Origin of the sequence: Streptomyces lavendulae subsp. lavendulae (assembly GCF_002803845.1) — a bacterium.
Classification (GTDB): Bacteria; Actinomycetota; Actinomycetes; order Streptomycetales; family Streptomycetaceae; genus Streptomyces; species Streptomyces lavendulae.
Map to the genome: position 1 here is coordinate 1,828,807 of NZ_CP024985.1, position 230,686 is coordinate 2,059,492.

Below are 230,686 nucleotides of genomic sequence, written 5' to 3' on the forward strand. Positions count from 1 at the left end.
TCCGCACTCACCGCGAGGGTCGCGGTGGCGTTGCGGAGCCAGAGGGCACTCTCCGCCGCCAGGGCGTCGCGCGAGTGGAAGGCCAGGGGCCGGCGGCCCGCCTCGTCGGGGGCACCGACGGCGATCTGGAGCTCGACGCCGCCGTCCTCGGCGAGGACGAGGGGGGCGGCGAGGGTCAGCTCTTCCACCAGGTCGCAGCCGATCTGCTCACCGGCGCGCAGCGCCAGCTCGACGAACGCCGTACCGGGGAGCGTCACCGCTCCCATGACCACGTGGTCCGCGAGCCAGGGGTGGGTGGCGACGGACAGCCGCCCGGTGAGGAGCAGGCCGTCGGCGTCCGCCAGCATCACCGAGGCGCCGAGCAGGGGGTGGTCGGCGGGCCGCAGGCCCGCGGCGGCCGCGTCGGCGAAGGATCCGACGGGGAGGTCGATCCAGTACCGCTCGTGCTGGAAGGCGTAGGTCGGCAGGTCGATGCTCCGGGCACCGGTGCCCGCGAAGTACGACTCCCAGTCGACGGGGGCCCCGTGGGCGTGGGCCTCGGCGACGGCGGCCGTGAGGGTGCCCGTCTCGGGGCGCTCCTTGCGCAGGGCGGGGGCGAACACGGCAGCACGCGTCTCGTCGGCCAGGCAGGTCTGCGCCATGGCGGAGAGGACTCCGTCGGGGCCGAGTTCGAGGTACGTGGTCACGCCCGCGGCTTCCAGGGCGCGGATGCCGTCGAGGAAGCGGACCGCCTCGCGGACGTGCCGCACCCAGAAGTCCGCCGAGCCCATCTCGTCGGAGACCAGGGCACCGGTCAGGTTGGAGACCACCGGGATCCGCGGGGCGGCGTAGGTGAGCCCCTGCGCGACCCGGCGGAAGGCGTCGAGCATGCCGTCCATGTGCGGGGAGTGGAAGGCGTGGCTGACGGTCAGCCGCTTGGACTTCCGGTCGGGGAAGGCTTCCGCGATCGCGACGGCCGCGTCCTCGTCACCGGCGATCACGACCGAGCGCGGCCCGTTGATCGCCGCGATGCTGACCCGGTCGGTCAGCAGCGGCAGGACCTCGTCCTCCGAAGCCTCCAGCGCGATCATCACCCCACCGGCCGGCAGCGCCTGCATCAGCCGCCCACGGGCCTCCACCAGCGTGCACGCGTCGTCCAGCGACAGCACCCCCGCCACGTGCGCGGCGGCGATCTCACCGACCGAATGCCCGGACACGAAGTCCGGCCTCACACCCCACGACTCCAGCAGCCGGAACAGCGCCACCTCGACGGCGAACAGCGCGGGCTGGGTATAGCGCGTCTCGTCCAGGAGACCGGCATCCGCACCGAACAGCGCTTTCTTCAGCGGAAGTTCCAGCCGCTCGCACACCGCATCCAGCGCGGCGGCGAACACCGGCTGAACCTCGTACAGTTCACGACCCATCCCCAGGCGCTGGCTGCCCTGCCCCGTGAACAGGAACGCGAGTTTGCCGGCTCCGGCGGCGCCCACCGTGCCGCAGGTGATCCCGGCGGCGGTCACGTCGCCGTTCTCCAGCGCGGCCAGCGCGCCGAGCAGTTCTTCCCGGGCACCGGCCACGATCACCGCACGGTGGGCGAAGGCAGCGCGACGGGTGGCCAGCGAGTAGGCCATGTCGGCCGCGCCGGCCTCGGGCGTGTCCTGCAGGTGGGTCCGCAGGCGGGCCGCCTGGGCGCTCAGCGCGTCCGTCGACTTCGCGGACAGCACGTACGGGAACGCCGGCGCCGCGTCCGTCTCGGCCGCGGCCACCGCGGCCTCGTCCGGGGCCTGCTCGATGATGGTGTGCGCGTTGGTGCCGCTGATGCCGAAGGAGGACACGGCCGCGCGGCGCGGACGGCCGGTCTCCGGCCAGGCCACCGACTCCGTCAGCAGCTCGACGGCACCCTCGGACCAGTCGACGTGCGGGGAGGGCTCGTCCACGTGCAGCGTCTTCGGCACCGTCCCGTGCCGCATCGCCATGATCATCTTGATCACGCCGGCGACACCGGCGGCGGCCTGCGTGTGGCCGAAGTTGGACTTGATCGAGCCCAGCAGCAGAGGACGGTCCGCCGCTCGGTCCTGGCCGTACGTGGCCAGCAGCGCCTGGGCCTCGATCGGGTCGCCGAGCGTCGTGCCCGTGCCGTGCGCCTCGACCACGTCGACGTCGGCGGAGGTCAGGCCCGCGCTGGCGAGGGCCTGACGGATGACGCGCTGCTGGGACGGGCCGTTGGGGGCGGTCAGCCCGTTGGAGGCGCCGTCCTGGTTGACCGCCGAGCCGCGGACCACCGCGAGCACCGGGTGCCCGTTGCGGCGGGCGTCCGAGAGCCGCTCGACGAGGAGCATGCCGACGCCCTCGCCCCAGGCGGTGCCGTCGGCGGCGGCGGCGAAGGGCTTGCAGCGGCCGTCCGTCGCGAGGCCGCGCTGCCGGCTGAAGGCGATGAAGGTGCCGGGCGTGGCCATCACTGTCACACCGCCCGCGAGCGCGAGGTCGCATTCGCCGTTGCGGAGGGCCTGGACGGCGAGGTGGAGGGTGACGAGCGAGGAGGAGCAGGCCGTGTCGACGGTGACCGCCGGGCCCTCCAGGCCGAACGTGTACGAGACGCGGCCCGAGGCGACACTGCCCGAGCTGGACGTCCCCATGTACCCCTCCAGGCCCTCCGGGGCCCGGTGCAGGAGCGTGCCGTAGTCGTTGTACATGACACCCGCGAACACGCCGGTCCGGCTGCCGCGCATCGAGGCCGGATCGATGCGGGCCCGCTCGAAGGCCTCCCAGGAGGTCTCCAGCAGCAGCCGCTGCTGCGGGTCGGTCGCCAGGGCCTCGCGCGGCGAGATCCCGAAGAACGTCGGGTCGAAGTGGTGCGCGTCGTGCAGGAACCCGCCGGCCGTGCTGTAGCTGGTGCCCTGGCGGTCCGGGTCGGCGTCGAAGAGGGCTTCGAGGTCCCAGCCCCGGTCGGCGGGCATGTCCGAGATGGCGTCCCGCCCGTCGCGGACGAGTCGCCACAGGTCCTCGGGCGAGCGGACGTCGCCCGGGAAGCGGCAGGCCATCGCCACGATGGCGATCGGCTCGTCATCGTGCACGGCGACGGCGGTCGGAGCCGTGTCCGCTTCCTGGCTGCCGAGCAGTTCGGCGTGCAGGTACTCCCCCAGGACGGCGGGCGTCGGGTAGTCGAAGACGAGGGTGGCGGGCAGGCGTACGCCGGTGGCGGCACCGAGGCGGTTGCGCAGTTCGACGGCGGTCAGCGAGTCGAAGCCGACCTCGCTGAACGACCGCGCCGGCTCCACCGCCTCCGGCCCCGCGAAGCCGAGTACGGCCGCGACCTGTCCTCGGACCAGTCCGAGGACGGCGCCGGCCTGCTGCTCCTGCGGCAGGGCAGCGAGCTGTCGGGCGAACGCGCCGCCGCCGCCCCGGGCGGCCCGACGGGCCGGCATCCGGACGAGGCCGGAGAGCAGCGGCGGGAGCATGCCCCCTCCGGCCGCGGCACGCAGGGCGGCCAGGTCAAGCTTGACGGGTGCCAGCAGGGCCTGGCCGGAGGCGCAGGCGGTGTCGAACAGGGCCAGACCCTCGGCCGCGGTAAGGGCGTTGACCCCGCCACGACCCATGCGCGAAACGTCCTCGGCGTCCAGCGCGCCACCCATGCCGCCCACTTCGGCCCACAGACCCCAGGCGAGGGAGGTCGCAGCCAGGCCCTGGGCCCGGCGGTGCGCGGCGAGGGCGTCCAGGAAGGTGTTGGCCGCCGCATAGTTGGCCTGGCCCGCACCACCGAACACACCAGCGGCCGAGGAGAACAGGACGAACGCCGACAGGTCGAGACCGGCGGTCAGCTCGTGCAGGTTCCACGTCGCGTCCACCTTCGGACGCAACACCGCCGACAACCGCTCAGCCGTCAGGGAACCCAGCACACCGTCGTCCAGAACACCGGCCGTGTGCACGACCGCCGACAACGGACGCTCCGCCGGAATCCCGGCCAGGACAGCAGCCAGCGCGTCACGGTCGGCGACATCACACGCCGCCCACGCCACCTCCGCACCCAGCTCAGCCAGCTCCGCAGACAACTCCACCGCACCCGAAGCCGCCTCACCACGACGACTCACCAACAGCAGGTGACGTACCCCGTGCTCGGCCACCAGATGCCGGGCGAACAGACCACCCAGCGAACCACTCGCACCCGTCACCAGCACCGTGCCCTCGGCATCCCAGGCAGGGGCCGCGTCAGCCGCGACCGCAGCCCGCGCCAGCCTCGGCACCAGCACCGATCCACCGCGCACCGCCACCTCGGACTCACCCGACGCCAGTGCGGAGGACAGCGCCTGCTCCACCTCGCCATCGGCGTCGGCATCCACGTCCACCAGGATGATCCGCCCCGGGTTCTCCGACTGCGCCGACCGCACCAGGCCCCGTACCGGAGCGTGGACGAGGTCCGACACACCCTCACCCGGCACGGCCTCCACCGCACCCCGCGTCAGGAACACCAGGCGAGAGCCGGAGAAGCGGTCGTCGGTCAGCCATTCCTTGACCAGCGCGAGCACGCGCCCGGTCTCGGCGTGCACCGCGGCGGCCACGTCCGCGCCGGCGGGCTCGGTGCACGGCACGACCAGCGCGGACGGGATCTCCCCGCCCTCGACCACCGCCACGCCCAGCCCGGCGAGGTCGGCGAAGACCTGCGCGCCCTCGCCAAGCATCATCCAGGTGTCGGCGGAACCGGCCGCCGCCGAGGCCGCCTCCGTCCAATCGACACCGAACAGGGAGTCGCCGTGCCCACCGGCCGGGCGGCCGAACTGCTCGGGCGAGAAGGCCCGGAGGGCCAGGCTGTCCACCGTCGCGACGGGCGCGCCGTCGATGTCGGCCATGTCCAGCCGTACGGACTGCTGACCCGCCTTGGAGAGGCGCACGCGCAGGGTGTCCGCTCCGGTGGAGTGGACCGCGACCCCGGACCAGGAGAAGGGCAGCTGGCCCCGGCCGGTGTCCTCCACGAGGGAGCCGAGGCCGATGGCGTGCAGGGCGGAGTCGAGGAGCGCGGGGTGGATCGTGAACTGCTCGGCGCCCGGGTCGGTTTCGTCGCCGAGCCCCACCTCGGCGAACACCTCCTCGCCGCGCCGCCAGGCGGCCCGCAGGCCCTGGAACACCGGCCCGTAGCCGAAGCCGGAGTCCGCGAGGCCCTCGTACAGGCCTTCGATGTCAACGGGTGCCGCACCGGTGGGCGGCCAGACGTTGAGGTCGCAGGCCTGCTTCTCCTCCGCGCCCTGCGCCAGTGTCGCGGTGGCGTTGCGGACCCACGGCTCGTCGTAGGCCGCCAGGCTGTCGCGCGAGTGGAAGACGACCGGGCGGCGGCCCGCCTCGTCGGGCGCTCCGACGGTGATCTGGAGCTCGACGGCGCCTTCCTCGGGCAACACGAGCGGCGCCGCGACGGTCAGTTCGTCGACCAGGTCGCAGCCGACGCGCTCACCGGCATGAAGGGCGAACTCGACGAAGGCCGTGCCCGGGAGCAGCGCGGAGCCCATGACGCGGTGGTCCGCGAGCCAGGGGTGGGTGGGCAGTGACAGTCGCCCGGTGAGGAGCAGGCCGTCGGCGTCCGCCAGCGTCACCGAGGCGCCGAGCAGGGGGTGGTCTGCGGACCGGAGTCCGGCGGTGGTCACGTCGCCGCCGAGGGTTCCGGCGTCGAGCCAGTAGTGCTCGCGCTGGAAGGCATAGGTGGGCAGGTCGACGTGCTCGGCGCCGGTGTCACGGTGATAGGACTGCCAGTCGACGGCGATGCCCCGGACGTGGACGTGGACGTGGGCGAGGGCCGTGACGGCGGTCTCCGCCTCGGGACGGTCCTTTCGCAGGGTGGGTACGAAGGCGGCGGTGCCGGTGTCGTCGGCCAGGCAGGCCTGCGCCATCGCGGACAGCACCCCGTCGGGTCCGAGCTCGACGTACGTGGTCACGCCCGCCGCCTCCAGGGCGCGGATGCCGTCGAGGAAGCGGACCGCCTCGCGGACGTGCCGCACCCAGAACTCGGCCGAGCCCATCTCATCGGAGACCAGGGCACCGGTCAGGTTCGAGACCACCGGAATCTGCGGGGCGCCATAGGTCAGCCCGGCCACAACCCGGCGGAAGTCCTCCAGCATGTCGTCCATGTGCGGCGAGTGGAACGCGTGGCTCACCGTCAGCCGCTTGGACTTCCGGTCCGGGAAGGCTTCCACGATCGCGGTCGCCGCGTCCTCGTCACCGGCGATCACGACCGCGCGCGGCCCGTTGACGGCGGCGATGCTCACCCGGCCGGTCAGCAGCGGCAGGACCTCGTCCTCCGACGCCTCCAGCGCGATCATCACCCCACCGGCCGGCAGCGCCTGCATCAGCCGCCCACGGGCGGACACGAGCGCGCACGCGTCGTCCAGCGACAACACACCCGCCACATGCGCGGCGGCGATCTCACCGACCGAATGACCCGACACGAAGTCCGGCCGCACACCCCACGACTCCAGCAGCCGGAAGAGCGCCACCTCGACGGCGAACAGCGCGGGCTGGGTGTACTCAGTACGGTCCAGCAGCTTCGCATCCGTACCGAACAGCACGCCCTTCAGCGGCAGTTCGAGCGAGAGCCGCTCGCACACCGCGTCCAGCGCCTCCGCGAACACCGCATAGGCGTCATACAGCTCACGCCCCATCCCCAGGCGCTGACTGCCCTGACCGGTGAACAGGAAGGCAGTCTTGCCGCGTGCTCCGGCCTCGCCCCGGACGACGCGCGTCGCGGCGGTCTCCTCCTCGGAGGCCAGTGCCGCCAGGTCGGCGAGGGCGCGGTCGCGGTCGCCGGCCACGACGACGGCGCGGTGTTCGAGGGCGGCGCGGCCGGTGGCCAGGGAGCGGCTGATGTCCGCCGCCGACTGGTCGGGGTGGGCGCGCAGGTGGGTGAGCAGGCGTTCGGCCTGGGCGCGCAGGGCGGCTTCCGTACGGGCCGAGACGGGCCACGGCAGTACGGGCGGTACGACGGTGCGGCGCTGCGGGGCCGCCGTCTCGGCGGTCTCGGTCCCGGTCTCGGTCCCGGTCTCCGACTCGGTCCCGGCCGCGTCGGTCGCCGCCGCGTCGGCGGGGACCTCGGTGGGGGCCTGCTCGATGATGGTGTGCGCGTTCGTGCCGCTGATGCCGAACGAGGAGACGGCCGCGCGGCGCGGGCGACCGGTGTCCGGCCAGTCCACGGTGGTGCGCAGCAGCGACACGGCGCCCGCGGCCCAGTCGACCTTGGTCGAGGGCTCGTCCACGTGGAGGGACTTCGGGATCCGGCCGTGGCGGATCGCCATGACCATCTTGATGACGCCGGCCACGCCGGCGGCGGCCTGCGTGTGTCCGATGTTGGACTTCACGGAGCCCAGCCACAGCGGGCGGTCCTCGGTGTGCTCCCGGCCGTACGTGGCCAGCAGGGCCTGCGCCTCGATGGGGTCGCCGAGGGTGGTGCCGGTGCCGTGCGCCTCGACCACGTCGACGTCCGCGCCGGTGAGGCGGGCGTCGGCCAGGGCCTGGCGGATGACGCGCTGCTGGGACGGGCCGTTGGGGGCCGTGAGGCCGTTGGAGGCGCCGTCCTGGTTGACCGCCGAGCCGCGGACCACCGCGAGCACGCGGTGGCCGTTGCGGCGGGCGTCGGAGAGGCGTTCCACGAGGAGCATGCCCGCGCCCTCGCCCCAGCCGGTGCCGTCGGCGGCGTCCGCGAAGGACTTGCAGCGGCCGTCGAAGGACAGGCCGCGCTGGCGGCTGAACTCGGTGAAGGTGCCGGGCGTCGGCATGACGGTGACGCCGCCCGCGAGGGCGAGCGAGCACTCGCCCTTGCGCAGCGCCTGCATGGCCAGGTGGAGCGTCACGAGGGAGGAGGAGCAGGCGGTGTCGACGGTGAGCGCCGGGCCCTCCAGGCCGAACGTGTACGAGACGCGGCCGGAGGCGATGCTGCTGGAGCCGCCGGTGCCGAGGTAGCCCTCGACCTCCGGCGGTACGGCGCGCAGCCGCGAGGCGTAGTCGTGGTACATGACGCCGGTGAAGACGCCGGTGCGGCTGCCGCGCACCGAGGTCGGGTCGATACCGGCGCGTTCGAAGGCCTCCCAGGCGATTTCCAGCAGCAGGCGCTGCTGCGGGTCCATCGCCACGGCTTCACGGGGGGAGATGCCGAAGAACTCCGGCTCGAAGCGGTTGGCGGAGTGCAGGAAGCCGCCTTCGCGCACGTAGCTCGTGCCCCGCCCGTCGGGGTCCTCGTCGAACAGGCTCCCCGTGTCCCAGCCCCGGTCCGTCGGGAAGGCCGAGATCGCGTCGGTCTCCTCGGACACCAGCCGCCACAGGTCCTCGGGGGACTCGACGTCTCCCGGATAGCGGCAGCTCATTCCGATGATCGCGATCGGCTCCTGTTCCTCCGACTCGACCTCCTGGAGGCGGCGGCGCGTCTCGTGGAGATCGGCCGTTACCCGCTTCAGGAAGTACCGGAGCTTTTCCTCGTTCATGCGTGCATCCCTCGTACAGAAGCCAGAAAGTCAAAGTGGTGGGAAGGGGCGGGGCGGAGCTGCCGCGTCATGAGATGCCGAACTCCTTGCCGATGAAGTCGAAGAGGTCGTCGTCGGTCGCGCTCTCCAGGGCCTCGGCCACCTGGGCCCCGTCCGGGTCTGCGGCGGCCTCCGCCTCGTCCCCGGCCGTGTTCCATGCGGTGAGCAGGGCCTGGAGCCGCTCGGTGATGCGGTCGCGGCCCGCGCGGTCGGGCGTCGAGGTGACGAGCGTCTTCTCCAGGCGTTCCAGTTCGGCGAGCAGCGGGGGTACGGCTGCCGCGCCGTCCTGCCAGAGCTCGTCGCGCAGGTACTCCACCAGTGCCGTCGGCGTCGGGTAGTCGAAGACGAGGGTGGCGGGGAGGCGTACGCCGGTGGCGGCGCCAAGGCGGTTGCGCAGTTCGACGGCGGTCAGCGAGTCGAAGCCGACCTCGTTGAACGACCGTGCCGGGTCGACCGCTTCGGGCCCGGCGAAGCCGAGGACTCCCGCGACGTACGCGCAGACCAGCTCCAGCAGGGCTTCGTCCCGTGCGGCCGGCGCGAGCCCGGAGAGGCGTTCACGCAGTTCCGCTCCGCCGTCCGTGCCGGGGGCGGTGGCGCCGCCGGCGCTCCGGCGGGCCGGGGTGCGGACGAGGCCGGAGAGCAGCGGCGGGAGCATTCCGCCGCCCGCCTGGGCGCGCAGGGCGGCCAGATCCAGCTTGACCGGTACCAGCAGCGGGCGTTCGGTGGCCGACGCGGCGTCGAACAGGGTCAGGCCCTCGGCCGCGGTCAGGGCGTTCACTCCGCCCCGGCCCAGACGGGAGACCTCCTCGCTGTTCAGGGCGCCGCCCATGCCGCCGGCCTCGGCCCACAGGCCCCAGGCGAGGGAGGTCGCGGCCAGGCCCTGGGCCCGGCGGTGCGCGGCGAGGGCGTCCAGGAAGGTGTTGGCCGCCGCATAGTTGGCCTGGCCCGCACCACCGAACACACCAGCGGCCGAGGAGAACAGAACGAACGCCGACAGGTCGAGACCGGCGGTCAGCTCGTGCAGGTTCCACGCCGCGTCCACCTTCGGACGCAGCACCGCCGACAACCGCTCCGCCGTCAGGGAACCCAGCACACCGTCGTCCAGAACACCGGCCGTGTGCACGACCGCCGACAACGGACGCTCCTCCGGAATCCCCGCCAGAACGCCGGCCAGCGCGTCACGGTCGGCGACATCACAAGCCGCCCACGCCACCTCCGCACCCAGCTCAGCCAGCTCCGCCGACAACTCCACCGCACCCGAAGCCGCCTCACCACGACGACTCACCAGCAACAGATTCCGTACCCCGTGCTCGGCCACCAGGTGCCGGGCGAACAGACCACCCAGCGAACCACTCGCACCCGTCACCAGCACCGTGCCACCGGCATCCCAGGCAGGGGCCGCGTCAGCCGCCACCACAGCCCGCGCCAGCCTCGGCACCAGCACCGATCCACCGCGCACCGCCACCTCCGACTCACCCGAGGCAAGCACCGCGGGCAGGACCCGGTAGGAGGCGTCGGTCCCGTCCGTGTCGGCCAGCACGATGCGGCCGGGGTTCTCCGACTGCGCCGAGCGCAGCAGGCCCCACGCCGGAGCGTGGACCAGGTCCGCGACGTCCTCGCCCTGCGCGGCGGCCACCGCGCCCCGGGTCAGGACCAGCAGGCGCGAGTCCGCGAACCGGTCCTCGGCCAGCCACTCCCGCACCAGTTCCAGCAGCCGTCCGGTCTCGGCGTGCACCGCGCCCGCCACGTCCTGCGGATCGGCCGGCGCGGTCAGCGGTACACAGACCAGAGCCGGAGCAGCGAGGTCCGCAAGGCCGGTGTGGGCCTCGTAGCGCACGCCCACGGTGTCGAGCCCGGGGTGGCCGTCGGCGAGCAGGGCCCAGGGGCGCTGCTCGGCCGCGGACACCGGGGCCGGCTGGAGCACCGTCCACTCGACCTGGAACAGCGACTCGGGGCGTGTGCCGCGGGCCGCGCCGATCTGCTCGGGCGAGACGGCCCGCAGCGCGAGCGACTCCACCGAGGCGACCGGTGCGCCCGCCGGGTCGGCGAGCTCCAGCGACACGGCGTCGCGCCCGGCCGGGGCCAGGCGGACCCGTACGGCGGCGGCGCCGGCCGCGTGGAGGCGTACGCCGCTCCAGGCGAAGGGCAGGCGCCCCTGTCCGGTGTCCTCGACGAGTGCACCGAGTCCGGCCGCGTGGAGGGTGGCGTCGAGGAGGGCCGGGTGCAGGCCGAACCAGTCGGCCGTTGCGGCGGTCTCCTCGTCGAGGCTCACCTCGGCGTAGACGGCGTCACCGTGGAGCCAGGCCGAGCGCAGGCCCTGGAAGGCCGGGCCGTAGTCGAACCCGGCCGCGGCGAGGCCGTCGTAGAGGCCGTCGATGTCGACCGGTTCGGCTCCGGCCGGCGGCCAGTCCGTGAGGTCGGCCGTCGGGGCCGGGGCGTCACCGGTGGCGAGGACGCCGGTGGCGTGCCGCGTCCACGGCTCGTCGGCGGGGCTCTCCTCGTCGCGGGAGTACAGGGACAGGGCGCGGCGGCCGGTCTCGTCGGCGCCGGCGAGGGAGAGCCGCAGCTGGACTCCGCCGTGCTCGGGGAGCACGAGCGGCGCCTGCAGGGTCAGTTCCTCCAGGACCTCGCAGCCGACCTGGTCGCCGGCCCGGACGGCCAGTTCCACGAAGGCCGTGCCGGGCAGCAGGACCGAGCCCAGGACGGCGTGGTCCGCGAGCCACGCGTGGGTGGCCGTGGAGAGCCGGCCGGTGAACAGGAACCCGTCCGAGTCGGGCAGTGCGACGGCCGCGCCGAGCAGCGGGTGGTCCGTCGTGCCGAGTCCGAAGCCGGCGGCGTCGCCCGGGGCGTGCTGGGCGCCGGCGGCCGAGTCGAGCCAGTACCAGTCGCGCTGGAAGGCGTACGTGGGCAGTTCGGTCGCGCGGGAGCCGATCGGGGCGAAGTAGGCCTCCCAGTCGACGGCCGCGCCGTGGGTGTGGGCGAGGGCGAGGGCGGTGTTCAGCGTCTCGGCCTCGGGGCGGCCGGACCGCAGGGCGGGCGCGAAGCGGGCCGCGCCGTCCTCGGTCAGGCAGTCCTGGGCGAGGGCGGAGAGGACACCGTCGGGGCCGAGTTCGAGGTACGTGGTGACCCCGGCGGCCTCCAGGGTGCGGATGCCGTCGAGGAAGCGGACGGCCTCGCGGACGTGCCGGACCCAGAAGTCCGCCGAGCCCATCTCGTCGGTGACGAGGGCGCCGGTCAGGTTGGAGACGACCGGGATGCGCGGGGCGGCGTACACCAGGTCTTCGGCGACCTTGCGGAAGTCGGCCAGCATGCCGTCCATGTGCGGGGAGTGGAAGGCGTGGCTGACGGTCAGCCGCTTGCTCTTGCGGTCGGGGAAGGCCGCCAGGATCGCGGTCGCCGCGTCCTCGTCACCGGCGATCACGACCGAGGTCGGGCCGTTGACGGCCGCGATGCTGACCCGTTCGGTCAGCAGCGGCAGGACCTCGTCCTCCGACGCCTGCACCGCGATCATCACGCCACCGGCCGGCAGTTCCTGCATCAGCCGCCCGCGGGCGGCCACCAGCGTGCACGCGTCCTCCAGCGACAGCACCCCCGCCACATGAGCGGCGGCGATCTCACCGATCGAATGCCCGGACACGAAGTCCGTCTTCACACCCCAGCTCTCCAGGAGCCGGAAGAGCGCCACCTCGACGGCGAACAGCGCGGGCTGGGTGTACTCCGTCCGGTCCAGCAGCTCCGCATCCGCACCGAACAGCGCCTCCCTCAACGGGAGTTCCAGCCGCTCACACACCGCGTCCAGCGCCTCCGCGAACACCGGGAAGGCGTCATACAGCTCACGTCCCATCCCCAGGCGCTGACTGCCCTGACCCGTGAACAGGAAGGCCAGCTTCCCGGCTCCGGCGGCGCCCACGGTGCCGCTCGTGACCCCGGCAGCGGACACGTCGCCGTCCGCCAGCGCGGCCAGGCCGCGCAGCAGTTCCTCCCGGCCCTCCGCCACGACCACCGCTCGGTGGTCGAACGCGGCACGGCGCGTGGCCAGCGAGAAGGCCACGTCCGCCACGGCCGACGCGGGGGCGTCCTCCAGGTGCGTGCGCAGGCGGGCCGCCTGGCCGCGCAGGGCGTCCGCCGACTTCGCCGACAGTACGTAGGGCAGCACGTGCGCCGTCCCGGCCCCGGGCGCGCTCGCCCCGACCTCGTCCGGGGCCTGCTCGATGATGGTGTGGGCGTTGGTACCGCTGATGCCGAACGAGGACACGCCGGCCCGGCGCGGACGCCCGGTCTCCGGCCACGGCACGGCCTCCGTCAGCAGGGCGACGGCGCCGTCCTCCCAGTCCACGTGCGGGGTGGGCTCGTCCACGTGCAGGGTCTTGGGCAGGACGCCGTGCCGCATCGCCATGATCATCTTGATCACGCCGGCGACACCGGCGGCGGCCTGCGTGTGGCCCATGTTGGACTTGATCGAGCCCAGCAGCAGCGGCTCGTCCGCCGCGCGCTCCCGGCCGTAGGTGGCCAGCAGGGCCTGCGCCTCGATCGGGTCACCGAGGGTCGTACCGGTGCCGTGCGCCTCGACCACGTCGATCAGGTCGCTGGTCAGTCCGCCGGAGGCGAGGGCCTGGCGGATGACGCGCTGCTGCGAGGGGCCGTTGGGTGCGGTCAGGCCATTGGAGGCGCCGTCCTGGTTGATCGCCGAGCCGCGGACCACCGCGAGCACGGGGTGCCCGTTGCGGCGGGCGTCGGACAGGCGCTCCACGAGCAGCATGCCCGCGCCCTCGGCCCAGCTGGTGCCGTCGGCGGCGGCGGCGAAGGACTTGATGCGGCCGTCGGCGGCCAGGCCGCGCTGGCGGCTGAACTCGGTGAAGGTGCCGGGCGTGGACATGACCGTGACACCGCCGGCCAGTGCCATCGAGCACTCGCCGTTGCGCAGGGCCTGGATCGCCCAGTGCAGGGCGACGAGGGAGGAGGAGCACGCGGTGTCGACGGTGACCGCCGGGCCCTCCAGGCCGAACGCGTACGAGACGCGGCCGGAGGCGATGCTGCCGGAGTTGCCGGTCCCGAGGTAGCCCTCTACGCCGTCGGGCACGGACGTGATCCGGGTGGCGTAGTCGTGGTACATGATGCCCGCGAACACGCCGGTGCGGCTGCCGCGCATGGACGCCGGGTCGATCCCGGCCCGCTCGAAGGCCTCCCACGAGGTCTCCAGCAGCAGCCGCTGCTGCGGGTCCATCGCCACGGCCTCGCGCGGCGAGATCCCGAAGAACGCCGGGTCGAAGCGGCCCGCGTCGTGGAGGAAGCCGCCCGAGCGGGTGTAGCTGGTGCCCTTGCCGTCCGGGTCCGGGTCGTACAGCGACTCCAGGTCCCAGCCACGGCCCTGCGGGAACTCCGAGATGGCGTCGACGCCACCGAGCACCAGGCGCCACAGGTCCTCGGGGGTCTCGACCCCTCCGGGGTAACGGCAGCTCATGCCGACGATCGCGATCGGGTCGTCCTGGAACGAGGCGCCCGCGGTGGCCGGCAGGGAGGCAGCGGCGTCGGCCGGCTCTCCGTCCCCGGCCAGCGCGAGGACTTCGGTGCGCAGGTAGGCGGCGAGGGCGTTCGGCGTCGGGTAGTCGAAGACCAGCGTGGCGGGCAGCCGCTCGCCGGTGGCGGCGCCGAGCCGGTTGCGCAGCTCGACGGAGGTCAGGGAGTCGAAGCCGAGCTCCTTGAACGCCCGGTCGGCGGGCACCTCGTCGGTCGAGGCATGCCCGAGTACGGCGGCCACCTCGGCCCGGACCAGGTCCAGCAGCTCCTGTTCGCGCTCGGCCGCCGGCAGCGCCACCAGCCGGGTACGCAGTGCGGACCCGTCGGCCGTGGCACCCGCTCCACCCGCGGCCCGGCGGGCCGGTACGCGGACCAGCCCGCGCAGCAGGTGAGGAACCATTCCGCTCCGGGCCTGCGCGCGGAGGGCGGCCAGGTCGAGCGGGACGGGCACGAGCAGCGGTTCGGCCGTGCGGCGGGCCGCGTCGAAGAGGGCGAGGCCCGTCTCCGGCGACAGGACGCCGATGCCCCCGCGGTTGATGCGCTCGCGGTCGCCTTCGGCGAGGTCGCCGCCCATGCCGCCGATACCGGTCCACAGGCCCCAGGCGAGGGAGGTCGCGGCCAGGCCCTGGGCCCGGCGGTGCGCGGCGAGGGCGTCCAGGAAGGTGTTGGCCGCCGCATAGTTGGCCTGGCCCGCACCACCGAACACACCAGCGGCCGAGGAGAACAGGACGAACGCCGACAGGTCGAGACCGGCGGTCAGCTCGTGCAGGTTCCACGCCGCGTCCACCTTCGGACGCAGCACCGCCGACAACCGCTCAGCCGTCAGGGAACCCACGACTCCGTCGTCCAGAACACCGGCCGTGTGCACGACCGCCGACAGCGGGTGCTCGGCCGGGATCCCGGCCAGGACAGCAGCCAGCGCGTCACGGTCGGCGACGTCACAGGCCGCCCACGCCACCTCGGCACCCAGCTCAGCCAGCTCCGCCGACAACTCGGCAGCACCCGAAGCCGCCTCACCACGACGACTCACCAACAGCAGGTGACGTACCCCGTGCTCGGCCACCAGATGCCGGGCGAACAGACCACCCAGCGAACCACTCGCACCGGTCACCAGCACCGTGCCCTCGGCATCCCAGGCAGGGGCCGCGTCAGCCGCGACCGCAGCCCGCGCCAGCCTCGGCACCAGCACCGATCCACCGCGCACCGCCACCTCGGACTCACCCGACGCCAGCGCGGAGGACAGCGCCTGCTCCACCTCGCCATCGCCATCGGCATCCACGTCCACCAGGACGATCCGCCCCGGGTTCTCCGACTGCGCCGACCGCACCAGGCCCCGAACCGGAGCATGAACGAGGTCCGACACACCCTCACCCGGCACGGCCTCCACCGCACCCCGCGTCAGGAACACCAGGCGCGAATCGGCGGGCCGCTCGGCGGCCTGCCACTCCTGGATCAGCTCCAGCACCCGGCTGGTCTCGGCGTGCACGGCAGCAGCCCGGTCCCCGTCGCCGGGCTCCAGGCAGGACACCACCGTCGCGGCGGCGGTCCCGTCGCCCTCGCCCCACAGGGACCAGTCCTCGAAGGAACCGGCCGGCGAGGCGGACTCGGTCCACTCCATGCGGAACAGGGCGTCGCGGGTCAGGTCGGGGGTGGTGTTCAGCTGGTCGCGGCTCACGGACCGCAGGGCCAGGCCGGCGACCGAGGCCACCGGGGCGCCGGCGGCGTCGGCGATGGCGATGGCCACCTCGCCGTTCCGGGCGGTGGTCAGGCGGACGCGCAGCTCGGCGGCGCCGACCGCGTGGAGGGAGACTCCGGACCAGGAGAACGGCAGCCGTCCTTCGCCGCTGCCCGACTCCGACTCGCGCAGTCCGAGCGCGTGCAGGGCCGCGTCGAGGAGGGCCGGGTGCAGGCCGAACCGGCCGGCCTCGTCGGCGGCTCCCTCGGGGAGGGCGACCTCGGCGTAGTACGCGCCGTCGTGCCGCCAGGCGGCCCGCAGGCCCTGGAACACCGGGCCGTAGCCGAAGCCGGAGTCCGCGAGGCCCTCGTACAGGCCCGCCACCTCGACGGGCTCGGCGCCGGCGGGCGGCCACTCGGTGAGGTCCTGCGGGGCCGGTTCGGCCCCGGCCGCGAGCACACCGACGGCGTGCCGCGTCCATGGCGCGTCCGTGTCCGCATCCTCGGGGCGGGAGTGGAGGGCAAGGCTGCGGCGACGGCCCGACGGGTCGGCGGCGCCGACGGCCAGCCGCAGCTGTACGCCGCCCTGTTCGGGCAGCACCAGGGGGGCTTCGAGGGTGAGTTCGTCGACCAGGTCGCAGCCGAGGTGCTCGCCGGCCCGGAGCGCCAGCTCGACGAAGGCCGTGCCGGGCAGGAGGGCCGCGCCCATGACGCGGTGGTCCCCGAGCCAGGGGTGGGTGGTCAGCGACAGGCGGCCGGTGAAAAGGTGGCCGTCGGAGTCGGGGAGTTGGACCTCGGCGCCGAGCAGCGGGTGGTCGGCGGTGCCGAGTCCGGCCGCCGTGACGTCGCCGTCCGCGCGGCCGGCGTCAAGCCAGTAGACGCCGCGCTGGAAGGCGTACGTCGGCAGGTCGACGGGGCGTGCGCCGAGCGGGCGGTAGAACGCCGCCCAGTCGACGGCGGTACCGCGCACATAGGCGGTGGAGAGGGCCGAGAGCAGCGTCTCGCCCTCGTCGCGGCCGGAGCGCAGGGTGGGTACGAAGGCGGCGGTGCCGGTGTCGTCGGCCAGGCAGGCCTGCGCCATCGCGGACAGCACCCCGTCGGGCCCGAGCTCGACGTACGTGGTGACCCCGGCGGCCTCCAGGGCGCGGACGCCGTCCAGGAAGCGGACCGCCTCGCGGACGTGCCGCACCCAGAACTCGGCCGAGCCCATCTCGTCCGAGACCAGGGCACCGGTCAGGTTCGAGACCACCGGGATCCGCGGGGCGGCGTAGGTGAGCCCCGCCACCACCTGGCGGAAGTCCTCCAGCATGCCGTCCATGTGCGGCGAGTGGAACGCGTGGCTCACCGTCAGCCGCTTGGACTTCCGGTCCGGGAAGGCTTCCACGATCGCGGTCGCCGCGTCCTCGTCACCGGCGATCACGACCGCGCGCGGCCCGTTGACGGCGGCGATGCTCACCCGGCCGGTCAGCAGCGGCAGGACCTCGTCCTCCGAAGCCTCCAGCGCGATCATCACACCACCGGCCGGCAGCGCCTGCATCAGCCGCCCACGGGCGGACACGAGCGTGCACGCGTCGTCCAGCGACAGCACCCCCGCCACATGCGCGGCGGCGATCTCACCGACCGAATGCCCGGACACGAAGTCCGGCCTCACACCCCACGACTCCAGCAGCCGGAACAGCGCCACCTCCACCGCGAACAACGCCGGCTGGGTGTACTCAGTACGGTCCAGCAGCTCCGCATCCGCACCGAACAGCACGTCCTTCAGCGGCAGTTCGAGCGAGAGCCGCTCACACACCGCGTCCAGGGCCTCCGCGAACACCGGGAAGGCGTCATACAGCTCACGCCCCATCCCCAGGCGCTGGCTGCCCTGACCCGTGAACAGGAAGGCGAGCTTCTCCCCCGCCGCCGGTGAGCCCAGGGCCAGGCCCGCAGCCGCGCGGCCCTCCGCGAGGGCCGTCAGGCCGGCGTGGAAGCCGTCGCGGTCCGAGGCGACCACGGTGGCGCGGTGCTCGAAGACGGCCCGGGTCGTCGCCAACGCGTGCCCGATGGAGACGGGTTCCGCCTCCGGGTGGGCCTCCAGGCGGGCCAGGAGCCGCTCGCCCTGGGCGCGCAGGGCGTCGGGCGTGCGGGCGCTCAGGTGCCACGGGAGGGCCGTCCGGGGCGCGGCCGGGGTGGCCGGGGTTTCGGCGGCGGACCCGGCCGATCCGGCCGGTGCTTCGGGGAGTTCCACGATGGCGTGGGCGTTGGTGCCGCTCATGCCGAAGGAGGAGATGCCCGCGCGGCGCGGCCGGCCCGTCTCGGGCCAGGGGCGCTGCTCGGTGAGCAGCGAGACCGCGCCCGCCGACCAGTCGACGTGCGGGGACGGCTCGTCCACGTGCAGGGTCTCGGGCAGGATGCCGTGGCGCATCGCCATGACCATCTTGATGATGCCCGCGACACCGGCGGCGGCCTGCGTGTGGCCGAAGTTGGACTTGATGGAGCCCAGCCACAGGGGGCTGCCCTCGGGACGGTCCTGGCCGTACGTGGCCAGGAGGGCCTGGGCCTCGATGGGGTCGCCGAGGCGGGTGCCGGTGCCGTGGGCCTCGACGGCGTCCACGTCGGCGGCGGTCAGGCCGGAGTTGGCGAGGGCCTGGCGGATGACGCGCTGCTGGGAGGGGCCGTTGGGGGCGGTGAGGCCGTTGCTGGCGCCGTCCTGGTTGACGGCGGTGCCGCGGACCACGGCGAGGACCTGGTGGCCGTTGCGGCGGGCGTCGGAGAGCCGCTCGACGAGGAGCATGCCGACGCCCTCGCCCCAGGCGGTGCCGTCGGCGGCGGCGGCGAAGGGCTTGCAGCGGCCGTCGGCGGCGAGGCCGCGCTGGCGGCTGAACTCGGTGAAGACGTCGGGGGTGGTGATGATGGTGACGCCGCCGGCCAGGGCGATCGAGCACTCGCCGGCGCGCAGCGCCTGGGCCGCGAGGTGCAGGGCGACCAGCGAGGAGGAGCAGGCGGTGTCGACGGTGACGGCGGGGCCCTCGAAGCCGAAGGTGTAGGAGACCCGGCCTGAGGCGATGCTGCTGGAGCCGCCGGTGCCGAGGTAGCCCTCGACGCCCTCGGGGACGGTGTTGAGGCGGGACACGTAGTCGTTGTGCATCTGGCCGACGAAGACGCCGACCTGCTGTCCGCGCAGGCCCGTCGGGTCGATCCCGGCCCGCTCGAAGGCCTCCCAGGAGGTTTCCAGCAGCAGGCGCTGCTGCGGGTCCATGGCGAGGGCCTCGCGGGGGTTGATCCCGAAGAAGGAGGGGTCGAAGTGGTGGGCGTCGTAGACGAAGCCGCCTTCGCGGGCGTACGAGGTGCCGGGGCTGTCGGGGTCGGGGTCGTAGAGCGCTTCGGTGTCCCAGCCGCGGTCGGCGGGGAGGTCGGCGATGCCGTCGCGTCCTTCGGCGAGCAGCTCCCACAGGTCCTCGGGGCTGCGGACGCGCCCGGGGAAGCGGCAGCTCATGGCGACGATGGCGATGGGGTCGTCGGCCTCGGCGGCGGCCGTGTGCGCCGGGAGGATCGCGGCGGCGGCCGCGGAGCCGAGGAGTTCGTCCTTGAGGTAGCCGGCCAGGACGGTCGGGGTCGGGTAGTCGAACACGAGGGTGGCGGGCAGGCGGACACCGGCGGTGGCGCCGAGGCGGTTGCGGAACTCGACGGCGGTCAGCGAGTCGAAGCCGAGGTCCTTGAAGGCGCGGCCGGGTTCGACGGCGTCGGGGGTGGCGTGGCCGAGGACGGCCGCGACCTGGTCGCGTACGAGGTCGAGCAGGAGTGCGTCCCGCTCGCCCTCGGGCAGTCGTACGAGCCGTTCCACCAGCGGGGTTCCGGTGCGGGCGGAGGTGGCTTCGACGGCGCGGCGGGCGGGGGCGCGGACCAGGCCCCGCAGCAGGGCGGGGACCATGCTCGCGTCGGCCTGGCGCAGCGGCGCGAGGTCGAGCTGCATGGGGACGAGGTGGGCGTCGCCGGTGCGGTGGGCGGTGTCGAGGAGGGCGAGGCCCTCCTCGGAGGAGAGGCCGAGGACGCCGGAGCGCGTCATACGGTCCTTGTCGGCGCTGTCGAGCTCGCCGGTCATGCCGCTGGCCTCGGCCCACAGGCCCCAGCCGAGGGCGGTGGCGGGCAGGCCCCGGGCCTGGCGGTGGCGGGCGAGGGCGTCGAGGAAGACGTTCGCGGCCGCGTAGTTGGCCTGGCCGGCGCCGCCGAAGGTGCCTGCGGCGGAGGAGAAGAGCACGAAGTCGGCCAAGTCGAGCCGGCGGGTCAGTTCGTGCAGGTGGAGGGCGGCGTCGGCCTTGGGGCGCAGGACGCGGTCGACCCGTTCGGGGGTGAGGGCTTCGGCGATGCCGTCGTCGAGGACGCCGGCGGTGTGGACGACGGCGGTCAGCGGGTGCTCGGCCGGTACGGAGGCCAGCAGCGCGGCGAGGGCCTCACGGTCGGCGGCGTCGCAGGCGGCGATGGTGACCTCGGCGCCGAGCGCGCGCAGTTCGGCGGCGAGTTCGGCGGCGCCGGCGGCCTGTTCGCCCCGGCGGCTGGTGAGGACCAGGCGGCGGGCTCCCCGGGCGGTGACGGCGTGCCGGGCCACGAGGGCGCCCAGTGTGCCGGTGCCGCCGGTGATGAGGACGGTGCCCTCGGGGTTCCAGGCGGCGGGCACGGTCAGCACGATCTTGCCGGTGTGGCGGGCCTGGCTGAGGTAGCGGAACGCCTCGGGCGCCTGGCGCAGGTCCCAGGCGGAGACCGGGATGGCGTTCAGGGCGCCGGATTCGAAGAGGCCGAGGAGCTCGGTGAGCATCTCCTGGATGCGGTCGAGGCCGGCTTCGGTGAGGTCGAACGCCTGGTAGGAGACGCCGGGGTGGGCCCGGGCGACGTCCTGGGGGTCGCGGACGTCGGTCTTGCCCATCTCCACGAAGCGGCCGCCGCGCGGCAGGAGCCGCAGCGAGGCGTCGACGAACTCGCGGGCGAGGGAGTCCAGGACGACGTCGACGCCGCGGCCGTCGGCGGCCGTGCGGAAGGTGTCCTCGAAGTCGAGGGTGCGGGAGGAGGCGATCCGGTCGTCGGTCAGGCCGAGTCCGCGCAGGGTGTCCCACTTGGCGGGGCTGGCGGTGGCGTAGACGTCGGCGCCCCAGTGGCGGGCGAGCTGGACGGCGGCCATGCCGACGCCGCCGGCGGCGGCGTGCACGAGGAGGGTCTCGCCGCGGCGCAGGCCGGCGAGGTCGTGGAGGGCGTAGTAGGCCGTCATGAAGACGATCGGTACGGCCGCGGCCTCGGCGAAGGTCCAGCCCTCGGGCATGGGGGCGATCATGCGCCGGTCGACGACGGCCAGCGGGCCGAAGGCGCCGGGCAGCATGCCCATGACGCGGTCGCCGGGGGCGAGGTCCGTGACGCCGGGGCCGGTCTCCACGACGGTACCGGCGCCTTCGCTTCCCATCAGGCCCGGGTCGCCGGGGTACATGCCGAGGGCGTTGAGGACGTCGCGGAAGTTGAGGCCGGCGGCGCGGACCGCGACGCGGACCTGGCCGGGCTCCAGCGGGGCCTCGGACTCGGGGCTCGGCAGCAGGGTGAGGTGGTCGAGGGTGCCCTTGTCCTCGATGTCCATGCGCCAGGCGGAGCCGTCGGCGGGCGGGGTCAGCGGGGTGGTGGCGGGGACCCGGGCGAGGCGCGGGGCGTGGACGGTGCCGCGGCGGACCGCGAACTGGGGCTCGCCGGTGGCCAGGGCGGCGGTGAGGAGCTCGGTGGGGGTGTCGCCGTCGAGGTCGGCCAGGACGAAGCGGTCGGGGTTCTCGGCCTGCGCGGAGCGGACCAGGCCCCAGACGGGGGCGTGGATGGGGTCGGTGAGGTCCCAGTCGCCCTGGGTGGCGACGGCGCCCCGGGTGACGAACACCAGCCGGGAGTCGGCGAAGCGGTCGTCGGCGAGCCAGCCCTGGACGAGGGCGAGGGCGTGGTGCGTGGCGGCGCGGACGGCGTCCGGGGTGAGCTCCCGCGCCGTCGCGGACGGCAGGGGGGCGAGGACGTACGCGGGGGCCGGGGTGCCGGCGTCGAGGGCGGCGGCGAGGGCCGCGAGGTCGGCGTGCGGCCGGCCGGGCAGCGCGGTGGCGGCATCGGCGCCGGTGGCGTCGGCTGCCTCGGCGTCGGCGTCGGTGGCGAGGACGGCCCAGGCGGTGTCCTCGGCTGCGGCCCCGGTGGCGGCGGGCAGCGGCAGGGTGGCCCAGTCGATGCGGAACAGCGACTCGTGGTGGGCGGTGCGCGGGGCGCCGGCGAGCCGGTCGGCGGAGACGGGCCGCACGATGAGGTGGTCGACGGCGGCGACGGGTGCGCCGGTGGTGTCGGCCAGCTGGAGGGTGAGGGCGTCCTCCCCCTCGGCGGTGAGGCGCACCCGCAGGGCGGCCGCGCCGACGGCGTGCAGGGACACGCCGCGCCAGGAGAAGGGCAGTCCGGCACGGCGGTCGCCGTCGGTGGACGGCCTGACGAAGGTGGCGTGCAGGGCGGCGTCGAGGAGGGCCGGGTGCAGGCCGAACCGGGCGGCCTCCGTCTGGAGGCCCTCGGGCAGGGCGACCTCGGCGTAGACGTCCTCGCCGAGGGTCCAGGCGGCGCGCAGGCCCTGGAAGACGGGCCCGTAGGCGAATCCGCCCTGGCCGAGGTGCTCGTACAGGCCCTCGACGGTAACGGCTTCGGCGCCGGGAGGGGGCCAGGCGGCGAGGTCGAAGGCGGGGCGCGGGGCGCCCGTGGCGAGGACGCCCGCGGCGTGTCGGGTCCACGGCTCGTCGTCGGCGGCGTCCGGGTCGCCGGAGTACAGGTCGAGGGTACGGCGGCCGTCCCGGTCGGGGCCGCCGACGACGATCTGGAGGCGGACGGCGGTGTGCGGGGCCAGGACCAGCGGCGCTTCGAGGGTGAGTTCCTCCAGGACGTCGCAGCCGGCCTGGTCGCCGGCGCGGATGGCCAGCTCGACGAAGGCGGTGCCGGGCAGCAGGACGGTGCCCATGACGGCGTGGTCGGCGAGCCAGGGGTGGGTGTCGAGGGAGAGCCGGCCGGTGAAGAGGAAGCCCTCGCCGTCGGCGAGCGGTACGGCGGCGCCGAGCAGCGGGTGGTGGGCGGCGCCCAGACCGGCGGATTCGACGTCGCCGATGAAGCCGGCGGGCGCTTCGAGCCAGAACCGGCGCCGCTGGAAGGCGTACGTGGGCAGGTCGGTCCGGCGGGCGCCGGTGGCGGCGAAGTACGCGGACCAGTCGAGCGGGACGGCCCGGGTGTGGAGGGCTGCGACGGCGGCGGCGAGCGCCTCGGCCTCGCCGCGGTCGCGGCGCAGGGCCGGGACGAACACGGCGTCGGATGCGGAGCCGGTGTCGGTTTCGGTGTCGCCGAGGCAGTCGCGGCCGAGGCCCGACAGGACGCCCTGCGGGCCCAGTTCGAGGTAGGTGGTGACGCGTTCGGCGTCCAGGGTGCGGATGCCGTCGAGGAAGCGGACGGCTTCGCGGACGTGGGCGACCCAGTGTTCGGGGGTGCGCAGCTCCTCGCCCGCGACGGCGCCGGTGAGGTGGGTGACGACGGGGAGGGCGGGCGCGTGGTAGGTGAGCGAGGCGGCGACGTCGCGGAAGGCGTCGAGCATGCCGTCCATCAGCGGGGAGTGGAAGGCGTGGCTGACGGTGAGCCGCTTGGTCTGGCGGCCGCGGCGCTCGAACTCGGCGGCGATCTCCAGGGCGAGGTCCTCCTCGCCGGAGATGACGACGGAGGCGGCGGAGTTGACGGCGGCGATGCCGATCCGGTCCTCGTGGCCGGCCAGCAGCGGCCGGACCTCGTCCTCCGTGGCGCTCAGCGCGATCATCGCCCCGCCGGCCGGGAGTTCCTCCATGAGGCGGCCGCGGGCGGCGACCAGCCTCGCCGCGTCGGGCAGGGTGAGGACGCCCGCGACGTGCGCGGCGGTGATCTCGCCGATGGAGTGGCCGGATACGAAGTCGGGCCGCACCCCCCAGGATTCGACGAGCCGGTAGAGCGCGGTCTCCAGGGCGAACAGGGCGGGCTGGGTGTAGCCGGTCCGGTTCAGCAGCTCGGCGTCCTCGGCGAACAGGACGTCCTTGAGGGGATGTTCGAGGTGCGGGTCGAGCGCGGCGCAGGCCTCGTCGAGGGCGGCGGCGAAGACCGGTTGGGCGGCGTACAGTTCGCGGCCCGTGCCGGGGCGCTGGCTGCCCTGTCCGGTGAAGAGGACGGCGAGGCGGCCGTCGGCGGTGTCGTGCCGCACGAGCCGGGCGGCGGCCTTGCCCTCGGCGAGCGCGGTGAGCGCGGCCAGCAGCTCGTCGCGGTCCCCGGCGACGACGGCGGCCCGGCGGTCCAGCGCGGTGCGGGTGGTGGCCAGGGAGAACGCCACGTCGACGGGGGCGGCTTCGGGGTGGGCGGCGAGGTGGCCGGCGAGGCGGGCGGCCTGGGCGCGCAGCGCGTCGGGGGTACGGCCGGCGAGTACGAAGGGGAGCGGGGTCCCCTCGGTGAGCGGGGCCGTGCCGGGGCCCGCCGCGCTCTCGTCGGTCTGCTCCAGCGGCGGCTGCTCGATGATGACGTGGGCGTTGGTGCCGCTGACGCCGAAGGAGGAGATGCCGGCGCGGCGCGGACGGTCCGTCTCGGGCCAGGCGGCGGCTTCGGTGAGCAGCTCGACGGCGCCGGCGGTCCAGTCGATGTGCGGGGAGGGCTCGCCGATGTGCAGGGACGCGGGCAGGACGCCGTGGCGCATCGCCTGGACCATCTTGATGATGCCGGCGGCGCCGGCGGCGGCCTGGGTGTGGCCGATGTTCGACTTGATGGAGCCCAGGCGCAGCGGCCGGTCCCCGGGGCGACCCTGGCCATAGGTCGCGAGGAGGGCCTGCGCCTCGATGGGGTCGCCGAGGGTCGTGCCGGTGCCGTGCGCCTCGACGGCGTCGACGTCGGCGGCGGTCAGGCCCGCGTGGGCCAGGGCCTCGCGGATGACGCGCTGCTGCGAGGGGCCGTTGGGGGCGGTGAGGCCGTTGGAGGCGCCGTCCTGGTTGACGGCGGTGCCGCGGACGACGGCGAGCACGGGGTGGCCGTTGCGGCGGGCGTCGGACAGGCGCTCGACGAGGATCATGCCGGCGCCCTCGGCCCAGCCGGTGCCGTCGGCGTCGGCGGAGAAGGACTTGCAGCGGCCGTCGGTGGACAGGCCGCGCTGGCGGCTGAAGTCGATGAAGGTGTCCGGGGTGGACATGACGGTGACGCCGCCGGCGAGCGCCATGTCGCACTCGCCGCTGCGCAGGGCCTGTGCGGCCAGGTGCAGGGCGACGAGGGAGGAGGAGCAGGCCGTGTCGATGGTGACGGCGGGGCCCTCCAGGCCGAAGGTGTAGGAGATGCGGCCGGAGGCGACGCTGCCGGCGGTGCCGGTGCCGAGGTAGCCTTCCAGGCCCTCGGGGACGGCGGGGAGGCGGGTCAGGTAGTCGTGGTACATGACGCCGGCGAAGACGCCGGTGCGGCTGCCGCGCAGCGACGAGGGGTCGAGTCCGGCCCGCTCGAACGCCTCCCAGGAGGTCTCCAGCAGGAGCCGCTGGTGCGGGTCCATGGCCAGGGCCTCGCGCGGGTTGATGCCGAAGAGGTCCGGGTCGAAGTCGGCGGCGTCGTGCAGGAAGCCGCCGGTACGGGTGTACGAGGTGCCGGCACGGCCGGGGTCGGAGTCGTAGAGCCCGTCGAGGTTCCAGCCGCGGTCCGTGGGGAAGTCGGAGATCGCGTCGACGGAGCCGGCGACGAGCTGCCACAGCTCTTCGGGGGTGCTGACCCCGCCGGGGTAGCGGCATGCCATGGCGACGATGGCGATGGGCTCGTCGGCGACGGCCGGGGCGCCCGCGGCGGCGTGCGCGGCGGGGGCGGCCCGGTCGCCGAGGAGTTCGGTGCGCAGGAACGCGGCGAGGGCGTTCGGGGTGGGGTAGTCGAAGACGAGGGTGGCGGGCAGCCGGACGCCGGTGGCGGAGCCGAGGCGGTTGCGCAGCTCGACGGCGGTGAGCGAGTCGAAGCCGAGTTCCTTGAAGGCGCGGCCGGGGTCGACGGCGTCGGGGCCGGGGAAGCCGAGGACGGCGGCGACCTGGACGCGGACGGTGGCGAGCAGCAGCCGGTCGCGTTCGGCGGCGGTCAGCGGCAGGAGCCGCTCGGCGAGGCCGTCGGCGGGGGCGGCGCCCGGGTCGGCCGCGGTGCGGCGGGCGGCGGGCCGGACCAGGCCGCGCAGCAGCGGCGGCACCATGCTCGCGTCGGCCTGGCGCAGGGCGGCCAGGTCGAGGTGCATGGGGACGGCGGTGGGCTCGCCCACGGCGCGGGCGGTGTCCATGAGGGCGAGGCCGTCGGCGGAGGACAGGGCGGCGACGCCGGCGCGGGAGATGCGTTCCAGGTCGGTGTCGGCGAGGTCGCCGGTCATGCCGCTGCGTTCGGCCCACAGGCCCCAGGCGAGCGCGGTGGCGGGCAGGCCTTCGGCACGGCGGCGGTGGGCGAGGGCGTCGAGGAAGGTGTTGGCGGCGGCGTAGTTGGCCTGGCCGGCCGCGCCGAGGGTGCCGGCGGCGGCGGAGAACAGGACGAACGCGGCCAGGTCGAGGCCCTGGGTCAGTTCGTGCAGGTGGACGGCGGCGTCCACCTTGGCGGGCAGGACGCGGTCGACGCGCTCGGCGGTGAGCGCTTCGAGGATGCCGTCGTCGAGGACGCCGGCGGTGTGGACGACGGCGGTCAGCGGGTGCTCGGCCGGTACGGAGGCCAGCAGCGCGGCGAGGGCCTCGCGGTCGGCGGCGTCGCAGGCGGCCAGCGTCACCTCGGCGCCGAGCGCGCGCAGTTCGGCGAGCAGCTCTCCGGCGCCGGTGGCGGCCTCGCCGCGACGGCTGGTCAGCAGCAGGCGGCGGACGCCGTGCTCGGTGACGAGGTGGCGGGCGACGAGCCCGCCGAGGGTGCCGGTGGCGCCGGTGACCAGGGCGGTGCCGTCGGGGTCGAGCGGGCGGGCCTCCTGGCCTTCGGCGGCGGGGAGCACGGGCACCCGGCCGAGGCGGGGTACGACGGCGCGGCCCTCGCGCAGGGCGAGCTGCGCCTCGCCGGTCGCCAGGGCGGCGGGCAGGGCGCGCAGGGACTCCTCGCGCTCGTCCAGGTCGATCAGGACGAAGCGGTCGGGGTGTTCGGACTGGGCGGAGCGCAGCAGGCCCCACAGCGGGGCGTGCGCCAGGTCGGGCACGTCGGCGGCGGGGGTGGTGGCGACGGCGCATCGGGTGACGAACACCAGCCGGGAGCCGGCCAGGCGGTCGTCGGCCAGCCAGGCCTGGGCCAGGTCCAGGGCGTGGTGCAGGGCTTCGCCGACCGCTCCGGGCAGTGCGGCGTCGACGGGGGTGCGCGCGGGGCCGCCGACGGCGGGCAGCGGGACGACCACGGCCTGCGGTACGGGGCCGCCGGCCTCGATGGCGGCGGCGAGCGCGGCGAGGTCGGCGTGGGCGGTGGCGGTGGGCAGCACGGCGGTGAAGCGCGGGCCGGCCCCGGCGCCGAGCAGCGCCCACTGGGCGGGGGCGACGGTGGTGGCGGCCGGCAGGGGCAGGGGGCTCCACTCGACGTGGAACAGCGAGTCGTGGAAGGCGGTGCGGGCCGCGCGGACCTGGTCGGGGGTGACGGGGCGCAGCAGCAGGGCGGCCACGGTGGCGACGGGGGCGCCGGTCTCGTCGGCGAGGTCGACGCGGACGGTGTCCTGGCCGGCCGGGGCGAGGCGGACCCGCAGGGAGCGGGCGCCGACGGCGTGCAGGGTGACGCCGCTCCAGGAGAAGGGCAGCCGGCCGTGCTCGGTGTCCTCCAGCAGGGAGCCCATGCCGACCGCGTGCAGGGCGGCGTCGAGCAGGGCCGGGTGCAGGCCGAAGAGGGCCGTGTCGGCGTGTGCCTGTTCGGGCAGCCGGACCTCGGCGAAGACCTCGTCGGCGCGCTGCCAGGCGCCGGTCAGGCCCTGGAAGACGGGCCCGTAGGCGAAGCCGGAAGCGGTGAGGTGGTCGTAGAGGCCCTCGACGGGCACGGCGGTGGCGTCCCGCGGGGGCCAGACGGCGAGGTCGGCGCCGGTGCTCGCCGCGTCGCGGGCGGCGCGGGCCAGGGTGCCGGTGGCGTGGCGGGTCCAGGCGCCTTCGCCCCAGGTGTCGTCGGCTGCGTCCTCGGGCCGGGAGTGCAGGGTCAGGGAGCGCCGTCCGTCGGCGTCGGGCGCGCCGACGGCGAGCTGGATCTGGACGCCGCCGTGCGGGGGCAGCGCCAGGGGCGCCTGGAGGGTGAGTTCGTCGAGGAGTTCGCAGCCGGTGTGCTCGCCGGCCTGGAGGGCGAGTTCGACGAAGGCCGTGCCGGGCAGCAGCACGGTGTCCATGACGGTGTGGTCGGCGAGCCAGGGGTGGGTGGCCAGGGAGAGCCGGCCGGTGAAGAGGAAGCCGTCGCCGTCGGCCAGGGTGATGGCCGCGCCGAGCAGCGGGTGGTCGGCGGAGCCGATGCCGGCTGCGGTGACGTCGCCCGCCCAGGCGGTGGGCGGCTCGGGCCAGTACAGGCGGCGCTGGAAGGCGTACGTGGGCAGGTCGACGCGGGTGCCGCCGCGTCCGGCGAAGACGGCGGACCAGTCCACCGCGACACCGTGGACGTGGGCCCGGGCGACGGCGGCGGCGAACGCGGCCGGCTCGGGGCGGTCGGCACGCAGGGCGGGCGCGAAGACGAGGCCCTCGGGGGCGTCCTCGCCGTCCTGGCCGGTGAGGCAGTCCTGTGCGAGGGCGGTGAGGACCCCGCCGGGGCCGACCTCGACGAAGGTGGTGACGCCGAGCGCGGCCAGGCCGCGTACGCCGTCGAGGAAGCGGACGGCCTCGCGGACGTGGCGGACCCAGTAGTCGGGGGTGCAGATCTCCTCGGCGGTGACGGAGGCGCCGGTGAGGTTGGAGACGATCGGGATGACGGGCGGCGCGTAGGAGACGGCTTCGGCGGCCTCACGGAACGCGTCGAGCATGCCGTCCATGAGCGGCGAGTGGAAGGCGTGGCTGACGGTGAGCCGCTTGGTGCGGCGGCCGCGGGCGCGCAGGGTCTCGGCGAGTTCCAGCGCGGCGTCCTCGTCGCCCGAGACGACCACGGAGCGGGGTCCGTTGACGGCGGCGATGGAGATCCGGTCGGTGAGGAGCGGGGTGACCTCGTCCTCGGTGGCCTCGACCGCGATCATCGCGCCGCCGGCCGGCAGGGCCTGCATCAGGCGGCCGCGGGCGGCGACGAGGGCTGCGGCGTCGGGCAGGGTCAGGACGCCGGAGACGTGGGCGGCGGCGAGTTCGCCGATGGAGTGGCCGATGAGGAAGTCGGCGCGCACGCCCCACTGTTCGAGCTGGCGGTAGAGGGCCACCTCGACGGCGAAGAGGGCGGCCTGGGTGTGGGCCGTGGCGTCGAGGAGGGCGGCCTCGGGGGTGCCCTCGGCCGCGAACAGGACGTCGTAGAGAGGCCGTTCGAGGTGCCGGTCGAGTTCGTCGCGGACCGCGTCGAGGGCGCGGGCGAAGACGGGGTGGGTGGTGTACAGCTCGCGGGCCATGCCGGGGCGCTGGCTGCCCTGGCCGGTGAAGAGGAAGGCGGTGTTGCCCTCGCCGACGGCGCCGACGAGGGCGGTCGCGGGCTGCTCGCCGGCGGCGAGCGCGTCGAGGTCGGCGAGGAGCTGCTCGCGGTCGGCGCCGAAGAGGACGGCCCGGCGGTCCAGCGCGGAGCGGCTGGTGGCGAGGGAAAGGCCGAGGTCGGTGAGGGAGGCGGGGTCGGCGGCGAGTCCGGGGTGGGCGCGCAGGTGGGCGGCGAGGCGGCCCGCCTGGGCGCGCAGGCCCTCGTCGCCGTGGCCCGACACGAGCAGCGGTACGGGACCGGTGGCGGCGTCGGCGTCGGCGTCGGTGGCCTCGGCGGCGGCGCCGGCCGGGCCGCTCTCCCCCGCCCCGGTCGGCGCCTCGACGGGCGGGGCCTGCTCGATGACGGTGTGGGCGTTGGTGCCGCTGACGCCGAAGGAGGAGATGCCGGCGCGGCGCGGCTGGCCGGTCTCGGGCCAGGGCACGGTCCGGTCCAGCAGGGCGACGTCACCGGTGGCCCAGTCGACGGCGCTGGACGGCTGGTCGATGTGCAGGGACTCGGGCAGGACGCCGTGGCGTATCGCCTCGACCATCTTGATGATGCCCGCGACGCCGGCGGCGGCCTGGGTGTGGCCGATGTTCGACTTGATGGAGCCCAGCCACAGCGGGCGGCCCTGGGGCCGGTTCTGGCCGTAGGTGGCCAGGATGGCCTGGGCCTCGATGGGGTCGCCGAGGGTGGTGCCGGTGCCGTGCGCCTCGACGACGTCGACCTGCGCCGGGGTGAGCCCGGCATTGGTCAGGGCCTGGCGGATGACGCGCTGCTGGGCCGGGCCGTTGGGCGCGGTCAGGCCGTTGGAGGCGCCGTCCTGGTTGATCGCGGAGCCGCGCACCACGGCCAGGACGGGGTGGCCGTTGCGGCGGGCGTCGGAGAGCTTCTCCACGAGGAGCATGCCGACGCCCTCGCCCCAGCCGGTGCCGTCGGCGCCGTCGGCGAAGGGCTTGCACCGGCCGTCGGGGGCGAGCCCGCGCTGCCGGCTGAACTGCACGAAGGCGCGCGGGCTGGACATGACGGTGACACCGCCCGCCAGGGCGAGGGAGCACTCGCCGCCGCGCAGCGCCTGCACCGCGAGGTGCAGGGCGACGAGGGAGGCCGAGCAGGCGGTGTCGACGGTGACCGCCGGGCCCTCCAGGCCGAAGGTGTAGGAGAGCCGGCCGGAGACGACGCTGGCGGCGTTCCCGGTGAGGAGGTACTGCTCGACGCCCTGGGGTACCCCGTCGCGCAGCAGGTCGGGGTAGTCCTGGCCGTTGGTGCCGATGAACACGCCGGCCTTGCTGCCGCGCAGGGTCACCGGGTCGATGCCCGCGCGTTCGAAGGTCTCCCAGGACGTCTCCAGCAGCAGGCGCTGCTGCGGGTCCATGCCGAGGGTCTCGCGCGGGCTGATCCCGAAGAAGCCGGCGTCGAACTCGCCGACCCCGTCGAGGAATCCGCCCTCACGGGTGTACGAGGTGCCCCGCTGGTCGGGGTCGGCGTCGTACAGGGACTCCAGGTCCCAGCCGCGGTCGGTCGGGAAGTCGGTGACGGCGTCCCGGCCGCCCGCGACCAGGTCCCACAGGTCCTCCGGCGACTGGATGCCGCCGGGGAACCTGCACGCCATGCCGACGATGGCGATCGGCTCCGGCTCCCGGTCCTCGACCTCACGCAGGCGCTGCCGCGTCTGGTGCAGATCGGCCGTCACCCGCTTCAGGTAGCCGATGATCTTGTCTTGATCCGCTGCCTGCTGCGCCATTGGAACCTCACCCATGCTCGTCACAAAACCCTTGTGCTGTTACTGCCTGCTGTCCGCTGTGCTAGATACCGAGCTCGTTCTCGATGAAGTCGAAGAGCTCGTCGGGCGTGGCTTCCTGGAGCTTGTCGGCCACGGCCTCGCCGCTCGAATGGGCTTGGGGTTCACCCCACTTCGCCAGGAGGGCCTGCAGGCGCGAGGCGATGTCGGCGCGCGTCCCGCCGTCCGGGTCGAGGACGGAGAGCGCGGATTCGAGCTTCTCCAGTTCCGCGATGCCGGGCGCGGCCGCGGCGCTTCCGTCCTGGACGATCTCGGCCCGCAGGAAGTCGGCGAGGACGGCCGGGGTCGGGTGGTCGAAGACCAGCGTGGCCGGGAGCTTCAGCCCGGTGGCGGCGTTCAGGCGGTTGCGCAGTTCCAGGGCGATCAGGGAGTCGAAGCCGAGCTCCTTGAACGCGCGGCCCGCGCCCACCTCGTCGGTACCGGCGTGGCCCAGCGCGGTCGCCGCGTGGGTGCGCACCAGTTCCAGTACGGCCAGGGCCTGTTCGGTCTGCGGCATCACCGTCAGCCGTCGGCGCAGCGCCTCGCCCGGAGCCCCGGGCGCGCCCGCGTCCCCGTCGCCGGCGGCCGGGGCCGCCTGCGCGATCCGACGGACCTCGGGCAGGTCGCCGAGGAACGGGCTGGGCCGCACCGCGGTGTAGCCGGGCGCGAACCGCTCCCACTGGATGTCGGCGACGGCCACGGCCGGATCGGCGTGGTCCAGGGCCTGCTGGAGCGCCCGGATCGCGGAGCGCGGCGCCATGGCCGGCACCCCGCCGCGGTCGAGGCGTTCGCCGATGGCGCCGCCCGCGGCCAGTCCGCTGTCGCCCCAGCGGCCCCAGGCCACGGAGGTGGCGGGCAGGCCGTCGGCGTACCGCTGCTCGGCGAGCGCGTCCAGGTAGGAGTTGGCGGCGGCGTAGTTGCCCTGCCCGGCGTCACCGAGGGTGCCGGCGACTCCGGAGAACAGGACGAACGCCGACAGGTCCAGGTCGCGGGTCAGCTCGTGGAGGGTGAGCGCCGCGTCCGCCTTGGGGGCGAGTACGGTCGCGAACCGCTGCGGCGTCAGCCCGTCGATCACCCCGTCGTCGAGGACGCCGGCGGTGTGCACGACGGCGGTCAGCGGCTGCTCCGCGGGCACGGAGGCCAGCAGCGCGGCGACGGCGTCCCGATCGGCCATGTCGCAGGCGGAGATCGTGACCCGGGCGCCGAGCACGGCCAGTTCCTCGCGGAGTGTGGCGGCGCCGGGCGCGCCGTCCCCGCGCCGGCTGGTCAGGATCAGGTGCTCGGCGCCGTTCTCGGCGAGCCAGCGGGCGACGTGGGCGCCGAGGGCGCCCGTACCGCCGGTGACGAGCGTGGTGCCGCGCGGCTTCCAGGCGGGCGCGAGGGGCGCGTCGGCGAGGGAGGCGTGGACCAGCCGCCGGCCGAACAGGCCGGAGGGGCGCAGCGCCACCTGGTCCTCGGACCCGTCACCGGCCAGCACCCCGACGAGCCGTTCGAGGGTCCGGTCGTCGGCCTGCGCGGGCAGGTCGAGCAGACCGCCCCAGCGGTCGGGGAACTCCAGGGCGGCGGTGCGGCCGAAGCCCCACAGGAGTGCCTGTGCCGGGTCCTGGAGCCGCTCGGAGCGGGCCACCGACACGGCGCCGCGGGTGAGGCACCACAGGGGTGCGGACACGTGCGCGTCGCCGAGGGCCTGGACGAGCGCGGCGGTATGGAGCAGTCCGGTGTGCTCGCGCAGCGCGGCGCCGTCGCTGTCGGCGAGGGCGAGGAGGGAGAGGACGCCTTCGGGGGCGGTGTCCTCTCCGGTGGCGGCCTCGATGGCGGCGGTGAGCGCGTCGCGGTGGGCCGCTCCGGCGGCGATCGTGAGCGTGCGGACCTCCGCGCCGCGTTCGGCGAGCGTGCGCAGCACGGCGGCGGCCGTGTCACCGGCCGGCCCGGTCAGGGTCTCGGGTACGGCGACCAGCCAGGTCCCCGAGAGCCGCGTGGGAGCGGCTTCGGCCAGCGCCTTCCAGGTGACGCGGTAGCGCCAGCCGTCGGCGGTGGACTGCTCGCGGCTCTCGCGCCGCCAGGAGGACAGGGCGGGGAGCAGGGCGGTCAGCGGTTGACCGTCCTCGATGTGCAGCTCGGCGGTGAGGGCGGCGAGGTCCTCGCGCTCGACGGCGTCCCAGAAGCGGGCGTCGAGCGCGTTCTCGGCCGACGGCGCCTCGGCGTCGACGGGCGCGGCCTCGGGCCAGAACCGCTGCGACTGGAAGGCGTAGGTGGGCAGGTCCACGCGTTGCGCGCCCGTTCCGGCGAACACGGCGTCCCAGTCCACCGTCACACCGCGTACGTAGGCCTCGCCCAGGGAGAGCCAGAACCGCTCCAGACCACCTTCACCACGCCGCAGGGAACCCAGGACAGCGGCCTCCCGGCCCGCATCCTCGACCGTCTCCTGCAGGCCCACGGTCAGCACCGGATGCGGGCTGGACTCGATGAACACACCGAACCCCTGATCGAGCAGCGTCCGCGTGGCCCGCTCCAGCTCCACCGTCCGACGCAGATTGCGGAACCAATAACCAGCGTCCAGTTCGGGGCCTTCGACCCACTCACCGGTGACGGTCGACAGGAACGGAACCCCCGCAGCCCGCGGTGCGATCGGCGCGAGCAGCGTGTCCAGCTCCTCCCGCAGCAGCTCCACCTGCGCCGAGTGCGAGGCGTAGTCCACCGCGATCCGCTTCGCACGGACCCCGTCCCTCTCGCACGCGGCCAGGAACTCCTCCAGCGCCTGGACCTCACCCGAAACCACCACCGACGACGGCCCGTTCACCGCGGCGACGGAGATCCGCTCCTCACCCCACGCCGCGATCCGCTCACGCACCTCCGCAGCGGCCAGCGGCACCGACACCATGCCACCCAGTCCCGCCAGCACCCGGCCGATCGCCTGCGACCGCAGGGCCACCACACGGGCCGCATCCTCCAACGACAAGATCCCCGCCACACACGCGGCCGCGATCTCACCCTGCGAATGCCCGATCACCGCACCCGGCCGGACACCCGCCGCGCGCCACACCTCGGCCAGCGACACCATCACCGCGAACAACGCCGGCTGCACCACATCCACCCGGTCGAGGGAGGGCGCGCCGTCGGCGGCCCGCAGCACATCCACCAACGACCAGTCGGTGAAGGGCTCCAGCGCCTTCGCACACTCTTCCACCCGGGTTGCAAACACGGGTGAAGCGTCCAACAGCGCTTCCGCCATTCCCACCCATTGCGACCCCTGTCCGGGGAACACGAACGCGGTCTTCCCCCCGATGACCGCCCCCTGGACGAACAGGGGTGCGGTGCCTCCGGCGGCCAGGGTGGCGAGCCCCGCGAGGTGTTCCTCCCGGTTCCCGCCGATCACCACGGCGCGCCGCTCATGGGCCGTACGGGTGGTGGCCAGCGAGTGGCCGATATCGCTGCTTCGCAGGTCAGGTCGGGTGGCGAGGTGGTTCAGCAGGCGGTCCGCCTGGGCGTGGAGCGCCTTCTCGGTCTTGGCCGTGAGCGGCCAGGGCAGCGGGGCCCGGTGCGCGGAGCCGTTCTCCTGCGGGGTCGGGGTGGCGAGTAGGGGGTGGGGTGCCGGCGGTACGGGTGCCCCCTGCGCGCCGGGGTCCTCGAACCCCTGCTCGGCCGGGGCCCGCTCGATGATGACATGGGCGTTCGTACCGCTGAACCCGAACGAGGAAACACCCGCGCGCCAGGGCCGGTCACCGGTCTCGGGCCAGGCCCGCTGCTCGGTCAGCAGGGCGACCTCGCCCGCGCTCCAGTCGACGTGCGGGGTCGGCTCGGCGATGTGGATGCTCTGCGGCAGTACGCCGTGCCGCATGGACAGGACGACCTTCATCACGCCGGCGACGCCGGCGGCGGCCTGCGCGTGGCCGATGTTGGATTTGATCGAGCCGAGCAGCAGCGGGCGGCCCTCGGGGCGGTCCTGGCCGTAGGTGGCCAGCAGGGCCTGCGCCTCGATCGGGTCGCCGAGCGTCGTGCCCGTGCCGTGGGCCTCCACGACGTCGACCTCGGCGGGGGTCAGCCGGGCGTTGGCGAGGGCCTGGCGGATGACGCGCTGCTGGGAGGGGCCGTTGGGGGCGGTCAGTCCGTTGGAGGCGCCGTCCTGGTTGATGGCCGTACCGCGGATGACGGCGAGGACCGGGTGGCCGTTGCGCCGCGCGTCCGACAGGCGCTCGACGAGCAGCATGCCGACGCCCTCGGCCGGGCTGAAGCCGTCGGCGTCGGAGGAGAAGGCCTTGCAGCGGCCGTCGGTGGACAGGCCGCGCTGGCGGCTGAACTCGATGAAGGTGCCGGGCGTGGACATGACTGTCACCCCGCCGGCCAGGGCCAGGGAGCACTCCCCCGACCGCAGCGCCTGCACCGCGAGGTGGAGGGCGACGAGGGAGGCCGAGCAGGCGGTGTCGACGGTGACCGCCGGGCCCTCCAGGCCGAAGGTGTAGGAGAGCCGGCCCGAGACGACGCTGCCCGCGCTGCCGGTGGCCAGGTGCCCTTCGAGGCCCTCGGTGGCGGCGCCCCTCACCAGGTGGGAGTAGTCGGAGCCGTTGGTGCCGACGAACACGCCGGACTGGCTGCCGCGCAGGGTCTCCGGATCGATCCCGGCCCGCTCGAACGTCTCCCAGGAGGTCTCCAGCAGGAGCCGCTGCTGCGGGTCCATGGCGAGGGCCTCGCGCGGGGAGATGCCGAAGAACGCCGGGTCGAAGGAGGCCGCGTCGGCGAGGAAGCCGCCCTCGCGGGTGTAGGAGGTGCCGTGGGCGTCGGGGTCGGGGTTGTAGAGCGCCTCGACGTCCCAACCCCGGTCGGCGGGGAACTGGGAGAGCGCGTCGCCTCCGCCGGCCAGCAGCTGCCAGAGCTCCTCGGGGCTGCGCACCCCGCCGGGGAAGCGGCAGCTCATCGCGACGAGGGCGATCGGCTCGGCGTCGCCCCCGGGGGCGATGCCGGCGGGGGTCGGCGCGGGCGTGGTGCCGCCCGCCGCGCCCTGACCGGCGAGTTCGGTCCGCAGGTGGCGGGCGAGCACGGTGGGGGTCGGATAGTCGAAGACGAGGGTGGGCGGCAGCTTGAGGCCGGCGGCGGCGTTGAGCCGGTTGCGCAGCTCGACGGAGGTGAGGGAGTCGAAGCCGAGCTCCTTGAATGCCCGGCCGGCCTCCACCGCGTCGGGGCCGGCGTAGCCGAGGACGGCGGCGACGGCGGTGCGGACCAGGTCCAGCAGCAGCCGTTCCTGTTCGGCCTCGGGCTGACCGGCGAGCTGCCGGACGAGGACGGCCGCGCCGCCGGTGTCCTCGGCGGTGTCGCCGCGGCCGCTCTCCAGGGCCTGGCGCGCCTCGGGCAGGTCGTGCAGCAGCGGGCGGGCGCGACCGGCGGTGAAGGCGAGGACGAAGCGCTTCCACTCCATGTCCGCGACGGTCAGGGTGGTCTCGTCGCGGTCGAGGGCGTGCCGCAGGGCGCTGACGGCGCGTTCGGGGTCCATCTCGATGACGCCGTGGCGGCGCATCCGGTCCCCCACGGCGCCTTCGGCCATGCCCCCGTCGCCCCAGGGTCCCCAGGCGAGGGAGGTGGCGGGCAGGCCCTCGGCGCGCCGGTACTCGGCGAACGCGTCGAGGAAGGCATTGCCCGGCGCGTAGTTGCCCTGGCCGGGGGCACCGAAGGTGGCGGCGAAGGAGGAGAAGAGGACGAACGCCGACAGGTCCAGCTCGCGGGTCAGCTCGTGCAGGTGCAGGGTCGCGTCGACCTTGACCCGCAGGACCCGCTCGATCTGCTCGGGGGTGAGCGTCTCGATGACGCCGTCGTCGAGGACGGCGGCGGTGTGGACGACGGCGGTCAGGGGCCGGTCGGCCGGGACGGCGGCGATCAGCGCGGCGAGCGCCTCGCGGTCGCTGACGTCACAGGCGGCCAGGGTGACCCCGGCTCCGAGCGCGGTCAGCTCCTCACGCAGCTCGGCCGCGCCCGGCGCAGCCTCCCCGCGCCGGCTGGTCAGCACCAGGTGCTCGGCACCGTTCGCAGCGAGCCAGCGCGCCACGTGCGCACCGAGGGCACCCGTACCACCGGTCACCAGCGTGGTCCCGGCCGGACGCCACTCCCGCACCGCCGCGGTCTCGGACAGCCGCGCCCGCACCAGACGACGCACGAACAGCCCCGAGGACCGCACAGCGACCTGATCCTCGGCCCCATCCCCGGCCAGCACCCCCACCAGCCGCTCCAGCACACGGGCATCGACCTCGGCCGGCAGGTCGACCAGACCGCCCCACCGCTCGCCGTGTTCCAGGGCCGTCACCCGACCGAGGCCCCAGACCGGGGCCTGTGCGGGATCGGTCCGCCGGTCGGAACGGGCCACGGAGACGGCCGCCCGGGTGACGCACCACAGCGGGGCGGTCACCTCGGCGTCACCGAGGGCCTGGACGAGGGACAGGGTGGCGATCACTCCGGCGGGCGCGGCCGCGCCGATCGGCTCCGCGTCGCTCCCGACGGGGGTCAGCAGCGAGAGCACGCCCGCCACGGCCGGACCGTCGGCGAGCGCCTCCCGGATCAGTCCGGCCAGCTCGGCCCGGGCGTCGTGGGTGCCGGGGACGGCGATCTGCCGGACGTCGGCGCCGTGTTCGGCGAGGGCGTGCAGGACGGCGGCGGCCTGCTCCGCGTCGGCCGGCGCCTGCGGGACCGCGACCAGCCAGGTTCCGTCGAGGCGGGTGGCGGCGGGCTCGGGAGCGGGCTTCCAGGTGATCCGGTAGCGCCAGCCGTCGACCGTGGAGCGCTCCTGGCTCTGGCGCCGCCAGGAGGACAGCGCGGGCAGGAGGGCGGCGAGCGACTCGTCCGCGTCGATGTCCAGCTCCGCCGTGAGGGCGGCGACATCGTGGCGCTCGACGGCCTCCCAGAAGCGGGCGTCGACCGCGTCGACGGGGTGCGCGGCGGTGTCGGTGTCCTCGGCGGTGCCGCTCTCCAACCAGAAGTGATCCTGCTGGAAGGCGTAGGTGGGCAGGTCCACGCGTTGCGCGCCCGTTCCGGCGAACACAGCGTCCCAGTCCACCGTCACACCGCGTACGTAGGCCTCGCCCAGGGAGAGCCAGAACCGCTCCAGACCCCCTTCACCACGCCGCAGGGACCCCAGGACAGCGGCCTCCCGGCCCGCATCCTCAACCGTCTCCTGCAGACCGACCGTCAGCACCGGATGCGGGCTGGACTCGATGAACACACCGAAACCCTGATCCAGCAGCGTCCGCGTGGCCCGCTCCAGCTCCACCGTCCGACGCAGATTACGGAACCAGTACCCACCGTCCAGCTCCGGGCCTTCGACCCACTCACCGGTGACGGTCGACAGGAACGGAACCCCCGCAGCCCGCGGCGCGATCGGCGCGAGCAGCGTGCCGAGTTCCTCCCGCAGCAGCTCCACCTGCGCCGAGTGCGAGGCGTAATCCACCGCGATCCGCTTCGCACGGACCCCGTCCCTCTCGCACGCGGCCAGGAACTCCTCCAGCGCCTGGACCTCACCCGAAACCACGACCGACGACGGGCCGTTCACCGCGGCGACCGAGATCCGCTCCTCACCCCACGCCGCGATCCGCTCACGCACCTCCGCAGCGGCCAGCGGCACCGACACCATGCCACCCAGCCCCGCCAGCACCCGGCCGATCGCCTGCGACCGCAGGGCCACCACACGCGCCGCATCCTCCAACGACAAGATCCCCGCCACACACGCCGCAGCGATCTCACCCTGCGAATGCCCGATCACCGCACCCGGCCGGACACCCGCCGCACCCCACACCTCGGCCAGCGACACCATCACCGCGAACAACGCCGGCTGCACCACATCCACCCGGTCAAGGGAGGGCGCGCCGTCGGCGGCCCGCAGCACATCCACCAACGACCAGTCGGTGAAGGCTCCAGCGCCTTCGCACACTCCCCGATCCGCGCCGCGAACACCGGCGAGGACTCCAACAGCCCAGCCGCCATCCCCAACCACTGCGAACCCTGACCCGGGAACACGAACACCGTCTTCCCGCCCACCACCGAACCCGACACCACACCGGCCGCCAGCCCACCCGAAGCCACCGCCCGCACACCCGCCACGTGATCCCCGAGCACCACCGCACGATGCTCCAAACCCGCACGCGACGACGCCAACGACCACCCCACATCCACCGGATCCACACCCACCAGACCCGGCAGACCCGCCAACCGCTCCGCCTGCGCCCGCAACGCCGCCGCACTCTTACCCGACAGCACCCACGGCACCACCGGCATACCCGACCGCGCCCCACCCTCCGAGGCCTCAGCCGGCTCCGGCGCCTGCTCCACGATCACATGCGCGTTCGTCCCGCTGAACCCGAACGACGACACACCCGCACGACGCGGACGGTCGGTCTCCGGCCAGTCGCGGGTCTCGCCGATGAGGGAGACGGCGCCCGCCTCCCAGTCGACGTGCGGGGTGGGCTCGTCCAGGTGGAGCGTCTTCGGTACGACGCCGTGGCGCATCGCCTCGACCATCTTGATGATGCTCGCGACGCCCGCGGCGGCCTGCGTGTGGCCGATGTTGGACTTGATCGAGCCGAGCAGCAGCGGCCGGTCGGCCGGCCGGTCCTGGCCGTAGGTGGCCAGGACGGCCTGGGCCTCGATCGGGTCGCCCAGGGTGGTGCCGGTGCCGTGCGCCTCGACCACGTCCACGTCGGCGGCCGCCAGCCGGGCGTTGGTGAGGGCCTGGTGGATCACGCGCTGCTGCGAGGGGCCGTTCGGGGCGGTCAGGCCGTTGCTCGCGCCGTCCTGGTTGATGGCGCTGCCGCGGATCACGGCCAGGACGGGGTGTCCGTTGCGCTGCGCGTCGGACAGGCGCTCCACGAGGAGCATGCCGACGCCCTCGCCCCAGCCGGTGCCGTCGGCGGCGGCCGCGAAGGGCTTGCAGCGGCCGTCGGAGGCCAGGCCGCGCTGGCGGCTGAACTCGGTGAAGGTGGCCGGGGTCGCCATGACGGTGACACCTCCGGCCAGGGCCATGGTGCACTCCCCCGCCCGCAGGGCCTGCACGGCGAGGTGCAGGGTGACCAGGGAGGACGAGCAGGCGGTGTCGACGGTGACCGCCGGGCCCTCCAGCCCGAAGGTGTAGGCCACGCGGCCCGAGGCGATGCTCCCGGAGCTGCCCGTGCCGAGGAAGCCCTCGACGCCCTCGGGTACGGAGTCCAGGCGGGCGGTGTAGTCGTGGTACATCACGCCGGCGAAGACGGCCGTCCGGCTGCCGCGCAGGGACGTCGGGTCGATCCCCGCCCGCTCGAAGGCCTCCCACGAGGTCTCCAGCAGCAGCCGCTGCTGCGGGTCCATCGCCATCGCCTCGCGCGGCGAGATCCCGAAGGGCGCGGGGTCGAAGCGGGCGGCGTCGTAGAGGAAGCCGCCCTCGCTGACGTAGCTGGATCCGGCGCTGTCGGGGTCGGCGTCGTAGAGCGTCTCCACGTCCCAGCCGCGGTCCGCCGGGAAGCCCGAGACGGCGTCACGGCCGTCGGCGACGAGCCGCCACAGGTCGTCGGGGGTGCGGACACCGCCCGGATAGCGGCAGCTCATCGCGACGATCGCGATGGGCTCCTGGTTCTGTTCCTCGACCTCGCGCAACCGCCTGCGGGCCTGGCGCAGATCGGCGGTCGCCCGCTTGAGGTAGTCGCGAAGCTTGTCCTCGTTCACCATGTGCGTGGGCTCCATGCCAGAGAGGCGGTCGTACGGGTCTATCCGTGGTGGTCAGGGGCGCCGGGGCGGGGCGGGGGAAGCCCCCGCCCCGCCCCGGCGGTCTCACGGCGCGTCGCTCAGGAGGCGCCGAGTTCGTCGTCGAGCAGGTCGAACAGCTCGTCGTCGGTGGCCGTGTCGAGGTCGTCGTCGCCGTCCTCGTCGGCCGCGGTGCGGCCGGTGTCCTGGCCCGCGCCCCACTTGGCCATGAGGGCCTGGAGGCGCATCGTGATCCGCGAGCGGGTGACGCTGTCCGCGTCCGCCGCCTCCGCCGCGCCCAACGCGGCTTCCAGCCGGTCGAGTTCGCCGAAGACGGTGGGTCCGTCCGCGTCGAGGGAGAGGGCGGAGCGCAGGTATCCGGCGAGCTGCTCGGGGGTCGGGTGGTCGAAGATGAGCGTGGCCGGAAGGCGCAGGCCGGTGGCGGCGCCGAGCCGGTTGCGCAGCTCGACCGCCGTCAGCGAGTCGAAGCCAAGCTCCTTGAACGCACTGGCCGGCGCGATGGCGGCCGCGCCGCTGTGGCCCAGGACCTGGGCGACGTGGGTGCAGACCGTATCGAGCAGGACCCGGTCCCGTTCGGCGGGCGGCAGTTGGGCCAGCCGCTCGGCCGTCGAGCCGGGGGCGTCCGCAGCCGCCCCGCCGTTCGCCCTGCGGCGTACGGGGGCGCGGAGCAGGCCGCGCAGCAGTGGTGCGACGTGGTCGCCGGCCTGAGCCTGGAGCGCCGCCAGGTCGATCCGGGCGGGCACGAGCAGGCTGGTGCCCGCCGGGTCACCGGTTTCGGGCCGGGCCGTCGGCGTCCGCAGCGCGGCGTCGAAGAGGGCCAGTCCGTCGGCGGGCGACAGGGCGTTCATGCTGCCGCGGCCCAGGCGCTGCCGGTCCTGGTCGTCCAGGGTGGAGGCCATGCCGGCCTCGTCGTCCCACAGGCCCCAGGCGAGCGAGAGGCCCGCCAGGCCATGGGCCCGGCGGTGCTGGGCGAGGGCGTCGAGGAAGGTGTTGCCGGCCGCGTAGTTGGCCTGTCCGGCGTTGCCGAACACGCCGGCCGCCGAGGAGAACAGGACGAACGCGGCCAGGTCGAGGTGCCGGGTCAGTTCGTGCAGGTTCCAGGCCGCGGTGGCCTTGGGCCGCAGCACCGTCGCGATCCGCTCGGGGGTGAGCGAGGTGACGGTGCCGTCGTCGAGCACACCGGCGGTGTGCACGACGGCCGTCAGCGGGTGCTCGTGCGGTACGGAGTCCAGCAGCGCGGCCAGCGCCTCCCGGTCGGCGACGTCGCAGGCCGCCCAGGTGACCTGGGCGCCCGCCCCGGTGAGCGCGTCGGCGAGTTCGCCGGCTCCGGCCGCCGCGGCGCCGCGCCGGCTGGTGAGCAGCAGGTGCCGCACCCCGTGCTCGGCGACGAGGTGCCGGGCGAGCAGGCCGCCGAGGGTGCCGGTGGCTCCGGTGATCAGGACCGTGCCCTCGGGGTCCGGCAGGGCGGGCAGGCCGTCCGCCGGGGCGGTGAGGGCGGCGCGGGCCAGCCGGGGTACGCGTACGGCCCCTTCGCGCAGGGCGATTTGGGTCTCGTCGGTGGCGAGGGCGGCCGGCAGGGCCTCGTGGGAGGCGTCCTGGCCGTCGAGGTCGACCAGGACGAACCGGTCGGGGTGCTCGGCTTGTGCCGAGCGCACCAGGCCCCACACCGCTGCGTGCGCGAGGTCGGTCACGTCCTCGCCGGAGTCCGTGGAGACGGCGCCCCGGGTGACGACCGCGAGCCGGGATCCGGCGAACCGCTCGTCCGCCAGCCAGCCCTGTACGAGGGCCAGCGCGTGCCCGGTCGCGGTGTGCGCGGCGGTCGCCGCGGGCGGGGCGGCGAGGTCGGGGGCCAGGGAGACGAGGACCGTCTCCGGCACGGGCTCACCCAGGGCCCCGGCCAGGTCGAAGGCTTCGCCGAGGGCGTCCAGTTCGGGGTGGGTCGCCCCGGCCGGGTCCTCCAGCAGCCCGGCCCGTTCCAGCCCGGCGCCCGCCTTCAGCGGATCGGCGCCCAGCAGTGCCCACGGCCCGCCGGAGCGCACCGGGGTGTCGGGCAGTGCCAGGGCGGTCCAGTCGATCCGGAAGAGCGCGTCGCGCACGGGGCCCGCGCCGGGCCCGCCGGCGGCGGTGAAGCCGTCGGCGGCCAGGGGGCGCAGGACGAGCGAGTCGACGGTCAGGACGGGCTGTCCGGCGCCGTCCCACAGGGTCAGTGCCACCGCGTCCCGGCCGGCCGGTGCCATCCGTACGCGCAGGGCGGCGGCCCCGGCGGCGTGCAGTCGTACGCCGTCCCACGAGAAGGGCAGTCGCGCGCCCGCCGGGCCGTCGGGGAAGAACTCCCCGAGTCCGACGGCGTGCAGGGCGGCGTCGAGCAGCGCCGGGTGCAGCCCGTAGGGGGCCGCCTCCGCGAGGCGGTCCTCGGCGAGGGCCACTTCGGCGAACACCTCGTCGGCGAGCCGGTAGGCCCGGCGCAGGTTGCGGAAGGCGGGCCCGTAGCCGAGGCCGATGGAGTCGAAGCCGGGGTAGAGCTCGTCCACGGCACACTCGACGGAGCCGGCCGGGGGCCACTGCTCCAGGGTTTCCGCGTCGGCGTCCTGGGACCCGGGGGCCAGGACGCCGTCGGCGTGCCGGGTCCACGGCCCGTCGGGGGCGCTGTCCTCGGGGCGCGAGTACACCTGGAAGGCCCGGCGGCCGGTCGGGTCCGGCTCGGCCACGGCGAGCCGCAGCTGCGTCCCGCCCGACTCGGGCAGCACCAGGGGTGCTTCGAGCGTGAGGTCGTCCAGGCTGCCGCAGCCCGCGTGGTCGCCGGCCCGGACGGCCAGTTCCACCAGCGCGGCGCCCGGCACCAGGACGGCTCCTGCGACGCGGTGGTCGGCCAGCCAGGGGTGGGTGCGCAGCGAGAGCCGCCCGGTGAAGAGGAACCCGTCCGAGTCGGGCAGGTCGACCGCGGCCCCGAGGAGGGGGTGGGCGGTCGCGCCGAGTCCGGCGGAGGTGACGTCGCCCGCGAGGGCGTGGACGGGGGCCTCCAGCCAGTACCGCTGCCGCTGGAAGGCGTAGGTCGGCAGGTCGACGCGGCGGGCGCCGGTGCCGGTGAAGTACGCGCTCCAGTCGACGCGGACGCCGCGCAGGTGCGCCTGGGCCAGGGCCGAGGCGAGGGCGGCCCCTTCGGGACGGTCCGCGCGCAGGACGGGGAGGCAGGCCGCCGCCCCTTCCGGGGCGAGGGCCTCTTGCGCGAGGGCGGAGAGGACTCCGTCGGGGCCGAGTTCGAGGTACGTGGTCACGCCCGCGGCCTCCAGGGTGCGGATGCCGTCGAGGAAGCGGACCGCCTCGCGGACGTGCCGCACCCAGAACTCGGCCGAGCCCATCTCGTCGGAGACCAGGGCACCGGTCAGGTTCGAGACCACCGGAATCTGCGGGGCAGCGTAGGTGAGCCCCGCCACCACCTGGCGGAACCCGTCCAGCATGCCGTCCATGTGCGGCGAGTGGAACGCGTGGCTCACCGTCAGCCGCTTGGACTTCCGGTCCGGGAAGGCCGCCAGGATCGCGGTCGCCGCGTCCTCGTCACCGGCGATCACGACCGAGGTCGGGCCGTTGACGGCGGCGATGCTCACCCGGCCGGTCAGCAGCGGCAGGACCTCGTCCTCCGAAGCCTCCAGCGCGATCATCACACCACCGGCCGGCAGGGCCTGCATCAGCCGACCACGGGCGGACACGAGCGCGCACGCGTCGTCCAGCGACAACACACCCGCCACATGCGCGGCGGCGATCTCACCGATCGAATGCCCGGACACGAAGTCCGGCCGCACACCCCACGACTCCAGCAGCCGGAACAGCGCCACCTCCACCGCGAACAGCGCGGGCTGGGTGTACTCCGTCCGGTCCAGCAGCTCCGCATCCGTACCGAACAGCACGTCCTTCAGAGCCAGTTCGAGCGAGAGCCGCTCACACACCGCGTCCAGCGCCTCCGCGAACACCGGGAAGGCGTCATACAGCTCACGCCCCATCCCCAGGCGCTGACTGCCCTGACCGGTGAACAGGAAGGCGAGCTTCCCGCCGACCGGCGAGCCTTCCCATACGCCGGGCGCCCACTCGCCCTCGGCGAGCGCGCCCAGGCCTGCCAGGAAGCCTTCGCGGTCGTCCGCGACGACGGCGGCCCGCCGGTCCAGGGCGGTCCTGGTCGTGGCGAGGGAGCGGCCGATGTCGGCCGGGGACAGGTCCGGGTGGTCGGTCACGTGCGCCGCGAGCCGGGCGGCCTGGTCGGCCAGGGCCTGGGGGTCCTTCGCCGACAGGAGCCACGGCAGGCTGCCGGGCGTCCGCGTCGCGGCTTCGGCCGGGCCGGAGGCCGGCGGCTCGGGTGCCTGCTCGATGACGGCGTGGGCGTTGGTCCCGCTGAAGCCGAAGGAGGAGATCGCGGCGCGGCGCGGCCGGCCCGTCTCCGGCCAGGCGGTGGCCGACTCCAGGAGCGAGACCGCTCCCGCTGTCCAGTCCACGTGCGGGGTGGGCTCGTCCACGTGCAGGGTCTTGGGCAGGACGCCGTGCCGCATCGCCATGATCATCTTGATCACGCCGGCGACACCGGCGGCGGCCTGCGTGTGGCCCATGTTGGACTTGATCGAGCCCAGCAGCAGCGGGCGGTCCGCCGCCCGGTCCTGGCCGTACGTGGCCAGCAGCGCCTGCGCTTCGATCGGGTCGCCGAGCGTCGTGCCCGTGCCGTGCGCCTCGACGGCGTCCACGTCGGCGGCGGACAGACCGGCGTTGGCCAGGGCCTGCCGGATGACGCGCTGCTGGGACGGGCCGTTGGGCGCGGTCAGCCCGTTGGAGGCGCCGTCCTGGTTGATCGCTGTCCCCCGGACCACGGCGAGCACGGGGTGCCCGTTGCGGCGGGCGTCGGACAGGCGCTCCACCAGCAGGACGCCGGCGCCCTCGGCCCAGCCCGTGCCGTCGGCACCGGCGGAGAAGGCCTTGCAGCGGCCGTCGGAGGCCAGCCCGCGCTGGCGGCTGAACTCCACGAAGGCCGCGGGGGTCGCCATCACGGTCACGCCGCCCGCCAGGGCGAGCGAGCACTCCCCCTGCCGCAGGGCCTGCACCGCGAGGTGCAGGGCCACCAGCGAGGAGGAGCAGGCCGTGTCGATGGTGACCGCCGGGCCCTCCAGGCCGAACGTGTAGGAGAGCCGGCCGGAGATGACGCTGCCCGCGTTGCCCGTGCCGAGGAAGCCCTCGACGCCCTCGGGCAGGGCCGCGAGCCGGGAGGCGTATTCGTGGTACATGACACCGGCGAAGACGCCGGTCCGGGTACCGCGCAGGGAGCGGGGGTCGATGCCGGCCCGCTCGAAGGCCTCCCAGGAGGTCTCCAGCAGCAGCCGCTGCTGCGGGTCCATCGCGACGGCCTCGCGCGGCGAGATCCCGAAGAACGCCGGGTCGAAGGCGGAGGCGTCGGCGAGGAAGCCGCCCTCGCGGGCGTAGCTCGTGCCTTCCCGGCCCGGGTCGGCGTCGAAGAGGCCGTCGACGTCCCAGCCACGGTCGTCGGGGAACCCGGACACCACGTCGCGGCCCTCCAGCACCAGCCGCCACAGGTCCTCGGGTGACTGCACGTCCCCGGGGTAGCGGCAGCCCAGGCCGACGATCGCGATGGGCTCGTCGTCCCGCAGGGCGACGGCGGCCGGTGCGGCGGGCGCGGCGGGAGCCGCTCCGAGCAGTTCGGACCGCAGGTACTCGGCGAGCACCGCCGAGGTCGGGTAGTCGAACACGAGGGTGGCGGGCAGGCGCAGGCCGGTGGCCGCGCCGAGCAGGTTGCGCAGTTCGACGGCGGTCAGCGAGTCGAAGCCGAGCTCGCGGAAGGACCGGTCGGCCTCGACCGCCTCGGGCCCCGCGTAGCCGAGCACCCCGGCGACCTGCGTGCGCACCAGGTCCAGTACGCGGGCCTCCTGCTCGGCGGCCGACAGCCCTGCGAGGGCGCCGGCCGGCGTGTCACCGGCGGCGGCCGCAGCTCCGGCGGCCCGGCGGGTCGGCATACGGACGAGGCCGGAGAGCAGCGGCGACAGCATGCCGCCGCCCGCCTGGGCGCGGAGCGCGGCCAGGTCAAGCTTGACGGGCGCCAGCAGGGCCTGGCCGGAGGCGCAGGCGGTGTCGAACAGGGTCAGGCCCTCGGCCGCGGTCAGGGCGTTGACCCCGCCACGACCCATGCGCGAAACGTCCTCGGCGTCCAGCGCGCCACCCATGCCGCCCACTTCGGCCCACAGGCCCCAGGCGAGGGAGGTCGCAGCCAGGCCCTGGGCCCGGCGGTGCGCGGCGAGGGCGTCCAGGAAGGTGTTGGCCGCCGCATAGTTGGCCTGGCCCGCACCACCGAACACACCAGCGGCCGAGGAGAACAGAACGAACGCCGACAGGTCGAGACCGGCGGTCAGCTCGTGCAGGTTCCACGCCGCGTCCACCTTCGGACGCAACACCGCCGACAACCGCTCCGCCGTCAGAGAGCCCACGACACCGTCGTCCAGAACACCGGCCGTGTGCACGACCGCCGACAACGGACGCTCCTCCGGAATCCCCGCCAGCACGGCAGCCAGCGCGTCACGGTCGGCGACATCACAAGCCGCCCACGCCACCTCCGCACCCAGCTCAGCCAGCTCCGCCGACAACTCGGCAGCACCCGAAGCCGCCTCACCACGACGACTCACCAGCAACAGATTCCGTACCCCGTGCTCGGCCACCAGGTGCCGGGCGAACAGACCACCCAGCGAACCACTCGCACCCGTCACCAGCACCGTGCCCCCGGCATCCCACGCAGGGGCCGCGTCAGCCGCGACCGCAGCCCGCGCCAGGCGCGGCACCAGCACCGATCCACCGCGCACCGCCACCTCCGACTCACCCGACGCCAGGGCCGCCACGAGCGCCCCCTCGGGCAGGGGCGCGCCGTCCTCGTCCAGGTCGACCAGGGCGAACCGGCCGGGGTGTTCGGTGGCTGCGGACCGGAGCAGGCCGACGAGGGCTGCGCCCGCGAGGTCGCGGACGGGCCCGGCGGGGTCCTGCGTCGGCACGGCGCCCCGGCTGACGAAGACGAGCCGCGAGGAATCGAACCGCTCCTCGGTGAGCCAGGCCCGGACGAGGGCGAGTCCCTCGGCGGTCCTGGTGTGCACCGCGGTCGGCAGCCCGGCCCCGGTGACGCGGTCCCCGGCGGCCGGGTCCGGGACGGCGACGAAGACCAGCTCCGGCACCTCGGCGCCGGATGCCGCCAGCTCGGTGAGGTCCGCGTACGCGGGGCCTTCCAGGCCGGGGACCGGCCCGCCCACCACGGCGGGTGCGGCGTCGGCCGGAGCCGTCGCCGTCCGCCCCGGGGACAGCGGCGTCCAGTCGGTCCGGAAGAGGGAATCGGGGCGGCCGTCGCGGGCGGCCTCGCCGATCTGCCCGGACGAGAGGGTCCGCAGGGACAGGGAGTCCACCGAGGCGACGGGGCGCCCGGCGGGGTCGGCCAGTTCGAGCGAGACCGCGCCGGACCCGGCGGAAGCCAGCCGGACCCGTACGGCGGTGGCGCCGCTCGCGTGGAGCCGTACGCCGGTCCACGCGAAGGGCAGCCGCGCGCCCTGAGCATCGCCGGCCTCCGGGCCCGCCGCCAGGGCGGGGTCGAGGGCGAGGGTGTGCAGGGCGGAGTCGAACAGGGCGGGGTGGAGCCCGTACGCGTCGGCGTCGCTCTGCGCGCCCGTCGGCAGGGCGAGTTCGGCGAAGAGTTCACCGTCCCGCCGCCAGGCCGTGCGCAGGCCACGGAACAGGGGTCCGTAGCCGAGGCCGGAGGCGTCGAGCAGCGCGTAGGCCTCCTCCACGGGGGCCGGTACCGCTCCGGTCGGCGGCCAGGTGGCGAGGTCGGCGCCGGCCGGGCGGACCTCGTCCGCGAGGAGTCCGGCGGCGTGCCGCAGCCAGGGCCCGTCCTCGGTGTCGGCCGGGCGGGAGTACACGGCGACCGGGCGGAGCCCGGAAGCGTCGGGCGCCCCCACGGTGACCTGTATCCGGACGGCCTCGCCCGAGTCGGGGAGGACCAGCGGCGCCTGGAGCGTCAGCTCTTCGAGGGCCGGGGCCGCGACCCGCTCTCCGGCGTGCAGGGCCAGCTCGACGAAGGCCGTGCCGGGGACCAGGACGGAGCCCGTGACGGCGTGGTCCGCGAGCCAGGGGTGGGTGCGCAGCGAGAGGCGGCCGGTGAGGACGCAGCCGTCGGCGTCCGCGAGGGACACCGCCGCGCCGAGCAGGGGGTGTCCGGCGGCCGCGAGGCCGAGGCCGGTGGCGTCGGCGGGCAGCGGGGTGCCGGGCTCGGGCCAGTAGCGCTCGCGCTGGAAGGGGTAGGTGGGCAGGTCGACGCGGCGTGCGCCGGCCGGGGCGAAGTGGGCGTGCCAGTCGACCGCCGCGCCGCGTACGTGGGCCCGGGCGAGGGCCGTGGCGAGGGTCTGCGCCTCGGGCCGGTCGGCGCGCAGCGTGGGGGCGAAGGCGGCGGCGGCGCGGTCGGTGACGCAGTCGTGGGCGAGGGCGGACAGGGTGCCGTCGGGGCCCAGTTCGAGGTACGTGGTGACCCCGGCGGCTTCCAGGGCGCGGATGCCGTCGAGGAAGCGGACCGCCTCACGGACGTGCCGCACCCAGAAGTCCGCCGAGCCCATCTCGTCGGAGACGATCGCCCCGGTCAGGTTCGACACGACCGGGATGCGCGGGCTCTCGTACGCGAGCCCCTCCGCGACCCGGCGGAAGTCCTCCAGCATGCCGTCCATGTGCGGCGAGTGGAACGCATGACTCACCGTCAGCCGCTTGGACTTCCGGTCCGGGAAGGCTTCCAGGACGGCGGTCGCGGCGTCCTCGTCACCGGCGATCACGACCGAACGCGGACCGTTGACCGCGGCGATGCTCACCCGGTCCGTCAGCAGCGGCAGGACCTCGTCCTCCGACGCCTGCACCGCGATCATCACACCACCCGAAGGCAGCGCCTGCATCAGCCGCCCGCGGGCGGAGACCAGCGTGCACGCGTCGGCGAGGGAGAGGACGCCGGCGACGTGCGCCGCCGCTATCTCGCCGATGGAGTGCCCGGCGACGAAGTCCGGGGTGACGCCCCAGGACGCGAGGAGCCGGAAGAGCGCGACCTCGACGGCGAACAGTCCCGGCTGGGCGTACTCGGTCCGGTCGAGCAGCTCCGCGTCCGTCCCGAACAGGACGTCCTTGAGAGGCAGTTCGAGGTCGAGTCGGGCGCAGACCGCGTCGAAGGCGGCGGCGAAAACCGGTTGGGTGTCGTACAGTTCGCGGCCGGTGCCGAGGCGCTGGCTGCCCTGCCCGGTGAACAGGAAGGCGGTGCGGCCGCCCTTGCGGACGGTGTCGCGGGTCAGGCCGCGGGCCGGCCGGCCGGCGGCGAGCGCGTCGAGGGCGGTGGTGGCCGTGGCCAGGTCCTTCGCCACGATCACGGCGCGGTGGTCGAAGCCGGTCCGGGTGGTGGCCAGGGAGTAGGCGAGGTCGGCGGGCGCGAGGTCGGGGTGGGCGGCCAGGTGGGCGCTCAGGGCGCGGGCCCGGTCGGCGAGGGCCTGCTCGGTGCGGCCCGAGAGCGGCAGCGGCAGTGCCGGGAGGGCCCGGACGGGGTCGGCGGCCGGGGGCTGTTCGGCGTCCGGGGCCTGCTCGATGATGGTGTGGGCGTTGGTACCGCTGATGCCGAACGAGGACACGCCGGCCCGGCGCGGACGCCCGGTCTCCGGCCACGGAACCGACTCGGTGAGCAGGCTGACGGCGCCTGCCGACCAGTCCACGTGCGGCGACGGTCGCTGCGCGTGCAGGGTCTTGGGCAGGACGCCGTGGCGCATCGCCATGACCATCTTGATGATCCCGGCGACGCCGGCGGCGGCCTGGGTGTGCCCCAGGTTCGATTTGACGGAGCCCAGCAGCAGCGGCTGCCCCTCGGGCCGGTCCTGGCCGTAGGTGGCCAGCAGGGCCTGGGCCTCGATCGGGTCACCGAGGGTGGTACCGGTACCGTGCGCCTCGACCGCGTCCACCTCGGCGGCCGACAGTCCCGCATTCGCGAGGGCGGCCCGGATCACCCGCTGCTGGGACGGGCCGTTGGGGGCCGTGAGGCCGTTGCTCGCACCGTCCTGGTTGACGGCCGAACCCCGCACCACCGCCAGCACCGGATGCCCGTTGCGCCGCGCGTCCGACAGCCGCTCCACGAGCAGCATGCCCACGCCCTCGCCCCAGCCCGTACCGTCGGCGTCGGCCGAGAAGGCGCGGCAGCGGCCGTCGGCCGACAGGCCGCGCTGGCGACTGAAGCCGACGAAGGTGCCCGGGGTGGCCATGACGGTGACACCGCCGGCCAGGGCCAGGTCGCATTCGCCGGTGCGCAGGGCCTGGATCGCCATGTGGAGGGCGATCAGCGAGGAGGAGCAGGCGGTGTCGATGGTGACGGCGGGGCCTTCGAGCCCGAAGGTGTACGAGACGCGTCCCGAGGCGATGCTGCCCGTGCTGCCGGAGCCCAACGAGCCGTCGGCGCCGTCGGCGGACCGTTCCAGCAGGGCGGCGTAGTCGTGGTACATGACGCCCGCGAACACGCCGGTGCGGCTGCCGCGCACGCCGGCGGGGTCGATCCCGGCCCGCTCGAAGGCCTCCCAGGTGGTCTCCAGCAGCAGCCGCTGCTGGGGGTCGGTGCCGACGGCCTCGCGCGGGCTGATCCCGAAGAACGTCGGGTCGAAGGCGGCGGCGTCGTGGAGGAAGCCGCCGTGGCGGGTGTACGAGGTGCCGGGGTGGTCGGGGTCGGGGTGGTAGAGGTTCTCGACGTCCCAGCCCCGGTCGGAGGGGAAGCCGGTGATGGCGTCGGCACCGCTCTCCAGCAGCCGCCACAGCTCCTCGGGGGTGGTGACGCCACCGGGGTATCGGCAGCTCATCGCCACGATGGCGATCGGATCGTCCTCGCCGCCCACGGCACCGGTGCCGGGCGTGGCGGCCGCGTCCTGGGACGCGGCGGCCCCTCCGCCGAGTTCGGCGGCCAGGTGGCGGGCCAGGGCGGTGGAGGTGGGGTGGTCGAAGACCAGGGTGGCGGGCAGCCGGCGGCCGACGGCCGCGCCGAGCCGGTTGCGCAGCTCGACGGCGGTCAGCGAGTCGAAGCCCAGTTCGCTGAAGGCGGCTCCGGCTTCGACGGCGTCCGGGCTGCCGTGGCCCAGTACGTCGGCGACGTGGCCGAGCACCAGGTCGAGGAGCAGCCGTTCGCGCCCGGCGGTGTCGAGGCCGATGAGGCGCCGTTCCAGCGCGGACAGGTCCTGCCCGGTGGCGTCGGCGCTCGCGGCCGTACGGCGTACGGGGGTGCGGACCAGCCCGCGCAGCAGCGGGGCGACGGGCGTTCCGGGGGCGGGCGGGGCCAGCCGCATCGGCACGAGGAGGGCACTGCCTGCTCCGCCCGCGGTCGCGGTGTCCGCAGCGGCATCCGTGCCGGTCGCGGCGAGGGCGTCGGCGAGGTCGAGGAGGGCCAGTCCGTCGGAGGCGGTCAGTCCCTGCACGCCGCCGCGCTTCATCCGGTCCAGGTCGGCGCGGTCGAGGGCGCCGGCCATGCCCTCGGTGTCGTCCCACAGGCCCCAGGCCAGGGAGACGGCCGGGAGACCCTGGGCCCGGCGGTGCTGGGCGAGGGCGTCCAGGAAGGAGTTGGCGGCAGCGTAGTTGCCCTGCCCGGGTGCGCCGAAGACGCCGGCGGCGGAGGAGAAGAGCACGAACGCCGACAGGTCGAGGCCCCGGGTGAGTTCGTGGAGGTGGAGGGCCGCGTCGGCCTTGGGCCGCAGGACGGTGTCGAGGCGTTCGGGCGTCAGCGAGTCGATGACGCCGTCGTCCAGGACGCCGGCGGTGTGGACGACCGCGCGCAGCGGCCGGTCGGCGGGGACGGTGGCCAGCGCGGCGGCGAGTGCCTCCCGGTCGGCGGCGTCGCACGCCGACCAGGCCACCCGTGCGCCGAGGCCGGTGAGTTCGCTCGTCAGCTCCGCGGCGCCGGGCGCGGTGTCGCCGCGGCGGCTCAGCAGCAGCAGGTTCCGTACGCCGCGCTCGGCGACGAGGTGGCGTGCGACGAGCCGGCCGAGGGTGCCGGCGGCTCCGGTGATCAGGACGGTGTCCTCGGCGCCGTACGCGGGCGCCCCGGCCGGGGTGCTGCCCGCGGCGGCGGGGACGCGGGCCAGGCGGGGGGCGTGGGCGGCGCCTTCGCGCAGGGCGAGCTGAGGCTCCGGGGAGGCGAGGACGGAGGCCAGGACGGCCGCGGTCGGCTCGGCCGGTACACCGGAGGCGTCGGTGCCTTCGGTGCCTTCGGTGCCTTCGGTGTCGTCGGTGTCGAGGAGGACGAAGCGGCCCGGGTGCTCGGACTGGGCCGAGCGCACCAGGCCCCAGACGGCGGCGGAGACGGGGTCGGGAACCCGGTCGCCGGTGCTGACGGCGACCGAGCCGCCGGTCAGGAGGACGAGCCTGCTGTCGGCGAGCCGGTCGTCGGCGAGCCAGTGGCGCAGCAGCCGCAGCGTGCCGTGCGCGGCCGCGCGGACAGCGCCGGGGGTCGGCTCGGGCGCGGCGGGCAGGCGTACGAGGACGGTGTCCGGGACGCGCCCGGCGGCGGCGTGGGCCGCGTCGTGCGACGCGTCGAGGGCGGCGGCGAGCGCGTCGGCCGCGTCGGGCCCGTCGAGCAGCAGCGGGCGTACGTCCGCGCCGGCCGGGGCGGGGAGGTCCAGAGGGGTCCACGCCACCTGGAACAGGCGGTCGTGGGGGCCGCCGGTCGCGGTCGCCGGCTGCCCGGCCGAGACGGCGCGCAGGGTGAGCGAGGCGATCTCGGCGACGGGCTGCCCGGTGCCGTCGGCGAGCGCCAGCGACACGGCGTCCGGTCCGGCCTTGGCCAGGCGTACGCGCAGGGCCGAGGCACCCACGGCGTGCAGGGCCACTCCGGTCCAGGAGAACGGCAGCCGGCCGCCGTCGGTGTCCGCCACGAGGCCGCCGAGTCCGATGGAGTGCAGGGCGGCGTCGAGGAGGGCGGGGTGCAGGCCGAACAGGGCCGTGTCGCCGCGCTGTTCGTCCGAGGCCTCGATCTCGGCGTAGACCGCGTCGCCGCTGGTCCAGGCCGCGCGGACGCCTTGGAAGGCGGGCCCGTAGTGGAGTCCCGCCTCCGCGAGCCGGGGGTACAGGTCGTCGACGGGCAGGGGGGTGGCGTCGGCCGGAGGCCAGGCGGCGGGGGCGAAGTCGGGCTGCGGGGCGCCGGTGGCGAGGACGCCGTCCGCGTGCCGGGTCCAGGGCAGTTCGGCCGTGTCGGCTGCGGCGTCGGCGTCGGGTTCGGGGCGGGAGTGCACGCCGAGGGGGCGGTGTCCGGCGGCGTCGGGGGCGCCCACCCACAGCTGGAACTGGACCCCGCCGTCCGGCGGCAGGACGAGGGGTGCGTGGAGGGTGAGTTCCTCCAGGAGGTCGCAGCCGACCTGGTCGCCGGCGCGGATCGCCAGCTCCACGAAGGCACTGCCGGGCAGGACCACGGATCCGCCGACGGCGTGGTCGGCGAGCCAGGGGTGGGTGTCCAGGGAGAGCCGGCCGGTGTAGAGGAACCCGTCGAGGTCGGCGAGGGCGACGGCGGCGCCGAGCAGGGGGTGGCCCGCCGTGCCGAGGCCGGCGGCGGACACGTCACCCGGGGGACGTCCGGCGTCGAGCCAGTAGGGCTCGCGCTGGAAGGCGTAGGTGGGCAGGTCCACGCGCTCGAAGCCGGTGCCGGCGTAGTACGCGTTCCAGTCCACGGCCGCGCCCCGGACGTGCAGCCGGGCGAGGGCGCCGGTCAGCGTCTCGGTCTCGGGACGGCCGGCGCGCAGGACGGGCACGAAGGCGGCCGTGCCGGAGCTCTCGGGCAGGCAGTCCGAGGCGAGGGCCGAGAGGACGGCGTCCGGGCCGACTTCGAGGAAGTGCACGACGTTGCGGGCGGCGAGGGCGCGGATGCCGTCGTGGAAGCGGACGGCTTCGCGGACGTGGCGGACCCAGAAGTCGGCGGAGCCCATCTCGTCGGTGACGAGGGCGCCGGTCAGGTTGGAGACGACCGGGAGGGCCGGGGCGGCGTACGTGAGCCCCTGTGCGACCCGGCGGAAGGCGTCGAGCATGCCGTCCATGTGCGGGGAGTGGAAGGCGTGGCTCACCGTCAGCCGCTTGGACTTCCGGTCCGGGAAGGCTTCCACGATCGCGGTCGCCGCGTCCTCGTCACCGGCGATCACGACCGACGTCGGGCCGTTGACGGCGGCGATGCTGACCCGGTCGGTCAGCAGCGGCAGGACCTCGTCCTCCGAAGCCTGCACCGCGATCATCACGCCACCGGCCGGCAGCGCCTGCATCAGCCGCCCGCGGGCGGCCACCAGCGTGCACGCGTCGTCCAGCGACAGCACCCCCGCCACATGCGCGGCGGCGATCTCACCGACCGAATGACCGGACACGAAGTCCGGCTGCACACCCCACGACTCCAGCAGCCGGAACAGCGCCACCTCGACGGCGAACAGCGCGGGCTGGGCGTACTCCGTACGGTCCAGCAGCTCCGCATCCGTACCGAACAGCACCTCCCTCAGCGGGAGTTCCAGCCGCTCGCACACCGCATCCACCGCGGCGGCGAACACCGGGAAGGCGTCATACAGCTCACGCCCCATCCCAAGGCGCTGACTGCCCTGACCGGTGAACAGGAAGGCGAGCTTCCCGCCGACCGGGCGGCCCAGGGTGACCCCCGGGGCGGATTCCTCGGGTCCCAGGGCGGCGAGGGACTGCAGGGCGCGGGCCAGTCCGGGCCGGTCGGCGGCCGTGAGGACCGCGCGGTGCTCGAAGGCGGTGCGGCCGTTCGCGAGGGAGCGGGCGACGTCGCCGGGGCGCTGCCCGGGGTGGGCGGCCAGGTGGGCGTACAGCTTCGCGGCCTGGGCGCGCAGGGCGGCCGGCGACTTGCCCGAGAGGTTCCACAGGGCCGGTACGGGGACGGCAGCGGCCGCCTCGTCGGTGCCCGAGGCGGCGTCCGAGGCGGTGTCCGGAGCCGCGGCGGGGGCCGGGGCCGCCGCCGCGTCGGGGGCCTGCTCGATGATGGTGTGGGCGTTGGTGCCGCTGATGCCGAACGAGGAGACGCCCGCGCGGCGGGGCGCGCCCGTCTCCGGCCACCGCTGGGCCTCGGTGAGCAGCCGGACGGCGCCCTCCGACCAGTCGACGTTCGGGGTGGGCTCGTCCACGTGCAGGGTCGGGGGCAGGACGCCGTGGCGCATCGCCATGACCATCTTGATGATCCCGGCCACGCCGGCGGCGGCCTGGGTGTGGCCGATGTTCGACTTGATGGAGCCGAGCAGCAGCGGCCGGTCCTCGGGCCGGTCCTGGCCGTAGGTGGCCAGCAGGGCCTGGGCCTCGATGGGATCGCCGAGCGTCGTGCCGGTGCCGTGCGCCTCGACCACGTCGATGTGCGCGGGCGAGAGCCGGGCCCCGGCGAGCGCCTCGCGGATGACGCGCTGCTGTGAGGGCCCGTTGGGGGCGGTCAGGCCGCTGCTGGCACCGTCCTGGTTGACGGCGGTGCCGCGCACGACGGCGAGGACGGGGTGGCCGTTCGCGCGGGCGGCGGAGAGCCGTTCGAGGACGAGCATGCCGGCGCCCTCGCCCCAGCCGGTGCCGTCGGCGGCGGCCGCGAAGGACTTGCAGCGGCCGTCGCCGGCCAGGCCGCGGTGGCGGCTGAACTCGGTGAAGGTGCCGGGGGTCGACATGACGGTGACGCCGCCGGCGAGGGCGAGGGTGCACTCGCCGCTGCGCAGGGCCTGGACGGCCAGGTGGACGGCGACGAGCGAGGAGGAGCAGGCCGTGTCGACGGTGACGGCCGGGCCCTCCAGGCCGAGGGTGTAGGCGATGCGGCCGGAGGCGATGCTGCCGGAGCTGCCGTTGCCGAGGAAGCCCTCGATCTCCTCGGGGACGCTGAACAGCCGTGCCGCGTAGTCGTGGTACATGAGGCCCGCGAACACGCCGGTGCGGCTGCCGCGCAGGGTGGCGGGGTCGATCCCGGCCCGCTCGAAGGCCTCCCAGGAGGTCTCCAGCAGGAGCCGCTGCTGCGGGTCCATGGCGAGGGCCTCGCGCGGGGAGATCCCGAAGAACGCCGGGTCGAAGTGGTGGGCGTCGTGCAGGAATCCGCCGACCCGCTCGTACTCCTCGATGCCGCTGTCCGGATCGGGATCGAAGAGGACCTCGGCCGGCCAGCCCCGGTCGGCGGGGTAGGGGGTGACGGCGTCGCCGCCGCGTTCGACGAGTTCCCACAGGGCTTCGGGGGTGTCGATGCCGCCGGGATAGCGGCAGCTCATCGCCACGACCGCGATCGGCTCCTGATCCCGCTCCTCCACCTCGCGCAGCCGGCGCCGCGCCTCGCGGAGGTCGGCCGTCGCCCGCTTGAGGTAATCGAGGTACTTCTCCTCGTTCACCATTGTCACGCCATCCCCGTCGTCGAAGTGTTCAAGGTCGTCAAGCTCGCGGAGGCCATCTCAGGACAGTCCGAGTTCGTCGTCGAGCAGGTCGAAGAGCTCGTCGGCCGTCGCGGCCTGGATGTCCCGCTCTTCGGCGGCGTTGTCCTGTGCACTGTGCGTGTCGTTCCACTTCGCCAGTAGGTCGCGCAGCCGGGCGGTGATGCCCGCGCGTTCGGTGTCGTCGGGGGCGAGCGCCGAGAGGATCGTTTCGAGCTTGTCGAGTTCCGTGTGGACGGAGGGACGGGCGCTGTCGTCCCGGCCGAGCCGCTCCCCGATGTAGGCGGCCAGTGCCGACGGTGACGGGTAGTCGAAGATCAGCGTCACGGGCAGCCGCAGTCCGCAGGCGGCGGTGAGCCGGTTGCGCAGGTCGACGGCGGTCAGCGAGTCGAAGCCCAGGTCGAGGAAGCCGCGGCCGGCGTCGACGTCGTCGGCGGTGCCGTGGCCGAGTACGGCGGCCACCTGGGAGCGGACCAGTTCGTTCAGCATCCGGTCGCGGTCCGCGGCCGTCAGGCCCGCCAGCCGCTCCTGGAGGGAGCCGGCCGGCTCGGCGCCGGCCCGGGCGGCCGCCCGGGCCGCACTGGGGGCGGCCCGCCGCGCGGGGGTGCGCACCAGGGCGCGCAGCAGCGGCGGCAGGGTGCCGTCGGCGGCCTGGGCGCGCAGCGCGGCCGGTTCGATCCGCATGGGGACGAGGACGGCGTCCGCCAGGGTGCGGGAGGTGTCGAAGAGGGCCAGCCCCTCGGCGGGGGCGAGCGCGCCGACTCCGGCGCGGGCCATCCGGGTCAGGTCGCTCTCGTCGAGGGCGCCCGCCATGCCGTCCTCGGTCGCCCACAGGCCCCAGGCCAGCGAGCTGCCCGCGAGGCCGCGGGCCGTGCGGTGCTGGGCGAGGGCGTCCAGGAAGGCGTTCGCGGCGGCGTAGTTGGCCTGTCCGGCGGCGCCGAAGCAACCGGCGACCGAGGAGAAGAGCACGAACGCGGAGAGCCGGTGGCCCTCGGTCAGCTCGTGCAGGTTCCAGGCCGCGTCGACCTTGGGCCGCAGGACGGTGTCCAGGCGTTCGGGGGTGAGGGAGTCGATGATGCCGTCGTCCAGGACGCCGGCCGCGTGGACGACCGCGGTCAGCGGCCGGTCGGCGGGTACGGCGGCCAGGACTGCGGCCAGGGCGTCCCGGTCGGCTGCGTCGCAGGCCGCCCAGGTGACCTCGGCACCCCGCGCGTTCAGGGCCCGCGTCAGGTCGGCCGCGCCGGGTGCGGCGTCGCCGCTGCGGCTCAGGAGCAGCAGGTTCCGTACGCCGTGGGCGTCGGCGAGGTGGCGGGCGAAGAGTCCGCCGAGGGTGCCGCTCGCGCCGGTGACGAGGACCGTGCCGGCGGTGTCGAGGACCGGGTGACCGATCGCGGTGCCGCTCTCCGGCCCGGTCCCGGTCTCGGTCTCGGTCCCGGTCTCGGTCTCGGTCCCGGTCTGGGTGCCGGTCCCGGTCTGGGTGCCGGTCTCGGTGCGGGCGGTGCGGCACAGGCGGAAGGCGTACGCCTCGCCCGCCCGCAGGGCCAGCTGCGGTTCGTCGCCCGCCAGGGCGGCGGGCAGGACGCCGAGGGAGGCGTCGGAGCCGTCGGTGTCGGCGAGGACGAACCGGCCGGGGTTCTCCGACTGCGCGGAGCGCACCAGGCCCCACACCGGGGCGTGGGCCAGGTCGGTGACGTGTTCGCCCGGTACGGCCGCCTGGGTGCCCCGGGTGATCAGGAGCAGCCGGGAGGCGTCGAGGCTCTCCTCGGCCAGCCACTCCTGGACCAGGGCGAGCGCCTGGTGGGCGGCGGTGCGGGCGGCGGCCGCCCGGCCGCCGGCCCCGGCCGTGCCGGACAGCGGGACGATCACCACGTCCGGCGCCGGGGCGCCGGCGGCGATCCGGGCGCGCAGCGCGGTGAGGTCGGTGTGCGCCTCCAGCGGGGCCCCGCCGATGCGGAAGTCCGCCTGGTCCTCACCGAGGACGGCCCACCGCTCGTCGGCGGGGACGGGGGCGGCGGCGAGGGGCAGCTTCGCCCACTCCACGCCGAACAGGGACTCGTGGTGGGCGCCGCGGTCCTCGCCGAGCTGCGCGGCGGAGACCGGTCGCAGGACCAGGGATTCCACCGAGGCGACCGGGGCTCCGGTGGTGTCGGCGACGTCCAGGGCCACACCGCCGGAGGCACCCGCGGTGATGCGGACGCGCAGGGCGGCGGCGCCGGCCGCGTGGAGCCGTACGCCGGTCCAGGCGAAGGGCAGGCGCGCGCCGTCGGCCGCGTCGGACCCGTCGGGGGCCGTGAGGCCGATGGCCTGGAGGGCGGCGTCGAGGAGCGCGGGGTGGACGCCGTAGGCGGCGGCGTCGGTCTCGTAGGCCTCGTCGAGGGCGACCTCGGCGAAGAGCTCACCGTCGCGCCGCCAGGCGGCGCGCAGTCCCTGGAAGACGGGCCCGTAGGTGAGGCCGGCGGCGGCGGCTGCCGGGTAGAAGCCGTCGACCGGCACCTCCTCGGCGTCGGCCGGGGGCCACGCGGCCAGGTCGAAGGCGCGGGCGGGCTCGGCCGGGGCGAGGACGCCCGTGGCGTGCCGGGTCCACGGCTCCTCGGCCGGGGCATCGGCCGGACGTGCGTGCAGGGCCAGGGTGCGCCGGCCCGTCCCGTCGGCCGCTTCGACGGCCAGCTGGAGCTGGACGGCGCCCTGTTCGGCCAGGGTGAGCGGGGCCTCGATGGCCAGCTCCTCGACGGTGTCGCAGCCGACCTCGGAGGCCGCCCGCAGGGCGAGTTCGACGAAGGCGGTGCCGGGCAGCAGGACGGTGTCCATGACCGTGTGGTCGGCCAGCCAGGGATGGCTGGACAGGGCGAGGCGTCCGGTGAGGAGCAGGCCGTCGGAGGCGGGCAGCGGCACGGTGGCGCCGAACAGCGGGTGGTCGGCAGCCTCCAGTCCGGCGGCCAGCACGTCCTCGACGGACAGTCCGACGTCGAGCCAGTAGCGCTTGCGCTGGAAGGCGTAGGTGGGCAGGTCGACGCGCCGGGCGCCGGTGGCGGAGAAGTACGCCTGCCAGTCGGGGGCGATGCCGTGGACGTGGGCCCGGGCGAGGGCGCCGGTGAGCGCCTCGGTCTCGGGGCGGCCCTTGCGCAGGAGGGGCAGGCAGAGGGCGGGCCCGGCGGCGCCGGCGTCTTCGGGCAGGCAGTCCTGGACGAGTGCGGACAAGGTGGCGTCGGGGCCGAGTTCGACGTAGGCCGTCACTCCGGCGGCGCCGAGGGCGCGGACGCCGTCGAGGAAGCGGACGGCTTCGCGGACGTGGCGCACCCAGAAGTCGGCCGAGGCCATCTCGTCGGTGACGGGCGCGCCGGTCAGGCAGGACACGACGGGGATGCGGGGGGCCGCGTAGACCAGGCCCTCGGCGACCTTGCGGAAGTCGGCGAGCATGCCGTCCATCAGTGGGGAGTGGAAGGCGTGGCTGACGGTCAGCCGCTTGGTCTTGGCGCCGCGCTCCTCGAAGTGCGCGGCCAGCGCGAGCGCCGCGTCCTCGTCACCGGCGACGACCACGGAGCGGGGGCCGTTGACGGCCGCGACGGAGATCCGCTCGGTGAGCAGCGGCAGGACCTCGTCCTCGGCCGCCTGTACGGCGATCATCGCCCCGCCGGGGGGCAGCGCCTGCATCAGCCGGCCGCGGGCGGCGACGAGTTCGGCGGCGTCCTGGAGGGTGAGGACGCCCGCGACGTGCGCGGCGGCGATCTCTCCGATGGAGTGTCCGGCCAGCACGTCGGGCCGCAGGCCCCAGTCCGCCAGCAGCCGGAACAGCGCCACCTCGATCGCGAAGAGTGCGGGCTGGGTGTACTCGGTGCGGTCCAGCAGGGCGGCGTCCGTACCGAACAGGACGTCCTTCAGCGGCAGTTCGAGGTGCCGGTCCAGTTCGACGCAGATCTCGTCCAGGGCCCGTGCGAACGCCGGCTGGGCGGCGTGCAGTTCGCGTCCCATGTCGAGGCGCTGGCTGCCCTGCCCGGTGAACAGGAACGCCACCTGGTGCTCGCGCGCGGTCCCCCGCACGACGGCGGCCGAGTCCTCGCCGCGGGCCAGTGCGTCCAGCGCGGCCAGCAGCTCCGTACGGTCCCCGGCGACCAGCGCGGCGCGCTCTTCCAGGGCCGAGCGGGTGGTGGCCAGCGACAGGGCGAGGTCGGCCGGGCGCAGGTCCGCGTCGGTGCGGACGCGGGTGTGGAGCAGGCGGGCCTGCGCGCGCAGCGCGTCCTCGCCCCGGGCCGACAGGACCACGGGCGGGTACGGGGCGGGGTCCGCCCCGTACTGTTCGAGGGCCTGCGGGCCGGCGGGCGCCGCGGGGGCGGGGGCCGGGGCGGCGGGCTGGGGGGCCTGCTCGATGACGGCGTGCGCGTTGGTCCCGCTGATGCCGAAGGAGGAGACGCCGGCCCGGCGCGGACGCCCGGTGGCGGGCCACTCCACCTGCTCGGTGAGCAGGGACACCGCGCCCGCGGACCAGTCGACGTGCGGGGTGGGCTCGTCGACGTGCAGGGTCTTGGGCACGATGCCGTGGCGCATGGCCATGACCATCTTGATGATGCCGGCGACGCCCGCGGCGGCCTGGGTGTGGCCGAGGTTGGACTTCACGGAGCCCAGCAGCAGCGGCCGGTCCTCGCTGTGGTCGCGGCCGTACGTGGCCAGCAGGGCCTGTGCCTCGATGGGGTCGCCGAGGGTGGTGCCGGTGCCGTGCGCCTCGACCACGTCGACGTCCGCGCCGGTGAGGCGGGCGTTGGCGAGGGCCTGGCGGATGACGCGCTGCTGGGAGGGGCCGTTGGGGGCGGTGAGGCCGTTGGAGGCGCCGTCCTGGTTGACCGCCGAGCCGCGGACGACCGCGAGGACCTGGTGGCCGTTGCGGCGGGCGTCGGAGAGCCGCTCCAGGAGGAGCATGCCCGCGCCCTCGCCCCAGCCGGTGCCGTCGGCGGCGGCGGCGAAGGACTTGCAGCGGCCGTCGGCGGCGAGCCCGCGCTGGCGGCTGAACTCGATGAACGTACCGGGCGTGAACATCACGGTCACGCCGCCCGCCAGGGCGAGGGAGCACTCGCCGTTGCGCAGGGCCTGCGCGGCCAGGTGCAGGGCCACCAGCGAAGAGGAGCAGGCCGTGTCGACGGTGACCGCCGGGCCCTCCAGGCCGAAGGTGTAGGCGACCCGGCCGGAGACGATGCTGCTGGAGCTGCCGGTGCCGAGGTAGCCCTCGACGCCGTCGGGCACGGAGTGCAGGCGGGCGCCGTAGTCGTGGTACATGACGCCGGCGAAGACGCCGGTCCGGGTGCCGCGCACCGAGGACGGGGCGATCCCGGCCCGCTCGAACACCTCCCAGGTGGTCTCCAGGAGGAGCCGCTGCTGCGGGTCCATGGCGAGGGCCTCGCGCGGGGAGATCCCGAAGAAGGAGGCGTCGAACTCGGCGGCGTCGTGCAGGAAGCCGCCCTCACGGGCGTAGGAGGTGCCCGGGTGCTCCGGGTCGGGGTGGTAGAGGGCGTCGGTGTCCCAGCCGCGGTTCTCCGGCAGCCGGGTGATGCCGTCCTCCCCGGCGGTGAGGAGCTGCCAGAGGTCCTCGGGGGTGCGGACGTCGCCGGGATAGCGGCAGCTCATCGCGACGATGGCGATGGGCTCGTCGTCGGCGGCGGCGGCCGGCGCGGGCGCGGCGGAGCCGGCGCCCGCCGCGTCGGCGGCCGGGTCCGCGTCGGCGAAGAGTTCGCCGCGCAGGTGGCGGGCGAGGACGGTCGGGTCCGGGTAGTCGAAGATCAGCGTGGCGGGCAGGCGCAGCGCGGTGGCGGCGTTCAGCCGGTTGCGCAGCTCGACGGCGGTCAGCGAGTCGAAGCCGAGTTCCTTGAAGGCCCGGCCGGACTCGACGGCGCCGGGGCCTTCGTGTCCGAGTACGGCGGCGACCTGCGTACGGACCAGGTCCAGCAGCGCCCGGTCCTGTTCGGCCGCGGACAGCCCGGCCAGCCGGGCCCGAGGTCCCGACCCCTCGCCGGCGGCGGTGCCCGCGGCTTCGGCGGAGCGGCGGGCGACGCCGCGTACCAGGCCGCGCAGCAGCGGGGCGATGGTGCCCGCGGCGGCCTGGGGGCGCAGGGCGTCGGTGTCCACGCGCATCAGGGCGACGGCCGCGTCGTCGAGGGAGACGGCGGTGTCGAACAGCTCCAGGCCGTCGGCGGCCGTCAGGGGCGGCAGTCCGGCGCGGCGCATGCGGTTGACGTCGGCGGCGTCCAGGGCGCCGGCCATGCCCTCGGCGACGGACCACAGGCCCCAGGCGAGCGCGGAGGCGGGCAGGCCGTGGGCGCGCCGGTGCTGGGCGAGGGCGTCGAGGAAGGTGTTGGCGGCGGCGTAGTTGCCCTGGCCGGGGCCGCCGAAGAGGCCGGAGGTGGAGGAGAAGAGCACGAAGGCGGCGAGGTCCGGGGCGAGGTCGCGGGTCAGCTCGTGCAGGTTCCAGGCCGCGTCCACCTTGGGGCGCAGGACCGCCGACAGCCGGTCGGGGGTCAGCGAGGAGAGGATGCCGTCGTCGAGCACGCCCGCGGTGTGGACGACCGCCGTCAGCGGGTGCTCGGCGGGGATCCCGGCCAGCAGTGCGGCGAGGGCGTCCCGGTCGGCCACGTCGCAGGCCGCCCAGGTGGCCGTGGCCCCCCACGCGGCGAGTTCGGCGGTCAGTCCGGCCGCACCGGGGGCGTCGGCGCCGCGGCGGCCGACCAGCAGCAGCCGGCGCACCCCGTGGGCGGTGGCCAGGTGGCGGGCGATCAGGCCGCCCAGCGCACCGGTGGCGCCGGTGATCAGTACGGTGCCGTCGGGCCCGAAGGCCGGGGCGCGGCGGGGGCCGTCCGGGGCGGCCACGGCCGGGCCGGCCGGGCCGGCCTGGCCCGCCTGGGCGTCGTCCTCGGCGGTCTCGACGCGGGCGAGGCGCGGGACCAGTACGGCGCCCTCGCGCAGGGCGAAACGTTCCTCGTCGCCGGTGAGCGCGGCGCGCAGGGCAGCGCCGTCACCGGCGCCGGTCCCGGCGCCGGTCCCGGCGTCGACGAGGGCGATCCGGCCGGGGTTCTCCGTCTGCGCGGAGCCCAGCAGGCCCCACACGGTGGCTGCGGCGAGGTCGCTGACGTCCTCGTCGGGGGTCGCGGGAACCGCGCCGTGGGTGACGAACACCAGCCGGGCGGCGGCGAACCGCTCGTCGGCGAGCCAGGCCTGGGCCAGGGCGAGCGCGTCGTGCGCGGCCCGGTGCACGGCGGCCGCGGTCAGGGGGGCGGCTGCCGGGGCGAGGTGGACCAGCACCTCGTCCGGTACGGGGCTCCCCCCGGCGACGGCGGCGGCCAGTGCCGCCAGGTCCGCGTACTGGTCGGCGTCCGCCACCCGCTCGGCGCCGGTGTCGCCGAGGACGGCGTAGCGGACCCCGTCCGGGGCGGTGAGGCCGGTCAGTTCGGTCCACTGCCGGCGGAACACCGACTCGTGGTAGGTGGCCCGGGCGGCCCGCAACTGGTCGGCGGTGACCGGGCGCAGGCCCAGCGAGGCGACGGCGGCGACGGGGGCACCGGTGGCATCGGCGATCTCCAGCCGGACCCCTTCGGCCCCGGCCGGAGTGAGGCGGACGCGCAGCGCGCTCGCGCCGCCCGCGTACAGCGACACCCCGCTCCATGCGAAGGGCAGCCGGCCCCGGCCGTCGTCGGCTCCGACGCCGCCCAGCCCGATGGCGTGCAGGGCCGCGTCGAGGAGCGCGGGGTGCAGGCCGAAGCGGCCCGCCTGGTCCTCGGTGCCCTCGGGCAGGGCGACCTCGGCGTACACCGCGTCGCCCTGCTGCCAGGCGGTGCGCAGGCCGCGGAAGGTGGGCCCGTAGGCGAAGCCGATGGCGTCGAGGGCCTCGTAGCGGCCGTCGAGCGGTACCTCGGTGGCGCCGGCCGGGGGCCAGGCGCTCAGGTCGAAGTCGGCGGCGGTGCGCCCGGCTTCGGCGAGGACACCGGCGGCGTGCCGGGTCCACGGCTCCTCGGCCGGGGCGCCCTCGGGCCGCGAGTGCAGGGCGAACGGCCGGCGGCCGGACGCGTCGGCGGCTCCGGCCCAGACGCGCAGCTGGACGCCGCCGCGCTCGGGCAGCACCAGGGGGGCTTCGAGGGTGAGCTCTTCGAGGTGGTCGCAGCCGAGCTGGTCGCCGGCGCGGGTGGCGAGTTCCACGAAGGCCGTGCCGGGCAGCAGGACGCTGCCGAGGATGGCGTGGTCGGCCAGCCAGGGGTGGGTGGACAGGGCGAGGCGGCCGGCGAAGACCATGCCGTCCGACTCGGGCAGCGCGACACCGGCGCTGAGCAGCGGGTGGCCGGTGTCGTCGAGGCCGATCGCCTCGACGTCCCCGAGGTAGAGGCCGGAGATCGCGGGCCAGTAGCGCTGCCGCTGGAAGGGGTAGGTGGGCAGGTCGACGCGGCGGGCGCCGGTGCCGGCGAAGTACGCCGCCCAGTCGACGGTGCCGCCGTGGACGTGGACCCGGGCGAGGGCGTTGGTGACGGCCTCGGCCTCGGGGCGGCCCGCGCGGAGCAGGGGGACGAAGACGGCGTCCTCGGTGACGCAGTCCTGGGCGAGGGCGGAGAGGACTCCGTCGGGGCCGAGTTCGAGGTACGTGGTGACCCCGGCGGCCTCCAGGGTGCGGATGCCGTCGAGGAAGCGGACGGCCTCGCGGACGTGGCGGACCCAGAAGTCCGCCGAGCCCATCTCGTCGGAGACCAGGGCGCCGGTCAGGTTGGAGACGACCGGGATGCGCGGGCTCTCGTACGTGAGCCCCTCCGCGACCCGGCGGAAGTCGGCCAGCATGCCGTCCATGTGCGGGGAGTGGAAGGCGTGGCTGACGGTCAGCCGCTTGCTCTTGCGGTCGGGGAAGGCCGCCAGGATCGCGGTCGCCGCGTCCTCGTCACCGGCGATCACGACCGAGGTCGGGCCGTTGACGGCGGCGATGCTGACCCGGTCGGTCAGCAGGGGCAGGACCTCGTCCTCCGACGCCTGCACCGCGATCATCACACCACCCGAAGGCAGCGCCTGCATCAACCGGCCGCGCGCCGCCACCAGCGCACACGCGTCCTCCAGCGACAGCACCCCCGCCACGTGCGCGGCGGCGATCTCACCGATCGAATGCCCAGCCAGGAAGTCGGGCTTCACGCCCCACGACTCGACCAGCCGGAACAGCGCCACCTCCACCGCGAACAGCGCGGGCTGGGTGTACCCGGTACGGTCCAGCAGCTCCGCGTCGGAGCCGAACAGCACCTCCCGCAGGGGAAGTTCGAGGTGCGGGTCGAGGTGGGCGCAGAGCGCGTCCAGCGCGTCCGCGAACACCGGCTGGGCCTCGTACAGCGCACGGCCCGTCCCCAGGCGCTGGCTGCCCTGACCGGTGAACAGGAAGGCGGTCTTCCCGCCGGCGGGCGAGCCCTCCACGACGGCGGCGGCCGGGGCGCCCTCGGCCAGCTTCTCCAGCCCGGACAGCAGCGCCTCCCGGTCCGCGGCCACCACGGCTGCGCGGTGCTCGAAGGCGGCGCGGCCGACGGCCAGGGAAAGCGCCAGGTCGGCGGGCCGGGCTTCGGGATGCCGTTCGGCGTGGGCCAGGAGGCTCCGCGCCTGGTCGCGCAGGGCGCCCTCGGTCTTGCCGGACAGGACCCACGGCAGCGGCGAAGCGCTGTCGGCGGGTGCGTGCACGTCGGCGACGGTAGCCGTCGGCGGCCGGGTCCGCGCCGTCCGCGCGGCCGGCTCGTCTTCGGGGGCCTGCTCGATGATGGTGTGGGCGTTGGTGCCGCTGATGCCGAACGAGGACACGCCGGCCCGGCGCGGACGCCCGGTCTCCGGCCACTCCACAGGCTCGGTCAGCAGGGCGACGTCGCCGGCCGTCCAGTCGACGTGCGGGGAGGGCTCGTCCACGTGCAGGGTGCGCGGCAGCACTCCGTGCCGCATGGCCAGCACCATCTTCATCACACCGGCGACACCGGCGGCGGCCTGGGTGTGGCCGAAGTTGGACTTGATCGAGCCGAGCAGCAGGGGCTGCCCGTCGCTGCGGCCCTGGCCGTATGTGGCCAGCAGGGCCTGCGCCTCGATGGGGTCGCCGAGCCGGGTCCCGGTGCCGTGCGCCTCCACCGCGTCGACCTCGGCGGCGGACAGGCCGGCACTGGCCAGGGCCTGGCGGATGACCCGCTGCTGCGAGGGGCCGTTGGGCGCGGTCAGTCCGTTGGAGGCGCCGTCCTGGTTCACGGCCGAGCCGCGGACCAGGGCGAGGACCGGGTGGCCGTTGCGGCGGGCGTCGGAGAGCCGCTCGACGAGCAGCATGCCGAGGCCCTCGCCCCAGCCGGTGCCGTCCGCGCCCGCGGCGAAGGCCTTGATGCGGCCGTCGGCGGCGAGGCCGCGCTGGCGGCTGAAGTCGATGAAAGAGGCGGGCGTGGACATGACGGTCACACCGCCCGCGAGGGCCATGGTGCACTCGCCGGCCCGCAGGGCCTGGATCGCCCAGTGCAGGGCGACCAGCGAGGAGGAGCAGGCCGTGTCGACGGTGACGGCGGGGCCCTCCAGGCCGAGGACGTAGCTGACGCGGCCGGAGACGACGCTCGCGGCGTTGCCGGTGCCGAGGAAGCCCTCACTGCCGTCGGGGGCGGCGAGGATGACGTCGAGGTAGTCCTGGCCGTTCGTGCCGGTGAAGACGCCGATCCGCTCGCCCCGCACGGTGGCGGGGTCGATACCGGCCCGCTCGAAGGCCTCCCACGAGGTTTCCAGCAGCAGCCGCTGCTGCGGGTCCATGGCCAGGGCCTCGCGCGGCGAGATGCCGAAGAAGCCCGGGTCGAACTCGGTCGCGTCGGCGAGGAAGCCGCCCTCGCGGACGTAGGTGGTGTTCTCGGTTACGGACTCCGGGTCGTACAGGCCCTCCAGGTCCCAGCCGCGGTCGGTGGGGAAGCCGGAGACGGCGTCGCGGCCGGCGGCGAGCAGCTCCCACAGCTGTTCGGGGGTGCGCACCCCTCCCGGGAAGCGGCAGCTCATCGCGACGATGGCGATCGGGTCGTCATCGACCACCGTGGCCACGGGGCCGGCGGCCGCACCCTGGCCCGCCGGGGCGTCGCCGAGGAGCTCGCCCTGGAGGAACGCGGCCAGCGAGAGGGAGTTGGGGTAATCGAAGATCAGGGTCGCGGGCAGGCGCAGGCCGGTCCGGGAGGTGAGCAGGTTGCGGATCTCCACCGCGGTCAGGGAGTCGAAGCCGAGGTCGCGGAAGGCGATGGCCGGGTCCACGGCGGCGGGGCCGGAATAGCCCAGCACCACGGCGATCTGCGTACGGACGAACTCCAGCGCGAGCGTGTCGCGTTCGGCCGGCGCGGCCAGGGCGAGCTGCGTCGCGAAGTTGTCCGCCGTTCCCGCTCCCGCGCCGGCGGCGTCGGGCGCACCGGCCGCGGTGAGGGCGTGCACGGCCTCGGGGAGGTCGGCGATCAGCGGGCAGGGGCGTACGGCGGTGAGGCCGGGCGCGAGGCGCTCCCAGTCGATGTCGGCGACCACGGAGGCCGTCTCGTCCAGGGTGAGGGCGGTGTGCAGGGCCGACAGGGCCAGTTCGGGGGCGAGGGCGGGCAGGCCGGCGGAGCGCAGGCGCTCCGCGACGAGCTCGTCGGTGGCCATGCCGCCCTCGGCCCAGGCGCCCCAGGCGATCACGGTGGCGGGCAGGCCGTCGGCGCGGCGCTGCTCGGCCAGGGCCTCCAGGGAGGCGTTGGCGGCGGCGTAGTTGGCCTGGCCGGCGGCGCCGAAGGAGGCGGCGAGGGAGGAGAAGAGCACGAACGCGGAGAGGTCGAGCTCGCGGGTCAGCTCGTGCAGGACCTGCGCGGCGTGGGCCTTGGGCCGCAGGACCTCCGCCATGCGCCGCGGCGTCTGCGCGTCGAGGACGCCGTCGTCCAGGACGCCCGCGGCGTGGACGACGGTGGTCAGCGGGAGGTCGGCCGGGACGCCGGCCAGGAGTGCGGCCACCGCGTCGCGGTCGGCCGCGTCGCAGGCGGCAAGGGTGACGCGGGTGCCCAGTTCGCGCAGTTCGGCGGCGAGTTCCTGCGCGCCTTCGGCTGCGGGGCCGCTCCGGCTGACCAGCAGCAGGTGTGCGGCTCCGGTCCGGGCGAGCCAGCGGGCGACGTGCCGGCCGAGGGCGCCCGTCGCACCGGTGATCAGGGCGGTGCCGGAGGCGGTCCACGCGTCGGCGGGGGCTTCTTCCCGAGGGGCGCGGCTCAGCCTGCGGGCGAAGACGCCGGTGGGGCGTACGGCGAGGTGGTCCTCGGCGCCGAGGCCGCCGAGGACGTCCGCGAGCCGGGCGGCCGCCCGCTCGTCCGGGTTCGGGGGCAGGTCGACGAGGCCGCCCCAGCGGCCGGGGAGTTCGAGGGCGGCGGTACGGCCGAGGCCCCAGACGGGTGCCTGGGCGAGGGCGGTGAGCCGGTCGGAGCGGCCGGTGGACACCGCGCCGCGGGTAGCGGCCCAGAGCACGGCGTCCACGTCGGCGTCGCCCAGCGCCTGGACGAAGGCGAGGGTGGCGGCGAGCCCGGCGGGCAGCGCCGGGTCCTCGGGGTGCGGCCGCTCGTCCAGGGCGAGCAGCGAGAGCACTCCGGCGGGCGCGTCGGCGTCCGCCAGCGTCTCGCCGATCCGCTGGGCGAGGGCGGCGCGGTCGTCGGCCGTGGCGTCCACCGTCAGGCTGCTGACGGTGACCCCGCGCGCGGTCAGGGCCCGCGCGGCGGCGACGGCCCACGGGTCGTCGGTGTGGCCGGCGGGGACGACGAGGAGCCAGTGCCCGGACAGCGGCGCGGGCTCGGCGTCGGTGAGGGGCTTCCAGGTGACGCGGTAGCGCCAGGCGTCCACGGTGTCGCGGTCGCGGTGGCGGCGGTGCCAGGCGGAGAGCGCGGGCAGCACGCCGCTGAGCGGCGCGTCCCCGTCGATGCCGAGGGTGTCGGCGAACGCGGCCAGGTCCTCGCTGTCCACGACCTCCCAGAACTTGGCGTCGGTGGCGCCCAGTGCGCGGCCGTCGGCGGGTTCGGTCAGGTCGCTGAAGGGGTCGCGGGGCCAGTACGGCTCGCGCTGGAAGGCGTACGTCGGCAGGTCGACGCGGCGGGCGCCGGTCCCGGCGAAGCGGGCGGCCCAGTCCGGGGAGAGGCCGTGTACGTGGGCGCCCGCGACGGCGGCGGCCAGCGAGCGGGCCTCGGGGCGGCCGGGGCGCAGCGCGGGCAGGAACACGGCGGCGCGGGCTCCGGTGGCGGTCTGGCAGTCCTGGCCGAGGGCGGAGAGGACCCCGCCGGGGCCGATCTCCACGTACGCGGTGACGCCGCGGCTCTCCAGCCAGCGGATGCCGTCGAGGAAGCGGACGGCCTCGCGGACGTGGCGGACCCAGAACTCGGCCGAGCCCATCTCGTCGGTGACGAGGGCGCCGGTCAGGTTGGAGACGACCGGGATGCGCGGGCTCTCGTACGTGAGCCCCTCCGCGACCCGGCGGAAGTCGGCCAGCATGCCGTCCATGTGCGGCGAGTGGAAGGCATGGCTCACCGTCAGCCGCTTGGACTTCCGGTCGGGGAAGGCTTCCACGATCGCGGTCGCCGCGTCCTCGTCACCGGCGATGACCACCGAGGCCGGGCCGTTGACAGCGGCGATGCTCACCCGGTCGGTCAGCAGCGGCAGGACCTCGTCCTCCGACGCCTGCACCGCGATCATCACGCCACCGGCCGGCAGTTCCTGCATCAGCCGGGCCCGCGCGGCGACGAGCGTGCACGCGTCGTCCAGCGACAGGACCCCCGCCACGTGCGCGGCGGCGATCTCACCGATCGAATGCCCGGACACGAAGTCCGGCTTCAGACCCCAGCTCTCCAGGAGCCGGAAGAGCGCCACCTCGACGGCGAACAGCGCGGGCTGGGTGTACTCCGTCCGGTCCAGCAGGGCGGCATCCGAACCGAACAACGTGTCCTTCAGCCGGAGTTCGAACCGCGCGCACACCTCGTCCAGGACGGTCGCGAACACCGGGTAGGCGTCGTACAGCTCGCGCCCCATCCCCAGGCGCTGGCTGCCCTGACCCGTGAAGAGGAACGCCAGTTTGCCTTCGGTGGCAGCGCCTTCGAGCACTTCGGGGCCCGTCCGGCCCTCGGCGAGCGCGGCGAGCCCCGCGAGCAGTTCTTCGCGGTTCTCGGCGACGACCGCGGCGCGGCGGTCCAGGGCGGCGCGGGTGAGCGCCTGCGCGTAGGCGACGTCCGCGACGCGGAGGCCGGGCCGGTCCGTGAGGTGGGCGTGCAGCGTGGCGGCCTGCGCCCGCAGCGCGGCACCGGTCTTGCCGGAGAGGACGACCGGCAGGACGGCGGCCGGGGCGGCCGCTTCGACGGCGCTCCCGGGGGTCCCGGCGGCCGGCTCCCCGCCGGACTCCTGGGCCGTCTCTTCGCCGCTCTCCAGGATGACGTGCGCGTTGGTGCCGCTCATACCGAAGGAGGAGACGCCGATCCGGCGCGGCCCCTCGTGCTGCGGCCACGGCCGCGCCTCGGTGAGCAGGGACACCTCCCCCGCCGACCAGTCGACGTGCGGGGTGGGTTCGGTCAGGTGCAGGCTCCGCGCCAGCACGCCGTGGCGCATCGCCATGACGCTCTTGATGACCCCCGCGACACCGGCGGCGGCCTGCGCGTGGCCGATGTTGGTCTTCAGCGAGCCCAGCCACAGCGGCCGCCCGTCGGGGCGGTCCTGACCGTAGGTGGCGATGATCGCCTGGGCCTCGATGGGGTCGCCGAGGCCGGTTCCGGTGCCGTGCGCCTCGACGGCGTCCACCTGGTCGGGCGTGAGCCGGGCGTTGGACAGCGCCTGGAGGATGACGCGCTGCTGGGAGGGGCCGTTGGGGGCGGTCAGTCCGTTGGAGGCGCCGTCCTGGTTCACGGCGGTGCCGCGGATCACGGCGAGGACGTGGTGGCCCTTGCGGCGGGCGTCGGAGAGCCGCTCGACGAGCAGGACGCCGACGCCCTCGGCGAGGCTGAAGCCGTCGGCGTCGGGGGAGAACGCCTTGCAGCGGCCGTCGGTGGCGAGGCCGCGCTGCTTGCTGTAGTCGATGAAGGTGCCGGGCGCGGCCATCAGGGTGGCGCCGCCGGCCAGGGCCATCGAGCACTCGCCGTTGCGCAGGGCCTGGACGGCCAGGTGCAGGGCGACGAGGGAGGAGGAGCAGGCGGTGTCGACGGTGACGGCCGGGCCCTCCAGCCCGAACGTGTAGGACAGGCGGCCCGAGGCCACGCTCGCCGCGTTGCCGGTGCCGAGGTAGCCCTCCACGTTCTCGGAGGAGCTGAGCAGCGCCGTCAGGTAGTCGTGGTTGCTGGTGCCGACGAACACGCCGACCTGCTTGCCGCGCATCGAGGTCGGGTCGATCCCCGCGCGCTCGAACGCCTCCCAGGAGGTCTCCAGCAGGAGCCGCTGCTGCGGGTCCATGGCGAGGGCCTCGCGCGGGGAGATACCGAAGAGCGAGGGGTCGAACCGGGCGATGTCCCGTACGAAGCCGCCCTGGTTGGCGTAGCTGGTGCCCGGGTGCTCGGGATCGGGGTGGTAGACGGTGTCCATGTCCCAGCCGCGCTCGGCGGGGAACCCGGTAATGGCGTCGACGCCATCGGCGACCAGCTGCCACAGCTCCTCCGGCGAGGTCGCGCCTCCCGGATAGCGGCAGCCCATGCCCACGATGGCCACGGGGTCCTGGTTCTTCGCCTCGACGTCCCGAAGCCGCTGACGCGTCTGGTGCAGATCCGCCGTCACCAGCTTCAGGTAGTCCCGCAGCGTCTCTTCATTCGCCATTTAACGCAACCACCCATTTGCAGCAGACGGCATCGGAAAACTGTGTGCAGAGCCGAGAATTGACATCGGAAATGCGAGCGCTTCACTCTCCGGCGAAGCGACTGGTCGATCGCAGGCTATTTCTGGCCCAACCCGCCCTACAACCCCTAACTGCCCCCTACACACCCCTGGGGTAGGGGAATGCGTAGGGGGCAGTGGTCCCGGGTCAATTACCCAAGGGGTTGGCCATCTTCACCGATAGACCGGCGGACCGTCAATAACGCCCCAGGCCCTTGTTGATAAAGGCGAACAGCTCTTCGTCGCTGGCGTCCTGGAGCTGTTCCACCGCGTCGATTCCGCTGTCCGCGCCGTCCGCCGCCTCCCCGGCCGGGCCGCCGGCCGCGGAGCCGTCCGCCGCGCCCGGGCCGGCCGGTCCGGCCGCCGGGTCACCGCTCTCGTTCCACCTCGCCAGCAGCGACTGGAGCCGCATCGTCACCCGGGCCCGTACGACGTTGTCCCCGGTGCCCTGTTCGAGTACGGACTCCAGCCGGTCGAGCTCCTCCAGCAGCGGCGCCCCGCCCGCCACCGCGTCCGGCACGATCCCGGCGCGCAGGTACGCGGCGACGGCGGCCGGGGTGGGCTGGTCGAAGACCAGGCTGGCCGGCAGCTTGAGGCCGCTGACCGCGCCGAGGCGGTTGCGCAGCTCGACGGAGGTGAGGGAGTCGAAGCCGAGCTCCTTGAAGGCCCGGCCGGCCTCGACGGCGGTGGTGTCGGGGTGTCCGAGGACGGCGGCGACGGCGGTGCGCACCAGGTCCAGCAGCAGCCGTTCCTGCTCGACCTCGGGCAGCCCGGCGAGCTGCCGGGTCAGCGGCACTCCCCCGGTCAGGTCCTCGGCCGACTCCCGCTCGGCGCTCTCGATGACCCGCCGGGCCTCGGGGAGCTCCAGCAGCAGCGGGCGCGCCCGGTCGGCGGTGAAGGCGAGCGTGAACCGCTTCCAGTCCATGTCGACCACGGTCAGGGTGGTCTCGTCGCGGTCCAGGGCGTGCCGCAGCGACGTCAGGGTCCGGTCGGGCGACATGGCGAGGATCCCGTGGCGGCGCATGCGGTCGCCCGCCGCGCTGTCGTCCCCGTCCGCGCTGCCCCAGGGTCCCCAGGCGAGGGAGGTGGCGGGCAGGCCCTCGGCGCGCCGGTACTCGGCGAACGCGTCGAGGAAGGCATTGCCGGGTGCCTGGTTGCCCTGGCCGGGGGCACCGAAGGTGGCGGCGAAGGAGGAGAAGAGGACGAACGCCGACAGGTCGAGGCCGCGGGTCAGCTCGTGGAGGTTGCGCGTGCCGTCGACCTTGACCCGCAGGACGTCGGCCACCTGCTCGGGGGTGAGCGTCTCGATGACGCCGTCGTCGAGGACGGCGGCGGTGTGGACGACGGCGGTCAGGGGCCGGTCGGCCGGGACGGCGGCGATCAGCGCGGCGAGCGCCTCGCGGTCGCTGACGTCACAGGCGGCCAGGGTGACCCCGGCTCCGAGCGCGGTCAGCTCCTCACGCAGCTCGGCCGCGCCCGGCGCAGCCTCCCCGCGCCGGCTGGTCAACACCAGGTGCTCGGCACCGTTCGCAGCCAGCCAGCGCGCCACGTGCGCACCGAGGGCACCCGTACCACCGGTCACCAGCGTGGTCCCGGCCGGACGCCACTCCCGCACCGCCGCAGTCTCGGACAGCCGCGCCCGCACCAGACGACGCACGAACAACCCCGAGGACCGCACCGCGACCTGATCCTCGGCCCCATCCCCGGCCAGCACCCCCACCAGCCGCTCCAGCACACGGGCATCGACCTCGGCCGGCAGGTCGACCAGACCGCCCCACCGCTCGCCGTGTTCCATGGAGGCGACGCGCCCGAGACCCCAGATGAGGGCCTGCTCCGGGTCCTCGACCCGGTCGACGCGCCCGGCGGCGACCGCACCCCGGGTGAGGCACCACAGCGGCGCGGTCACGTGGGCGTCGCCCAGGGCCTGGGACAGTGCCAGTCCTGCGGCGAACGCCCCCTCCCCGCCGAGGGCGAGGAGGGAGAGGACGCCTTCGGGGGCGGTGTCCTCTCCGGTGGCGGCCTCGATGGCGGCGGTGAGCGCGTCGCGGTGGGCCACTCCGGCGGCGATCGTCAGCGTGCGGACCGCCGCGCCGCGTTCGGCGAGCGTACGCAGCACGGCGGCGGCCGTGTCACCGGCCGGCCCGGTCAGGGTCTCGGGTACGGCGACCAGCCAGGTCCCCGAGAGCCGCGTGGGAGCGGCTTCGGCCAGCGCCTTCCAGGTGACGCGGTAGCGCCAGCCGTCGACGGTGGACTCCTCACGGCTCTGCCGACGCCAGGAGGACAGGCCGGGCAGGACGGTGCCGAGGGACTGGATCGCGTCGGGGGTCTCGAAGGCCAGAGCCTCGGCGAGCGCCGTGACGTCCTCGCGCTCGACGGCGTCCCAGAAGCGGGCGTCGAGCGCGTTCTCGGCCGGCGGCGCCTCGGCGTCGACGGGCGCGGCCTCGGGCCAGAACCGCTGCGACTGGAAGGCGTAGGTGGGCAGGTCCACGCGTTGCGCGCCCGTTCCGGCGAACACGGCGTCCCAGTCCACCGTCACACCGCGTACGTAGGCCTCGCCCAGGGAGAGCCAGAACCGCTCCAGACCCCCTTCACCACGCCGCAGGGACCCCAGGACAGCGGCCTCGCGGCCCGTATCCTCGACCGTCTCCTGCAGGCCCACGGTCAGCACCGGATGCGGGCTGGACTCGATGAACACACCGAACCCCTGATCGAGCAGCGTCCGCGTGGTCCGCTCCAGCTCCACCGTCCGACGCAGATTGCGGAACCAGTACCCAGCGTCCAGTTCGGGGCCTTCGACCCACTCACCGGTGACGGTCGACAGGAACGGAACCCCCGCAGCCCGCGGCGCGATCGGCGCGAGCAGCGTGTCCAGTTCCTCCCGCAGCAGCTCGACCTGCGCCGAGTGCGAGGCGTAGTCCACCGCGATCCGCTTCGCACGGACCCCGTCCCTCTCGCACGCGGCCAGGAACTCCTCCAGCGCCTGGACCTCGCCCGAAACCACCACCGACGACGGGCCGTTCACCGCGGCGACGGAGATCCGCTCCTCACCCCACGCCGCGATCCGCTCACGCACCTCCGCAGCCGCCAGCGGCACCGACACCATGCCACCCAGCCCCGCCAGCACCCGGCCGATCGCCTGCGACCGCAGGGCCACCACACGCGCCGCATCCTCCAACGACAAGATCCCCGCCACACACGCCGCCGCGATCTCACCCTGCGAATGCCCGATCACCGCACCCGGCCGGACACCCGCCGCACGCCACACCTCGGCCAGCGACACCATCACCGCGAACAACGCCGGCTGCACCACATCCACCCGGTCAAGGGAGGGCGCCCCGTCGGCGGCCCGCAGCACATCCACCAACGACCAGTCGGTGAAGGCTCCAGCGCCTTCGCACACTCCCCGATCCGCGCCGCGAACACCGGCGAGGACTCCAACAGCCCAGCCGCCATCCCCAACCACTGCGAACCCTGACCCGGGAACACGAACACCGTCTTCCCGCCCACCACCGAACCCGACACCACACCGGCCGCCAGCCCACCCGAAGCCACCGCCCGCACACCCGCCACGTGATCCCCGAGCACCACCGCACGATGCTCCAAACCCGCACGCGACGACGCCAACGACCACCCCACATCCACCGGATCCACACCCACCAGACCCGGCAGACCCGCCAACCGCTCCGCCTGCGCCCGCAACGCCGCCGCACTCTTACCCGACAGCACCCACGGCACCACCGGCATGCCCGACCGCGCCCCACCCTCCGAGGCCTCAGCCGGCTCCGGCGCCTGCTCCACGATCACATGCGCGTTCGTCCCGCTGAACCCGAACGACGACACACCCGCACGACGCGGACGGTCGGTCTCCGGCCATGCCGTCGACTCCGTGAGGAGGGCGACCGCGCCGGACTCCCAGTCCACGTGCGGCGACGGCGCGTCCACGTGCAGGGTCTGCGGGAGCACCCCGTGGCGCATCGCCAGCACCATCTTGATCACACCGGCCACACCGGCAGCGGCCTGCGTGTGCCCGATGTTCGACTTCACGGACCCCAGGAGCAGCGGCTGCCCCTCCGGCCGCTCCTGCCCGTACGTCGCGAGCAGGGCCTGCGCCTCGATCGGGTCGCCGAGGGAGGTGCCCGTACCGTGCGCCTCCACCACGTCGACCTGATCGGTCGAGAGCCGGGCGTTGGCGAGGGCCTGCCGGATGACGCGCTGCTGCGAGGGACCGTTGGGGGCGGTGAGGCCGTTGCTGGCGCCGTCCTGGTTGATAGCGCTGCCGCGGATCACGGCCAGCACAGGGCGGCCGTTCTTGCGTGCGTCGGAGAGCCGCTCCAGGAGCAGGACGCCCACGCCCTCCGCCGGGCCGAAGCCGTCGGCGCCCGCCGCGAAGGCCTTGCAGCGGCCGTCGGTGGACAGCCCTCGCTGCTTGCTGAACTCCACGAACAGGCCGGGCGTGGACATCACGTGGACGCCGCCGGCGACGGCCAGCGAGCACTCCCCCGCCCGCAGGGCCTGCGCGGCCAGGTGCAGGGCGACCAGCGACGCCGAGCAGGCCGTGTCGACGGTGACGGCGGGCCCCTCCAGACCGAAGGTGTACGACAGCCGGCCCGACAGCACGCTGGAGGCGTTGCCGGTGCCCAGGTGCCCCGCGTAGTCCTCGGCCGCTTCGAGCAGCGGGGTGAGGTAGTCGGAGCCGTTCATGCCGACGAACACGCCGCACTGGCTGCCGCGCAGGGCGTTCGGGTCGATGCCCGCCCGCTCGAAGGCCTCCCACGAGGTCTCCAGCAGCAGCCGCTGCTGCGGGTCCATCGCCATCGCCTCGCGCGGGGAGATCCCGAAGAAGTCGGCGTCGAAGGCGGAGGCACCGGTGAGGAATCCGCCCTCGCGGGTGGTCGAGGTGCCCTGGTCGTCGGGGTCGTCCGAGAAGAGGTGGTCCAGGTCCCAGCCCCGGTCCGCGGGGAATTCCGTGAGCGCGTCGCCGCCGGCGGCCAGCAGGTCCCAGAGTTCTTCGGGAGAGCGCACCCCGCCGGGGAACCGGCAACTCATGGCCGTGATGGCGATGGGTTCGTGGGCCTGGCTCTCGATGTCCCGCAGACGTCCGTACGCCTCGTCGAGATCCGTCGTGACCTTCTTGAGGTATTCGCGGAGCTTTGCTTCGTTCGCCACTGGCGCTTCACCTGTTCGCGTGATCGAGACCGTGGTGGGGACGGGCTCAAGGGAATTCAATGGAGTTCAGGGGAATCCGAGGATATGGAGGAATTCCGGGAATCCCGGGGCCGTACCGCCGGAACAGGGGTTCCGGCGGTACGGCCTGGGGGTGGTTGGGGTTCAGCCCTGGCCGAACTTCTTGTCGATGAGGGCGAACAGCTCGTCGTCGCTGGCGTCCTCGATCTCCCCGGCCGCCGTGCCGTCGGCGGCGGTACGGGCGTCGTTCCACTGGGCCAGGAGGGTCTGGAGGCGCACCGCCACCCGTGCGTGGGCCGCGTCGTCACCGGCCGCGACGGCCAGTTCCGCCGGGTCCAGCGAGGAGAAGGTGCCCTCCAGGCGGTCGAGGTCCTCCAGTACGGACAGCCTGCGTCCACTCGTGCCCTCGGGGGCCAGCTCGTCCAGCAGGTGCCGGGCGAGCGCGGCCGGGTTCGGGTAGTCGTAGATCAAGGTGGCGGGCAGCCGGAGCCCGGCGGCCGCGCCGAGCCGGTTGCGCAGCTCGACCGCCGTCAGCGAATCGAAGCCCAGCTCCTTGAACGCCTGCTCCTCCCCGATGTGTTCGGCCGACTTGTACCCGAGTACGGCGGCCACCTGGCCGCGCACCAGATCCAGTACGGTCCGCTCCCGCTCGGCGGGGGACAGCCCGGCCAGTCGCTGCGCCGGGGTCTGCTCGGCTCCCCCGTGGGACGCGCCCGACCCGGCCGCGCTCGCCCCGGCCGGTACGGCCGTCGGCCGCCGCCGGCGGACCGGGGTGCGGACCAGGCCGCGGAACACGGGCAGGATCCCCCCGTCCGCAGCCCGGGCCCGCAGGGTCGGCAGGTCGACCGCGACCGGCAGCAACACCGGCTCGGTGACCGCCGCCGCGAGGGCCGCGTCGAAGAGCGCCAGGCCCTCGGCCGCCGACAGGGGCGCGACACCGCCGCGTGCGGCGCGTGCCCGCTCCGCCTCGGTGAGCCGGCCCGCCATCCCGCGCTCCTCCGCCCACATGCCCCACACCAGGGACAGGGCGGTGAGGCCGCGGGCCCGCCGGTGCCGGGCGAGGGCGTCGAGGAAGACGTTCGCCGCACCGTAGTTGGCCTGGCCGGCGCCGCCGAGGGTGCCGGCGGCGGCCGAGAACAGGACGAACGCCGACAGGTCGAGGTGACGGGTCAACTCGTGCAGGTGCAACGCCCCTTCGACCTTGGGCCGCATCACCCGGTCGACCCGCTCGGGGGTGAGCAGGTCCACGACCCCGTCGTCCAGGACCGCCGCCGTGTGGACGACCGCCGTCAGCGGCCGCTCCTGCGGGACGGAGGCCAGGAGCGCGGTCAGCGCCTCCCGGTCGGCGACGTCGCAGGCCGCCCAGGTGACCTCGGCGCCCAACGCGGCCAACTCGTCCGTGAGTTCGGCGGCCCCTTCGCTCTCGCCGCCCCTGCGGCCGGTGAGCAGCAGGTGACGCACGCCGTGTTCGGTGACCAGGTGGCGGGTCAGGAGGCCGGCGAGCCCTCCGGCCGCCCCGGTGACCAGGACCGTACCGCTCGCGTCGATGCGGCCCGCCGCCCCGTCCGCGCCGGTCGCCGCCCCGGTACGGTCCGCCGCCGCCACCCGTGCCAGGCGGGGGGCGTACAGCGCCCCGCCGCGCACGGCCAGTTCGGGCTCGTCCGAGGCGAGGGCCCCGGCGAGGGCCCGGCCGGAGGCATCCGCGCCGTCGAGGTCGACGAGCACGAACCGGTCGGGGTGTTCGGTCTGCGCGGCCCGCACCAGACCCCACACCGGGGTGCCGGCGAGGTCGCCGGCCTCGGTGTCCGCGTGTGCGGCCACGGCGCCGTGGGTGACGACGGCGAGGCGCGCACCGGCGAAGCGGCCGTTGCCCAGCCAGTCCTGCAAGGCGGCGAGTGCCCGGTGGGTCACCTCGCGCGCTCCGTCCGCCACCGTGTCGAGGGCCGCGACCCCTGCGGGGGCGGTGCCTTCGGGTGCCGTGAACGGCATGACCACGGTGTCCGGCAGCGCCTGCCGTCCGGCGGTGACGGCCTCGTCCAGTGCGGCGAGGTCCTCGTACGCCGCCACGGGGACCCCGGCGCCGCCCAGTGTGGCGGCGAGGCCCGAGCGGGCGTCGGCGTCACCGACGACCACGAGGGTCGCGGCGCCCGCCCCGGCCGGCACGGCCGTCCGCACCCAGTCGAGGCGGAACAGCGCATCGTGCGCCGCGTGCCGGTCGGCCACCGCGAACCGCTCGGCGTCGAGCTCCCGGGTCACCAGGGCCTCCACCGAGGCGACGGGTGCGCCCTGTTCGTCGGCCAGTTCCGCCGAGACCGTGTCCGTGGCGCCGGGAGTGACGCGCAGCCGCAGCGTGTCGGCTCCGGCCGCGTGCAGCCGGACTCCGCGCCAGGTGAGGGCCTCGCGGGCGAGGGTCCCAGCGGTACCGGTGGTGGCCCCCAGCATCTGCACCGCCGCGTCGAGGAGCGCGGGGTGCAGGGCGAACCCTGCCGCGGAGGACCGCAGTTCGTCGGAGAGGCGGGCCTGCGCGAAGACCTCGTCGCCTCGCACCCAGGCCCGGTCGAGGGTCCTGAGCGCCGTCCCGTGGTACTGCCCGGCGGCCGCCAGGCGGTCGTACAGCTCCGCGACCGGCACCTCTTCGGCGTCGGTGGGCGGCCAGGGCCCGGTGGCGGCGGCGGTGGAGCCGCTGCCCTCCGTCTCGGCCCCGGTCTCGGTGAGGTGCCCGGTGGCGTGACGGGACCAGGTCCCGCCGTTCGCCACGTCGCCGTCGCCCGCCTCGGTGCGGCTGTGCACCTGGACGGTACGGCGACCGGTCGCGTCCGCCCCGCCCACGGTCACCCGGAGCTGGACGGCCCCGTCCTCCGGGAGCAGGAGCGGCGCCTCGTGGAGGAGGTCCTCCAGGTGGCCGCAGCCGGCCTCCTCTCCGGCGCGCAGGGCGAGCTCGACGAAGGCCGCGCCGGGCACGACCGCCGAGTCGGCCACGACGTGCTCGGCAAGCCAGGAGTGCGTACGGCGGGACAGCCGGCCGGTGAACAGGAACCCGCCGGTGTCGGGCAGTTCGACGGCCGCACCGAGCAGGGGGTGCCCGGCCGACTCGATGCCGAGCGAGACGGCGTCCTGCGACGGGGCGAAGGAGTCGACCCAGTAGCGCTCGCGCTGGAAGGCGTACGTGGGCAGGTCGACGCGGCGGGCGCCGCTGCCGGCGTAGAAGGCCGTCCAGTCGACGGTCACACCCCGCGTGTGGACCTGCGCCAGGGCACCGGCCAGGGCCTCCGCCTCGCCGCGGCCCTTGCGGAGCAGCGGTGCGAAGAGGGCGGCGTCCTCGGTGACGCAGTCCTGGGCGAGGGCGGAGAGCACCCCGTCCGGACCGAGTTCGAGGTACGTGGTCACCCCGGCCGCCTCCAGGGCACGCATCCCGTCGAGGAAGCGGACCGCCTCGCGGACATGCCGCACCCAGAACCCGGCCGATCCCATCTCGTCCGAGACCAGGGCACCGGTCAGATTCGACACCACCGGGATCCGCGGGGCGGCGAAGGTGATGCCCTCCGCCACCTTGCGGAACCCGTCCAGCATCCCGTCCATGTGCGGCGAGTGGAACGCGTGGCTGACCGTCAGCCGCTTGGTCTTGCGGTCCGGGAAGGCTTCGGCCACCTTGACCGCCGCATCCTCGTCACCCGCGACCACGACCGAGGTCGGCCCGTTGACCGCGGCGATGCTCACCCGGTCGGTCAGCAACGGCAGGACCTCAGCCTCCGAAGCCTGCACCGCGATCATCACACCACCGGCCGGCAGCGCCTGCATCAGCCGGCCACGCGCCGCCACCAGCGTGCACGCGTCCTCCAGCGAGAACACCCCCGCCACATGCGCGGCAGCGATCTCACCGACCGAATGACCCGACACGAAGTCCGGCCTCACACCCCACGACTCCAGCAGCCGGAACAGCGCCACCTCCACCGCGAACAACGCCGGCTGCGCGTACTCCGTACGGTCCAACACCTCGGCATCAGAACCGAACAACACATCCTTCAGCGGCAGTTCGAGGTCCAGCCGTGCGCACACCGCGTCCAGCGCATCGGCGAACACCGGGAAGGCGTCGTACAGCTCACGCCCCATTCCCGGCCGCTGGCTGCCCTGACCGGTGAACAGGAACGCCACCTGCTGTTCGGTGGTGGCCACGCCCTGCGTCAGCGCGGCGGCGGAGTCGCCCGCGGCCAGCGCGGTGAGCGCCTCGCGGTACTCCTCCTCCGCCCCGGCGACGATCACGGCCCGGTGGTCGAGCAGGGCCCGGCCGGTCGCGAGCGAGTGGCCGACGTCCACCGGCCGCTGATCGCCGAGGTGGGCGAGGAGCCTGGCGGCCTGGTCGCGCAAGGCGGCTTGCGTCTTGCCCGACAGGATCCACGGCCAGGTGGAACCGCCCGCGCTCTCGGCAGCCCCCTCAGCCTCGGGGTCCTCGGGCGCCTGCTCCAGGATGGTGTGCGCGTTCGTTCCGCTCACGCCGAACGAGGAGACGCCGGCCCGGCGCGGACGGCCGGTCTCCGGCCAGTCCCGCCGCTCGGTCAGGATCTCGACGTCGCCCGCCGTCCAGTCGACGTGCGGGGTCGGCGCGTCCACGTGGAGGGTCTGCGGAAGCACCCCGTGCCGCATCGCCAGCACCATCTTGATCACACCTGCCACACCGGCAGCGGCCTGCGTGTGCCCGATGTTCGACTTGATCGAACCGAGCAGCAGCGGCCGGCCCTCGGGCCGGTCCTGGCCGTAAGTCGCCAGCAGCGCCTGCGCCTCGATCGGGTCACCCAGCTTCGTGCCCGTACCGTGCGCCTCGACCACGTCCACCTCGGCCGCCGACAGGCCCGCACTGGCCAGCGCCTGCCGGATCACCCGCTGCTGCGACGGCCCGTTCGGCGCCGTCAGACCATTGCTCGCACCGTCCTGGTTGATCGCCGAACCCCGCACCACCGCGAGGACCGGGTGCCCGTTGCGACGCGCGTCCGACAGCCGCTCCACGAGCAGCATGCCGACACCCTCACCCCAGCCCGTACCGTCCGCACCCTCCGCGAACGCCTTGATCCGCCCGTCGGCGGCGAGGCCGCCCTGCCGGGCGAACTCGACGAACGCGCCCGGCGTCGACATGACGGTGACACCACCGGCCAGGGCGATCGAGCACTCGCCGCTGCGCAGCGCCTGCACCGCGAGGTGCAGGGCGACGAGCGAGGCCGAGCAGGCGGTGTCGACGGTGACGGCCGGGCCTTCGAGGCCGAAGACGTAGGACAGCCGGCCGGAGACGACGCTCGCGGAGTTGCCGGTGCTCATGAAGCCGTCGCCGCCGTCGGCGGAGTTCAGCACGAGCGAGAGGTAGTCCTGCCCGTTGGTGCCGACGAAGACGCCGGCCCGGCTCCCGCGCAGCGACGACGGGTCGATGCCCGCCCGCTCGAACGCCTCCCACGAGGTCTCCAGCAGCAGGCGCTGCTGCGGGTCCATCGCCAGGGCCTCGCGCGGCGAGATCCCGAAGAATCCGGGGTCGAACTGCGCTACGTCGTAGAGGAATCCGCCTTCGCGGGCGTACGCGGCCTCCTGCTCGGAGCGCGGCCCGAACAGCTCCTCCGCGTCCCAGCCGCGGTCGGCCGGGAACTCGCCGATCGCGTCGCCACCGGACGCCAGCAGTCGCCAGAGGTCCTCCGGGGTCCGCACCCCGCCGGGGAAGCGGCAGCTCATCGCCACGATCGCGATGGGGTCGTCCTCGACCGCCCGGCCCGTCCGGTCCGACACGGCCGCCAGGGCCGCCGCATCGCCCGTGCCCAGCAGTTCGCCGCGCAGGTGGTCGGCCAGGTCGGCGGAGGTCGGGTAGTCGTAGATCAGCGTGGCCGGGAGCCGCAGCCCCGTGGCCGTGCCCAGTCGGTTGCGCAGCTCGACGGCGGTCAGCGAGTCGAAGCCGAGTTCCTTGAACGCCCGCCCCGCGCCGACCCTTTCGACGCCGGTGTGGCCGAGGACCGCGGCGACCTCCTTGCGGACCAGGTCGAGCAGCATCCGGTCCCGCTCGGCGGCGGACAGGCCCGCCAGCCGGCCGGCGAGGGAGTCGCGGCCGTCGGCGGCCGTGTCGGACCGGCCGTCGGTGCCCGCGCGGGCGGCGAGGGCGCCACGCGCCTCGGGCAGCTCGGCGAGGAGGTGGCCGGCGCGTCCGGCGGTGAAGCCGGGGGCGAAGCGGTCCCAGTCCACGTCCACGACGGTCACGACCGCGTCGTCGGCGTCGAGGGCGCGGTGCAGGGCGCCGATGGCCGGACCGGCCGCCATGGGCGGCACGCCGCCCTTGCGCATGCGGGACTCCAGCGCTCCGTCGGCTGCCATGCCGCCCTCGGCCCACGGACCCCAGGCGATCGAGGTCGCGGCCAGCCCGGCGGCCCGCCGCTGCTCGGCGAGGGCGTCCAGGTAGGCGTTCGCAGCGGCGTAGTTGGCCTGGCCGGCCGTGCCCCAGGTACCCGTGACGGACGAGAAGAGCACGAAGGCGGAGAGCTCGATGCCGAGCTCTGCGGTCAGCTCGTGCAGGTTGAGGGCGGAATCCGCCTTGGCCCGCAGGACGCTCTCGAACCGCTCGGGGGTCAGGAAGTCGAGCACGCCGTCGTCGAGGACGCCCGCGGTGTGCACGACGGCGGTCAGCGTGTCGGCTTCCGCCGCGAGGAGCGTACGCAGCGCCTCCCGGTCGGCGACGTCGCACGCCACGACCGACACCTCGACGCCCGTCTCCGCGAGCTCCGCCGCCAGCTCGGCGGCGCCGGGCGCATCGGCGCCCCGGCGGCTGGTCAGCACCAGGCGCTGGGCGCCCGCGCCGGCCAGCCAGCGCGCCACATGGGCGCCGAGGGCACCCGTACCGCCCGTGACCAGCACCGTCCCGGACGGCGCCCACGACGGGGCGTCCTCTGCGAGGGCGGCGGCACGCACGAGACGCCGCCCGAACACGCCCGAGGACCGGACCGCGACCTGGTCCTCGCCGCTCCCGCCCGCCAGTACGCCGACCAGCCGGGCCATCGCCCGCTCGTCCCACACCTCGGGAAGGTCCACCAGGCCACCCCAGCGCTCCGGAACCTCCAGAGCGGCAACCCGGCCCAGACCCCACACCTGCGCCTGAACCGCAGACACCAGACGATCCGAACGACCCACACTCACCGCACCCCGGCTCAGGCACCACAACGGCGCCCCCACCCCGGCGTCGCCCAGTGCCTGCACGAGGGCGGCCGTCGCGACGACTCCCGCGGCCTCGTCCAGCGCCAGCAGCGACACCACACCGGCCACGGGGCCGGCCCCGGTCAGCAGCCCGGCCAGCGCGGCCCGGTCCGTACCGGGCTCGACCACGAGGCGGCGTACCTCGGCACCGCGCGCGGCCAGCGCGTCCACCACGGCCGTCGCGTCCACACCCGTGGCGGGCACCGCGACCAGCCAGGCACCGGACAGGGCGGCGCCGGCAGCAGAGTCCGTCAGCGGCTTCCACGAGACCTGGTAGCGCCATCCGTCGGTCCCGGTCCGGGGCTGCGACCCGCCGCGTCGTACGAGCGGCGTCCGCGGCCAGTAGCGCTGACGCTGGAAGGCGTAGGTCGGCAGGTCGACGCGTACGGCGCCGGTCCCGTGGACCGCCCGCCAGTCGACCCCGATGCCACGGACGTGGCTCCGCGCCAGGGCGGTCATCGCCGTCTCCGCCTCGGGACGGCCCTTGCGGAGGAGGGGCACGAAGGCGGCCCCGTCCACGCTGAGGCATTCCTGCCCGAGGGCGGAGAGCACACCGTCCGGGCCGAGTTCGAGGTACGTGGTGACCCCGGCGGCTTCCAGGGCGCGGATGCCGTCGAGGAAGCGGACGGCCTCGCGGACGTGCCGGACCCAGAAGTCCGCCGAGCCCATCTCGTCGGAGACCAGGGCGCCGGTCAGGTTGGAGACGACCGGGATGCGCGGGCTCTCGTACGCGAGCCCCTCCGCGACCCGGCGGAAGTCGGCCAGCATGCCGTCCATGTGCGGCGAGTGGAACGCATGACTCACGGTCAGCCGCTTGGACTTCCGGTCTGAGAAGGCTTCCAGGACGGCGGTCGCGGCGTCCTCGTCACCGGCGATCACGACCGAACGCGGACCGTTGACCGCGGCAATGCTCACCCGGTCCGTCAGCAGCGGCAGGACCTCGTCCTCCGAAGCCTGCACCGCGATCATCACACCACCCGAAGGCAGCGCCTGCATCAGCCGCCCACGCGCGGCCACCAGCGTGCACGCGTCGTCCAGCGACAGCACCCCCGCCACGTGCGCGGCGGCGATCTCACCGATCGAATGACCGGACAGGAAGTCGGGCTTCACGCCCCACGACTCGACCAGCCGGAACAGCGCCACCTCCACCGCGAACAGCGCGGGCTGGGTGTACCCGGTACGGTCCAGCAGCTCCGCGTCGGAGCCGAACAGCACCTCCTTCAGCGGTACGTCCAGGTCGAACCAGGCACACACCTCGTCCAGCGCCTCCGCGAACACCGGGAAGGCCTCGTACAGCTCACGCCCCATCCCCAGGCGCTGACTGCCCTGACCGGTGAAGAGGAAGGCGACCTTCCCGCCCTGGGGCGAGCCCGTCACCACTCCGGCCGCCAAGCCGTCCTCCGCCAGCGCCGCGAGCCCGGCCAGCAGCCCCTCGCGGTCCGCCGCGACGACCGCCGCCCGGTCCTCGAACGCCGAGCGGCCGACGGCCAGGGTCCTGGCGACATCGGACAGGCGCAGCCCGGGGTCGGCGAGCAGTCGCGCCCGCAGTCCGTCGGCCTGGGCCCGGAGGCCCGCCGCGCCCTTCGCCGAGAGCACCAGCGGCAGGGGCGCGAGGCCCGGGTCCACGGATGCGGCGGTGTCCGCGCCGGACTCCGCGTCCGGGGCCTGCTCGATGATGGTGTGGGCGTTCGTTCCGCTGAAGCCGAACGAGGAGATGCCGGCCCGGCGCGGACGCCCGGTCTCCGGCCACTCCCGCCGCTCGGTCAGCAGCTCGATGTCGCCCGCCTCCCAGTCGACCTGCGGCGACGGCCGGTCGATGTGGAGGCTCTCGGGCAGCTGCCCGTGCTGCATGGCCATGACCATCTTGATCACACCCGCCACACCGGCAGCCGCCTGCGTGTGCCCGATGTTGGACTTGACGGAGCCCAGCAGCAGCGGCCGGCCCTCGGGCCGGTCCTGGCCGTAGGTGGCCAGCAGCGCCTGCGCCTCGATCGGGTCACCGAGGGTCGTGCCGGTACCGTGCGCCTCGACCGCGTCCACCTCGGCGGCCGACAGGCCGGCACTGGCCAGCGCCTGCCGGATCACCCGCTGTTGCGACGGCCCGTTCGGCGCCGTCAGACCGTTGCTCGCACCGTCCTGGTTGACGGCCGAACCCCGCACCACCGCGAGGACCGGGTGCCCGTTGCGACGGGCATCCGACAGCCGCTCCACGAGCAGCATGCCGACACCCTCACCCCAGCCCGTACCGTCCGCACCGGCCGCGAAGGCCTTGATCCGGCCGTCGGCGGCCAGACCACGCTGACGGCTGAACTCGATGAACGTGCCCGGTGTCGACATGACGGTGACACCGCCGGCCAGGGCGAGGGAGCACTCGCCGTTGCGCAGGGCCTGGATCGCCCAGTGCAGGGCGACCAGCGAGGACGAGCAGGCCGTGTCGACGGTGACCGCCGGGCCTTCCAGCCCGAACACGTACGACAGCCGTCCGGAGACGACGCTCGCGGCGTTGCCGGTACCCAAGTGGCCTTCGAGACCGGCCGGTTCCTCCAGGAGCACCGACAGGTAGTCCTGCCCGTTGGTGCCGACGAAGACGCCGGCCTGGCTGCCGCGCAGCGTCTCGGGGTCGATTCCGGCGCGCTCGAAGGCCTCCCACGAGGTCTCCAGCAGCAGGCGCTGCTGCGGGTCCATGGCGAGGGCCTCGCGCGGCGAGATGCCGAAGAAGTCGGCGTCGAAGTCGGCGACGTCGTAGAGGAAGCCGCCCTCACGGGCGTACGAGGTGCCCTGGGCGCCCGGGTCGGCGTCGTAGAGGGCGTCGAGGTCCCAGCCGCGGTCCAGGGGGAGTTCGGCGATCGCGTCGGTGCCGGAGGCGAGGAGCTGCCAGAGGTCCTCGGGCGTCCGTACGCCGCCGGGGAAGCGGCAGCTCATCGCGACGATCGCGATCGGGTCGTCATCAACCACCGTGGCCACGGGGCCGGCGGCCTCCGTCTGCGCGCCGAGAAGCTCGGCGAGCAGGTAGCCGGCCAGTGCGGCCGGGGTGGGGTAGTCGTAGACGAGCGTGGCGGGCAGCCGCAGGCCGGTGGTGGCGCCGAGCCGGTTGCGCAGCTCGACGGCGGTGAGCGAGTCGAAACCGATCTCGCGGAAGGCCCGCCCGGCCTCGACGTCATCGGCCCCGGAGTGCCCGAGGACCTCGGCGACCCGCGTACGCACCAGGTCGAGGAGGAACGGGGCCCGGTCCCCGGCCGACAGGCCGCGGAGCTGCTCGGCGAGCGACGAACCCGTACGCTCGGGCCGGTCCTCGGCGCGCTCCGCACTACGGGTGGCGGCCTCGGGCAGGTCGGCGAGCAGCCGTCCGGCGCGCACCGCGGTGAAACCGGGCGCGAACGCGGCCCAGTCGAAGTCGGCGACGGTCAGCGCCGCCTCGTCGGACCCGACCGCCTGGCGGAGCGCGGTGATCGCGAGGTCGGCGTTCATGGGCGGTATGCCGCCCCGCCGCATGCGTGCGTCCATCGCCTCGTCGGCGGCCATACCGCTGCCTGCCCACGGACCCCACGCGAGCGAGGTCGCGGCCAGCCCGGCGGCCCGCCGCTGCTCCGCAAGAGCATCCAAGTAGGCGTTCGCAGCGGCGTAATTACCCTGACCGGCCGCACCGATGGTCCCGCTCATCGAGGAGAACAGCACGAACGCGGACAGCTCGATCCCGAGCTCGACAGTCAGCTCGTGCAGGTTCAGCGCCGACGTGGCCTTCGCCCGCAGCACGCTCTCGAACCGCTCAGGAGTCAGCGCGTCCAGCACACCGTCATCCAGCACACCCGCGGTATGCACCACAGCCGTCAGCGTCTCGGCCTCAGCAGCAAGCAGCTCCCGCAGCGCCTCCCGGTCAGAAGCGTCACACGCCACCACCGACACCTCGACGCCCGTCTCCGCGAGCTCCGCCGCCAACTCGGCCGCACCCGGCGCATCCACACCCCGGCGACTGGTCAGCACCAGGCGCTCGGCACCCGCACCAGCCAGCCACCGCGCAACCCGACCACCCAGAGCACCCGTACCACCAGTCACCAGCACGGTCCCGGACGGCACCCAAGAGCCCGAGTCCCCGGCGGCGGCCCGGACCAGCCGACGCCCGAACACCCCGGAGGACCGGACCGCGACCTGGTCCTCACCGGCAAGACCACCGGCCAGCACACCAGCCAGCCGGCCCATCGCCCGCTCGTCCCACACCTCGGGAAGATCCACCAGGCCACCCCAGCGCTCCGGAACCTCCAGAGCGGCAACCCGGCCCAGACCCCACACCTGCGCCTGAACCACAGACACCAGACGATCCGAACGACCCACACTCACCGCACCCCGGGTCAAGCACCACAACGGCGCCCCCACCCCGGCGTCGCCCAGTGCCTGCACGAGGGCGGCCGTCGCGACGACTCCCGCGGCCTCGTCCAGCGCCAGCAGCGACACCACACCGGCCACGGGGCCGGCCCCGGTCAGCAGCCCGGCCAGCGCGGCCCGGTCGGTACCGGGCTCGACCACCACCCGAAGGACCTCAGCCCCCCGAGCCGTCAGCCCCTCCACCACAGCCGAGTCATCCACACCACCGGCCGGAACAACCACCAGCCACACCCCGGAAAGCCGCGCACCCCCCACGGAGTCCGCCACCGGCTTCCAGGACACCCGGTAGCGCCAGCCGTCGACCTCGGACTGCTCCTGGCCCTGGCGGCGCCATGCCGACAGGGCGGGGACGAGGTCGCTGACGCGCGCGTCGTCGGCCACATGCAGTTCGGACGCCAGGGAGCTGAGGTCGCCGCTCTCCACCGCCTCCCAGAAGCGGGCGTCCACCGCGCCCACCGCCGTAACGGGGGCGGTGGCGCCGACCGACAGGACGGTCTCCGGCCAGTAGCGCCGGCGCTGGAAGGCGTACGTCGGCAGCTCGATCCGGCGGGCGCCCGTGCCGGCGAAGTAGGCGGACCAGTCCACCTCCACGCCCCGCACGTGCGCCTGGGCCACGGCGCCGCCCAGGGACTCGGCCTCGCCGCGTCCGGTGCGCAGCACCGGGGCGAGGGCGACGTCCGCGTCGCCCGTGAGGCAGTCCTGGGCGAGGGCGGACAGCACGCCGTCCGGCCCCAGCTCCAGGAAGGTCGTGACTCCGGCCGCCTCCAGGGCGCGGACGCCGTCGAGGAAGCGCACGGCCTCGCGGACGTGGCGGACCCAGAAGTCCGCAGAGGCCATCTCGTCGGAGACGATCGCCCCGGTCAGATTCGAGACGATCTGGATCCGCGGGGTCTCGAAGGCCAGCCCCGCCACGACCTGGCGGAAGTCGTCCAGCATGCCGTCCATGTGCGGCGAGTGGAACGCGTGGCTGACGGTGAGGCGCTTGGTCTTGCGGTCGGAGAGGGCCTCCACGACCGCGACGGCGGCGTCCTCGTCACCGGCGATGACCACCGAGGTCGGCCCGTTGACGGCGGCGATGCTCACCCGGTCCGTCAGCAGCGGCAGGACCTCGTCCTCCGACGCCTGCACCGCGATCATCACACCACCCGAAGGCAGCGCCTGCATCAACCGGCCGCGCGCCGCCACCAGCACACACGCGTCCTCCAGCGACAGCACACCCGCCACATGCGCGGCGGCGATCTCACCGATCGAATGCCCGGACAGGAAGTCGGGCCGGACACCCCAGCTCTCCAGCAGCCGGAACAGCGCCACCTCCACCGCGAACAGCGCGGGCTGGGTGTACTCCGTCCGGTCCAGCAGAGCGGCATCCGCGCCGAACAGCACATCCTTCAAAGGCAGTTCGAGGGAGAGCCCCTGGCACACCGCGTCCAGCGCCTCCGCGAACGCCGGGAAAGCGTCGTACAGCTCACGCCCCATCCCCAGGCGCTGACTGCCCTGACCGGTGAAGAGGAAGGCGAGCCCGCCGCTCGACACCGTGCCCCGGACCAGGCCCGGTACGGGCTCGCCGACGGCCAGGGCGGTCAGGCGGGCGACGAGGGCGTCGCCGTCCGAGGGGGCGCCGAGCACCACCGCGCGGTGTTCCAGGGCCGCGCGGTGCGCGGCCAGGGAGTAGCCGAGGTCGAGCGCGCCCCGGCCTCCGGGTGCGGCGACGGCGTCGGCCGCGGTCGGGATGAGGCGTTCCGCCTGGGCCCGCAGGGCGGCCGCCGAACGGCCGGACACGAGCCAGGGCAGCACAGGGAGTCCGGGGCCGGCCGGAGCCGGAGCCGGGGCGGTGGCGGCCGCGGGCTGCGGTGCCTGCTCGATGACGGCGTGGGCGTTGGTGCCGCTGTAGCCGAACGAGGAGATGCCCGCCCGGCGCGGACGGCCGGTCTCCGGCCACTCCCGCCGCTCGGTCAGCAGCTCGATGTCACCGGCCGACCAGTCGACGTAGGGGGTCGGCTCGTCGATGTGGAGGGTCTGGGGCAGCTCCCCGTGGCCCATGGCCATGACCATCTTGATGACGCCGGCGACACCGGCGACGGCCTGCGTGTGCCCGATGTTCGACTTGACCGAGCCCAGCAGCAGCGGCCGGCCCTCCGGCCGGTCCTGGCCGTAGGTGGCCAGCAGCGCCTGCGCCTCGATCGGGTCACCCAGCTTCGTACCGGTGCCGTGGGCCTCGACGGCGTCCACGTCGGCGGCGGTGAGGCCGGCGTCGGCGAGGGCCTCGCGGATGACGCGCTGCTGGGAGGGGCCGTTGGGGGCCGTCAGGCCGTTGCTGGCGCCGTCCTGGTTGACGGCGGTGCCGCGGACGACGGCGAGGACCGGGTGGCCGTTGCGGCGGGCGTCGGAGAGCCGCTCCAGGAGGAGCAGGCCCACGCCCTCGGACCAGATCGTGCCGTCGGCGGACGCGGCGAACGCCTTGATGCGGCCGTTCTCCGCGAGTCCGCGCTGCCGGCTGAACTCGGTGAAGGCCCCGGGCGTGGACATGATCGTCACGGCGCCGGAGAGGGCCATGTCGCACTCGCCGCGCCGCAGGGACTGGGCGGCGAGGTGCAGGGTGACGAGGGAGGAGGAGCAGGCGGTGTCGACGGTGACCGCCGGGCCCTCCAGGCCGAAGGAGTAGGAGATGCGGCCGGAGACGACGCTGGCCGCGTTGCCGGTGCCGAGGTGGCCCTCCAGGCCGTCGCCGTCGTTGAGCCACAGCTGGAGGTAGTCCTGGGCGTTGGAGCCGACGAACACGCCGGTGCGGCTGCCGCCCAGGCCGGTGGGGTCGATGCCGGCGCGTTCGAAGGTCTCCCAGGTGGTCTCCAGCAGCAGGCGCTGCTGCGGGTCCATGGCGAGGGCCTCGCGCGGCGAGATCCCGAAGAAGGGTGCGTCGAACTCGGCCGCCTCGTGCAGGAAGCCGCCCTCGCGGACGTAGCTGGTGCCCTCGCGGTCGGGGTCGTCGCTGTAGAGGGCGTCGAGGTCCCAGCCGCGGTCGGCGGGGAAGGCGGTGATGCCGTCACGGCCCTCGGCGAGCATCCGCCACAGGTCCTCGGGCGTACGGACGCCGCCGGGGAAGCGGCAGCTCATCGCGACGATCGCGATCGGGTCGTCGTCTTCGGCGCGGGCCGTGGTGGCGGCCGCCCGGCGGGCCGGGAGGGCGGCGTCGGCGGCGAGGTCGCCGACGATCTCCTCGCGCAGGTACTGGGCGAGGGCCGTGGCGGTCGGGTAGTCGAAGACCAGGGTGGCCGGCAGCCGGCGGCCGGTGGCCTCCCCGAGGAGGTTGCGCAGTTCGACGGCGGTGAGGGAGTCGAAGCCGAGCTCCTTGAAGGAGCGGCCCGGCTCGACGGAGGAGGCGCCCGGGTAGCCCAGGGCGGCGGCGACCTGCTTGCGCACGAGGTCGAGCAGCATGCGGTCCTGCTCGGCGGCCGGGAGCCCGGCGAGGCGCTGGCGCAGGCCGGAGAGGCCCCCCGCCGTGGCCGCGCCGTTCGCCGAGCGGCGTACGGGGACCCGTACGAGTCCGCGCAGCAGCGGGGAGAGGGTTCCGTTCTGGGCCTGCGCGCGCAGGCCGGGCAGGTCGACGCGCATCAGGACGGGGGCGGGCTCGTCGAGGCGGTGGACGAGGTCGAACAGGTCGAGGCCCTCGGCCGAGGTGAGCGGGGGCAGTCCGCCGCGGGTCATGCGGCTGACGTCGGCGTCGCTCAGGCTGCCGGCCATGCCCGCCCCGTCGGCCCACAGGGCCCAGGCCAGGGAGGTGGCGGGGAGTCCGAGGGAGCGGCGGTGCTGGGCGAGGACGTCGAGGAAGACGTTGGCCGCAGCGTAGTTGCCCTGTCCGGCGCCGCCGAAGACGCCGCCGATGGAGGAGAACAGCAGGAAGGCGGAGAGGTCGAGGTCGCGGGTCAGTGCGTGAAGGTGGCAGGCCGCGTCGACCTTGGGGCGCAGGACGGCCGACAGGCGCTCGGGGGTGAGGGAGGTGATCACGCCGTCGTCGAGCACGCCCGCGGTGTGTACGACCGCGCCGAGCGGGTGCTCGGCGGGTACGGCTGCCAGGACGGCGGCGAGGGCGTCCCGGTCGGCGACGTCGCACGCCGCCCAGGTCACCGTCACGCCGTCGGCGGCGAGTTCGGCTCCGAGGGCCTGCGCCTCGGGGGTGGATCCGCCGCGCCGGCCGACGAGCAGCAGGTGACGTACGCCGTGCTCGGCGACGAGCCGGCGGGCGATCAGGCCGCCGAGGAGGCCGCCCGCGCCGGTGATCAGCACGGTCGAGCCGGGCGTGTACGCGAAGCCGGCCGGGGCGGGCTGCTCCGCTTCGGCGTCCCGGGCCACGCGGGCGAGACGGGGGACGAGGACGGTGCCGGCGCGGACGGCGAGCTGCGGCTCGCCGGAGGCCAGGGCGGTGGCGAGGGCCGCGGGCAGGGCCCGTACGGAGGCCTCGTCGGCGTCGGTGTCGAGCAGCAGCAGCCGGTCGGGGTGCTCGGCCTGCGCGGAGCGCAGCAGACCGCGGACGGCGGCGTGGACGGGATCGGTGACGGGCTCGGTGACGGCGTCGCCGGACGGGTCCGTTGCGGTGCCGTCGGCGCCGGTGGTGAGGGCGCCCCGGGTGAGGACGACGAGGCGGGTGACGGCGAACCGGTCGCCGGTGAAGGGCCCTTCGCCCAGCCAGGTCTGCGCGAGGGCCAGGGCGTGGTGCGCGGCCCGGTGCACGGCGTCGGCGGAGAGCTCCGGCGCGGCGTCGGTGTCGGCCCCGTCCGCGGCCTGCCCGTAGGCGGCGAAAACGGCCTCGGGGACGGGCGCTCCCGCCTCGACGGCGGCGGCCAGGTCGGCCAGGTCGGCATGGACGGTGATCGCGTCGCCGGCCGGGACCGCGCCGAGGAGGGCGGCGGGGACCGCGGCGCCCAGGACGGCCCAGCGGCCGGCCGGGGCGGCGGGCGCGGGCAGTGCCGTCCACTCCACCCGGAACACGGACTCGTGGTGGGCGGTGCCCGCCGCCCGGACCTGCTCGGCCGAGACGGCCCGCAGGACGAGCGAGTCGACGGTGGCGACGGGCGCCCCCGTCGCGTCCGCGATCTCCAGGCGTACGCCGCCGCCGGTACCGGTCGGGGCGAGGTGCACGCGCAGGGCGTCGGCGCCGCTGGCGTGGAGGGTCACGCCGCTCCAGGCGAACGGGAGCCGGCCCTCGCCCTCGGTGCCGCCCAGTACGCCCAGGCCCAGCGTGTGCAGGGCCGCGTCCAGGAGGGCGGGGTGCAGGCCGAAGTCCGCGGCGGCGGAGGCGACTTCTTCCGGCAGGGCGACTTCGGCGCAGATGCCGTCCCCGTGCCGCCAGGCGGCGGTGAGGCCGCGGAACGCCGGGCCGTAGCCCATGCCGACCTCGGCGAGGTCCGCGTAGAGGTCGTCCGTGGCGAGCGGCTCGGCGCCGGCCGGGGGCCACTGCCCGGCGGCGAACGGCGCCGGGGCCGGGGCGGCGCCGGGGGCCAGGACACCGCCGGCGTGCCGCGTCCAGGACTCGTCGGTGGCACCGTCCTTCGGGCGGGAGGAGATGCTGAAGGAACGCCGCCCGCTTCCGTCCCCGTCGGGCGCGCTGATGTGCATCTGGAGCTGTACGCCGCCGCGTTCGGGCAGGACGAGCGGCGCTTCGAGGGTGAGTTCCTCGACGAGGTCGCAGCCGACCTGGTCACCGGCCCAGATCGCCAGGTCGACGAAGGCGGTGCCGGGGAGCAGCACGCTGCCCATCACGGCGTGGTCGACCAGCCAGGGGTGGGTGGTCGGCGAGAGCAGCGCGGTGTAGACGAAGCCCTCGGAGTCGGCGAGGGCGACCGTGGCTCCGAGCAGCGGGTGCGCGGCCTCGTCCAGGCCCACCGCGCCGAGGTCGCCGGACGGGGCGCCGGGCTCGATCCAGTAGCGCTGGCGCTGGAAGGCGTAGGTGGGCAGGTCGACGCGCCGAGTGCCGGTACCGCCGCAGTACGCGGCCCAGTCGACGGTGGCGCCGTGGGCGTGGGCCTGCGCCAGGGCGGTGACGAGCGTCTCGGCCTCGGCGCGGCCCTTGCGCAGCAGCGGCGCGAAGGCGGGGTTCCCGTCGGTGACGCAGTCCTGGGCGAGGGCGGAGAGCACCCCGTCGGGACCGAGTTCGAGGTACGTGGTGACGCCCGCGGCTTCCAGGGCGCGTATGCCGTCGAGGAAGCGGACGGCTTCGCGGACGTGGCGGACCCAGAACTCGGCCGAGCCCATCTCGTCCGAGACCAGGGCACCGGTCAGGTTCGAGACCACCGGAATGCGCGGGGCGCCGAAGGTGATGCCCTGCACGACCTGGCGGAAGTCGTCCAGCATGCCGTCCATGTGCGGCGAGTGGAACGCGTGGCTGACGGTGAGGCGCTTGGTCTTGCGGTCGGAGAGGGCCTCCACGACCGCGACGGCGGCGTCCTCGTCACCGGCGATGACCACCGAGGTCGGCCCGTTGACGGCGGCGATGCTCACCCGGTCGGTCAGCAGCGGCAGGACCTCGTCCTCCGACGCCTGCACCGCGATCATCACACCACCCGAAGGCAGCGCCTGCATCAGCCGGCCGCGCGCCGCCACCAGCGCACACGCGTCGTCCAGCGACAGCACACCCGCCGCATGTGCGGCGGCGATCTCACCGATGGAGTGACCGGACAGGTAGTCGGGCTTCAGGCCCCAGGCCTCGACCAGCCGGAACAGTGCCACCTCCACCGCGAACAGCGCGGGCTGGGTGTAGCGCGTCTCGTCCAGGAGACCTGCGTCCGTACCGAACAGCACGTCCTTAAGCGGCAGTTCGAACCGCGCGCACACCTCGTCCAGGGCGGTCGCGAACACCGGGAAGGCGTCGTACAGCTCACGCCCCATCCCCAGGCGCTGACTGCCCTGACCGGTGAAGAGGAAGGCGACCTTCCCGCCCTGGGGCGAGCCCGTCACCACTCCGGCCGCCGAGCCGTCCTCCGCCAGCGCCGCGAGCCCGGCCAACAGCCCCTCGCGGTCCGCCGCGACGACCGCCGCCCGGTCCTCGAACGCCGAGCGGCCGACGGCGAGCGAGCGTGCGACGTCGACCGGGTCGAGCCCGGGGTGCTCCTCGGCGTGGGCGAGGAGGCGTGCCGCCTGCTCGCGCAGGGCGTCGCGGCCCTTCGCCGACAGGATCCACGGCACGACGGGGACGCCCGTCGGCGCGCCGGACCCGGACTCCGGCACGGTTTCCGTCGTCCGGTCGGCCTCGGGGGCCTGCTCGATGATCGTGTGCACGTTGGTGCCGCTCACGCCGAAGGCGGAGACGCCGGCCCGGTACGGGCGGCCGGTCTCGGGCCAGGCGCGCTGCTCGGTGAGCAGGGAGACGGCGCCCGCCTCCCAGTCGACGTGCGAGGTCGGCTCGTCGACGTGCAGGGTCCGGGGCAGCACGCCGTGCCGCATCGCCATGACCATCTTGATGACACCGGCGATGCCGGCGACGTTCTGCGTGTGGCCGAGGTTGGACTTCAGGGAGCCCAGCCACAGCGGCTGTCCCTCGGGCCGGTCCTGGCCGTAGGTGGCCAGCAGGGCCTGGGCCTCGATCGGGTCGCCGAGGGTGGTGCCGGTGCCGTGGGCCTCGACGACGTCGATGTCGGCGGGGGCGAGCCGGGCGCTCTCCAGGGCCTGGCGGATGACCCGCTGCTGGGCGGGCCCGTTCGGCGCGGTCAGCCCGTTGCTCGCGCCGTCCTGGTTGACGGCCGACCCCCGGACGACCGCCAGGACGCGGTGTCCGTTGCGGCGGGCGTCGGAGAGGCGCTCCACCAGCAGGACGCCGACGCCCTCCGACCAGCCGGTGCCGTCAGCAGCTTCGGCGAAGGACTTGCAGCGGCCGTCGGGCGACAGGCCTCTCTGGCGGCTGAACTCGACGAAGACCTCCGGACCGGCCAGCACGGTGACGCCCGCGGCCAGCGCGAGCGAGCACTCCCCCTGCCGCAGGGCCTGGACGGCCATGTGCAGGGCGACGGACGAGGAGGAGCAGGCGGTGTCGACGGTGGCGGCCGGCCCCTCCAGCCCGAACACGTAGGCGAGGCGGCCGGAGACGACGCTGGAGGCGGTGCCCGTGAGGAGGTGCCCCTCGACCCCTTCGGGCAGCTCGCCCGAGCCGGCCCCGTACGCGTTGGCGGAGGCGCCGACGAACACACCTGCGCGGCTGCCGCGCAGGGTCCCCGGGTCGATGCCGGCCCGCTCGAAGACCTCCCAGGTGGTCTCCAGCAGCAGGCGCTGCTGCGGGTCCATGGCGAGGGCCTCGCGCGGCGAGATCCCGAAGAAGGAGGCGTCGAAGTCCGGCGCCTCGTGGAGGAATCCGCCGTGCCGGGCGTAGGTGGTCCCGGCGTGGTCGGGGTCGGGGTCGTACAGCGACTCGACGTCCCAGCCGCGGTCGGCGGGGAAGCCCGAGATGGCGTCGCCGCCGCTCTCGACGAGCTTCCACAGGTCCTCGGGCGAACCGATCCCGCCGGGGAAGCGGCAGCTCATGCCGACGATCGCGATGGGCTCGCGGGAGGCGTCGGTGAGCTCCTGGTTCCGGCGGCGCAGCCGCTCGGTTTCCTTGAGGGAGGCCCGCAGCGCTTCAACGACTTTTACGTCAGGGGTGGTCATCACTTACTCCGCACTTCGGGCACGTCAGAAGTTGCTGTTGCTGGTGGTGGTGTCGCCGGTGGGGCCGTCGTCGTCGAGGCCTCCGCCGTCGAGGGCGAGGTCGAGGAGGTCCTGGAGGTCCATCGTGTCGATGGACTCGCCGGCGTCGGCGGCCCGCGCACCGGGGCCGGAGGCGGCCGTGGTGTCGGAGCCGGAGCCGGCGAGGCCCAGGAGGGTGTCCAGGAGCCCCGCTTCGCGGATCCGGCCCATCGGGATGGCGGCCAGGGTCCGGCGCAGCTCCGCGTCGAGCGGGTCGCTGTCCAGGTCCGCGACGGCCGCCGCGGCCGCGCCGCCGCCGCTTCCCTCGGGGAGGAGGGTGCGCAGCAGGTGACGGGTGAGGGCCTGGGGGTTGGGGTAGTCGAACACGAGGCTGGACGGCAGGCGCAGGCCGCAGGCGGCGCCGAGGCGGTTGCGCAGTTCGACGGCGGTCAGCGAGTCGAAGCCGAGGTCCTTGAAGGCCCGGTCCGGTGCGACGGCGTCCGCGGAGGGGTGGCCGAGGGCCGCCGCCGCGTGCTCGCGCACGAGGTCGAGGAGCGCGCTGTCGCGGTCCTCCCCGGACAGTTCGCCGAGCCGCCGCAGGAGCGTCGCGCCGGCGTCGGCCGCCGTGCCGTCACCGGTGGGCGTCGCACCGTCGGCCGTTTCGCCGCGGAGCGCCTCGCGCACCTCGGGCAGGTCGCCGACGAGCGGGCGGGGCCGGGCTGCGGCGAAGACCGGGGCGAAGCGCGCCCAGTCGACGTCGGCCACCGTCACCGCCGCGTCCCGGCCGGCGAGGGCGCGGTCCAGGGCCGTCAGGTTCGTGGCCGGGGCCACGGGCGGCAGTCCGCGCCGGGTGAGCTGTTCGGTCGCGTCGCCCTCGGTGGCCATGCCGGCCTCGGCCCACGGGCCCCAGGCGACCGCCGTGGCGGCGAGGCCGCGGGCCGCGCGGCGCTCGGCGAGCGTGTCGAGGAAGGTGTTGGCGGCGGCGTAGGCCGCCTGCCCGCCACTGCCCCAGACACCGGCGATGGAGGAGAACAGGACGAAGGCGTCCAGGGAGTCCGGTGTGTCGAACAGTGCGTCGAGGTGGACGGCGCCGGCGGTCTTGGCGGTGACGACCCGGGCGAACCCGGGCAGGTCGGTGCCGGTGCCGGGCGGCTGGGAGATGCCCGCCGCGTGGACGACGGACCGTACGGGGGTGCCGTCGGCCGCCAGGCCCGCGACCAGCGCCGCGAGCGCGTCCCGGTCGGTGACGTCGCAGGCGGCCAGGGTCACGGCCGCGCCGAGCGCTTCGAGTTCCGTGCGGGTCTCGCTCGCGCCGGGCGCCCGCGCGCCGCTGCGGCTGACGAGCACCAGGTGTTCCGCGCCGCGTTCGGCAAGGCGCCGGGCCACGTGGCGGCCGAGGGCGCCCGTGCCGCCGGTGATGAGCACGGTGCCGCACGGGTTCCAGCCGGATCCCGTACGGGTGCCGTCCGCGTCCGCCGCCGTGGTCCCGCGTACGAGGCGTCGTACGAGCGTCCCGGTGGCGCGGAGGGCCAGCTGGTCCTCGTCCCCGGCAGCGGTGAGCGCGGCGGGCAGGCGCGACAGGACCCTCTCGTCGCACACCGCGGGCAGGTCGAGGAGTCCGCCCCAGCGGTCGGGGTGCTCCAGGGCGAACACCCGGCCCAGGCCCCAGACCTGCGCCTGGGTGGCCCCGCCGAGGGTGTCGCCGGGTGCGGCGGCCACGGCTTCGCGGGTGACGCACCACAGGGGGGCGTCGGCGAGCTCCGCGCCCGGGCCGGCGGGCTCCGAGGTGAGTACGGAGGTCAGGGCGGCGGTCAGGGCGAGCCCGACGGGTACGCCGGGGTGCTCGGGATGCGGCCGCTCGTCCAGCGCCAGGAGGGACAGGACTCCGGTGACCGCTCCCGTGCCGGGGTCGGTCGCGGCCTCGCGCAGCAGGCCGTCCAGGCCGGTCCGCAGCACCGCCGGGTCGCCGTCGGCGACGTCGAGCGGGAGCGGCAGGACGCGCGCGCCCTCGGCGCCGATCCGGTCGGTCAGGGCGCGGACCCAGGGGTCCTCCGCCTGCGCCGCCGGTACGGCGACCAGCCAGGTGCCGGTGAGGGCGCCCCGGTCCTGGCCGGCGAACGGCTGCCAGGAGACGCGGTAGAGGAGCGCATCGGCCTCGGCCTGCGCCTGCCGGTCGCGCCGCCAGGCGGCGAGGGCGGGCAGGACGGAGCGGAAGGGCTGCTCCCCGTCGACGGCGAACTCGTCGGCGAAGGCGGTCAGGTCGGCCCGCTCCACGACCTCCCAGAAGCGTGCGTCGGCCTCGCTCCCGGCCCCGGCTGCCGGGGCCACCCCGCGCGGGGCGGTCGGCTCGGGCCAGTAGCGCACAGGCTGGAAGGCGTACGTGGGCAGGTCGACGCGGCGGGCGCCGCTGCCGGCGTAGAAGGCCGTCCAGTCGACGGTCACACCCCGCGTGTGGACCTGCGCCAGGGCACCGGCCAGGGCCTCCGCCTCGCCGCGGCCCTTGCGGAGCAGCGGTGCGAAGGTGGCGGCGTCCTCGGTGACGCAGTCCTGGGCGAGGGCGGAGAGCACCCCGTCCGGACCGAGTTCGAGGTACGTGGTCACCCCGGCCGCCTCCAGGGCACGCATCCCGTCGAGGAAGCGGACCGCCTCGCGGACATGCCGCACCCAGAACCCGGCCGATCCCATCTCGTCCGAGACCAGGGCACCGGTCAGATTCGACACCACCGGGATCCGCGGGGCGGCGAAGGTGATGCCCTCCGCCACCTTGCGGAACCCGTCCAGCATCCCGTCCATGTGCGGGGAGTGGAACGCGTGGCTGACCGTCAGCCGCTTGGTCTTGCGGTCCGGGAAGGCTTCGGCCACCTTGACCGCCGCATCCTCGTCACCCGCGACCACGACCGAGGTCGGCCCGTTGACCGCGGCGATGCTCACCCGGTCGGTCAGCAGCGGCAGGACCTCGTCCTCCGAAGCCTGCACCGCGATCATCACACCACCGGCCGGCAGCGCCTGCATCAGCCGGCCACGCGCCGCCACCAGCGTGCACGCGTCCTCCAGCGAGAACACCCCCGCCACATGCGCGGCAGCGATCTCACCGACCGAATGACCCGACACGAAGTCCGGCCTCACACCCCACGACTCCAGCAGCCGGAACAGCGCCACCTCCACCGCGAACAACGCCGGCTGCGCGTACTCCGTACGGTCCAACACCTCGGCATCAGAACCGAACAACACATCCTTCAGCGGCAGTTCGAGGGAGAAGCGGGCGCAGACGCCGTCGAGCGCGGTGGCGAAGACCGGCTGGGTCTCGTACAGCCCATGAGCCATTCCGGGCCGCTGGCTGCCCTGTCCGGTGAACAGGAACGCCAGTCCCCCACCGGACACCGTGCCACGGAACAGGCCCGGCGCCGGTTCGTCGGCCGCGAGTGCGGCGAGCGCGCGCAGCACACCCTCGCGGTCGGCGGCGGCGAAGGCCGCCCGGTGTTCGAGACCGGCCCGGCCGGTGGCCAGGGAGTGGGCCAGGTCCACGAGAGCGCAGTCCCCGGCTTCGGCCACGGGGAGCAGACGGGCGGCCTGGTCGCGCAGGGCCGACGGGTTCCTGGCCGACAGGACGTACGGCACCGGGCCGGTGGCGGGCGTCGTCGGCGTCGGGTCCTCGGGAGCGTCCGGGGCCGCCTCGATGATCGTGTGGGCGTTGGTGCCGCTGATGCCGAACGAGGACACCGCGGCGCGGCGCGCGCGCCGGGTCTGCGGCCATGGGGTGGGTTCCGTCAGCAGGGTGACCTCACCGGCCGTCCAGTCGACGTGCGGGGTCGGCGCGTCCACGTGCAGGGTCTGCGGAAGCACCCCGTGCCGCATCGCCAGCACCATCTTGATCACACCTGCCACACCGGCAGCGGCCTGCGTGTGACCGATGTTCGACTTGATCGAACCGAGGAGCAGTGGCTGCCCCTCCGCCCGCTCCTGGCCGTACGTCGCCAGCAGCGCCTGCGCCTCGATCGGGTCACCCAACCGGGTCCCCGTACCGTGCGCCTCGACCACGTCCACCTCGGCGGCCGACAGGCCCGCATTCGCGAGGGCGGCCCGGATCACCCGCTGCTGGGACGGGCCGTTGGGTGCCGTGAGGCCGTTGCTCGCACCGTCCTGGTTGACGGCCGAGCCGCGGATCACCGCGAGGACCGGGTGCCCGTTGCGGCGGGCGTCCGACAGCCGCTCCACGAGCAGCATGCCCACGCCCTCACCCCAGCCCGTACCGTCCGCACCCGCCGCGAACGCCTTGCAGCGGCCGTCGGGCGAGAGACCGCCCTGGTGGCTGAACTCGCTGAAGGTTCCCGGCGTCGACATCACCGTGACACCGCCCGCGAGGGCCAGAGTGCACTCGCCGTTGCGCAGGGCCTGGATCGCCCAGTGCAGGGCGACCAGTGAGGACGAGCAGGCCGTGTCGACGGTGACGGCCGGGCCCTCCAGGCCCAGGGCGTAGGAGACGCGGCCGGACATGACGCTGCCCGCGTTGCCGGTCATCACGTGGCCGAGTACGCCGTCCGCGTCTGCGGAGCGCTCCAACTGGGCGTCGTAGCCGGTGTAGGAGGCGCCGACGAACACGCCCGCCCGGCTGCCGCGCAACGAGGACGGGTCGATGCCCGCACCCTCGATCGCCTCCCAGGAGGCCTCCAGCAGCAGCCGCTGCTGCGGGTCCATCGCCAGGGCCTCGCGCGGGGAGATGCCGAAGAACTCGGCGTCGAAGGAGTCCGCGTCGTAGAGGAACCCGCCTTCGAAGGCCCGGCCGTCGCCGCCCTGTCCGGCGTACAGCTCGGCGGTGTCCCAGCCGCGGTTGCCGGGGAGCCCGCCGATCGCGTCGCCGCCGGCGGCGACGAGCCGCCACAGCTCCTCGGGGTTGCGGACGCCGCCGGGGTAACGGCAGCTCATGGCGACGATGGCGATGGGGTCGTCCTCGGCCGCCTCGGCCGACCGGACGCCCTCCGCTCCGGATCCGGTCTCCTCGTCGCCGAGGAGTTCGCAGTACAGCAGGCGTGCGAGGGCGACGGGTGACGGGTGGTCGAAGACGAGCGTGGTCGCCAGGCGCAGCCCGGTGGCCGCGCCGAGGCGGTTACGCAGCTCGACGGCGGTCAGCGAGTCGAAGCCGAGATCCTTGAACGCCTTGCCGGGCTCGACCCGTTCGGCCGAGGCGTGGCCGAGGACGGAGGCCACCTGTGCCCGTACGAGGTCCAGCAGTACGCGGTCGCGTTCGGACCGGGTGAGGCTGGTCAGGCGGTCGGTGAGCGAGGTGCCCGCGTCGTCCCGGGTGCGCGCGGTACGGCGTCCGGCCCGGCCCAGGAGCTCCCGGAAGACGGGGGCCACGGGGCCAGGGGCCGCGGCGGCGCGCAGGGCGGGCAGGTTCAGGCGGGCGGGGACGAGGACGGACCGGCCGGAGGCGAGGGCCGCGTCCAGCAGGGCCATGCCGTCGGCGGCGGTGAGCGCGCCCATGCCGTGCTGCTCCATGCGGCGCAGCTGGGCCTCGTCGAGCGTGCCGATCATGCCGCCGGCTTCGGCCCACAGGCCCCAGGCGAGGGAGGTGGCCGGCAGGCCCTGGTGGTGGCGGAGTTCGGCGAGGGCGTCCAGGTAGGCGTTGGCGCAGGCGTAGTTGGACTGGCCGGCGGCGCCGAGGGTGCCCGCGATGGCGGAGTAGAGGACGAAGGCGGTGACCGGCAGGTCGCGGGTCAGCTCGTGCAGGTGGTGGGCGGCGAGGGCCTTGGGCCGCAGGACCGTGTCGAGGCGCTCGGGGGTGAGGGAGCCGATGACTCCGTCGTCGAGGACGCCAGCCGTGTGCACCACGGTGGTGAGGGGGTGTTCGGCCGGGATCGCGGCCAGCACGGTGGCCAGGGCGTCACGGTCGGCGGCGTCGCAGGCGGCCCAGGTGACGCGGGCGCCCAACGCATCCAGCTCGGCGGTGCGTTCGGCGGTTCCGGGGGCGTCGGCGCCGCGGCGGCTGAGCAGCAGCAGGTTCCGTACGCCGTGGGTGCCGGCCAGGTGGCGGGCGACGATTCCGGCGAGGGTGCCGGAGCCGCCGGTGATCAGGGCGGTGCCGTCCGGGTCGATGACGGCGCCGGCGGTGGCGTCGGCGGTGACGGTGGCGGCGGTGGCGGCGCGGCGCAGCCGGGGCACGTGGACGGCTCCGTCGCGCAGCAGCAGCTCCGGTTCGCCGGAGTCGAGGGCCGCGGCAAGGACGGCCAGGTCGGCGGACCCGGCCGACCCGGCTGCCTCGGCGGACCCGGCTGCCTCGCCCAGGTCGCGGATGTCGGCGAGGACGAAGCGGCCGGGGTTCTCGGTCTCCGCCGACCGCAGCAGGCCCCGTACGGCGGCGTGCGGCAGGTCCTCGGCGCCCTCGCCGGGCCCGGCCACGGCTCCGCTGGTCACGAGGACCAGGCGGGCCGTCTCGAACCGGGAGTCGGCCAGCCAGGCCCGCACCAGGGCGAGCGCCCGCTGTGCGGCCCCGCTCAGGGCGTCCGGCCCGTCGGCCTGCCGGGGGAAGGGGGCCAGGACGTAGGCGGGTACCGGGGTGCCCGCGTCGACGGCCTCGCCCAGTTCGGCCAGGCCGGCGTACCGGACGGCCGGGCCGAAGCCGGTGTCGCCCAGGACCGCCCATCCGCCGGCGGGCGCGGTGGCGGTGGCGGGGACGGCGAGCGGCGTCCAGTCCAGGCGGAACAGCGCCTCGCGGACCACGGCCGGCACCGGGTCCGTGGCGTCGGTGGCGGCCGGCGTGTGGGGCCGCGGGGCGAGACGGCCGATGGTGGCCACGGGGTCGCCGAGGTCGTCGGCGAGGTCCAGGGCGAACGCGCCCTCGCCGGCGGGCCGGACGCGTACGCGCAGCGCGCCCGCGCCCACGGCGTGCAGGGCCACGTCCGACCAGACGCTGCCCGGGCCGACGCCGTTGCCGCCGTCCGGGGCCGTGTCCGTGTCCGTGTCCGCGTCCGCGTCGGTGTCCGCCAGGACGGTCGCGAGGTGCGCGGCGGTGTCGAGCAGGATCGGGTGCAGTCCGAACCCGGCTTCCTGCGCCGCGCCTTCGGGCAGGCGCACCTGCGCGAAGTACTCCCCGTCGCGCTTCCAGGCCGCCTCCACGGCCTGGAACAGGGGCCCGCGCACCGGGCCTCGGCGGAGGCCCCCGGCGGTGTCGGCGTCGTACAGCCGGCTGAGGTCCACGGCGTCCGCGCCGGCCGGAGGCCACTCGGCGAGGTCGAAGGACGCGGCGGGGCCCGCTGACCCGGCGGCCGCGGCAGGTGCCAGTACGCCGTGGGCGTGGCGGGTCCAGCCGCTGTCCTCCGCGGTCCCGCCCGCCCGCTCGGCGGACACGGTGAAGGTACGGCGGCCCCGCTCGTCGGCGTCCTCGACCAGTACCTGGATCCGTACCCCGCCGTCGGCGGGCAGCGCGAGCGGGGCGTCGAGGACGAGTTCCTCGATGTGCCCGCAGTCGGCCTGGTCACCGGCGCGGACGGCCAGTTCGACGAACGCCGCACCGGGCAGGACCGCCGCACCGGCCACGGTGTGGTCGGCGAGCCAGGCGTGGCCGCGCACCGAGAGGCGGCCGGTGCACAGCAGGCGGTCGGAGCCGGCCAGGGTGACGGCCGCGCCGAGCAGCGGGTGCCCGGCGGGGTCGAGTCCGGCGACGCTGACGTCCCCGGCCGTGTCGGCTCCGGGTTCCAGCCAGTAGCGCTCGTGCTGGAAGGCGTACGTGGGCAGGTCGACCGTGCGGGCGCCGGTGCCGGCGAAGTACGCCGCCCAGTCGACGGTGCCGCCGTGGGCGTGGACCCGGGCGAGGGCGGCCAGGACCGTCTCGGGCTCCGGCCGGCCGGCGCGCAGGGCGGGGACGAAGGCGGCGCCTTCGCCGCTGACGCAGTCCTGGGCGAGGGCGGTCAGAACGCCCTCGGGCCCGATCTCCACGTACGTGGTGACCCCGGCGGCCTCCAGGGCGCGGACGCCGTCGAGGAAGCGGACGGCCTCGCGGACGTGGCGGACCCAGAACTCGGCCGAGCCCATCTCGTCGGTGACGAGGGCGCCGGTCAGGTTGGAGACGACCGGGATGCGCGGGCTCTCGTACGTGAGCCCCTCCGCGACCCGGCGGAAGTCGGCCAGCATGCCGTCCATGTGCGGCGAGTGGAAGGCATGGCTCACCGTCAGCCGCTTGGACTTCCGGTCGGGGAAGGCTTCCACGATCGCGGTCGCCGCGTCCTCGTCACCGGCGATGACCACCGAGGCCGGGCCGTTGACAGCGGCGATGCTCACCCGGTCGGTCAGCAGCGGCAGGACCTCGTCCTCCGACGCCTGGACGGCGATCATCACACCACTGGCCGGCAGTTCCTGCATCAGCCGGGCCCGCGCGGCGACGAGCGTGCACGCGTCGTCCAGCGACAGGACCCCCGCCACGTGCGCGGCGGCGATCTCACCGATCGAATGCCCGGACACGAAGTCCGGCTTCAGACCCCAGCTCTCCAGGAGCCGGAAGAGCGCCACCTCGACGGCGAACAGCGCGGGCTGGGTGTACTCCGTCCGGTCCAGCAGGGCGGCATCCGAACCGAACAGGATCTCCTTCAGCGGGAGTTCGAGCCGGATGTCCAGCCGGGCGCACAGCGCGTCGAGCGCGGCCGCGAACACCGGCTGGGACGCGTACAGCTCACGGCCCATCCCCGGCCGCTGGCTGCCCTGGCCGGTGAACAGGAACGCGGTCCGGCCCTCGGCCGCGGTGTCGGTGACCAGTCCCGCGGCCTCCTCACCGGCGGCGAGCGCGGCGAGGGCGGAGTCGAGGTCGTCGCCGGTGCGGCCGATGAGCACCGCCCGGTGTTCCAGGGCCGCGCGGGTGGTGGCGAGGGAGAGGCCGAGGTCGAGGGCGGAGCCCGCGGCGGCGTCCGCCGTGCGGGCGGCGACCAGCCGGGCGGCCTGGGCGCGCAGGGCGGCGGCACTGCGGCCGGACAGCGTCCACGGCAGCAGCGTCGGCCGCACCGAGGCGGTCGCCGACGCGGTGACCGGAGCAGCGCTCCCTGTCCCGGTCCCGGACGCCCCGCCCGGCTGCGCGCCGTGCGGCGGCTGCTCGGCGGTGTCCGCCTCGGGGGCCTGCTCGATGATGGTGTGCGCGTTGGTGCCGCTCACGCCGAAGGCGGAGACGGCGGCGCGGCGCGGGGCCCCGGTCTCGGGCCAGGGCATGGCCTCGGTGAGCAGGGACACGGCGCCGGCCGACCAGTCGACGTCCGGGGTCGGCTCGTCCACGTGCAGGGTCTGTGGGAGGACGCCGTGGCGGATCGCCATGACCGTCTTGATGATGCCGGCGACGCCGGCGGCGGCCTGGGTGTGCCCGAGGTTCGACTTGAGGGAGCCCAGGCGCAGCGGCCGGTCCTCCGGCCGGTCCTGCCCGTACGTGGCCAGCAGCGCCTGCGCCTCGATGGGGTCGCCGAGCCGGGTCCCGGTGCCGTGCGCCTCCACCGCGTCGACCTCGGCGGCCGAGAGGCGGGCGTTCTCCAGGGCCTGGCGGATGACGCGCTGCTGGGCGGGGCCGTTGGGCGCGGTGAGGCCGTTGCTGGCGCCGTCCTGGTTGACGGCGCTGCCGCGGACCACGGCCAGGACGGGGTGGCCGTTGCGCTGGGCGTCGGACAGCCGCTCCACCAGGAGCACGCCGACGCCCTCGGACCAGCCGGTGCCGTCGGCGGCGGCGGCGAAGGACTTGCACCGGCCGTCGGCGGCGAGGCCGCGCTGGCGGCTGAACTCGACGAACACGTCGGGTGTGGGCATCACGCACACGCCGCCGACCAGGGCGAGCGAGCACTCGCGCTGGCGCAGCGCCTGCCCGGCCAGGTGCAGGGCGACGAGGGAGGAGGAGCAGGCCGTGTCGATGGTGGCGGCCGGGCCCTCCAGCCCGAGGACGTAGCTGACGCGGCCCGACAGGACGCTCGTGGCGCCACCGGTCAGCAGGAGCCCTTCGAGTCCCTCCGGGACCTCGCGGAGGTCGGCCCCGTAGCCCATGGCGCCGGCGCCGATGTAGACGCCGGTGCGGCTGCCGCGCACGGTCGCGGGGTCGATGCCGGCCCGCTCGAAGACCTCCCAGGAGGTTTCCAGGATCTGGCGCTGCTGCGGGTCCATCGCGAGGGCCTCGCGCGGCGATATGCCGAAGAACGCGGGGTCGAAACGGGTGGCGTCGGTGAGGAATCCGCCGCCGGTGTTGTAGAAGGTGCCCTTGCGGTCCGGGTCCGGGTCCGCGAGGGAGGCGATGTCCCAGCCGCGGTCGTCGGGGAATCCGGTGATGGCGTCGCCGCCCTCGGAGACCAGTCGCCACAGGTCCTCGGGGGACCGTACGCCGCCGGGGAAGCGGCAGCTCATCGCGACGATCGCGAGGGGCTCACGGGCGTCCTGCTCGACCTCCTGGAGGCGGCGGCGGGACCGCCGCAGCTCCGTGGTCATCCACTTCAGGTTTTCGAGAAGCTTTTCTTCGTTCGCGCCGGCCACTGGAACGTCACCTCCTGGAGAAATGCGGAATGCATGCGGGAATCGGCTGGGCCATCGGATCGCGCATCGGATCGGAAATCCGATCGGGCGTCGGTTCGGGCATCAAGGTCAGGCTTTTCCGAATTCGTTGTTGATGATGTCGAAGAGGTCCTCGGCGGAAGCCGATTCGATGACCGTCTCCTCGTCCTCCTGGGCGAGGGCGGCCCGCTCGGTCCTGTTCCAGTTCGCCAGGAGCGCTTCGAGCCGGGCCGTGACGCGGGCGCGTTCCGCGGCGTCTTCCCCGGGGACCGACGAGAGGACGTATTCCAGCTTGTCGATCTCGGCGAGCGCCGGGAGCGCGGGCTCCGTGTCCTCACCGAGGAGTTCCGCGCGGATGTGCGCGGCCAGGGCGGCGGGCGTGGGGTGGTCGAAGACGAGGGCGGCGGGAAGCCGCAGCCCGGTGGCCGCGCCGAGGCGGGTGCGCAGTTCCACGGCGGTGAGCGAGTCGAAGCCCAGTTCCTTGAAGGCACGGCCCGCCTCCACGGTGGCGGCCCCCTCGTGCCCCAGGACCGCGGCGACGTGGCCGCGGACCAGGCCGAGCAGGGTGCGTTCGGCCTCCTCGGCCCCCATGCCCCGCAGTTCGGCCACCAGCCGGTCGGCTTCGGCGGCGGCGCCGTCCCCGTCGGTGCCGGGGCCGGCCGCCTGCCGTTCGGCGTCGAGGACGCGGAGCACCTCGGGCAGGTCCGCGATGAGCGGGCGTGGCCGGGAGGCGGTGAAGGCCGGGACGAACAGGTCCCAGTCCACGTCGGCGACGGTGACGTTGGTGTCGTCCGCGTCCAGCGCCTGCTGGAGTGCGGCGACGGCCCGGTCGGGGGCCATCACCGGCAGGCCGCGTCGCCGCAGCTGCCCGGCGGCCTCGTCGTCGGCGACGAGCCCGCCCTCGGCCCACGGCCCCCAGGCGATGGCGGTGGCCGTCAGCCCGCGGTCGCGGCGTCGCTGCGCCAGCGCGTCGAGGTGCGCGTTGGCCGCCGCGTAGGCGCCCTGGCCGCCGCTGCCCCAGATGCCGGCGATGGAGGAGAAGAGGACGAAGGCGTCCAGCTCCGTGTCGCCGAGCAGCTCGTCGAGGTGGTCGGCCCCGGCCGCCTTGGCGGCGAGGACCGAGGCGACCTCGTCCGGCCCGCTCTCGGCGAGCGGGGTCAGCTGGCCGACGCCCGCCGTGTGGAAGACGGCGGTGAGGGCGGGGGCCGAGGTGTCCTCGCGCAGCGCCGCGAGCAACTCGCTCACGGACTGCCGGTCGGACACGTCGCACGCCACGGCCGTGGCGCGGACTCCGAGCGCGGCGAGCTCCGCGAGCAGGGCCTGCGTGCCCGGCGCCTGCGCTCCGCGCCGCCCGGCCAGCACCAGGTGCTCGGCGCCGTGGGCGGCCAGCCAGCGGGCGACGTGCGCACCGAGCGCGCCCGTGCCGCCGGTGACCAGGACGGTGCCGCGCGCCCGCCAGGAGGCGGGCCGCGCTCCGGCGTCGGCGCCGGTGGCAGCGGGCGTCGCGGCGGCGTGCTCGACGCGGCGTACGAGCAGGCCCGAGGCGCGTACGGCGATCTGGTCCTCGGCCCCGCCCGCGTCGGCTCCGCCGAGTACGGCGAGCAGCCGGTCGAGCGTCCGGCCGTCGGCGGCGGCGGGCAGGTCGACCAGGCCGCCCCAGCGCTCGGGGTGCTCCAGGGCGATCACCCGGCCGAGCCCCCAGACCTGTGCCTGCGCGGCGCTGCGGACCCGGTCGGCGGGGCCGGTCGCCACGGCGCCCGAGGTCAGGCACCACAGCGGTGCGTCGACCTCGGCATCGCCGAGCGCCTGGACCAGCGTCCCGGTGAGCAGCACCCCGGCGGGCGCGGCCGGGTGGGCCGGGTGCGGGGCCTCGGCGAGGGCCAGCAGCGACACCACGCCCGCCGCCTCCCGGTCCCCGGCGAGGGCCGTACGCAGCCGGTCGGCCACGCCGCCCCGGTCGGTGACGGCCGGGTCCAGCGCGACTTCCCGTACGTCCGCGCCCTGGGCCCGCAGCGCGTCCGCGACGGCGGGGAGTCCGCTGTCGGCGCCCGCCACCGGGGTGACGACCAGCCACGTGCCGGAGGGGCGGGCGGAGACGTCCGCCGCGGGCAGCGGCTTCCAGGTGACGCCGTAGCGCCAGGTGTTGACCACCGAGTGCTCGGTACGCCGGTGCCGCCAGGCGGACAGTGCCGGGAGCAGGGCGCTCAGCGGCTGGTCGGCGTCGATGTCCAGGGTGGCGGTGAGCGCGGCGAGGTCGGCGTTCTCTACGGCCTCCCAGAACGGTGCGTCCACCGCCGCGCCGCCCGCGGCGTCGGACCCGGCCGCCGACGGGCGGTGGGCCTCTTCCAGCCAGTACCGCTTGCGCTGGAAGGCGTACGTGGGCAGGTCGACGCGGCGGGCGCCGCTGCCGGCGAAGTACGCGGACCAGTCGACGGCGACCCCGTGGGCGTGGGCCCGGGCCAGGGCGGTGACCAGGGCTTCCGCCTCGGCGCGACCCTTGCGGAGCAGCGGTGCGAAGGTGGCGGCGTCCTCGGTGACGCAGTCCTGGGCGAGGGCGGAGAGCACCCCGTCCGGACCGAGTTCGAGGTACGTGGTCACCCCGGCCGCCTCCAGGGCACGCATCCCGTCCAGGAAGCGGACCGCCTCGCGGACATGCCGGACCCAGAACTCGGCCGAACTCATCTCGTCCGAGACCAGGGCACCGGTCAGGTTGGAGACGACCGGGATGCGCGGGGCGGCGAAGGTGACACCCTCCGCCACCTTGCGGAAGTCGGCCAGCATGCCGTCCATGTGGGGCGAGTGGAACGCGTGGCTGACCGTCAGCCGCTTGGTCTTGCGCCCCTGCGCCACGAAGGCCTCGGCGACCTTGACCGCCGCGTCCTCGTCACCGGCGATGACCACCGAGGTCGGCCCGTTGACGGCGGCGATGCTCACCCGGTCCGTCAGCAGCGGCAGCACCTCGTCCTCGGACGCCTGGACGGCGATCATGGCGCCGCCTGCGGGCAGGGCCTGCATCAGCCGGCCCCGGGCGGCGACCAGCGTGCACGCGTCGTCCAGGTCCAAGACCCCGGCGGCGTGCGCGGCGGCGATCTCGCCGATGGAGTGCCCGGAGAGGAAGTCGGGCTTCAGCCCCCAGCTCTCCACGAGGCGGAAGAGCGCCACCTCGACCGCGAACAGCGCGGGCTGGGTATAGCCGGTCTGGTCCAGCAGCTCCGTGTCTGTCCCGAACACCACGTCGCGCAGCGGGAGTTCCAGGTGTCCGTCCATGCGGGCGCAGACCGCGTCCAGCGCGTCCGCGAACACCGGGAAGGCGTCATACAGCTCACGCCCCATGCCGAGACGCTGGCTGCCCTGCCCTGTGAACAGGAAGGCCAGCCCGCCGGAGGAAGCCGTACCGCGCACCGCCCCCGTCGGCTGCTCGCCGATGGCGAGGGCCTTGAGCGCGGTGAGGAACTCCTCGCGCTCCTGGGCGACGACCACGGCCCGGTGTCCGAGTGCCGACCGCGACGTGGCCAGGGAGTAGGCGACGTCGGCGGGGGTGTACGGCGCGTCGTCGGATCCGAGCCGGGCGGCCAGGCGCTCGGCCTGGACGCGGAGCGCGGCCTCGCTCTTCGCGGACAGCACCCACGGCACGGGCACGGGCCGCTGCTGCGGCGCGGGCTCCGGCGTCAGGTCCTCGGCGGACGGCGCCTGCTCGATGATGGTGTGGGCGTTGGTGCCGCTGAAGCCGAACGAGGAGATGCCGGCCCGGCGCGGATGGCCGGTCTCCGGCCAGTCCCGCCGCTCGGTCAGGATCTCGATGTCGCCCGCCGTCCAGTCGACGTGCGGGGTGGGCTCGTCCACGTGGAGGGTCTGCGGAAGCACCCCGTGCTGCATCGCCAGCACCATCTTCATGACGCCGGCCACACCGGCAGCGGCCTGGGTGTGCCCGATGTTCGACTTGATGGAGCCCAGGAAGAGGGGCTGCCCGTCGGTCCGCTCCCGGCCGTAGGTGGCCAGCAGGGCCTGGGCCTCGATCGGGTCGCCGAGGGTGGTGCCGGTGCCGTGCGCCTCGACCGCGTCCACCTCGGCGGCCGACAGGCCGGCGCTGGCGAGGGCGGCGCGGATGACGCGCTGCTGGGACGGCCCGTTGGGTGCGGTCAGGCCGTTGCTGGCCCCGTCCTGGTTGATCGCCGAGCCGCGGATCACCGCGAGGACCGGGTGCCCGTTGCGACGGGCGTCCGACAGCCGCTCCACGAGCAGCATGCCCACGCCCTCACCCCAGCCCGTACCGTCCGCGCCCGCCGCGAAGGCCTTGATCCGGCCGTCGGCGGCCAGACCACGCTGGCGGCTGAAGTCGATGTACGCGCCCGGCGAGGACATGACGGTCACACCGCCGGCCAGGGCGAGGGAGCACTCGCCGTTGCGCAGGGCCTGGACGGCCCAGTGCAGGGCGACGAGGGAAGCCGAGCACGCCGTGTCGACGGTGACGGCCGGACCCTCCAGCCCGAAGGCGTAGGACAGGCGACCGGAAACGACACTCGCCGCGTTGCCGGTACCGAGGAAGCCCTCGATGCCGTCCGGAACCGTCTGGAGCATCGCCCCGTAGTCCTGGCCGTTGGTGCCGACGAAGACGCCGGCCTGGCTGCCGCGCACGGTTGCCGGGTCGATCCCGGCGCGCTCGAAGGCCTCCCAGGTGGTCTCCAGAAGCAGGCGCTGCTGCGGGTCCATGGCCAGGGCCTCGCGCGGGGAGATCCCGAAGAAGTCGGCGTCGAAGTCGGCGACGTCGTAGATGAACCCGCCCTCACGGGCGTAGAACGTGCCCTGCTGGTCGGGATCCGGGTTGTAGAGCCGCTCCAGGTCCCAACCACGATCGGCCGGGAACTCACCGATGGCGTCACCGCCTTCGGACAGCAGACGCCACAGGTCCTCCGGCGTCCGCACACCACCCGGGAAGCGGCAGCTCATCGCGACGATCGCGATCGGGTCGTCGTCGGTCGCGATGGCGACGGGTCCGGCGATCTCGGCCTGGGTCCCGAGGAGTTCGTCGCGGAGGAAGGCGGTGAGGGCGGAGGCCGTCGGGTAGTCGAAGATCAGCGTCGCCGGCAGGGTCACACCGGTGACGGCGCCGAGCCGGTTGCGCAGCTCGACGGCCGTGAGCGAGTCGAACCCGAGTTCCTTGAAGGCCCGTTCGGCCCCGACGGCGTCGGCGCCGTCGTGCCCGAGTACTGCGGCAACCTGAGCGCGGACCAGCCCGAGCAGCTCCCGCTCCAGCTCGGCCGCACCGAGCCCGGCCAGCCGGTCGACCGGCGACCCGGCCACCTCGGGCCGGTCGGCGGATCCGGCGGGCCGGGTCTCCAGAAGCTCGGCGAAGAGGGTGCTGGGCCGTACGAGGCTGAAGGCCGGGCCGAACCGCTCCCAGTCCACGTCCGCGACGAGCAGAGCCGCACCGTCCGACGAGCCCACGCTCTGGCGCAGGACGGCCATCGCGGTGTCGGGCGCCATGGGCGGCAGCCCCTCACGCCGCATCCGCGCCTCCAGGGCGTCATCAGCGGCCATACCACCCTCGGCCCACGGACCCCACGCGAGCGAGGTCGCGGCCAGCCCGGCGGCCCGCCGCTGCTCCGCGAGAGCATCCAAGTAGGCGTTCGCAGCAGCGTAATTACCCTGACCGGCCGCACCGGTCATCCCGCTCATCGAGGAGAACAGCACGAACGCGGACAGCTCGATCCCGAGCTCGACAGTCAGCTCGTGCAGGTTCAGCGCCGACGTGGCCTTCGCCCGCAGCACGCTCTCGAACCGCTCAGGAGTCAGCGCCTCCAGCACACCGTCATCCAGCACACCCGCGGTATGCACCACAGCCGTCAGCGTCTCGGCCTCAGCAGCAAGCAGCTCCCGCAGCGCCTCCCGGTCAGCAGCGTCACACGCCACCACCGACACCTCGACGCCCGTCTCCGCGAGCTCCGCCGCCAACTCGGCCGCACCCGGCGCATCCACACCCCGGCGACTGGTCAGCACCAGGCGCTCGGCACCCACACCAGCCAGCCACCGCGCAACCCGACCACCCAGCGCACCCGTACCACCAGTCACCAGCACAGTCCCGGACGGCACCCAAGAACCAGCACCACCGGCAGCCGCACGAACCAGCCGACGCCCGAACACCCCCGAAGCCCGGACCGCGACCTGATCCTCACCGGCAAAACCACCCGCCAGCACACCAGCCAGCCGGCCCATCACCCGCTCGTCCCACACCTCAGGAAGATCCACCAGGCCACCCCAGCGCTCCGGAACCTCCAGAGCGGCAACCCGGCCCAGACCCCACACCTGCGCCTGAACCGCAGAGACGAGACGGTCCGAACGGCCCACACTCACCGCGCCCCGGGTCAGGCACCACAACGGTGCCCCCACCCCGGCGTCGCCCATCGCCTGAAGCAGCCCAGCCGTGGGGGCCACCCCGGCGGCCTCGTCCAGCGCCAGCAGCGACACCACACCAGCCACGGGGCCGGCCCCGGTCAGAAGCCCGCCCAGAGCACCCCGATCGGTGCCCGGCGCGACCTGAACCCGGTGCACCTCGGCACCGCGTGCCGCCAGCGCACCCGCCACGGCCGTGTCGTCCACGTCCCCGGCAGGCGTCACGAGCAGCCAGGTGCCCAACAGCCCGGTACCGGCAGCGGAGTCCGTCAGCGGCTTCCACGACACCCGGTAGCGCCATGCGTCCACCTCGGAGCGGGTCCGCAGACCACGGCGCCACGCCGACAGGGCGGGCAGGGCCGGCAGGACGGTGTCCCAGGCGTTCTCGTCGTCCAGGTCCAGGGCGGCGGCGAGGGACTCCATGTCCTCACGCTCCACCGCGTCCCAGAAACGGGAATCCATGTCGTCCCCGGCACCCCTGCGGGCTGCCGGAGCCGCCGGCATCTCCAGCCAGTAGCGCTGGCGCTGGAAGGCGTACGTCGGCAGCTCGATGCGCCGGGCACCCGTACCGGCGAAGTAGGCGGACCAGTCCACCTCCGCGCCCCGCACGTGGGCCTTGGCCAGTGCGGCGACGGCCGTCTCCGGCTCGGGCCGCCCGCTGCGCAGAACGGGTACGAAGCCGGCGGTCTCGCCGCTCACGCATTCCTGGCCCAGGGCGGAGAGCACGCCCGACGGGCCGATTTCGAGGTACGTCGTGACGCCGGCCGCTTCGAGGGCCTGCATGCCGTCGAGGAAGCGGACGGCTTCGCGGACGTGCCGGACCCAGAACTCGGCCGAACTCATCTCGTCCGAGACGAGAGACCCGGTCAGGTTGGAGACGAGCGGGATGCGCGGGGCAGTCAAGGACAGCCCCTCCACCACCTGGCGGAAGTCGTCCAGCATGCCGTCCATGTGCGGCGAGTGGAACGCGTGGCTGACGGTGAGGCGCTTGGTCTTGCGGTCGGAGAGGGCCTCCACGACCGCGACGGCGGCGTCCTCGTCACCGGCGATGACCACCGAGGTCGGCCCGTTGACGGCGGCGATGCTCACCCGGTCGGTCAGCAGCGGCAGGACCTCGTCCTCCGAAGCCTGCACCGCGATCATCACACCACCCGAAGGCAGCGCCTGCATCAGCCGGCCGCGCGCCGCCACCAGCGCACACGCGTCGTCCAGCGACAGCACACCCGCCACGTGCGCGGCGGCGATCTCACCGATGGAGTGACCGGACAGGTAGTCGGGCTTCAGGCCCCAGGCCTCGACCAGCCGGAACAGTGCCACCTCGACCGCGAACAGCGCGGGCTGGGTGTAGCGCGTCTCGTCCAGGAGACCTGCGTCCGTGCCGAACAGCACGTCCTTCACCGGCAGTTCGAACCGCGCGCACACCTCGTCCAGGGCGGTCGCGAACACCGGGAAGGTGTCATACAGCTCGCGGCCCATGCCCAGGCGCTGGCTGCCCTGACCGGTGAAGAGGAAGGCGAGCTTGCCGGAGACCGGTGATCCCTCGACCACACCGGCCGACGTACGGCCGTCCGCCAGCGCCGCGAGGCCGGCCAGCAGCCCCTCACGGTCAGCGGCGAAGACCGCCGCCCGGTCCTCGAACAGCGCCTTGCCCGACGCCAACGACCACGCGACGTCCACCGGACGCACATCGGGCGTGGACAGGACGAAGGACTGAAGACGGCGCGCCTGCGCCCGCAGGGCATCTTCACCCTTCGCGGACAGCGTCCACGTCACCACCGGCAGCGGGGCGGCCTCCGCAGATGCCTCTGTCACGTCGGTGACCGGCGGCTGCTCGATGATCGTGTGCGCGTTCGTGCCGCTGATGCCGAACGAAGAGACACCCGCGCGGCGCGGGCGGCCGGTCTCCGGCCACTCCACCGCATCGGTCAGCAGGCGGACATCGCCCGCCTCCCAGTCGATCTGCGAGGAAGGCGCGTCCACGTGCAGCGTCTTCGGCAGCACACCATGCCGCATCGCCATGATCATCTTGATCACACCGGCCACACCGGCAGCAGCCTGCGTGTGACCGATGTTCGACTTGATCGAACCGAGCAGCAGCGGCCGGCCCTCCACCCGCTCCTGGCCATACGTCGCCAGCAGCGCCTGCGCCTCGATCGGGTCACCCAGCCGCGTACCCGTACCGTGCGCCTCCACCGCGTCCACATCCGCGGTCGACAGACCCGCACCGGCCAGCGCCTCACGGATCACCCGCTGCTGCGACGGCCCGTTCGGCGCCGTCAGACCATTGCTCGCACCGTCCTGGTTGACCGCCGAACCACGGACCACCGCCAGCACCGGATGCCCGTGCCGACGCGCGTCCGACAGCCGCTCCACGAGCAGCATGCCCGCACCCTCGGCCCAACCGGTCCCGTCCGCACCCTCCGCGAAGGACTTGCAACGACCATCGGTCGCCAGACCACGCTGGCGGCTGAAGTCAACGAAGGTCTCCGGCGTCGCCATGACCGCGACACCGCCGGCCAGTGCCATGTCGCACTCGCCGTTGCGCAGGGCCTGGATCGCCCAGTGCAGCGCGACTAGGGAGGACGAGCAGGCCGTGTCGACCGTGACGGCCGGACCTTCCAGGCCGAACGCGTACGAAACGCGGCCCGAGGCGATGCTGCCGGAGATACCAGTGCCGAGGTAGCCCTCGACACCCTCGGGCAGCTCTTCGCCGTTGCCGTAGCCGGTCGCATAGTCGTGGTACATGACGCCGGCGAAGACGCCGGTCCGGCTGCCCCGCATGGACGTCGGGTCGATGCCCGCCCGCTCGAAGGCCTCCCACGAGGTTTCCAGCAGCAGCCGCTGCTGCGGGTCCATCGCCAGGGCCTCGCGCGGGGAGATCCCGAAGAACGCCGGGTCGAACTCCGCCGCCTCGTGCAGGAAGCCGCCCTCACGCGTATAAGAGGTACCCGCATGGTCCGGGTCCGGGTGGTAAAGCGCCTCTCCGTTCCAGCCGCGGTCCGTCGGGAACGCGGTGATGCCGTCCTGGCCCGAGGCGACGAGCTGCCACAGGTCCTCGGGCGTCCGCACCCCACCGGGGAAGCGGCAACCCATGCCCACGATCACGATCGGGTCGTCCACCACACCGGTGACCGGCCGAACGCGGGCCATCAGCTGCCCGCGGCCGAGGTTCTGCTCGTCGGCTCCGGTGGTCAAGGCGAGTTCGGCCAGGAGGTGGCGGGCCAGTGCGACAGGGGTCGGGTAATCGAAGATCAGCGTGGGCGGCAGACGCAGACCCGTCTCCGCCTTCAGCACGTTCCGCAGCTCCACGGCCGTCAGGGAGTCGAAGCCCAGATCCCGGAAGGCACGCTCGGCATCCACCGCACCCGCACCCGAGTGACCCAGCACCACGGCAACCCGCCCGCAGACCAGCTCCAGCAGCACACCCTCCCGCTCGGCCACCGGCAGCCCCATCAGCCGTGCGACCAGCGGCGAACCACCCTCCGCACCACCGTCCCGCCGTTCCACCATCCGACGCGCCGGAACCCGTACCAGCGCCCGCAGCAGCGCGGGCGTCGAACCCGCAGCCACCGCCTGCGCCCGCAGCACCGCGACATCCAGGTGCATCGGCAGCAGCACCGCCGCATCCACCACCATCGCCGCATCGAAAAGCGCCAGGCCTTCTTCAGCGGCGAGTGCGGCGACGCCCTCTCGGGCGATACGGCGGAGGTTGGCCTCGTCAAGGCTCGCCGCCATTCCGGCACCGGCTGCGCCGTTCCTGCCCTGCGGGGCCCACAGGCCCCAGGCGAGCGCCGTCGCCGGCAGCCCCTCGGCCCGCCGCTGCTCGGCCAGACCCTCCAGGAACGCGTTCGCCGCAGCGTAACTCGCCTGCCCCGCAGCACCGAACGCCGCAGCCGCACCCGAGAACAACACGAAAGCATCCAGGTCCAAGCCCCTGGTCAGCTCATGCAGGTTCCAGGCCGCATCCACCTTCGGACGCAGCACCCCCGCCACCCGCTCCGCCGTCAACGAAGCCAGCACACCGTCATCCAGCACACCCGCCGTGTGCACCACACCAGTCAGCGGATATTCAGCCGAAACACCATCCAACACAGCGGCCAGCGCATCCCGGTCAGCGATGTCACACGCCACCAGATCGACATGCGCACCCAGCCCGACCAACTCCGCAACAAGCTCATCCGCACCCTCGGCCGCCGGACCCCGACGGCTCGTCAACAACAGCCGCTCCACCCCGAACGCCGTCACCAGATGCCGGGCGAAAAGCCGGCCCAGGCTGCCCGTGGCACCGGTCACCAGCACCGTCCCCGACGGACCGAAACCAGCCTCCGCCCCAGCCCCGCTCTCCGAAGACAGCACACGCACCAGACGCGGAACACTGACCACACCCGCCCGGATCGCCAGCTCCGGCTCACCCGAAGCCAACGCAGCCGCGACAGCCCCGACCCCATCACCATCCAGATCCACATCCAGATCCAGCATCACCAGCTGCCCCGGATTCTCCGACTGCGCCGACCTCAGCAGACCGCGCACCGCGCCACCCGCCAGATCCCTCACACCCGCACCGGCCCCAACAGCCACCGCACCCGACGTCAACCACACCAGACGCATACCGGCGAACCGCTCATCCGCCAGCCACCCCTGCACCAACTCCAACGCCGCACCGACCGCCCCATGGACAGCCTCCACGACACCCTCAGCCGACACCCCGGCAGACGGAGCAACGAACACCGCGTCCGGAACCGGCTCACCCGCCTCCAACGCCACCACGAGGGCATCGACATCGGCGTACTCGGTGACCTGCGCATCCGTAGTACCCAGACCGAACTCGTCCCGGCCCAGTACCGCCCAGCGAAGGTCTGCCGCCTCCACCGGCGCACCGGCCCCGGCAGCCACCCACTCCACGCGGAACAGCGACTCCACGTGAGCGGCACCCGCCGCATTGACCTGCTCGGCAGAAGCCGGACGCAACGTCAGCGACTCCACCGCCGCAACCGGCCGCCCCGACCCGTCCGCCACCCACAACGCCAACGCACGCTGATCACCCGCACCCGTCGCCACCAACCGCATCCGCAGCGCCGAAGCACCCACCGCATACAGAGAGACACCCGCCCACGAGAACGGCAGCTGCGCGCCGGTCTCGGCCGCGGCGGGGTCGCCGTGGCCGATGGCGTGAAGTCCGGCGTCGAGCAGTGCCGGGTGCAGCCCGAACCGGGCCGCGTCCTGATGGCCCTCCTCGGGGAGCGCCACCTCGGTGAAGAGTTCCGTGCCGCGCCGCCATGCGCTCTTCAGTCCCTGGAACAGCGGCCCGTAGGCCATGCCGTCCCCGGCGAGTTCCGCGTAGAGCCCGCTGACGTCGACCGGTACCGCGTCCACCGGCGGCCACACCGCCAGCTCACCGAACTCCGCCGCAGCCTCAGAACGCGCACCACTGGCCAGCACACCCGACCCGTGACGCGTCCACAACTCCTCCCCCACCACATCCTGACGCCGCGAATACACAGCGAACGCCCGCCCACCACCCACAGCCGGCGCCTCCACCACCAACTGCAGCTGGACACCACCCCGCTCGGGCAGCACCAGCGGCGCCTCCAGCGTCAGCTCCTCCACCACATCACAACCGACCTGGTCACCAGCACACAACGCCAGCTCCACAAAAGCCGTACCCGGCAGCAGCACACCACCATGAATCACGTGATCGGCAAGCCAGGGATGCGTCTCCAACGACAGACGACCCGCAAGCAACACCCCACCCGAATCAGCCAGAGCAACCGTCGCACCCAGCAACGGGTGCGCCGCGTCACCAAGGCCGATCGACTCCGGATCCCCACCCGCGAAAGCCACCGCACTGGGCCAGAACCGCTGCCGCTGGAACGCATACGTCGGCAGATCCACCCGCCGCGCACCCGTACCGGCGAAGAAGGCGGACCAGTCCACCTTCGCGCCCTGCACGAACGCCTGGGCCACGGCGCGGACCAGGGATTCCGCCTCAGCCCGGTCCTTGCGGAGCACGGGCACGAAGACGGCGTCCTCGTTCACGCACTCCTGCGCCAGGGCCGACAGGACCCCGTCAGGACCGAGCTCGACGTACGTCGTCACACCCGCGCCCTCCAGGGCGCGGATCCCATCCAGGAAGCGCACAGCATCCCGCACATGCCGGACCCAGAACTCTGCCGAACTCATCTCGTCCGAGACCAGGGCACCGGTCAGGTTGGAGACGACCGGGATGCGCGGGGCGGCGAAGGTGACCCCCTCCGCCACCTTGCGGAAGTCGGCCAGCATGCCGTCCATGTGGGGCGAGTGGAACGCGTGGCTGACCGTCAGCCGCTTGGTCTTGCGCCCCTGCGCCACGAAGGCCTCGGCGACCTTGACCGCCGCGTCCTCGTCACCGGCGATGACCACCGAGGTCGGCCCGTTGACGGCGGCGATGCTCACCCGGTCCGTCAGCAGCGGCAGCACCTCGTCCTCGGACGCCTGGACGGCGATCATGGCGCCGCCTGCGGGCAGGGCCTGCATCAGCCGGCCGCGGGCGGCGACCAGCCTGCACGCGTCGTCCAGGTCCAAGACCCCGGCGGCGTGCGCGGCGGCGATCTCGCCGATGGAGTGCCCGGAGAGGAAGTCGGGCTTCAGCCCCCAGCTCTCCACGAGGCGGAAGAGCGCCACCTCGACCGCGAACAGCGCGGGCTGGGTATAGCCGGTCTGGTCCAGCAGCTCCGCGTCCGTCCCGAACACCACGTCGCGTAGCGGGAGTTCCAGGTGTCCGTCCATGCGGGCGCAGACCGCGTCCAACGCGTCCGCGAACACCGGGAAGGCCTCATACAGCTCACGCCCCATCCCCAGGCGCTGGCTGCCCTGCCCCGTGAACAGGAAGGCCAGCCCGCCGGAGGAAGCCGTACCGCGTACCAGCCCGGGTACGGGCTCACCGGCCGCGAGAGCGTTCAGCGCGGCGGCGAACGCTGCCGGCTCCTCGGCTACGACCGTGGCCCGGTGTTCGAGCGCCGACCGCGACGTGGCCAGGGAGTAGGCGACATCGGCGGGCGACGCGAGGTCCTCGTTCGAGGCGAACCAGGCGCCCAGGCGCTCGGCCTGGACCCGGAGGGCCGCCTCGCTCTTCGCTGACAGCACCCACGGCAGGCCACCGGGACGTGCCTGCGGCAACCCGGCCGGTTCCGTCTGCTCGACCTCCGGGGCCTGCTCGATGATGGTGTGGGCGTTGGTGCCGCTGAAGCCGAACGAGGAGATGCCGGCCCGGCGCGGGCGGCCGGTCTCCGGCCAGTCCCGCCGCTCGGTCAGGATCTCGATGTCGCCCGCCGTCCAGTCGACGTGCGGGGTGGGCTCGTCCACGTGGAGGGTCTGCGGAAGCACCCCGTGCTGCATCGCCAGCACCATCTTGATGACGCCGGCCACACCGGCAGCGGCCTGCGTGTGCCCGATGTTCGACTTGATCGAACCGAGCAGCAGCGGCTCGTGGGCCGACCGCTCCTGGCCGTACGTCGCCAGCAGCGCCTGCGCCTCGATCGGGTCACCCAGCCGGGTCCCCGTACCGTGCGCCTCGACCACGTCCACCTCGGCGGCCGACAGGCCGGCGCTGGCGAGGGCGGCGCGGATGACGCGCTGCTGGGACGGCCCGTTGGGTGCGGTCAGGCCGTTGCTGGCCCCGTCCTGGTTGATCGCCGAGCCGCGGATCACCGCGAGGACCGGGTGCCCGTTGCGACGGGCGTCCGACAGCCGCTCCACGAGCAGCATGCCCACGCCCTCACCCCAGCCCGTACCGTCCGCGCCCGCCGCGAAGGCCTTGATCCGGCCGTCGGCGGCCAGACCACGCTGGCGGCTGAAGTCGATGTACGCGCCCGGCGAGGACATCACGGTGACACCGCCGGCCAGGGCGAGGGAGCACTCGCCGTTGCGCAGGGCCTGAACGGCCCAGTGCAGGGCGACGAGGGAAGCCGAGCACGCCGTGTCGACGGTGACGGCCGGACCCTCCAGCCCGAAGGCGTAGGACAGGCGACCGGAAACGACACTCGCCGCATTGCCGGTACCGAGGAAGCCCTCGATGCCCTCCGGGATGACCTGGAACGTGCCGTCGTAGTCCTGGCCGTTGGTGCCGACGAAGACGCCGGCCTGGCTGCCGCGCACGGTTGCCGGGTCGATCCCGGCGCGCTCGAAGGCCTCCCAGGTGGTCTCCAGCAGGAGCCGCTGCTGCGGGTCCATGGCCAGGGCCTCGCGCGGCGAGATACCGAAGAAGTCGGCGTCGAAGTCGGCGACGTCGTAGATGAACCCGCCCTCACGGGCGTAGAACGTGCCCTGCTGGTCGGGATCCGGGTTGTAGAGCCGCTCCAGGTCCCAACCACGATCGGCCGGGAACTCACCGATGGCGTCACCACCCTCGGACAGCAGACGCCACAGGTCCTCCGGCGTCCGCACACCACCCGGGAAGCGGCAGCTCATCGCCACGATCGCAATCGGGTCGTCGTCCAGGGCCGGGCCCGCGACGACCACCGGACCGGCGATCTCGGCCTGGTTGCCCAGCAGTTCGTCGCGGAGGAAGGCGGTGAGGGCGGAGGCCGTCGGGTAGTCGAAGATCAGCGTCGCCGGCAGGGTCACACCGGTGACGGCGCCGAGCCGGTTGCGCAGCTCGACGGCCGTGAGCGAGTCGAAACCGAGCTCCTTGAAGGCCCGTTCGGCCCCGACGGCGTCGGCGCCGTCGTGCCCGAGTACTGCGGCAACCTGAGCGCGGACCAGCCCGAGCAGCTCCCGCTCCAGCTCGGCCGCACCGAGCCCGGCGAACTTCCCGACCGGCGCACCGACGGATTCCGCACGGGCTGCCGTGCCGGCAGGGCGGGTCTCCGGCAGCTCGGCGAAGAGGGTGCTGGGCCGTACCGCGGTGAAGGCCGGGCCGAACCGCTCCCAGTCCACGTCCGCGACGAGCAGAGCTGCATCACCCGACGAGCTCACGCTCTGGCGCAGGACGGCCATCGCGGTGTCGGGCGCCATGGGCGGCAGCCCCTCACGCCGCATCCGCGCCTCCAGGGCGTCATCAGCGGCCATACCGCTGCCTGCCCACGGACCCCACGCGAGCGAGGTCGCGGCCAGCCCGGCAGCCCGCCGCTGCTCCGCAAGAGCATCCAGATAAGCGTTCGCAGCGGCGTAATTACCCTGACCCGCCGCACCGATGGTCCCGCTCATCGAGGAGAACAGCACGAACGCGGACAGCTCGATCCCGAGCTCGACAGTCAGCTCGTGCAGGTTCAGCGCGGAGACCGCCTTCGCCCGCAGCACTCCCTCGAACCGCTCAGGAGTCAGCGCGTCCAGCACACCGTCATCCAGCACACCCGCGGTATGCACCACAGCCGTCAGCGTCTCGGCCTCAGCAGCAAGCAGCTCCCGCAGCGCCTCCCGGTCAGAAGCGTCACACGCCACCACCGACACATCCACACCCAGGACGCCGAGCTCTTCCACCAGCTCGGCCGCACCGGGCGCATCCACACCCCGGCGGCTGGTCAGCACCAGGCGCTCGGCGCCCGCACCGGCCAGCCAGCGCGCAACCCGACCACCCAGCGCACCCGTACCACCAGTCACCAGCACGGTCCCGGACGGCACCCAAGAACCAGCACCACCGGCAGCCGCACGAACCAGCCGACGCCCGAACACCCCGGAGGACCGGACCGCGACCTGGTCCTCACCGGCAAGACCACCGGCCAGCACACCAGCCAGCCGGCCCATCGCCCGCTCGTCCCACACCTCGGGAAGGTCCACCAGGCCACCCCAGCGCTCCGGAACCTCCAGAGCAGCAACCCGGCCCAGACCCCACACCTGCGCCTGAACCGCAGACACCAGACGATCCGAACGACCCACACTCACCGCACCCCGGGTCAAGCACCACAACGGCGCCCCCACCCCGGCCTCACCCAACACCTGCACCAGCTCAGCCGACGGCACCACACCCGCAGCCTCATCCAGCGCCAACAACGACACCACACCAGCCACAGGACCGGCCCCGGTCAGCAGCCCAGCCAGCGCGGCCCGGTCCGTACCGGCCTCGACCACGAGGCGGCGTACCTCGGCACCGCGCGCCGCCAGCCCCTCCACCACAGCCGAGTCATCCACACCACCGGCCGGAACAACCACCAGCCACACCCCGGAAAGCCGCGCACCCCCCACGGAGTCCGTCAGCGGCTTCCAGGACACCCGGTACCGCCACGCGTCGACCTCGGACTGGGTCCGCAGGCCGCGGCGCCACGCCGAGAGGGCCGGCAGGACCGAGCTCCACGCGCCCTCGTCCTCCATCTCCAGCGTGTCGGCGAGGGACTCCATGTCCTCACGCTCCACCGCGTCCCAGAAACGGGAGTCCAGATCACCCGCGAGACCGTTCCGCGCAGCCGCGCCCGTCAGTTGCAGCCAGTAGCGCTGGCGCTGGAAGGCGTACGTCGGGAGCTCGATCCGGCGGGCGCCGGTACCGGCGAAGAAGGCGGACCAGTCCACCTCCACACCCCGCACATGTGCCTGGGCCACGGCGCCGACGAACGTCTCGGCCTCGACCCGTCCTGCGCGCAGGACGGGGAGGAAGGCGGTGTCGGCGTCACCGGTCAGGCAGTCCTGCGCCAGCGCCGACAGCACCCCGTCGGGGCCGAGTTCGAGGTACGTCGTCACGCCGGCCGCTTCGAGGGCCTGCATGCCGTCGAGGAAGCGCACGGCTTCGCGGACGTGCCGGACCCAGAACTCGGCCGAACTCATCTCGCCCGAGACGAGAGACCCGGTCAGGTTGGAGACGAGCGGGATGCGCGGGGCAGCGAAGGACAGCCCCTCCACCACCTGGCGGAACTCGTCCAGCATGCCGTCCATGTGCGGCGAGTGGAACGCGTGGCTGACGGTCAGCCGCTTGGACTTGCGATCCGCGAAGGCCTCCACGACCGCAACCGCCGCGTCCTCGTCACCGGCGATCACGACCGAACGCGGACCATTGACGGCGGCGATGCTCACCCGGTCGGTCAGCAGCGGCAGGACCTCGTCCTCCGACGCCTGCACCGCGATCATCACGCCACCGGCCGGCAGCGCCTGCATCAGCCGGCCGCGCGCCGCCACCAGCGCACACGCGTCCTCCAGCGACAACACCCCCGCCACATGCGCGGCGGCGATCTCACCGATGGAGTGACCGGACAGGTAGTCGGGCTTCAGGCCCCAGGCCTCGACCAGCCGGAACAGTGCCACCTCCACCGCGAACAGCGCGGGCTGGGTGTAGCGCGTCTCGTCCAGGAGACCTGCGTCCGTACCGAACAGCACGTCCTTAAGCGGCAGTTCGAACCGCGCGCACACCTCGTCCAGGGCGGTCGCGAACACCGGGAAGGTGTCATACAGCTCGCGGCCCATGCCCAGGCGCTGGCTGCCCTGACCGGTGAAGAGGAAGGCGAGCTTGCCGGAGACCGGTGATCCCTCGACCACACCGGCCGACGTACGGCCGTCCGCCAGCGCCGCGAGGCCGGCCAGCAGCCCCTCACGGTCAGCGGCGAAGACCGCCGCCCGGTCCTCGAACAGCGCCTTGCCCGACGCCAACGACCACGCGACATCGAGCGGACGCGCATCCACCGCGGACAGCACGTACGACTCAAGCTGACGCGCCTGCGCCCGCAGGGCGTCCTCACCCTTTGCCGAGAGCACCCAGGGCACCATCGGCAGCGCTACGCCCACGCCCGGTACCTCTGTCACGTGGGTGACCGGCGGCTGCTCGATGATCGTGTGCGCGTTCGTGCCGCTGATGCCGAACGAGGACACGCCCGCGCGGCGCGGGCGGCCGGTCTCCGGCCACTCCACCGCATCGGTCAGCAGGCGGACATCGCCCGCCTCCCAGTCGATCTGCGAGGAAGGCGCGTCCACGTGCAGCGTCTTCGGCAGCACTCCATGCCGCATCGCCATGATCATCTTGATCACACCGGCCACACCGGCAGCAGCCTGCGTGTGACCGATGTTCGACTTGATCGAACCGAGCAGCAGCGGCCGGCCCTCCGCCCGCTCCTGGCCGTACGTCGCCAGCAGCGCCTGCGCCTCGATCGGGTCACCCAGCCGCGTACCCGTACCGTGCGCCTCCACCGCGTCCACATCCGCGGTCGACAGACCCGCACCGGCCAGCGCCTCACGGATCACCCGCTGCTGCGACGGCCCGTTCGGCGCCGTCAGACCATTGCTCGCACCGTCCTGGTTGACCGCCGAACCACGCACCACCGCCAGCACCGGATGCCCGTGCCGACGCGCGTCCGACAGCCGCTCCACCAGCAGCATGCCCGCACCCTCGGCCCAACCGGTCCCGTCCGCACCCTCCGCGAAGGACTTGCAACGACCATCGGTCGCCAGACCACGCTGGCGGCTGAAGTCAATGAACGTCTCCGGCGTCGCCATGACCGCGACACCGCCGGCCAGTGCCATGTCGCACTCGCCGTTGCGCAGGGCCTGGATCGCCCAGTGCAGCGCGACCAGCGACGAGGAGCACGCCGTGTCGACGGTGACCGCCGGGCCCTCCAGGCCGAAGGTGTAGGCGATACGGCCGGAGGCGATGCTGCCGGCGTTCCCGGTGCCGAGGTATCCCTCGACGCCCTCGGGCAGTTCGTCTCCCGCACCGGCGCCGTCTCCGATGCCGATGCCGCTCACGTAGTCGTGGTACATGACGCCGGCGAAGACGCCGGTCCGGCTGCCCCGCATGGACATCGGGTCGATGCCCGCCCGCTCGAAGGCCTCCCACGAGGTCTCCAGCAGCAGCCGCTGCTGCGGGTCCATCGCCAGGGCCTCGCGCGGGGAGATCCCGAAGAACGCCGGGTCGAACTCCGCCGCCTCGTGCAGGAAGCCGCCCTCACGCGTGTAAGAGGTACCCGCATGGTCCGGGTCCGGGTGGTAAAGCGCCTCTCCGTTCCAGCCGCGGTCCGTCGGGAACGCGGTGATGCCGTCCCCGCCCGAGGCGACGAGCTGCCACAGGTCCTCGGGCGTCCGCACCCCACCGGGGAAGCGGCAGCCCATGCCCACGATCACGATCGGGTCGTCCGCCACACCCGCAGCGATCCGTACCGGCGTCCGCCGACCGTGCTCAACCCGGTCACCAGCTCCGCTGGTCACGGCGAGTTCGGCCAGGAGGTGGCGGGCCAGTGCGACAGGGGTCGGGTAATCGAAGATCAGCGTGGGCGGCAGACGCAGACCCGTCTCCGCCTTCAGCACGTTCCGCAGCTCCACGGCCGTCAGGGAGTCGAAGCCCAGATCCCGGAAGGCACGCTCGGCATCCACCGCACCCGCACCCGAGTGACCCAGCACCACGGCAACCCGCCCGCAGACCAGCTCCAGCAGCACACCCTCCCGCTCGGCCACCGGCAGCCCCATCAGCCGCGCGACCAGCGGCGAACCACCCTCCGCACCACCGTCCCGCCGTTCCACCATCCGACGCGCCGGAACCCGTACCAGCGCCCGCAGCAGCGCGGGCGTCGAACCCGCAGCCACCGCCTGCGCCCGCAGCACCGCAACATCCAGGTGCATCGGCAGCAGCACCGCCGCATCCACCACCATCGCCGCATCGAAAAGCGCCAGGCCCTCGTCGGCCGCCAGCGCGCCGACCCCGTCCCGAGCGATGCGCCGCAGATCGACCTCGTCGAGCCGACCCGCCATACCGCTGCCACCGCTCTGCGGGGCCCACAGGCCCCAGGCGAGCGCCGTCGCCGGCAGCCCCTCGGCCCGCCGCTGCTCGGCCAGACCCTCCAGGAACGCGTTCGCCGCAGCGTAACTCGCCTGCCCCGCAGCACCGAACGCCGCAGCCGCACCCGAGAACAACACGAAAGCATCCAGGTCCAAGCCCCTGGTCAGCTCATGCAGGTTCCAGGCCGCATCCACCTTCGGACGCAGCACCCCCGCCACCCGCTCCGCCGTCAACGAAGCCAGCACACCGTCATCCAGCACACCCGCCGTGTGCACCACACCAGTCAGCGGATATTCAGCCGAAACACCATCCAGCACAGCGGCCAGCGCATCCCGGTCAGCGATGTCACACGCCACCAGATCGACATGCGCACCCAGCCCGACCAACTCCGCAACAAGCTCATCCGCACCCTCGGCCGCCGGACCCCGACGGCTCGTCAACAACAGCCGCTCCACCCCGAACGCCGTCACCAGATGCCGGGCGAAAAGCCGGCCCAGGCTGCCCGTGGCACCGGTCACCAGCACCGTCCCCGACGGACCGAAACCAGCCTCCGCCCCAGCCCCGCTCTCCGAAGACAGCACACGCACCAGACGCGGAACACTGACCACACCCGCCCGGATCGCCAGCTCCGGCTCACCCGAAGCCAACGCAGCCGCGACAGCCCCGACCCCATCACCATCCAGATCCACATCCAGATCCAGCATCACCAGCTGCCCCGGATTCTCCGACTGCGCCGACCTCAGCAGACCGCGCACCGCGCCACCCGCCAGATCCCTCACACCCGCACCGGCCCCAACAGCCACCGCACCCGACGTCAACCACACCAGACGCATACCGGCGAACCGCTCATCCGCCAGCCACCCCTGCACCAACTCCAACGCCGCACCGACCGCCCCATGGACAGCCTCCACGACACCCTCAGCCGACACCCCGACAGACGGAGCAACGAACACCGCGTCCGGAACCGGCTCACCCGCCTCCAACGCCACCGCGAAGGCGTCCACATCGGCGTACTCGGTGACCTGGACGACGCCCGTGCTTCCGAGGCCCATCTCGTCCCGGCCCAGCACCGCCCATCGCAGCTCCCCGACGGGAGCCTCCTGCGGGGCCGCAGCCGTCCACTCCACGCGGAACAGCGACTCCACGTGAGCGGCACCCGCCGCGTTGACCTGCTCGGCAGAAGCCGGACGCAACGTCAGCGACTCCACCGCCGCAACCGGCCGCCCCGACCCGTCCGCCACCCACAACGCCAGCGCACGCTGATCACCCGCACCCGTTGCCACCAACCGCATCCGCAGCGCCGAAGCACCCACCGCATACAGAGAGACACCGGCCCACGAGAACGGAAGCAGCGCACCCGAATCGGCCTGCCCTGACGGGTCGCCGTGGCCGATGGCGTGGAGTCCCGCGTCGAGCAGTGCCGGGTGCAGTCCGAACCGGGACGCGTCTCGGCGCCCGTCCTCCGGCAGCAGTACCTCCGTGAACAGGTCGTCTCCGCGCCTCCAGGCGGCCTTCAGTCCCTGGAACAGCGGCCCGTAGGAGACACCACCCTCCGCCAGCTCCGCGTAGAGCCCGCTGACGTCGACCGGTACCGCGTCCACCGGCGGCCACACCGCCAGCTCACCGAACTCCGCCGCAGCCTCGGAACGCGCACCACTGGCCAGCACACCCGACCCGTGACGCGTCCACAACTCCTCCCCCACCACATCCTGACGCCGCGAATACACAGCGAACGCCCGCCCACCACCCACAGCCGGCGCCTCCACCACCAACTGCAGCTGGACACCACCCCGCTCGGGCAGCACCAGCGGCGCCTCCAGCGTCAGCTCCTCCACCACATCACAACCGACCTGGTCACCAGCACACAACGCCAGCTCCACAAAAGCCGTACCCGGCAGCAGCACACCACCATGAATCACGTGATCGGCAAGCCAGGGATGCGTCTCCAACGACAGACGACCCGCAAGCAACACCCCACCCGAATCAGCCAGAGCAACCGTCGCACCCAGCAACGGGTGCGCCGCGTCACCAAGGCCGATCGACTCCGGATCCCCACCCGCGAAAGCCACCGCACTGGGCCAGAACCGCTGCCGCTGGAACGCATACGTCGGCAGATCCACCCGCCGCGCACCCGTACCGGCGAAGAACGCCGACCAATCGACGTCCACACCCTCTGCATGCACCTGCGCGAGACCGCCCACCAGGGACTTCGCCTCAGCCCGGCCCTTGCGGAGCACGGGCACGAAGACGGCGTCCTCGTTCACGCACTCCTGCGCCAGCGCCGACAGGACCCCGTCAGGACCGAGCTCGACGTACGTCGTCACACCCGCGCCCTCCAGGGCCCGGATCCCATCCAGGAAGCGCACAGCATCCCGCACATGCCGGACCCAGAACTCGGCCGAGCCCATCTCGTCCGAGACCAGGGCACCGGTCAGGTTCGACACCACCGGGATCCGCGGAGCCGCGAAGGTGATGCCCTCCGCCACCTGGCGGAAGTCGTCCAGCATGCCGTCCATGTGCGGCGAGTGGAACGCGTGGCTCACGGTCAGCCGCTTGGACTTGCGACCGGCGAACGCCTCCACGACCGCAACAGCCGCGTCCTCGTCACCGGCGATCACGACCGAACGCGGACCATTGACGGCGGCGATGCTCACCCGGTCCGTCAGCAGCGGCAGGACCTCGTCCTCCGACGCCTGCACCGCGATCATCACGCCACCACCCGGCAGCGCCTGCATCAACCGCCCGCGCGCCGCCACCAGCGCACACGCGTCCTCCAGCGACAACACACCCGCCACATGCGCGGCAGCGATCTCACCGATCGAATGCCCGGACACGAAGTCCGGCGTCACCCCCCAGGCCTCGACCAGCCGGAACAGCGCCACCTCCACCGCGAACAGCGCGGGCTGGGTATAGCCGGTCTGGTCCAGCAGCTCCGCGTCCGCCCCGAACATCACCTCGCGCAGCGAGAGTTCCAGATGTCCGTCCATGCGGGCGCAGACCGCGTCCAACGCGTCCGCGAACACCGGGAAGGCCTCATACAGCTCACGCCCCATCCCCAGGCGCTGGCTGCCCTGCCCCGTGAACAGGAAGGCGGTGCGGCCGTCACCGGCCGTGCCCGTCGTCGTCCGGGGTGTGGGCTCGCCGGCAGCAAGGCGCGTCAGTGCGTCGCGCAGGCCCTCGCCGTCGTCCCCGGCATCCGCGACGAGGACGATGCCCGCCCGGTGGTCGAGGTGGGCACGGCTCGTGGCGAGGGAGTAGGCCAGGTCGAGGGCGTCCGGGTGCCCCGCGCCGTCGGCCGCCTCCAGGTGCGCGGTCAGGGCCGCCGCCTGGGCCCGGACGGCCTCCTTGGTCTTGCCGGAGAGGAGGTAAGGGAGGACACCGGCCGGGCGTACGGCCGGCAGCGCGTCGGGGGTCTCGGACGGCTCGGCGTCCGGGGCCTGCTCGATGATGGTGTGCGCGTTGGTGCCGCTGATGCCGAAGGAAGAGACGCCCGCGCGGCGGGGGCGGCCGGTCTCCGGCCACTCCATCGACTCGGTCAGCAGCTCGACCTCACCGGCCGACCAGTCGACGTGCGGGGTCGGCGCGTCCACGTGCAGGGTCTGCGGAAGCACCCCGTGCCGCATCGCCAGCACCATCTTGATGACACCGGCCACACCGGCAGCAGCCTGCGTGTGCCCGATGTTCGACTTGATCGAACCGAGCAGCAGCGGCCGGCCCTCGGGCCGGTCCTGGCCGTACGTCGCCAGCAGCGCCTGCGCCTCGATCGGGTCACCCAGCTTCGTACCCGTACCGTGCGCCTCGACCACGTCCACCTCGGCTGCCGACAGACCCGCACTGGCCAGCGCCTGCCGGATCACCCGCTGCTGCGAAGGCCCGTTCGGCGCCGTCAGACCATTGCTCGCACCGTCCTGGTTGATCGCCGAACCCCGCACCACCGCGAGGACCGGGTGCCCGTTGCGACGCGCGTCCGACAGCCGCTCCACGAGCAGCATGCCGACACCCTCACCCCAGCCCGTACCGTCCGCACCCTCCGCGAACGCCTTGATCCGCCCGTCCTCCGCCAGCCCACGCTGACGGCTGAAGTCGATGAAGTTCTCGGGCGTCGACATGACCGTGACACCGCCGGCCAGCGCCATGGTGCACTCGCCCTGACGCAGCGCCTGGACCGCCCAGTGCAGGGCGACGAGGGACGAGGAGCAGGCGGTGTCGACCGTCACGGCCGGGCCTTCGAGGCCGAGGACGTACGAGACGCGGCCGGACATGACGCTGCCCGCGTTGCCCGTGCCGACGTGGCCTTCAAGACCGTCCTGTTCGCGGGCCACCAGGGAGAGGTAGTCCTGCCCATTGGTGCCGATGAAGACACCGGCCTGGCTGCCGCGCAGCGTCCCGGCATCGATGCCGGCCCGCTCGAAGGCCTCCCACGCCGTCTCCAGCAGCAGGCGCTGCTGCGGGTCCATGGCCAGGGCCTCGCGCGGCGAGATCCCGAAGAAGTCTGCGTCGAACTCCGCCGCACCGGCGAGGAATCCGCCCTCACGGGCGTACGAGGTTCCCGCCTGGTCCGGGTCGGGGCTGTACAGCCGGTCCAGGTTCCAGCCGCGGTCGGCCGGGAACTCGGCGACCGCGTCGGTGCCCTGGGCGAGGAGGCGCCAGAGGTCCTCCGGCGTCCGCACCCCACCCGGGAAGCGGCAGCTCATCGCCACGATCGCGATCGGGTCGCCGTCGACGGCCGAGGCGACGGGCAGCAGGGCGCCGGATACCGAGACGCTGCCCACGAGCTCGATACGGAGGTACTCGGCCAGGGCTGCGGAGGTGGGGTAGTCGTAGACGAGGGTGACGGGGAGCCGCAGCTCCGTCGCCGCGCCGAGCCGGTTGCGCAGCTCGACGGCGGTGAGGGAGTCGAAGCCCAGCTCCTTGAAGGCGCGTTCGGCACCCACCGCTTCGGCGCCGCCGTGACCGAGTACGGCCGCGACGTGCGTACGGACCAGGTCCAGGAGCTCCCGCTCCTGCTCGGCGGGCGCGAGCACCGCGAGCCGGCCGGACAGGGTGAGCGGTCGCCCGGCGTCCGCGTGCGCCTGCCCGTGGGCCCCGGATGCGGACTGGGCGGAGCGGTTCTCGCGTACGTCGCTCAGCTGGCCGAACAGTGGGCTGGGGCGTACGGCGGTGTGGTGGGAGAGGTACCGCTCCCACTCGACGTCGGCGACCGTGACGGCGACGTCATGGGCACCGACAGCCTGCCGCAGCGCACGGATCGCGCGCTGCGCGTCCATGGGCGGCACGCCGTCGCGGCGCATGCGCGCCTCAAGGGCGTCATCAGCGGCCATACCACCCTCGGCCCACGGACCCCACGCGAGCGAGGTCGCGGCCAGCCCGGCGGCCCGCCGCTGCTCCGCAAGAGCATCCAGATAAGCGTTCGCAGCGGCGTAATTACCCTGACCGGCCGCACCGATGGTCCCGCTCATCGAGGAGAACAGCACGAACGCGGACAGCTCGATCCCGAGCTCGACAGTCAGCTCGTGCAGGTTCAGCGCCGACGTGGCCTTCGCCCGCAGCACGCCCTCGAACCGCTCAGGAGTCAGCGCCTCCAGCACACCGTCATCCAGCACACCCGCGGTATGCACCACAGCCGTCAGCGTCTCGGCCTCAGCAGCAAGCAGCTCCCGCAGCGCCTCCCGGTCAGCAGCGTCACACGCCACCACCGACACCTCGACGCCCGTCTCCGCGAGCTCCGCCGCCAACTCGGCGGCACCCGGCGCATCCACACCCCGGCGACTGGTCAGCACCAGGCGCTCGGCGCCCGCGCCGGCCAGCCAGCGCGCCACATGGGCGCCGAGGGCACCCGTACCGCCCGTGACCAGCACCGTCCCGGACGGCACCCAAGAACCAGCACCACCGGCAGCCGCACGAACCAGCCGACGCCCGAACACCCCGGAGGACCGGACCGCGACCTGATCCTCACCGGCAAGACCACCGGCCAGCACACCGGCCAGCCGGGCCATCGCCCGCTCGTCCCACACCTCGGGAAGGTCCACCAGGCCACCCCAGCGCTCCGGAACCTCCAGAGCGGCAACCCGGCCCAGACCCCACACCTGCGCCTGAACCGCAGAGACAAGGCGGTCCGAACGGCCCACACTCACCGCACCCCGGGTCAGGCACCACAACGGCGCCCCCACCCCGGCGTCGCCCAGTGCCTGCACGAGGGCGGCCGTCGCGACGACTCCCGCGGCCTCGTCCAGCGCCAACAACGACACCACACCAGCCACAGGACCCGTCGCCCCAGCCAGCGCGGCACGCACCGCACCACCCTCGACCACCACCCGAAGGACCTCAGCCCCCCGAGCCGCCAGCCCCTCCACCACAGCCGCCGCCAGGGCATCGTCCTCAGCCGCACCCGGTACGACGACGATCCATGCGCCGCGCGGCGCCCCGGAGGACAGGGCCGCCGCCGTGAGCGGCTTCCAGGACACCCGGTAGCGCCAGCCGTCGACCTGCGCCTGCTCCTGGGTCTGCCGGCGCCACGCCGACAGCGCGGGGACGAAGTCGCTGAAGCTCGCGTCGTCCTCCACCTCCAGTTCGGACAGCAGGGTCACGAGGTCGCCGCGCTCCACGGCGTCCCAGAAGCGTGCGTCGACCCCGTCGGCCCCGGCGTCCGCCAGGGCCCGCGCCGGGCTTCCGCCGGCCAGGACCGGCTCCGGCCAGAAGCGCCGACGCTGGAAGGCGTACGTCGGCAGTTCCACCCGCCGCGCACCCGTACCGGCGAAGAAGGCGGACCAGTCCACCTTCGCGCCCCGCACGAACGCCTGGGCGACGGCGCGGACCAGGGATTCCGCCTCAGCCCGGTCCTTGCGGAGCACGGGCACGAAGACGGCGTCCTCGTTCACGCACTCCTGCGCCAGCGCCGACAGGACCCCGTCAGGACCGAGCTCGACGTACGTCGTCACACCCGCGCCTTCCAGGGCGCGGATGCCGTCCAGGAACCGCACGGCATCCCGCACATGCCGGACCCAGAACTCGGCCGAGTCCATCTCATCGGAAACGATCGAACCAGTCAGGTTCGACACCACCGGGATACGTGGGGCGGCGAAGGTGAGGCCCTCCACCACCTGGCGGAAGTCGTCCAGCATGCCGTCCATGTGCGGCGAGTGGAACGCGTGGCTCACGGTCAGCCGCTTGGACTTGCGACCGGCGAACGCCTCCACGACCGCAACAGCCGCGTCCTCGTCACCGGCGATCACGACCGAACGCGGACCATTGACGGCGGCGATGCTCACCCGGTCCGTCAGCAGCGGCAGGACCTCGTCCTCCGACGCCTGCACCGCGATCATCACGCCACCACCCGGCAGCGCCTGCATCAACCGCCCGCGCGCCGCCACCAGCGCACACGCGTCCTCCAGCGACAACACACCCGCCACATGCGCGGCAGCGATCTCACCGATCGAATGCCCGGACACGAAGTCCGGCGTCACCCCCCAGGCCTCGACCAGCCGGAACAGCGCCACCTCCACCGCGAACAGCGCCGGCTGCGTGAACTCCGTACGGTCGAGGGTCTCCCCCTCGGCCCCGAAGATGACGTCCATCAGCGGCACGTCGAGCCGGCTGTCGAACCGCGCGCAGACGGCGTCCAGCGCGTCCGCGAAGACCGGGAAGGTCTCGTACAGCTCACGCCCCATGCCGAGGCGCTGGCTGCCCTGCCCCGTGAAGAGGAACGCCAGCCCGCCACCGGCGACCTCGCCCTGTACCAGCCCCGGCACCTGATCTCCGGCGGCGATCCCGCGCAGGCCGGCCGTCAGCGCCTCGTGGCCCTCGGAGCCCGCGAGCAGGACGGCCCGCGTCTCGAACTTCGACCGCTGGGCGGCGAGCGAGTACGCGGTGTCCGCCAGGGCGGCCTGCGGGTCGCCGCTCAGCCAGGTGGCGAGCTGCGCCGCCTGGGCGCGCAGCCCGGCGGGGTTCTTCCCGGTGACGACGACGGGCAGGACGGGTGCGGTGCCACGGGTCGGGGCGTCGGGCGCCGCGACCTCCTCCGCTTCCGAGATCGGGGCCTGCTCGATGATGGTGTGCGCGTTGGTGCCGCTCAGGCCGAATGAGGACACGCCCGCGCGGCGCGGGCGGCCGGTCTCCGGCCACTCCATCGACTCGGTCAGCAGCTCGACCTCACCGGCCGTCCAATCGACGTGCGGGGTCGGCGCGTCCACGTGGAGGGTCTGCGGAAGCACCCCGTGCCGCATCGCCAGCACCATCTTGATGACACCGGCCACACCGGCAGCAGCCTGCGTGTGCCCGATGTTCGACTTGATCGAACCGAGCAGCAGCGCCCGGCCCTCCGCCCGGTCCTGCCCGTACGTCGCCAGCAGCGCCTGCGCCTCGATCGGGTCACCCAGCTTCGTACCCGTACCGTGCGCCTCGACCACGTCCACCTCGGCCGCCGACAGACCCGCACTGGCCAGCGCCTGCCGGATCACCCGCTGCTGCGACGGCCCGTTCGGCGCCGTCAGACCATTGCTCGCACCGTCCTGGTTGATCGCCGAACCCCGCACCACCGCGAGGACCGGGTGCCCGTTGCGACGGGCATCCGACAGCCGCTCCACGAGCAGCATGCCGACACCCTCACCCCAGCCCGTACCGTCCGCACCCTCCGCGAACGCCTTGATCCGCCCGTCCTCCGCCAGCCCACGCTGACGGCTGAAGTCGACGAAGGCGTCCGGGGTGGACATCACGGTCACGCCACCGGCGAGCGCCATGGTGCACTCGCCCTGACGCAGCGCCTGAACGGCCAGGTGGAGGGCGACGAGGGACGAGGAGCAGGCGGTGTCGACCGTGATGGCCGGGCCTTCGAGGCCGAAAACGTACGACAGGCGTCCGGAGACCACGCTCGCCGCGTTGCCGGTGCCGACGTGGCCTTCGAGGCCGTCGGCCTCGCCTGCGACGAGGGAGAGGTAGTCCTGCCCGTTGGTGCCGACGAAGACGCCGGCCCGGCTGCCCTTCAGTGCGGCGGGGTCGATGCCGGCGCGCTCGAAGGCCTCCCACGCCGTCTCCAGCAGCAGGCGCTGCTGCGGGTCCATTGCCAGGGCCTCGCGCGGCGAGATCCCGAAGAAGTCGGCGTCGAAGTCGGCGACGTCGTAGAGGAAGCCGCCCTCACGTGTGTGGGACGTGCCCGGTCGCTCCGGGTCGGCGTCGTAGAGGCGTTCCAGGTCCCAGCCGCGGTCGACCGGGAACTCGGCGACCGCGTCGGTGCCCTGGGCGAGGAGGCGCCAGAGGTCCTCCGGCGTCCGCACCCCACCCGGGAAACGGCAGCTCATCGCCACGATCGCGATCGGGTCGCCGTCGGTCTCCACCGCCATCGGCAGTGCGGCGTCCACCGTCGGCGCGCTGCCCACCAGCTCGCCGCGCAGGTACTCGGCCAGGGCGGCGGAGGTGGGGTAGTCGTACACGAGCGTGGTGGGGAGCTTGAGGCCGCTCGCCGCGCCGAGGCGGTTGCGCAGGTCGACGGCGGTGAGGGAGTCGAAGCCCAGCTCCTTGAAGGCGCGTTCGGCACCGACGGCGTCCGAGCCCTCGTGTCCGAGGACGGCGGCGACCTGGGTACGGACCAGGGCGAGCAGCTCGCGCTCCTGCTCGGCCCGCGGCAGCTCGGCCAGCTTCGCGAACGTCGCACCCGCGACGTCGGCGCCCGTCACCACGGTTCCGTGACCGGTGATCGCAGCCTCGCCCGCCGCGGCGACGGTGACGAAGTCACGGATCAGCGGGTTGGGTCGGACGGCCGCCACTACGGCCGCGTACCGGTCCCAGGCGATGTCCGCGACGGTCAGCGCGGTTTCACCTGCGCCCACGGCCTGCGCCAGCGCGGCGATCGCCGCGTCGGGAGCCATCGGCGGTACGCCGTCGCGGCGCATGCGCGCGTCCATCGCCTCGTCGGCGGCCATACCGCTGCCTGCCCACGGACCCCACGCGAGCGAGGTCGCGGCCAGCCCGGCAGCCCGCCGCTGCTCCGCAAGAGCATCCAGGTAAGCGTTCGCAGCGGCGTAATTACCCTGACCCGCCGCACCGATGGTCCCGCTCATCGAGGAGAACAGCACGAACGCGGACAGCTCGATCCCGAGCTCGACAGTCAGCTCGTGCAGGTTCAGCGCGGAGACCGCCTTCGCCCGCAGCACGCCCTCGAACCGCTCAGCAGTCAGCGCCTCCAGCACACCGTCATCCAGCACACCCGCGGTATGCACCACAGCCGTCAGCGTCTCGGCCTCAGCAGCAAGCAGCTCCCGCAGCGCCTCCCGGTCAGCAGCGTCACACGCCACCACCGACACCTCGACACCCGTCTCCGCGAGCTCCGCCGCCAACTCGGCGGCACCCGGCGCATCCACACCCCGGCGACTGGTCAGCACCAGGCGCGCGGCACCCGCACCGGCCAGCCACCGCGCAACCCGACCACCCAGAGCACCCGTACCGCCCGTGACCAGCGCAGTCCCGGACGGCACCCAAGAGCCCGAGCCCCCGGCAGCCGCACGAACCAGCCGACGCCCGAACACACCCGAAGCCCGGACCGCGACCTGGTCCTCACCGGCAAAACCACCCGCCAGCACACCAGCCAGCCGGCCCATCACCCGCTCGTCCCACACCTCGGGAAGATCCACCAGGCCACCCCAGCGCTCCGGAACCTCCAGAGCAGCAACCCGGCCCAGACCCCACACCTGCGCCTGAACCGCAGACACCAGACGATCCGAACGACCCACACTCACCGCACCCCGGGTCAAGCACCACAACGGCGCCCCCACCCCGGCCTCACCCAACACCTGCACCAGCTCAGCCGACGGCACCACACCCGCAGCCTCATCCAGCGCCAGCAACGACACCACACCAGCCACAGGACCCGTCGCCCCAGCCAGCGCGGCACGCACCGCACCACCCTCGACCACCACCCGAAGGACCTCAGCCCCCCGAGCCGCCAGCCCCTCCACCACAGCCGAGTCATCCACACCACCGGCCGGAACAACCACCAGCCACACCCCGGAAAGCCGCGCACCCCCCACGGAGTCCGCCACCGGCTTCCACGTGTCGCGGTAGCGCCAGCCGTCCACCTCGGACTGGGTCCGCACCCGGCGGCGCCAGGCCGACAGGGCCGGGACGACCTCGCTCAGCGGCTGCTCCCCGTCCGCGTCCAGTTCCAGCGCGGCGGCGAGCGCGGCCACGTCCTGGTGCTCGACCGCGTCCCAGAACTCGGTGTCGGCCGGGTCGCTCCCGTAGCCGGACGTGTGGGCCGACTCGGTCTCCGCCGTGCGGGAGTTCATCCAGTAGCGCTGCCGCTGGAAGGCGTACGTCGGCAGTTCCACGCTCCGGGCGCCGGTACCGGCGTAGCAGGCGGCCCAGTCCACGTCCGTGCCCCGGACGAACATGCGGGCGACAGCGTCGAGCAGGGTGGCCGGCTCGGAGCGGCCCGCGCGCAGGGCGGAGGCGAAGCCCGGGTTGGCGGGGTCCTGCGGGTCGGTGACCAGGCAGTCGTGTGCCATGGCGGTGAGGACGGGGTCGGGGCCGAGTTCCAGGAAGGAGTCGGCGCCGCGGGCCCGCAGGGTGCGGACGCCGTCGAGGAAGCGGACGGCCTCGCGGACGTGGCGGACCCAGTGCTCGGGATCGGCCAGTTCGGCGGCGGTGGCCGTGGTGCCGGTGAGGAGGGAGACGACGGGGAGGGTGGGTGCGGCGTAGTCGAGGACCTGCGCCACGCGGCGGAACTCGTCGAGCATGGCGTCCATGTGCGGCGAGTGGAAGGCGTGGCTCACCGTCAGCCGCTTGGACTTGCGATCGGCGAACGCCTCCACCACGGCAACGGCGGCGTCCTCGTCACCCGCGATCACCACCGACATGGGCCCGTTGACGGCGGCGATGCTCACGCGCTCGGTCAGCAGCGGCAGGACCTCGTCCTCCGACGCCTGCACCGCGATCATCACGCCACCACCCGGCAGCGCCTGCATCAACCGGCCGCGCGCCGCCACCAGGGCGCACGCGTCGTCCAGGGAGAAGACACCCGCCACGTGCGCGGCGGCGATCTCGCCGATCGAGTGTCCGGCGACGAAGTCGGGCTTCACGCCCCACGATTCAACGAGCCGGTAGAGGGCGACCTCGATCGCGAAGAGGGCCGGCTGGGTGTAGCCGGTCTGGTGCAGCAGGGCGGCTTCGGGGGTGCCCTCCTCGGCGAACAGGACGTCGAGGAGGGGGGTGTCGAGCTGCTCGTTCAGGTACCAGCAGGCGTCGTCGAGGGCGTCGGCGAACACCGGCTGGGTCTCGTACAGTTCGCGGCCCATGTCCAGGCGCTGGCTGCCCTGGCCGGTGAACAGGACGGCGGTGCGTCCGGTGGCCGGGGCGGCGTGGACGACGGCGGGGGTATCGGTGGCGTCGGCGAGGGCGTGCAGGCCGCGGCGGAGGGCGGCACGGTCGTCGCCGAGGACGACGGCGCGGTGGTCGAAGCGGCCGCGGTTGGCGGCGAGGGAGTGGCCGATGTCGAGGGGGTCGGCGTCGGGGTGGGTGTCGAGCCAGTCGGCGAGTCGCCGGGCGGCGGCGCGCAGGGCCTCGGGGGTCTTTGCGGACAGTGCCCAGGGCAGCGGTCCGGACGGCTCGCCCGCCTCCCCGGCCGTCTGCCCGGAAGGCCGGTCCGCCGCTCCCGTCTCTCCGGCCGTTTCGCGGTCTTCGGCGGGCGGTTCCTCGATGATGCCGTGGGCGTTGGTGCCGCTCATGCCGAAGGAGGAGACGCCGGCGCGGCGCGGGGTACCGGTCGCGGGCCACTCGACGGGCTCGGTCAGCAGGGAGACCGCTCCGGCCTCCCAGTCGACGTGCGGGGTCGGCGCGTCCACGTGGAGGGTCTTGGGGAGCAGGCCGTGGTGCATGGCCATGACCATCTTGATGACGCCGGCGACGCCGGCGGCGGCCTGCGTGTGTCCGATGTTGGACTTCAGGGAGCCCAGGCGCAGCGGCCGGTCGGCGGGGCGGTCCTGGCCGTAGGTGGCCAGCAGCGCCTGTGCCTCGATCGGGTCGCCGAGCTTCGTGCCGGTGCCGTGGGCCTCGACGGCGTCGACGTCGGCGGCGGTGAGGCCGGCGTTGGCGAGGGCCTGGCGGATGACGCGCTGCTGGGCGGGGCCGCTGGGGGCGGTGAGGCCGTTGCTGGCGCCGTCCTGGTTGATGGCGGTGCCGCGGACGATGGCGAGGACGCGGTGGCCGTGGGCGCGTGCGTCGGAGAGGCGTTCGACGAGCAGCATGCCGGCGCCCTCGCCCCATGCGGTGCCGTCGGCGGCGGCCGCGAAGGGCTTGCAGCGGCCGTCGGGGGCGAGGCCGCGCTGACGGCTGAAGGAGACGAACGAGCCGGGGCTGGCCATGACGGCGACGCCGCCCGCGAGGGCGAGGGAGCATTCGCCGGAGCGCAGGGCCTGGACGGCGAGGTGCAGGGCGGCCAGGGAGGAGGAGCAGGCGGTGTCGACGGTGACGGTGGGGCCTTCGAAGCCGAAGGTGTAGGCGATGCGGCCGGAGGCGACGCTGGCGGCGTTGCCGGTGACGAGGTAGCCCTCGAACCCGTCGGTGGCGTCTTCGAGCCGGGGTCCGTACTCCTGGGTTTCGGCGCCCACGAAGACGCCGACCTGGCCGCCGCGCAGTGCGGCGGGGTCGACTCCGGCCCGGTCGAACGCCTCCCAGGAGGTTTCCAGCAGCAGGCGCTGCTGCGGGTCCATGGCGAGGGCTTCGCGCGGGGAGATTCCGAAGAATGCGGCGTCGAATTGGTCGGCGTCGTGGAGGAATCCGCCTTCGCGGGCATAGCTGGTGCCGGATCGGTCGGGGTTCGGGTCGTAGAGGGAGTCGAGGTTCCAGCCGCGTCCGGTGGGGAATGCGGAAATGGCGTCGGTGCCGCTGGCGACGAGGTCCCAGAGCGCTTCGGGGGAATGCACGCCGCCGGGGAATCGACAGCCGATTCCGACGATGGCGATCGGTTCGTCGCTGCTGATGGCGGCGGTGACGGGGGCCTCGGCGGGGGTGGTCAGGCCCAGGAGCAGGGCGTGGATCCGGCGGGCGAGGTGGGCGGGGGTGGGGTGGTCGAAGGCCAGGGTGACCGGCAGGCGCAGGCCGGTGGCCGCCACGAGGCGGGCGTGCAGGTCGACGGCGGCGAGGGAGTCGAAGCCGAGGTCGAGGAAGGAGCGGTGGGGGTCGAGCACGGTGGGCGCGTTGTCGCGCAGGGCGGCGATGACGAGGGCGGAGACCCGCTCAAGCAGTGCGGTGTGCTGTTCGCCCTCGGTCAGCCCGGAGAGGTCTTCGTACCACTGTTGAGGGCTGTCGCTGTTGCTGATGTCCTGGGTTTCGCCGGCCTCGGGGGCGCCGTCGATTTCGGCTGCGAAATCCTGGGACTCGTTCAACATCGCGCGCTCCATCACTCCGTGCAGAGAAACCTAAGACCGGTTATGACCCTGGCACGGGGAGTGGTGGCGCAGAAACCCCTAACGGTCCCCTAGGGGCCCCTATGCGGGGATCCTGTTTTTACGCTGCACCTATGCGAGTTGCGACCGCATCATAATGCCCGTGAAGAGCGGCGGGCGCAAGAATTCGGGAAATTCGAATCCCCTGGGGCCCCTAAGGGCCCCCTAGGGCGCGGGCGTACGAAACGGAGGGGCGGCCGGGGGGGGACCGCCCCTCCGTTTCCGGGGGTGCGCCAGTTGGTCGGTGAGGGTGCGCGGGCGGCCGGGGCCCGGGCTGTCAGTGCCGGGCGGGGGCCCGTTCGACGAAGGGGGCCAGCAGGCCCGGTACGGCGTCCTCGGCGAGGGCGAGCCCGTCGGAGACGGCCACGTCGCGGACCTTGTAGACGCCGCTGCCGGCGGCCGTGGCGGCGCCCAGGGTGAGCAGGCCGGCTCGGCGCTGGAAGGCGGAGCGGGTGATGGTCCAGCCGATGATCCCGTCGCGCTGGAGGGCGGCGGTGCGGCGGGTGAAGGTGCCGGACCGGGTCACCAGGTAGGGGCCGTGGACGGCGTGGCCGAGGCTGCGGTAGGCGTCGAAGGCGAAGGCCGCTCCGGCGCAGAACAGGACGACGGCGGTGATCCAGCCGGTGTGTACGAGGACCGGGGTGAGCCACAGCCCGAGGCCGACGAGGGGGGCAGCGATCAGGACGGACCAGATCAGGGCGCGGTTGAGCCTGCGCCGCAGGGCGGCGCGGGGGTGCGGTGCGAGCTGGGCCTCGGTGGTCGGGGAGACGCGCTCGCCGAGGACGTCGGCGGCGATCGACTGGGCCAGGGCCCGCGGTACGGGCGGGGTGAGGCGGCTGCGGCTGCTGTTCTCGTCCTCGTCGCCGAGGCCGCTGGCGACGGCCTTCAGCCGGGCGCCGCCGGCCCAGCGCAGCAGCAGGGGTTCGGCGACCTCCGCGCCGCGCAGCCGCTGCTCCTCGATGCTGACGGAGCGGGTGATGAGCAGGCCGCGGCGGACGCGGAGCAGGCCCGTCTCGGGGCGGTCGAGGTGGTAGCCGCCCCAGCCCTCTATGAAGGTGGCCGTCGAGCCCGCGACGCCGATCACGACGATGACGGCGAGGGTGAGCAGGATCCCGTACCAGAGGGGCAGGGAGCCGAAGCGCTCCTCCAGGTCCTTGACGACGCCGAGTTCGAGCGGGTCGACCTTCATCTCGTGCAGGGTGCGGTAGACGGAGCCGACGGCGATGAAGACACCGCCGACGCCCCAGAGGGTCAGGGGCGCGTAGCGCAGCCAGGCCCAGTCGAGCCGGGCGAGGGTGGCGTCGTCGTCGGGGTCGGCGGTGGCCAGGCCCTGGCGGGCGTGGCGCAGTTCGCTGAGCCGGCGCCGCAGTTCCTCGGCGTCGTGGACGCTGAGGCCGTCGAGGGACAGGCCGCCGCCGGAGGTGGCCTGGTCGCCGGTGGCGATCTTCAGGGAGGTGAGACCGAAGACCCGGTGGAGGGGGTTGGCGGTCAGGTCGACACTGCGGATCCGGTCGACGGGGATGGAACGTTCGCTGCGGAAGAAGCGGCCCTTGTGGAGTTCCACCCGGTCGTCGGTGATGCGGTACCGGGTGGTGATCAGGCGCATCACGCTGATACCGGCGATGACGAGGCAGGTGATGAGGAACGAGGCGCAGGTGATCAGGACCTGGAGGTTGATCTCGCCGCCGGTGAGGACGGTGGTGGCGGCGAAGGTGGCCAGCGGTGTGGCCACGACGCTCAGGTTGACGAGGAAGAGCCGGGGGTTGAGGCGGCCCCACTCGTCGGTCTCGGTCTGGTCGGCGGGTCGTACCGCGCTGTCCGGTGTCACGTCGCGTCCCCCGGTACGGCCTGGGTGGCCCTGGTGAGCTTCTCCACGAGCTCGGTGGCGGTGCGGTGGTCCAGGCCCTTGATCTTCACGGCGCCGGCGGAGGAGGCGCTGGTGGCGGTGATCCCGGAGAGTCCGAACAGCTGCTGGAGCGGGCCGCGGAGCATGTCGACGGTCTGGACCCGCGAGAGGGGCACGACCCGCCACCGCTGCCAGAGCCAGCCGGAGGCGGCGTAGACGGCCTCGTCGGTCATCTCCCAGCGGTGCACCCGGTAGCGCCAGACGGGCATGATGCCCATGAAGAGGAGCCCGGGGACGAGTGCGACGAGGAAGAGGGGTCCGAAGACGAAGCGGGCCGGGGTGATGAAGAGCCAGAGCACGCCGAAGGTGATCGGGAGCGGCAGGGCGAAGAGGGAGGACTGGAGGGTCCACCAGCCGATGGCACGGGTCTCGACCCGGTTGCGAGGCGGACGGAGCCTCAGTTCTTGGTTGTCTAGCACTGCGTCACCCTGGTTCCTGGAGAATCTTGGATCGTCGCCGGTCAACTCGTACCGGATGGTTTTCAGTTCGCTTTCCGGTCGGCCGCGACCGGTTCCCGCTCGGTCGGTACGGCGCGCAGCCGGGACAGCAGGACTGCGGCCCGGGCCACCACCATGGAGAGCGACATCAGGGCGAGCGAGCTCGTGAGGGCCTCGCCGCCGCTGAGTTGGTAGTCGGCGGTGAAGCGCGTGATGCCTGCGCCGTACCAGTGCTCGCAGCCGTAGGCGAAGAGGATCTGGGCTCCGAAGAGGAGGGCCCAGATCGCCGCGTGGCCCGGTCCGCCGACGCTGCGGACGTCTCCCGCAGGGTCTCGGTGGGCGGTGAGCAGGGAGCTCGCGACGAGTCCGCAGATGGCGCCCACGCCGATGCCGGCGAGGTGCAGCGACATGTCGTTGCCGGCCGTCGGGAAAGAGTGTACGCAGAGACCGGTGACGACGGCGGCCACCAGTGTGGGGCCCGCGATCCTCAGGGCGGTGATGCGCCGGTTGCCGGAGTCGGTCGCGAGGATGAAGGCCAGGATCGTCGCGCTGGTGATGACCGCCGTCGTGAACTGGCCCACGTGACCGAACCCGCCCTTTCCGCACTGCCTCGAAAACCGTTGTCGCGGTTCTCCTTCCGCTGCTTCCAACGTAGGCGGGGCGCCGCGGCCCGGGTGCCGACCGATCGGTGGGACCGGCTGTCAACCGTTCGACGGACACGGGCGGGGCTCGTGGTAGGACTGGTGCCGTGCACATATACACGCAGGAGGAGGTCCCGTGGAAGGGCCCCGGTCGCGGGCTCGACTCCGGGGGCCGCTGGTTCGGCCTGTGGGACGGCTATTTCGCCGTCTCCTACCTCGTCACGGTCGTCTTGTTGTTCGCCTCGGGTGAGGACCAGGTCCACCGGGCCCTCGCGATCGGTGCGCTGACGCTGATCGTGCCCTGGTACGCGGGTCTCGGCCGCAGGCCGATGATCGACCGGACGAAGGGGCGGCGCAATCTGGTCTTCTCCGCCGGTCTGTTCCTGCTGTTCGCCACCTCCAGCACGCTGGACCTCGGGGGTTCCTTCGCGCTGTTCGCGGTGGTCCCGATGCTGATGATGAGCCTGCCGATGCCGCCGGCGATCGTGCTGGTCGTCCTGGCCAACCTGTGGCCGGTGACGGTGGTGTGGCTACGCGGCGGGGAGTTCGACCCGCACATCCTCTCGGTGCTGCCGATATCGTTGCTGGGCATCGCCCTGTCGGTGCTGCTGGGCCTGTGGATCACGCGGGTGGTGCAGCAGAGTTCCGAGCGGGCCGAGATGATCGACGAGCTGCGGCGCAGCCGCGAGCGCGAGGCGCACCTGTCCCACCAGGCCGGCATCTCGGCCGAACGGGAGCGTCTGGCGCGGGAGATCCACGACACCCTGGCGCAGAGCCTGACCAGCATCATCAGTCTGGTGCAGGCCGCCGAGTCGGAGGTGGTGGACAACCCGGCGCGGGCGCACGAGCGGCTCGGGCTGGCAGGGCGGGTGGCCCGTGACAGTCTGGCCGAGGCCCGGGGTTTCGTCTCGAAGCTGACTCCGCCGGCGCTGCGGGAGAGCTCGCTGGTGCAGGCCGTACGCCGGCAGGCCGACCTGCTGCGCGAGGAGACGGGGCTGGTGGTGCGGTGCACGGCCGGGGGCGAGGAGCAGCCGCTGCCGATGGTGGTGAGCGTGGTGCTGCTGCGTGCGGCGCAGGAGGCGTTCGCGAACGTGCGCAAGCACGCGCGTGACGCCCGGGAAGTGGAGGTACGGGTGGCGTACGCGCCGCGGGAGGTACGGCTCGTGGTGCGGGACGACGGCGCGGGCTTCGCGGTGGACGCCTGCCGGGACGCCGGGCCCGAGGAGGCCGGGGACGACGCGCACAGCGGGGGTTTCGGGCTGCTCGGCATGCGGGCCCGGGTGGCGGAGATCGGTGGAACGGTACGGGTGGAGAGCGGCCCGGGTGAGGGCACGACCGTCGAGGTGACGGTGGCGCTGGGCCCGGTGGGAGAGGAGTCGGACGATGACTGAGCGCGACCCGATCGGGGTGCTGCTGGTCGATGACCACCCGGTGGTGCGGGAGGGCCTGTCGGCGATGCTGGAGCTGGACCCGGGCATCCGGGTGGTGGGGCAGGCCGGCTCGGGCGAGGAGGCGGTGGTGCAGGCGGGCCGGCTGCGGCCGGACATCGTCCTGCTCGACCTGCGCATGGGCGCGATGGACGGGGTGGCGGCGACCGGGCACATCCTGCGGGAGTCACCGCGCACCAAGGTGGTCATCGTGACCACGTACGAGGACGACGCCGACATCCTGCGCGCGGTGGAGGCGGGTGCGGCGGGCTATCTGCTGAAGGGCAGCTCGCGCGAGGAGCTGGTGGGGGCGGTGAAGGCGGCGGCGCGCGGCGAGACGGTGCTGACGCCGTCGCTGGCGCCGAAGCTGTTCCGGGCCCGGGTGGCGGAGCCGCCGGTGCTCTCCGAGCGGGAGCGGGAGGTCCTCCAGCTGGTCAGGGAGGGCCGGACCAACGCGGACATCGGGCGGCGGCTGTTCATCAGCGAGGCGACGGTGAAGACGCATCTGCTGCGGTCGTTCAAGAAGCTGGCGGTGTCGGACCGTACGGCGGCGGTGATGGCGGCCCTGGAACGGGGCCTGCTGTCCTGACCGCCGGGCGCCCCGGCGCCCGGCGCGGGTGCGGCCGGGCCCGGACGCACCCGCGCCGGGCGGGCGCGGCCGGGCAGCGCCGTGCGGGGGCCGGGTGCCCGGGGTCGCACGGCCTCGGGCACCCGGCCCCCTTTTTTCTTGCATCGGGCCCCCCGCACGGGGCCCGCGTCGGGGGCTGCCTCAGGCGATGCCGGGCAGACTGAGGTCCCACAGCCGGCCGGGCAGGTCGCGGCGTCGTTTGACCTTCAGCTTGCGGTAGATCCGGGTCAGGTGCTGTTCGACCGTGGAGACGGTGACGTAGAGCTTCGTGGCGATCTCGCGGTTGGTGTGGCCGCGCGCCGCCAGCAGTGCCACCCGGGCCTCGGCCTCGGACAGCACCTCGGCCTCCTTCGGCGGTTCCGCCTCGCGCCCGGCCACCACGGGAGCGCTCTCCCCGTCGCCCCGGCCGGGGGTGAACTCCTCGCACAGCGGCTGCGCCCCGCAGGACTTGGCGACGTGCCAGGCCTTGCGTACGAGCATCCGGGCCCGGTTGAAGTCGCCGGCGGCGCGGTAGGCGCTGCCCAGCTCGCCGAGGGTCCGGGCCAGCTGGAGCCGGTCCTCTCCCTGCTCCAGGGCGTCCACGGCCTCGGTGAGCCGCTTCAGCCGGTAGGCGAGGTCGCCGCTGGTGCGGGCCAGCGCGAAGAGCAGGGCCCCACGCGGCCTGCCGCCGGCCGGGACCGCCTCGCGTTGGCGCTGCTGCTCCACGTACTCCCGGGCACGCGCCACGTTGCCGATGGCCAGCCACGCCTCGGCGGCGTCCAGCCGCCACGGCGCCGGTTCGGCGGCCTCCATGTCCCAGGCCCGCATGAGTTCCCCGCAGGTGAGGAAGTCGCGCAGGGCGGCGTGGTAGCGGCCGGTGGCGAGGTGGCAGCGGCCCCGGGCGCGCAGGTAGTGCAGGCCGAGCCGGGTCTCCAGCATGGCCTCGGGCACGGGCTGTTCGAGCAGGCTCATGGCCTCGTCGATGTTGCCCATCTGGGTCTCGGCCTCGATGAGGACGCCCAGCGGCAGGGCGACGCCCACGCCCCAGCACTGTACGGAGATCAGGGACATGGACTGGCGGGCCTGGGCGGCCGCACCCGGCAGGTCGCCCTGGCGCAGGGAGACCTCGGCGCGCACCGCGCCGAGCGCCGCCTGCCAGGTCGGCGCGTTGTGGGCGGAGCACTCGCCGAGCAGCCGGTCGATCCAGGTCAGGGCAAGGTCCAGGCGGCCGGCGTAGACGAGGGTCAGGACGGCCAGGACGAGGGGGGTCAGGGTGCGGTCGCTGAGGTGGTAGCGCTGCAGGACCCGGGTGGCCTCGGCGACGGCGGCTTCGCCGTGGCCGCCGCGCAGCGCGGTCCGCATGGCCTCGGCGGCCGGTACGTGGGCGTCGTCGGGCATCTCGTGTGCGGCGGTTCCGGCGAGGCGGCCGGTGGCCGGGGTGCGGGTCGGGCCGGGGACGGCGGCGTTCGCGGGCTCGGCGGTGGCGGTGGCGAAGACGTCCCGTACCGGGGGGCTGATGACGCAGAGCCAGTCCTGGGCGGCGGCGAGCGTACCGGGTTCGTAGGCGAAGGGGTGGCCGCTCTCGCGCGCCTGGTCGGCGTCGCTCTGCAGGCGGCGTATCTCCTCGGCGGCATGCCGGGCCTCGCCCATCCAGGCCAGGCAGGACACGGCGTGCAGGAGGTCGCGGTCGGTGAGCCGGCCGGCGCAGAACTCGCGGGAGAGCTGGCGCAGGTGGCTTTCGGCGGCGACCGGGCTGCTGCGCCAGACGATGCTGACCAGGCGGGACTTCAGGGCGGTGCGCAGGGAGCCCTCGGGGCAGGAGTCGACGGCCAGTTGCCCGCAGCTGAGGGCGAGTTCGGGGTCGCCCTCGACGAGGGCGTATTCGGCGGCGTCCTGCAGGAGGGGGATCGCCCAGTCCTCGACGGGCTTGCGGGCGGCCAGCAGGTGGCGGGCCACGTCGAGGGCGGCGGCGCCTTCCTGGTGCAGCAGCCGCGCGGCGCGCTGGTGGAGGGCGGACAGCGCTCCGGGCGGGGTCGCGGTGAGGACGGCACTGCGGGTCGCGGCCTCGCGGAAGGCGCCGTCGCGCAGGATCCCGCAGCGTTCCAGGTCCTGGAGGGCCAGTTCGGCGGTCTTGACGTGTACGTCGGTGATGCGGCTGAGGAGGGCGGGCGGGCAGGCGTCGCCGAGGACGGCGATCCCCCGGGCGACGGCCGGCATCTCGGGGTCGCCGCGGTGGAGGCAGTCCAGGACGGCGCGTTCGAAGGTCTCGGCGGGGCGCAGTGGCTGGAAGGGCTCGCTGTCGCCGAGGGCGGCCAGGCCGTCCTCCAGCAGCGCCTTGACCAGCAGCGGGTTGCCGCCGGTGGCCTGCTGGCAGTCGGCGGCGAGGCGCTGTGCGGCGGCGCCGGTGAAGTGGCCGGCGAGCAGGCGGCCGGTGCCTTCGGTGCTGAGCAGGGGGAGGCGCAGGGTGGTGCAGTTGGGCTGGCGCTTGAGTTCGGCGTGGAAGTCGAGTTGGGCGGGCAGCAGGCGGACGGCCTCGGTGAGGACGATCAGGACACCGGCCTGGCGGACCCTGCGGGCCAGGCAGAGCAGGAAGGCGCGGGAGAGTTCGTCGCCGTGGTGGACGTCGTCGACGGCGATGACGACGGTGCGGTCCCGGGCGATCCGCAGGAGCGAGGCGCAGACGTGGGGCAGTACGCGCATGCCCGACTCGACGGCGCTCGCGGCGTCTTCGCCGTCCGTCGCGCGGTCGCTGACCGCGTCGAGCAGGGCGGTGGCCTCGGCGTGGACTGCGGGGTCCAGGGGGGCGGCGCTGTCGAGGATGCGGCGCAGGATGCCGAAGGGGAGGTAGCGTTCGGCGCGGGAGCCGGCCGCTTCGAGGACCAAGGCCCCTTCGGACAGGGCGTGTTCGGTGAAGCATTCGAGCAGGCTCGTTTTACCGCCGGCGATGGCTCCGCTGATGACGGCGACGCGTCCGCGGCCCCGGCGGGCGCTGTCGAGCAGGTCGCCCAGCGTCTCCCACTCGTGCTCGCGCTCGACCAGCCTTGCCTCCACGCTGTTCCCTTCACCCGGACTACCTGAGCCTGCCCTGCCCTGCACTGCTTCGTGCCTCCTCGCGCCCCGCCGGGCGGGCGGGGTGGTTCGGGGTGGCCCGGGGCGCGCCCGGCTCCCCTCCGTGCGGGAAGGGGGTGCCGGGCGCGCCTCGGGTCCCGTTTGTCCGTTCAGCGCCGGGCGCGCCGTCAGTCGTGCGGCTTCCCGCCCGGTGTGCGGTTCAGCCCCTGGGGGTGGTGACCGCTGCGATCTCTTCAGAAACGATCTTCAAGATACGCGGCTGATGCCGGGCGAGAAAGAAATGTCCGCCGGAAAAACGGTGGATGGCGAATTCACCGCGGGTGTGCGCTTCCCAGGCTTCCGCTTCCTCTGCGCTGGTGCGGGGGTCGGACTCGCCGGTCAGCACGGTGATCGGGGCGCCGATCGTTTCGCCGGCCGCGGCCCGGTAGTTCTCGATCGCCGTGTAGTCACTGCGAATGGCGGGGAGCACCATGCGCAGAATCTCCTCGTCGCCGAGAATGGCGGCGTCGGTCCCGCTGAGCTCGCGCATTTCGGCGACGATGCCGTCATCGTCGCGCAGGTGCACGGTTTCATGGCGGAAACTCGACGGTGAGCGCCGGCCGGACGCGAAGACGCGGACGGGGTCGACGCCGTGGTCACGCTCCAGGCGGCGGGTCACCTCGAAGGCGAGGACGGCGCCCATACTGTGGCCGAAAAACGCCAGGGGCTTGTCCGTCCAGGGCAGAAGTGCGCTGGTCAGGGCGTCGGCGTAGGCACCGATGTCGGTGATCCCGGGCTCGTGCCGGCGGTCCTGGCGTCCGGGGTACTGGACGCTGACGACGTCCAGCCCGGGGGCCAGGGCCTGGGACATGGGGAAGTAGAAGGAGGCGGATCCGCCGGCGTGCGGGAGGCAGACCAGTCGGATCGGGCTTTCGTCCGCCGCGTGATAGCGGCGGATCCAGCCATCGGCATTCCTGTTGTCGATCAAGGGATGAAAACTCCGTGTTCCAGTCCGGAGCAGCACACGGGCTCGGCAATCCGGGCCCATTCGCGACTTCCGCACACGCGTTCCGTTGCCCTATGTCTAGCAGAGCGCCAATCCTGCCAGTACCCCTAGATTGGAACCCCTACGACGGCCGGAAATCGCCTGCGCGCCCGACACCTGGCCGAAACCGTACGCAATTCAACTGTTGAAAGCTGCGAGTATCCCCAGGCCAGAGGGACGGCGGAGGCCCGGTGGAGGGGGTGCTCGCAGCCGCGGTTCCTGGGTATGGCCCCGGCATGACTGACGTACAGCGCGGCAAGGGGTACACCCGCGACAGCCGCTACATCACCACCCGGATCACCGCCGACGGGCGCGACGGTTTCCCGGTGGAGTCCGGCCGCTACCGCCTCGTGGTCAGCCGGGCCTGCCCCTGGGCCCACCGCGCGGTGATCATCCGCCGGCTCCTCGGGCTGGAGGAGGCGCTGCCCATGGCCGTGGCCGGCCCCACGCACGACGCCCGCAGCTGGACCTTCGACCTCGACCCGGGCGGCCGCGACCCGGTGCTCGGCATAGAACGGCTCCAGGAGGCGTACCTCGCCCGCGACCCCGACTACGACCGGGGCATCACCGTACCGGCGATCGTGGACGTGCCGACCGGCCGGGTGGTCACCAACGACTACGCGCAGATCACCTTCGACATGATGCTGGAGTGGACGGCGCACCACCGCCCCGGCGCACCGGATCTGTACCCGGCGGCGCTGTCGCCGGAGATCGACGCCATCGGCGGGGAGATCTACACGGACGTCAACGACGGCGTCTACCGCACCGGGTTCGCCAAGTCCCAGGAAGCCTACGGCGCGGCGTACGAGCGTCTCTTCGCGCGCCTCGACCGGCTCTCCGAGCGGCTGGAGCACTCCCGCTACCTCGTCGGCGAGACGATCACCGAGGCGGACGTCCGGCTGTTCACCTCGCTCGTGCGCTTCGACGCGGTCTACCACGGCCACTTCAAGTGCAACCGGCAGAAGCTCGCCGAGATGCCGGTGCTGTGGGCCTACGCCCGGGACCTGTTCCAGACGCCGGGCTTCGGCGATACGGTCGACTTCGACCACATCAAGCAGCACTTCTACCTCGTCCACAGCCACATCAACCCGTCCGGGATCGTTCCCGACGGCCCCGACCCGTCGGGCTGGCTCGAACCGCACGGCCGGGCGGCGCTGGGTGGACGCCCCTTCGGGGACGGCACCCCGCCCGCGCCCCCCTCCCCCGCCGAGGCGGTCCCGTCCCTCCACGTTCCGTCGCACTCCTGACACCGCCGCGGCAGGCGGGGGCCGGGAGGCTCGCCCCCCACCCCCGGCCCCCGCCTGCCCGGGCCGCCGCTGCCACACGGCAGCCGGTTCGAGCGGCGAGCACCCGGAAATTGTGCGGCCCGTGTCGGTGGCGGGTGCGAGGATCGGCGCGGCGCCGGGCATCCGGCCGCACTGGAGGGGGACGGACATGGACAGCCGGAACACGTACGCATGGCCACGGGAAGCAACCGGCACGGACACCGCGACACTGGAACGGTGGCTGGCCGGGCACGGCTGGGAGGTCGACCCGACCGTCTTCATGGCCGGTGCGCGCGGCCCGGCGGTGCAGATCCGGCGGATCGACGCGGCCTGCCAGGACGAGGAGCCCGGGCTGCTGATCCTGCCCGGTGAGACGGTGGAGTTCGACGGGGCCCGGATGCGCACCGCGCGGGGCCCGGTGCCCACGGCGGCCGTCGCCCCGTAGCCCGCGGGGGCGTGGAAGGCGGCCGGCTTTCGTCGCCCACGTACCCCGGGTGCGGCCGGGCAGATGGTGATCGACGCCGGGTCGCAGCCGGCCGCCTCGGCGGCGGCGTCCCGCACCGCCTTGACCTTCCACGCGGTGAGGCGGGGATCGGCGGCCTGGAGGATGAACCCGCCGGCCTTCCGGCCGGTCGGGGCGAGGGCCTTGGGCCCGTACGCGGCCGTCCGGAAGGGCAGCTTCCCGTCTGCGAGAACGGCCTCCGGCTCAGGAGAAGTCGGCATGCGGAATGACATGGCGTTCGTACCGTCCGGGACGGGAGCCGCCGGCAGGATTCGTCGGGCGCTCGACAGGGCGGGACCGCGCGGCGGCTGGGGCCAGCCCGGCTTGGAAGCGTCCTGGTGTTGTGCCCGTGAGTGCCTTGAAGTCCCTGATGAGATGAGCCTGGTCGTAGTAGCCGCAGGTGAGTGCGCTGCTGGCCGGGCTGCTGCCGCGGATGAGCTGCTGGATCGCCCGGTTCACGCGGATGACCCGGGCCATGCCTTTGGGGCTGAGTCCGATCTGCTGGCGGAACCGGGCTTCCAAATGTCGCGTGCTCCACTGGATGTGCTCGGCGAGACCCTGGACGGTCACGGTGCCGGACGAGCGGTTCAGCAGGTGCCAGGCCCGCAGCACGCCGTAATCCGGTTCGTGCGAGGCGGGAGCCTGTGCGGTCCATTGCCGCAGGGTGCGGTTCAGGATCCCCGACCGCGCCGTCCGGTCCGGCTCCTCGCCCAGTTGCTCGGCGAGTATCCGTATGCGTCGACCCAGCACTTCGTCCGCCCCGACCACCGCGTCTGTCAGATCAACCATCGGCGTGCCGAAGAGACGATATGCCGCCCACGGAGTGAGGGTGACTTCCACCCCCTCCATCCCGCCGTCATGTCCCAGGACCCTGGGCTGCATGTGCGGGCCGTGCACGGCCACGGTGTGCGTGGACGCGGTGGCTCTGGAGTCCGGTCCCCAAGCCTGCATCCGCCCGTTTAACGCAATGAACAAGGAGACATGCCCGGCAGGAGCGAACAACCGCCGCTGTGGCGGTCCGTTGGGCACGCGGAAATCGCGATACCCCACAACGCCAGGCCCCAAGGCCGGCTCGGGCCGCGCCGCACACGAGTGGCAGCCGCTGCGAGGCCTCACCTGTTGTGTCACTTCGTCCCCCGTCCGCCCCCGACCGCCGGCTACCCCCGGCGCTCACAAGGTACACAGGCCCGCGACTCGCATTTGTCCAATACGACGGCGTGCGGCGGGTGTGAGTCTTTCACCGCTGCCGCCGGGGAAACCGGCGAGGAGTCCCTCCCCTCGTAGCGTGGAGGCCGTGACGGAGACCGGCAAGACGGTCGCCGAGGTCGCCGAGGACCTGGGGAACAACGAGACGACGCCGGCAGGCTGGGTGTCCCGGGTTCGGCGTACGGGGACCGCGCCGGCCGGCGGAGGTGACGCGTTGGAGCGGTTGCGGCGGGCGAATGCCCGGCTCAGGCGGGACGCCAAGGAGCAGCGCGCGATACGGCCGATGATCCGGGGGATGCGATGTTGGAGGTACTTGGCCTGACCGCCGCGGCCGTGGCGGTGTACCAGGCCATGCTGGACCATCCGGGCTACAGCCTGGACGAAATCGCCGTGCACTGCGCCCTGACACCCGTCCAGGCACACGGCCATCTCGACGAGTTGAGCCGACTCACCCTCGTACAAGCCTCCGCCGAGCGGCCCGGCCAGATGCGTGCGGTGAGCCCCGAGATCGGTCTCGCCGACCTGCTCGCGGGCCAGGAGGCCGAACTCGCCGCACGCCAGGCCCAGCTCGCCGCCTCACGCGCCGCCGTCTCCCGTATGGTCGCCGAACGCGCCGAGCACGGGACGAACCACGGCGAACGCCTTCAGGGGATGGACGCCATACACAGCCGCCTCGAACGCATGGGCCGCTCTGCCACCACCGAAGTCCTCAGCAGCCAGCCTGGCAGCCAACGCCCCGAGGACCTCCTGGCCAGCCGCCCCGCTGACACCGAGGCCCTCGGCCGCGGCATCAAGATGCGAACCCTCTACCAGGACGCCACCCGCAACCAGCCCCACATCACCGCCTACGCCCAATGGCTGCTCGGCCACGGCAGCGGAGTCCGTACCGCCCCCACGATCCCCCAGCGCATGGTCGTCGTCGATCGTGCCCAAGCCCTGGTACCCATCGACCCCGCCGACACCCGCAAGGGCGCCCTGCACGTCACCGAACCAGGCATCCTCGCCGCGCTGCTCGACTTCTTCGAGCACTCCTGGAACACGGCCGTTCCCCTCGGCGCCACCCAGCCCGAGGACCCCCAAACCAGCCTCACCGCCACCGAACGCCGGATTCTGCTCCTGCTCGGCGCCGGTCTGACCGACGACGCGGTGGGGCAGCGCCTCGGTATTTCCTCGCGCACCATCGGACGTCACATGTCCTCCATCATGGAACGCCTGGGTGCAGGCAGCCGCTTCGAAGCCGGGATCAAAGCCGCCCAGAAGGGCTGGCTCTGATCACGGGGGACGCCGCGGAGGAGCCGACGGCATCGCACACGATGTGGAAGCCGCGGCCGATCAGGTCCGGGGCCGGCCGGGCTTTGGTGTCTGCCCGGGTCAGCGAGCGCCGCCCGCGGCGGGTGATACCGCGTATGCCGCGTTCCCGTACCACCCGGGCGATGCGCTTGCGGTCCACCCGACGGCCTGGACGCCGTAATTGGGCGCGGCTCCGCGGGACACCGTAATTCTCGCGGGTCGAGTGTGTCCGTCCTCCGGGAGGCTGCGCCTCAGAGATTGACATGCCCATGCCATCTTGTCCGGATCCCGACAGGCCGGTAGGCGACACCTTCAAGGCCTTCCGGCCCTGTCGGCGAGCGACGAAGCTAGTGATCGCCGCCAGGGAAACACCCCCTGACGGCGACCGGACAGAGCGTCACCCGCGGGACGCCCGAACGGTGCCGGACAGCCCTCCCATCAGCAGTTAAGGACATTCGTCGTGATCCGCACCCGTCTCGCCCAGGCCGCCGCGGTGGCCACTGTCTCCCTCACCGCGATAATCCTCATGTCCGGCGCCGCCATGGCCACCGAGGCGAAGACTCCCGCACCGGCCACCGCCGAGATCCCCGACAGTCTCGGCTGGGGCGTACAGCCCTCCTCCAACAGCCTGGGCTGGGGCTGATGAGCCGGGGTGGAAATTGTCTACGCCAGCCTGACACGCAGGCAGCCGGGCGAGGCCGCTGAAGCCGGCGAAGCGGCCGAGGCCGAGGACGCCATGTGGGCCCATGCCCTGCCCCACATCGGACTCCAGCACGTCAGCGCGCGCTCCGATTCCGGCCGACTCGAATTCCTGCTCTACCTCATGAGCCCCGGTTCACCATGTGAGCCCAGCGCCCTCTGCCGCGCTCACGCCCTGCTCACCCACAGCCAGCAGGCCTCACCCCAGCTCAACCGGCGCTACCTCCCGCCGAAGCCGCTCACGTAGCCCACCGACCGCAACACCCGGTGCCACGGAGCCGTCCGACCGCAACACCATTGCGGCCCCGCCGCCCCATCGCCCTCAGCGAGGCGAGTCGACGGTTGCCGCCCATCACCCGTCAGCTCCCTGGACGGTGTGAGCGGACCGAGGTGCAGACCGAGGCCGACGAGCTGGTCCAGGGGCTCTGGCACCTGGACATGGCTGGGCGCCATCCGCTGAGCGAGTTCGTCCACGCCACCCGTCAGCTGCTTCAACACCCCATTTCCGTATGCCCTTCACCTCACGGGGAACCGTCATGCCCAGACTGAACCGATCCACCCTCAGTGCCGTCTCGGTGGCCCTCGCCATGTGCGCAGCAGCTACGGCTACGGCCGGTTGCGGCCGCACCGACACCAAACCGGCGCCAGCCGCGGCGCCCCACGAAGCCCCGGTCTCAGCCGCCCGAACCCCCGAGCCTTCGCTGAGCGCATCCCCGCAGGGCAAGGAGTCGGCGAGCCCGAAGGGCAGCGAGCAGTCCTCGGCTCCGCCCGCCTCCCAGTCGCCAGGCGGAAAGGCCGCCCAGGGCGAGAGGAGCGCGGCGCGCACCGCGGCCGTCCTGCCGGAAGGCCTCGCGAAGCTGCCCGTTGAGAAGGCCCTCGGCTGGAAGCCGGACGGTCCTCTGACCAGCCAGGAACTGCGCGGGCAGAAGATCACGCTGAACGAGTGCGCGAACGTCGCCGGCGCCACCCTCTGGCAGCAGCAGGGATACCTGAGTTCGGCCAAGAACGCCGCCGGTCAGCAGCTGTTCTTCTTCCCCGATGCCTCGTCCGCCGGCAGCGCCTACGACCAGCTGGTCGCCGACATGAACACCTGCCAGGCCACTTCCCGCCAACTCCAGGCCCGTGAGGGAGCACCGCAGGACGCCGTCGTGTCCACCACGGCAACCGTCAAGGACGGCACCGCCTGGTCGCGGCACTGGACGGGAGTCGGCGGCATGTCCGCCCGCGACGTGCAGACCAACCACCTCTACGTCGTCCGTCAGGGCGACCACCTCACGCTCTTCCAGTTCGACGAGCTGGCCGAGCGTCCCGGACCGCCGCACGACACCGGCACCGACGCCGCAGTACTCGACGTGCTCGCCGGGCTGGGCGCCCAGAACTGAGCGGGCTGGAACACAACTGATCTTCCTTCTTCACTTCTCTCTTCACAAGGAGTCGCGTTGTCCGTCAAGACATCGGCCTTCCGCGCCGCGAGCATCGTCACCGCCGCCTGCGCCGCCTCGCTCGTCCTGTCCGTCATGCCCGCCCACGCCGACAGCATCCAGGCCTCCAGTGCCTCCGTGTCCTCGACGGGATCGCTGGGCAACAATGCCGCCCCCGGCGGCAAGGTCTCCCGCACCCAGGCCATATCCAGGGCCCAGGTGTGGGTGGACAAGCAGGTCCCGTACAGCACCAACGGCCTCACCTCCCCCTACAGCTGGTGGTCCGACGACCGCACCGGCGGCCGCTACCGGCAGGACTGCTCCGGCTTCGTCTCCATGGCCTGGCAGCTTTCCTACAGCCGCACGACATACGACCTGCCCGATGTCTCCACGCAGATCAGCAAGTGGGATCTGCAGCCGGGCGACATCCTCAACAGCAATGACCACGTCGTCCTCTTCGCAGGCTGGCGCGACAAGTCGGCGGGAACCTTCAACTACTACCAGGAGAGCAGCCGCAGCCGACCGACGAACTACAACACCGACGGCAACCTGTACGGCGCCACCCTCTCCTCGCACCCCACCAGCAGTTACTCCGCCCTGCGCTACAAGAACATCACCGACGATGTCGCCAACGGCGGTGATCTGCCGGTGGCGGGGAACTGGGACGGCGGTCCGGCCGGCAACGTGGGTGTCTGGCGCGACGGGAAGTTCCACCTGCGCAACGACGACGGATCCCTCGCCTACGTCGACTGGGGCCAGGCCGGAGACCTGCCCGTCTCCGCCAACTGGGACGGCGCGGGCCCCGACAACGTGGGCGTCTTCCGGCCCTCCACGGGCCAGTTCCACCTCCGCATGGACGACGGCAGCCTGAAAATCCTCGACTGGGGCCAGGCCGGCGACACTCCTGTCGCAGGGAACTGGGACGGCGGTCCGGCCGCGAACATCGGCATCTGGCGCAACGGGACCTTCCACCTGCGCAACGACGACGGCTCGCTCCTCAAGATCGACTGGGGCCAGGCCGGAGACCTGCCCGTCACCGGCAACTGGGACGGCGCAGGCCCCGACAACCTGGGCGTCTTCCGGCCCTCCACAGGCCAGTTCCACCTCCGCATGGACGACGGCAGCCTGAAAATCCTCGACTGGGGCCAGGCCGGCGACCTCCCCGTCTCCGCCAACTGGGACGGCGGCAACAACAGCCCCGCCGCCAACATCGGCATCTGGCGCCCCTCCGAGGCCCGCTTCCACCTCCGCAACGACGACGGCACCCTGGCCTACCTCGACTGGGGCCAGCCCAGGTAGGCCTTGCTCAGCCCGTGCCCGGCACGCTCACCAGCGGCGTGCCGGGCACGACGGGCAGGCGCTCGGCGACAGACACCACCGTCGGGACGCCGACGGCCACCGAGACCGGCCCGGCCAACAGAACTGCCCCGGCGACGACACGGCACCACGAATTCAACGTCAGCAGTTGTTGATCGCCGGAATGACGTGCTGCCCGTAGGCGTCGATCACCGTCTCCCTCGCGTCGTGCATGTCGTAGACGGCGAACTGGTCGACGCCCAGGTCGCGCAGGGCGCGGAGCTTCTCGATGTGGGCCTCGGCCGGGCCCAGCAGGCAGAAGCGGTCGACGATCTCGTCCGGGACGAAGTCCGTGGACGGGTTCCCGGCCCGCCCGTGGTGGCTGTAGTCGTAGCCCTGGCGGGCCTTGATGTACTCGGTGAGGGCGTCCGGGACCATGCCCGAGTGTTCGCCGTAGCGGGAGACGAGGTCGGCGACGTGGTTGCCGACCATCCCGCCGAACCAGCGGCACTGGTCCCGGGCGTGGGCGAGGGCGGCCGCCGAGTCGTCGGCCGTGACGTACGCCGGAGCGGCCACGCAGATGGTGATCGAGGCCGGGTCGCGGCCCGCCTCGGTCGCGGCCTGCCGGACGGCCTTGACCATCCACTCCGTGAGGAACGGGTCGGCGAGCTGGAGGATGAAGCCGTCGGCCTTCCGGCCGGTGAGGGCGAGGGCCTTCGGGCCGTACGCGGCCATCCAGACGGGGAGTCTGCCGTCCTTGATCCACGGGATGCGGAGCGGGTTGCCGTCCACGACCGCCTCGCGGCCCTCGGCGAGGTCGCGGATGACCTCGATGGCCTCGCCGAGGCGGGCCAGGGTGTTGGGGGCCCGGCCCGCGACGCGCATGGCCGAGTCGCCGCGGCCGATGCCGCAGACGGTGCGGTTGCCGTACATGTCGTTGAGGGTGGCGAAGGTGGAGGCGGTGACCTCCCAGGTGCGGGTGCCCGGGTTGGTGACCATCGGGCCGATGTGGAGCTTCTGCGTGTTGGCGAGGATCTGGCTGTAGATGACGAACGGCTCCTGCCACAGCACGGCGGAGTCGAAGGTCCAGCCGTAGCGGAAGCCGTTGCGTTCGGCGCGCTTCATCAGGCTGATGACCTGGGAGGCGGGCGGGTCGGTCTGCAGGACGAGGCCGAAGTCCATGCGTCGCTCCTTGCTGGGGAGTGCGGGCGCCGGGGCGTGCGGGCCCCGGCGCCCCCTAGAGGTACTGGCAGGTGGAACGGTGGACGAAGGCCCCGTGGCCGGCCCGGCCCGTGTACTCGCGCCGGTCGATGACGAGTTCGCCCCGGGAGAGGACCGTGTCGACGCGTCCGGTGATCCGCCTGCCCTCGTACGCCGAGTAGTCCACGTTCATGTGGTGGGTCTCGGCGGAGATGACCTGCTCGGCGTGCGGATCGTAGAGGACGATGTCGGCGTCGGAACCGGGCGCGATGGTGCCCTTCTGCGGGTAGAGGCCGAACATCCGGGCCGGGGTCGCGCAGGCGATCTCGATCCAGCGGCGGCGGCTGATGTGCCCGTCCAGGACGGCCTGGTGGAGGAGGTCCATGCGGTTCTCCACCCCCGGCAGCCCGTTGGGGATCTTGGAGAAGTCCCCGCGGCCCAGCTCCTTCTGGCCGCGGAAGCAGAAGGGGCAGTGGTCCGTGGAGACCACCTGGAGGTCGTTCGTGCGCAGTCCCCGCCACAGCGCCGCCTGGTGTTCGCGCGGGCGCAGCGGCGTGGAGCAGACGTACTTGGCGCCCTGGAAGTCGGGCTCGGCCAGGTTGTCGGTGGACAGGAAGAGGTACTGCGGGCAGGTCTCGCCGAAGACGGGCAGGCCCTTGTCGCGGGCGGCGGCCAGCTCGGCCACCGCCTCCTCGGCCGACACGTGGACCACGTAGAGCGGCGAGCCGGCGACCCGGGCGAGCTGGATGGCGCGGTGGGTGGCCTCGGCCTCCAGGAGCACCTTGCGGACCTCTCCGTGGTGGCGGGGGTCGGTCTCGCCGCGGGCCAGGGCCTGTTCGACGAGGACGTCGATGGCGATGCCGTTCTCGGCGTGCATCATGATCAGCCCGCCGTTGCCGGAGGCCCGCTGCATGGCGCGCAGGATCTGTCCGTCGTCGCTGTAGAACACGCCCGGGTAGGCCATGAACAGCTTGAAGGAGGTGACTCCCTCGCCCACGAGGTGGTCCATCTCCTTCAGGGTGTGCTCGTTGACGTCGGAGAGGATCATGTGGAAGGCGTAGTCGATCGCGCAGTTGCCGTCGGCCTTCGCGTACCAGGTGTCGAGCCCTTCGCGCAGGGTGCGGCCCACGCTCTGCACGGCGAAGTCGACGATGGTGGTGGTGCCGCCCCAGGCGGCGGCCCGGGTGCCGGTCTCGAAGGTGTCCGAGGCGGAGGTGCCGCCGAAGGGGAGCTCCATGTGGGTGTGCGCGTCGACACCGCCGGGGATGACGTACTTCCCGCTCGCGTCGATCGTGCGGTCGGCGGTCCAGGCCTGTGCCGCGGCGGAACCGTGTGCGGCGAGGGCCGCGACGCGGCCGTCCTCGACGAGGACGTCCGCGTGGAGCTCGTCGGCGGCGGTCACGACCAGACCGCCGCGGATCAGGGTGCGCGTGCTCAAGGAACTCCCCCTACGGGCTGGGCTGCTACTGGATGGTCCGGAGGGCCTGTCCGATGATCTCGGCGCCCTCTTCCGCCTCGGCGACGGTGAGGGAGAGCGGCGGTGCGATGCGCAGCACGCTGGTGTCGTGGCCACCGCCCTTGCCGAGGAGCAGGCCGCGCGTCCGGGCGGCCTCCAGGACGGCTGCGGCCGCCCGCGGGTCGGCCCGGTCGGTGCCCGGCTCCGTCAGTTCCACGCCGGCCATCAGACCCCGGCCGCGGACCTCCCGTACCGCGGGCACGCCGGCGCTGACGGCGCGCAGCCGTTCCAGGAGGAGTCCGCCGACGCGGCGGGCGTTGCCCTGGAGGTCGTGTTCCTGCAGGTACGCGAGGTTCGCGAGGCCGGCGGCCATGGTGACCGGGGAACCGCCGAAGGTGGAGATGGAGTTGGAGTCGAGACAGTTCATCACCTCGGCGCGGGCCACGACCCCTCCGATGGACATGCCGTTGCCGATGCCCTTGGCGAAGGTGAGGATGTCCGGCGGGCCGTTCTGGGAGTGGGCCTGCCAGCCCCAGAAGTGTTCGCCCGTACGGCCCCAGCCGGTCTGCACCTCGTCGCTGATCCAGAGGATGCCGTGCCGGTCGAGGACCTCGCGGAAGGCACCGTAGAGGCCGTCGGGCGGGGAGGTGAAGCCGCCGACGCCCTGGATCGGTTCGGCGATGAGGGCGGCGACCCCGCCGCGGGCCTGGCCGAGCACGTCCTCCAGGTCGGCGACGGCCGCGGCGGTGAACCCGTCGTCGGGGAGGGCGGCGAAGGGGCCGCGGGTGCGGACGGCGCCGTGGACGTAGTACGTGTGCAGCGGCGAGAGGCTGGTCGGGGACCAGCCGCGGTTGCCGGTGATCGAGACGGTGGAGAAGGACCGGCCGTGATAGCTGTTGCGCATCGCCAGGATCTGGTTGGAGCGGCGGTACGTCGTCGCGAGCAGCAGGGCGGTGTCGTTGGCCTCGGTGCCGGAGGTGGTGAAGAAGACGCGGGCGTCGGGGATCCCGGACAGGGCGCAGACGCGTTCGGCCAGCTCGATCATCGGCCGGTTGAGGTACAGGGTGGAGGAGTGGATGATCCGGCCGGCCTGTTCGGAGACGGCCTTGGTGACCTCGGGCAGGGCGTGGGCGGTCATCGTGGTGAGGATGCCGCCGAAGAAGTCGAGGTAGCGGTTGCCGTCGGCGTCCCAGACGTGGCGGCCCTCGCCGTGGGTGAGCTCGATGGGGCGGTCGTAGTAGAGCGCGAGCCAGTCGGGCAGGACGGCGGCGTGGCGGCTGTGCAGGGGGATGGGGTTGGTCACGGCTGTACGAGTCCTCCGTAGGCGTCGGGGCGGCGGTCGCGGTAGAAGGCCCACTGGTCGCGGACCTCCTTGATCAGGTCGAAGTCGAGGTCCCGGACGAGGAGTTCCTCCTCCTTGTCGCTGGCGACCTCGCCGACGAACTGGCCGCGCGGGTCGACGAAGTAGCTGGTGCCGTAGAAGTCGTTGTCGCCGTACTCCTCCTGTCCGACGCGGTTGATGGCGGCGACGAAGTACTCGTTGGCGACGGCGGAGGCGGGCTGTTCCAGCTGCCACAGGTACGCGGACAGGCCGCGGGAGGTGGCGGACGGGTTGTAGACCAGCTGGGCTCCGGCCAGGCCCAGCGCGCGCCAGCCCTCGGGGAAGTGGCGGTCGTAGCAGATGTACACGCCGACCTTGCCGACTGCCGTGTCGAAGACGGGCCAGCCGAGGTTGCCCGGGCGGAAGTAGTACTTCTCCCAGAAGCCCTTGACCTGCGGGATGTGGTGCTTGCGGTACTTGCCGAGGTAGCTGCCGTCGGCGTCGATGACGGCGGCGGTGTTGTAGTAGAACCCCTCGGCCTCCAGCTCGAAGACCGGGACGACGATCACCATGCCGGTCTCGCGGGCGAGCTCCTGCATCCGGCGCACGGTGGGGCCGTCGGGGACGGGTTCGGCCCAGCGGTAGTGCTCGGGCTCCTGCACCTGGCAGAAGTAGGGGGCGTTGAACACCTCCTGGAAACCGATGACCTTCGCGCCCCGGGCGGCCGCCCGGCGGGCGTGCTCCTCGTGTTTGGCGATCATCGACTCGGTGTCTCCGGTCCAGGTGGCCTGGACGAGTGCGGCGCGGACGACTTGGGCCATGAGCTGCTCCTCGCGACGGGAACGCCGACTTCTACGCACGTAGACGGTGTGCGTAGGGAGTCGAAGGTAGGCCTCGGCACAGCCTGGGGCAAGACCACCGTGCGCGGTTGGAGTAGTCGATCAAGTTACGTCGCCAGGTGGTCGTTCGCGGTCAGGAGACGGGCGCTTCAGCTCGCCGGCATCCCCGCGACGCGCAGGGCGTGCGCCAGGTCCCGGTGCCGGGTGCCGGACAGGGCGCGGGCCTCGGCCAGCAGCCGGGGGGCGAACCAGTGCGGGTCCCGTCGGGCCAGGGCCGCCGCCTCCTCGGCGGTGCGCAGGCGCACGAACGCGCCGAGCAGGGTGCGGGCCTCGCGGTCGCGCCCGGCGGCGCCGAGGACGAGGGCGGCTTCGGCGACCTCGGCGGCGGGACGGGCCGTGCCCTGGCGCAGCAGCCGGTCGCAGTCGCCCTCCCGGCCGGCCCCGCCGAGGGCGGCGGCCGCGGCGGCGAGCCGGTCGGGCGGGAGCGAGGCCGCTTCCCACAGCAGAGTGGCCCAGTCGGCGGACAGCCCGGCGCGGGCGAGCTCGGCGGCGAGCGCGGGCAGCCGCTCGGCGGGCCAGGCGGCGGCCTCGCAGAGCAGCGCGTGCGCCTCCCCGGTACGGCCCTGCTCCCGCAGGGCCAGCAGCTCGGCGACGAAGTCGCGCCGCGCGGGTGCCTGGCCGGCGGGTTCGAACGGATCGCGCTCCGGAGCCGGTTGGCCGGTTGCGGCAGCCGGTTGGCCGGTTGCGGCCGGGTCCGGGTCCGCGACGGCCCCGCCCGCGAACCGGGCGCCGCGCGGGGCGGGGAGGGGGGCCGTCGGGGTGGCGGTGGCCGGCACCGCGTCGGCGGAGGGCGCACCCGCGTACCGCGCCCCACCGGCCCGGCGCACCCCCCGTAACCACCGCCCTTCGGCCCTCCCGACCGCCTCGGCCACCACCTCCGGGCCCGCCACCACCTCCGGCTGCCGCTCCGGCTCCGGATCCCGGTGCGGCAGGGGCCGGAGTGGTGGCTCCGGGGTCTGGTGCCATGTGCGGGACGGGGCCGGGTCGCGCTGTCGCGGGACGCCTGCCCGGGGCAGTGCGTGCAGGCGGGTGGTGAGGTCCGTGTGGCGGGCGGCGGCGCGGGCCGCGTCGTCGCGGGTCCAGGCGAGCTCCCGGGCCAGGGCGGCCGCCTCCCCCGGGTCGCCGGTGCCGCCGAGCCGGTCGGTCAGGCTGTGCAGCGCCGCCTCCGAGGCGGCCCACTGTCCGGCCGCCTCGTCGAGCTGGAGCCGCAGCTCCCGCGCCCCGCCCGGCATCGCGTCCCACGCGGCGACGGCGGCGGCCCGCAGCCCCGCCGCGTGGACGGCCTCGCGGGCCCTGCCCTCCGGATCCCCCGGAAGGTCCCCGAGCAGGGACTCCAGTACGTCCCACGGCGGTATCGCGACCCCCTCCAGACAGGCCCGCACCCCACCCGGATCCCGCCGCAGGAACTCCCCGTACCAACCCGCCCCGGGGTCCAGTCTCCGTGTCAAATCCCGTACGTATTGCGTGAGTTGCCCGATCACCAGCGCAGTCGGCGTCTCCATGACCGCATTGGATCCCACCCGTGTTACGGGCGGGCTACGGGAGTCTCAAAGCTTGACGGCGATCCCGCGCGCGGGCCCGATCGTGTACCTTCCGGCCCCGGCGCGCGGGCCGGCTACCCGTGGCTCGGGAGTCCGTCGCCCCGGTGGGGCAGGACCACCTCCCCGGGGCCCTTGGGGGGCGTCTGGACATCGGGGTCGGCGCAGGCCGCGAGCAGCAGGCCCCCCGCGAGGAGCGCGCCGAGCGCGGCGAGACCGAGGCGTTTCGTTTCGTTCACGGCTGGCATGCCGTCAGACCTGCCCCGTGCCCGGGCGGCGCCACCGCCGGTTGCGCCGATCGGCCTCGGGACACTCCCCCGGCACGGGCGTCCCGCCGCGCGCGGGTCCCCCGTCAGGCGGGCACGAGGACGCAGGCCCGGACGAGTTCGTCCAGGGAGAGGCCGAGGGCCTCGGCCAGCGCGGCGACCGTGAAGAAGGCGGGGGTGGGGGCGCGCCCGGTCTCGATCTTGCGGAGGGTCTCGGAGGAGAGCCCCGCGCCGGCCGCGATCTCGACCATGCTGCGGTCGCCGCGGGCCTTGCGCAGCAGCGCGCCCAGACGCTCGCCGCGCTCGCGCTCTTCGGGGGTCAAGGGGGTACGGACCATGCCCCCAGCCTACCCCTCCGCCCCCAATAATCATCCCGGTAAAGTTATACCGGTATAGTTATTGGCATGGTGGAACTGAAGACGAACCGAGAGATCGACGAGATGCGCGCCGCCGGCCGGGTGGTCGCCCGCGCCCTGGCCGCCGTACGCAAGGCCGCGGGGGTCGGGGTGTCCCTGCGGGAACTGGACGCCGTGGCCCGGACGGTCCTGCACGGGGCCGGGGCCTCCTCCCCCTTCCTGGGCTACCGGCCGCGGTTCGCGCCCGTGCCCTTCCCGGCGGTGGTCTGCGCCTCGGTCAACGACGCGATCGTGCACGGCATCCCCGGCGACTACCGGCTGCGCGACGGCGACCTGGTCAGCATCGACTGCGGGGCGGAGCTCGGCGGCTGGGTCGGTGACGCCGCCGTCAGCTTCACCGTCGGCCGGCCCCGCCCCGCCGACCTGCGCCTGATCGAGACCGCCGAGGCGGCCCTCGCGGCCGGCATCGCCGCGGCCGTGCCCGGCAACCGGGTCGGCGACATCGCGCACGCCGTCGGCACCGTCTGCCGCACCGCCGGCTACGGCATCCCGGACGGCTTCGGCGGCCACGGCGTGGGCCGCACCATGCACGAGGACCCCGGGGTCCCCAACGAGGGCCCGCCGGGACGCGGCACGAAGCTGCGTCCCGGCATGGTCCTCGCGATCGAGCCGATGCTGATCGCGGGCGGTACGGACGGCTACGCCTGCGACGCCGACGGCTGGACCCTGCGCACCACGGACGGCAGCCGCGCCGCCCACGCGGAGCACACGGTCGCCGTCACCGCCGGCGGCCCGAGGATCCTCACCGCCCCGTAGGCCCGCCCTACGGCTTCCCGTACGGGTGGACGACCATCGCCGAGCCTCCGCCGCGCCGGGTGGTCTCGGCCGCGGCCAGCCAGCGGCCGTCCGGCAGGCGCTCGACGCCGGTGGCGGCGCCGATCTCGGGGTTCTGGCGGAAGCCCTGGCCGAGGGCTTCCAGCTCGGTGCGCACGGGGCTGTTCCAGAGCCCGGGTTCCAGTTCGGTGGTGGTCTGGTTGCGCTGGCTGGCGCGCGGGGCCGCGATGGCGTCGACCAGCGGCAGGCCCCGGTCCAGGCGGCCCAGCAGGGTCTGCAGGACGGTGGTGATGATGGTGGCGCCGCCCGGCGAACCCACGGCCAGCACCGGCCGGCCGTCCTTGAGGACGATCGTCGGGGACATCGAGGAGCGCGGGCGCTTGCCCGGCCCCGGCAGGTTCGGGTCGGGCACGCCCGGGGCGGCCGGGGCGAAGGAGAAGTCGGTCAGCTCGTTGTTGAGCAGGAAGCCCCGCCCCGGGACGGTGATGGCGCTGCCGCCGGTGGACTCGATGGTCAGGGTGTAGGACACCACGTTGCCCCAGCGGTCGGCGACCGTCAGGTGGGTGGTGTTCTCCCCCTCGTAGGTGGTCGGGGCCACCTGGCCGGTCGCGGCGCAGGGGGCCGGGTGCCGGGGGTCGCCGGGGGCGAGCGGGCTGGTCAGGGCGCGGTCCGGCCTGATCAGGCAGGCGCGGGTGTCGGCGTACCGCTGGGAGAGCAGCTCGCGCGTCGGGACCTGCTCGGCGGCCGGGTCGCCGACCCAGCGGCCCCGGTCGGCGAAGGAGATCCGGGAGGCCTCGATGTAGCGGTGCAGGTACTGGGCCTCGGACAGCTTCGACAGGTCGGTGCCCTCCAGGATGTTCAGCGCCTCGCCGACCGTGGTGCCACCTGAGGAGGAAGGCGCCATGCTGTAGACGTCCAGGCCACGGTAGGCCACCTGGGTGGGGGCCTGCCGTTTGGTGGCGTAGGCGCTCAGGTCGGCGGTGGTCAGGTCGCCGGAGCGGACGACGCGGGTGGCGGCCGGGTCGACGGGAGGCGTGCGGACGGCGCGGACGATGTCCTGCGCGAGCGGGCCGCGGTAGAGGGCGCCGGTGCCCTTGCGGGCGAGTTCGGCGTAGGTGGCGGCCAGGTCCGGGTTCTTGAAGGTGGACCCGACGACCGGCAGCTGCCCGCCGGGCAGGAACAGCTTGCGGGTGTCGGGGAAGTCCTTGAACCGGTCCTGGTTGAGCTCGGTCTGGGCCCGGAAGGTGGCGTCCACGGTGAAGCCGTCCCGCGCCAGCTTCTCGGCGGGCCGCAGGAGCTGCCCCAGCGGCCGGGTGCCCCAGGCGTCGAGGGCGTTCTTCCAGGTGGCGGGGGTGCCGGGGACCCCGACGGAGCGGCCGCTGGTCTGCCCCTGGTCGAAGGGGATCGGGACCCCGTTCTCCTGGAACAGGGTGGCGGTGGCGCTCGCGGGCGCGGTCTCGCGGCCGTCGATGGTGTGCACCCGGCGGGAGGAGGCGTCGTAGTACACGAAGTAGCCGCCCCCGCCGATGCCCGCCGAGTAGGGCTCGGTGACCCCCAGCGCGGCGGCGGTGGCGACGGCGGCGTCCACCGCGTTGCCGCCGGCGCGCAGGACCGCGATCCCGGCGGCGGAGGCGTCCGCGTCGACGCTGGCCACGGCTCCGCCGTAACCGGCGGCCACCGGGACCTTGGGCGGGGCGGCGGTGTCCGGCGGCGGCGCGGCGGCCCCCGTCGAGACGAGCGCCCCGGCGAGGGCGACGAGGGCCAACTGACGTGCTGCGGGACGGCGCATCCGGTTCCTCCAGTCGACGGCCTGTCAGACCTGCGAGGCGCAGCGTAACTTCACGGAACCGGCCGCGTCAGGAAGGCCGGGCGGCCGTTACGATCCGCCGCATGGACGACGACGTGCGCAACATCGTGCTCGGGGTGGTGGCCACCGCCGTCAGCGGCGGCTTCGGCTGGTTCTTCCGGACCTACCTGTGGCGCCGCGAACTACGCCGCAAGCAGGCCTTCTTCGGACTCCCGACCGGCTCCGACTGCCTGTTCGTGGTCAACCGGCAGATGGGCGGAAAGGATTCCTCGCTGCACCGCAACGACGCCTTCGCGCTGCTGGAGATATCGGCCCTGATCCGCGACTGCGGGGCGACCGTGCAGATCGTCCCGCACGACGCGGCCCGGCAGGGCTTCGGCGAACGCGCCGAGTTCTGCGTGGGCGGGCCCTCCTCCAACTCCCGTACGACGGCTCACCTGGCGTCCCTGCTGCCGGGGGTACGGATGGTCGTCGCGGCCGAGCCCGCCGCGGACCGGGGGGCGATCACGGTGGACGGACAGACGTACCGCTGGGAGGCCGGAGCGGCCGAGTACGTGCTGCTGGCCCGGCTGGTGACGGAGCGGGGCACGCGGCCGGTGTTCGTCCTGTGCGGGCAGACCGCCACCAGCAACCAGGCGGCCGCCCGCTACCTGGCCAGGCGCCACCGGGAGCTGGCGCGCGCGCACGGCGGCGACTCCTTCTGCCTCCTGCTCAAGGTGATCAACTCCGATGCCTACGGGCCGGACGTGACCGAGCTCGTCGCCGACGTCACCCGGGCGGCCCGGACACCCGCAGCGGCAGCCGGGTGATCCCGTTGATGAAGTTGGACACCAGTCGGCGCGGCTCCCCGGCGAGTTCGGGCGCGGGCAGGGCGGCGCGCCACTCCTCGTGCAGGACGCGCAGCTGGAGGCGGGCGAAGTGGGCCCCGAGACAGACGTGGGGGCCGTCGCCGAAGGAGACGTGCGGGTTCGGGGAGCGGCCGGGGTCGAGGCGGTCCGGGTCGGTGAACACGCGTTCGTCGTGGTTGGCGGAGGCGTGGAAGACGACGACCTTGTCCCCCGCGCGGATCGGCTGCCCGGCGAGTTCGGTGTCGCGGGCGGCGGTGCGCCGGAAGCTGAGCACGGGCGGGTGCACGCGCAGGAGCTCCTCGACGGCCCGGTCGGCGGGGGCGCTGCCGTCGGCGATCCGGCGGTAGGCGTCGGGGTGCCGGGCGAGCGCGAGGAGTCCGCCGGGGGCGGCGCTGCGGACGGTGTCGTTCCCGGCGACGGTCAGCAGGAAGAAGAACATCTCCAGTTCGGCGGGGTCCAGCCCGGCCTGCGCCAGGGCGGTCATCACGTCGTCGCCCGGGTGTGCCCGTTTGTGCGCGGCCAGTTCGCGGGCGTACGCGAACATCTCGCCGAGCAGGGCCGGGGACCGCGGGTTCAGCGGTGTGCCGTCCGGGCCGAGGAGCGGCGCCGGGGCGTCCTCGGGGTCCTGGTAGCCGATGACCCGTACGGTCCACTCCAGCAGCAGGCCCCGGTCGGCGGCCGGAACGCCCAGCAGGTCGGTCAGGTTCAGCAGGGCGTACTCGTCGGTGACGGACGCCACCACGTCGACGACGCCGGCCTCGGCGCCGTCCCGGGCCGCGGCCAGCAGGGTGCGGGCCCGCTCCCGGACCCGGCCCGCGAAGGCGTCGACCCGGGCGGGGGTGAAGGCGCGGGCGACCAGGCGGCGCAGCCGGCCGTGCGCGGGCGGGTCCTGGTTGAGCATGGTGCTGCGCAGGAAGGGCAGGTCGGCGGGGTCGGGGTCGCGGATCTGGGTGGCGCCGGTCCAGGAGGAGTACGTGGTGTGGTCGCGCAGGACGCGGACGACGTCGGCGTGCCGGGTGACGGCCCAGAACCCGGGGCCAGCGGGCCAGCCCCCGACCTCCGGCTCCTCCTGCCAGGCGACCGGCCGGTGGTCGCGCAGCAGCCGGTAGCGCGCGTGCGGGACGCCCGCGGCGTAGAGGCGCGGATCGAACACGTCGGGGATCCGGGGAAAGGGCGGGATCCCGGCGGCGTCGGAGGCGGTGCCGGGGGCTGGTGCGGCGCGGTCCATGGTCCACACGGTGGCGGCACGCGGGGCGCCGCGCAAGGGCGCCGGAGCCCGCGTCAGCGCCCTGCCTCGCAGCGGGTGGGCTCCAGTTCGGTGTCGGGGCCGCGCACCGACACCTGGACGGTCGGTCCCGCGGTGGACACGGCCGTGCACACCAGTTGCTTCAGGCCGAGGGGGTCGACCGCGGCCACCGGGAAGGGGACGCGGACCTGCAGGTGGAACTCCGAGGTGAAGAAGGCCCTGACTCCCCCGGCCGCCCCCGCGTCCAGCGGCGGGAGCCGGGTGCCGAGCCCGACTTCCTGCTCCACCGAGCCGGGTCCGCGCAACAGCAACTGCAGGCTGCCCTGCGGGCTGTTGTCGGCGTAGTCGGGATCGGGCGAGGGGACCAGGCGCCCCTCGCCGGTGACGAAGTACGCGATCGGGGCCCGGGAGGGCGCGGCGACCGGCACCCGGGCGGCGGAGCCGCTCTCGACGACCCCGGTGGGTTTGATCCCGCAGCCGGTGACCAGCGGCGGGCCGAGCAGGGCGGCGGCGACGGCCGCGGCGGTGCGGCGGCCGGACGCGGAACGGAGGGTCACGCGGTGGTCTCCAGGGGCATGTCGAGGGTGAACACGGCTCCCCCGCCGTCGGCGTTGGCCGCGCTCAGGGTGCCCCCGTGCAGCCGGACGTTCTCCAGGCTGATGGCGAGCCCGAGGCCGCTGCCGGCGGAGCGGGTCCGGGCGGCGTCGGCCTTGAAGAACCGGTCGAAGATGTGCGGGAGCACCTCGGCGGCGATGCCGGGCCCGCTGTCGGCCACCTCGACCAGCAGCCGTTCCCCGTCCTCGCGGGACTCGGTGCGCACCGCGATCCGTACCGGGGCGCCGCCGTGCCGCAGGGCGTTGCCGACGAGGTTGGCGAGGACCACGTCGAAGCGGCGCGGGTCGAGCCGGGCGCGGAGCCCGTGCGGCAGGTCGGCGCCGACCCGGTCGTCGTCCCAGTGGCGTCGCTCCAGGGTCTTGCGCACGGCCTCGGCGACGTCCACGTCGTCGAGGTTGAGTTCGGCGGCGCGGGCGTCGAAGCGGGAGATCTCCATCAGGTCCTCGACGAGGACGGCGAGCTTCCCGGTCTCGGCGCTGATCAGCCGCAGCGCCTTGGCGGTGTCGGGGTCGAGCCGTTCGGCGTCCTCGTCGAGGACCTCGGTGACGGCGAGCATCCCGGCGAGCGGGGTGCGCAGTTCGTGGGAGACGTCGGCGGCGAACCGGCGGGCGCGGACCTCCGCCTCCCGCAGTTCGGCGACGGACTCCTCCAGGGCTCCGGCGGTCTCGTTGAAGGTGCGGGCCAGCCCGGACAGTTCGTCGGCCCCGCGGACCTCGATACGGGTGTCGAGGCGCCCGCGTCCCATGCTCTGGGCGGCCCGTCGCAGGTCGCGCACGGGCCGCAGGACGCTGCGGGCGGCGAGCAGGGCGGGGACGACGGCGATGGCGAGGCCGGGGATGGCGCCCTGCCGGGCGGCCTGGACCATGGCGTCGACGGTCTGCTGCTCGGTGAGCAGCGGCATGACGGCGTAGAGGACGGCGCCGGTCGGCTCGCGGACGCCGTGGTGGGTGAAGACGGCGGGCATGGCGATGGTCAGGTACGGCTCGCCGTGCTCGTCCTCGACCCGCTGGAAGGCGCCGTGCGGATGGTCGGCGACCTGGGCGCGCAGGGCGTCGGTGACGATGCCGGAGGTGGTGGGGGTGACGTTGGAGGAGGCGCGCAGGGTGCCGTACTCGGCGTAGACGGTCCAGGGGTGGGGTTTGCCGCGCTTGCCTATCTCGTTGACGACCCGCTGGAGCTGCGCCCGGTCCATCGGCAGCGTCAGGGCCTGGGCCTCCAGCTGGTCGCGCAGGGTGCTGACGGCGGTGTCCTGGCTCTGGGTGAGGACGGCGCTGCGGGCCTGACGGTAGGTGAGGGCGGCCGTGCTGACCGCGCAGATGGCGGCGACGAGGAGGAACGCCGCGATCAGGCGGGTGCGCAGCCCGAGGGGCGCGAACTTTCGCACGGCGGCCTTCCTAGCGCGGTCCGAGCGGTCCGAAGCGGTAGCCGAAGCCCCGCACGGTCTGTATGTAGCGGGGGCTGCCACCGGGGTCCTCGATCTTGTTGCGGAGCCTGCGCACGCAGGCGTCCACGAGCCGGGCGTCGGCGTGGTAGCTGTGCTCCCACACGTATTCCAGGAGCTGTTGGCGGGAGAAGACCTGCTCGGGCGAGGCCGTCAGGTGGAGCAGGAGCTTGATCTCGCTGGGGGCGAGGGGGACGCGTTCGCCGTTCTTGGCGACGGTCAGACCGGCGCGGTCGACGGTGAGTTCGCCGTGCTGTTCCACGCCGGGGCGGCCCCCGGGGTCGCTGAGGCGGCGCAGCACGGCCTTGATGCGGGCTTCGATGATCTCGGTGCGGGCGGGTTTGACGATGTAGTCGTCGGCCCCGGCCTCCAGGCCGACGACGATGTCGAAGTCGTCGCCGCGTGCGGTGAGCATGATGATCGGGACCTCGCTGGTCTCGCGGATCCGGCGGCACACCTGGACGCCGTTGATCCCGGGCAGCATGAGGTCGAGGAGCACCAGGTCGGGGTGGAAGCCGGCCATGAGGGCTAGGCCGGCCTCGCCGGTGTCGGCGGCCCTCACCTCGTGGCCGCGGCGGCGCAGGCCGAGTCCCACCCCTTCCCGGATGGAAGGGTCGTCCTCGATCAGCAGTACGCGTGGCATCCGCTCAGTATCCCAGGGTGTTTCATGTGGTTCCTCCCGCTATCGGCCGGTCTTGCGCCGCAGGGAGTGGATCAGGTCGGTGATCTCCGTCAGGCGCAGGGGCCCGGCAAGGAGTACGACGACCAGCGCGAGCACGATGGTTCCCGCCCCGGCCGCCGCGTAGGACCCCAGGCCGTCGGCGGCCTGGGCCGTGGCGTACCCGGCGGCCCCGGCGGGCAGGCAGGCGGCGAGCAGCCTCAGGTGGGTCCCGAGGGCCGTGGGGCGGGCGGCGGTACCGGGCCGCGCGCGCGGGCCGAGGCGGCGCGCGAGGGCGTACGCGGTCACGGCGGCGCCCGCCGTGAAGGCGATCGAGGTGGCCGCGGCCATGCCGGTCACGGCCCAGCGCAGCGGGAGGACGGCGTACGCGGCGTAGGAGAGCCCGGCGTTCAGGGCGACGATGACCAGGTTGAGGAGGAAGGGGGTGCGGGTGTCGGAGAGGGCGTAGAAGCCGCGGGCGAGCACGTACTGGGCGGAGAAGGCGATGAGGCCGGGCGCGAAGGCGATGAGCATGCCCGCCATGACCTCGACGTCGGCGGCGGTGACGTGCCCGTATCCGGCGACGCAGTCCATCAGCCAGGGGGCGAGCGCGGCGAAGAGGGCGGCGGCGGGCACGACGAGGGCGGCGCTGGAGCGCAGCGCGTAGGAGATCTCCCTGCGGACGCCGGTGAGGTCGCCGTCGGAGGCGGCCGTGCTCATCCGGGGCATCAGGGCGGTCACCAGGGAGACGGTGACGATGCCCTGGGGGACGATCCACAGCTGGTAGGCGTTGGTGTAGGCGGCGTAGCCGGCGTCGCCCGCGAGGTGCGCTTCGTGGGCGAGCCTGCCGGTGATGGTGGAGAAGCGGGTGACGACCCAGTAGGCGATCTGGTTGGTGAACACCAGCAGGACCAGCCAGCCCGCGTTGCGCAGCGGGCGGGCGAGGCCGCTGCCGCGCCAGTCGAAGCGGGGGCGCCAGCGGAAGCGGGCGGCGCGCAGCGAGGGGATCAGCGCGAGGGCCTGGACGACGATCCCGGCGGTGGTGCCGATGCCCAGGAGGCGGGTCCCGGAGGCGGTGAGTCCGTCGGGGGCGCCGTGGGAGAGGTACAGGAAGAGCCCGAACACGGCGATGACGACGGCGTTGTTGAGGACGGGGGTCCACATCATCGCGCCGAACCTGCCGCGGGCGTTGAGTATCTGCCCGAGGAGGGTGAAGAGGCCGTAGAAGAAGATCTGCGGGAGGCAGAACCGGGCGAGCGCGACGGTGGTGTCGCGCTGGGCGCCGGTGTAGTCGGTGTACCCGTCGATGAGGAGCGGTGCGGCGAGCACGGCGACGGCGGTGAGCGCCACGAGGGCCAGGGTGCAGGCGGTGAGCAGCCGGTCGGTGTAGGCGGCCCCGCCGTCCTTGTGCTCCTTGGCGGCCCGGATCAGTTCGGGGACGAAGACGGCGTTGAGCGCTCCGCCGACCAGCAGCATGTAGATGATGTTCGGGACGGTGTTGGCGACGGCGTAGACGTCGCCGAGGGGGCCGGTGGTGAGTGCCGCCACGACCACCGCGGAACGGAGGAAGCCGGTGGCCCGGGAGACGATGGAGCCGGCCGCCATGAGCGCGCCGCTGCGCAGGACCGAGCCGCCTCCCGCGGGCGCCTTCCGGCCCGCGTCGGCTTCGACCCCGGCCCCGGCTTCGGCTCCGGCTCCGGCCGCGCGGGGGTCCGTGCGGGTACTGGCTTCCATCGAGGTGGGTTCCCTTCACCTGGTCGAAGGTGGAGGGTAACCCGGTCCTGCCGGACGGTCCCGCTCCGGCCCCGGTCGTGCGCGTGCGGCGACATCGGCATCCCGCCAGTGCTTTTCGGCCTTTGCTCCGGGACCAAAGTCCTTTCCGGAACGGGCCCTTTCATGTGACCGAATGGCAACTGTTTCGCTGCGGCGCACGTCACAACCCCGGAGGACGATGTTTTCCGCGGAATAGGGAACCTAGAGTCGTGTCGTCCGCTCCTTGAATACGGACGATCATTACTTCGGAGGGGTTTTCGTTGAGCCGCACACGCCGTACCGCACTGCCGCGTCGTCGGGTCCGCCAGGTGGCGCTGGCCGGCACCGCGCTGCTCGCCGCCGCGCTGACCGCCTGTTCGGGTGGCGCCGACGGGGGCTCGGACGGCGGCGCCAAGGCGGACGCGAAGAACAAGCCGGCCATGGCCGTCTCGGTGAACCTGACGGGCGACCAGGTCAAGGCGGGCGAGCCGGTCAAGGTGACCATCGCCGACGGCAAGCTGGCGCAGGTGAAGGTGACGGACGGCAAGGGCGGTGAACTGGCCGGTCAGATCGCCGCCGACGGGAAGACCTGGACCTCGGGGCGCAACGCCGCGCCGAACGCCGACTACAAGGTCGAGGCGCAGAACACCGACAGCCAGAACGCGAGCACACAGTTCAAGACCTCGGCCGCCGACAAGGTGAACAAGGTCTCCATCAACATTTCGAAGGGCAGCACGGTCGGCGTCGCGATGCCCGTCTCGCTCGTCTTCGACAATCCGGTGAAGAACAAGGCCGAGGTCGAGAAGCAGCTGAAGGTGACCACCTCGAACAACACCGAGGGTTCCTGGGGCTGGTTCAAGGACTATTCCGGCAACGACCGGGTGGACTGGCGGCCGAAGGACTACTGGAAGTCCGGCACGGACGTGAAGGTCGAGATGAACCTGAACGGCGTGGACTCCGGCGCGGGCGGCGGGCTCTTCGCCCGCGATTACAGCACGGAGTTCAAGATAGGCAAGGACCGCCGGATGGAGGTGAGCCTCGACACGAAGAAGATGTCGGTCACCGAGGACGGCCAGGTCGTGAAGACGGTCCCGGTCTCGGCGGGCACTCCGGGCGGCCAGAAGGCCTCCTGGTCCGGGAAGATGGTGCTGATGGCGAAGGAGGGCACCATCCGGATGGACTCCCAGACGGTGGGCCTCGGCGACGCCTACGACAAGATGGTCGACTACTCGATGCGCCTGACCTGGTCGGGCATGTACGTGCACGCCGCCCCCTGGAACGCCGCCAACTTCGGCAGCGCCAACACCAGTTCCGGCTGCGTCGGCATGAGCGACGCCAACGCCAAGGCCGTATACGAGCAGGTGCAGGCCGGCGACCCGCTCGAAGTGGTCGGCAGCGGCTCCAAGGGCAAGGCCGACCTCGGCAACGGCTACGGCGAATGGAACCTGTCCTGGGACGCGTGGAAGGCCAAGAGCGCACTGGCCGGCGCCGCCCAGAACGGCTGACCCCCGATCAATTGTTACCACCACGTAACTTACTGACGGGTTACCTTCGGTAAGCCCCTCCCGTTACCGTCGGGTCACTTCAGGACACCGGCGCACGCGAGGAGCGATCCGTGAAAGCCCGCCCCACCACGGCGGCGGCCGTGGCCGCCCTGCTCGCGGCGACCGCCCTGGGCCTGGCCTCCCACCAGGCCCAGGCGGCCCCCGCAACGCCCGCGCCCTCGGCCCGGGCGGCCTCCCCGGAACTGCGCTTCCACGACATTCCCGGCTCCGGGGGCATCACCCTCAAGGGCAACGTCTTCACCCCCGTCGGGGCCGAGCCCGGCCGGAAGTACCCGCTGATCGTGCTCCCCGGCAGCTGGGGCCTGCCGCAGATCGAATACGTCGCCCAGGCCCGCAAGCTCGCCGACTCCGGCTACGTGGTGGTCGGTTACGCCTCGCGCGGCTTCTGGCTGTCCGGCGGCGAGATCGAGACCGCGGGCCCCGCCGACATCGCCGACGTCTCCGCCGTCATCGACTGGGCCCTCGCCACCACGCCCGCGGACCCCGGCCGGATCGGCCTCGGCGGGGTCTCGTACGGGGCCGGCATCAGTCTGCTGGCCTCCGCGCACGACCCCCGCGTCAAGGCCGTCGTCGCGCTCAGCGGCTGGGCGGACCTGATCGAGTCCATCTACTCCGGCCGCACCGAGCACCGCCAGGCGGCCGGGCTGCTCGGGGCCACCGGATACCTCACCGGCCGCCCCGGCCCCGAACTCCGCCAGATCCTGAACGACTTCCTCGGCTCGAACCTGGACAGGGAACAGGCGATGATCGACTGGGGGAAGAAGCGCTCCGCCTCCGAGCAGATCGACCGGATCAACGCCAACGCCCCCGCCGTCATGCTGGGCAACGCCTGGGGCGACACCGTCTTCCCGCCCAACCAGTACACGAAGTTCTTCGAGGGGCTCACCGGCCCCAAGCGGCTGGAACTGCGCCCCGGCGACCACGCCACCGCCGAGGGCACCGGTCTCCTCGGCCTGCCCAACGACACCTGGACCAACGCCCACCGCTGGTTCGACCGCTACCTCAGGGACGACCGCAACGGCGTCGACACCGAGGCCCCCGTCCAGATCAAGTCCCGCAGCGACAACGGCTACGAGGGATACGCCGACTGGCAGGCGGTCGGCTCCGGCGGTACCGAGCGGATCCCCCTCGACGGCAGCGAGCACGTCTTCGCCAACGTCGACTCCGGGGCCGACGCCGGCGTGGTCATGCTCTCCAGCGTCCTCGACCAGTTCTTCAAGGCGCCCCCCGTCGCCTCGATCCCCCTCCTCCCCCGCTCCTTCGCGGCCGTCTGGCAGTCCGGCCGCCATCCGCAGGAACGCCGGATCCGCGGCACCGTGCGCCTGCACACCACCGTCACGCCCACCAAGGGCGACGGCACCTTCGTCGCCTACCTCTACGACGTGGGCCCCCTCGGCCTCGGCAAGCTGGTCAGCAACGCCCCGTACACCTTCCACGGCAGGACCCCCGGGCAGTCCTTCGGCGTGGACCTGGACCTCTTCTCCACCGCCTACGACGTGCCCGCCGGTCACCGGCTCGCCCTGGTCGTGGACACCGTCGACCCGCTCTACATCGAGCACAACCCCGCCGGCGCGCAGCTGACCTTCTCCTCGCCGGGCACCGATCCCTCGTACGTCTCGGTACCGCTGCGCGAGCAGTGATCCACGGCTGCCGCCGGGGCGGGGCGGTTCCTCACCGCCCCGGCAGCACCGTCTCGGGCTCCGCGGGGGCGACCTCGACGGCCGCGGTCTTCGGGCTGCGCCGCTCCCGCCGGGCCACCCAGGTGGCGAACCAGGACAGCAGCATGCACATCCCGATGTAGATCGGGGAGATGATCATCACCACGGGGATGAACGGCAGGTCGTAGTCGAGGTTCGAGGCGATCAGCTTGCCCGCGTGCAGGAACTCCTCGTAGGTGATCAGGTAGCCGAGCGAGGTGTCCTTCAGTGCCACCACCAGCTGGCTGATGATCGTGGGCAGCATCGCGCGGACGGCCTGCGGGGCCAGCACGAAGGTCATGACCTGCGTCTTGCGCATGCCGAGCGCGTACGCCGCCTCGCGCTGGCCCCTCTCCACGGAGTTGATGCCCGTACGGAAGACCTCCGCGAGCACCGATCCGTTGTACAGGGTCAGCCCCGCCACCAGCGCGGGCAGCGGCTGCGCCTTGAGCGCGACGAAGATGAAGAAGATCATCACCAGGACCGGCATGGCCCGGAAGAACTCCACGAACAGGGTCGCCGCCCAGCGCAGGGGCCGGTGCACCGAGAGCCGGCCGGCGGCGAGCACCGCACCGAGCAGGACCGAGAGCACCGAGGCGTACGCGAAGGCCTTGAGGGTGTTGCCCAGCCCCCGCAGCACCAGCTCCTGGATGCCCTTGTAGAGGAAGGGGCTCCACTTGGTGGCGGTGAACTGGCCGGTGTCGAAGAGCAGGTAGAGGATCCAGGCCAGCAGCCCGAGGATCACCGCCGTCGACGCGATCCCGTAGACGAGGTGACGGCGCCGGGTGCGGGGGCCGGGCAGGTCGTAGAGGGCCGTGGACTCCAGCTCCCCGTGGAGCGCGTGCGCGGTCATCGGGCGACTCCGTAGCGCTTCTCCAGTACGTGGAAGAGCGCGCTGATGGACAGGGTGATGATCAGGTAGCCCACGGCGATCCAGACGAAGGTCCAGACGATGTTGTAGCCCAGCTCACTGAGCGTCTTGTACGTGCCCAGCAGCTCGTTCACGCTGAAGGCGCCGGCGATCGCGGAGTTCTTGGCGAGGGCGATCAGGGTGGATCCGATGGGCGGGATCACGGACCGGAAGGCCTGCGGCAGCACCACCGTGCCCAGCGTCTGCCCGAAGGACATGCCCAGGCTGCGCGCCGCCTCGCCCTGGCCCTTGGGCACGGTGTTGATGCCCGAACGCAGCACCTCGCAGATGAAGGCGGAGGTGTAGCAGCCCAGGGCCAGGACGGCGAAGACCTGGAACGGCAGCACCAGCCCGAAGCGGGGCAGGCCGAGCAGCACCGCGAAGAAGAGCAGGGTCAGCGGGGTGTTGCGCAGCACGTTCACCCAGACCGTGCCGAAGACCCGCAGGGATCCGATGGGCGCGACCCGGAAGGAGGCCATCACGAAGCCCAGGACCAGGGCGAGGAGGGAGGCGTAGACGGTGAGCTGGACGGTGCCCCAGAAGCCCTTCCCGTAGAGCGCGAAGTTCTCGGTGAGTACGTACATGGCGGTGGCTCTCCCCTCAGCTCGCCGGGTAGCGGTCGATGGGCGGTGGTGTCGGGGCGGGCTTGCCGGAGAGGCCGAGGGTGGCCTCGTAGGCCTTCTTCCAGTCGCCGTTCTTCTCGTGCTCGGCCAGGGCGTCGTCGATGGCGAGGCGCAGGGCGGTGTCGGAGCGCGGCACGCCGATGCCGTACGGCTCGCGGGAGAAGGGTTCGCCGACGACCTTGAGCTCGTCGGGGACCTTGGCGGCGTAGCCGAGGAGGATGGAGTCGTCGGTGGAGACGGCGTCGACCTGGTAGGTCAGCAGGTTGTCCACGCAGACCGAGTAGGTGTCGTAGGCGACGAGGACCGCCTCCGGGTGTTCCTTCTGGAGCCGCTGGTAGGGCGTGGATCCGGCGGCGGAGCAGACCCTCTTGCCCGCGAGGTCGTCCGGGCCCTTGATGGCCTTCTCGTCCTTGCGGACCAGCAGGGACTGGCCGGCCATGAAGTAGGGGCCGGCGAAGCCGACCTGCTTCTTGCGGTTGTCGTTGATCGTGTAGGTGCCCACGTAGTAGTCGATCTGGCCGTTCTGGAGGGCCGTCTCGCGGTTGGCCGAGGAGATGGTCTTGAACTCGATGGTCTTGGGGTCGAAGCCGAGGGAGGCGGAGATCATCTTGGCGATCTCGATGTCGAACCCGGAGTAGGTCCCGCGCGCGGGGTCCTTCTCCCCCATGTACGGCTGGTCCTCCTTGGCCCCGACGACGAGGTGGCCGCGCTTCCTCGCCCGCTCCCAGGTGGGTGATCCGGGCAGCTGGAAACCCGTGGCCACCCGGTATACGGGCAGGTCCTCGGGCTGCGGGCCCTTGACCGGGGGGCTGCCCGGCTTGCCGCAGGCGGCGGCCGCGAGGAGGACGAGGGCCAGGAGGAGGGCGCGCAGGAGGTGCGGGGTGCGCGCGGGGTGGGGGGTGTGTCTCATCGGGCCGCCCCTCAATGCTTGAGGATCTTGGAGAGGAAGTCGCGGGCCCGCTCGCTCTCGGGTGCGGTGAAGAACTCCTCCGGGGTGCGGTCCTCGACGATCCTTCCGTCGGCCATGAAGACGACCCGGTTGGCGGCGGAGCGGGCGAAGCCCATCTCGTGGGTGACGACGACCATCGTCATGCCCTCGGCCGCGAGCTGCTGCATGACCTCCAGCACCTCGTTGATCATCTCCGGGTCGAGCGCCGAGGTGGGCTCGTCGAAGAGGAGGGCCTTGGGGCTCATGGCCAGGGCGCGGGCGATGGCCACGCGCTGCTGCTGGCCGCCGGAGAGCTGGGCGGGGTACTTGTCGGCCTGGTCCGCGAGCCCGACCCGGTCCAGGAGTTCCCGGGAGCGCTTCTCCGCCTCGTCCTTCCCGCGCTTCCTGACCTTGACCTGCGCGAGGGAGACGTTGGCGAGGACGGTCTTGTGCGCGAAGAGGTTGAAGGACTGGAACACCATCCCGACCTCGGCGCGCAGCCGGGCCAGCTCCCTGCCCTCGGCGGGCAGCGGCCTGCCGTCGAGGGTGATCGTGCCGGACTCGATGGTCTCCAGCCGGTTGATGGTGCGGCAGAGGGTGGACTTGCCGGAACCGGAGGGGCCGATGATCACCACCACCTCCCCGCGGCCGACGGTGAGGTCGATGTTCCGCAGGACGTGCAACTGCCCGTAGTGCTTGTTGACGTCCCGCAGCTCGATCAACGGATCGACGGCCATACGCTGCCCTGCCCACTTGTCGGTGTGTCGAGGTCAGCGCAAACTATCCAGCCGCCGGAGGGGCTTCACCGCGACACGCCTAAAAGGGATATAAAGCGCATTGGCGCTTCAGCCCCACGGGGTGGATCAGCCCTCGGCGGCCTCGGCGTACACCTGGCTGAGTTCCGGGGAACCGGTCATCGCCCAGGACACCCCCGACTCGACCACGTCGAGCTCCCGCCCCGAGGCGAGCCGGATCACGGGCCGCCCGTTGGGCCACGACTGCCAGGCGGCTCCCCGCAGGGTGCGCACGATCACCGTGCCGAGGTAGAACCCGGCGTCGCTGCCCAGCCACGGGACGGCCTCGGGGTCCCGCCGCCAGCGGGGCATCAGCTGGTCGAGGGCCTCCAAGGAGGCCGGGGTCTGGTCGAGTTCGAGCCCGGCCGCCCTGGCCTGCGCCCGCAGCATCTCGCACTCCGAGAACAACTCGGCGACGCCCTCGGGGTGATCCGCGAGGGCGGCGGCGAGTCCCGCACCCTGTTCCGTTTCGTGCCGGTTCAGCCAGTTGGCGAGGAAAGGGATGTTCATACCGCCCAGCCTGGCACCACGATCCCCGGCTGGCCACAGGGCGCGCCTTGATCCCTCACCCGGTTCCGCACCGGGCCGGGACTACAGGTCCAGGTCGACGACGACCGGGGCGTGGTCCGAGGCGCCCTTGCCCTTGCGCTCCTCACGGTCGACGTAGGAGTCCTTGACGGCCTTGACGAAGGGCTCGTTCCCGTAGACGAGGTCGATGCGCATGCCCTTGTTCTTGGGGAAGGCGAGCATGCGGTAGTCCCAGAAGGTGTACGGGCGGTCGTACTTGAGGGCGCGCGGGAAGACGTCGGAGAGGCCGGCCGCGCGCAGGGCCTCCAGGGCGGCCCGCTCGGCGGGGGTGACATGGGTGAGGCCCGCGAAGACCGCCGGGTCGTACACGTCCTCGTCGGTCGGCGCGACGTTGAAGTCGCCGAGCACGGCGAACGGGCGCGGTCCGGCCGCGTCTTCGGCGACGGCGCCCGCCAGGGCGCGGAACCACTCCAGCTTGTAGCCGTAGTGGTCGTGCTCGACCTCGCGGCCGTTGGGCACGTACACGGACCAGACACGGACGCCCCCGCAGGTCGCGGAGATGGCGCGGGGCTCCTCCACGCCCTCGTAGTCCGGGCCGCCGGGGAGCCCCGTGACGACGTCCTCCAGGCCGACCCGGGAGAGCAGGGCCACGCCGTTCCACCGGCCGGTGGCGTTGACGGCCGACTCGTAGCCCAGCTCGCGCAGCTCTGCGGCGGGGAACTGCTCCGCCGAGCACTTGGTCTCCTGGATGCAGAGCACGTCGGTCCCGGAGGTCTCCAGCCAGGCCAGCAGGCGCGGCAGCCGGGCGGTGATCGAGTTGACGTTGAACGTGGCGATACGCATGCCGTCAAACCTACCGCCCGGCACCGACAGTCAGAGCGCGGCGCTCTCGCCCGCCCCGAGCCGGCGGTGGGGGGCGCCGCCGAGGTTGGCCAGGGCCGTGTCGTAGATCGGCCGGGCGATGTCCGCGAGGTAGGCGTCGTGGATGTCGATCGCCTGGCGGGGCTTGACCTCGCGGACGTAGTCGATCACTTCGGCGACCTTGTTCCAGGGGGCGTGCACCGGGAGCATCAGCGTGTCGACGGGGGCGTCCGGGACGGTCAGGGCGTCCCCCGGGTGGAAGAGGGAAGCGTCCACGAGGAAACCCACGTTGGCGACCCGCGGGATGTCCGGATGGATCACGGCGTGCAGCTCGCCGTGCACCCGGACCTCGAAACCGGCGGCCTCGAAGGCGTCCCCGTGCCCCACGGCGTGCACCCGGCCGGGGTAGGCGGCGGACAGCTTCTCGGCGACGCTGCGCGCGGTCCACAGCTGCGCCGCCGGGTTCGCGTCGAGGGCGGCGCGGATCCGGCCCTCCTCGAAGTGGTCCGGGTGTTCGTGGGTGACCAGCAGGGCGTCGGCTCCGAGGCCCGCGTCGGCTTCGCTGAAGGCGCCCGGGTCGATGACGAGCGTGCGCCCGTCCTTCTCCAACTGGACGCAGGAGTGCAGCCGTTTGGTGAGGTTCATGGGGCCACCCTAGTGCTGCCGGGCGCCGTGACCCGGTGGACCTTTCCGGTCACGGCACTGGATCCCGCGGGCTACGGGACGGTGGTGGAGACCACGTAGACGCGGGGTGCGCGCGGGTTGGCGAAGTCGACGGTGATGTCCCGGGTGGGGCGCGGGTCGTCCGCCTCCACCGTGACCCCGGACCACTTGTGCTTCGGGCTCCAGCTCCAGCCCGCGACCTTGGCGTCGCGCTCGGATACCGACACGCCGGGGGTGAGGGCGGCCCGGCTGGTGCCGACGTCGGCGAGGAAGGAGTCCAGCGCCTTCGGCGTGACCTGGAACTGGACGTACAGCCGGCTGGTGTGCCAGTTGTTGGTCTCCAGGTAGCCGACCGAGGAGGCCCCCGAGTCGGGGATCGGGACCTCGTAGATGCTGCGCTGCACGGTCGACGGCCAGTCCGGGCGGACCTTGACGGCCCCGACCCGGGCCGCCTTGTCCTTGCCGCTGGCGCGGCTCTGCTGGGCGGAGACGGCGAGGTAGCCCGCCGGGACGCCGACCAGCAGCAGGATGATGAGCGCGGTGATCCAGCGGCGCCGGACCGTCTCGCGGCGGCTCCCGCGCTCCCCGGGGGCGGAAGGTCGGTGGTCCTCCGCCTCGGGGGAGGAGGCCTGTCTGGGCAGGGAGGTGGGCGGTGTCACTGCTGGTCCTGGTCCTTGGGTTCCGGGGGCGGTGTCGGGCCCGTGGGGGTGCGCAGGCCGAGCTGCGCGTAGCGCTCGTACCGCTCGACGCGCCGGCGCGTGGCGCGGCGGAAGCGGCGGGCGACGAGCCGGGCGAGGTCGGCGGCGCCGACCATGCCCGCCTCGGGGCCGAGCTGGGCCTTGGCGATGCGCGCCTCGGGGCGGTAGCCGCGGCCGGTGAGGTGGCGGCGGAAGGCGTCCCGGGCGGGGCCGATGAGGAGGTCGTCGGCGGCGCTGACCCCGCCGCCGATGACGAAGCAGGAGGGGTCGAGGGCGGCGGCGAGGTTGGCGATGCCCACGCCGAGCCACTGGCCGATGTCCTGGAGGAGCTCCACGCACATGGCGTCGCCCTCGCGGGCCAGCTCGGTGATCAGGGGTCCGGTGATCTCCGAGACGTTGCCGCCGACGCGGGCGATGATGTTGTACGCGACCGGGGAGTCGGCGGCGGCCAGCTCGCGGGCCTCGCGGACGAGGGCGTTGCCGGAGCTGTACTGCTCCCAGCAGCCGCGGTTGCCGCAGGGGCAGCGGTGGCCGCCCGGGACGACCTGCATGTGGCCGAACTCCCCGGCCACCCCGTAACGGCCGCGCTTGACCTGGCCGCCCTCCAGGATGGCCCCGCCGATGCCGGTGCCCAGGGTGATCATGACCAGGTGGTCCTCGCCGCGGCCCGCGCCGAAGCGCCATTCCGCCCAGGCGGCGGTGTTGGCATCGTTGTCGACCATGACCGGGACCGCGAGCCGGGACTGGAGGGCGTCGCGCAGCGGTTCGTCGCGCCAGGCCAGGTGCGGGGCGAAGAGCACGCGGGAGCGGTCGGCGTCGACCCAGCCCGCGGCGCCGATGCCCACCGCGTGCACGTCGTGCCGGTCGGAGAGGTCCAGGACCAGCTCGACGATGGTGTCCTCGACGACCTTGGGGCTCTTGGACTTGTCGGGGGTCTCGGTACGGATCTTCTCCAGGATGACCCCGTCGGCGTCGACGACGCCGGCCATCACCTTGGTGCCGCCGATGTCGATGCCGACGGTCGGGACGCGCGGGGCGGTCAGCAGCGACCGGCGCTCCCTCGTCCCGACGGTCCGCAGGACCGTGCCCCGCGCCGCGCCCCGGTGGGAGAGCGCGAAGTCCCGGTACGTGCTCATCGAGTCGTGTCGTCCCTGTCGGAGGCGGAGTCGGATGGGGGGCCGGCGGGGGTGCCGGCCGAGGTGTCCCGTCCTGATTCTGCCACCCGCTCCAGCTCGTGGCTCAGCTCGTCCAGCTCGGAGCCGCCCGCCATCTGCCGGGTGAGCTCGTCCAGGGTGATCGAGTCCCGGGTGTGGCTGCCGGCCATGGTGCCGCGCTTGAGGAGCACGAAACGGTCCCCCACCAGGTACGCGTGGTGCGGGTTGTGAGTGATCAGGACCACCCCGAGACCTGCGTCGCGGGCGGCGGCGACGTACTTGAGGACGACGCCGGACTGCTTGACGCCGAGGGCGGCGGTGGGCTCGTCCAGGACGAGGACCTTGGCCCCGAAGTACACGGCGCGGGCGATGGCCACGCACTGGCGCTCGCCGCCCGAGAGGGTCCCGATGGGCTGGTCGACGTCGCGCAGGTCGATGCCCATGCGCAGCAGCTCGGCGCGGGTGGTCTCGCGCATCAGCTCCACGTCGAGGCGGCGGAAGGGTCCGCGGCCGCGGGTGGGCTCGGAGCCGAGGAAGAAGTTCCGCCAGACCGGCATCAGGGGGACGACGGCGAGGTCCTGGTAGACGGTGGCGATGCCGCGGTCGAGGGCCGCGCGCGGGTTGGCGAGCTCGGTCTCCTCCCCCTCGATCTCGAAGGTGCCGGCGTCGTGCCGGTGCAGCCCCGCGATGATCTTGATGAGGGTGGACTTCCCTGCGCCGTTGTCGCCGAGCACACAGGTGATCCCGCCGGCGGTGACCTCCAGGGAGACGCCCTGGAGGGCGCGGATGTTGCCGTAGTACTTGCTGACGTCGGTCAGCTTCACCAGGGTGGTCCCGGCCTGGGGGCCGGGCGCGGTGTGCGCGCTCACTTGCTCTCCTCCGCCCGCTTGCGGACCCAGGCGTTCAGCAGCGTCGCCAGCAGGAGCATGGCGCCGAGGAAGAACTTGAACCAGTCCGGGTTCCACTGGGCGTACACGATGCCGTTGCTGGTCATGCCGAAGATGAAGGCGCCGACGGCCGAGCCGATGGCGGAGCCGTAGCCGCCCGTCATCAGACAGCCGCCGATGACCGCGGCGATGATGTACAGGAACTCGTTGCCGACGCCCTCCCCCGACTGGACCACGTCGAAGGAGAAGAGGATGTGCTGCCCGGAGATCCAGGCGCACAGCGCGACGCCCATGTAGAGGCCGATGCGGGTCTTGACCACGGGGACGCCGGTGGCGCGGGCCGCGTCGGCCCCGCCGCCCACGGCGAAGATCCAGTTCCCGGCGCGGGTGCGCAGCAGGATCCACGTGGCGACCGCGACCAGGGCGAACCACCACAGGATGGTGACCTTCAGGGTGACCGAGCCGATGTTCCACTGCGAGGCGAACAGGGCCCGCGCGGAGGAGAAGCCCTCCATGTCGGCGATGGTCTTGGTGGAGACGGAGCCGCTGATCAGCTTGGTGAAGCCGAGGTTCAGGCCGGTCAGCATGAGGAACGTGCCGAGCGTGATGATGAAGCTCGGGAGCCTGGTGCGGGTCAGCATGAACCCGTTGAAGAAACCGATGGCCAGGGTGACCAGCAGGGACACCCCGACGCCGACCCACACGTTGGCGGTCATCTGGTAGCTGAACATCGAGCTGACCAGCGCCGAGGTGGTGACCATGACGCCGGCGGAGAGGTCGAACTCGCCGCCGATCATCAGCAGGGCCACCGGGCAGGCCATGATCCCGATGGTGGAGGCCGAGTACAGGATCGTGCTCAGGCTGGAGGCCTGCAGGAAGCTGGGGGCGGCGAAGGAGAAGAAGACGAAGACGGCGGCGGCCCCGACGACCGCGCCCAGCTCGGGGCGGGCGAGGAGCTTCTTGAGGTGCGAGGCCGGTGCGAGCCGTTCGTCGGCGGTGTCGGCGCCGGCGCTCATCGGCTGCCCCGCTTGATGTACTCCTCCAGCTTGGCGGCCTCGGCCGCCGTGACGATCTGCGGCCCGGTCAGCACGGGCCGGCCGCCGCCGAGGACGTCCGCGTTGTAGCGGTAGAGCCACAGCAGGTCGATCGCCTCGTAGCCCTGGAGGAAGGGCTGCTGGTCCACCGCGAAGCCGAGGGCGCCGGACTTCAGGTCGCGGGCGACGGCCTCGTTGAGGTCGAAGGTGTCGACCTCGGCCTTGCTGCCCGCCGCGTCCTTCGCCTTGACGGCGGTGGCGGCGAAGGGGGCGCCGAGGGTGACGATGGCGTCGACGGAGGGGTCGGCCTGGAGCTTGGCCTGGATGGCGGCCTGGACGGACGGCATGTTGGTGCCCTCGACGTAGAGGTTCTCCATGCTCCCGCCGAAGGTCTTCTTCGCTCCGGCGCAGCGCTGCTCGTGGCCCACGTTGCCCTGTTCGTGCAGGATGCAGACGGCCTTCTTGCGGCCGCGCTTGGTCAGTTCGGTGCCGACCGCCTCGCCCGCGATCGCCTCGTCCTGGCCGATGTGGGTCAGGGCGCCGTACGCGGCCGACTGCTCGGATCCGGAGTTGACCGTGATCACGGGGATGCCCGCCTTGACGGCCTTGCCGAGGACGTCCTTGAGGGCGTCGGGCTTGGCGAGGCTGACCACGATCCCGTCGACCTTCTGGTCGATCGCGTTCTGCACGAACTGGGCCTGCTGCTGCGCCTGGTCGTCGTGCGAGTAGACGAAGTTGATGTTGTCCTTCGCCGCGGCCTCCTTGGCGCCCTTCTGGACGATGTCCCAGAAGGTGTCGCCGTCGCCCGCGTGGGTCACCATCGCGAAGGTCCAGCGCGGCGTGGAGACGGCGGGCCGGCCCGCCCGGTCGGCCTTCGCCCGCTCCTCGGCGCGCTTGCCGCCCGTGCTGCTGCAGCCCGCGAGGGAGGCTCCCAGTACCACCGCGAGCACGGCGCCCACGACGCGTACCCCTGTCCGAACCCTAGCCACGTCGCCGTGCCCTTCCCTCGTCATACCCGCCACTGATTCTCAAAGTGGTCATTCCGGTCCAGCCGCCCAGTATCCGCCACGGTCGGCCTCGGGAGCCCATCGGGGCCGTCGCCACCATCGTGGCCTTCCGCGGACGGAGCCGGGCAGATTGACAGCTCCCCCGGACGGGGCCACGTTGAGTGCATGCGCATCGGGCTCATCGGGACGGGCCGGATCGGCTCCTTCCACGCGGCCGCGCTGGCCCGCCGGCCGGACGCCGGTTCGCTGCTGCTCGCCGACGCCGACCCGGCGCGGGCCGCCCGGCTCGCCGACCGGCTGGGGGCGACGGCCGCGCCCTCCGTCGAGCAGGTCTTCACCTGGGGCGTGGACGCGCTCGTGGTGGCCTGCGCCACCGAGGGACACGCGGAGCTGGTGGTCCGCGCGGTGCGCGGCGGGCTGCCGGTGTTCTGCGAGAAGCCCGTGGCCCCGGACCTGGAGCGCACCCTGGCGGTGCTGCGCGAGGTGGCCGCCGCCCGCGGGGTCCTCCAGCTGGGCTTCATGCGCCGTTTCGACGCGGGCTGCCGCACCGCGCGGGAGCTGGTCCGTTCGGGTGCCCTGGGCCGGCTGCACACCGTACGGACCATGACGGCCGATCCCGCACCGCCGCCCGCCGCGTACCTGGCGACCTCCGGCGGGCTGTACCGGGACTGCATGGTGCACGACTTCGACATGGTGCGCTGGGTGACCGGGCGGGAGGCCGTGGAGGTGTACGCGGCCGGCTCGGACGCGGGGCCCGCCGCCTTCCGGGAGGCCGGTGACGTCGACACGGCCGCGGCCCTGCTCACGCTGGACGACGGGACGCTGGTCAGCAGTACGGCCACCCGCTGCAACGGCGCCGGGTACGACGTGCGGATGGAGTTCGCCGGGGAGCTGGACCAGGTCTCCTCGGGGCTGGACGACCGTACGCCGATCGCCTCGACGGAACCGCACGGCCCGCCCCCGGCGAGCAAGCCCTGGGGCGGGTTCCTGGAGCGGTTCGGTCCCGCTTACGAGGCCGAGCTGGGGGCCTTCGTCAAGCTGGTGCGCGGTGAGGGGCCCAACCCCTGCGACGGCCGGGAGGGGCTGGCCGCGTTCCGGATCGCGGAGGCGTGCGAGCGCTCCCGGCGCGAGCGCCGCCCCGTGCGGCTGGAGGAGCTCCCGGATCTCTAGGGCGGGCATGCGGGCCACAGTAGGGCGGATGATCACCCGGCCAGGAGGCGATTCCCGGACATTCGCTCAGGCCGCGGCGCGCCGTCCCCAGGCGGTGCCGGCCAGGACCAGCCCCGCGCCCACCAGGCCGAGGGGCCCCGGGTGCTCGCCGCCGAGGACGATGCCCGCGGCGGCGGCCCACAGGGGCTCGGTGCCGAGGAGCAGGCTGACCCGCGAGGGCGAGGTCCTGCGGACGGCCCACATCTGTACGAAGAAGGCGAAGAGGGTGCACAGGACCGAGAGGAAGGCCAGCCCGGCCCACTGGCCCGGCCCGAGGCCGGCGGCGGCCGCCCAGGGCGAGTCGCCGGTCCCCGGCAGGGCTGCCAGCAGGGCGAAGACCAGGACGGCGCTGCCGAGCTGGACCGTGGTCAGGGAGAGGGAGTCCGCGTCCTGGACGGCCTTGATCCGCGCCATCAGCAGGACGTGCGCGGTACGGGCGAGGGCGGCGCCGAGGATCAGCAGGTCACCGGCGCCGGGCGCGGTGAACCCGGCGCCCTGGGTGAGCAGCACGACGCCCGCGACGCAGACGGCGGCGGCGCCGAGGAAGGCGGCCGAGGGGGCGGTGCGGCGGACGGCGGACTCGGCGAGCGGGGTGAAGATCATGGTCAGGCTGATGATCAGCCCGGCATTGGTGGCGGAGGTGTGCACCACCCCGTAGGTCTCCAGCAGGAAGATCCCGCCGAGTACGAGGCCCAGCGCCGCGGCCCCGCGCAGCTGCGCGGGGCTCAGCACCCGCAGCCGCCGCCACCCGGCGAGGACGAGGACGGGCAGCACGAGCGCGAAGCGCAGCACCAGCACCGCGATCACGGTGTGCGGGGCCGTGACCCCCTTGGCCGCGAGGTAACTTCCGCCCCAGACGACGGCGACGAGCAGCACGGGCAGGTCCGCGAGCCGGGCCCGGCGGGGCGCGAGGGCGGGGGTGGCGGCGAGGGTGGACACCGGGGCGGCTCCGACTGCGGGAAGGGAGTGGAGACGGCGGCGGCTCGCACGGATGCGGGCTCACGGTAGCCGAGTCGATCTTCCCGGTCGAGCGTTTTGCGGGCCGGGGCCGCCCCCGCGCGGGCTCAGTCCGCGAAGCTCCCGAAGGTGGCGCGGCCCGTCGGCCGGTAGGTGTGGATGGCGATGCCGGAGCCCGTGGTGCGCGAGCCGGCCGGCGCGAAGGCGGTGGGCAGCCCGCCGGTCGAGAACAGCCGGCGGCCCGTGCCGAGGAAGACGGGGAAGACCAGCAGGTTCAGCTCCTCGACGAGGTCCCGCGCGAGCAGCCACTGCGCCAGCTGCCCGCTGCCGTGCACCTGGAGCTCCCCGTCGGTGGCGTCCTTGGCGCGGACGACCTCCGCCTGGAGGTTCTCGCCGTCCACCACGGTGGCGGGGGTCCAGCCCGGGTCCTTCAGGGTGGTCGAGGCGACGTACTTGGGCAGCCGGTTGAGGCGGCTCGCGACCGGGTCGGCGGGGTCGTCGTGCCGCGGCCAGTGGGCGGCGAAGATCTCGTAGGTCCGCCGGCCGAGCAGGAAGGCCCCCGCCCGCGCGAAGACCTCCTGGATGAACTCCCCCATGCCCTCGTCCGCGTACGGCACGACCCAGCCGCCGTACTCGAACCCGCCGCGGGGGTCCTCGGCGGGCCCGCCGGGGGCCTGCATCACTCCGTCGAGGGTGAGGAAGGTGGTGAGGGTCAGCTTGCCCATGGCACTGCGCTCCTTGGGTGTCGGCGCCCGGCCCGTATGCCGTGCACCGGTTCAGACTCCCCCGCCGTCCGGAACTCATCGGTGCGGCGCGCGCGGAGGCGGACCGCGTGTCCGCCGCGGGGGTGCTCCGCCGCGGGGGGCCCGGAGACGCCCGCGGGGCACACCGCGTGCGGTGCGCCCCGGGGGGAGCGTGCTCGCGCCCCGGGGGTGTCGGCCCCCGGGGCGGTCGGTGGGGCGGGGTGGCGTCAGCCGCCCAGCTCCTGGTGACGGGCGGCGTGCGCGGCCGCGCCGGCCTCCGTCAGCGAGCCGAACAGGCGCAGCCGGGAGAAGCCGCCGTCCGGGAAGATGTCGATGCGCACGTGCGTGCCGACCGCCGGGGCGTCGAGCACGAAGCGGTGGTTGGTGTCGGGCTGCAGGCGGGTGCGCGGCAGGAACTCGGCCCACTCGCCCTCCTCGCCCGTCTTGACGGACAGGGAGGCCCAGCCGGCCGAGTTGCCCTTGAGGTAGGCGGTGTCGATCTCGACGGCGCGGATCTCGGACTCGGCGACGAGCTGGTAGCGGATCCAGTCGTTGCCGTTGTCGCGGCGGCGGGCGGTCTCCCAGCCGTCGTCCATCTTGCGGGAGCGGCCCGGGTTGATGGTGTTGGTCGGCGGCGAGTAGAAGCGGTTGGACGCGTCCTCGACCGAGCCGCCGTTCTCCAGGGCGACGACGTCGAAGGTGCCGAGCGCCGCGAGCCACTTCGGGTCGGGGCGGACCTCGCCGTAGACGCGGATGCGGGCGACGCCGCCGTCCGGGTGCTGGTTGAGGCGCAGGTGCGTGAAGCGCTGCTCGACGTCGACCTCGAAGCCGTTGGCCGCGTGGCCGCCGACGGGGGTGCGCTCGACGAGGGTCGTCCACTTGACGTCCTCGGACAGCAGCTCCTCGGCGGTCGGGGAGCCGGGTACCGAGGCGGCCTGTACGGACACGGCCTGCGGCATGTTGCCGCGGAAGTGGGCGGTGTCCACGACGATGCCGCGGATGACGCCGGGGGCGCCGAGGCGGATCAGCGCGAAGTCGTGGTCCTCGGCGGTCGGCCAGGGCTGCTCGGCGGACACGCCGCGGCGGCGGCGGGTCTCCCAGCCGTCCATGACCTTGCCCTTGTGGCCGAAGTGCTCGGGGTCGAAGTGCGGGGCCTCGGCGATGAGGAGGTTCTCGCGCTCGGCGAAGAACTCGTCGTTGGCGGCGATGACACCGGCGCCCAGTTCACGGGCGGCGAGGTTCGCGTACTGGGTGAAGGAGAAGTCCGTGGTGCGGTAGTCCGCGTACGGGTCGCCGCCCCCGTACGGGTTCGCGTTACCGGTGAAGGAAGGAATCGCCACTGTCAGTTCTGCCTTTCAAGGAGGAGGCCCGTGGGCTCGGTCGGGATGCCGTGGTCGGCGATCTGCGTACCGCGCAGCCAGGTGGACTTCACGACGCCGTGCAGGGTCTTGCCCGCGTACGCCGTGACCTGGTTGCGGTGGTGCAGGTGCGCCGGGTCCACGGTGAAGGTCTCTTCGGGGGCCAGGACGGCGAAGTCGGCGTCGCGGCCGGCCTCGATGGCGCCCTTGGCGGCCAGTCCGGCGATGGCGGCCGGGGCGGTGGACATCCAGCGCGCGACCTCTTCGAGGGTGCGTCCGCGCTTCCTGGCCTCGGTCCAGATGGCCGGCAGGCCCAGCTGGAGGGAGGAGATGCCGCCCCAGGCGGTGGCGAAGTCGCCGGTCTTCAGGTCCGCGGTGGAGGGCGAGTGGTCGGAGACGATGCAGTCGATGGTGCCGTCGGCGAGCGCGTCCCACAGGACGTCCTGGTTGGCGGCCTCGCGGATCGGCGGGCAGCACTTGAACTCGGTGGCGCCGTCGGGGACTTCCTCGGCGGTGAGCGTCAGGAAGTGCGGGCAGGACTCGACGGTGACGGCCACGCCCTCGGCCTTGGCCGCGGCGATCAGGGGCAGCGCGGAGGCGGAGGACAGGTGCAGGACGTGCACGCGGGCGTTCAGCCGCTTCGCCTGGGCGATCAGGTTCTGGATCGCGGTGTTCTCGGCGTCCTGGGGGCGGGAGGCGAGGAAGTCGGCGTACTTGGGACCCGGGTTCTGCGGGGCGGACTCCAGGTGGTGGGGGTCCTCGGCGTGCACGATCAGCAGGCCGCCGAAGCCGGTGATCTCGGCGAGCGAGGTCGCCAGCTGTTCCTGGTCCAGCAGCGGGAACTCGTCCACGCCGGAGGGCGACAGGAAGCACTTGAAGCCGTAGACGCCGGCGTCGTGCAGCGGGCGCAGGTCCTTGACGTTGTCCGGCAGGGCGCCGCCCCAGAAGCCGACGTCCACGTGGGCCTTGCTGCGGGCGACCTCCTGCTTGACGCGGAGGTGGTCCACCGTGGTGGTCGGCGGGAGGGAGTTGAGCGGCATGTCGAGGATCGTGGTGATGCCGCCGGCGGCGGCCGCGCGGGTCGCCGTCCAGAAGCCCTCCCACTCGGTGCGGCCGGGGTCGTTGACGTGCACGTGGGTGTCCACCAGACCGGGGAGCAGGACGTCGTCGCCGAAGTCCTCCAGCCGGGCTCCGGCCGGTACTTCGGCGTCGTGTGCCAGCACGGCCGTGATCTTCCCGCCGGCGACGGCGACCGAGGCGGCGCGCGTCCCCTCGGGGGTGATGACGCGCGTCGAGCGCAGTACCAGTTCCACAGCCACGTCGGCCACCGGAACCTCCCCATCTACTTCCACAGAGCGAAATTCAACGTTCTGTTGACGGAGTCTTCACCCCGATCGGGGGCCAGTCAAGAGTCGCCGGACGGACCGCCCACCCCGGCGAGCCGCAATTGGATGTTTCCACAGGATGGAATTAAGATTTCACTATCCAGAATGTAGCTATCACCACCGGATGCCGGACGGGTAACTTCCGAAGGACGTCCGCCACCGGACAAACCGGCTCTGACCGGCGGGGACGGCCGGGCCCCGGCTCTAGGGCCGACGCCGACCGACCGGTAGGCTGCTTCCTTGCCTGCCAGCACCGAAAGGACCGCGCCGTGCCGACGTCCAGCGCCAGCACCACCGACGCTTCCGCCAAGCCCACCGCCGCCAGCGGTGGCGTCCAGTCCCTTGAGCGCGCCTTCGATCTGCTCGAACGCATGGCCGACGCCGGGGGCGAGGTCGGCCTCAGCGAGCTCTCCGCCGCCAGCGGACTGCCGCTGCCGACCATCCACCGCCTGATGCGCACCCTCGTCGCGTGCGGCTACGTACGCCAGCAGCCCAATCGACGGTACTCCCTCGGCCCCCGGCTGATCCGCCTCGGCGAGTCCGCCTCGCGGCTCCTGGGCACCTGGGCCCGCCCCTACCTCGCCCGGCTGGTCGAGGAGACCGGCGAGACGGCGAACATGGCCCTGCTCGACGGCGACGAGATCGTCTACGTCGCCCAGGTGCCGTCCAAGCACTCCATGCGCATGTTCACCGAGGTCGGCCGCCGCGTGCTGCCGCACTCCACCGGCGTGGGCAAGGCCCTGCTCGCCCACACCCCCGCCGACGAGGTGCGCGCCCTGCTGGCCCGCACCGGGATGCCGGCCGCGACCGAGAAGACCATCACCACGCCCGAGGGCTTCCTGGAGGCCCTGGAGCAGGTCCGCGCGGTGGGCTACGCGGTCGACGACAACGAGCAGGAAATAGGAGTCCGCTGCCTGGCCGTGTCGGTGCCGAACTCGCCGACCGCCGCCGCGATCTCCATCTCGGGTCCGGCGGGGCGCGTCACCGAGGCGGTGGCGGAGTCCTTCGTGCCGATCCTCCAGGGGGTGGCCGCCGAGCTGTCGGTGGCGCTCCAGAGCCAGAACCCGGCCTGACCGGCCCCGCGGGCGGGCGACCCGCCGAAACGGCCCCGGCGTCCAGGGCGCGCTCCTGCGCGAGGGGCCACCGGGGCCCCCGCGGAATGAGTACGGTCTGCTCATGCACAGCATCGCGGTGGAGCAGCAGCGGGGGCACGTACTCCTCATAGCGGGGGACGCCGCAGTGCGCCGCCGCGCCGTCCAGGTCGCGCCGAGCGCCAATCTGGCCGCGCTGGGGGTGGTGCCCGTACCGGTGCTGCTGGACAGCACGGTCCCCAGCGACACCACCTACCTCGACGGGGCCCGCGACCCGAACACCGTGCTGACCCGGCTGCGGACGGCGGCCGCCACACCGGGTCCGCTGCTGGTCTACCTGTCCGGGCGGCTGACCGTCGACCGCCGCGGCCGGCGGCTGCACCTGTGCCTGGCGGGGACCACGGCGGCCAGCGTCCGCCACACCGGCCTGCCGTGGGAGTGGCTGGGCTCCGAGCTGCGCGAGCGGCCGGCCGGGCTGACCACCGTGCTGCTGGACCTCGCGGCGGACAAGGCCGCCTGGCCGCTGCTCCAGGAGTACGGCAGCCTGCCCGCCCCGCCCTCCGTCGAGGTGTACGGGGTGGTGGCGCCCCCGGGATTCGCGGGCGGCGGCAACGGGGTGAGCGGCTACACGCGGCAGTGGATCGAGCAGCTGCGCAGCAGCCCCGGGCGGCCGGACAACCTGCGGCTGCACGCCCTCGCGGTGGGCGCCGCCGCCCTCCCCCCGGGCACCCTCGTCCTCCCGACGGCCCGCGAACTCGCCGCCCGCCCGGCGGAGGCCCCGGGGCGGGCCGGGTACGGAGGGGGCGTGCCGGACGGTGGGCCCTCGCGCCGCCGGGAGAGCGGTGCGGACGGAAAGCGGGACGGCGTCCACGCGGTCGCCGGGGACGGCGCGCGGGAGCTGCCGGGCGGGGGGCCGGATCCGCGGCCGCACATCCACGCGCTGGCCACCGCGGGCCGCCACGCCGAGGCGGACGCGCTCGCGCAGGCGTGGGAGGCGCACGTGCTGCGGGCGTACGGGCCCGCCTCGCCGGAGGCGACCCACTGGACGGAGATCCGCGCCGACCTCGCCCGCATGGCGGGCGACTTCCGGCTCGCGACCCGGCTGTGGACCGGCGTCGGAGTGAGCCGGCTGGCCCGCCAGTCCCCCGACGCCCCCGAGGTCAAGGGCGCCGCCGCGGGCGCCCTGTACTGCTGGACCCAGCTCAAGGACCGGGCGGCGGCCGCCGAGGCCGGCCCGGAGCTCATCCGGCTCCTGGGGGCCCTGCCCTCGCTCGACCCCCGCCACCTGGAGCTGGCCCGGCAGCGCCTGGAACTCCTCCGGGACGCCACCCCGATCGGCCGCTGAACCCCGGCTAGGCCGCGACGACCGGGTCCGGGTTCTGGACCAGGCGGCCGTCCGTGATCGTCGCGGCGCGGTCCATCCGGTCCAGGTGGGCGTGGTCGTGCGTGACCAGCACCGTGGCGGTGGACCGCTCGCGCGTGAGGGTGACCAGCAGGTCGAGCACGGCCGCGCCGCGCTCGTGGTCCAGGGCGCTGGTGGGCTCGTCGACCAGCAGCACGGTCGGCTCGTTCATCAGCGCGCGGGCGATGTTGACGCGCTGGCGCTGGCCGCCCGAGAGCTGGTGGGGCCGCTTGTCGGCCTTGTCCGCGAGGCCGACCGCGTCCAGCAGCTCCAGGGCCCTGCGGCGCAGCTGCCGGGAGGGCCGGCCCGAGAGGTGGGCCATCACCTGGAGCTGCTCGACGGCGGTGAGCGAGGCCAGCAGGTTGGGCTGCTGGAAGACGATGCCGATCTTCTCCCGGCGCAGGGCCGACTTCTCGGCGGCACCCATCCGGGTGGTCTCCCGGCCCGCGACGACGACCGCGCCGGAGTCCGGGGTGACCAGGGTGGCGGCGACGGCCAGCAGGCTGGACTTGCCGGAGCCGGACGGCCCCACGATCGCGGTCAGGGTCCCGGCCGGAACCTCCAGCGACACGTGATCGAGGGCCGTGAGGCGGCCGTCGCCGTCGGGGTAGGTGAGCGTGACGTCGTGGACGAGGAGGGTCATCGGGCGCTCCCGAGGGCGGTCAGCGGGTCTACGGCGGTGATCCGCCGGATGGACAGGGCCGCGCCCAGCACCCCGAGCACGATCATGATCGTGGCGGGGACCAGGACCGTGGCGGGGTCGAGGACGAAGGGCACGTCGCCCCCGCTGATCAGCGCGCCGATGCCGACGGCCAGCGCCGTTCCGGCACCGGTGCCGATCGCCAGCATCACCACCGCCTGGCCGAGGGCGTCCTTGAGCAGGTACGGGGTGGAGGCGCCCAGCGCCTTGAGCACGGCGATGTCGCCGCTGCGCTGGATCGTCCAGACCGTGAAGAAGGCCCCTATGACCAGCGCGGAGATGGCGAAGAGGAAGCCGCGCATCAGCTGGAGCGAGCCGTTCTCGGCCTGGTAGGACCCTATGGCGCCCAGCGCCTCGTCGACGGTCTGGGTCAGGGTGCCGGAGGCCCGGTCGCCCGCGGCCCAGTCCACGGCGCCCGAGCCGTCGAGGGCGAGGACGGTGGCGACGGTTTCGAGGGAGGTGCCGGGGTTGCCGACGCGCTGCCAGTCGTTCAGGTCCATCCACACCACCGGGGTGTGGCTGTAGGCGGCGGTGCCGGACACGGCGGCCACGGTCAGCTCCAGCGGGCCGACCTTCAGCCGGCCGCCCGCGGTGAGCCCGCCCAGTTCCCGGGCGGCCTTCTCGGTGAGGACCACCCTCCCCTGACCGAGCCCGGCCCCGGCGGGCGCGAGCCGGCCGGTGGACTCGACGCCGAAGACGGAGACGGCGGCGGTCCGCTCGCCCGAGACGGCGTTGGTGGTGCGGATGCCGAGCGGATCGGCAGCCGTCACGCCGGGCCTGGCGCGCCAGTCGCGCCAGGAGCTCTCGGGCAGCTGGGAGCCGGTGAAGGAGACCTTCTGGTCCCCGGAGGGCTCGGCGAAGGCCAGCCGGGTGGCGGGCAGGCCGGTGATGGCCGAGATGTTCTCCCGGGCCAGGCCCGAGGTGAGCCCGGACAGCAGGCCGACCAGCAGCGTGATGAGCAGTACGACCGAGCCCATGAGGGCGAAGCGGCCCTTGGCGAACCGTAGATCTCTCCATGCGACGAACATGTCCCCCACCTTGGTCTTCCCCGTGGTCACCGGGCATCGCGCCACGGTAGGGATCCTGGTATCGAAGGTGGCATCCCGACATCGAACTTTTGGTTGACCGGGGGCCCGGGCCGTCGACTTACGCTGGTCGGGCCATGTCTGTCATTCCCCGCGCCCGCGACCGCGCCGACGCCCCCGCCCGCTCCGGTGCGCTCCCCGGCGCCGGTTTCCGCTCCCCGACCCCCGTCTCCCGCGTCCTGCGGCTGTGCCTGCACGCCCTGCTGGCGGGGCTGCTCGCGCTGGCCGCCGGGCGGGCCGTCGCCGACTCCGCGCCGCGGGCCGGGTGGGTGGTCGGCGTCTGCGCGCTGCTGGCCGCCGTGTACGCGGCCGGGGTGCTGGTCCCCGCGGTGGGGCGCTCCACGCGGGCCTCGGCGCTGTGGCTGGCCTCCCTGGCCGCCGTGTGGGCGGCACTGCTGGTGGTGTCCCCGGACGGGCTGTGGATCGCCTTCCCGCTGTACTTCCTGGAGCTGCACCTGCTGCGGCGGCCCTGGGGCATCGCCGCCGTCGCGGTGACCGCCTGCGCGGCGATCGGGGGGTTCCTGGCGCACAGCGGCGCGGTGACCCCGGGGGCCTTCCTCGGGCCGCTGCTGGGCGGGGCGGTGGCGGTGGCCACCGTACTGGGCTACCAGGCGCTGTACCGGGAGAGCGAGCGGCGCCGCGAGCTGATCGAGGAGCTCATCACCACCCGGGCCGAGCTGGCCGTCGCCGAGCGGGGCGCGGGGATCCTCGCCGAGCGCGAGCGGCTCGCCCGGGAGATCCACGACACCCTCGCCCAGGGCCTGTCCTCCATCCAGCTGCTGCTGCGGGCGGCCGAGCGGACGCTCCCGCCGGACGCCCCGGCCGCCGAGCACATCGCCCGGGCCCGCGAGGCCGCGCAGGAGAACCTCGCCGAGGCGCGTCGCTTCGTACGGGCCCTGACGCCCCCCGACCTGGAGCACGGTTCCCTGGCCGGGGCGCTGGAGCGGCTCTGCTCGGGGGCGCCGGGCCCGCGCGTGCGGTTCTCGGTGAGCGGCACGCCCCGGGTGCTGCCCACCCCGTACGAGGTGGGGCTGCTGCGGATCGCGCAGTCGGCGCTCGCCAACGTGGTGCGGCACGCGGGGGCCGGGCGCGCCGAGATCACCCTGACCTTCATGGACGCCTCGGTCACCCTGGACGTGGTCGACGACGGGCGGGGCTTCGACCCGTCCTCGGCTTCCCCGGCCGCCTCGGACGGCGGCGGCTTCGGTCTGCCCGCGATGCGCGCCCGGGCCGAGACGCTGGGCGGGCTGTTCACCGTGGAGTCCGCCCCGGGCCAGGGCACCGCCGTGGCCGTCACCCTGCCGTTGCCCGTGGAGGCACCGTGACCATCCGTCTCCTGCTCGCCGACGACCACCCGGTGGTGCGGGCCGGGCTGCGGGCCGTTCTGGACACCGAACCGGACTTCGCGGTGGTCGCCGAGGCGGCCACGGCCGAGCGGGCCGTGGAGCTGGCGGCGTCCGAGCCGGTGGACGTGGTGCTGATGGATCTCCAGTTCGGGGCCGGGATGCACGGTTCGGCGGCCACGGCGGCGATCACGGCGCGGCCCGGCGGCCCCCGGGTGCTGGTCCTGACCACCTACGACACGGACGCGGACATCCTGGCCGCCGTCGAGGCGGGCGCCTCCGGCTACCTGCTGAAGGACGCCCCTCCGGAGGAACTGGCGGCGGCGGTCCGCACCGCCGCGGCGGGTCAGTCGGCCCTGGCCCCGGCGGTGGCCCTGCGGCTGATGGACCGCATGCGCACCCCGGCGGAGGCGCTCACGAAACGGGAGCTGGAGGTGCTCCAGCTGGTCGCGGACGGGCTGTCGAACCAGCAGATCTCCAAGAAGCTGTTCCTCAGCCAGGCCACGGTCAAGTCCCACCTGGTGCACATCTACGCCAAGCTCGGTGTGGACTCCCGCACCTCGGCGGTCGCGGCGGCCGCCACCCGCCGCCTGATCCGTACGCCGTAGGGGGCCGCGCAAGGGGGCTGTCCCCCGCCCCGTCCCACCGGCCGGCAGGCGGGTGTCCGCCGGGGTGGCGGGGCGAGCATCGGGGGGTCGCCGTACCCGACCCCGGAAGCGAGCCCCGATGTACACCACCGCAGCGCGCCCGAGCCCGACCACCTCCCCCGCTCCCCGGGAGGTCCGCGGCGCGTACGCGCTGTGGCTCACCGCCGTCGGCGCGGGGGCGTTCGAGACGGTCCTCGCCGTGGGCCGGATGGCGCTGGACGGGACGGGATCGGCCGGGGAGATCGGTAGCGGTCTGGCGGTCCGCCTCCTCGTCTTCACCGCCGCCGTGCTCGTCGCCCTGCGGATGCGCGGCGGCGCCCGGTGGGCCCGGACCGCCCTCGCGGTGGGCCTGGGGGTGCTGGGGACCGCCTCGATGGTCCTGCAGCCCCTGGGGTACCTGCTCGACGGCGGCTCGGCCGTCGACGCGCTGGCCCGGGCGGACGCGCTGGACTGGCTCTTCGGGGCGAGCCGCGCCCTGCACGTGGGGGCGGTCCTGACGGCCGTGGCCCTGATGTTCCGGCCGGCGTCGAACGCGTACTTCCGCGGGCTCCGCTAGGCCACCCAGTACGGGCGTTCCACCCCCGGCGCCAGGGGCACTCCTTCGTGGAAGGCCTGTGCGAGGAGGCGTACGCCCTGGTCCAGGCGGTCCGCCGGCAGGGTGTACGGGATCCGCAGGCGGTGCTCGAAGGTGCCCGGGTCCACCCCGAAGCGGGCGCCGCGGCCGATGTGGACGCCCGCGGCGGCGGCCCGCTCCGCGAGCGCGGAGCTGACCGGTTCGCCGAGGTCCACCCAGAGCGACAGGCCGCCGGGCGGCAGCCGCCAGGACCATTCGGGGGCGTGCCGCTGGAGGGACTGGGCCAGGGCCGCGCGCTGGATCCGCAGCTGTGCGAGCCGGGCCGGCAGGGTCCGGTCGAGCCGGTCCATCAGGGGCAGGGCGACCACCTGGTCGAGCACGGAGCCGGTCATGTCGGCGGACACGCGGACGGCCGCCAGCTCGGTGACCAGTTTGGCGGTGGCCCGGATCCAGCCGACCCGCAGGCCGCCCCAGTGGGTCTTGCTGAGCGAGCCGATGGTGATCACGTGGTCGGCGCCGGTGCGCCCGGCGAGGGAGGCCAGCGGCGCGGGCGCGGGCACGTCCAGCGCGATGTCGGCGATGGTCTCGTCGACCACCAGCCAGGTCCCGGCGGCCCGGGCCGCGGCGAGCAGCCGCAGCCGCTGGCGCTCGGGCATCAGGGCGCCCGTCGGATTGTGGAAGTCGGGGATCACGTACGCGAGCCTGGGCACGGTCTGCCCCAGCGTGGACTCGGCGACGTCCATGTCCCAGCCCCGGTCGGAGACGGCGAAGGAGGCGGTGCGCAGCCTGGCGTGGCGCAGGGCGTCGAGGGCGTTGGCGTAGGTGGGGTTCTCGGTGACCACGCGGTCCCCGGGGCGGCAGAGCAGGCTGACGACCAGGGCGAAGGCCTGCTGGGCCCCGGCCGTGACCAGGATCTGCTCGGGGCGGGTGGGCAGGCCGCGCCGGGTGAAGCGCTCCGCGACGGCCGCGCGCAGGTCGGGCAGGCCGAAGGGGTGGTAGCCGGGGTTGCGGGCGAGCGCGGGCAGCCGGGGCGCGGCCCAGGCGAGGGCCTCGGTGAGGCTGCCCTCGGGGGCGCCCATGGCGGCGATGGCGAGGTCGATGCCGGGGTCGCCGTCGGCGTTGAAGCCGCCCGCGCCGACGATGGAGTGGGCGCCGACCGGGCGGTGGCCGTCGGGGAGCTCGGTCCAGGTCCCGGAGCCGCGGCGGCTGCGGACGTAGCCGCTCTCGCGGAGCAGGTCGTAGGCGGCGGTGACGGTGGCGCGGCTGGCGCCGACGGTCTCGGCGAGCTCGCGCTCGGCGGGCAGCCGCACGTGCAGGGCGATCCGGCCGTCGAGGATCAGGGTGCGCAGCGCGTCGGCGAGGGAGCGGTAGCCCGGGCGGGCCCGTACCTCGTCCGGGAGCATCGCCGCGAGCTGGCGGCTGCCGATCGCCCTGTCCGCCGTCTGGACCACTCGCCCGTATGCCATGCCAACCTCCCCCGATTGGCTCTGCCTGCCAGGCCAATCGAGGTCCAGACTCGCCGTATTGGCCCGCGATTGGCAAGGAGAAGCCATCATGCCGTACGAGGTGTTCACCGACCGTGACGAACGTGCCCTGCTGCTGCGCGCCGAGAACCGGATCTCCCGGCCGCTGCGGCTCGGGGCGGCACTGGCCACCGTGGGGGCCCTCCTGACGCGGCGGCCGCGCGGCGCGGATGAGGAGCGAGAATCGCAGCCATGCCAGCAGAAGCGGAAACAGAGCAGGACCCCGGCCGCGGCCCCGACGGCCGCCCCGACCGTTCCACAGCCCCACTGACCGGCGCGGAGGGCCCGGGCGCGGCGGCCCCGGTCGCCGGTCTGCTCCTCGCCGCCGGTGGCGGCCGCCGGCTCGGGGGGCGGCCGAAGGCGCTGCTCCCCTACCGCGGGCGGCCCCTCGTCGAGAACGCCGTGCGCGTGCTGCGCGAGGCCGGCTGCGATCCGGTGCACGTGGTGCTGGGCGCCTCGGCCGACGAGGTCCGGGAGCGGGCCGACCTGAGCGGCTGCGTGGTGGTGGACAACCCGGACTGGGCCGAGGGCATGGGTTCCTCCCTGCGGGTCGGCCTGGCCTCCCTCGCCGGGACGGGGGCCGGTGCGGCGCTGGTCTCGCTGGTGGACCAGCCGGGCATCGGGGCGCGGGCGGTGGCCCGGGTACGGGAGGCGTACCGCTCCCCGACGAGCCTGGTGGCCGCCTCGTACGACGGGGAGCGCGGCCATCCGGTGCTGTTCGGGGCGGACCGCTGGCCGGACATCGCGGCGACGGCGACCGGGGACCGGGGCGCGCGGGTCCACCTGAAGGAGCACGCGGCCGAGGTCATGCTGGTGGAGTGCGGGGACGTCGCCGCCCCCTTCGACATCGACACGCCGCCCGACCTGGCACGTCTGGCTTGAGGAACGCTCGTGCGTCACTTGAGCGGGCTGTGACCGTTATGGCACCGAGGGCCACGGGTGATCGGAATCTGTCGACTCAGAGAATCTCGACATCAACAAACCATTGAACTTCCACCATGAGGAAATTACTATCCACTGGTCAGAAGCGCCCTGAACCACAGACGGCGCCCGCGACCGTTATCCGGAACTCTCCACACCCGACGGCACTGCGTGCCGTCTCGCGCGAGCATTCCCCGCGGCCGCCAGGCACCGCCGCTGAAGGAGTGACAGATATGTCCGCACCAGCGCCGTCCCCGCTGGCCATCGTCGACGCCGAGCCCCTGCCCCGGCAGGACGAAGTCCTCACCGAAGCGGCCCTTGCCTTCGTGGCCGAGCTCCACCGGCGGTTCGCCCCCCGCCGCGCGGAGCTCCTCGCCCGACGCGGCGAGCGGCGCGCCGAGATCGCCCGGACCTCCACCCTCGACTTCCTCCCGGACACCGCACAGGTCCGCGAGGGGGACTGGAAGGTCGCGCCGGCCCCGGCCGCGCTGAACGACCGCCGCGTGGAGATCACCGGTCCGACGGACCGCAAGATGACCATCAACGCCCTCAACTCGGGCGCCAAGGTCTGGCTCGCCGACTTCGAGGACGCCTCGGCTCCCACTTGGGAGAACGTCGTCCTCGGCCAGCTCAACCTCATCGACGCCTACGAGCGCCGCATCGACTTCACCGACCCGCGCACGGGCAAGGCGTACGCCCTGAAGCCCGCCGACCAGCTCGCCACCGTCGTGATGCGGCCGCGCGGCTGGCACCTGGAGGAGCGCCACCTCAGCTTCGAGGGCGGCCCCGCCTCGGGCTCCCTCGTGGACTTCGGCCTCTACTTCTTCCACAACGCGAAGCGCCTGATCGACCTCGGCAAGGGCCCGTACTTCTACCTGCCGAAGACGGAGTCGCACCTGGAGGCGCGCCTCTGGAACGAGATCTTCGTCTTCGCCCAGGACTACGTCGGCATCCCGCAGGGCACCGTCCGCGCGACCGTCCTCATCGAGACCATCACCGCGGCCTACGAGATGGAAGAGATCCTCTTCGAACTCAAGGACCACGCGGCGGGCCTCAACGCGGGCCGCTGGGACTACCTGTTCTCGATCGTGAAGAACTTCCGCGACGGCGGCGAGAAGTTCGTCCTGCCGGACCGCAACGCGGTCACGATGACGGCCCCCTTCATGCGCGCCTACACCGAGCTGCTCGTCCGCACCTGCCACAAGCGCGGCGCGCACGCCATCGGCGGCATGGCGGCCTTCATCCCGTCCCGCAAGGACGCCGAGGTCAACAAGGTCGCGTTCGAGAAGGTCAAGGCCGACAAGGACCGCGAGGCGAACGACGGCTTCGACGGCTCCTGGGTCGCCCACCCCGACCTGGTCCCGATCGCGATGGCCTCCTTCGACGCGGTCCTCGGCGACAAGCCGAACCAGAAGGACCGGCTGCGCGAGGACGTCTCGGTCGCCCCGGGCGAGCTGATCGCGATCGACTCCCTCGACGCGAAGCCCACCTACGACGGCCTGGTCAACGCCGTCCAGGTCGGCACCCGTTACATCGAGGCGTGGCTGCGCGGCCTCGGCGCCGTCGGCATCTTCGGCCTCATGGAGGACGCCGCCACCGCCGAGATCTCCCGCTCGCAGATCTGGCAGTGGATCAACGCCGGGGTCGTCTTCGAGAACGGCAAGCGGGCCACCGCCGAGCTGACCCGCGAGATCGCCGCCGGGGAACTGGCCAAGATCCGCGCCGAGGTCGGCGAGGAGGCCTTCGCGGCCGGGAAGTGGCAGCAGGCCCACGACCTCCTCCTGCAGGTCTCCCTGGACGCCGACTACGCGGACTTCCTCACCCTCCCCGCGTACGACCAGCTGATCGGCTGACACCGGCCTTCGACCGAAACGCACAGCGGTCGAACTCCCGGTTCCGCCCCCGTCGCCGCCCCGGCGACGGGGGCGGAGTCGTGTCGCGGGCCGGTATCGCGCCGGTCGCGCACCGACCGAATGGTCGGCCGTTACTCCATCGTAACCTTGCTGTACCTAGCGGTAACAAGCGGGGGCGTGTCACCTTTCCGATGCCACCGGCGCCGGCGGTACCCCCACTTTCCAAGCCACGCACCGGAGTTGCCGCCCAGCGTTGTCGGCGGCTCCGGCGTGGCCGACCGCAGGAGTTCCGCAGTGATCGGATTCCGCAAGGCCGGCAAGGACAGGGCCGCCGCCCGCAGCCGCGTGCGACGACTGGCCGGCGCCGCGATGGCCGTACCGCTCGCCGCAGGCGCGCTGCTGGCCGCCGGGGCCGGGACCTCGGCCGCCAGCCCGGGCACCGGGCCCACCGCCGTGGTGTCCATGGGCGACAGCTACATCTCCGGCGAGGCCGGACGCTGGAAGGGCAACAGCCTGACCAACAGCGGCAGCAGGAACGGCACCGACCGGGCGTGGGTCAGCGGCAGTTCCTACGATCCCGCCAAGGTGTACGGCACGACCGCCATGGGGTGCGACCGCTCCGACTCGGCCGAGGTGCTGAGCGCGGGCGCGGTCGCCGACGTGGCCGTCAACCTCGCCTGCTCCGGGGCCGTTTCGCAGAACGTGTTCCGGGCCTCCAACGGGGGCGTGGCATTCAAGGGCGAGGCCCCGCAGGCCGATCAGCTCGCGGCCGTGGCCGCCGCCAAGAACGTGAAGGTCATCGCCCTGTCCATCGGCGGCAACGACCTCGGCTTCGCCGACATCATCAAGGAGTGCGCGCTCGACTTCGTCCTCTGGGGCTCGTACTGCTACGACGACCAGCAGGCGGTCGTCGACCAGAAGATCGACGGGGTCGTCGCGGGCATCGGCAAGTCCGTCGACGAGATCCGCGCCGTGATGCGCGGGGCCGGCTACGCGGACTCCTCGTACCGGATCGTCCTGCAGTCCTACCCCTCGCCGATCCCCCGGGGCGCGGAGAACCGCTACACCCAGAGCGACTGGAGCCGGCTCAACACCGGTGGCTGTCCCTTCTGGAACCGTGACTCGGACTGGGCGCGCGACTCGCTCGTGCCGCAGCTCTCGGACCGCGTCAAGGGGGTCGCGACGGCCAAGGGCGTCCAGTTCCTCGACCTGCGCGACATGCTCCAGGGGCGCGAGGTGTGCGCGAAGTCCAGCAAGCTGGTCAGCTCCACCGTCCCGGCCTCGGCGAAGACGAGCGAGTGGGCACGCTGGATCGACAACAACGAGACGCAGGGACCGATCCAGGAGTCCATGCACCCGAACTACTACGGCCAGCTGGCCGTCGGGCGCTGCCTGGCCCTGGCCCTGGCCCAGCCCGCGAACTCCGGTTCGAGCTGCAAGAACACCGCGGGGGGCGACCACACCGGGATGTACCTGACACCGGCCCCGTAATGCGGGTGAGGTGAGCGGGGCGGACTGTCATCCTCAGGGCCATGACAGTCCGCCCCGCGCGTCCCCCGGGCCCCGCGGCCCGCGGCCTCGACCGTGACCGGCCGCGCTACGCCGCGCGCCGCGGGTCGTTCGGGAGGGCGGCCAGGGCGGTGGCGAAGGCGGCGCGGCAGCGGAGCCAGTCCGGGTCCGGGGACGGCGCGTGCAGGGCGAGGAGCTTGGGCAGGAGGTCCGCCGAGAAGGCGCGGGCCGCCTCCGCCGGGAGCAGCGAGGGCAGGTTGTCGATGGCGATGACGTCCAGCGCGGGGGTGCCGCCGCGCAGCCGTCGGGCGGGGGCCGTCCAGTCGGTGAGGCGGTCGTAGACGGGGAGCAGGTGCAGCGGGGATCCGGTGTCGCAGGTGATGTCGGCGATCACCGAGAGCCGGCGGGTACCGGCGGCGGCGTCGAGGTCGGCCGGGGTGAGGAAGGGCGGCACCGGGCGGGTGGTGAGGACCGCGTGGACCAGGATGTCGTGGCCGAGCAGCGCGGCCCGGTCCAGATCGCGGGTCGCGGCGCGGTCCCAGGGCGTGGTGCGGATCCCGGCGGCGGCCAGGGCGTCGCGGGCCCCGCGTCCGCTGCGGCCGCCCGCGCCGGTCACCAGGGCCCGTAACGGCCTGCCCTCGCGGGCCCGGCGCAGCCGCGCGTCGAGTTCGGTGCGGGGCAGCGGGGCCAGCGGGGCGGTGAGCAGGCCGCGGGCGTGCAGTGCGGCCAGGGCGGCGCCCGCGTACCCGGCCCAGTAGCCGAAGGCGGCCAGCCTGCGGCCCTGCGCGTCGGCGAGGTACTCCAGGTCCAGCAGGGTCCCGCCGCCCGCGGCGAAGCGCCTCAGCAGCTCGGGGCCCTGCGCCTGGCCCTTGTAGGCGTGCCCGAAGTACACGTGCCGGTGGTGCAGCCGCTCGGGGGTGGACGGGAGTTCCTTGAGACCGAGGACGAACGCCGACCGGGGCGCGGACCCGGCCCAGGACCCGGCCGGTGCGGTGGCGCAGCCCGCGGCCGCGTAGGCGTCGAGCGGGAAGACCCGGTGGCCGGACTCCTCCACGGTGATCCGTACGCCCTGCCGGACGAGCCGTGCGGCGTCCTCGGGGGTCAGCGGTGCGCGGCGTTCGGTGGGGCGGGTCTCGCTGCGCATCCAGAGCTGGGGGAGCTGCGACATGGCTGTACCACCTGTCCGTTCGGCGGGGTGGGTGGGCTCATGCGATGTCTTTCCGTTCCGTATACGGCGTACGCGGGAACGGCGCGGCAACTCCGGGCGCGGGAGCCCCCGGCGCCCCGCCCGTCGACACCCGGCCCAGGGCCGGCCGGTGCGGTCCCGCACCCCGGGCCCGCACCCCGGGCTCGCACCCCGGCCCGGCCCCCGGTCGGCGGACCGGTCGGGGTCGGGGATCAGAGCTCCGGGAGGAGGGCCCGCAGCGGGGTCCGGGCCCCCTCCGCGAACGCCGTCCGGAAGGCCGCCGGATCCATCCGGGCCCGCAGGACCCGCTCCGCCCGGGGGAGGCAGGCACTGGCCGGGCGGGTGCCGGCGACCGCGCCGAGCAGCCGCGCGGACTCCTCGTAGCAGCCCGCGTCGGCCTCCAGTTCGGCGAGCAGCTCCGCCGAGAGCGCCTGCCCGAGCCCGTCGCCGAGGAGCAGCTGGACCTCCAGGGCGCGCAGCAGTTCGGCGCGGGCCACGGCCGGGCGGCCCTCGCGGCGCTGGACCAGGGCATGGGCGTATCCGGTCCAGGAGCGGGCCCACAGGTCGACCGGACCGTCCGGCGGGCCGTCCTCGACGGGGACGGACGCCGGGTCGGTGTGCGCGAGCGCCATCGTCAGGGCCGCCCGCAGCGCCTCCGGGCCCGGCCCGAACTCCGGTTCCGCGGGCAGCAGTTCGAGCGCCTCGCGGAACTCGGCGGCCGCCTCCCAGGGCCGGTCCCGCCAGAGCGCGACGAGCCCCCGCAGGTACGCCAGGTAGGCGACGCAGGCGTCCTCGCCCTCCTGTACTGCCGCGGTCCAGGCCTCCACCAGCAACGGATCGGCGGACTCCGCCTCCCCGGAACTCGCCACCAGCCAGGCGGCCAGCCACAGCGCCCGGGCGGGCCGGGGCGCCGGGTGCAGGGCCAGGGCCCGTTCCAGGTGCCGCCGCCCCTCGGTCACCAGGCCGCAGGGCGACCACAGGAACCACAGCGGCACGGCGATCTCCAGGGCGCCCCCGGGCCCGGCCGGGGCGAGCGGGTCCATCGCGGCGCGCAGCTCGGGCAGTTCGGCGACGGCCAGTGCGCGCGCCTCCCGCTGCGCCCCCGACCGCCACAGCCGGGCGGCCCGCTCGGCCGTGGCCCGGCACCGCTCGCGGTGCCGGCGGGCCACGGTCGCCCCGTCGCCGTCCGGGGCGAGCGCGAGCCGCCGGGCCGCGAGGGCGCGTACGGACAGCGGCAGCCGGTGGCGGCCCGGGTGCGCGGCGTCCTCCAGCAGGGCGGGGGTGATCCGCTCCAGTGCCTCGGCGGCCCGCCGCGGGCCGAGCGGGGCGAAGCCGCACACCTCCACGACGGCGTCCCGGTCGAAGGAGCCGGCGAAGACCGAGAGCCGGTCCCACAGCAGCCGTTCGTCGGGCGGGGCGAGGCTGCAGGTGCGCAGGGCGTCCGCCCCGCCGGCCCGGCCGGCGCCGCCCGCGAGGAACTCCAGCGGGTCGGCGGTGAGCAGGCGCAGCGCCTCGGCGGGGGTGTGCCGGTGGGCGCGCCCGGCGGCGAGCTCCAGCGCCCCGGGGATCCCGTCGAGGGCCCGGCACAGGGCGGCGACGGCCCCGGCGTTGCGTTCGGTGAGCTCGAAGGAGGGGTCGGCCCCGCGCGCCCGTACCTCGTAGAGGCGTACGGCCTCGTATCCGGCGACCTCGGCCACGGAGGCCGCGGACGGCAGGGCGGGACCGGGCGCGGCGTCCGGCGCGGCCGACGGCGGTACGGCGAGCGGCGGTACGGCGAGCAGGGCCTCCCCGGCCGGTCCCACGGCCCGCTGCGACGTCGCCAGGATCCGCAGCCGGGGCAGCCGGACCAGCAGGGCGGACACCAGCGGGCCGGCCTCCGCGCCGAGCTGTTCGCAGCCGTCGAGCACCAGCAGGGCCTCGCGGCCGTCGAGCCGCCGGACCAGCGCCCGCTCCAGCGCCGCGCCGCCGCCGCGGGGCACCCCGACCATGTCGGCCCAGACCACGTCGGTCCCCCGGCTGCGGCCCAGGGTGCGGACGGTGCGCACGGCCAGCCGGGTCTTGCCGATGCCGGCCGGTCCCGCGAGGGTGACCAGTCGCGCCGTGGCGAGCAGGGTCGCCGTACGGCTCAGCTCGCGCTCCCGGCCGATGAAGCTGGACAGTTCGGCCGGCACCGACTGGCGCACACCCGTGCCGGGCTCCCCCACACGTCCTCCCGCTGCTCTCGCCAAGGTGTGCGCCGCTGCCCGATTCACCGGTCGAGCCCACAAAGAGAGATCATCAGCCGAGCGTCCGGTCGACCGGACGGTGACCGGGAGAACCACCAGGGGAAGGCATGAACTCCGCCGTTTCCGCCATCGACGACACCGACCGGGCGCTGGTCCACGCACTCCAGCTGGCACCCCGTGCGAGCTGGGAGCGGCTGGCACCGGTGCTCGGCACCCGGCCGGACACCCTCGCGCGCCGCTGGGAGCGGATGACCGCCGCCGGGGAGGCCTGGATCACGGGCCTGGGCCTGCGGACGGGCACCCGGGCGCCCTGCATGGCGTGGGTGGAGGTGACCTGCGCGCCGGGCGCCTCCCCCGCGGTCGGCACCTGCCTGGTGGAGGACCCCCACACCATGGGGGTGGAACACAGCACGGGCGGCCGCGACCTGCTGCTCTTCGTCGCCGTGCCCGACCTGCACACGCTGTACCGCTACCTGCAGTTCCGCGTGCAGCGGATCCCCGGGGTCCTCGGCACCCGCTCCTCGATGGTCACGGCGGTGCACACCGCCCCCGACCGCTGGCGCCTGGACCAGCTGACCCCGGCCCAGACCGACCGGCTCACGGGACGCACCCGCCGGACGGCCGCCCCGGTCTCCGCCTCGGCCCCGAGGCCGGCGGCCGTGCTGGAGGAGGACCGGGCCCTCATCCTGGCCCTGGCCTCGGACGCGCGCCGGAGCGTGGCCTCGCTGGCCCGGGAGTCGGGCATGAGCGAGTCGACGGTACGGCGCCGGCTGGGCCGGCTGGAGGCGCGGCACGGTCTGCGCTACAGCTGCGCGATGGCCTCGGGGCTGTCGGGCTGGCCGGTGTCGGCGACGCTGTGGGCGGAGGTTCCGGAACACGAGGTCTCCGACTGCGCGGCGGTGGCCTCGGGGCTGCGGGAGACCCGGACCTGCATGTCCGTCAGCGGCCCCTCGAACTTCATGATCAGCGCCCGTCTGCGCACCGTGGAGGAGCTGTCCCGCTACACCGCCGACCTGTCGAGACGGCTGCCGGGGCTGCGCATCACCGACACGGCGGTGGCGCTGTGCGTGCGCAAGTCGGAGGCGCAGGAACTGGACCAGGCGGGCCGCCGGGTACGGACCGTCCTGCCGGACATCTGGCGCGACCCGGTACCGGGACCCCGTCCGGGACCGGGCCGGGGCTCCGCGTAGGCCAGGGCCTGGGACCGGACCGGGGCTCCGCGTAGGCCGGGCCCCCGCCGGGGCTCCGCGTAGGCCGGGGCTCAGGCTCCCGGGGACAGGGCCCGCTCCACCGCGTCGAAGGCGGCGTCGATCCGTGCGCGGTGGTCCTCGGCGATGTCCGCCGCGCGCTCCCCGGCGAGCAGGCGCCGGGCCGTGGTGACGTAGACGGTCCGGTACGCGGCCACGGTGAGGGCCGCGGTCAGCCGGGCCCCGGGCCCGCCGATCGCTTCGGCCAGCGCGTCCTCCAGCTCCTCGACGCCCTCGCGCGCCCGCGCCCGCAGCGCCGGCGAGCCGAGGACGATCCGCCAGAAGTGCGGGAAGGTGTCGCCGACGCCCGCCAGCGGGTGGCCCTGGTCGAGGAGCCGCAGCAGCAGCTCCCGCAGGCCGGCCAGCGGGGGCGTGCCCTCGGGGCGGTCGCGCACGGCGGCCGAGAACAGCTCGACGGCTTCGGGGATCCGGTCGAGGAAGAGGTCCTCCTTGCGCGGGAAGTGGTTGAACACCGTCATCGTCGAGACCTCCGCCGCCTTGGCGACCTCGGCCACGGTCACGTGGTCGAAGCCGCGCGCCCCGAACAGCGCCGTCGCCACGTCGGAGATCCGCTGGCGGGTCTCGCGCTTCTTGCGTTCGCGCAGCGAGCCCGTCGCCGCGCCCGCGTCCTTCTCGGGTTCCATGGGAATCACTATAGCGACTACAAAGTTTTAGTGACTATAGTCAGCGCATGGAATCGGACTTCGGCACAGACACAGGCACAGGCACAGACGCAGGCACGGACACCGACGTGGTGGTGGCGGGCGGCGGCCCCGTCGGGCTCATGCTGGCCTGCGAACTCCGGCTCGGCGGGGCCCGCGTGGTCCTCGTGGAGCGCCGCACCGACGTGGACCCGACCATCAAGGCGGGGTCGATCAACACCCCCACCGCCGAGGCCTTCCACCGGCGCGGGATGCTGCCCGCGATCGCCGAGGTGCAGCAGCGCGCCCTCGAACAGTTCCGGAACTTCATGCGCGACCGGCCGGGGGGCCCGCCGGCCGGAGGACCCCCGCGCACCCCGCCCAAGTTCGCCGCGCACTTCGGCGGCATCATGCTGGACGGCGCCCTCCTGGACGAGTCCGACCCGGACTTCGCGCACGCCGGCCCCGCCTCCGAGGTGGGCCTCGTACCGCAGCAGGACATCGAGCGGCTGCTCGCCGAACGCGCCGCGCGGCTCGGCGTCGAGCTGCTCCACGGCGTGGAACTGACGGGCTTCGACGCCGGGGACGAGGGGGTCGAGGTCCGCACGGCCCCGGTGGGCGGCGGGCCGGACCGCAGGATACGGGCGCACTGGCTGGTCGGCTGCGACGGCGGCCGCAGCACGGTGCGCAAGCTCGCGGGCTTCGCCTTCCCCGGAACGGATCCCTCGATCACCGGCCACCAGGCCGTCGTCACCATGACCGGGGCCGAGGCCCTGAAGACCGGCTGGAACCACACCGACACCGGGACGTACGTCCACGGCCCGGTCCCGGGCCGCGTGCTCACGGTCGAGTTCGACGGGCCGCCCGCCGACCGCGAGGCACCCGTCACCGCCGAGGAGCTGCAGAAGAGCCTGCGGCACGTCACCGGCTCGGCCGACGTCACCGTCACCGGGGTGCACACCGCCACCCGCTTCACCGACAACGCCCGCCAGGCGTCGGACTACCGCTCGGGCCGCGTCCTGCTCGCGGGCGACGCGGCGCACGTTCACTCGCCGTTCGGCGGCCAGGGGCTGAACCTCGGCATCGGGGACGCGGTGAACCTGGGCTGGAAGCTCGCCGCGGTGGTCCGGGGCGGGGCTCCCGAAGGGCTCCTCGACTCGTACACCGCCGAACGGCACCCGATCGGGGCCTGGGTGCTCCGGTGGACGAGGGCCCAGATCGCCCTGATGCGGCCGGATCCCGCGTCCCGGGCCCTGCGCGGCGTGGTCGGCGACCTGACCGCGACCACGACCGGCACCACCTACTTCGTCAAGAAGGTCTCCGGGGTGTGGCAGCGCTACGACCTGCCCGGCGCCCACCCGCTGGTGGGCCGCAGCGCCCCCGATCTCGAACTGGCCGACGGGCGCCGGCTCGCGGACCTGATGCACGACGGGCGGGCCCTGCTCCTGGACCTCGTCGGCGACGCGGGCGTCGCGGCGGTGGCCGACGGATACGGGGACCGGGTGCGGGTGGTCACCGCGGCCGGCCCCGCCGGAGCGGCCCCGGCCGCGCTGCTCGTGCGCCCCGACGGCTGCACCGCCTGGGCCGTGGACGCCGACGGCGACCGGGAGCGGGCGCTGCGGGAGCTCGCCGGGGCCCTGACGCGGTGGTTCGGATCCCCCGGGCCCGCCGGAGCCTGACCCCGCCCCCGTACGGGAACCGACACGGACGGCGGCGCGTACGCCACACCCGCAGTGGGTGGCGTACGCGCCGCCGTTCGCCCGTGTTCCGTTCCGTGTTCCGGATCCGCCGGGTCAGTGCACGAAGGCCGGCTCCGCGGAGGCCTCCGCCGCGGCGTCCTTCTTGACGCCGAGGTGGTTGAAGGCCAGGTTGAGGAGGATCGCGACCACGCAGCCGGTGCTGATACCGGAGTCGAGGACGACGAGCAGGTCCTTCGGGAAGTGGTGGTAGAAGCCGGGGGCGGCGATCGGGATCAGGCCGATGCCGACCGAGGCGGCGACGATCAGGGCGTTCTCGCCCTTCTCCATGGCCGCGCCCGCCAGGGTCTGGATCCCGCTGGCCGCGACCGAGCCGAAGAGCACGATGCCGGCGCCGCCGAGGACGGGCAGCGGGACGACCCCGATGACGGAGGCGGCCATCGGACACAGGCCGAGCAGGATCAGGATGCCGCCGCCGGCGGCCACCACGAACCGGCTGCGCACCTTGGTCATCGCGACGAGGCCGATGTTCTGGGCGAAGGCGCTGCACATGAAGCCGTTGAACAGCGGGCTGAGGGCGCTGCCGAGGGTGTCGGCGCGCAGGCCGCCCTCGATGGTCTTCGCGTCCGCCGGACGCCCGACGATCTTGCCGAGGGCGAGGATGTCGGCGGTCGACTCGGTCATGCAGACGAGCATGACGATGCACATCGAGACGATCGCGGCCACCTGGAACTGCGGGGCCCCGAAGTGGAAGGGGGTGGGGAAGCCGATGACGTCGGCGTTCCTGACGGCGTCGAAGTTGGTCATGCCCAGCGGCAGGGCGATGAGGGTGCCCGCGACCAGGCCCAGCAGGATGGAGATCTGCTGGAGGAACCCGCGCAGGAACTTGCGCATCACCAGCACGATCGCCAGCGTGAGGGCGGCCATGCCGATGTTCTTCATCGAGCCGTAGTCGGTGGCGGTCCGGTTCCCGCCCTGCGACCAGTTGAACGCCACGGGGAGCAGCGAGACGCCGATCAGGGTGATGACGGTGCCGGTGACCACCGGCGGGAAGAAGCGGACGAGCTTGCCGAAATAGGGGGCGGCGAGGAAGCCGACCAGTCCGGCGACGATGATCGCGCCGAAGATCACGGGGATGGCGTCGGCGCCCTCACCCTTGCCTATCGCGATCATCGGGGTCACTCCGGCGAAGGAGACACCGTTCACGAAGGGGAGTTTGGCGCCGATCTTCCAGAACCCGAGGGTCTGGAGGAGGGTGGCGAGCCCTGCGGTGAAGAGCGAGGCGCCCATCAGGAAGGCGGTCTCGGTGGCGGAGAGTCCGACCGCGGGGCCGACGATCATGGGCGGAGCCACGACGCCCGCGTACATGGCGGCCACGTGCTGGAGCCCGCTCGTGAACATCTTCAGCGGAGGCAAGGTCTCGTCGACCGGGTGCTTCTCCTCCGGTACTGCGACTGCATCTTTGCGAAACCTGGGCGTTGCGGCCACGGCTTCCTCCGTACGGTTGTGCACGTCGGCAGGGACGTGAGTGTCATGGAGGTGGGTGCGAAAGCGTTGCTGTCGAGCCTGTATGCAGTTGTGGGTGGTGCGATTTCTTGTCCCAAGGGGTGCGGAAACGATTCGCCCAAATGGTTCCGCGCATTGAGCCGGTATCGCCGTGGCAGTGGACCGCAACTGGGCAGCACGAAGCCGCGGTGCAGGTGTTGTCACGCGTCACCGCCCCCGGGAACGCCTTCGGATCTCTCCTCGGGCGCTTCCCGGGAACGGCTGCCGCGGACCCCGCTCGGGTCCGCGACCGCCGGCCGGGGGCCGTCCCCCCCGACCGGACTCCGTGGGATCAGGCCTGCACGGAGATCCGCGCCAGGCGCTGGGCCTCTTCCCGGGTGGACACGGCGATCGCGTCCTCGTCGGCGAAGAGCAGTCGGTTGTTCTCCACGATCTGCTTGCCGTTGACGAACGAGGCCGTCACCGGAGCCGCCGCGCCGAAGACCAGGGCGGTGACCGGGTCGGCGATGGAGGAGTGCAGGAAGGTGTTCAGGTTCCACAGGACCAGGTCGGCGAGCTTGCCGGCCTCCAGCGAACCGATGTTGTCCGCGCGGCCGAGGACCTGGGCGCCACCGTAGGTGCCCAGGCGCAGGGCCTGGCGCGCGTTGAGGGCGCGCTCGCGGTGGACCGGGTTCAGGCGGTTGATCAGCAGCGCGTTGCGCAGCTCGGTGTGCAGCTCACCGGACTCGTTGGAGGCGGTGCCGTCCACGCCGAGGCCCACCGGTACGCCGGCGGCCAGCATGTCCGGGACGCGGGCGATGCCGGCGGCCAGACGGGCGTTGGAGGACGGGCAGTGCGCGACACCGGTCCTGGTACGGGCGAACGCGGCGATGTCGGAGTCGTTCATGTGGACGCTGTGCGCCATCCACACGTCCTCGCCGAGCCAGCCGGTCGACTCGAAGTAGTCGGTCGGGCCCATGCCGAACAGTTCCTTGCAGAACTGCTCCTCCTCGACGGTCTCCGAGCCGTGCGTGTGCAGGCGCACACCCAGGCGGCGGGCCAGCTCGGCGCCCTGCTTCAGCAGCTCGGTGGAGACGGAGAAGGGGGAGCACGGGGCGACGGCGACCTGGGTCATCGCGTCGAAGGAGGCGTCGTGGTACTTCTTCACGGTCGCCTCGGTGTCGGCGAGCGCGCCTTCGAGGGTCTCGACGGCGTGGTCCGGCGGCAGGCCGCCGTCCTTCTCGCTGCGGTCCATCGAGCCGCGGGCGAGGGTGAACCGTACGCCCATCTCGGAGGCGGCGCGGATGATCGAGCCGGAGAGGTCGCCGGAGTTCTTGGGGAAGACGTAGTGGTGGTCCATCGCGGTGGTCACACCGCCCTTGGCCATCGCGGCGAGGGAGCCCTGCGCGGCCGTGTACGTCATCTGCTCGTCGATGCGCGCCCAGGTCGGGTACAGCGAGACGAGCCAGTTGAAGAGGTTGTGGTCGGTGGCCAGGCCACGCGTGATCCACTGGTAGAAGTGGTGGTGCGTGTTGACCAGACCGGGGGTCACGAGGTGCCCGGTGCCGTCGATGCGGCGGACGACGTTGTCGAGGTTTTCGGGGGCCCCGCCCGCGCCGATGGATTCGATCCTGTTGCCCGCGATGACGACGTGACCCGAGGCGTACTCGGTGTCGTTCGCGTCGACCGTAGCGATCGCACAGTTCTCGATGACGATGCGCTCGACGGCGCTGTCCTGGGCTGCCGATGCTGCCATGGGACTTCCTCGTGCTTTCAGTGGCGGTGCGGGCACGGCAAAACCCTGGGGATTTGAGTGCCGGAGCCGGGGGCCTTGACAGCTGACAGTACTGCCGCCCCATGTGTTGCGTCCGGGTGCCGATTCGGGAAGTGGGGAAGTGTCGCCCGTCCCGGGGCCACTGCGGAGCCCCGGGACCGGCGTGCCGTGATCAGAGGTTGGTCATGTCCACGGGGATACGGGCGTCGGCGCCGTCCCGCAGGATGGTGGCCTCGATCAGACCGTAGGGACGGTCGGCGGCGAAGTAGACCTCGTTGTCGTTCTTGAGGCCGAAGGGCTCCAGGTCGACGAGGAAGTGGTGCTTGTTCGGGAGCGAGAAGCGGACCTCGTCGATCTCCGAACGGTGGTTGATGATGCGCGAACCCATCTGGTACAGGGTCTGCTGCAGCGAGAGGGAGTAGGTCTCCGCGAAGGCCTGGAGCATGTGCTTCTTGACCTCGGCGTAGGACTTCTCCCAGTTGGGCATCCGCTGCTCGTCGTCCGACCAGCTGAAGCGCCAGCGGCCCGACACCTGGGTGGCCAGGATGCGGTCGTACGCCTCCTGGAGGGTCGTGTACTTGTCCTTCACGTAACCCCAGAACTCCGAGTTCGTGGAGTTCATGACGATCAGGTCCTTGAGGCCGGAGATGACCTCCCAGTTCTGGCCGTCGTACGTGATCTGGGTGACGCGGGTCTCCATGCCCTTGCGGACGAAGGAGTGGTTCACCTCGTCGGAGCCGATGAACTTGGAGTTGGCGTCCGAGGTGGCGATCCGGTCCCAGGCGTACTCCTCGATCCGGATCCGCGCGCGCTTGATCGGCTCCTGGCTGTTGACGAACCAGCGCGCCAGGTGGATGCCGAACTGCTCGGCGGACTCGATGCCGTACTCCTTGGCGAACGCGTACACCGTGTTCTTGGTGGTGTCCGTCGGCAGGCAGTTGGCGTTCGAGCCGTTGTAGTGGACGTCGTCCATGTCGCCGGAGAGGGCGACCGAGACGTTCAGGTCCTTGATGTGGTGGGTGTCGCCGTCCCGCGTGATCTTGACGACGCGGTTCTCTGCTTTGCCGTACTGGTTCTGGCCCAGAATCGTGGCCATGACTAGCTCCCTCGGTAAACGGAGTAGCCGAACGGGTTGAGCAGCAGCGGTACGTGGTAATGCTCGCCCGGGTTCACCGCGAAGGTGATGGTTACCTCGGGGAAGAACGCACCGCTGTCCCTTACGCGGGGGGCGTCCTGCTGCGCCTCGGCTTGCTTCTTTGCACTGTGCTTATTCAAGAAGTACGTCTCGGTCTCGAAGTCGAGACGCACGTGTGTGGTGCCCTCCGGCAGCGCCGGCAGGTCCTTGCAACGCCCGTCGGCGTCGGTGGCGCTGCCGCCCAGGGCCGCCCACTCGCCGTCCAGGCCCGTGCGGGCCGACAGGGAGATGGCGACGCCCTCGGCGGGCTTGCCGATGCTGGTGTCCAGGATGTGCGTGGACACCGAAGCGGTGGTCGCGGTGCTCATGCTCACTCTCCTTCTTCTGCGAGTTCGGCGAGGCGGGTCAGACGGATCCGGTTGATCTTGACGAGCTCGCCGCGGGCGATTTCCCGCTCCTGCTCCGGCGAGTTCTCGATCCGTACCTTGACCGCGTCCCGCATGAACTCACCGGTCGCACCGGTGGCGCAGATGAGGAAGACGTGGCCGAACTTGTCCTGGTAGGCCAGGTTCAGTTCGAGGAGCTCGTTCTTGAGCTCCTCCGAGGCACCGGCCATGCCACGCTGCTCGCGGGCGGAGGTCGGGTCTCCCGGCTTCGGCCGGCCGATCGGCGCGTGGCCTCCCATGGCCTCGCCCAGGTCCTCGGCGGTGAGCTCCGCCATGGCGGACTCGTTGGCCGAGAACAGGGCGTCGGCGCCGGCGAAGGGGCGCTGGGCGAGCATCTTGCTCCCCCAGGCCGAGCTGGCGCACACCTCGTGGAGCTCGGCCGCGGCCGCGCTGTCGTCCAAGGCGTTGAACCGGGTGAGACCCGGGGTCGGACTCGAAGTCACGGTAGGCCTCCGTGGCCTGTTGTTGCTTTGACGGGCTGCGCATAGCTAACGCCCTCGACAACACGGCGTCAACACTTTGTTGAAACTTCGCGTACACAAAAGCCGCCGCCCGGGTGAATTGGGCGGCGGCTGGTCACCACGGGTGAATCCTTCTTCACTCCTGGCTGCTCTTGGACCCCTTCGGAGCGCCGGCGTCCCTGTTCAAGTAGTTGTAGACCGTGAAGCGGCTCACGCCCAGGGCTCCCGCGACCGTCTCCACGCCGTGCCGCACGGAGAAGGCGCCCCGCGCCTCCAGTATCCGTACCACGTCCTGCTTGGACTTCCGGTCGAGCTGCGCCAGCGGTACGCCGTGCCGCCGCTCCAGCGCCGCCAGGATGTGGTCCAGCGATTCGGAGAGCTGGGGCAGGCGCACCGCGAGCAGCTCCCGGCCCTCCCAGGACAGCACGACGTCGTCGGGCTGCGCCAGGGCGGGATCCATCAGTTCGCCCCCCATCGCGTCCACCAGCGGCTTGACCGCGGTGACGAAGGGGTGGTCACGGGGCTCGGTCACGGGCTGTCCTCCCCGATCACGTTGACCTGGAGCGAGACGCGCGTCGCCCCGGCCTCCAGGGAATCGCGCAGCAGCGCGGCCACCGCGGTCAGCACCCGGTCGGACTCGCCCTCGGCGGTGTTGCCGAACGGGCCGACGTCCACCGCGTCCAGCTGGGCCTTCTGGATGACCTCGCGGGCGGCCACGGCGTGGGCGGGGGCCTCTTCGAGGTCGAAGGGCTCGGTCGTGAACTCCACTCTCAATCGCACGCAGGTCAACCTACTGCGCGGTCGGGATTTTTCGGGAGTCCGCACTTGACATCCGCGCCGGGCCCCGTGCAGTCTTCCATCAAGCAGAAAATAACTTCCGCAATACGGAAGGAGCGCACACCCCTCATGGGATACACGGACCAGCGCTTCGATGTGAACCTGTCGATCCTCTTCACGGAACTCCCGCTCCTGGAGCGCCCCGCGGCCGCCGCCGCGGCGGGCTTCACGGCGGTCGAGCTGTGGTGGCCCTGGATCGAGACCCCCACTCCCGCCCAGGAGGAGCTCGACGCCCTCAAGAAGGCTCTTGAGGACGCCGGCACCCAGCTGGTGGGCCTGAACTTCTACGCCGGCCGGCTGCCGGGCCCGGACCGCGGTGCGGTCTCGGTACCCGGTGAGGAGTCGGACCGCTTCAACGCCAACATCAACGTGGCGGCGGACTTCGCCGCCTCGGTCGGCTGCAAGGCGCTCAACGCCCTCTACGGCAACCGGGTCGACGGCGTCGACCCGGCCGTGCAGGACGAGCTGGCCCTGAAGAACCTGGTCGTGGCGGCGCAGGCCGCGGACCGGGTGGGCGCGATCCTCCTGATCGAGACCCTCAACAAGCCCGAGTCGCCGCTCTACCCCCTGGTGAGCGCCCCGGCCGGCATCGAGGTCGTGGACAAGGTGAACGAGGCCACCGGCCTCGGGAACGCCAAGTTCCTGCTCGACCTGTACCACCTGGCGATGAACGATGAGGACCTCTCCGAGGTCATCGAAAAGTACGCCGCCAAGACCGGCCACGTCCAGATCGCGGACAAGCCGGGACGCGGTGCCCCCGGCACCGGCGAGCTGCCCCTGGAGGCGCTCCTGGACCAGCTGAAGAAGGCCGGTTACGAGGGCTACGTAGGCCTGGAGTACAAGGCCGCCGACGCCGCCGCGTCCTTCGCCTGGCTCCCCGCCGAGGCCCGCGCCGCCCGCTAGGCGGAACAAGTCCGGGCGATCAGCCAGGCACCTCACGCACTTTTCGTACGAAGCATCAAGAGAAGGACCCTCATCATGAGCACCCTCCCCAAGATTGCCTGGATCGGTCTCGGAATCATGGGCTCCCCCATGGCCGAGAACCTCCTGAAGGCCGGCTACCCGGTCACCGGCTTCACGCTGGAGCAGGACAAGCTGGACCGCCTGGCCGCCGCCGGCGGCACCGCGGCCGGCTCGATCGCCGAGGCCGTCAAGGACGCCGACGTCATCATCACGATGGTGCCCGCCTCCCCGCAGGTCGAGGCCATCTCCTACGGCGAGAACGGCATCCTGGAGAACGCGAAGTCCGGCGCGCTGATCATCGACATGTCGTCGATCACCCCGCAGACCTCGGTCGACCTGGCGAAGAACGCCGCCGCCAAGGGCATCCGCGTCATCGACGCCCCGGTGTCCGGCGGCGAGGCCGGCGCCATCGAGGCCGTCCTGTCGATCATGGTGGGTGGCGAGCAGGCCGACTTCGACGAGGCCCTGCCGGTCCTCCAGGCCCTCGGCAAGGTCATCGTCCTGTGCGGTCCGCACGGCTCCGGCCAGACCGTGAAGGCCGCCAACCAGCTCATCGTCGCGGTGAACATCCAGGCGTGCGCCGAGGCCGTGGTCTTCCTCGAAAAGTCCGGCGTGAACCTCACCGCCGCCCTGGACGTCCTCAACGGCGGTCTGGCCGGCTCCACGGTCCTGACCCGCAAGAAGGACAACTTCCTGAACCGCGACTTCAAGCCCGGCTTCCGGATCGACCTGCACCACAAGGACATGGGCATCGTCACCGACGCCGCCCGCAACGTCGGCGCGGCCCTTCCGGTCGGCGCGGTCGTCGCCCAGCTGGTCGCCTCGCTGCGCGCCCAGGGTGACGGCGGCCTGGACCACTCCGCGCTGCTCCGCGCGGTCGAGCGCCTCTCCGGCGCCCAGGTCTGATCCACCCCCCGCGGTGGCCCGCTGTCCCGGGCCGCCGCCCGCCCCCGCACGAACGGGGCCCGAGTTTCCGGATGGTGCCGGTGCTGACACCTGTCCTGTCGCGCCCAAGCGCCGGCACCGTCCGGATCACCTCTCCTCTCTTCTTTCTTTCAACAAACTGTTGACGTCGAGTTCACGCCGAAATTAGGCTGTTCCGCATGACGGAAATCGCTTTCCGTCAGCAGTTACCCCGTACGGAAGGTCACCATGTCGAAGCGCACGCTGACGACCGAGTCCGGCGCCCCGGTCGCCGACAATCAGAACTCCGCCACCGCCGGCGTCGGTGGCCCGCTCCTGGTCCAGGACCAGCAGCTGCTGGAGAAGCTCGCCCGCTTCAACCGCGAGCGGATCCCGGAGCGCGTGGTGCACGCCCGCGGCAGTGCCGCCTACGGCTACTTCGAGGTGACCGACGACGTCACCGCGTACACCAGCGCGGCGTTCCTGAACACCGTCGGCAAGAAGACCGAGACCTTCCTGCGCTTCTCCACCGTCGCCGACTCGCTCGGCGGCGCGGACGCGGTCCGCGACCCGCGCGGCTTCGCCCTGAAGTTCTACACCGAAGAGGGCAACTACGACCTCGTCGGCAACAACACCCCGGTGTTCTTCATCAAGGACCCGATCAAGTTCCCCGACTTCATCCACTCCCAGAAGCGCGACCCCTTCACGGGCAAGCAGGAGCCGGACAACGTCTGGGACTTCTGGGCGCACGCCCCCGAGGCCACGCACCAGATCACCTGGCTGATGGGTGACCGCGGCATACCGGCGTCCTACCGCCACATGAACGGCTACGGCTCCCACACCTACCAGTGGACCAACGCCCAGGGCGAGGCCTTCTTCGTCAAGTACCACTTCAAGACGAACCAGGGCATCCGCTGCCTGTCGGGCGAGCAGGCCGCCGAGGTCGTCGGCAAGGACGCCAACTCGCACCAGACCGACCTGCTCCAGGCGATCGAGCGCGGCGTGAACCCGAGCTGGACCCTCTACGTCCAGATCATGCCCGCCGCCGAGGCCGCGGACTACCGCTTCAACCCGTTCGACCTCACCAAGGTGTGGCCGCACAGCGACTACCCGCTGCAGCGCGTGGGCCGTCTGGTCCTCGACCGCAACCCGGACAACGTCTTCGCCGAGGTCGAGCAGTCCGCCTTCTCCCCGAACAACTTCGTCCCGGGCATCACCGCCTCGCCGGACAAGATGCTCCAGGGCCGCCTGTTCGCGTACGCCGACGCCCAGCGCTACCGCCTCGGTGTGAACCACACCCTGCTGCCGGTCAACGCCCCGAAGGCGACCACGGCCGACAACTACGGCCGCGACGGCGTCATGGCGCTGCGCAACGGCTCGCGCCACGACAAGAACTACGAGCCCAACTCGTACCAGGGCCCGGCCGAGACCGGTCTCGCCCTCGGCGCCCCGAAGGCCGTCTCCGGCTACACGGGCACCCACGAGGCCCCGGCCCACACCAAGGACGACGACTTCTTCCAGGCCGGTGAGCTCTACCGCCTGATGTCGGAGGCCGAGAAGGAGCGTCTGGTGGCGAACATCGCCGGCGGGCTCTCCCAGGTCACCCTGGAAGACGTCATCGAGAAGAACCTGGCTCACTTCCACGCCGCCGACGCCGACTACGGCAAGCGCGTCGAGGAGGCCGTCCGCGCCCTGCGCGACGCCTGAGCCGCAAGTTGTACCTGGGGCCTGACGGGAGGTCATGCCCCGGGTGCTGAGCCCGCACCGCGGACCCGGATGAGGGGTGGTACGCGGTGAGGGCCGGACGAGGACCGTGGCGGGCGTGCGAGCCAGTGCGGTGGTAATGGGTTCCGAGGCCCGTCTCTTGACCTGAGGGAGACGACGCCGGAGTTCTCGTCGCCGACCGCCACGGTCCCAGCCACACTCCTCCGTCCCTTTCCGCAGGGTCTACGCACAGAGCCCCCTGCGGAAAGGGAAGGAGCCTTCCACTCCGCCCGGCGAAGCGAACGTCCTGTCGCGCCAGCCTCGCTCCGTCGGGCGGTAACCACCAGAGCGCCGAGTCACGGACGGTCCCGTGACTCGGCGCTTTGCCATTGCCTCCACTGATCCGAACGGGCCGTGGGCACGGGCCGGTTCGGGCGGGAGCTATCGTGGGTGCTGACTGAAAGCTCAGTCAAGTGGTCCGACCGAAGGGCGCGAGCGAGAGTGGCCGACCGTCAAGCGTTGATCCTGGAAGCAGCCGTCCGCGTCATCGCGCGCAACGGCGTCAGAGGGCTGCGGGTCGAGGAACTGGCGGCCGAGGCCGGGGTGTCCACCGCCCTCATCTACTACCACTTCAAGGACCGCGCCGGGCTGGTGCAGCGCACCCTAGGCTTCATCAGCGACCGCGCCACCGGTTACACCGACGAGGCCATCGAAGCCGTGGAGGGCACCGAGGACGCCCGCGCGGTCCTGCTCCAGCTGCTGCTCGGCGAGCTCCAGGACACCCCCCGGGTGCGCGAGAACAGCATCGCCTGGGGCGAGCTGCGGGCCACCGCCATCTTCGACGCGGACCTGCGCGCCGCCCTCACCGAGTCCACCCACAGCTGGAACCGGGACACCGCCGACGCCGTCGCGGACGCCCAGGCGGCCGGTCAGGCCGATCCGGCCGCGATCCCGATGGACGTGGCGGAGCGGCTGAACTCCCTGGTGGAAGGATTGAGCGAGCGCTGGCTGAGCGGCTCACTGGAGCTGGAGCGGGCCCGGACGCTGCTGAAGGGTGCGGTGGACGCGGAGCTGGGCCCGTACCCCGGCTGAAGCGGCGGCCGCGGACACGCGAAACGGCCCCCGTACCTCCTCAAGGAGGTACGGGGGCCGTTCTCGTACGCTCACACCGGTGCCGGCGCGGGTTTCACCGCGCCGGCGGCGCGGACCGTCAGACGGACAGCGGGCGGATCGCGGTCGGGGCGTGGCCCGGCTCGGTCGCCAGCTCCTCGAACTCGGTGACGTCGCTCATGTCGACCGTCTTGCTCATCGCGATGTTGGTGATGCGCTCCAGGATGGCCTCGACGACGACCGGGACCTGGTGCTCGGCGGCCCACTTCTTCGCCGTCTCGAACGCCTCGCCCAGCTTGTCCGGGTCGGTGACGCGGATGGCCTTGACGCCCAGGCCCTCGGCGACCTTGACGTGGTCGACGCCGTAGACGCCGATCTCCGGGGTGTTGATGTTCTCGAATTCGAGGTTGACCTCGAAGTTGATGCCGAGGCCGCCCTGAGCCTGGCGGATCAGACCCAGGTAGGCGTTGTTCACGAGGACGTGGACGTAGGGGACCTTGTGCTGGGCGGCGACCGCCAGCTCCTCGATCATGAACTGGAAGTCGTAGTCGCCGGACAGGGCGACGACCGGGGTCTCGGGCTGCGCGGTGGCGGCGCCGATCGCGGCCGGGATGGTCCAGCCGAGCGGGCCGGCCTGGCCGCAGTTGACCCAGTGGCGCGGCTTGTAGACGTGCAGGAACTGCGCGGCCGCGATCTGGGAGAGACCGATGGTGGTGACGTAGCGGGTCTCCGGACCGAACGCCTTGTTCATCTCCTCGTAGACGCGCTGCGGCTTCAGGGGGATGTTGTCGAAGTGCGTACGGCGCTGCAGGGTGGCCTTGCGCTCCTGCGCGGAGGCGGCCCAGGCGGAGAAGTCCGGCAGCTTGCCCTCGGCCTTGAGCTCCTTGGCGACCTCGATGAACAGCTCCAGCGCGACCTTGGCGTCGGAGGCGATGCCGAAGTCGGGGGCGAAGATCTTGCCGAGCTGGGTGGGCTCGATGTCGACGTGGACGAACTTGCGGCCCTTGGTGTAGGCGTCCAGGTTGTAGCCGGTGTGACGGTTGGCCCAGCGGTTGCCGATGCCGATGACCGTGTCCGACTCCAGGAACGTCGCGTTGCCGTAGCGGTGCGCGGTCTGGACGCCGACCATGCCGGCGGCCAGCTCGTGGTCGTCCGGGATGGTGCCCCAGCCCATGAGGGTGGAGATGACCGGGATGTTCGTCAGCTCGGCGAACTCGACCAGCAGGTCGGTGGCGTCGGCGTTGATGATGCCGCCGCCGGCGACGATCAGCGGGCGCTCGGCCTCCAGCAGGAAGCCGAGGGCCTTCTCGGCCTGGGCGCGGCTGGCCTGCGGCTTGTAGACCGGCAGCGGGGTGTAGGTCTCGGGGTCGAACTCGATCTCGGTCAGCTGGACGTCGATCGGGAGGTCGATCAGGACCGGGCCCGGACGGCCGGACCGCATCAGGTGGAACGCCTGCTGGAAGACACCGGGGACCTGCGCGGCCTCCAGGACCGTGGTGGCGGCCTTGGTGACGGGCTTGGCGATCGAGGCGATGTCGACGGCCTGGAAGTCCTCCTTGTGGAGCTTCGAGACCGGAGCCTGACCGGTGATGCACAGGATCGGGATCGAGTCGGCGATCGCCGAGTACAGGCCGGTGATCATGTCGGTGCCGGCCGGACCCGAGGTGCCGATGCAGACGCCGATGTTGCCCGCCTTGGCACGCGTGTACCCCTCGGCCATGTGCGAGGCGCCCTCGACGTGGCGGGCCAGCGTGTGGGCGATCCCGCCCACGTTCTTGAGCTCGCGGTAGAACGGGTTGATCGCGGCACCGGGGACACCGAACGCTTGTTCGACACCCTCAAGCTTGAGGATCTCCACTGCAGCGGCGGCGGCTGTCATACGAGGCATCGAGTTCTCCTGCGGGTCCGGCGGTCAGACTTTTTCCGTAATGCGGAATTATTGTTCTGCTATACGGAACAAGCTAAGCGGCCACTTCGCGCACGTCAAGGCGGTGGGGCACCCCGGAACCCACCAAAAGGCGCATCCCGTTCGGTGAGTTGCACAAATGGCCGGTCCTTCGGCCGGATCCGGCGGCAATCCGCGCCCTCGCCCGCCCCGGCGGCCGCCGGTGGTGGAGCATGGGGACACGCACGGCGACGGCGAGGGGGACCTGGTCTCATGACGGAAGCGGTACGGGTGCGCTGCCCGGGATGCGGGCGCGAGAACGGTTACGCGGCTCCCTCCTTCCCCTGCGCCTGCGGAAACCCCGTGACCCCACCCCTGGACCCGTCGGCGGAGGTCCGGCCGGTGACGTACCGCACCTGGTCGCAGAGCTGGGTGGCGGTGCGGTGCGGGGCCTGCGGCCGGGAGGGCGAGTGGCCGCAGCCGGAGCTGGGGTGCGGGACGTGCGGGACCGTGGTCCGGGTCCCGGTGCGCCCGCCGGGTACCGGGGCGGCCCCCGGAGCGGGTGGCGTCGCGCGGCCGGCGTTCCGGCCGGTGACCATCCGTACGGGCGGGGACGCCGTGGTGACGGCCGCGCTGTACCTGCGCTGGCTCGGTTTCCCGGACGTACGGCGCCCCGACGGCGCCGCTGCCCCCTCGGCGGCCGCCGACCTGCGGGCCCCGGGGGTGGTGGCGCACGTGGACCCCTCCACGGCCCCGGTCGGGCTGCGGGCCGTGGAGTGCGTCTGGCTGAACGCCCTGACGGCCGCCGCGACCGGCGTCTGCTTCTCCCTGGCCGGGTACACGGAGGAGGCCCGGAGCCGGGCGGACGAGCTGGCGGTGCCGCTGTTCGTCATGGACCTCACGGGCGCGCCCCAGCCGGTCAACGACCCGGCGGAGGATCTGGTGGCGCAGGGGGCCTAGGCTCGGAGGGCGCGGGCCCGTGCCCGCCCGTTCTTCCGTCCGTCCCTTTGCCTTTCTTGTTCCCCCTGCCTGCCGAGGAGAGCCCGATGAGCCTGTACGACATCCCGCTGACCACCCTGGACGACGAGCCCACCAGCCTCGCGGCCCACAAGGGCAAGGCCGTCCTCCTCGTGAACACCGCCTCCCAGTGCGGGCTCACCCCGCAGTACTCGGGGCTGGCCCGGCTGCAGTTCACGTACGCCGAGAAGGGCTTCACCGTCATCGGCGTGCCCTGCAACCAGTTCGGCGGCCAGGAGCCGGGCACCGCGGAGGACATCCAGACCTTCTGCGCGGCCGGTTTCGGCGTCACCTTCCCGATGCTGGAGAAGTCAGAGGTCAACGGCGAGAACCGGCACCCCCTGTACCGCGAGCTGGTGAAGACCCCGGACGCCGACGGCGAGGCGGGGGACATCCAGTGGAACTTCGAGAAGTTCCTGATCTCCCCGGCCGGCGAGGTCGTCGCGCGCTTCCGCCCGCGCACCGAGCCCGAGGCCCCCGAGGTCATCGCCGCGATCGAGGCGCACCTGCCCGCGTAGGCGTACGGATCGTGCGGGTACCCGGCCCGCAGCCGCCCCGGCTGCGGGCCGGGCCCGTCACGGCGGTGGGCCCGATGCGGCCGGGGACCGTCCGGCCAGGCCGTACCAGTAGCGGGCCTCCCGTTCGTCCCCTTCGGCCGCGGCGACGTCCCCGAGCAGCGCGAGCACCCCGGCCGGAAGCGGGTGCGGGGCGGAGCGCTGCGGTCCGGGCTCCACGGCCGGTCCGGCGGGCGGTCCGGCGGGCGGTCCGGCGGCCGGTCCGGCGGCCGGTCCGGCGGGCGGTGCGGGGAGCGGCTCGGGAAGCGGTTCCTCCTCCACGCCGGCTTCGGTGACCAGCGGGGCCAGCACCTCGCGGGCGCGTTCCTGCAGGCCCGCGCTCATCAGCAGCTCGCAGTAGAGGCGCCGGGCCGCGGACCCGGTTTCCGGGTCGCCGCAGGCCATCGCCCGCTCGAACCACGGGTACGCCTCCTCCTGGCGGTCCCCGACCGCCAGGACCTGGGCCAGCAGCAGCAGTGCCTGCGGCCGGTGCACGGTGTCGTCGGAGCGGGCCAGCGGCAGCAGCGTCCGCTCGGCGTCGGCGTACCGGCCCAGGCGGAAGAGGGTGCTGCCGAGGTACCGGCGGGCGAGCGGTTCGACGGACGGCTCCCCGGTGTCGAGGGCGTCCGTGAGCAGCCGTCGGGCCTCCTCCAGTGCCTCCCCGGACGAGGCGTCCCCGGGGTCGACCATGGAGCGCCGTACGACGCCGAGCAGGGCTCCGGCGCGGGGCGCGGTCTTCGGGTCCTCCAGCTCCAGAGCGGCTTCGAGGAGGTCGCCGGCGGCGATGACCTCCCCCACCTCCAGCAGGAACTCGCCGGTGCCGAGGTAGGCCAGGGCGAGCGCCCCGGCGTCGCCCGAGGTCTCCACGCCCATCAGGAGGTTCTCGGCGGCCTCCCGGTCGCCGCGGCGCAGCAGCAGGACGCACAGCGAGGCCCTGGCGGCCTCGGTGACGTCCGAGGGCTCGTCCTCGACCACGGAACGCAGCAGGTCGGCGGCGCCGTCGTCGTCCCCGTCCTCGGTCAGGCACTTGGCCAGCCGGAACCGGGCCATGGGGGAGGCCGGGTGCACGCCCGCGTCGCCCGCGGCCCGCAGGTGTGCGATGCCCTCGGCCCGGCGCCCGCCGCCGATGAGCACCATGCCCAGCAGGGCCCTCCCCCAGGACGCCGCCGTCACGTCCGCGGAGTCGGCCAGCCCGCGCAGCAGGTCCTCGGCGCGCGGGAAGTCCTCTTCGTCGGCGAGCATGACGGCGAGGTCGTAGCGGGCGATCAGGGACCAGTGGGGGTGTCCGGAATCGATCGCGGTGCGGTAGGCCCGCTCGGCCTCGCGCGGGTGGCC

The 230,686-nt window shown here is 73.5% G+C and carries 90 protein-coding genes and 2 pseudogenes (2 of these 92 running past the window's edge); 31 read left to right on the forward strand and 61 right to left on the reverse strand.

Annotated features, from left to right (window positions below):
• The 13 genes and pseudogenes from SLAV_RS08250 to SLAV_RS08305 all read right to left on the reverse strand — a co-directional run.
• A protein-coding gene (locus SLAV_RS08250) for an SDR family NAD(P)-dependent oxidoreductase (RefSeq protein WP_425276238.1) crosses the window boundary here: on the reverse strand, positions 1-8,405 show its 5' end (the start). The gene continues 8,410 nt to the left of window position 1, outside the view; the window shows 8,405 of its 16,815 coding nt (coding positions 1-8,405); its start codon is at positions 8,403-8,405; the stop codon falls past the left edge of the window.
• 94 nt (positions 8,406-8,499) lie between these two features.
• On the reverse strand, positions 8,500-30,990 hold the full coding sequence (locus SLAV_RS08255) for a type I polyketide synthase (RefSeq protein WP_100660815.1): 22,491 nt from the start codon (positions 30,988-30,990) through the stop codon (positions 8,500-8,502).
• 61 nt (positions 30,991-31,051) lie between these two features.
• Positions 31,052-38,932, reverse strand: coding sequence for a type I polyketide synthase (locus SLAV_RS08260; protein ID WP_250649643.1), 7,881 nt, complete (start codon positions 38,930-38,932; stop codon positions 31,052-31,054).
• Entirely contained in the window at positions 38,815-40,698 is a 1,884-nt protein-coding gene (locus SLAV_RS43090) for a type I polyketide synthase (protein ID WP_250649644.1), read from the reverse strand. Before SLAV_RS43090 ends, SLAV_RS08260 begins: the two co-directional genes overlap by 118 nt.
• A gap of 116 nt (positions 40,699-40,814) precedes the next feature.
• Positions 40,815-57,137, reverse strand: coding sequence for a type I polyketide synthase (locus SLAV_RS08265; protein ID WP_100660816.1), 16,323 nt, complete (start codon positions 57,135-57,137; stop codon positions 40,815-40,817).
• Positions 57,138-57,194: 57 nt separating this feature from the next.
• Complete coding sequence (locus SLAV_RS08270) at positions 57,195-72,941, reverse strand: type I polyketide synthase (RefSeq protein WP_100660817.1); 15,747 nt, start codon at positions 72,939-72,941, stop codon at positions 57,195-57,197.
• Between the two features lie 253 nt (positions 72,942-73,194).
• Positions 73,195-78,164, reverse strand: a pseudogene (locus tag SLAV_RS43630) (type I polyketide synthase).
• Positions 78,165-78,326: 162 nt separating this feature from the next.
• A complete protein-coding gene (locus tag SLAV_RS08280; RefSeq protein WP_100660818.1) occupies positions 78,327-98,402 on the reverse strand; it encodes a type I polyketide synthase in 20,076 nt (6,691 codons plus the stop codon).
• A 24-nt stretch (positions 98,403-98,426) separates the two neighbouring features.
• Positions 98,427-108,902, reverse strand: a complete 10,476-nt coding sequence (locus SLAV_RS08285; RefSeq protein WP_100660819.1) for a type I polyketide synthase — start codon at positions 108,900-108,902, stop codon at positions 98,427-98,429.
• Positions 108,903-109,010: 108 nt separating this feature from the next.
• A complete protein-coding gene (locus SLAV_RS08290) occupies positions 109,011-143,348 on the reverse strand; it encodes a type I polyketide synthase (RefSeq protein WP_100661264.1) in 34,338 nt (11,445 codons plus the stop codon).
• 334 nt (positions 143,349-143,682) lie between these two features.
• On the reverse strand, positions 143,683-145,233 hold the full coding sequence (locus tag SLAV_RS08295; protein ID WP_037688210.1) for a PH domain-containing protein: 1,551 nt from the start codon (positions 145,231-145,233) through the stop codon (positions 143,683-143,685).
• Complete coding sequence (locus SLAV_RS08300) at positions 145,230-145,730, reverse strand: PH domain-containing protein (RefSeq protein WP_030237368.1); 501 nt, start codon at positions 145,728-145,730, stop codon at positions 145,230-145,232. Before SLAV_RS08300 ends, SLAV_RS08295 begins: the two co-directional genes overlap by 4 nt.
• A 62-nt stretch (positions 145,731-145,792) precedes the next feature.
• Entirely contained in the window at positions 145,793-146,329 is a 537-nt protein-coding gene (locus tag SLAV_RS08305; RefSeq protein WP_030237370.1) for a hypothetical protein, read from the reverse strand.
• Positions 146,330-146,496: 167 nt separating this feature from the next.
• On the opposite strand from SLAV_RS08305, the gene SLAV_RS08310 reads away from it, so the two are divergent.
• Together SLAV_RS08310 and SLAV_RS08315 are read left to right on the forward strand one after the other, a co-directional pair.
• Positions 146,497-147,780 carry a sensor histidine kinase gene (locus tag SLAV_RS08310; protein WP_063760352.1) on the forward strand — a complete coding sequence of 428 codons (1,284 nt, stop codon included), beginning with the start codon at positions 146,497-146,499 and terminating at the stop codon, positions 147,778-147,780.
• The gene (locus SLAV_RS08315; protein ID WP_030237376.1) at positions 147,773-148,405 is read left to right on the forward strand and encodes a response regulator; all 633 of its coding nucleotides are present in this window, start codon (positions 147,773-147,775) and stop codon (positions 148,403-148,405) included. The genes SLAV_RS08310 and SLAV_RS08315 overlap by 8 nt, the downstream gene beginning before the upstream one ends.
• Before the next feature lie 180 nt (positions 148,406-148,585).
• Here the strand turns inward: SLAV_RS08315 and SLAV_RS08320 are convergent, their stop codons facing one another.
• Positions 148,586-151,474, reverse strand: a complete 2,889-nt coding sequence (locus SLAV_RS08320) for a helix-turn-helix transcriptional regulator (RefSeq protein ID WP_234333808.1) — start codon at positions 151,472-151,474, stop codon at positions 148,586-148,588.
• Positions 151,475-151,691: 217 nt separating this feature from the next.
• Positions 151,692-152,459, reverse strand: coding sequence for a thioesterase II family protein (locus tag SLAV_RS08325; protein ID WP_037688213.1), 768 nt, complete (start codon positions 152,457-152,459; stop codon positions 151,692-151,694).
• 293 nt (positions 152,460-152,752) lie between these two features.
• Here SLAV_RS08325 and SLAV_RS08330 point away from each other — a divergent pair, with 293 nt between their 5' ends.
• Together SLAV_RS08330 and SLAV_RS08335 are read left to right on the forward strand one after the other, a co-directional pair.
• The gene (locus SLAV_RS08330; protein ID WP_030237385.1) at positions 152,753-153,763 is read left to right on the forward strand and encodes a glutathione S-transferase family protein; all 1,011 of its coding nucleotides are present in this window, start codon (positions 152,753-152,755) and stop codon (positions 153,761-153,763) included.
• A gap of 187 nt (positions 153,764-153,950) precedes the next feature.
• Entirely contained in the window at positions 153,951-154,226 is a 276-nt protein-coding gene (locus SLAV_RS08335; RefSeq protein ID WP_030237388.1) for a hypothetical protein, read from the forward strand.
• Between the two features lie 35 nt (positions 154,227-154,261).
• On the opposite strand, the pseudogene SLAV_RS42305 reads toward SLAV_RS08335, so the two are convergent.
• Both SLAV_RS42305 and SLAV_RS08345 read right to left on the reverse strand, forming a co-directional pair.
• A pseudogene (locus SLAV_RS42305) lies at positions 154,262-154,468 on the reverse strand (TIGR03842 family LLM class F420-dependent oxidoreductase); the annotation flags it as partial.
• A 19-nt stretch (positions 154,469-154,487) separates the two neighbouring features.
• On the reverse strand, positions 154,488-155,123 hold the full coding sequence (locus SLAV_RS08345; protein WP_158740821.1) for a helix-turn-helix domain-containing protein: 636 nt from the start codon (positions 155,121-155,123) through the stop codon (positions 154,488-154,490).
• Between the two features lie 454 nt (positions 155,124-155,577).
• Between SLAV_RS08345 and SLAV_RS08350 the strand changes: the two genes are divergently transcribed.
• The 5 genes from SLAV_RS08350 (at position 155,578) to SLAV_RS08380 (ending at position 160,198) form a co-directional block, all read left to right on the forward strand.
• Positions 155,578-155,811: a hypothetical protein gene (locus SLAV_RS08350; RefSeq protein WP_167456776.1), complete on the forward strand. Its 234-nt coding sequence runs from the start codon at positions 155,578-155,580 to the stop codon at positions 155,809-155,811.
• A complete protein-coding gene (locus SLAV_RS08355) occupies positions 155,790-156,761 on the forward strand; it encodes a helix-turn-helix transcriptional regulator (RefSeq protein ID WP_030237397.1) in 972 nt (323 codons plus the stop codon). Before SLAV_RS08350 ends, SLAV_RS08355 begins: the two co-directional genes overlap by 22 nt.
• A 670-nt stretch (positions 156,762-157,431) precedes the next feature.
• Complete coding sequence (locus SLAV_RS08365) at positions 157,432-157,725, forward strand: hypothetical protein (RefSeq protein WP_030237400.1); 294 nt, start codon at positions 157,432-157,434, stop codon at positions 157,723-157,725.
• A gap of 289 nt (positions 157,726-158,014) precedes the next feature.
• A complete protein-coding gene (locus tag SLAV_RS08375) occupies positions 158,015-158,860 on the forward strand; it encodes a hypothetical protein (RefSeq protein WP_051841296.1) in 846 nt (281 codons plus the stop codon).
• Between the two features lie 57 nt (positions 158,861-158,917).
• Positions 158,918-160,198, forward strand: a complete 1,281-nt coding sequence (locus SLAV_RS08380) for an NlpC/P60 family protein (RefSeq protein WP_030237409.1) — start codon at positions 158,918-158,920, stop codon at positions 160,196-160,198.
• 159 nt (positions 160,199-160,357) lie between these two features.
• On the opposite strand, the gene SLAV_RS08385 is transcribed toward SLAV_RS08380, so the two are convergent.
• The 7 genes from SLAV_RS08385 to SLAV_RS08410 form a co-directional block, all read right to left on the reverse strand.
• A complete protein-coding gene (locus tag SLAV_RS08385) occupies positions 160,358-161,377 on the reverse strand; it encodes a TIGR03842 family LLM class F420-dependent oxidoreductase (protein WP_030237411.1) in 1,020 nt (339 codons plus the stop codon).
• Between the two features lie 55 nt (positions 161,378-161,432).
• Positions 161,433-162,833, reverse strand: a complete 1,401-nt coding sequence (hydA, locus tag SLAV_RS08390; RefSeq protein WP_030237414.1) for a dihydropyrimidinase — start codon at positions 162,831-162,833, stop codon at positions 161,433-161,435.
• Positions 162,834-162,858: 25 nt separating this feature from the next.
• Positions 162,859-164,154 carry an aspartate aminotransferase family protein gene (locus SLAV_RS08395; RefSeq protein WP_199922218.1) on the reverse strand — a complete coding sequence of 432 codons (1,296 nt, stop codon included), beginning with the start codon at positions 164,152-164,154 and terminating at the stop codon, positions 162,859-162,861.
• The gene (locus SLAV_RS08400; RefSeq protein WP_030237420.1) at positions 164,151-164,993 is read right to left on the reverse strand and encodes a nitrilase-related carbon-nitrogen hydrolase; all 843 of its coding nucleotides are present in this window, start codon (positions 164,991-164,993) and stop codon (positions 164,151-164,153) included. Before SLAV_RS08400 ends, SLAV_RS08395 begins: the two co-directional genes overlap by 4 nt.
• Before the next feature lie 167 nt (positions 164,994-165,160).
• Positions 165,161-166,573, reverse strand: a complete 1,413-nt coding sequence (locus tag SLAV_RS08405; protein ID WP_167456787.1) for a hypothetical protein — start codon at positions 166,571-166,573, stop codon at positions 165,161-165,163.
• Positions 166,574-166,686: 113 nt separating this feature from the next.
• Positions 166,687-166,848, reverse strand: a complete 162-nt coding sequence (locus tag SLAV_RS40950) for a hypothetical protein (protein ID WP_158740823.1) — start codon at positions 166,846-166,848, stop codon at positions 166,687-166,689.
• 113 nt (positions 166,849-166,961) lie between these two features.
• The gene (locus SLAV_RS08410; protein WP_030237424.1) at positions 166,962-167,213 is read right to left on the reverse strand and encodes a helix-turn-helix domain-containing protein; all 252 of its coding nucleotides are present in this window, start codon (positions 167,211-167,213) and stop codon (positions 166,962-166,964) included.
• Positions 167,214-167,279: 66 nt separating this feature from the next.
• Between SLAV_RS08410 and map the strand changes: the two genes are divergently transcribed.
• The gene (gene map, locus SLAV_RS08415; RefSeq protein ID WP_030237427.1) at positions 167,280-168,047 is read left to right on the forward strand and encodes a type I methionyl aminopeptidase; all 768 of its coding nucleotides are present in this window, start codon (positions 167,280-167,282) and stop codon (positions 168,045-168,047) included.
• A 7-nt stretch (positions 168,048-168,054) separates the two neighbouring features.
• Here the strand turns inward: map and ggt are convergent, their stop codons facing one another.
• Positions 168,055-169,854 carry a gamma-glutamyltransferase gene (gene ggt, locus SLAV_RS08420; protein ID WP_030237428.1) on the reverse strand — a complete coding sequence of 600 codons (1,800 nt, stop codon included), beginning with the start codon at positions 169,852-169,854 and terminating at the stop codon, positions 168,055-168,057.
• Positions 169,855-169,955: 101 nt separating this feature from the next.
• Here ggt and SLAV_RS08425 point away from each other — a divergent pair, with 101 nt between their 5' ends.
• Positions 169,956-170,681 carry a hypothetical protein gene (locus tag SLAV_RS08425; RefSeq protein ID WP_030237431.1) on the forward strand — a complete coding sequence of 242 codons (726 nt, stop codon included), beginning with the start codon at positions 169,956-169,958 and terminating at the stop codon, positions 170,679-170,681.
• Here SLAV_RS08425 and SLAV_RS08430 read toward each other — a convergent pair.
• From SLAV_RS08430 to murJ, 5 genes are read right to left on the reverse strand one after another with little or no spacing between them, the layout of a single operon-like run.
• Positions 170,641-171,948: a cytochrome P450 gene (locus SLAV_RS08430; protein WP_051841297.1), complete on the reverse strand. Its 1,308-nt coding sequence runs from the start codon at positions 171,946-171,948 to the stop codon at positions 170,641-170,643. The two genes, SLAV_RS08425 and SLAV_RS08430, sit on opposite strands and share 41 nt — an antisense overlap.
• Before the next feature lie 53 nt (positions 171,949-172,001).
• A complete protein-coding gene (locus SLAV_RS08435) occupies positions 172,002-172,523 on the reverse strand; it encodes a hypothetical protein (RefSeq protein ID WP_030237435.1) in 522 nt (173 codons plus the stop codon).
• On the reverse strand, positions 172,520-173,965 hold the full coding sequence (locus SLAV_RS08440) for an ATP-binding protein (protein ID WP_030237438.1): 1,446 nt from the start codon (positions 173,963-173,965) through the stop codon (positions 172,520-172,522). Before SLAV_RS08440 ends, SLAV_RS08435 begins: the two co-directional genes overlap by 4 nt.
• Before the next feature lie 10 nt (positions 173,966-173,975).
• Positions 173,976-174,665, reverse strand: coding sequence for a response regulator (locus SLAV_RS08445; RefSeq protein WP_030237441.1), 690 nt, complete (start codon positions 174,663-174,665; stop codon positions 173,976-173,978).
• A 39-nt stretch (positions 174,666-174,704) separates the two neighbouring features.
• Entirely contained in the window at positions 174,705-176,414 is a 1,710-nt protein-coding gene (gene murJ, locus SLAV_RS08450; protein ID WP_030237443.1) for a murein biosynthesis integral membrane protein MurJ, read from the reverse strand.
• A gap of 299 nt (positions 176,415-176,713) precedes the next feature.
• Here murJ and SLAV_RS08455 point away from each other — a divergent pair, with 299 nt between their 5' ends.
• Together SLAV_RS08455 and SLAV_RS08460 are read left to right on the forward strand one after the other, a co-directional pair.
• Positions 176,714-177,937, forward strand: a complete 1,224-nt coding sequence (locus SLAV_RS08455) for a L,D-transpeptidase (RefSeq protein ID WP_030237446.1) — start codon at positions 176,714-176,716, stop codon at positions 177,935-177,937.
• A gap of 110 nt (positions 177,938-178,047) precedes the next feature.
• A complete protein-coding gene (locus SLAV_RS08460; protein ID WP_030237448.1) occupies positions 178,048-179,637 on the forward strand; it encodes an alpha/beta fold hydrolase in 1,590 nt (529 codons plus the stop codon).
• 31 nt (positions 179,638-179,668) lie between these two features.
• Here SLAV_RS08460 and SLAV_RS08465 read toward each other — a convergent pair whose 3' ends face one another.
• The 12 genes from SLAV_RS08465 to SLAV_RS08520 all read right to left on the reverse strand — a co-directional run bounded on the left by SLAV_RS08465 (position 179,669) and on the right by SLAV_RS08520 (position 189,763).
• The gene (locus tag SLAV_RS08465; protein WP_030237451.1) at positions 179,669-180,547 is read right to left on the reverse strand and encodes an amino acid ABC transporter permease; all 879 of its coding nucleotides are present in this window, start codon (positions 180,545-180,547) and stop codon (positions 179,669-179,671) included.
• Positions 180,544-181,188 (reverse strand): amino acid ABC transporter permease, encoded by a 645-nt coding sequence (locus tag SLAV_RS08470; protein ID WP_030237453.1) that lies wholly within the window; start codon positions 181,186-181,188, stop codon positions 180,544-180,546. The genes SLAV_RS08465 and SLAV_RS08470 overlap by 4 nt, the downstream gene beginning before the upstream one ends.
• 16 nt (positions 181,189-181,204) lie before the next feature.
• On the reverse strand, positions 181,205-182,137 hold the full coding sequence (locus SLAV_RS08475; RefSeq protein WP_030237456.1) for a glutamate ABC transporter substrate-binding protein: 933 nt from the start codon (positions 182,135-182,137) through the stop codon (positions 181,205-181,207).
• 11 nt (positions 182,138-182,148) lie between these two features.
• The gene (locus SLAV_RS08480) at positions 182,149-182,892 is read right to left on the reverse strand and encodes an amino acid ABC transporter ATP-binding protein (protein ID WP_100660820.1); all 744 of its coding nucleotides are present in this window, start codon (positions 182,890-182,892) and stop codon (positions 182,149-182,151) included.
• 126 nt (positions 182,893-183,018) lie between these two features.
• Positions 183,019-183,459: a DUF6278 family protein gene (locus tag SLAV_RS08485; RefSeq protein WP_030237459.1), complete on the reverse strand. Its 441-nt coding sequence runs from the start codon at positions 183,457-183,459 to the stop codon at positions 183,019-183,021.
• Positions 183,460-183,540: 81 nt separating this feature from the next.
• The gene (locus tag SLAV_RS08490; protein ID WP_030237461.1) at positions 183,541-184,320 is read right to left on the reverse strand and encodes an exodeoxyribonuclease III; all 780 of its coding nucleotides are present in this window, start codon (positions 184,318-184,320) and stop codon (positions 183,541-183,543) included.
• A gap of 30 nt (positions 184,321-184,350) precedes the next feature.
• Positions 184,351-184,983, reverse strand: coding sequence for an MBL fold metallo-hydrolase (locus SLAV_RS08495; protein WP_030237463.1), 633 nt, complete (start codon positions 184,981-184,983; stop codon positions 184,351-184,353).
• A 71-nt stretch (positions 184,984-185,054) separates the two neighbouring features.
• Positions 185,055-185,660 (reverse strand): hypothetical protein, encoded by a 606-nt coding sequence (locus SLAV_RS08500; protein ID WP_030237466.1) that lies wholly within the window; start codon positions 185,658-185,660, stop codon positions 185,055-185,057.
• Positions 185,657-186,835, reverse strand: coding sequence for an ROK family glucokinase (locus SLAV_RS08505; protein WP_030237467.1), 1,179 nt, complete (start codon positions 186,833-186,835; stop codon positions 185,657-185,659). The genes SLAV_RS08500 and SLAV_RS08505 overlap by 4 nt, the downstream gene beginning before the upstream one ends.
• Positions 186,832-187,722, reverse strand: a complete 891-nt coding sequence (locus SLAV_RS08510) for an ATP-binding cassette domain-containing protein (RefSeq protein ID WP_051841299.1) — start codon at positions 187,720-187,722, stop codon at positions 186,832-186,834. The genes SLAV_RS08505 and SLAV_RS08510 overlap by 4 nt, the downstream gene beginning before the upstream one ends.
• Positions 187,719-188,756 (reverse strand): ABC transporter permease, encoded by a 1,038-nt coding sequence (locus SLAV_RS08515; RefSeq protein WP_030237472.1) that lies wholly within the window; start codon positions 188,754-188,756, stop codon positions 187,719-187,721. The genes SLAV_RS08510 and SLAV_RS08515 overlap by 4 nt, the downstream gene beginning before the upstream one ends.
• A complete protein-coding gene (locus SLAV_RS08520; protein ID WP_030237475.1) occupies positions 188,753-189,763 on the reverse strand; it encodes a sugar ABC transporter substrate-binding protein in 1,011 nt (336 codons plus the stop codon). The genes SLAV_RS08515 and SLAV_RS08520 overlap by 4 nt, the downstream gene beginning before the upstream one ends.
• Positions 189,764-189,946: 183 nt before the next feature.
• Between SLAV_RS08520 and SLAV_RS08525 the strand changes: the two genes are divergently transcribed.
• On the forward strand, positions 189,947-190,951 hold the full coding sequence (locus SLAV_RS08525; RefSeq protein WP_030237478.1) for a Gfo/Idh/MocA family protein: 1,005 nt from the start codon (positions 189,947-189,949) through the stop codon (positions 190,949-190,951).
• 66 nt (positions 190,952-191,017) lie between these two features.
• Here the strand turns inward: SLAV_RS08525 and SLAV_RS08530 are convergent, their stop codons facing one another.
• From SLAV_RS08530 to allB, 4 genes are all read right to left on the reverse strand, one after another.
• On the reverse strand, positions 191,018-191,929 hold the full coding sequence (locus SLAV_RS08530; RefSeq protein WP_030237481.1) for a DMT family transporter: 912 nt from the start codon (positions 191,927-191,929) through the stop codon (positions 191,018-191,020).
• 125 nt (positions 191,930-192,054) lie between these two features.
• The gene (locus SLAV_RS08535) at positions 192,055-192,672 is read right to left on the reverse strand and encodes a dihydrofolate reductase family protein (RefSeq protein WP_030237483.1); all 618 of its coding nucleotides are present in this window, start codon (positions 192,670-192,672) and stop codon (positions 192,055-192,057) included.
• Between the two features lie 245 nt (positions 192,673-192,917).
• Positions 192,918-194,030 (reverse strand): allantoicase, encoded by a 1,113-nt coding sequence (gene alc, locus SLAV_RS08540; RefSeq protein ID WP_030237486.1) that lies wholly within the window; start codon positions 194,028-194,030, stop codon positions 192,918-192,920.
• 2 nt (positions 194,031-194,032) lie between these two features.
• Positions 194,033-195,367, reverse strand: a complete 1,335-nt coding sequence (gene allB, locus SLAV_RS08545; RefSeq protein WP_388098736.1) for an allantoinase AllB — start codon at positions 195,365-195,367, stop codon at positions 194,033-194,035.
• Positions 195,368-195,702: 335 nt separating this feature from the next.
• On the opposite strand from allB, the gene SLAV_RS08550 reads away from it, so the two are divergent.
• Together SLAV_RS08550 and SLAV_RS08555 are read left to right on the forward strand one after the other, a co-directional pair.
• The gene (locus SLAV_RS08550; RefSeq protein ID WP_030237491.1) at positions 195,703-196,506 is read left to right on the forward strand and encodes an IclR family transcriptional regulator; all 804 of its coding nucleotides are present in this window, start codon (positions 195,703-195,705) and stop codon (positions 196,504-196,506) included.
• A 103-nt stretch (positions 196,507-196,609) separates the two neighbouring features.
• A complete protein-coding gene (locus SLAV_RS08555) occupies positions 196,610-197,869 on the forward strand; it encodes an amino acid adenylation domain-containing protein (protein ID WP_030237493.1) in 1,260 nt (419 codons plus the stop codon).
• A gap of 7 nt (positions 197,870-197,876) precedes the next feature.
• On the opposite strand, the gene SLAV_RS08560 is transcribed toward SLAV_RS08555, so the two are convergent.
• Positions 197,877-198,569, reverse strand: coding sequence for an ABC transporter ATP-binding protein (locus tag SLAV_RS08560; protein ID WP_030237497.1), 693 nt, complete (start codon positions 198,567-198,569; stop codon positions 197,877-197,879).
• Positions 198,566-199,654, reverse strand: coding sequence for an ABC transporter permease (locus SLAV_RS08565; RefSeq protein WP_030237501.1), 1,089 nt, complete (start codon positions 199,652-199,654; stop codon positions 198,566-198,568). Before SLAV_RS08565 ends, SLAV_RS08560 begins: the two co-directional genes overlap by 4 nt.
• A gap of 134 nt (positions 199,655-199,788) precedes the next feature.
• Here SLAV_RS08565 and SLAV_RS08570 point away from each other — a divergent pair, with 134 nt between their 5' ends.
• The 3 genes from SLAV_RS08570 (at position 199,789) to SLAV_RS08580 (ending at position 202,257) form a co-directional block, all read left to right on the forward strand.
• The gene (locus SLAV_RS08570; RefSeq protein WP_078950566.1) at positions 199,789-201,036 is read left to right on the forward strand and encodes a sensor histidine kinase; all 1,248 of its coding nucleotides are present in this window, start codon (positions 199,789-199,791) and stop codon (positions 201,034-201,036) included.
• Entirely contained in the window at positions 201,033-201,662 is a 630-nt protein-coding gene (locus SLAV_RS08575; protein WP_030237506.1) for a response regulator, read from the forward strand. Before SLAV_RS08570 ends, SLAV_RS08575 begins: the two co-directional genes overlap by 4 nt.
• Before the next feature lie 118 nt (positions 201,663-201,780).
• The gene (locus tag SLAV_RS08580; protein WP_051841300.1) at positions 201,781-202,257 is read left to right on the forward strand and encodes a hypothetical protein; all 477 of its coding nucleotides are present in this window, start codon (positions 201,781-201,783) and stop codon (positions 202,255-202,257) included.
• On the opposite strand, the gene yczR is transcribed toward SLAV_RS08580, so the two are convergent.
• Positions 202,254-203,741, reverse strand: a complete 1,488-nt coding sequence (gene yczR / locus SLAV_RS08585; RefSeq protein ID WP_030237512.1) for a MocR-like transcription factor YczR — start codon at positions 203,739-203,741, stop codon at positions 202,254-202,256. The genes SLAV_RS08580 and yczR overlap by 4 nt on opposite strands.
• Before the next feature lie 88 nt (positions 203,742-203,829).
• On the opposite strand from yczR, the gene SLAV_RS40955 reads away from it, so the two are divergent.
• The 4 genes from SLAV_RS40955 (at position 203,830) to SLAV_RS08600 (ending at position 208,063) form a co-directional block, all read left to right on the forward strand.
• Positions 203,830-204,069, forward strand: coding sequence for a hypothetical protein (locus SLAV_RS40955; RefSeq protein ID WP_158740825.1), 240 nt, complete (start codon positions 203,830-203,832; stop codon positions 204,067-204,069).
• On the forward strand, positions 203,991-204,680 hold the full coding sequence (locus SLAV_RS08590) for a nucleotidyltransferase family protein (RefSeq protein WP_234333810.1): 690 nt from the start codon (positions 203,991-203,993) through the stop codon (positions 204,678-204,680). The genes SLAV_RS40955 and SLAV_RS08590 overlap by 79 nt, the downstream gene beginning before the upstream one ends.
• Positions 204,681-204,952: 272 nt before the next feature.
• Entirely contained in the window at positions 204,953-206,572 is a 1,620-nt protein-coding gene (aceB, locus tag SLAV_RS08595; protein ID WP_030237516.1) for a malate synthase A, read from the forward strand.
• Positions 206,573-206,866: 294 nt separating this feature from the next.
• Positions 206,867-208,063: a GDSL-type esterase/lipase family protein gene (locus SLAV_RS08600; RefSeq protein WP_234333812.1), complete on the forward strand. Its 1,197-nt coding sequence runs from the start codon at positions 206,867-206,869 to the stop codon at positions 208,061-208,063.
• A gap of 106 nt (positions 208,064-208,169) precedes the next feature.
• On the opposite strand, the gene SLAV_RS08605 is transcribed toward SLAV_RS08600, so the two are convergent.
• Together SLAV_RS08605 and SLAV_RS08610 are read right to left on the reverse strand one after the other, a co-directional pair.
• A complete protein-coding gene (locus tag SLAV_RS08605) occupies positions 208,170-209,249 on the reverse strand; it encodes a Rossmann-fold NAD(P)-binding domain-containing protein (RefSeq protein ID WP_030237522.1) in 1,080 nt (359 codons plus the stop codon).
• Between the two features lie 230 nt (positions 209,250-209,479).
• Positions 209,480-211,471 carry an ATP-binding protein gene (locus tag SLAV_RS08610; RefSeq protein ID WP_051841301.1) on the reverse strand — a complete coding sequence of 664 codons (1,992 nt, stop codon included), beginning with the start codon at positions 211,469-211,471 and terminating at the stop codon, positions 209,480-209,482.
• Positions 211,472-211,599: 128 nt separating this feature from the next.
• Here SLAV_RS08610 and SLAV_RS08615 point away from each other — a divergent pair, with 128 nt between their 5' ends.
• Positions 211,600-212,682: an Lrp/AsnC family transcriptional regulator gene (locus tag SLAV_RS08615; protein ID WP_051841302.1), complete on the forward strand. Its 1,083-nt coding sequence runs from the start codon at positions 211,600-211,602 to the stop codon at positions 212,680-212,682.
• A 71-nt stretch (positions 212,683-212,753) separates the two neighbouring features.
• Here SLAV_RS08615 and SLAV_RS08620 read toward each other — a convergent pair whose 3' ends face one another.
• Positions 212,754-213,383, reverse strand: coding sequence for a TetR/AcrR family transcriptional regulator (locus SLAV_RS08620; RefSeq protein WP_030237529.1), 630 nt, complete (start codon positions 213,381-213,383; stop codon positions 212,754-212,756).
• Positions 213,384-213,430: 47 nt separating this feature from the next.
• On the opposite strand from SLAV_RS08620, the gene SLAV_RS08625 reads away from it, so the two are divergent.
• On the forward strand, positions 213,431-215,059 hold the full coding sequence (locus SLAV_RS08625; protein ID WP_051841303.1) for an FAD-dependent oxidoreductase: 1,629 nt from the start codon (positions 213,431-213,433) through the stop codon (positions 215,057-215,059).
• Between the two features lie 114 nt (positions 215,060-215,173).
• Here SLAV_RS08625 and SLAV_RS08630 read toward each other — a convergent pair whose 3' ends face one another.
• The 7 genes from SLAV_RS08630 to SLAV_RS08660 form a co-directional block, all read right to left on the reverse strand.
• Positions 215,174-216,565: a nucleobase:cation symporter-2 family protein gene (locus tag SLAV_RS08630; RefSeq protein WP_078950567.1), complete on the reverse strand. Its 1,392-nt coding sequence runs from the start codon at positions 216,563-216,565 to the stop codon at positions 215,174-215,176.
• A gap of 349 nt (positions 216,566-216,914) precedes the next feature.
• Positions 216,915-218,318 carry an 8-oxoguanine deaminase gene (locus tag SLAV_RS08635; RefSeq protein ID WP_030237537.1) on the reverse strand — a complete coding sequence of 468 codons (1,404 nt, stop codon included), beginning with the start codon at positions 218,316-218,318 and terminating at the stop codon, positions 216,915-216,917.
• A gap of 190 nt (positions 218,319-218,508) precedes the next feature.
• On the reverse strand, positions 218,509-219,432 hold the full coding sequence (gene pucL, locus SLAV_RS08640; RefSeq protein WP_030237539.1) for a factor-independent urate hydroxylase: 924 nt from the start codon (positions 219,430-219,432) through the stop codon (positions 218,509-218,511).
• A gap of 2 nt (positions 219,433-219,434) precedes the next feature.
• Positions 219,435-219,839, reverse strand: a complete 405-nt coding sequence (gene uraH, locus SLAV_RS08645) for a hydroxyisourate hydrolase (RefSeq protein WP_030237542.1) — start codon at positions 219,837-219,839, stop codon at positions 219,435-219,437.
• 2 nt (positions 219,840-219,841) lie between these two features.
• Complete coding sequence (uraD, locus tag SLAV_RS08650) at positions 219,842-220,360, reverse strand: 2-oxo-4-hydroxy-4-carboxy-5-ureidoimidazoline decarboxylase (RefSeq protein ID WP_030237545.1); 519 nt, start codon at positions 220,358-220,360, stop codon at positions 219,842-219,844.
• A gap of 154 nt (positions 220,361-220,514) precedes the next feature.
• On the reverse strand, positions 220,515-220,910 hold the full coding sequence (locus SLAV_RS08655) for a helix-turn-helix domain-containing protein (RefSeq protein ID WP_030237547.1): 396 nt from the start codon (positions 220,908-220,910) through the stop codon (positions 220,515-220,517).
• Complete coding sequence (locus tag SLAV_RS08660) at positions 220,907-221,158, reverse strand: thiamine-binding protein (RefSeq protein WP_078950568.1); 252 nt, start codon at positions 221,156-221,158, stop codon at positions 220,907-220,909. The genes SLAV_RS08655 and SLAV_RS08660 overlap by 4 nt, the downstream gene beginning before the upstream one ends.
• A gap of 126 nt (positions 221,159-221,284) precedes the next feature.
• On the opposite strand from SLAV_RS08660, the gene SLAV_RS08665 reads away from it, so the two are divergent.
• The 4 genes from SLAV_RS08665 to SLAV_RS08680 all read left to right on the forward strand — a co-directional run bounded on the left by SLAV_RS08665 (position 221,285) and on the right by SLAV_RS08680 (position 225,877).
• A complete protein-coding gene (locus tag SLAV_RS08665) occupies positions 221,285-222,118 on the forward strand; it encodes a TIM barrel protein (RefSeq protein ID WP_030237551.1) in 834 nt (277 codons plus the stop codon).
• Positions 222,119-222,193: 75 nt separating this feature from the next.
• Positions 222,194-223,084 (forward strand): 2-hydroxy-3-oxopropionate reductase, encoded by an 891-nt coding sequence (locus tag SLAV_RS08670; RefSeq protein ID WP_030237553.1) that lies wholly within the window; start codon positions 222,194-222,196, stop codon positions 223,082-223,084.
• A gap of 246 nt (positions 223,085-223,330) precedes the next feature.
• Positions 223,331-224,788 (forward strand): catalase, encoded by a 1,458-nt coding sequence (locus SLAV_RS08675; RefSeq protein WP_030237554.1) that lies wholly within the window; start codon positions 223,331-223,333, stop codon positions 224,786-224,788.
• Between the two features lie 498 nt (positions 224,789-225,286).
• Positions 225,287-225,877, forward strand: coding sequence for a TetR/AcrR family transcriptional regulator (locus SLAV_RS08680; RefSeq protein ID WP_030237556.1), 591 nt, complete (start codon positions 225,287-225,289; stop codon positions 225,875-225,877).
• 118 nt (positions 225,878-225,995) lie between these two features.
• Here SLAV_RS08680 and gcl read toward each other — a convergent pair whose 3' ends face one another.
• On the reverse strand, positions 225,996-227,774 hold the full coding sequence (gene gcl, locus SLAV_RS08685; RefSeq protein WP_030237559.1) for a glyoxylate carboligase: 1,779 nt from the start codon (positions 227,772-227,774) through the stop codon (positions 225,996-225,998).
• A gap of 279 nt (positions 227,775-228,053) precedes the next feature.
• On the opposite strand from gcl, the gene SLAV_RS08690 reads away from it, so the two are divergent.
• A complete protein-coding gene (locus SLAV_RS08690; RefSeq protein ID WP_030237560.1) occupies positions 228,054-228,740 on the forward strand; it encodes a hypothetical protein in 687 nt (228 codons plus the stop codon).
• Between the two features lie 86 nt (positions 228,741-228,826).
• On the forward strand, positions 228,827-229,315 hold the full coding sequence (locus SLAV_RS08695) for a glutathione peroxidase (protein WP_030237562.1): 489 nt from the start codon (positions 228,827-228,829) through the stop codon (positions 229,313-229,315).
• A 57-nt stretch (positions 229,316-229,372) separates the two neighbouring features.
• On the opposite strand, the gene SLAV_RS43105 is transcribed toward SLAV_RS08695, so the two are convergent.
• A protein-coding gene (locus SLAV_RS43105) for a serine protease (protein WP_279638165.1) crosses the window boundary here: on the reverse strand, positions 229,373-230,686 show its end. 3,111 nt of this gene lie beyond the right edge of the window; 1,314 of the gene's 4,425 nt are visible here — the last part of the coding sequence; its start codon lies beyond the right edge, outside the window — the gene reads right to left on this strand; the stop codon is at positions 229,373-229,375.

What these genes read in the sequence shown, in the direction of transcription:
- SLAV_RS08280 (WP_100660818.1), bottom strand. Translation starts at nt 98,402, where the DNA reads ATGACCACCCCTGACGTAAAAGTCGTTGAAGCGCTGCGGGCCTCCCTC.
- SLAV_RS08485 (WP_030237459.1), bottom strand. Translation starts at nt 183,459, where the DNA reads ATGAACATCCCTTTCCTCGCCAACTGGCTGAACCGGCACGAAACGGAA.
- SLAV_RS43090 (WP_250649644.1), bottom strand. Translation starts at nt 40,698, where the DNA reads ATGGTGAACGAGGACAAGCTTCGCGACTACCTCAAGCGGGCGACCGCC.
- SLAV_RS08355 (WP_030237397.1), top strand. Translation starts at nt 155,790, where the DNA reads ATGTTGGAGGTACTTGGCCTGACCGCCGCGGCCGTGGCGGTGTACCAG.
- SLAV_RS08670 (WP_030237553.1), top strand. Translation starts at nt 222,194, where the DNA reads ATGAGCACCCTCCCCAAGATTGCCTGGATCGGTCTCGGAATCATGGGC.
- uraH (WP_030237542.1), bottom strand. Translation starts at nt 219,839, where the DNA reads ATGAGCACCGCGACCACCGCTTCGGTGTCCACGCACATCCTGGACACC.
- SLAV_RS08590 (WP_234333810.1), top strand. Translation starts at nt 203,991, where the DNA reads ATGCCAGCAGAAGCGGAAACAGAGCAGGACCCCGGCCGCGGCCCCGAC.
- SLAV_RS08425 (WP_030237431.1), top strand. Translation starts at nt 169,956, where the DNA reads ATGGACGACGACGTGCGCAACATCGTGCTCGGGGTGGTGGCCACCGCC.
- SLAV_RS08255 (WP_100660815.1), bottom strand. Translation starts at nt 30,990, where the DNA reads ATGGCGCAGCAGGCAGCGGATCAAGACAAGATCATCGGCTACCTGAAG.
- murJ (WP_030237443.1), bottom strand. Translation starts at nt 176,414, where the DNA reads ATGGAAGCCAGTACCCGCACGGACCCCCGCGCGGCCGGAGCCGGAGCC.
- SLAV_RS08290 (WP_100661264.1), bottom strand. Translation starts at nt 143,348, where the DNA reads ATGTTGAACGAGTCCCAGGATTTCGCAGCCGAAATCGACGGCGCCCCC.
- SLAV_RS08315 (WP_030237376.1), top strand. Translation starts at nt 147,773, where the DNA reads ATGACTGAGCGCGACCCGATCGGGGTGCTGCTGGTCGATGACCACCCG.
- aceB (WP_030237516.1), top strand. Translation starts at nt 204,953, where the DNA reads ATGTCCGCACCAGCGCCGTCCCCGCTGGCCATCGTCGACGCCGAGCCC.
- SLAV_RS08515 (WP_030237472.1), bottom strand. Translation starts at nt 188,756, where the DNA reads ATGAGCGCCGGCGCCGACACCGCCGACGAACGGCTCGCACCGGCCTCG.
- SLAV_RS08605 (WP_030237522.1), bottom strand. Translation starts at nt 209,249, where the DNA reads ATGTCGCAGCTCCCCCAGCTCTGGATGCGCAGCGAGACCCGCCCCACC.
- SLAV_RS08445 (WP_030237441.1), bottom strand. Translation starts at nt 174,665, where the DNA reads ATGCCACGCGTACTGCTGATCGAGGACGACCCTTCCATCCGGGAAGGG.
- pucL (WP_030237539.1), bottom strand. Translation starts at nt 219,432, where the DNA reads ATGGCCACGATTCTGGGCCAGAACCAGTACGGCAAAGCAGAGAACCGC.
- SLAV_RS08555 (WP_030237493.1), top strand. Translation starts at nt 196,610, where the DNA reads ATGCACAGCATCGCGGTGGAGCAGCAGCGGGGGCACGTACTCCTCATA.
- SLAV_RS08625 (WP_051841303.1), top strand. Translation starts at nt 213,431, where the DNA reads ATGGAATCGGACTTCGGCACAGACACAGGCACAGGCACAGACGCAGGC.
- SLAV_RS08665 (WP_030237551.1), top strand. Translation starts at nt 221,285, where the DNA reads ATGGGATACACGGACCAGCGCTTCGATGTGAACCTGTCGATCCTCTTC.
- SLAV_RS08410 (WP_030237424.1), bottom strand. Translation starts at nt 167,213, where the DNA reads ATGGTCCGTACCCCCTTGACCCCCGAAGAGCGCGAGCGCGGCGAGCGT.
- SLAV_RS08430 (WP_051841297.1), bottom strand. Translation starts at nt 171,948, where the DNA reads ATGGACCGCGCCGCACCAGCCCCCGGCACCGCCTCCGACGCCGCCGGG.
- SLAV_RS08560 (WP_030237497.1), bottom strand. Translation starts at nt 198,569, where the DNA reads ATGACCCTCCTCGTCCACGACGTCACGCTCACCTACCCCGACGGCGAC.
- SLAV_RS08535 (WP_030237483.1), bottom strand. Translation starts at nt 192,672, where the DNA reads ATGGGCAAGCTGACCCTCACCACCTTCCTCACCCTCGACGGAGTGATG.
- SLAV_RS08635 (WP_030237537.1), bottom strand. Translation starts at nt 218,318, where the DNA reads ATGGCAGCATCGGCAGCCCAGGACAGCGCCGTCGAGCGCATCGTCATC.
- ggt (WP_030237428.1), bottom strand. Translation starts at nt 169,854, where the DNA reads ATGCGCCGTCCCGCAGCACGTCAGTTGGCCCTCGTCGCCCTCGCCGGG.
- SLAV_RS08620 (WP_030237529.1), bottom strand. Translation starts at nt 213,383, where the DNA reads ATGGAACCCGAGAAGGACGCGGGCGCGGCGACGGGCTCGCTGCGCGAA.
- SLAV_RS08675 (WP_030237554.1), top strand. Translation starts at nt 223,331, where the DNA reads ATGTCGAAGCGCACGCTGACGACCGAGTCCGGCGCCCCGGTCGCCGAC.
- yczR (WP_030237512.1), bottom strand. Translation starts at nt 203,741, where the DNA reads ATGGCATACGGGCGAGTGGTCCAGACGGCGGACAGGGCGATCGGCAGC.
- SLAV_RS08495 (WP_030237463.1), bottom strand. Translation starts at nt 184,983, where the DNA reads ATGAACCTCACCAAACGGCTGCACTCCTGCGTCCAGTTGGAGAAGGAC.
- SLAV_RS08475 (WP_030237456.1), bottom strand. Translation starts at nt 182,137, where the DNA reads ATGAGACACACCCCCCACCCCGCGCGCACCCCGCACCTCCTGCGCGCC.
- SLAV_RS08400 (WP_030237420.1), bottom strand. Translation starts at nt 164,993, where the DNA reads ATGGCCCAAGTCGTCCGCGCCGCACTCGTCCAGGCCACCTGGACCGGA.
- SLAV_RS08330 (WP_030237385.1), top strand. Translation starts at nt 152,753, where the DNA reads ATGACTGACGTACAGCGCGGCAAGGGGTACACCCGCGACAGCCGCTAC.
- SLAV_RS08470 (WP_030237453.1), bottom strand. Translation starts at nt 181,188, where the DNA reads ATGTACGTACTCACCGAGAACTTCGCGCTCTACGGGAAGGGCTTCTGG.
- SLAV_RS08375 (WP_051841296.1), top strand. Translation starts at nt 158,015, where the DNA reads ATGCCCAGACTGAACCGATCCACCCTCAGTGCCGTCTCGGTGGCCCTC.
- SLAV_RS08490 (WP_030237461.1), bottom strand. Translation starts at nt 184,320, where the DNA reads ATGCGTATCGCCACGTTCAACGTCAACTCGATCACCGCCCGGCTGCCG.
- SLAV_RS08385 (WP_030237411.1), bottom strand. Translation starts at nt 161,377, where the DNA reads ATGGACTTCGGCCTCGTCCTGCAGACCGACCCGCCCGCCTCCCAGGTC.
- SLAV_RS08480 (WP_100660820.1), bottom strand. Translation starts at nt 182,892, where the DNA reads ATGGCCGTCGATCCGTTGATCGAGCTGCGGGACGTCAACAAGCACTAC.
- SLAV_RS08335 (WP_030237388.1), top strand. Translation starts at nt 153,951, where the DNA reads ATGGACAGCCGGAACACGTACGCATGGCCACGGGAAGCAACCGGCACG.
- SLAV_RS40955 (WP_158740825.1), top strand. Translation starts at nt 203,830, where the DNA reads ATGCCGTACGAGGTGTTCACCGACCGTGACGAACGTGCCCTGCTGCTG.
- SLAV_RS08525 (WP_030237478.1), top strand. Translation starts at nt 189,947, where the DNA reads ATGCGCATCGGGCTCATCGGGACGGGCCGGATCGGCTCCTTCCACGCG.
- SLAV_RS08505 (WP_030237467.1), bottom strand. Translation starts at nt 186,835, where the DNA reads ATGAGCACGTACCGGGACTTCGCGCTCTCCCACCGGGGCGCGGCGCGG.
- SLAV_RS08690 (WP_030237560.1), top strand. Translation starts at nt 228,054, where the DNA reads ATGACGGAAGCGGTACGGGTGCGCTGCCCGGGATGCGGGCGCGAGAAC.
- SLAV_RS08580 (WP_051841300.1), top strand. Translation starts at nt 201,781, where the DNA reads ATGTACACCACCGCAGCGCGCCCGAGCCCGACCACCTCCCCCGCTCCC.
- SLAV_RS08565 (WP_030237501.1), bottom strand. Translation starts at nt 199,654, where the DNA reads ATGTTCGTCGCATGGAGAGATCTACGGTTCGCCAAGGGCCGCTTCGCC.
- gcl (WP_030237559.1), bottom strand. Translation starts at nt 227,774, where the DNA reads ATGACAGCCGCCGCCGCTGCAGTGGAGATCCTCAAGCTTGAGGGTGTC.
- SLAV_RS08265 (WP_100660816.1), bottom strand. Translation starts at nt 57,137, where the DNA reads ATGGTGAACGAGGAGAAGTACCTCGATTACCTCAAGCGGGCGACGGCC.
- SLAV_RS08695 (WP_030237562.1), top strand. Translation starts at nt 228,827, where the DNA reads ATGAGCCTGTACGACATCCCGCTGACCACCCTGGACGACGAGCCCACC.
- SLAV_RS08405 (WP_167456787.1), bottom strand. Translation starts at nt 166,573, where the DNA reads ATGGAGACGCCGACTGCGCTGGTGATCGGGCAACTCACGCAATACGTA.
- SLAV_RS08570 (WP_078950566.1), top strand. Translation starts at nt 199,789, where the DNA reads ATGTCTGTCATTCCCCGCGCCCGCGACCGCGCCGACGCCCCCGCCCGC.
- SLAV_RS08270 (WP_100660817.1), bottom strand. Translation starts at nt 72,941, where the DNA reads ATGGCGAATGAAGAGACGCTGCGGGACTACCTGAAGCTGGTGACGGCG.
- SLAV_RS08615 (WP_051841302.1), top strand. Translation starts at nt 211,600, where the DNA reads ATGAACTCCGCCGTTTCCGCCATCGACGACACCGACCGGGCGCTGGTC.
- SLAV_RS08465 (WP_030237451.1), bottom strand. Translation starts at nt 180,547, where the DNA reads ATGACCGCGCACGCGCTCCACGGGGAGCTGGAGTCCACGGCCCTCTAC.
- map (WP_030237427.1), top strand. Translation starts at nt 167,280, where the DNA reads ATGGTGGAACTGAAGACGAACCGAGAGATCGACGAGATGCGCGCCGCC.